The organism is Pseudomonas sp. PDM24 (assembly GCF_019218905.1).
GTDB lineage: Bacteria > Pseudomonadota > Gammaproteobacteria > Pseudomonadales > Pseudomonadaceae > Aquipseudomonas.
In genome coordinates, this window is sequence record NZ_JAHUWR010000002.1 from 173,014 (window position 1) to 400,430 (window position 227,417).

Consider the following 227,417-nt stretch of genomic DNA (forward strand, 5'->3'; position numbering starts at 1 on the left):
TGGAAATTCATCCCTGACCTGCGCGGCAGTGAACGCACGCGCTTCGATAGCCTGGGCTTTTTGCTGTTCGGCGCGGCGATGGTATTGATCACCATCGCCATGGAAGGCCTCGGCGAACTGCACCTGCCGCACTTGCGGGTGATGTTGCTGCTGTTCGGCGGCATGGCGTGTCTGGCGGCGTATTGGCTGCGGGCCGGGCACATCGACAATCCGCTGTTTGCGCCCTCGCTGTTCAAGACCCGAACCTTCGCCGTGGGCATCCTCGGCAACCTGTTCGCTCGCCTCGGCAGCGGCGCCCTGCCCTTTCTGGTGCCGTTGCTGCTGCAAGTGGCGCTGGGTTACTCGCCGTCTCAGGCCGGGATGAGCATGCTGCCCCTGGCTGCGGCCGCGATGATCGCCAAGTCGGTAGCGCGGCCGCTGATCGAACGCTTCGGCTATCGCAGCGTGCTGACCGGCAACACACTGGCGCTGGGGATCATGCTGGCCAGCATGGGCCTGGTCAGCGAGCAGACGCCGTATTGGCTGCTGCTGGCTCAGTTGGCGGTTCTGGGGGCGATCAACTCCTTGCAGTTCACCGCGATGAACACCGTCACCCTGATCGACCTCGACGACGCCAGCGCCAGCAGCGGCAACAGTTTGCTGTCGGTGGTCGCGCAATTGTCCCTGAGCCTCGGTGTGGCCTGCGCCGGCGCCCTGCTCGGTGGCTTCACGGCGGAGATCGGCAATGACGGCGTGGACACGGTTCTGGGCGCGTTCCAGCTGACGTTTGTGACGGTTGGAATCATGGCGATGCTCGCTGCAACCATCTTCTCGCAGCTTTCACCCAAGGATGGCCGACGGATGGTCAGCCGCGAGCACGATATAGAACATTGATTTGTAGCAGCTGCCGAGGCACGAGGCTGCGTTGCGTGTCCGCAGGACCGCCCTCGGGGGCTGCTTCGTAGCCCAACGCAGCCTCGTGCCTCGGCAGCTGCTACGACTTCTCGTCCGGAAACTTCAGGCGAATGGCCATGAGACTGATACACTGCGCGACATTTTGTTTTGCAGGCCAGTCCCGTGACCACCATCGCCACCGCTTTTAATACTTTGCCGCTGTCCGCCGCCATGCTGGCTAACCTCGACTCCCTCGGTTATACCCAGATGACGCCGATCCAGGCGCAAAGCTTGCCGGTGATCCTCAAGGGGATGGACCTGATCGCCCAGGCCAAGACCGGCAGCGGCAAAACCGCCGCCTTCGGTATCGGCTTGCTGAACCCGATCAATCCGCGCTTCTTCGGTTGCCAGGCGCTGGTCATTTGCCCGACTCGCGAGCTGGCTGACCAGGTCGCCAAGGAAATCCGTCGTCTGGCCCGCGCCGAAGACAACATCAAGGTCCTGACCCTGTGTGGCGGCGTGTCCTTCGGCCCGCAGATCGGCTCGCTGGAGCACGGCGCGCACATCATCGTCGGCACCCCGGGGCGTATCCAGCAGCACCTGCGCAAGGGTTCGCTGGTGCTCCATGGCCTGAACACGCTGATCCTCGACGAAGCCGACCGCATGCTCGACATGGGTTTCTACGATTCCATCGAAGAAATCATCGCCCAGACCCCGGAGCGCCGCCAGACCCTGCTGTTCTCCGCCACCTACCCGGTGGGCATCAAGCAACTGGCGTCGAAATTCATGCGCACCCCTCAGATCGTGAAGGCCGAGGCGTTCCACGACGATACGCAGATCGAGCAGCGCTTCTACGAGATCTCCCCGGAAGAGCGTATGGACGCGGTGGTCAAAGTCCTCGCGCATTTCCGTCCGGCGTCCTGCGTGGCCTTCTGCTTCACCAAGCAGCAGGTTCAGGAAACCGTTGATCACCTGACCTCCAAAGGCATCTCCGCCGTCGGTCTGCAGGGTGATCTGGAACAGCGTGACCGCGATCAGGTATTGGCCATGTTCGCCAACCGCAGCACTTCGGTGCTGGTTGCCACTGATGTCGCCGCGCGCGGTCTGGACATCGATATGCTGGACATGGTGATCAACGTCGAACTGGCCCGTGATTCGGAAATCCACATCCACCGTGTCGGCCGTACTGGCCGTGCGGGCGAGAAAGGCATTGCGATCAGCCTGGTCGCACCGTCCGAAGCCCACCGCGCCCAAGCCATCGAGCAACTGCAGAAGTCGCCGTTGAGCTGGGATCAGCTGAGCAACCTCAAGTCCCAGGGTGGCGCACCGCTGCTGCCGGTGATGAGCACGCTGTGCATTGGTGCGGGCCGTAAAGACAAGGTACGTCCGGGCGACATTCTCGGCGCACTGACCGGCGATGCCGGCATCCCGGGTGCCCAGGTCGGCAAGATCGCGATTTTCGACTTCCAGGCTTATGTGGCCGTGGAACGCGGGATCGCCAAGCAAGCCTTGCAGCGCCTGAACGACGGTAAAATCAAAGGCCGTTCGTTGCGCGTGCGCATTTTGTAAGCGATCGTCTGGCTGACAGAGATCAAATGTGGGAGCGGGCTTGCTCGCGAAAGCGGACTGACAGACAACATCCATGTTGAATGTACTGGCCCCTTCGCGAGCAAGCCCGCTCCCACATTGGTTTGCCGGTGAATTTAAATTTTGTGTGAGGACACCGTTTTGCGCTCTACCGAAGTCGTGATCATTGGCGCTGGCGCCGCAGGGTTGATGTGTGCGCTGACCGCCGCCGGGCGCGGGCGCAAAGTGATGTTGCTCGATCATGCGAACAAGGCCGGCAAGAAAATCCTCATGTCGGGCGGTGGCCGCTGCAATTTCACCAACATGTACACCGAACCGGGCAATTTCCTCTCGCAGAACGAGCACTTCTGCAAATCCGCCCTGGCGCGCTACACCCAGTGGGATTTCATCGGTCTGGTGGCCAAACACGGTGTGCCGTACCACGAGAAGAAACTCGGCCAGTTGTTCTGCGATAACAAATCCAGCGACATCCTCGAAATGCTGCTCGATGAATGCGATCAGGTCGGCGTCAGCCTGCACCTGGACACCTCGATCCAGACCATCGAGAAGCTGGAAAGCGGTTATCTGCTGGATACCACACTGGGCCAGGTCACGTGTGAATCCCTGGTGATCGCCACTGGCGGCTTGTCGATTCCGACCCTCGGTGCCACCGGTTTCGGTTATCAAGTGGCCAAGCAGTTCGGTCACGACTTGCTGCCGACCCGCGCCTGCCTCGTGCCGTTCACCATCACCGATCAGCTCAAGGCGCTTTGCACCGAGCTGTCCGGTACGTCGGTGGATTGCCTGGTGAGCTGCAACGACCAGAGTTTCCGCGAGAACATCCTGTTCACCCACCGAGGCCTCAGCGGACCGGCGATCTTGCAGATTTCGTCGTTCTGGGAATCCGGCGACACGGTGGGAATCAATCTGATGCCGGATCACGACGTGCCGACCTGGCTGCAACAGCAGCAGGCCGAACGTCCCAACAGCGAGTTGAAAACCCTGCTCGGTGAAATCTTCACCAAGAAAATGGCCAATCTGCTGGCGGATAACTGGTTCGCCTCCAAACCGATGAAGCAGTACACCCACGCCGAACTGGCGGACATCGCCGACAAACTGGCGAACTGGAAAGTCGTGCCGGCCGGCACTGAAGGCTACCGCACTGCCGAAGTGACCCTGGGCGGCGTTGACACTCGCGAAGTGTCGTCCAAGACCATGGAATCGCTGAAAAGCCCAGGGCTGTATTTCATTGGTGAAGTGCTCGACGTTACCGGGCATCTGGGCGGATTCAATTTCCAGTGGGCCTGGGCCTCTGGTTACGCTGCCGCGCAATTCGTCTGATCGACCGCGTTATCGTTCTTCGCGGGCAAGCCTCGCTCCTACAGGGCGGAGTTGCCGCAATTTTTGTGGCGACACAAAACCTGTAGGAGCGAGGCTTGCCCGCGAAGGCGTCCCGACAGGCAACACAGAGTGCGCAAGGAACAGATTTTGCTGTCAGATGTGATCGGCGCCATTGCGTCGACGTCATTAGTGGCTCAATTTAGCGTCATTGCCTCGGAAGGCCTTCGCACTTCATGTCATCGACCACATTTCGGCAGTCTCTGCGTCGCCTCTGGGCGCTGGATAAATTCAGCTACAGCGTGCGGGTATTCATCGCCCTGACCGGCAGCATGGCGCTGTGTTGGTATCAGGATGAAATGGGGCTGCTGATCCCGTTGTTCCTGGGGATCATCGCCAGCGCCCTGGCTGAAACCGACGACAGTTGGCAGGGTCGCCTCAACGCGCTCGCAGTGACGCTGGTGTGTTTCATGGTCGCGGCCCTGTCCGTCGAACTGCTCTTCCCCTACCCCGTCCTTTTTATCATCGCCTTTGCCCTGGCCAGCTTCTGCCTGACCATGCTCGGCGCGCTGGGCGAACGTTATGGCGCGATTGCTTCGGCAACGTTGATTCTGTCGGTCTACACCATGATCGGCGTGGACCAGCGCGGTGGCGCGGTCACTGATTTCTGGCACGAACCGGTGCTGCTGGTGGCCGGCGCGGCCTGGTACGGCTTGCTCTCGGTGCTGTGGCAGGCGCTGTTTTCCAACCAGCCGGTGCAGCAAAGCCTGGCGCGGTTGTTCCGCGAACTGGGTTATTACCTGAAGCTGAAATCGTCGCTGTTCGAACCGATCCGGCAGATGGACGTGCAAGCGCAGCGCCTGGAACTGGCCCAACAGAATGGTCGGGTGGTGGCAGCCCTGAACGCCGCCAAGGAAATCATTCTGCATCGGGTCGGCGACGGTCGGCCGGGGGTGAAAGTCAGCCGTTATCTGAAGCTGTACTTCCTCGCCCAGGACATCCACGAGCGCGCCAGCTCCTCACACTACCCTTACAACGCGCTGGCCGAAGCGTTCTTCCACAGCGACGTGCTGTTTCGCTGTCAGCGCCTGCTGCGCCAGCAAGGCAAGGCCTGCCGCGCACTGGCCGAATCGATCCAGATGCGCCAGCCGTTCACCTATGACGCAAGCTTCGCCGAGGCCCTGAACGACCTGCATGCCTCCCTCGAACACCTGCGTATCCAGAGCAATCCGGCCTGGCGCGGTCTGCTGCGTTCGTTGCGAGCATTGGCCGCCAACCTCGGCACACTCGACCGTTTGCTCAGCGACGCCAGCAACCCCGATGCGCTCGCAGACGCCACCGACAGCAGCTTGCTCGACCGTTCGCCACGCAGCCTCAAGGATGTCTGGATACGTTTGCGCACGCAGCTGACGCCGACCTCATTGCTGTTCCGCCATGCCCTGCGCCTGCCCCTGGCGCTAAGCATTGGCTATGCGATGGTGCATTTGATCCACCCGTCGCAGGGATACTGGATCATCCTCACCACGCTGTTTGTCTGTCAGCCGAACTACGGCGCCACCCGGCGCAAACTCGGGCAGCGGATCATCGGCACCGCCATCGGCCTGACCGTGGCCTGGGCGCTATTCGATCTGTTCCCGAACCCGTTGATTCAGTCGAGCTTCGCCATCCTAGCCGGGGTGGTGTTCTTTACCAACCGCACCACCCGCTACACCCTGGCGACTGCCGCGATCACGCTCATGGTGTTGTTCTGCTTCAACCAGGTGGGCGATGGTTATGGGCTGCTTCTGCCGCGACTGTTCGATACCTTGCTCGGCAGTCTGATCGCCGGGCTGGCGGTATTCCTGTTCCTGCCGGACTGGCAGGGTCGACGCCTGAACAAAGTGCTGGCCAACACCCTCACCTGCAACAGCATTTACCTGCGCCAGATCATGCAGCAATACGCCGCCGGTAAAAGCGACGACCTGGCTTATCGCCTGGCCCGGCGCAACGCGCACAACGCCGATGCCGCGCTGTCGACGACGCTGGCCAATATGCTGATGGAGCCGGGGCACTTTCGTAAGGAAGCGGACGTCGGGTTTCGTTTCCTGGTGCTGTCGCACACCTTGCTCAGCTATTTGTCGGGGCTGGGGGCACACCGCGAAACCCAATTACCCACGGAGGTGCGCGAGCATTTGATCGACGGCGCTGGCGTGAGCCTGGCTGCCAGCCTCGACGAAATCGCCCAAGGCCTGGCGAGCAAACAGCCGATTGCGATTCAGAGTGATGAGGAAGAAGCGCTGGCCAATGGGCTGGAACAAATGCCGGATGAGATCGATGAAGGGCAGCGGTTGGTGCAGACGCAACTGGCGTTGATCTGCCGGCAGCTGGGGCCGTTGCGGACGTTGGCGGCGCATTTGATCAAGGATACGAGCGAGGCGTGAGACTTTTAGTGACAGGGCCGGCCCCTTCGCGGGCAAGCCTCGCTCCTACAGAATCAGTGTCGGCCACGGGATCTGTGCCAGACACCTAATCTGTAGGAGCGAGGCTTGCCCGAAGGCGTCAGCTCAGACACCGCAGTCCTTTCAGATCACATCCCATGCTGCCTGAGCAACTTCTCATAACTCCCATCAGCCTTCATCGCCGCAATCTCACGGTCGAAACCGGCAACGATCTGTTCATGCTGCGGGTTCTTCAGGCTCACCAGAATATGCAGGCTGTTCTCGCTCAATGGCTTGGGCAAAAACTCCACGGCATTGCGTACCTTGAATGACTCCCGAGCCAGGTAATACCGAGCGACAAACTCGTCTTCCAGAGTCAGCTTGACCCGGTCGGCCGCGACCATGCGCACGGCCATGGCGAAGCTATGCACGGGTACTTTCTGCAGCGACACATCGTCGTCGAATGCTTGCGAATAGGCATAACCGCGTACTACCGCTATCGGGAAAGTGTGCAGTTGTTGCAGGTTGTTGAATTCGATCGGCGTATCTTTGCGCTTGAGAAAGCGCACGCGGTTGAGCAGGTACTCGCCGGAAAACTGCCCCAGCTTCGTGCGCTCATCGGTGTACCAGGCGTTGACCAGCACGTCGTAACGCCCCTCGCCTATCCCAAACAAGGCTCGCGCCCACGGCACCTGTTCGAAATCACTGCCATAACCGGCCCGGGCCAGCGCGGTGCTAACGATGTCCGTGGCCAGTCCACCATTGACCAGCGTGGCGTCGGTAAAGGGTGGCCAGGCATCGGCTACCAGACGCAGCTTTTGCGCTGCCGCACTCTGTGCCAGCAACAGCAATCCAATCAAAGCAAACGCTCGATGCAATCGCGGCATGCCAGAAAATCCTTAGCGGGCGGGTTGCCCGACGTGTTTTCAGCCAAAACTCCAAGGCCCCTTTAGCGGCGAAACCCAGGTCCTAACATTAGCTTATCGACGACATTGCACAGCGCTGCATCGCAGATTACACAAAGAAGACAATCTCGCGAGAAATGAATGATGGCATTTTGGCCTTTGTCACAGATTTCTTTGCCATAAAGACATCCCGCCTCAGGACGCTTAGTATCGGAGCACGTTGTTCAAGGAATCTGAAGATGACAATCGATTGGGTCTGCAAGCACCACAGCGATCTGGGCAAAGAGCAGCTGTATGCCATTTTGCAGCTGCGCGCCGAGGTGTTCGTCGTCGAGCAGAAATGCCTTTATCAGGACATCGATGGGCAGGACCTGGAAGGTGACACCTGCCATTTGATGGGCTGGGACGGGGATCGACTGGTAGCCTATCTGCGCTTGCTCGACCCGGAGTTACAGGGCGGCGACGTGGTGATTGGCCGAGTGATCATTGCTCCCGCTGCACGCGGCGCCGGGCTTGGGCATGAAATGATGAGCCAGGCGTTGAAACAGGCCGCCAAACGCTGGCCCGAAGTGCCGATCTACCTCTCGGCCCAGGCGCATTTGCAGGGGTATTACGGGCAGTACGGGTTTGTGGTGGTGGGTGAGGAATACCTGGAGGATGACATTCCGCATATCGGGATGCGTCGTTCCTGAGGGCCTCTTCGCGGGCAAGCCTCGCTCCTACAGATTATGTGTCGGCCACTTCCGCCCCTGTAGGAGCGAGGCTTGCCCGCGAAGGCGTCAGCCCTGTCGCCGCAGAAATTCAGGGATACTCAAGCACCGCTTTGATCTGCCGCAGATTGCGCTCGATCCACCCCCGATCAATCGCCCCCCACTCGCGAATCCGATAGCGCCCCGCATGGTTGCGCGCGCCTTCTTCCTGCTCGAACTCACAAACGATATCCAGATCCGCCAATGCCGCGATAGTGTCCTGGGCCGTGCGCCGAGGCATGCCGGTGACTTCGGTCAACGCCGGGACGCTGCTGGCCAACCCGCTGTCGATCAGGTACGCCACGTACAACCGGCGGTAGAAGCTGCTTTTGGTCTTGCTCACGTCCATCCATGCGCTCCTTATTGGAAGATCTTCTATTGCATATCCCGCCACGTCAGGTACACCCGCAAATCGAACTCCACCTGGTGATACCCCGGCAACATGTGTTCGCACAGCTTGTAGAACGCCTTGTTGTGATCCGACTCTTTGAAATGCGCCAATTCATGCACCACGATCATTTTCAGAAACTCGGAGGGCGCGTCCTTGAACAACGATGCCACGCGGATTTCTTTCTTGGCCTTGAGCTTGCCGCCCTGTACCCGGGAGATCGCGGTGTGCAGGCCGAGCGCGCGGTGGGTCAGGTCCAGACGGTTGTCGAATAACACCTTGTCGATCGCCGGGGCGTTGCGCAGGTATTCCTGCTTGAGGTCCAAGGCATAGGCGTACAGCGCCTTGTCGCTCTGCACCTCATGCTTTTGTGGATAGCGCTGGCTCAGGTAATCGCCCAGCCGACCTTCGGCGATCATCTGTCGCACCTGGTCCTGCAACGTAGCGGGATAGGCCTGGAGGTATTTCAACGCGGTCATTGGGGCGGCAACACGAGTCACGAAAAGGCCGCCAGTGTAACGAATTCAACTCGTCAGCGCGCTCCAGTCGAACGGCTCGACAAAGTGACAAGTGTCCTCGGCCATCAACGGCCGCGCGACCAGAAACCCCTGCACATACTGGCAACCGTTGGCTTGCAGCCATTCATATTGCGCCACGGTCTCCACCCCTTCAGCGATGACTAACAGACCGAACTGTTTGCACAAGTCGATGACACTGCGTGCCAGCGCTGCATCCCGCTCGGATCCCGGCAACCGGGCGATCAAATGCCGGTCGAGTTTGAGCGTGTCCAGCTCCAGGTCGCGCAAATGCGCCAGCGAACAAGCCCCGGAGCCAAAATCATCCAGCGCCACCCGCACTCCCAAATTGCGCAACAAACGCAGCTGCTTGCGGGTTTCGTCGGGGTTAAGCATCAAGGCCTCCTCCGTGACCTCGACCTCCAGCTGCCGCGGTTTCAAACCATGGCGCTCCAGCACCTGGCGCAGCTCGGTGACCAGATTGGGCAAACCAAATTGCGTGCTGCTCAAACTGACGCCCAGCACCAGATCTTCGGCAAACAAGGTTTCCCAGGCTTTTCGCTGTTTGGCCCCACGATGGTAAATCCAGCTGCCCAGGCGACTGATCAACCGCGCCTCTTCCAGCAACGGCAAAAACAGCCCCGGCGGTACATCGCCGACACTCGGATGCTGCCAGCGCAGCAACGCCTCGAACCCGCGAATCTGCCCGTCGGCAATGGCCACCTGAGGCTGATACACCAGGTTGAAATCACGATTCTCGATGGCCGTGCGCACGCTCTCTTCGAGCATCAACCGCGAGCGCGCCCGGCCATTCATTTCGTGATCGTAGAAGCGATATTGCTGACGCCCGGCACGCTTGGCTTCGTACATGGCGATGTCGGACGCGCGCATCAACCCGTCGAGATTAGCCCCACAATCGGGATAAGTAGCGATGCCGATACTGGCGCCCAAGGCGATGTCCATGCCTTCGATCTGCTGACAGATCGACACCCGCTCGATGAGCTTCTCGGCAATCTTCGCCGCGTGCTCGGGGAGCTCAAGATCCAGCAGCGCGGTGAACTCATCGCCGCCCATCCGCGCCAGGATGTCGAAGGGTCGCAGACACGCCTTCAGCTGCTCGGACACCCATCGCAGCACCCGGTCGCCCGCATCGTGGCCGAGGGAATCATTGACCCGCTTGAAGCCGTCGAGGTCCAGGTACAACAGCACCCACGTGCTATCGGAGCGTTCGCCGCGCAGCAGCAGGTTTTCGACGGTCTGGTAGAAACCCCGACGATTGAGCAGCCCGGTCAGCGGATCGGTCACCGCCTGAAACTCCAGCTGCTGATGCAGATGGTGCACCACCGACATGTCCAGCACCGTCACCACCATGGCATGTTGTTCGCTGGGCAAAGGCGCGCAGGACAACGCCACCGGCACTTGCTGGCCAGGCGCGGTACGCAGCAACGCATCGTGCAGGCGCAGGGTTTCACCGCGCTTGTAGCCGGCAAACAATTCGGAGTCGGCCCAGATCGGAATGTGCGGCTTTTGCAGGAAATCCAGAAACTCTTTGCCTTGCAGTTCGTGCACCGTGGCATTGAGCAAGCGGGACATCGCCGGATTGGCAAAGCGAATCAGCCCATCCTCCCCCACCACCAGAATGCCTTCGGCGGCGTTATCCAGCACCGAGGCATTGAAGGCACGAGCGACTTCCAGGTCATGGCTCAACTGCTGCAAGGCACGGCGATTACGCTGATGCTCGAGCAGGGCCTGGACTTTGGGTTTGAGAATTTGCGGGTCGAACGGTTTGAACAGGTAATCCACCGCGCCACTGGCGTAGCCCTTGATCACGGCGTCCTGGGATTGTTCGTTGGCGGTAAGGAAAATAATCGGCGTGAGTCGGGTTCGCTGGCTGCCACGCATCAGGCGCGCCACTTCGAAACCGTCCATACCCGGCATCTGCACATCCAGCAGTACCAGGTCGACATCGTGTTCGAGTAACAGGCTGAGCGCTTCAAACCCGGAAGCCGCGGTGAATACCTGCCAGTCCTGGCGCTGTAACAGCGCGCGCATGCTGATCAGGTTTTCGGGGTAATCATCAACAATTAAAAGGATTGAGCTGCCTTCAGCTGGCATAGGTTGTGCGCATTCCATGCTGCATCTCTTGTTCGTGACCTCAGGCCGGCCTCTTGTGAAAACCGGACACATAATGCGACTTCACTCTAGACCCGGATCCGCAAAAGCAGAAGCTACCGGAGTGCCGTCACTTCAATAAGTTTCACATAGCCGACTAACGGTCAGTCCTACAGCCCCCGTAAACCGGGAAAGATGGCATTTCGACAGGATGTTGACGTCAACCATCTGCCAAACGGGCATTAACAAACAACCGTTCTACGCTTATAAAGACTGCCCGAAGGCGCGGGCTAGAGCTTCTGGCACGTGCGTACAGAACAAAGTGGAAGCTTGAATATGATCGATCTCGCAACCTGGAACCTCAGCGTTCCTGTCGGCAGTCCGCCGTACACCGTTGAAACAACCAAACTGGTGGACGGCTTCAAGGATCAGTACTTCCACTCCGACACCGGCACCTTGTTTTTCTGGGCCCCGGTAACCGGCACCCGCACTGAAAACGCGATTTACCCTCGCACCGAACTGCGCGAAACCTACAGCAATGGCACGCTGAAAAACTGGTACTACCCCGACGCGGACAACTCCCTGCGTGCGACCCTTACGGTCAGCAAGGTACCCAGCACGGGCAAGATCGTCATTGGCCAGATCCATGCCTACCAAAGCCAGAAGCCCATGGTGAAGCTCGAATATCAATACAAGGACTACAGCGAGACCGGAAACATCGTCGCCAAAGTCCGCATGCACCCCGACGACGACACCGCCCGGGTCATCACCATCGCCACTGGCATAAAACTCGACCGGGAATTTTCCTACCTCATCCACCTCAGCCCCGGCGGTGCATTGGGCATCAGTGCGGCAGGCTATCAGTGGGACACCGACATCAGCGCGATGTGGCGTGATAAACCGCTGTACTTCAAGGCCGGCGTCTACGTGCAGGACAACACCGGGTACACCAGCGAAGGCGGGGAAGTGACGTTCAGCAAGCTGGATATCGATCACGATACCTAAGGCGACTCGATCTCCTGTAGCAGCTGCCGAGCCCGCGAGGCTGCGTTCGGCCGCGAAGCGGCCGCCGTCCGGCACATACGTTTTACCTGAAAAAACGTGAAGCCTGATTTTGCGACTGCGATGCAGCCGAACGCAGCCTCGCAAGCTCGACAGCTGCTACGGGCAAAGAACGAACTTGGCATCTACAAAACCCGTGGGACTGCTCCCTCGCCACAGATTCTTTATGTCCAACTCCATCTCTTCACTGACCGGCATCTGGCCCCACTTAAACGCCCACGTTTAAAGACACTCAGCGTTACTTCATGAAGCCTACAACGGCTTGCGTCACCGCCTACAGGTACGCCAGAATCCGCCGGCTTGTGCGCCTTGAAGCCCACCGGTAACTTGATTCGCGTCACTGATTTCCAGTGATCGGGTTTAGTAGCCCGTGGTTTCGAGCTTGGTGCACAAGCATCTGTCAGTCAGGGATTTCGATTCCTGCGCTTGATGGTAACTGTGCGCAGGGCACCTTCGGGTGCGCCGGCCTGCTCGAAACCCCGGTCTACTAACCTGCGTACAGTTGCCTCCACTTTGATTAGTAGCCAAAGAGGGGGCACTCCAATCAGGTTTCGAGCAAATGACCAAATCAACGCCGCATCCGCCGGTCACCGACCCGGCATCCCCCTACGAATCACTCGACTCAAAAAAATTCCACGAAGCCGCCGAGCGCGCCCTCGACCATTACCTCAACCCGGCCGCCAAAATCATGGCCACCACCAACGAACCCGAGCCCATGTACTTGGCCAACCCGAAGTACAACACCGAATCCCTACTGGCCAACGCCAGCGAAACATTGGGCTCGGCCACCACCATGCTCAACAATTTCGCGGCGCTGCTGGAGACCTCCCATCGCAAGACCCTACTGGGCATCGCCCAAGTGGTCATGCTCGGCGAACTGGCGGTGAACCAGGCACTGGACCACGTCGAATTGAAGGAGTAATCGCGGCTCGGCTGATGCGAACAACTTGCCCCCAATAAAAACCCGCCTCTCGGCGGGTTTTTATCAATGCAGCTTAACGCTCAGGCTTAATTAACCTTAGCGTTCAACTCACTGAATAAGGGACGATTAAATCAATCAGTCCCCTTTTGGTTTCTACTCTGCCTTTACTTTGCCGCTTTCTTGATTGCGGAAACGTCGAGCCGATATCTTCCTTCCATGGCTGACTTATCCGTATCACCCTCCGAACGCTTTTTTACATGAAAACTACCTCGATAGTCAGCGACATCATTATTTTCGATATCCACATATCCCGACTGAGCGTACCAACGCTCGGCATCCGCAGGATCAGACATAAATAAAAATTCCCCTTTGTCCGTCAATTCGTGCTTTTTGATACCAAAGTCCCGCGGAATCTGGAATTTTATAAGATTATCTTTATCGTATGCATTTACATTGAATATATCGCCATCCATTACCCCACTAATTCGATCTGCCTTGAAGTCTCCTGATTTATTGCCGGACTTATCGTAAAAAGTAGCCGTGAATTCACCGTCCACACTCTTCATACCGCTCTTATCTTCCTTAACTTTCATTATCCACCTCAATATATAAACGGAGAGAAGGGAACCGATCTATTTAATTGGCTCCTCTGTGATTGCACGACCAGCATAGGTAATATCTCTCACCCAATCACCTGTAATAAATGACAGTGCTTAATACATCTTTGAAATAATCGATATAACTAAAGAACCAAGGCTTTACTTTCATCTACACGGGGTTAACGCAAAATCCGCCCACAGCCCACAAAAAAACCCGCCTCTCGGCGGGTTTTTCGTGCAACTCAAACGCAGAAGGCTTAGTTGACCTTAGCGTTCAACTCACCCTTCAAATACCGCTGATACATCGCTTCCAACGAGATCGGCTTGATCTTCGAAGCATTACCCGCCGTACCAAACTGTTCATAACGTGCGATACACACATCACGCATCGCCGTCACGGTTGCCCCGAAGAACTTACGCGGGTCGAACTCGCTTGAGTTGGTAGCCATCAGGCGACGCATCGCACCGGTGGAGGCCACGTAATAAAGTAATAAAGGGGACAGATCTATTTAATCTACCTTGCTTGTCTTTCTCGCCTTACGCATTAAACAATAGGCAGGGGCCAGCATTAAAGCACCTGTAATAAATGACAGTCTTTTATAAGCCTTTGCGATAACAGCTATAACTTTAAAGAAAAAATACTGGAAACAGCTTGTCCGGCAGGAGCACGTCCATTGCTGCTACGCTTCCCCCATCACTACAAGGAAGTAGGAAGCTATATGCCCAGAATGGGACGTATTGTGTTACCCAATTATCCGCACCATGTCGTGCAACGCGGCCACAACCGGCAGGTTGTGTTCGCCGAGCCGAGCGACTATCAGCGCTACCTCGACGATCTGCGAGAACTCAAAACGCTATTCGACGTGAAAGTGTATGCCTTCTGCTTGATGACCAACCATGTTCATCTATTGCTCGCACCTGGAGACTCCGTTGCGGGTCTCGGGCAATTGATGAAAGGCCTGGCGGGCCGCACGACGCGGTATCGCAACAAGCTGGAGGGACGCTCCGGTACCTTGTGGGAGAGTAGATACAAATCCAGCGTGGTTCAAACCGACACCTACCTGCTGGCTTGTAGTCGATACATCGAGCTAAACCCGGTGCGAGCGCAAAAGGTGCAACATGCTCAAGATTACCCTTGGTCGAGCTTGCACCTGCGTCTCAACGAAACTGCAGAAAACCATTGGCTGGACGAAGATCTTTGCTTCAACGAACTCGGTAAAAGCTATACCGAGCGCCTGGCTCGCTATACCTCATTTATGGAACAGACGATTCCGTCCTCAGAATTGCAGTTGATCAGAGGCGCTCTCCAGCGTGGCCAACTGACGGGCAATCCTCGATTTATAGACGAAATTGAACAAATTACTGGATTGCGAATATCGCATCGAGCTCGAGGTAGGCCTGCGAAACAACTCGATTAGGTGTTCTAGGGGATTAAATAGATCTGTCCCCTCATTCCAAAAACCTAACCCACATCATCGCAAACAGTTATTAAAAACTGTCATTTTTCACAGGTTACTTGATGCACATCACAACCTATCATCAGCTACGTGAGACCGATAAATCGAGAAATAAAACAACCCCCTTTCTACTATTACCGCATGAGGTTTACCATGAGCAAAGAAGGTTCTTTTACAGGGCAAATTTATATCGATGGGTATGCGCTCACATGTAAATTGGGCTTTCAATACCTGGATGAAAGCAGTTACCAGACTGGAGCACACGGAGTTTTTCGCGGTGGAAAATCCGTTTCGGTAGCTGGGCTTCCGAAAACAGAATATTTGTGCGCAAACACATGTAACGACAGCAAGGCTGTGCTATTTCACTTTGAGCATATAGGTGGTGGGGATTACGTGATAACCAGTAGGGAAGAAGACTTTTACCTCGGACGCTACCTAGGAATAACCGACAAAAGCTATGTATATGCCTATGAGTCACGATCCGAGAACAACCTATTTAAACTTAAAAAAAATGGCAAGCAACTAACGCTCAGCGACATGCCCAACGAGGTCACCTCTGGCTTAGAGATGGTTTGCAAAGACGGAGGGCTAGAACTACACAAAAAAGCAATATACGCACCAAGCAACGGGAACCAATGGGCGGCATACCTATGCTCTAAGGATGGGGATGCTGGACTAGTCGGCAGCAAACTCTCATTAAAGATCGTTGGTCGCAATGTCGAATAACTGACAACGTAGAGCGAATTCGCTTATTAAAAAACCCGCCTCTCGGCGGGTTTTTATCAACGCAGTTTAACGCTCAGGCTTAGTTGACCTTAGCGTTCAACTCACCCTTCAAATACCGCTGATACATCGCTTCCAACGAGATCGGCTTGATCTTCGAAGCATTACCCGCCGTACCAAACTGTTCATAACGTGCGATACACACATCACGCATTGCAGTCACGGTCGCGCCGAAGAACTTACGCGGGTCGAACTCGCTAGGGTTGGTGGCCATCAGGCGACGCATCGCACCGGTGGAGGCCAGGCGCAGGTCGGTGTCGATGTTGACCTTGCGCACGCCGTGCTTGATGCCTTCGACGATTTCTTCAACCGGTACGCCGTAGGTTTCTTTGATGTCGCCGCCGTACTGGTTGATGATCGCCAGCCACTCTTGCGGAACCGAAGACGAACCGTGCATTACCAGGTGGGTGTTCGGGATGCGTTTGTGGATTTCCTTGATGCGGTCGATGGCCAGCACGTCGCCGGTCGGTGGCTTGGTGAACTTGTAGGCGCCGTGGCTGGTGCCGATGGCGATGGCCAGGGCATCGACTTGGGTGCGTTTGACGAAGTCAGCGGCTTCTTCCGGGTCGGTCAGCATTTGGCTGTGATCCAGAACGCCTTCGGCGCCGATGCCGTCTTCTTCACCGGCCATGCCGGTTTCCAGCGAACCCAGGCAGCCCAGCTCGCCTTCTACCGAAACGCCGCAGGCGTGAGCCATGGCTACGGTTTGTTGGGTGACACGGACGTTGTAGTCGTAGTCGGTCGGGGTCTTGCCGTCTTCGCCCAGGGAACCGTCCATCATCACCGAGCTGAAGCCCAACTGGATGGAGCGCTGGCAGACGTCAGGGCTGGTGCCGTGGTCCTGGTGCATGCACACCGGGATGTGCGGGAATTCTTCGATGGCTGCCAGGATCAGGTGACGCAGGAACGGGGCGCCTGCGTATTTGCGAGCACCGGCCGAAGCCTGAACGATCACCGGGGAGTCAGTCTTGTCAGCGGCTTCCATGATGGCGCGCATCTGCTCAAGGTTGTTGACGTTGAAGGCTGGAACGCCGTAGCCGAACTCGGCTGCGTGGTCCAGCATCTGGCGCATGCTGATAAGTGCCATTGTGTGTGTCTCTCCCGGTTGAGGGTCGTTAATCGTGCCAGCCTGCCGTAGCGGCGGCGGCTATTCAAGTTATTGCAGATCGGGGGCTGGCCCGGGCTGCGAATTCGGTGGTGCGTCTATCTCTAACAGCTGACGATTTCCTGTAGGAGCGAAGCTTGCTCGCGAAAGCGCTTTAACTGACACCACATTTGTTGAATGTGATGACCTCTTCGCGAGCAAGCTTCGCTCCTACAGGTTTTGCACAGGCCTTCAATTACTCGGCTTTACAACCGCGGCCGATCAAATCATTGGTGGCGACCCAGTAAACCAGGCCTTCCTCACCTTTTACGTGAAACGCCAGCATGTCGTTGCTGTACAGCGAACCTTCGGCGCCCGGTTCAAGCTTCAAGCGGTAGACCTGATCGGCACCGCCCAGACGAACGTCGACTTCCTTGCGGTTGATGTCAGTGTAGCGCCAGAGCACTTTGGCCTGGCTGTCGCAGGTCCAGGTGGTCCAGCTGTCCGCTGGCTCGGCAGCGTTGAACAGGTTCAAATTGGCGCAACCTGCCAGCAATGCCAGTGCCGCAACGGCGATAAAGCCTTTCATCCGTGTTCCTCGGCTGACGGCGCACGCCGCCAGCCTTGAGTAAAGAGTCTGACCCCTCAAGGGCAACCATGTTCCTTGGCCGGGACCTGTGTCTCGTATTTGTCCAGGCCGTCGGGCCCGGAGCGCTTGTTGATCACCGGGTTGGTTTCCGCTTGCCAGTCGGCCTGGTAGCAGCCTTTTTCCTGTGACTGCGGCGCGGGTTCCGGCGTGGCTTTCGGGTTGCTCCCGCAAGCCGCCAGCATACCCGCGGCAATCAACAGCATTAAGGTCCTGACCATGTGAACACTCCTTTGCCTGGTCAAATGGGCGGCCTCAGGCCTTGGCCCGGCTTTCCAGGACTTCAACGGCCGGCAGCACTTTGCCTTCGACGAATTCGAGGAACGCGCCGCCGCCGGTAGAAATGTAGGAGATCTGCTCGGCAACGCCATATTTATCGATGGCTGCCAGGGTGTCACCGCCACCAGCGATGGAGAACGCCGAGCTTTCTGCGATGGCCTGGGCCAGCACTTTGGTGCCGTTACCGAACTGGTCGAATTCGAACACGCCCACCGGGCCGTTCCACAGGATGGTCTTGGACGACTTCAACAGCTCGGCGAAATTCGCAGCGGTCTGTGGGCCGATGTCCAGGATCATGTCGTCTGCGGCCACGTCGGCAATCAGCTTGACGGTCGCGGTCGCGCTTTCAGCGAACTCCTTGGCAACCACCACGTCGACCGGCAGCGGAACGCTGACCTTGGCAGCGATTTCACGGGCGGTGTCCAGCAGGTCCGGCTCGTACAGGGATTTGCCGACCGGGTGACCGGCAGCGGCCAGGAAGGTGTTGGCAATGCCGCCGCCGACGATCAGCTGGTTGCAGATCTGGCTCAGGCTGTTGAGCACGTCGAGTTTGGTCGACACTTTGGAACCGGCAACGATAGCGGCCATTGGCTGAGCCGGGGCGCCCAGGGCCTTGCCCAGTGCATCCAGTTCGGCGGCCAGCAGCGGGCCAGCAGCGGCGACTTTGGCGAACTTGGCCACGCCGTGGGTCGAACCCTCGGCACGGTGAGCGGTGCCGAAGGCGTCCATCACAAACACGTCGCACAGGGCCGCGTATTGCTTGGCCAGTTCGTCAGCGTTCTTTTTCTCGCCCTTGTTGAAGCGCACGTTTTCGAACAAAACGATGTCGCCGGCTTTCACGTCGACGCCGCCCAGGTAATCGGACACCAGCGGCACTTCGCGGCCCAGGGCTTTGCTCAGGTAGTCAGCGACTGGCTTGAGGCTGTTTTCGGCCGAGAACTCGCCTTCGGTCGGACGGCCAAGGTGCGAGCAGACCATCACGGCCGCGCCTTTTTCCAGGGCCAGCTTGATGGTCGGCAGCGAAGCCAGGATTCGCGCATCGCTGGTGACAACACCGTCCTTGACTGGGACGTTGAGGTCTTCGCGGATCAGTACGCGCTTACCTTGCAGATCGAGGTCGGTCATCTTCAACACGGTCATGGGTCGCATTTCCTGGATAGCTGTTTTAGAGAGCAGGTTTTGGTTGTGGTGCAGCTGTTTGCAAATAGTGTTCTGCAACGTCCAGCATTCGATTGGCAAAACCCCATTCGTTGTCGAACCAGGCCAGGATGTTCACCAGCCGAGGGCCGGAAACGCGGGTCTGACTGGCATCGACGATGGCCGAATGTGGGTCATGATTAAAATCACAACTGGCGTGAGGCAACTCGGTGTAGGCCAGAAGGCCCTTGAGCGGGCCATGGGTGGCGGCCTCGCGCAGAATCCGGTTGACCTCGGTGGCGTCAGTATCGCTTACGGTCTGCATCGTAATGTCGAGGCAGGACACGTTAACCGTCGGCACCCGCACGGCTTTGGCCTGAATTCGCCCGGCAAGTTCCGGTAGCAGGCGTTCAATGCCTCGCGCCAGACCAGTGGACACCGGAATCACCGACTGGAACGCCGAACGGGTGCGGCGCAGGTCTTCGTGGTGATAGGCGTCGATGACCGGCTGATCGTTCATCGCCGAGTGGATGGTAGTGATCGACACGTATTCCAGACCAATGGCCTGATCCAGCAGGCGCAACAGCGGCACGCCGCAGTTGGTGGTGCAGGACGCGTTGGATACCAGCAGCTCATCGCCGGTCAGGCAATCCTGGTTCACACCGTAGACGATGGTGGCGTCGACATCCGCCTCGCTGGCCATCGGCTGGGAGAACAGCACCCGTGGCGCGCCAGCGTCGAGGAAGCGCTGGCCATCCTGACGGGTGTGGTAAGCGCCGGAGCACTCCAGCACCAGATCGACGCCCAGTGACGCCCAATCGATGCCTTCGGGGGTGGCACTGCGCAGGACCTTCACGCAGTCGCCTTTAATATGCAGACAATCACCCTCCACCCTCACCTCACCGGGAAACCGCCCGTGAGTGGAGTCGAAGCGTGTCAGGTATTCGATGCTGGCCATGTCGGCCAGATCGTTGATCGCGACAATTTCGAACCCTGCCGTCGAGCCTCGCTCAAACAACGCACGCAAGACGCAACGACCAATCCGGCCGTAGCCGTTGAGTGCAACTTTGTAAGGACGCGGTTGAGGCATGGGGTTCTCGATTACCGTGGTGAATCCGTCAGTGTTGCGTTGAATGTTCAATTGCCTTCGCGGGCAAGCCTCGCTCCTACAGGGTCACGTGTTGTCTGCCGGATTGCACAGACAAGTGATCTGTAGGAGCGAGGCTTGCCCGCGAAGACGTCAGCACAGACAACGCAACTGTCGGACTTAGTCTTCCAGCAGCTCTTCAGCCTGGCCCAGGATGTTTTCCAGGGTGAAGCCGAACTCTTCGAACAAGGCAGGCGCAGGCGCCGACTCGCCGTAGGTGGTCATGCCGATCACACGCCCTTCCAGGCCCACGTACTTGTACCAGTAGTCCGCATGGGCGGCCTCGATGGCGATACGCGCGCTGACCTGCAATGGCAGAACCGCTTGCTTGTAGCCGGCGTCCTGGGCTTCGAAGACGCTGGTGCACGGCATCGAAACAACACGCACCTTGCGACCTTGCTCGGTCAGTTTGTCGAAGGCTTGAACGGCCAGGCCGACTTCCGAACCGGTGGCGATCAGGATCAGCTCAGGCTCGCCTGCGCAGTCTTTCAGCACGTAGCCGCCGCGATTGATGCACTCGATCTGCACGGCATCACGGGTTTGGTGCTGCAGGTTCTGACGGGAGAAGATCAGTGCCGACGGACCGTCGTCACGCTCCAGCGCGCATTTCCAGGCCACTGCCGATTCAACGGCATCGGCTGGACGCCAGGTGTCGAGGTTCGGCGTGCAGCGCAGGCTGGCCAGTTGCTCGATCGGCTGGTGAGTCGGGCCGTCTTCGCCCAGACCGATGGAGTCGTGGGTGAACACATAAATGATGCGTTTCTTCATCAGCGCCGACATGCGTACTGCGTTGCGGGCGTATTCCATGAACATCAGGAAGGTCGCGCCGTACGGCACCAGGCCGCCGTGCAGGGCCACGCCGTTCATGATCGCGCTCATGCCGAACTCGCGAACGCCGTAGTACATGTAGTTGCCGCTGGCGTCTTCGGCGGTGACGCCTTTGCAACCTTTCCACAGGGTCAGGTTGGAACCGGCCAGGTCAGCCGAACCGCCCAGCAGTTCCGGCAACAGCGGGCCGAACGCGTTCAGGGCATTCTGGCTGGCTTTACGGCTGGCGATGGTTTCGCCCTTGGCCGCGACTTCAGCGATGTAAGCAGCCGCTTTTTCAGCGAAGTCAGTTGGCAGATCACCGCTCAGACGACGAATCAGTTCGTTGGCCAGCTCCGGGAAGGCCGCGGAGTAAGCAGCGAAACGCTGATCCCACTCGGCTTCGGCAGCGCGACCGGATTCCTTGGCGTCCCACTCGGCATAAATATTGGCCGGGATTTCGAACGGGCCGTGGTTCCACTTCAGTGCTTCACGGGTCAGAGCGATTTCCGCGTCACCCAACGGGGCACCGTGGCAGTCTTCCTTGCCCTGCTTGTTCGGCGAACCGAAACCGATGGTGGTCTTGCAGCAGATCAGCGTCGGCTGCTCGCTTTTGCGGGCCGTGTCGATGGCGATCTTGATTTCTTCCGGGTCATGACCGTCGACGTTGCGGATCACCTGCCAGTTGTAGGCCTCGAAACGCTTCGGCGTGTCGTCGGTGAACCAGCCTTCGACTTCGCCGTCGATGGAAATGCCGTTGTCATCGTAGAAGGCAATCAGTTTACCCAGGCCCAAGGTACCGGCCAGGGAGCTGACTTCGTGGGAAATGCCTTCCATCATGCAGCCATCACCCAGGAACACGTAGGTGTGGTGATCAACGACGTTATGGCCGGGACGGTTGAACTGCGCCGCCAGGACTTTTTCCGCCAACGCGAAACCCACGGCATTGGCCAGGCCTTGGCCCAGTGGACCGGTGGTGGTTTCGACGCCCGGGGTGTAGCCGTATTCCGGGTGACCCGGAGTGCGGCTGTGTAGCTGGCGGAAGTTTTTCAGGTCATCGATCGACAGGTCATAGCCGGTGAGGTGCAGCAGCGAGTAGATCAACATCGAACCGTGACCGTTGGACAGCACGAAGCGGTCACGGTCGGCGAACGATGGATTGCTCGGGTTGTGCTTCAGGTAGTCACGCCAAAGTACTTCGGCGATATCCGCCATACCCATAGGGGCACCGGGATGGCCGCTGTTGGCTTTTTGCACGGCATCCATGCTGAGGGCACGAATGGCGTTGGCACGCTCACGACGGCTGGGCATCGCTGTTCTCCTGCGGATATTGAATCGAGAGTTAATAAAACGAAACGGAAAAAAGGCGAGCATTTTCCCTCACCGACCGCCTTCGGGGCAATGACAGATAGTCATCCGAAGGCGTTTTTCCAATGGATAACAGCGTATTCGACTGATGAAACCTTTCCGCTGTTCGTTTGCTGACTAAACCTAACGCTGAAAAGTGCCATCCATCGAGCAATATCAAAACTTTTTGATATTGCTCTTGCGATGATTTCCGACCGTCACTAGACTGCTGGCCTTATGAATTTACGCGTGCCTTCCATTCGACATGACGATTGCGATGAACTGGCGGCCCTGTGCAAGGCCGGCGGCGATCCTCTGCGTCTGAATGTATTGCGCGCGCTGGCCAACGATTCGTTCGGCGTACTGGAACTGGCGCAGATCTTCGGCATTGGCCAGTCTGGCATGAGTCATCACCTCAAGGTTTTGGCCCAGGCCGACCTGGTGGCGACCCGTCGTGAAGGCAATGCGATTTTCTACCGCCGCGCCCTGCCCCACACCGATCTGCTGGGCGGCAAGCTGCATGCCGCACTGCTGGAAGAAGTGGACAACCTGACCCTGCCGACTGACGTTCAGTCGCGGATCGGTCAGGTCCACGGGCAGCGAGCGGCGGCCAGCCAGGACTTTTTCTCACGGGTCGCAGAGAAGTTTCGCGCCCAGCAAGACCTGATTGCCGGCCTGGCGCAATACCGCGAAAGCGTGGTGGCACTGCTCGACAAGCTGAGTTTCGGCCCGGGCGCCACGGCGATCGAAGTAGGCCCCGGCGATGGCGGTTTTCTGCCGGAGCTGGCGCATCGTTTCGTTCAAGTCACGGCGCTGGACAACAGCCCGGCGATGCTCGATCTGGCCCGTCAGGTCTGCGAACGTGAAATGCTGGCTAACGTCAGCCTGCAATTGGCCGATGCATTGAACGGCGTAAGCCTCAAGGCTGATTGCGTTGTACTGAACATGGTACTGCACCATTTCGCCGCGCCGGCCGAAGCACTCAAGCGCATGGCCGACTTGCTGCAACCGGGCGGTAGCCTGCTCGTGACAGAGTTATGTAGCCACAACCAGAGTTGGGCCAGGGAGGCCTGCGGTGATCTGTGGTTGGGGTTTGAACAGGACGATCTGGCCCGTTGGGCCACCGCTGCGGGACTCATTCCCGGGGAAAGCCTCTATGTAGGCTTACGTAATGGTTTCCAGATTCAGGTCCGCCATTTTCAGCGACCGACTGGCGACACTCACCATCGGTAAATTCAGGAAAAAATCGAGATGAGCGAATACTCCCTCTTCACCTCCGAGTCCGTGTCTGAAGGGCATCCGGACAAAATCGCCGACCAGATTTCCGATGCGGTGCTGGACGCCATCATTGCTGAAGACAAATTCGCCCGTGTAGCGGTCGAAACACTGGTAAAAACCGGCGTTGCAATCATCGCAGGTGAAGTCACCACGTCGGCCTGGGTCGATCTGGAAGACATCGTCCGTAACGTGATTCTCGACATCGGCTACAACAGCTCCAATGTCGGCTTCGACGGTGCAACTTGCGGCGTGATGAACATCATCGGCAAGCAGTCCCCCGACATCAACCAGGGCGTTGACCGTGCCAAGCCTGAAGACCAGGGCGCCGGCGACCAGGGCCTGATGTTCGGCTACGCCAGCAACGAAACCGACGTGCTGATGCCAGCGCCGATCACCTTCTCGCACCAGCTGGTTCAACGTCAGGCTGAAGCCCGTAAATCCGGCCTGCTGCCTTGGCTGCGCCCGGACGCCAAGTCGCAAGTGACTTGCCGTTATGAAGGCGGCAAGGTTGTCGGTATCGACGCCGTTGTACTGTCGACCCAGCACAACCCTGACGTATCGTACAAAGACCTGCGCGAAGGCGTGATGGAACTGATCGTCAAGCACGTACTGCCTGCCGAGCTGCTGTCCAAAGACACCCAGTTCCACATCAACCCGACCGGCCAATTCATCATCGGTGGCCCGGTGGGCGACTGCGGCCTGACCGGTCGCAAGATCATCGTCGACAGCTACGGCGGCATGGCCCGTCACGGCGGCGGCGCGTTCTCCGGCAAGGATCCATCGAAGGTTGACCGTTCGGCGGCCTACGCCGGTCGTTACGTGGCCAAGAACATCGTCGCGGCCGGCCTGGCCGAGCGTTGCGAGATTCAGGTTTCCTACGCGATCGGTGTTGCTCAGCCTACGTCGATTTCATTGAACACCTTCGGCACCGGTAAAATCAGCGACGACAAGATCGTCAAACTGGTTCGCGAAGTGTTCGACCTGCGTCCATACGCAATCACCACCATGCTCGACCTGCTGCACCCGATGTACCAGGAAACCGCTGCGTACGGCCACTTCGGTCGCACTCCGGCTACCAAGACTGTGGGCGACGATACGTTCACCACCTTCACTTGGGAAAAAACCGACCGCGCCGACGACCTGCGTGTCGCCGCCGGCCTGTAAGACTTTTCCTGCGGTACCCAAAGCCCCGCACGGTTCGCCGTGCGGGGCTTTTTATTGTTCTGCTGCTTGAGACCGTGTCGCCGCCTTCGCGAGCAAGCCCCCACACTTGATCTCGGTCACTCACAGCATCTGTGTACACATAAGATCCCATGTGGGAGCGGGCTTGCTCGCGAAGAGGCCAGCCCAGTCACCTCTGTCTCATGCCAGAAACACTCAGCAAAAAAACCACCCTTCGCGCCTACCAGTACTGATCTAGCCTTCAAGCATCCCACTGAGCAAGGACGCTCTCGATGCTGCCCAACCTGCGCCTGTTTTTCGCTTTCCTGCTGACCTTCGCCAGCCAGACCGCCAATGCCGCCGAATGCCCCGATTGGCCACCAGTTCGCGCACAGAAAGAAATCACCACCCTGCAACTGCAAATCGATCGCTGGGACGATAGCTACCACCGTGAAGGCCAATCGCTGATCGCCGATGAACTCTATGATCAGTCCCGTGCACGACTGACCGAATGGCGCGAGTGTTTTGATTCAACCCCCTCCGACGAACCATTGCGTACGGCCGGCGGCACGGTTGTTCACCCCATCGCCCACACCGGTTTGGAAAAACTGCGCGATGGGCGCGCCGTCGAAGCCTGGCTGAAAGATCGGGGCGAGGTGTGGATTCAGCCCAAGGTTGACGGTGTGGCGGTGACGTTGATTTATCGCAATGGCTGGTTGCACCGGGCGATCAGTCGGGGGGACGGGGTAAACGGCCAGGACTGGACAGCCTCGGCACGCCAGATCGCCGCCATCCCTCAAAAACTTTCGCAGTCGCTGGACTTGCTGCTCCAAGGCGAACTCTATTGGCGCCTGACCGAACACGTACAAGCCGAGGCCGGCAGCCTCAATGCCCGCGCCACGGTGGCCGGGTTGATGGCACGCAAGGCGCTGAGCGCCGAGCAGGCCGCCGGTATCGGTTTGTTTGTCTGGGACTGGCCGCAAGGCCCGAAAAGCCTGCCCGACCGGGTGGCAGCTCTGGACAAGTTGGGGTTCCCGAGTACGGCACCCTACAGTCAGCCGATCGAGGCATTTGCCGATGCCGTACGCTGGCGCGAGCACTGGTATCGCTCGCCCCTGCCCTTTGCCAGCGATGGGGTCGTGCTGCGCCAGGACCAGCGCCCACCGGCCGAGCGCTGGCAGGCGAAAACGCCTTACTGGAGCGTCGCCTGGAAATACCCCTTTGCCCAGGCGCTGGCCGAGGTGCGCAAGGTCCACTTCAAAATTGGACGAACCGGCCGGATCACACCGGTGCTGGATCTGATACCGGTGATGCTCGACGACCGGCAGATCAGGCGCGTCAGTGTCAGCTCCCTGCACCGCTGGGAAGCGCTGGATATTCGCCCGGGCGATCAGGTCGCTATCAGCCTGGCGGGGCTGACCATCCCCAGGCTCGATGGTGTCGTATTGCGCAGCACCGAACGCCCGGCATTGAACGTACCGCTTGCGGCAGATTTTCATTCTTTGAGCTGCTGGCAGCCCACACCCGGATGCGAAAGCCAATTCCTCGCACGCCTGACCTGGCTCAGTGGTAAACAGGGGTTGGCATTGCCTCATGTCGGGCCGGGCACCTGGGAGAAACTCCTCAAGGCCGAACGCCTCGACAGCCTGGTCGATTGGTTGACCCTTGATGAGCAAGAGCTTGCTAAGATTGACGGCTTCGGTGAGCGCAGCAGTGCTCGTCTTTTGGACAGTTTCAACAGCGCCCGGCAACGCCCATTCGCTCGCTGGCTTAAAGCCTTGGGCTTACCGCCGACCGGCCAGGCACGCCTCGCCGATTCATGGCAGGCGCTGGCGCAACGAAACACCGAGCAATGGCAGGCCGAAGCCGGCATCGGCCCGGGGCGCGCAGCGCAATTGAGCGCATTTTTCCGCGACCCGCAGGTCCTGGCCTTGAGTGAGACATTACGTGTTGCCGGGATTGACGGTTTCTAGACGCCAGCCCGCTCTGAGAACCGGGAACCCAAAGGTGCCGATGCGCTCAAACAGCCCATCGCTATATCGAATTTTTCACCTGGAGCTTTTATGAAACTTCTTTCACCGCTTGCCGTGTTGACCCTGTGCAGCGTGATGGCCGCTCCATTGATGGCCGACGAAGATGCCCCGGGCCTGACCGGCTGCGCCGCCAAAAAACAAGGCATCATCAACCAGATCGAACTGGCCAAGTCCCGCGGCAACGCCGATCAACAGGCTGGCCTGGAAACCGCCCTGAACGAAGTCACTGCCCATTGCACCGACGCTTCCTTGAAGAAGGAACGGGAAAACAAGGTGCTCGACGCCAAGCACGAAGTCAGCACGCGTCAGGCCGATCTCGAGAAGGCGATGAAAAAAGGCGACGCCGAGAAGATCAACAAGCGCAAAGACAAACTGGCTCAATCGCGCAAGGAGTTGCAGGAAGCACTGGATGAGCTGGATAAGTAAATGATCTTTTCTGCAATCAATGATCCCGAAACTCTTTATGGCAGGCACTGCAGGCATCTTCGACTTTCTGCACCGCCGGCCCCAGGTTGCTGACCTTGTAGGGCTGAACCTTGCTGGCAATCACCAGTTCACCGGTGGCGCCTTCAAGGGTGCGGGCCAGCTCCTGGAAACGTGCCTGCTTCTGCCAGACATCGTCCTTGGCGCTGGTGTGATCCTCTTCGCGCACCTGCGGGAAATGTTTCCACGGCTCATGGGACAACGCGTCGAGCTTCACCGCGCCGTCGGCGAATTTCGGGCCATCGAATGGAATACGCCCACGCAACATACCGCCCAGGTCTTCGCCGGTCTTGAGCATCTGCTTGAAGATCGCCTTGCGCTGACCCAGCGGCGAGTTCGGGTCGACACCCCCGCAGGCGGACAAGGTCAGGCAGGCCAGCAATACAACGGAAAGTCTTTTAAGAATCATGGTGGCTTCAGGTCACTGGAAACGGCGGCCAGTATCCTCGCGTCACCGGCAAAGACCAATAGCCCTATTATCAATACGGGTTGTTTGAGCGCATGGAGCACTCAGGCAGCCGGCAAAGGAATTACTCCATGAACAGCCGTTTCAAGGCATGGCGTCACAATCTGGCCTGGACCCTTCCGATGGTGGCCGTACTGGCAGGTTGCACCGGCGGCGACAGCAGCAAACCGAAAACCCACGCACTGGCGACCTACTCCAGCGCCACCTGGGAAGCGCTTCCGGCAGTGTCCGACAACGACCTCGTCGCCGGCTTCGGCTCGTGGCGCAGCGCTTGTACCCGGCTCAAGGCCGACCCGGTCTGGGGCGGCACCTGTGCGGCTTCCGCCAATGTGCAGCCAACCGCCAATGACATCCGCGGTTTCCTCAAACAGAACCTGGACGTCTATGGCCTGCGTGCCGCCAATGACAACCCCAACGGCCTGATTACCGGTTACTACGAACCGGTGTACCCCGGCAGCCTGACCCAGACCGAGGAAGCCAACATCCCGGTGTACGGTGTACCCGAGGACATGATCATCGTCTCTCTGGACAGTATCTATCCGGAACTCAAAGGCAAGCGCCTGCGGGGAAGGCTCGAAGGTCGCGTGCTCAAGCCGTACGACGATGCGGCAACCATTGAAACCAAAGGCGTGAAGGCGCCGGTGATTGCCTGGCTGACCGATCCGATGAACCTGCAGTTCCTGCAAATCCAGGGCTCGGGTCGCATCCAGCTTGATGACGGTCGTCAGTTGCGCGTCGGTTACGCCGACCAAAACGGCCACCCCTATCGACCCATCGGCCGCTGGCTGGTGGACCAGGGTGAGCTGAAGAAAGAAGACGTGACCATGGGCGCTATCAGCACCTGGGCCAAGGCGAATCCTGCGCGCATTCCCGAACTGCTCGGCAGCAACCCCAGCTACGTGTTCTTCACCCGCAACCCCGACAGCAATGAAGGGCCGCGCGGTTCGCTGAATGTACCGCTGACCGCAGGTTATAGCGCGGCGGTGGACCGCAAGGTGATTCCACTCGGCAGCCTGTTGTGGTTATCGACCACACGCCCGGATGGCAGCGCACTGGTACGTCCGGTGGCCGCGCAAGATACTGGCGGCGCGATTGCCGGCGAGGTCCGCGCGGACCTGTTCTGGGGCACGGGGGATGCGGCCGGGCAATTGGCCGGCGACATGAAACAGCAGGGGCAGATCTGGATGCTTTGGCCAAAAGGGGCGGCGTTGCCGCAAGTGCCGCAGGTGGCTGACACACTTTAAAAGCAAAAGATCGCAGGCTTCGCCAGCTCCTGCATTGACCGCGTGCGCCGCAATATCGCGGATGAACATCGATCCCGGTAGGAGCTGCCGAAGGCTGCGATCTTTTGATCTTGCCTTTAAACCGACACCACAAAGAAACTGACAATCAACCCCACTCCAATGGCCCACACCAACGACCGCAGAATCGCCCAGTCCGCCAGATAGCAAATGATGTAGAGCAGCCGACTGGTGATAAACAACACCGCCAGCACATTGATCGTCACCAGATCAGCATTACCGGCCAGGTGCGCGACGATCACCGCTGCCGCAAACGCCGGTGTCACTTCGAAGCTGTTCAACTGCGCCGAGTGCGCACGCCTGGCTACCCCTTCAAGCGAATCCAGAAACGCCCGCGGATCGTGATTCTCTTTCAGCCCGAACTTGCCGCCGCTGAACTTGGCGACGCCTGTGCATAGATATGGCAAGCAGATCGCAATCAAAATGCACCACAGAGCAACCGTCATAACGCAGTCCCTTCTTCAAGTTATAGAAAATCGAATTCCATCAGGGGCGACTAAAACTTCATCACCAACATGCCGATCAGCACCAGCCCACAGGCTAAGAGCCGGGGCTTGCCGAAAGGTTCTTTCAGATAGCGCATCCCAAACAGCACCACCAGAATCACACTGATTTCGCGCAGCGCCGCGGCTTCAGCAATCGAGCCGAGCTGCATCGCCCACAGCACCAAAGCGTAGCTGAACAGTACGCAAAACCCGACCGCCAAGCCCAACCGCCACTGCTCGCGCCAGAACAGCATGAACGCCGGGCGCTTGCGCACCAACGCCAGCAATGGGAACGGCCAGGCACTGAGCAATGTGACCCAAACCAGGTAATCCAATGGATGGGACCAGCGCCGCAGGGCCTGGCCATCGATGAAGGTGTAACAACCGATGCACAACCCGATCAGCGCCACCACCGGCAGCATTGACCACGGCAGACGCACCCCGCCGCCGCCCTGCCAGAGCAGGCACAACATGCCGAACGGGATCAGCAAAATGCCAAAGATCTGCTGAGCCGTCAGCACTTCCCCGGCGAAGATCAGCGTCAGTGCCAGCACCACCAGCGGTGACAGGCCACGCATCAACGGATAGACCAGGCCGAGATCGCCGACCCGATAGGCCTGGATCAACAGGTAGCGATAGAGCAACTCAAATGCCGCTGACGCGAGAATCCACCGCCACATCTCCAGTGGCGGCAGCGCCACGAAGGGCAGCATCAGGGCGACAAACAGCAGCGCCACGCTGTCCATGCAGGCCACCACCAACAGCCGCTCCGCGCTGAATTTGATCAGGGTATTCCACGCCGCGTGCAACAGCGCCGCCACCAACACCAGAACCGTCGCAAGCACGGCACACTCCTTATTTCCCCCCACCACCCACCCCGCAGCCTTCGGCAGCTCATGGGCGGAGCAGAGAATTGATTCGCCATATGTCCGCAGCTGTTTATACTGCAAGCGACCACGCCGCACTCAGTTGCGCACACACTAATTCCAATAATTCCTGCCTCTGCCCGCTCCCACCGAGAACGGTCGTCGGCCTGCGTATGCCTGATCAAAGCGTCAAGACTACCGACAGAGACCTTGCGCATGCCACTCGCCTTGCTTGCACTGGCTGTTGCCGCCTTCGGCATCGGCACCACTGAATTCGTCATCATGGGCTTGCTGCCCGATGTCGCCCGCGACCTCGCCGTGAGCATTCCTCACGCGGGGCTGCTCATAACCGGTTACGCCTTGGGCGTGGTGTTCGGCGCGCCGATCCTCGCGGTCGGGACCGCCAACATGCCGCGCAAAGCCACATTGCTGGGCATGACGCTGATGTTCATTCTCGGCAATATCCTCTGCGCCCTGGCGCCGAACTACGCCACTTTGATGGCCGCGCGGGTGATCACGGCGCTGTGCCACGGCGCGTTTTTCGGCATCGGTTCAGTGGTCGCCGCCGGTTTGGTGGCACCGAACAAACGAGCCCAGGCGATTGCCATGATGTTCACCGGCCTGACGCTGGCCAACGTGCTGGGCGTTCCATTGGGCACCGCGCTGGGGCAATACGCTGGCTGGCGCTCGACGTTTTGGGCCGTGTCGGTGATTGGTGTGATTGCGGCCATCGCTCAGTGGGTCTGGCTGCCCAAGGAAATCCCCATGGACAAGGCCAACCTGGCCAGCGAGTTCAAAGTGCTGGGCAAGGTCAACGTGCTGCTGGCGCTGGGCATGAGTGTGCTGGCGTCCACCAGTCTGTTCAGCGTGTTCACCTATATCGCGCCGATCCTGCAAGACATCACCGGTGTCAGCCCGCATGGCGTGACGATCATGTTGCTGTTGTTCGGGGTCGGTCTGACGGCGGGCAGCATGCTCGGCGGCCGGTTGGCGGACAGTCGCTTGCTGCCTTCTCTGGTGGGTATGGCACTGGCGGTGGTCGTCGTGCTGGCCGCTTTCAGTCAGACCAGTCACTCAGTGATCCCGGCGGCGATCACGCTGGTGTTGTGGGGCATCTTCGCGTTTGCGCTGTGCCCGATCCTGCAATTGCTGATCATCGATCAGGCTCATGAAGCGCCGAACCTCGGGTCGACGTTGAATCAAAGCGCATTCAATCTCGGCAACGCAGCCGGTGCGTGGATTGGCGGGCTGGTTGTGGCCAGTGGCGCGGACCTGGCGGACTTGCCGTGGACCGGCGCACTGGTCAGCGGGTTGACGGTGCTGACGGCGTTGTTTTTCATCTACCTGCAGCGTCGCAGTGCTGTCGCGGTCAATGTGTCCGGCTAAGCGCAATCCATGTGGGAGCGGGCTTGCTCGCGAAGGCGGCGGCACAGTCAAGATTGATGTCGCCTGACACACCGCCTTCGCGAGCAAGCCCGCTCCCACAGGTTTCGCGCCTTGAACTGACTGGCATCAGGTACGTTTACCCTTCATTTTTTGATCTTCTGCGGTTCGGGCTCCTGGTTCCGCTGCGCAGAGGTCTTCGGCGGCCCGCTTTCACTGCGAATCTGCGCGTGACTGATCAGCGCGAAGATAAAACTGCCACCGATGATGTTCCCCACCAGCGTGGGTCCTGCAAACACCAGCCAGAAATCCTTCCACGGCAACTCGCCGGCAAACACCAGATACGAGACCTCGACCGATCCGACCACGATGTGGGTGAAATCTCCCAGCGCCATGAAATAGGTGATGAGGATGATGATCCACATCTTGGCGCTTTCCATGGACGGGATCATCCAGACCATGGTGGCGATCATCCAGCCGGAGATGATGCCTTTGGCGAACATTTTGCTCGCGTCGTTCTCCATGACCTTGCGCCCGATGTCGAGGAAAGCCAGATCGGTCTTGGTGTCGAAAATCGGCAGGTGCAGCATCACATACGCCACCAGCAAGGTGCCGCAGAGGTTACCCACCAGCACGACCGACCACAGCCGAAGCAACCGACCGAAATTACCCAGCGTAGGCTTGCTCATGATCGGCAATACCGCAGTCAGGGTGTTCTCGGTGAAGAGTTGCTGGCGGGCGAGAATCACTGCGAGAAAACCTGCGCAGTAACCGAAACTGGCGATCACCTTGAAGCCTTCGCCGTCCGGCAGACGCGAGTTGAGCAGCCCCATGCCCATCAGCGACAAGCCCATGGTCAAGCCCGCAGCCAGGGCCGACCACCACAGCGCCGCAACGCTACGCTCGAGCTCCTGATCGCCTTGGGTGCGAATGATTTCGTGCAGCACCGCCGCGCGCGGTGGCTGGTTCTTGTCGACCTCGCGCTGTTCTTGCGCCGAGAGGTCCGGGGTCTTGCCGTCTTGGGGCGTGTCCATAAAACTCCTGAACCAGTGGCAGGTCGTTTAACTACGACACGCGGGGTTCGAAGCTGTTCAGTGATCCGTTAAATCATCTCTGACCGATAGACCGCTTTCGCGAGCAAGCCCGCTCCCACACTGGATCTCTGTCGTACACAAAGTATCTGCTCACTGAGGATCGAATGTGGGAGCGGGCTTGCTCGCGAAGACCGCACCGCCGATTTCACCCGCCGATCACATCATCCTTGAACTGGTCTTTGACGTACCTGATCTCGGTCCGGCCGTGCGGCGCGGGCAGGCCGTCTTCGCCCAGGTTCACGAAAACCATCTTCTCTACCGTCAGGATGCTCTTGCGGGTGATCTTGTTGCGCACTTCGCAAGTCAGCGTGATCGAGGTGCGACCGAACTCGGTGGCGGTGATGCCCAGTTCGATGATGTCGCCCTGGCGCGAGGCGCTGACGAAATTGATTTCGGAAATGTATTTGGTGACCACGCGCTGATTACCCAGCTGGACGATGGCGTAGATCGCCGCTTCTTCGTCGATCCAGCGCAACAGGCTGCCGCCGAACAGCGTGCCGTTGGGGTTGAGGTCTTCGGGTTTTACCCATTTGCGGGTGTGGAAATTCATACTCACTCCTGACCGTCTTGCCGATTGATGCCGGCCATCATGGCAGAGCCCGGACTAGAGCTCTATCAAGCATCGACTATGGTCTCGATTACCGTTCGGACATTGACCAACAGAAACGCTTTGGAAGATCAGCATAGCCCGCTATAATCGCCCCCGTTTCAAAACGGTAATGTTCACTTGCTACCGTTTTCCCGCCACCTGTCCGAGGGGCGCTGCAGCAGGTTCGACCTGTCAGGCTCGGATGGGGCGTTGACTGGCCACGGCCAGACACTAAACGCACAACGGCGCCCATTCGCATACATTACGAATGGAGGCTCATCATGAGCGCTGTTATCACGCCTGCAGATTTTAACGATTACAAAGTCGCCGACATGTCCCTGGCTGCCTGGGGCCGTCGCGAAACCATCATCGCCGAATCCGAAATGCCAGCCCTGATGGGTCTGCGCCGCAAATACTCCGCCGAGCAGCCGCTCAAAGGCGCGAAGATCCTCGGCTGCATCCACATGACCATTCAGACTGCCGTGCTGATCGAAACCCTGGTTGCCCTGGGTGCCGAAGTGCGTTGGTCGTCCTGCAACATTTTCTCGACTCAAGACCAGGCCGCTGCCGCTATCGCTGCTGCCGGTATCCCGGTTTTCGCCTGGAAAGGCGAAACTGAAGAAGAGTACGAATGGTGCCTGGAGCAAACCATCCTCAAAGATGGCGCGCCTTGGGATGCCAACATGATCCTCGACGACGGCGGCGACCTGACCGAGCTGCTGCACAAGAAATACCCGGCGATCCTGGACCGCGTCCACGGCGTCACTGAAGAAACCACCACCGGCGTTCACCGTCTGCTGGACATGCTGGCCAAGGGCGAGCTGAAAATCCCGGCCATCAACGTCAACGACTCGGTGACCAAGAGCAAGAACGACAACAAGTACGGCTGCCGTCACAGCCTGAACGACGCGATCAAGCGCGGCACCGACCACCTGCTGTCCGGCAAGCAAGCGCTGGTCATCGGTTACGGTGACGTGGGCAAGGGCTCGGCCCAGTCCCTGCGTCAGGAAGGCATGATCGTTAAAGTCTCCGAAGTCGACCCGATCTGCGCCATGCAAGCCTGCATGGACGGTTTCGAACTGGTTTCGCCGTTCATCGACGGTATCAACAACGGCACTGAAGCAAGCATCGACAAAGCGCTGCTGGGCAAGATCGACCTGATCGTGACCACCACCGGCAACGTCAATGTTTGCGACGCAAACATGCTCAAAGCCCTGAAGAAGCGCGCTGTGGTCTGCAACATCGGTCACTTCGACAACGAAATCGACACCGCTTTCATGCGCAAGAACTGGGCATGGGAAGAAGTGAAGCCACAGGTTCACAAGGTTCACCGTACCGGCCCGGGCGCTTTCGACGCTCAGAACGACGACTACCTGATCCTGCTGGCCGAAGGCCGTCTGGTTAACCTGGGCAACGCCACTGGCCACCCAAGCCGCATCATGGACGGTTCGTTCGCCAACCAGGTTCTGGCGCAGATCTTCCTGTTCGGCCAGAAGTACGCCGACCTGTCGCCAGCCCAGAAAGCCGAGCGTCTGACCGTTGAAGTACTGCCGAAGAAACTCGACGAAGAAGTGGCCCTGGAAATGGTCCGCGGTTTCGGTGGCGTGGTCACTCAACTGACCAAGCAACAGGCTGACTACATCGGCGTGACCGTCGAAGGCCCGTTCAAGCCGCACGCTTACCGCTACTGATTGGTCCTGCTGCCTGCTCTCCCTTGTGGGAGCGGGCTTGCTCGCGAAGGCGGTTTAACATTCAACATTAATGTCGTCTGACCCACCGCCTTCGCGAGCAAGCCCGCTCCCACATTGGGATGTGCAAGCGTCCGGCTTACGTGTTTCCAAGGATATGACCATGTCCCAAGACCGTCGCTACAGTTTCGAATTCTTCCCGACGAAGACCGATGCTGGGCATGAAAAACTGATCGCCACTGCCCGTCACCTGGCGACCTTCAATCCCGACTTCTTCTCCTGCACCTACGGCGCTGGCGGTTCGACCCGTGATCGCACCCTCAACACCGTGTTGCAGCTTGAAAGCGAAGTCAAAGTCCCTGCCGCACCGCATTTGTCTTGCGTGGGCGATAGCAAGGACGACCTGCGCGGCTTGCTGAGCCAGTACAAGGCAGCCGGCATCAAGCGTATCGTTGCGCTTCGCGGTGACCTGCCCTCGGGCATGGGCATGGCCAGCGGCGAGATGCGCCACGCCAATGACCTGGTTGAATTCATTCGTGAAGAAACCGGCGATCATTTCCACATCGAAGTCGCCGCTTACCCGGAAATGCATCCGCAAGCGCGCAACTTTGAAGACGATCTCAACAACTTCGTGCGCAAGGCTAACGCCGGCGCCAACAGTGCGATCACCCAGTACTTCTTCAACGCCGACAGTTATTTCTACTTCGTCGAGCGTGTACGGGCCAAGGGTGTGAACATCCCGATCGTGCCGGGGATCATGCCGATCACCAACTACAGCAAGCTGGCGCGTTTTTCCGACGCTTGCGGTGCGGAAATCCCGCGCTGGATCCGCAAGCAACTGGAAGCCTACGGCGACGACACCCAAAGCATTCAAGGCTTTGGCGAGCAAGTCATCACCCAGATGTGCGAACGCCTGCTGCAAGGTGGCGCTCCAGGGCTGCATTTCTACACGCTGAACCAGGCTGAGCCGAGCCTGGCGGTGTGGAATAACCTGAAGTTGCCGCGTTAATCGTCGTTAAAGCAAGATCAAAAGATCGCAGCCTTCGGCATTTCCTACAGGGGATACGGACCTCTGTAGGAGCTGCCGAAGGCTGCGATCTTTTGCTTTCCGGCGCCCCTTTATTGTGCAGCCATACCCTGAACCAGAGCTTCTGGATCCGGTTTCTGGCTCTTTATGATTTCTCGTCGTAATCTCAACCCCATGCCTTTGATCGCTCAGTTACTGACCGTGCTTCTGTTCACTTGCCTGAGCCTCACTGCTCGGGGCGAGAAGTTGCGTATTGTCACCGAGCCTTGGGCACCTTATGTGTATGAGGAAAACGGCAAGTCTTTGGGGCTTGACTACGAAACCACCGCCATTGTCTTCAAACGCCTCGGAATCGACGTGGAATGGCAGTTCTTGCCATGGAAACGCTGCCTGTCGATGCTTGAGCAAGGCCAGGCAGATGGCGTGCTGGATATCTTCCACAGCGCTGAACGCGACGCGACCCTGCTCTACCCCAGCGAACCGCTCTCGCAAGTCGAATTCGTAATGTTCTATGCCAACGAGCGACCCTATCCGTTTCGCACCCTGGACGATCTGAAAGGCCTGACCATCGGCACCTCGCCGGGCTACCTGTACAGCAAGGACTTCAGCGAATCGACGCTGTTCACCCAAGAACCGGCACCCACCCATGAAGCCAACTTCGGCAAACTGGTGCGCGGCCGCATCGACCTGCTGATCACTGATCGCCGGGTTGGCCAGCACTTGCTCGATCAACTGAACATCCGCGACAAGATCACCGAGAACCCGATCATCATCAGCCAGCAAAGCCAGTTTCTGGCGGTACGCCGCAATGCCGGGATGGATTTGTTGGTGCAGCGTTTCGGCGCCGAGCTCAAGCGCTTCAAGCGCGAGCCGGCCTACGCTGAACTGAGCGCCCGCTATGGCGCCAGCCCGCCCACCGAAGCAGGGGCTGCCAGTGCCACCGCAACCGGCGGAAAAACCGTTGAGCAGCAGGAAAGCGGCGCGCAGTGATTGCTCTGTTATACTCCGGCCTTCCCGCCAGGCTCACGCCCGGACGCTCGGACTTGTTCAAGGCATCTCGATCCCGCTACAGCGCAGCTTTTCAGCCCGCGCGAGCGCTCCAGACGAGCCTTCGAGTCCCAGCAGGACCGGACGGGATTGCGTCCTCTTAAACGCGATTCGCGCCAGGCAAGACTCCCATTGGGCCAAGCCCTAACTAAAACAGGATTACTCATGTCCTTTGCTTCCCTCGGTCTCTCCGAGGCTTTAGTCCGCGCCATCGAGGCAGCGGGCTATACCGAGCCTACTCCGGTGCAACAGCGGGCCATTCCCGCCGTGTTGCAAGGTCGCGACCTGATGGTTGCGGCACAGACAGGTACTGGTAAAACCGGTGGTTTCGCCCTCCCGATTCTGGAGCGGTTGTTCCCCAACGGTCACCCGGACAAATCCCAGCGTCACGGCCCGCGCCAACCGCGCGTACTGGTCCTGACCCCAACCCGCGAACTCGCGGCCCAGGTGCACGAGAGCTTCAAGGTCTATGCCCGTGACCTGAAGTTCGTCAGCGCCTGCATCTTCGGCGGCGTCGGCATGAACCCACAGGTTCAGGCCATGTCCCGCGGTGTCGACGTGCTGGTGGCCTGCCCCGGTCGCCTGCTCGACCTCGCCGGCCAAGGCAGCGTCGATTTGTCCCACGTGGAAATCCTCGTGCTGGACGAAGCCGACCGCATGCTCGACATGGGCTTTGTCCATGACGTGAAAAAGGTCCTCGCCCGCCTGCCGAACAAACGCCAGAACCTGCTGTTCTCGGCGACGTTCTCCAAAGACATCACCGACCTTGCCGGCAAGCTGCTGCACAACCCGGAACGCATCGAAGTCACGCCGCCAAACACCACGGTCGAGCGGATCGAACAGCGCGTATTCCGTCTGCCAGCCAACCACAAGCGTTCGCTGCTGGCGCACCTGATCACCGCTGGCGCCTGGGAACAGGTGCTGGTGTTCACCCGCACCAAGCACGGCGCCAACCGCCTGGCCGAGTACCTGGACAAACACGGCCTCACCGCCGTCGCCATCCACGGTAACAAGAGCCAGAACGCCCGCACCAAAGCCCTGGCCGACTTCAAGGCCGGTGAAGTGCGCATCCTGGTCGCCACCGACATCGCCGCTCGCGGCCTGGACATCGACCAGTTGCCCCACGTGGTCAACTTCGAACTGCCGAACGTCGACGAAGATTACGTGCACCGTATCGGCCGTACCGGCCGCGCCGGTCGTTCGGGCGAGGCGATCTCGCTGGTCGCTCCGGACGAAGAAAAGCTGCTCAAAAGCATCGAGCGCATGACCAAGCAGAAGATTGCCGACGGCAACCTGATGGGCTTCGACTCCAGCACTGTGGAAGCCGAGAAACCTGAAGTTCGCGAGCGTCCGGATGTGCGTAATCCGCGCAACCCACGTGGCCCGCGCGGCGATGGTCCGAACGGCAGCGGTGGTGGTGGCGGTCGTAAAGACAAAGGCAAGGACAAGGGCGGCAAGGAAAAACCTGCTGCCACTGGCCGTGGCGATCGCCCTGCCCGTGAACACAAGCCTCGCGAAGGCACCCCGGCCCGTGAGCAACAGCGTCCGGCACCTCGTGCCGCCGCTGACCGTGCTCCGGACGAGTTCCTGGACGACGATGTCGATAACTTCGGTAACCGCGTCGATTACGTGCCTCAAGCCAAACCGGCTCAGGGCCGTGGCCGCCGTCCGGGCGCTCCGGCACAAGGCGCAGGCGCAGGTGCTCCGCGCACCGGTCAGCCACAAGGTCGCCAAAATGGTCCGCGCAGCAGCAGCGGCGCAACCACCGGCACGCCGCCAGCCAAGCGCAGCGGCCCACGCAACGGCGCCCCACGTGACGGCCAGGCCCGTCGCGAAGAGTCCCGCAACCGCCGCCCGGCCCGTGACGAGCAGCCTCGTTCGGAACCGGCCGTGCAGAACCCGCGGGGCCCGGCACCGAAGATCATTCACAAGGAGTCGAAAAGCGATCGCTTCCCGACACCTGAGCAACTGGATCAACTGCCAGGCCGTCCACGCGGCGAAAAACCAGCCTTGCTGACACGCAATCGCTGAGTTTTTCAAAGCCATGAAAAATGCCCCTGATCGCAAGATCAGGGGCATTTTTTATGCCTCAACAAAAACTTGTAGGAGCGAGGCTTGCCCGCGAAGACGTCATCCGCTGCACCGCAAAAACCGAGTCGCCCCCTTCGCCGGCAAGCCTGGCTCCTACAGGGTTATGTGCCGATCGGCCCGCACCCATCAGAAACAAAAAAAACGCCCCGGATCGCGAGATCAGGGGCGTTTTTGTTCAAGCAGCGAAATTCACTTCGCTTTCACACCTTCAAATGTAACGTACAACTCGACTGCGTCGGACGCTGGGCCCAGGTCTTTCTGCTTGCCGAAATCGGAGCGCTTGATGCTGGTGGTGCCTTCGAAGCCGGCACGGTAGCCGCCCCATGGATCCTTGCCTTCACCCAGGAAGGTGGCTTTGACCACGATTGGCTTGGTCACACCCAGCAAGGTCAGGTTACCGGTTACGTCGGCAGTGTCTTTGCCAGCGGCGTTTTTGCCGGTGGATTTGACGCTGGTGGAAGCGAACTTGGCGTCGGCGAATTTGCCCACGTTCAGGAAGTCACCGCTGGAGATGTGCTTGTCGCGTTCGGCGTGGTTAGTGAACACGCTGGCGGTGCGCACATTGAACTCGATCTTGCTGTCTTCAGGCTTGGCGGCGTCGAAGCTGAACTTGCCGTCGATGTCCTTGAAGGTACCGGTGATGTAGCTGTACCCCAAGTGGCTGATCTTGAAGTCAACGAAGGCGTGCTGGCCTTCTTTGTCGACAACGTAATCGGCCGCCATTACGTTAGCGGACAGCAGAGCAGAACCGATTGCCAGGGCGGCGAGCGTCTTTTTCAACATGCTTTCTATTCCTTTGGAGTCGAGGTTGAACATCAGGCTTTGCGACCCAGCATTCGTGTAAGGGTCGCATCACGATCGATAAAGTGGTGTTTCAATGCTGCCAACGCATGGAGGCCGGAAAAAATTACCAGCGCCCAGGCCAGGTACAGATGGATCACACCCGCGGTATCTGCCTGGTCCGGTAGTCCGGAAACCAGTGCAGGCACTTCAAACAGGCCAAACACCGGGATCCCGACACCGTCTGCGGTGGAAATCAGGTAACCGGCAATCATCACAGCGAACAATCCGAGATAGAGGAAGGCATGGCCGAACACGGCACCAAGACGCGTCATGCGGCTATAACTTTGCAGAGCCGGCGGCGGTGGACTGATGAAGCGCCACAACACCCGCAGCAACATGACCGCGAACAACAGCAGGCCAATGCTCTTGTGCAGATCCGGCGCATCTTTGCGCCAGGCGCTGTAGTAGTCGAGACCCACCATCCACAACCCCAACGCGAACAGACCATAGACCGCGAGCGCCACACCCCAATGCACGAAGATGCTGATCCAACCGTAGCGGGAAGAAGAGTTACGTAGTTGCATTGCCCAAATCCTGTAAGAACTGCGCCCAAGACTATCGAGTTATCTATCGATTTAAAGCGGAAAATTTCGCTCTGAAATATCGAGAAATACGATCAAGACCTTGCGGTCGAGATGTTAAGAGAGTGTTAACCGAACGAAAAAACCTACAAATGCCGTCCCCATTCCCACTTAAAAAAAGCCTTTACCACTCGTCAGAACTGTCATATCTGACAGTAGCCAACATTGCAGGTCATTGATGAACCTGATCTCGGGCGTTTGTCCGAGCGTCTGAACAGGAGTTCTACCATGAGTCACCATTCGAGTTTATCCCCCGCGACTACGCGCAACCTATCCAATTCGATACCCGTAGGGGCAGGGCCACGAGGGATAGCCATCAACAACGATGGATCACGGGTTTTTGTTTGCAATTACATTTCAGGCAATGTGTCAGTGATCAACACCCGGAACAGAAAGGTAATCCACACCATCGCCGTCGAGCATTACCCCCAAAACATCGTCCTTGCCCATGGAGGGAAAAGAGCTTATGTGACCAACTACGGGTCAAGTTCGGTTTCGGTTATCGATACTGAAACCTATGCGGTGGGTAACGTCACGGTGGGAAAATATCCTCGGGGAATCGTCGTGAGCCGAGACGGGAAGCATGTCTACGTCACCGTTCGACAAAATAAAGAGTGGCTGGCAATTATCGACACCCGCACTTATGCGGTGAGCAGAGTGAGAGGATTGCCCTCTCCCTCCATAAGTGTGGATATCAGCCAGGACGATTCGCGTCTTTATATTTCCAGCACGAACTCTCCTGATGGCCCTTATCAGGACGCACTAACGATCATCAGCAGCAAGACTTTCAAAGTCCTCGATATCATCAGAACCGAAAGGTATCCGTCAGCAGTTACCGTCAGTCCCGACGACAAAGAAGTGTATATCGTGTGTCTGGACGCTCAAAAACTGACCGTACTGGACCCTAAGTTATCGACCACCAGGCATTTCGATTTTGTGACTTGCGAAGGGAAAATAGTGTTCGGCGAAAAAAACGCTTATGCCGTTGATCAAATCAAAAAAGAGGTCGTGGAAATTAATACCGCCACGTATGAAATTGTTCGCCGGGTGCCCATCCCTGGTGCTTCCGAACCGTATGACATGGTTCTTGATCAACATAACCATGCCTATGTCAGCGACTACCAAAGCGACAAAGTCCATAGTGTCGATCTAGCTTAGCGTCAAAGAAAAATCAGCAGCGACATACGCAAGACATAAAAAAAGCGCGGCATCACTGCCGCGCTTTTTTTGATTCCAGAACTTACTGCGTCTTGGTTTCAGTCGTCACTGGGGTCTTCGCAGCAGTATTGACCGCTGGCTTCACCGGCTCAGTCTTTTTCACCGTCGCCTTGACCGGGGCTTTTTTGGACTCGGCTTTGGCCGCCGGCTTTTTCACTGGCGCTTTGGCCGGCGCTTTCCTGGCAGGTTCTGCTTTCACCGGTGCCGCAGGCTTCGGCGCCTCAACCGGTGCTGGCGCTGGAGTCGGCGCAGGTACAGGGGCGGGTGCCGGAGCAACCGGTGCCACGGGTACTGGCGCCTTGGCTGGTTCCGGTTTGTCGTCAGAACCACCGAACAGGTTGGTGAAGAAGTTACCTTTCTTCGCCGCCACTGCACCTGCCGCTGCTGCGGTCGCCGCCGGAACAACTTTCGCCGGTTCAAACGATTTGCCCGCCGCCAGGTCTTCTACCTGACTGGCCGCACGCTGACCGGTGCGCAATGCGCCTTCCAGAGTGCCTGGGTACAAGGCGTCGGTGTGTTCGCCGGCAAAGGCTACTCGCTGCAGCGGACGCTCCCACAGGCGCCAGTACTTGCTGATCTGACCCGGGCCGAAGGCCAGGTATGCGCCACCCATCGACGGGTCGGTGCTGTAGCGACGGATTTCATAACCGGTGAACGAACCGCGTGCCTGTGGATAAAACGCATGCAGGCGAATCAGTACCTGATCAACCATCTGCTTGTCGCCGAAGGCCTGCATCACACGCGCGTTGTCGCCGGACAGGTTGATCACCACGTTGGCGCCACCCTTCAGGGCCGGCTCGACCCACAACATGCCCAGGCCGGTGTTGCTGTAGATCTCGCCAGACATGCGCGCCTTGCTTTCCCACACTGGCGTCTTGAACTTCAGCATGATCTGGTCACGCCAGCCGTAGTTGGTGCCTTTGATGGCGCCCAGGTGCTGGGCATCCAGCGCCGGGGTCATCTGGATCTTGTTCAGTGCCCGCAATGGCACGGCCAGCACAACGTAGTCCGCCTGATAGCCAACACTGCCGACCTTGACGGTCACACCGTCCTTGTCTTGAGTAATGGCCGAAACCGGCGAGCTGGTCTTGATGGTTTTCAGTTGTTTGACGAAGGCCTGGGCCAGCACCGGGCTGCCACCGGGCAGACGCGAGGCGCGCAGGTCACGGTCGGCAACGCCACGGTAGACGCGGCTCTGTTGTGCGAAGTACAGCAGCGACAGGCGCGAAGGTTCGTCATAGCGGGTACGAATCTGCTGATTCACCAACTGACGCGCAGTGGCTGGCAGATTCAAGCGATCGAGCCAGTTGGACACGTTGATCTGGTCCAGGGCGAACAGTGTGCTGTTGGCGGCCGGGTTCTGCGGGTCTTCGATCGAACGCGCCAGATCATCCAGAGTCTTTTCGTAGCGTTTCAGCGCTTCGGCGGTGGCCGGCTGTTTAGTCGCCAGATCGGCGGCGGTGAAATATTCACCGTCGATCAGGTAGCCCGGAGTCCGCACGAATTCAGGGGCTGGCGTGGTGGTCAGCTTGAACGTCGAGACGTACTTGTTCAGCACCGGTTGGGTCTTGTCGTTGCCGATCCACTCACTGGTGGCCATGCCGGAGCGACCGCCCAACGTCGGCTTGGCTTCCAGCAGAGTGACCTGCCAGCCTTTGTTCTGCAGTTCGTACGCCGCGGTGAGGCCCGAAAGCCCGCCGCCGACCACGATCACCGTTTTATCCTTGGCCAGCGCCGAAACGCTGAACAGCCCCAACATCACCAGCGCACAGGCGCGCAGCCAACCAGCAGACATTCAGCGAACTCCGGAAATACACGAGGAAATAGCGGTTTTACGAGTCAGACGACTCAAAGAACCGCGAAGAATACGTCAGCCATCAAAACGCCGCCAGCGACGTCTATCTCCTTATACAAAGTAGCTCAATCGACACAATGGGTTGTCCCGATGACGCGCATTGCATAGGCTTGCGCGATTGTTTGCCCGCGCACCAAGCGAGCCGCCTCGAGGAGACTGAACATGGGCCTGAATAATCAGTGGATGCAACGCGATCTCGCGGTGTTGTGGCATCCCTGCACCCAGATGAAAGACCACGAACAGCTGCCGCTGATCCCGATCAAGCGCGGCGAAGGCGTCTGGCTGGAAGACTTCGAAGGCAAACGCTACCTCGACGCGGTCAGCTCCTGGTGGGTCAACGTGTTCGGCCACGCCAACCCGCGGATCAACCAGCGCATCAAGGATCAGGTCGATCAGCTGGAACACGTGATCCTCGCCGGTTTCAGCCATCAGCCGGTGATCGAACTGTCCGAGCGCCTGGTAAAGATGACGCCCGAAGGCCTGACCCGGTGTTTCTACGCCGATAACGGTTCGTCGTGCATCGAAGTCGCGCTGAAAATGAGCTTTCACTACTGGCTCAACCGCGGCCAGCCGAACAAGAAGCGCTTCGTCACCCTCACCAACGGTTACCACGGCGAGACCATGGCGGCGATGGCGGTGGGCGACGTGCCGCTGTTCACCGAAACCTACAAAGCCCTGCTGATGGACACCATCAAGGTGCCGAGCCCCGACTGCTACCTGCGCCCCGAGGGCATGAGCTGGGAAGAACACTCGCGCAACATGTTCGCCGCCATGGAGCAGACCCTGGCCGACAACCACGACACCGTGGCCGCCGTGATTCTGGAGCCGCTGATTCAGGGCGCTGGCGGGATGCGCATGTACCACCCGGTGTACCTGAAGTTGCTCCGCGACGCCTGTGATCGTTATGGCGTGCACCTGATCCACGATGAAATCGCCGTCGGCTTCGGCCGCACCGGAACGATGTTCGCCTGCGAACAGGCCGGCATCCGTCCGGATTTCCTCTGCCTGTCCAAGGCACTGACCGGTGGTTACCTGCCGTTGGCGGCGGTGCTGACTACCGATGAGGTCTACAGCGCCTTCTACGACGACTACCCGACCCTGCGCGCCTTCCTGCACTCCCACAGCTACACCGGCAATCCACTGGCGTGCGCGGCGGCATTGGCGACGCTGGATATCTTCGAAGAAGACAACGTCATCGAGAACAACAAGGCCCTGGCTCAACGCATGGCCTCCTCCACCGCGCACCTGGTCGATCACCCGAACGTTGCCGAAGTGCGCCAGACCGGCATGGTTCTGGCCATCGAGATGGTCAAGGACAAGCCCACCAAGGAAGCTTATCCGTGGCAGGAACGTCGTGGTTTGAGGGTGTTCCAGCATGCGCTGGAGCGTGGTGCTTTACTGCGGCCGTTGGGCAGCGTGGTGTATTTCCTGCCGCCGTACGTGATTACTCCGGAGCAGATCGATTTTCTGGCCGAGGTGGCCAGTGAAGGCATCGACATCGCCACCCGCGACAGCATCAGCGTGGCAGTGCCGAAGGACTTTCATCCGGGTTACCGTGATCCGGGCTAAGTGACCCCCTTGAGCTTTTGTGGTATCTGGGCCGCCGCCTTCGCGAGCAAGCCCGCTCCCACAATTGACCGCGTATACCCTGTGGGAGCGGGCTTGCTCGCGAATGAAGTCGACACCGATTCAGATAATTAACACCTTTCCAGAGACCCAGCATGAGACTGTCCCGCTTCTTTATCGACGCCCCCTTGAGCATCGGCGAACACGAGCTTCCCGAGGGCCAGGCCCATTACATCAGCCGCGTGCTGCGCATGGCCGAGGGTGATGCGGTGCAATTGTTCGACGGCTCGGGCCATGAGTTTCGCGGCACGCTGGCGGAAGTCGGCAAGAAGCGCGTCGTGGTGAACATCGATGAAAGCTTCGCCGGGCAGGTCGAGTCGTCGCTTGCGGTCCATCTCGGCCAGGGCTTGTCCCGTGGCGAGCGGATGGACTGGGCGATTCAGAAAGCCACCGAACTGGGCGTCAGTGAAATCACCCCGATCTTCACCGACCGCTGCGAAGTCCGCCTCAAGGACGAGCGCGCCGACAAACGCCTGATGCATTGGCGTCAGGTGGCGATCAGCGCCTGCGAGCAATGCGGGCGTTCATCGGTGCCGCTGATTCATCCGCCGCTGCTGTTGGCCGATTGGCTGAAGCAGACGCAGGCCGAATTGAAGCTGGTGCTGCACCCGGTGGCCGAGCCATTGGTGAGCCATGCGAAACCGGCGACGCTGGCGTTTTTGATCGGCCCGGAAGGCGGGTTGTCTGACGCTGAAGTCGAACAGGCCAAGGCCGGCGGTTTTCATGCCGCCCGCCTCGGCCCTCGCGTATTACGCACCGAAACCGCGCCGGTGGTGGCGTTGGCGGTGGCCCAACAGCTTTGGGGTGACTTCTAGGGCCTCTTCGCGAGCAAGCCCGCTCCCACATTTGATCTCTGAACGACACAGATCAAGTGTGGGAGCGGGCTTGCTCGCGAAGGCCGGCGACGCGATCTACAAGACACAAAACAGAATCTGATCGTTCAGGAACTACTGCACCGGATCACTCACCGGCTTCGCAATGATCGCCTTCAGTTCGCTGGTCATCGGAAACTCAAGGTTCAAACCTTTAGGCGGAATCGGCTGCTGGAACCAGCGGTTGTAGATGCCATTGATTTCCCCTGAGCTATACAAATCGGCAAGCGTCGAGTTCACCAACTCGAGAAACTGCGGATCGCCCTTGCGCACCATGCAGCTGTAGATTTCCCGCGATTGCTCCTCACCCACCACGACCCACTTATGCGGATCGCGAGCCTTGGCCCGTTCACCGTAGAGCAGCGCATCATCCATGTAGAACGCCGCCGCCCGCCCTGACTGCAGCATCTGGAAGGCTTCGCCGTGGTCCTTGGCGCTGATCACGAACATATCGATCTTGTGATCGACGTTGTAGCTCTTCAGAAACCGCTCATTGGTGGTGCCGGCGGTGGTCACGACGTTCTTGCCGCGCAGGTCGGCGAAGCGCTTGATACCGCTGTCCTTCGCCGTGAGCAACTGCCCCTTCACGTAGATGAACCCATAGGAAAACGCCACTTGCTGCATGCGCTCGGCGGTCACGCCGGTAGAGCCGCATTCAAGGTCGACCGTGCCGTTCTGGACCAGCGGAATGCGTGTTTGCGAAGTCACCAGGTTGTACTTCACCTGCAGATCCGGCAGTTCGAGTTTTTGCTTGATGCGCTCGACAATCTTGCTCGCCAGGTCCACCGAATAGCCCATCGGCTGCCCCGTGTGATCACCCACGTAAGAGAACGGCACCGACGCATCGCGATAGCCCAGCGTGATGCTCTTGGCATTGGCAACCTTGTCCAGCGTGCCGGTCAGCGGCGCTTCGTTGGCCTGGACCTGACTGGCGAGCAGCAGGCCGAGGGTGCAGCCGATCAACGTGATTTTTTGCATTGTTATTCTCCGTTGTGGGTTAAGCGTTTAGCAGCGGGCGACGCGGGGTGCGAGGCCCTGCATTTCGATCGAGGGTGCGCGCCGGGCAATCAACTCACTCAGCAGCCGCGCGCTACCGCAGGCCAAAGTAAAGCCCAAGGCGCCATGGCCGAGGTTGAGCCAGAGGTTGCGGTACGCCGTGGCGCCAATCAATGGCACGCCGCTGGGGGTCGCCGGGCGCATGCCGGCCCATTCGATGGCGGCGTCATAATCGCCGGCATTGGGCAAGGTTTCCTGCGCCTGGCGTTTGATCAGCGCCAGACGCTTGGGATCGAGTGCCGGGTCGAAACCGACAATGTCGACCATCGCCGCCACTCGCAGTTGTGCGCCGATGCGGGCGTAAACGATCTTGCGGTTGTAATCGGTGATGCTCAGCTCCGGCGCGCGGTGTTCGGCGCGGATCGGCATGGTCAGGCTGTAACCCTTGAGCGGATACAGCGGCAAGTTCATGCCCGGCAACGCCAGCGCCGGGCTGCGATGACCGGCAGCGATCACCAATTGCTCAACCGGCAATACCTGCGCGCCCATTTCAACGGCCTGCACCGCGCCGTCCCCGTGGCGAATGCCGGTGACCGTGCGCCCCGGCAAAAACTCGCAACGCCCCGACGCCTTGAGCCGGGCCACCAGTTGCAGGCAGAACGCATGGCAGTCGGCGACTTCTTCATCGGGCGTGTAGATCGCCCCTACGAACGGCGCCTCGGCGAGTGCCGGCTCCAACTGTGCGCACTCGGCTCGGGACAACACCTGTTGCTGTCGCGGATCAGCCAGCCCTTGGCGCGCATGCTCGAAGCTTGCGGCTTCGCGAAACGTCACCAGTTTGCCGTTGCGCCGCCAGTCGAAACCGTCGAGGCGGTCTTCGTCGCGCCAGCCTTGCAGCGTGGCCTGGCTCAACAGCGCCAAGCGCAGCAGATGTGCGCCGTTGCGCTGATTCACCGAACGCCGGCAGGCTGCCAGAAAGGCCGCCATCCAGCGCCATTGCGCCGGGTCCAGGCGCGGGCGCAGCTTCAACGGCGAGTCACCGCGCAACATCCAGCCCAGCGCCTGCAACGGTACGCCGGCATCGGCCAGGGGCGCGACATAGCGGTAGGACAACTGGCCGCCATTGGCGAAACTGGTCTCGCTGGCAAACGAATCCCGGGCCTCGATCAGCGTCACGTCGATGCCGTCGCGAACCAGTGCGTAAGCCGTTGTCAGCCCGATGACGCCGCCACCGATGATGCAAACCCGCTGAGCCATGTCAGTCCTTAAGCGTTGTTGAAACGTGTCCTCAGCTTAGGACCAGGTGACAGACGTTGAACAATGCATAAAGATGCCTGAGCCATAAACAAAGGTTATGGACTTGCCATGCGACTGCGACACATCGAAATTTTCCAGGCCATTCGCCAGACCGGTTCGGTCAGTGGCGCCGCCCAGTTGCTGCACGTATCGCAGCCGGCGGTGAGCAAAGTGCTGCAACACGCCGAACAGCAACTGGGCTTTGCGTTGTTCCTGCGGGTGCGCGGCAAATTGCAGCCGACGCCCGAAGCCCTGGAACTTGAGCGCGAGGTCGACAAGGTCACCGAAAGCCTGCAAGGCGTGCGACGTCTGGCCCAGAGCCTGCGCCGCGAGCCGGGCCACAGTGTACGGATTGGCGCGATCCCGGCGCTGGCCTTGTCGCTGCTGCCGCCGGCGATCAACGAATGGACGCAACGCTACCCGCAAATCGCCTGCGAATTGTCCAGCGCCCACAGCCGTGAGCTGATGCAGAACCTGTTAATGCGCGAAGTGGATGTCGCCCTGACGCTGCAACTACCGGATCATCCGGGCCTGAAGGCGCAGGCCCTGGCCTGTGGGATGCTGGTGGCGCTGGCGCCGAAGGGCTTTTGGGCCGACGACACTCACGGTAAACCGTTGCCGTTGATCGAACTGGCCGGCGCGCCGCTGATTGGCTTGTCCAGCGCCGACCCGCTGGCCGCCCGACTCGACAGCTACCTTGAAGCGGTCAATCCGCCGCCAAAGGTACGCATCGCGGTGCAGACTTATTCGCTGGCGCGGGCGATGGTTGAATCCGGTGCCGGGCTAGCAGTGATCGACCCGTTCACCGCACTCGGCGCGTCCCCCGCCACTACGGCGATTCGTCCCTTGGCGCCGGCGCTACCAATCACCCTGTACGCGGTGACCCGCGCCGACGAGCCACCGCCGCACACCTTGAGCGACTTGTTGCAGGTGTTCAGCCGACGGGCGCAGGCGCAATTGGATCGCTTGTGTCCCCTAATGTAGGAGCAAGGCTTGCCCGCGAACAAGGCCCCGCGGTATATCAGGTACACCGCGTCATCGTTCTTCGCGGGCAAGCCTCGCTCCTACAGGTTTTGCAAATAGCTGCAATGCGATCTACAAGACATAAAACAAAATCGCCACAAAGTGCAGCACGCTTCCGGCAATCACAAACAAATGCCAAACCCCATGGGCATGGCGCAGACGATGGTCGAGGGCAAAAAAGATAATTCCCACGGTGTACAACACCCCGCCCGACGCCAGCCAGGTAAAGCCGACTGGCCCCAGCGCCGCCAGTAATGGCTTGACCGCCACCAGCACGATCCAGCCCATCACCGCGTAAATCACGATCGACAGAATCCGCGCTTCCGAGCGCGGTTTGATCTCTTGCAGGATGCCGATCAGCGCCAGCCCCCAGACGATCCCGAACAACGTCCAGCCCCATGGCCCGCGTAAGGTCACCAGGCAGAACGGTGTGTAACTGCCGGCAATCAACAGGTAGATCGAAAAGTGATCGACCTTCTGCATGATCGCTTTCTTGCGCCCGCGCACGCTGTGGTACACGGTCGAGGCGCTGTAGAGCACCAACAAGGTAAACGCATAAATCGCCACACTGACGATCTTCCACGGACTGCCGTCCATACTGGCAATCACCAACAGCCACACGCCGCCGACAAACGCCGCCACCGCCCCGACCAAATGCGTCCAGGCGTTCAATCTTTCCCCGTGATACATGCGTTGCTCACCTCAAAATTCATTAACACAAAGCCCCTGTAAGACCGGTGTAGAAGCTGTGTAGGTGCTGTGTAGGAGCTGTGTAGGAGCTGTGTAGGAGCTGTCGAGTGAAACGAGGCTGCGATCTTTTGATCTTGATTCTAGGCGCCCTCTGAAAGTGCCGAAGATCAAAAGATCGCAGCCTCCGGCAGCGCCTACAAAAAGCTATCGAGCCAAACCTCAGCCAATTGGGCACAATCGAACGATTCGAATAAGAGTCTGGCCCATGCTGATCGATGAAGAGTTGACCCTGAAAAAACTCGAGGTGTTCCTGGCCTTCATGCGCACCGGCAACCTGGCCCGCGCCGCTGCCGAGTTGCAAACCAGCAACGTCAGCGTGCACCGCGCCATCCACTCTCTGGAAAGCGCCCTGCGTTGCCCGCTATTCAAACACGAAGGCCGCAACCTGACCCCACTCGAAAGCGCTTATGTGCTGGAAGAACGGGCGCAGAAGCTGATTCAGGACGTGCTCGAAAGCGTGCGCCTGACCCGCGAAGCGGCCGGGTTCTCGGCTGAGCGTTTCAAGCTAGGGTCACTGTATTCGTTGACGGTGAAGACCGTGCCGCAGCTGATCATGGGCCTGAAGATTCGCCGCAGCGAACTCAATATCGACCTGATCCTGGGCTCGAATATCGACCTGTTGTACAAGCTCAAGAACATGGAAGTCGACGCGATCCTGGTGTCGCTGGACGACAGCGTCAACGACCCGGACTGCGAGCAGATTCCGCTGTTTTCCGATGACATCTTCCTCGCCACCCCGGCTGACTCGCCCTTTGCCCAACGAACAGAAGTCGATCTGGCCGAGGTGCGCAACGAGACATTCATCACCTTGACCCAAGGCTTCGCCACGCACCAGGACGGTATTCGGGTGTTCAAGCAGGCGGGGTTCGAGCCGAAGGTGGCGATGCAGGTCAACGACATCTTCACCCTGCTGAGCATGGTCAGCTCGGGGGTGGGTTATGCGTTGCTGCCGGGAAGGATTGCAGCGGTGTATGAGAACCGGGTGAAACTGATTCCATTGCAGGAAAAGTATCGGTTGCAGCAGCATATCGGGGTGGTGTTTCTGAAGGCCAAGGAGCGTGACCCGAATTTGCTGGCGTTGCTGGCGGAGTGTCGGATGTATGCCAATCGGCAAGTCTGAGACCGCGTCGCGCCCTTCGCGGGCAAGCCTCGCTCCTACAGGATTTCGGAGTGTCGCAGATTTGCGGCACGACACATAACCTGTAGGAGCGAGGCTTGCCCGCGAAGGCGTCATCACAGGCGACGCAACTCTCGACCCTACCCCACAATCCCGCGAACAATGAAGTACAGCAACGAAGGCCCAAGCAAGCACCCAAGCCCGGTGTGGAACGTCGCGGTCAACGCGCCATACGGCACCAGCCTGCGATCCGTCGCCGCCAACCCTGCGGTCACCCCACTCACCGTCCCGGCCAAGCCGCCAAACACCATCGCCGAGCGCGGGTTATCCAGCCCCATCCAGCGCGCCGCCATCGGTGTGCCGACCATCACCAGAATCGCCTTGATCAGCCCGGTGGCAATCGACAATGCCATCACGTCGGACGTGGCACCAATCGCGGCCCCGGTCACTGGTCCGACGATGTACGTCACCGCGCCTGCGCCAATGGTGGTCATGCTGATCGCATCGCGATAACCGAACACCCAGGCCATGCTCGCCCCGACAATGAACGGCAGGATCGTGCCCAGCAGCAGCGCGATGACGCCAATCATCCCGGCCTTTTTCGCTTCGGTGGCCTGCACCTCGAACGCCGTGGCGACAATGGCGAAGTCACGCAGCATCGCGCCGCCCATCAAACCAATGCCGGAAAACAGCGACAAATCCGCCAGGCCTTTTTGCCCGCCGGTCATGGTGCCGCCGACCCAGGCCAGCACCAGGCCGATGACGATGGCAATCGCCGAACCGTGAATTCGTCCGAAGGTCAGGCGTTTGGACAACACCACCGACACCCACATGATCACGCCAACGAACGCGAACGCTGTCACCAACCCGTTATGTTCCAGACCTTTCTCGATGAGATCCCACATATCAGCGACCTCCTGCCGGTGCGCCAACCGACGTTATGTCCGCCGGTTCATCGGGCAAGGGTTCACCTTTGTGGGTCCGGCTGATCAGCGCAATGGTGCAACCGCAGAGCACCACCGAACCAATCGCCGCCAACACCGCCACCGGCCCGCCGTGCAGGGCGGTAACGACGTTCTGTTGCGCGGCCATCGCCACCACCACCGGAATGTACATGGCGCCCCAAAAGCCGACGCCCATCTCGCAATCCTTGGTCATGCCGCCGCGTTTTTGCATCCACAACCGCGCGCAAATCAGCAGGATCATCGCGATCCCGACCCCGCCGACGTTGGATTTGACGCCCAGCAATGCGCCGAGCATGTCACCCATGATCACCCCTGCCAGCGTACAGATCGCCAACAGCGCCACACCGTAAATAATCATTGTTGTAGTCCTCAAAGTGCATCGTCGGAATTGTTGTTTTTGTCGTTCGCAGCCTGAGTCGGTGATCTAGGGTTGGCGGCTTCCCTCCTCACGCAACAGCGCCTGCAAGGTATCGAGCCGCGCACCGTCGAAGGCAATCACGGTGCCCTGCTCGAACACCCGGCGCGCCAGCCCGGTCAACACCGCACCGGGCGGCAGTTCGATCTGTAGACGTACGCCACGCTCGTAAGCGCTTTGTACCGTGCCGCGCCAATCCACCACGCGGCACATGTTGAAGGCCAAGTCGTCGCGTAACGCCTCGGGATTGATAACGGGCCGGGCGCGACTGCCGCTCAGGTAACCCACGGTCGGCGTTTTCAACTGCACCTTGGCGAAAGCTTCGGCCAGGGTTTTTGCCGGTGCTTCCAGCAGCGGGCAATGGGACGGCACGCTGACCGCCAGACGCTTGGCCAGACCTGCACCACAACCTTTCGCCAACTCGGCAACCGCTTTCATCGCCTCGTCGCTGCCGGCAATCACCACTTGGTTATCGGCGTTGATATTGGCCAGGTAAACCGGTGTGTCGACGCTGTGAACCTGCGCCAGCAAGCCTTCCACCGTCGCCAGATCCAGACCGATGATCGCGGTCATGCCGTAGCCCTGAGGATAAGCCTGCTGCATCAGTTCACCGCGCAGGCTGACCAGATGCAACGCATCGCAGAAGCTCAAGGCGCCGGCGACCACCGCCGCCGGATAGGCGCCGATGGACAGTCCGGCCACGTAATCCGCGCTCAATGACAACTGACGTGAAGCGGCGACTCCGGCAATCAGCAGGCATAACTGAACCGCCCTCGTCGACTGCAACGCCTCGGCAGAATCGAGCAACAAAACATCTTCACCCAGCACCTCGCTCGCCTCGATCAGCGTTTCCCGAGGCAAACGATGAAGCATGCCCGGTTGCTGCGCGCCCTGGCCGGGGAACACCAGCAAACTGCTCACGCTGCTTGCTCCTGCGGGTTCCAGGGATCGGTGACCAGGCAGGCGACCTGAGCGTTTTTGAGCAGCACACGTTGCGACGGGCCGGCCCATTCACGCAAGGCCACAGCGCCGTAAGGTGTCTGCAATTGCATGTCCACCAGACACTCAGCGGCGCCGAGAAGCGTCACCAACTCTCGCGCTTGAAGCCGGCCCAGCAGTTGCGGTGTACGCAGGATCAAGTCCAGATCGCTGCGCTCATGCAACGCCGCAAAACCACTGGCCAATTCAAACCCGGCACTGCCGCTGACACCCCACACCCAACCGCAGGCGTCGAGCATTGGTCGCAATTGCGCCAGCGCTCGCAGGGCCGGCAGGTCCCGAGTCGTCTCGACATGACACAGCTCTTCCGGCCTTACCCGACGTGAAATCGCCGTGATCGCCATCGACGTTGGATAACGCTGCTCACGCAAGCGTCCGCGCACGCCGACCGCGATTTGATCCGGCGCAGTCATCGCACGCCGAACCACCACCGGCTGACCCGCGCTGATCGACTCGATCACCCACGCAGGCGCATCCGCAGGCAGCTGCTCCGGGGTCATCCCCCACAGCAGGTCGTGGGCCAGAAGCGTGCTCACCACTGCGCTCTCAGCAGTTGGCGAACCTTGCTCGACGCGGCGCGATTGTTCGCACCCAAGCGGCCGCTCAAATCGCGACGACCTGCCCCGACATCTTCAATCGCCTGAACCAGACACTCGTTCACCCGCGCCAGATCTGCCGTGGTCGGCTGCTCGATCTGATCCACCGACAGGGTTTCCCAAAGCAAACCCAGGCTGGCAAAGCTGTCGATGTCATAGGCCATCGGCGGCACGCTGGCGGCCAAGGCTTCAAGCTCTTCGACACTGCGCAACGTCACCCGCGCAGCCGACGCCTTGCCCATCGCATGCACCATCACGCCCGGATCGCGCAATGCGATCAGTCGGTTGGCCTGATAGCCATGAGCGAGAAAGGCGCCAGACATCGCCTTGCCCACCAGTAAACCGATCACCGCATGCCCGGCCAGTCGGGCGCGGGCATAACTGTCCGCAGCACCGGCCAAGGCTTGATGAATGCCGAGGGCTTCTTCGCGTCGACCGTAAGCCTGGCTCGGCACATCGACGATGGCGATCAGGGCGCGTTTTTGAGGTTTGTCGTTATCCGCGGCAATGACGTCATCCACCGCTTTGGCCAGGCCCCAGCCTTCCAGCAAACCGACCTCGCCATTGCGGGCGCGGACGAAACGGTTGTCGGGATCGGCCACCACTGCGATAAACCGCACGGGTAGATCGCCCAATAAACCATCGGCGACTTTCAACGACGCCGGCAAATCCGCGACCGGTTTCGCGCCGGCACTCAAGGCGTTGAACCAGTTCAAGCCTCTCAGGGAATACGAACTCATGAGCGCTCTCCTTGATACAGATCGCGAACCGTCGCCGGCTCGATTTGTGGTTCAGCATCCAGACGCGCCAGCCGTTGCAGAAACCATTCGGCCTGGCGGCTGCGTTGCTGCGCCGGCAAACCCTGCTGGAGCAACTCGCTAACCTGCTGCTGAATCTGCGCCACGTCGTCAGCCACGTAGCGATCCACCAACCCACTGGCGAAACGTTGCTCGCCGCCGGTCAGGCTCCAGATAAACGGGCGATCGCGGGAGTCGTATTCCTCAAGTCCGGCTTCCTGCTCAATCACTTGGGGGCCGTTGAGGCCAAGGCGCGCTTCCTGAGTCACCAGCAAATAACTGCATAACCCGGCGGCAATCGACATGCCGCCAAAACAGCCGACGCTGCCGGCGACCACGCCGACTATCGGTTGGTACTGGCGCAAATCGACAATCGCCGCATGAATATCGGCAATCGCCGCCAACCCGAGATTGGCCTCCTGCAAACGCACGCCACCGGTTTCCAGCAGCAACACGGCGCCAGTAGGAATGCCTTTGCGGTTGTCCTCGGCGGCCAGTTCCAGCGCGCCGGCAATTTTCGCCCCACCGACTTCACCGAGGCTGCCGCCCTGAAACGCGCCTTCGATGGCAGCGATCACCACCGGCAAACCGCCGAGGCTGCCCTTGGCGATCACCACGCCGTCATCGGCTTGCGGCACCACGCCCTGGCGTGACAGCCATGGCGACATGACGCGCTGAAACGGGTCGAGCAGCTCACGAAAGGTCCCGGCGTCGAGCAACGCTCTTGCCCGTTGCCGGGCGCCGAGTTCGACGAAGCTATGTTTGCTGAGAAGCGCTGCGCTGTCAGTCATGGCTGATCTCCTCGAAGCCTTGTTCCAGGCGCAAACGCACCACGCCGGGAGTGGCGCCGAAATCGTGGATATCGATCGCCATCGCGGGCGGTGTCTGGCCGTCGAACATCCGCGCGAACAGATGCTGCCAGCGTTGTTCGCTGCCGTTGACCGAGGTCTGCACCTGGATCGTCAGCTTGCCGGCCAGCCCCGGTTCGATCAGCACTTCCAGATCGCCCGAGCCGACGCAGCCCACCAGCGCCCTACCCCGAGGCGGCTGCCCGGCGGGGAATTCAAAGGATAAGGTTTCCATCAAAACGCTCCCTGGAAGACGCCGTCGCCCGAGTCGATACGGTCGATAAACAGGCAGGCTGCGAGCAAGTCCGCAGCGCCGCCGGGCGAGGCATTCAACGCGATTAGTTGTTGGTCCAGCTCATACAAACGGCGGCGACCGGCCAGGCTCGCACTGCCGCCGGCGTCGAGCACGGCTTGGGCACCGAGTTGCATGGTCTGCAGGCCGGTTTCGCCTGCGCGGTAGAGCACGCAGGTATCGGCCAGTGTCGTCATGATCGCCAGCAAGGCATCGAGCCGGGCGTTCTGTTCGCCATGGCCGGCGGCGCGGCTGAGTTTGAGTTGCGGCAGTGCGCGTTGAATCACTGCAGGGAAACCAAGCTGTGCTTCTTCGCGTGCGCCACGAGCACCGTAACGCTGGGCCACTTGAGCGCCATGGCTTAGAGGACGCGGGGCGTAGCGGTCGTCGAGCAAGGCTAGACGTGCAGCGCGCAACGTGATGCCGCTGGCGGTACTGGATTCAGGTTCCAGCGCAGCGGCGGCTACCAACAGCCCCAACGCCCAGATCGCCCCACGATGAGTATTCACGCCGTCGGTGGTGGCGAGCATCGTTTGTTCACCGTCGCGGCCAATCCGCCCAAGGGCTTCGCGCAGGGGTAAACCGACTTCGCCAAATTCGCTGGCCGCGTCCGCCATTGCCTTGAACGCCGGCCACAACGACAGCGCCGAGGCGTGCATCAGGCTCAGGTGTAAATCGGTGTGCGCACCATTGCCGCGACGATCCACCAGCGCCGGTTTCGGCGACAGATCGGCTTCGTCGATCAGCGCGTCCACCGCCAGATCCGCCAGCCGCTCAGTCAGGGTTAAAGGTTTCGGTTGCAGGTTGAATGCGTGCATTACCAGCTCCTGAACTTGGCGGGCGGGTTGTAGAGACCACCGGACCACTCCACCAGATCGGCCACGCTTTTCGCTGCGAGCAGCTCGCGGGTGGCGTCGGTGCGGCGGATGCCGAGGTCTTCGGGCAAAGCGATCAGGCCTTCGCGGCGCATGCGCGCGGTGTCTTTCGGGTTGTGGCGCAGGCCGATGGCGGTCACCCCGGCGACGGCCGCGATCATCGCCTGACGCTCTTCGAGGGAACGGGCCTTGTACAAATAGGCGATGCCTTCTTCGGTCAGCAAGTGGGTGACGTCGTCGCCGTAAATCATAATCGGCGCCAGCGGCATGCCGCTTTTCTTCGCCACGTCCACCGCGTCGAGGGTTTCAACGAAGGTCGGCTTGCCGCCCTCCTGGAAGGTCTCGACCATTTGCACCACGAGTTTTTTACCGCGCTCCAGCAATGCTTCGGGCGCATCGTCGTGACGCATATCGAGCCATGCCGGCGTGCCATGGCGGCGACCGCGCGGGTCGTGGCCCATGTTCGGCGCACCACCGAAACCGGCCAGGCGACCGCGCGTCACAGTGGAGGAATGGCCGTCGCCGTCGACTTGCAGGGTTGCGCCGATGAACAGGTCCACCGCGTATTGCCCGGCCAGTTGGCAGAACATCCGGTTGGAGCGTAGTGAACCGTCGCGGCCGGTGAAGAACACATCGGGCCGGGCAGCGATGTAGTTTTCCATGCCCAGCTCGGTGCCGAAACAATGCACGCTTTCGACCCAGCCGCTTTCGATGGCAGGGATCAAGGTTGGGTGAGGATTGAGGGTCCAGTTGCGGCAGATCTTGCCCTTGAGGCCGAGGGATTCACCGTAGGTCGGCAGGATCAGTTCGATGGCCGCGGTGTTGAAACCGATGCCGTGGTTCAGGGATTGGACGTTGTGTTTTTCATAGATCCCGCGGATCGCCATCATCGCCATCAGCACATGTACAGGCTTGATGTGCCGTGGGTCGCGGGTGAACAGCGGTTCGATGTAGAACGGTTTGTCGGCCACTACGACGAAATCGACCCAGGACGCGGGGATGTCCACGCGAGGCAAGTCGCTGACGTCGTCCACCAATTGGTTGACCTGGACGATGACGATGCCGTCGCTGAACGCCGCCGGTTCGATCAACGCGGGAGTATCTTCGGTGCTCGGGCCGGTGTAGATGTTGCCGGCGCGGTCGGCCATGAAACCGGCCGAGAGCACGACGTTGGGAATCAGGTCGACCACCAGCCGCGCATAGAGCTCGATGTAGGTGTGGATCGCACCGATTTCCAGCAGGCCGTCTTCGAGCAACTGACTGATGCGCAGGCTTTGGGTGCCGGCAAAAGAGAAGTCGAGCTTGCGGGCGATACCACGCTCGAACAGGTCCAGGTGCTCGGAACGCCCGACGCTGGGCATGATCATGTGCAAGTCATGCAGCTTGCCCGGATCAGCCTTGGCCAGGGAGCGGGAAAGGAAATCCGCCTGCTTCTGGTTATTGCCCTCCAGCACCACACGGTCGCCGGGCAAAATCAACGCCTCCAGCGCCGCAACGATCTTGTCGGTGGGCAACACCACACCGTCGGCAAGCCCCTTCACCAATTCGAGGCGCCGCTGCTTTTCGCTGCGCCGCCGCGTCCATCGCGAGTCGGGGGATATTGTTGTTGTCATGACCACTCCACGGGTTCGCTGTCGTGGGGGTCACCTTAGGAGCGTTGGGTGGGGGGCATCAATCAAGCGGAGTGTTGGACTGTTACGGTCAGGTTAATGATCGACAGAAGATCTCTGTTGCCAATACCGACCTCATCGCGGGCAAGCCCGCTCCCACAGTGTCCGTGTCGTGCTCAAATCCTGAGCCACCCACAATACCTGTGGGAGCGGGCTTGCCCGCGAAGGGGCCAGAACAATCCCCGCAGTTTTCAATGACGGGGCATTACACTCCGGTCATCTGCTGCTGCACACGAATCTGCAGCTGCGCGGTGCTTTCCAACAACTGCGCCAACAACGCCGGATCTTCATCCATATAGCCTTCGTACTCCGCCAGGTTTCGTCGCTCATGACACAGGGCGAATAGCCGAACCTGTACTTTGCCAACATCAGCGGTATGAACCAGGCACTGAAACACCAGGTATCGCTTGTCTGAACGGTAGCCGCACAAGCGAAGAGCCGTCAGTGCAAGGGCATGGGCAGCGTTATAAGCCAGGTCGAAACGACTCGCGAAGGAAAGCGAAGACGTTTGCGCGTCTTTCAATCGGTCCACAGCCGAACGCATCAGCCCTTCGCATTCCTTGCGATCCGGCGGCTCAGCTTTCAGTCCACCGCTACGTAACAGGTTTTCCAGGTTCTCGTTGCTGCCCATCCTTGGACTCCAAAGGGTTTCCCCCCATCAGATTGATCTTGTCCTGCTGCGCTACCCGCACGACAAAACTATTTTCAGCCACCAGTTTGGCGGCCCAGTCGTCGGGGGTGTAGAGCGTCGGGTTGAGGACGCGGCCCAACTGCTCTTCCATCGGCATGAGCCGCTCCATCACTTCACTGTAGTGCAGGCCCTCGCCGATCAGCATGAGATCAATGTCACTGGATGCGTTTGCCTGATCCTTGGCGATAGAACCGTACACAAATGCCCAAGTGATCTGTTCGGCAAAGGGTTGGAGCGCCTGACGCAGAGGCTCGGCAATGCCAAAGGTTTTGCGGGCGATGCCCAGCAGTTCGGCATAGATCGGGCAGTCGGGATTGGCTTGATAGTGGGTCTGGTTGCCCTGACGGGTCAGGGTCAGCACGCCTGCCCGCTGCAACCGATCCAGCTCGCGCATGAGGCTGCCTTTACCCACTTGAGCCCAGCGGGCGATCTCGTTGGCGTAAAAGCTTTGGTCGGGTTTACCAAATAGCAGGCCAAGCACTTTTTGCTGGGTGGTGGTGAACAAGGCTTCGCTCAATGACAGGTTTTTCACGGCAACGACCGATAAGTCCCAAAAAAGGAACGATAGGTCCCTTTTTGGGAATCTTCAACCTGATGCAGAAACCTTTGTGGCGAGGGGCTTGTTGGAAGGTCCGACAGCCTGGGGTTTTGTGTTTAAAAGTTTGTCCGCAGGAGCGGTGTGAGGCTACGCAGTCTGGCGTCGCTGCCTACAGCAATGCCGGAACCCGCTGACTGGTGCGGTTTTGCGTTGATCTTTATCGTTTGTGTGTCGCTGCCAATCCAGCGACCGGGATTGGAAACCCCGACGAGTAAACGGCGTGAAAGCGCCACTCATGACGTATGCTTGCGCACCTTTAAAGTGTGCACTCCGTTATGGCGGCTGTGCGCGGGAGACCTTCGGGTCAACCGGGTTGCCGTTTCCCGGGTTTCCAGCCTGCGTACAGCTGCCACCCCTTCGTTCGGAAACCGAAAGGGCCAGCTCCAAACCTAAGCGGAGATTCACTATGTTCAAAGCTACTCCCAATCCCCCGGAAACCGACGTCGATTCCCAAGCATCCCTCGATGCAGAAAAGATGAAGGAAGCCGCTGACCGCGCCTTCTCCCACTACTTCCCCCCACTCCACGAAAAACCGGCCAAACGCCGTAAGTCCCAGCTCTTCACCGTCGCCCCCGATATCGACACCGAAGCCCTTCTGGCCAATGCCTCCGAAGACCTGCTGTCCATCAGCGCCATTGCTGCCGATCTGGCGGACGATGTGGAAGGCTCACGCCGCTCTGTAGCCTTGGCGCTCAGCCGTTTGGCCGATGGCGTGCAGTTGTTGGTGGAGCGGGTGCTGGATCATCATGAGTCGTTGCAGATGAAGGCTCGGGCCAGGGTTTAACAGTGGGGTCTTTGGCAAGTTGAAGGCCGCCTTCGCGGGCAAGCCTCGCTCCTACACGGTTTTGTGCACGCCGCAGATCCAATGTAGGAGCGAGGCTTGCCCGCGAAGGGGCCAGTCAGACCAACCCAGCACTCACAAGCAGTTCCTCCAACGCCAACAAATCCGGCACCTTGGCCACTTGCTCCCCCACCTGCACCGCCGCCTGTTCCAGCGAACACAACGGCACATCCACATAGCTCAACTGGCTATCCAGCTTGTAAGACCGCGGAATCCCCTGCACCAGCAGCGCAATGAACTTCAGCTCAGGCCGCCCGCCGAGGGCGTTGAGGATAACGATCCGTGCTCGCTCACCGATCACCACTTTGTTGCCACACGCCGACTCAAAACTAAGCAACGGAATCTGCCGATCCCGCCACTTCACCAACCCCAGATACCAAGGCGGTGTGTCGAGGTCGAAGGTGCCGGGTTGGTAATCAATGAGTTCGGCGACAGCAACGTTGGGCAGGATCAGGTTGCGGTCGGCCAAGGGCAGCAGCAAACCTGTGAGGTTGCTGGAACGATGTTCATACATGGGTTTTGCTCCACCGGGCGATGCTGTCGAGCAGCACCGATTCCTGGTACGGCTTGCCGAGGTAGTCGTTGACGCCGATGGCCATGGCGCGGTCGCGGTGTTTCTGGCCGGTACGGGAGGTGATCATGATGATCGGCAGATGCCGCAAGCGTTCGTCCGCGCGCACCTGGGTCGCCACTTCGAAGCCGTCCATGCGCGGCATTTCGATGTCCAGCAGCATCAGGTCGGGCATGTGTTCTTCGAGCAGCAACATGGCGTCGACACCGTCCTTGGCGATCAGCACGTTCATGCCGTGGCGCTCCAGCAAACGGCTGGTGACCTTGCGCACGGTGACCGAATCGTCGACCACCAGCACCAGCAACGGCCGTTGCGATTCGGGCTCTACGTCTTGAGTCACAGGCCGCTTCGGCACCTGTGCTTGCATCGCACGGATCGGCGCCAGCAAGTCGAGAATCAGCACCACCCGGCCATCGCCCAGAATCGTCGCCCCGGACAAACCCTGCACCGCGGCGAACTGCGGGCCAAGGCTTTTGACCACGATTTCCCGGGTGCCGGCCATGGCATCCACTTGCACCGCGACGTGCCGCTCGTTGCACTGCACCAGCAACACCGGCAACGGCAGGCTCTGGCCCAGCAGTTTGGGGCGGGTGCTGGTTTTCAGCAGTTCACCGAGATAGCACAACTCGTAACGTTGCCCGGCGTATTCGTAGGTCGGCGGATCCAGCCGGTAATGCCCTTCGAGTTCGTTGGGCAATACACGCACGATGCCGTCGATGGTGTTCAGCGGGATCGCGTATTGATCCTCCCCGCATTGCACCATCAGCGCGCGGTTGACCGACACGGTGAACGGCAGGCGAATCCGGAAATGCACGCCCTGCCCTGGCACCGAGTCGATGGTCATGCCGCCGCCGAGCTGCCGGACTTCTTCGTGAACCACATCCATGCCGACGCCACGCCCAGAGATCTGGGTGATTTTCTCGGCGGTGGAGAACCCCGGTTGCAGGATGAATTGCAGCACGTCGCGGTCGCTGATGTCGCTGTCCGGGTCGAGCAACCCGCGCTTGATCGCCTTGCGCCGCACGGCGTCCAAAGGCACGCCGGCACCGTCGTCGCGGATGTCGAAAATGATGTCGCCGCCCTCTCGTGACAAATCCAGAGTGATCTTGCCTTGGGCCGGTTTACCCGCCGCGATACGCACCTCGGCCGATTCCAGCCCATGGTCGACGGCATTGCGCAGCATGTGTTCCAGCGGCGCAGCCATGCGTTCGAGGACGTTGCGGTCCATCTCGCCTTCGGCGTTGCCAACGATGAAGTCCACGTCCTTGCCCAGTTCGCTGGCGACCTGACGAACGATGCGTTTCAAACGCGGCAGCATCCGCTCGAACGGCACCATGCGCGTACGCATCAGGCCTTCCTGCAATTCGGTGTTGATGCGGCCCTGCTGTTGCAGCAGGTTTTCCGCGTCGTGATTGCGCCGCTCGAGGGTTTCCTTGAGGTCGAGCAGGTCGGAGGCAGACTCGAACAGCGCCCTGGACAACTGTTGCAGCTGCGAGTGGCGGTCCATCTCCAATGGGTCGAATTCTTCGTACCCCAGGCGTTCGGCGTCGACTTGCTGACGGCTGAGGATCCGCCCCTGGGTTTCGGTATCGAGGCGGCGCAACTGGTCGCGCATGCGTTCGATGGTGGTTTCCATCTCGCTCAGGGCCACCCGTGCGTCGTTGACCTGTTGTTCGATGCGCCCGCGAAAGATTGAAGTTTCCCCGGCCAGGTTGACCAGGTCGTCGAGCAACTCCGCCGAAACCTTGACCGTATCGGTGCCTTCCGGTTGCAGCGCGGTTGGCTCGGCCTTAGGCGCTACGGGCAACGTCACGGGTGCCGATGTTTCGGGCACTGCCGGATGGCTGAAATTCTTGATCGCATCGATCAGCCGATCGGCCGGCGGCAATGGCTGACCGGCGCGTGTGGCGTCGAGCATCTGCGCCAGTCGGTCATGGCTGCGTTGCAACAGCGAGAACAGCTCGGCAGTAGGTTGCAGCACGCCCGCCGACAAGCCTTCGTAGAGGAATTCCAGCTCATGGGCCAGGTCACCAATCGGCGCAATCTCCACCATCCGCGCGCCACCCTTGAGGGTGTGCAAGTCGCGCAGCAGGGTTTCCATTTCCTGGCGATTCGACGGCTCGGCCTGCCAGCGCAACAGCGCCGCGCCGGAGTTTTCAATGATGTCGAAACCTTCCTCGAGGAAGATCTCCAGAAGCTCGGAATCATGGCCCGCCGAGTCATGGCTGACCGCTGGTTCGATCGTCTCGGCGCTGCCGGCATTGCCCTGGCGAAACTCACGAATGGCCGCGATCAACTCACCCGGATCACCCAACGGACGGTTGTGCTGCAACTGATCAAGGAACAGGGCCAGTCGGTCATGGCTCTGTTGCAGCAATTGCGCCAATACTTCGCTGTGGCTGTAACGGCGGTCCACCAGGCCTTCGTAAAGGTTTTCCAGTTCATGGGCCAGATCGCCGACCGGCTCGACCTCGGCCATCCGCGCACCACCCTTGAGGGTATGCAAATCGCGCTGCAAGGACGACAGCGGCGCGCCGTTGTCCGGGGCACTCAGCCAGCGTTGCAAGGCCTGGCCGGCGCTTTCGAGGATATCCACCGCCTCTTCAAGGAAGATCGAAACGATTTCGTCGTCCAGCTCCACCTGCGTCGCGCTCTGCTCCAGCTCGGCGGTGGCGCTGCCCAGTTCGCGGATGCTCAGGGTGCGACTGCCGTCACTGCGGATCAGGCCCATGGACGAGGGATCGAGACTCTCATCGAGCAAGTCGCGCAAGGCACGCACCCGCTTCGGTTGCGCAGTGACTTCCTGGCCTGCGGCCAGTTCGTCGAGCATGTTGATCAGCGCTTCATGGGCACTTTGCGCCTCATGAAAAAACCGGTCGCTGACCGCCAGGCTGCTTTCTTCCACAGCGCCATACAGGTCGAGCAAAGCTTCGCAGAGTTCATCCACCGGATGCAGATCGGCCAGGTGCGCGCCTTCGCCGAGGGTGGTCAGTTCGTCCAGCAGCGCGCTGAGTTCCTGCCGTTCGCCGGGATGTTGCTGCCAGCGCTGCAACAGGCTTTCGGCGTCCAGCAGGATGTCCATGCCCTGGGCGAGGAAGTTGTTGATCAGTTGCGGATCGCGCTTGATGCGTAGCTTGGTATTGGGCGTGCTCAACAGGCTTTGCAGACGCTCGGCCAGCACTGCGTGGGTGCGCTCGATCAGCGAGCGGGCGTCGGGGATTTCAGCCAGCGGGTCGCTCTTGAGTTGTCGCAACCCAAGGCGGAACAGCCCTTCGGCTTCCAGCAGCAATTCAACTTCGTCCAGGTCGAGGGCAATCCGATGCGCCTTGTACTCCCGGGCCAGTTCATCCAGCGACGCCGCCAGCTCGGCAATCGGCAGCACGCCGGCCATCGAGGCGCTGCCCTTGAGCGTGTGCAACGCCCGCTGCAACTCGTCGCTGGCCTGAAGCGGTACGTGCTCGGCGGCTTGGTCGAGGAAGCGATTGAGGCTGCTCAAATGGGTTTCGGCTTCGTTGCGGAAGATCTCCAGCAACAGTGGATCGAGCGCCGCGACATCCTGCACGTCCTCATCGGACACCGGCTTATCACCCTTAGCGAGGGCATGGGCGCGAGCGGCCAATTGATCGACATCGTTGCGTTGGCGCTGGGCGTTGGCGGCGAACTCGGCCACCAGTTCCGGCAGCAGCTTCAGCGCATCGCCCACCAGTTGTTGCACCGCAGGCCCAGGTGCAACGCTGTGCTCAAGCACGCGATTGAGCAGGTTTTCCACCGCCCAGGCCAACTCACCCAGCACCAGCGCGCGGACCATTCGGCCACTGCCTTTGAGGGTGTGGAAGGCGCGGCGTAGTTCACTCAAGGCCGATGTGCTGTCGGGGTTGGCCGACCAGCGCGGCAGATACTCCTCAAGGATTTCCAGCACCTCGTCCGTCTCTTCGAGGAAGACGTCCCGCAGCTCATCGTCCACCGGCTCTTCACCGGCGGGCGGCGGCAACAGGCTACCCGGTGTGGTCAGGGCAGGTGGATTAACGGACGACACCGGGCTGGCCAATACATCGGCCAGAGACTGAACGGTTTCGGGGTCGTCCAGTTCCTGCATGTCCTGCATAACCAGCGCTTCACTGGGGCTGAGCATATCCTTGAGCATCGGCACCTGCTGTTCAATGGGGAAGAAGCCAAGCGAGGCCAGGCCTTTTTCCGCGACATCGAGCAGGTGTTCTCCCGGTGCTTCTGGGTCGTCGCTGAGGCGCTCCAGGTAATATTCGATGCTGGTGATGACGTCGGCCAGGCTGTCCAGTTGCTGCCAGCCGGGCTGGCCCGGGTCCACCAGCAGATGCTCGCGGATGAAGCCGTTGCAGGTCTCGACCAGGCTTGCCGCGCGGGCCAACGGAATCATCGCCAACGCACCGCGCACCTGGGTCAGCAACGCCGGCAAGGGTTGCAAATGCTGGCGGTCCCAGTCGGCGTCGATGTAGTCGACGATCATGTCCTTGGCCTGTTGCAGGCAAATGCGCGCTTCCTTGATCACGATCTGGTGGATCTGCGTCAGATCGGTGGTCGGCAGTCGGCTGTCTTCCTGGCTTTGCGGCTCCACGGTACCGACCATGCCGGCCAGGGTCGCTTCGACGTAAAGCAAGGCCCCGGCGACGTCCATGAGGGTCGCGTCGTTGGGTTCACGCTGGCCCTGAGCGAGGCTCAGCACCACCGCCAGTTGATCGATGATGACCTTGCGCGGCTGGCCGAAACCGAGCACCGCCAAGGTGTCGGCGATTTGCCGCAGGGGCGCCAGCAGGCTTTCGAGGTCTGAGGTGTGCTGACGGTCGCTGCGCACGAACAAGTCCAGGCGCTCCTTGACCCGCACCAGCTCTTCGCACAGCGCCGACAATACCGAACGCATGGCGTCGCGGTCAGGGCCGGCCAGCCTTGCCCGTTCTTCATCGACCATCGCGCCGTCGGGTAGCGCATCGTCAAGCGAGTAGCGATCTTTCATGGTCAGCATCTGCCCGGTGGGGTGTTCGGCCTTGGCAATATAGAACAACAAACTCTTGAGCAGCTGCGGCGGTGCCGGTTGATTGATTCCAGGCATGCCTTGTTCGAGCAGACGCTTGAGCTCTTTATCGGCATCCTTGAACAGACTGCGCAACGCCGGGCTGTTGGCGATCGAGCCATTACGCATGCCTTCGACCAGCGCCGAAGCGACTTGCCATAACGGGCTCAGGGGCGCGTTGTCGCACAGCGCTTCGAGGCGCGCAAACACCCGGGCCAGATAACCGAAGTGGGTTTCGTCATCCTGCTCGCGCAACAAACCGACCAGGGCCATCTGCAACATCTGCCGCAATTTGCGCAGCACATTCGGCAAGTCGGACGGTTCCAGCAGCGCCAAGGCCTCTGGGCCCAGAGGTAGCAGCTCCGGCAGTTGCGGGCTGAACAGGCTGGTTTCCGATAACAGGCTTTCGCCACGGGCGCTGCGCAAATCGTTGATCAACGGCAACACGACTAAAGGCAAATCACGACGGGCGCCTTGCACCCGGTCGAGGTAAGTCGGCAATTGCCCCAGGGCGTGCAATAACAAGTGGATCGCCTCGTCGCGATGGCTGACGCGGTTCTGCTGCAAGGCGCTGGTCAACTGCTCAATCTCTTCGGCAAGCAAGGCCGCGCCGTAGAACTCGACCATCTGCAAGCTACCGTGAACCTGATGGACACAGGCCAGACACTCACTCAGGGCGTGCGTCGCCTGTGGATCGTCGATCAGGGTTTCGATCGCCTGATGAGCCTGTTTCAGCGTTTCGGCAATCTCGCCTTTGACCCACTCAAGGGCCACATAGTCGTGCCGATCACCCATAACCACTCCAATAAAGATGCATCCGCCCAGAGGCGGTTCAAGCGTTGTCCGCAGACTTGGCCGGCAAGGTGAAACCGGACACCGAACGTCGCAGCTGGCTGGCCATTTTCGCCAGGTTGCCAATGCTCTCGGCGGTGGCGGTGGAGCCGGACGAGGTCTGCGTGGTGATCTGCTGGATCACGTTCATCGTCAGGGAAATCTGGCCGGCCGACGAAGTCTGTTGCTGCGCGGCGTTGGAAATACTCTGGATCAATGCCGCAAGGGTCTTCGATACACCTTCGATTTCTTCCAGGGCCACCCCGGCATCCTGCGCCAGACGCGCGCCGCGCACCACTTCCGTGGTGGTCTGCTCCATGGAAATCACCGCTTCGTTGGTGTCGGCCTGAATCGCCCGCACCAGCGTTTCGATCTGCCGGGTCGCCGCGGACGAACGCTCGGCCAGACGCTGGACTTCGTCGGCCACCACCGCAAAACCGCGCCCGGCGTCACCGGCCATGGAGGCCTGAATCGCCGCGTTGAGGGCGAGGATGTTGGTCTGATCGGCAATGTCATCGATCAGGCTGACAATGTCGCCGATTTCCTGAGAAGACTCACCCAGCCGTTTGATGCGCTTGGCGGTGTCCTGAATCTGCTCGCGAATATTGTCCATGCCATGAATGGTGTTGTGCACCACTTCGTTACCCTTGTTGGCGATTTCCACCGAGCGTTCGGCCACCGCTGAGGATTCGGCGGCGTTGGCCGAGACCTGATCGATGGACTGGGCCATGTCGTTGATGGCCGTGGAGGCTTCGGAAATCTGCTGCGCCTGATGCTCCGAGGCCTGGGCCAAGTGCATGGCAGTGGCCTGGGTTTCCTGCACGGCGGCGGCGACCTGGCCGGCGGTGAGGTTGATGGTCGCCACCAGATCGCGCAGTTGGTCGACGGAATAGTTGATCGAATCAGCGATGGTCCCGGTGAAGTCTTCGGTCACCGAGGCGGTCACGGTCAGGTCGCCGTCGGCGAGGTCTTCGATTTCGTCCAGCAAACGCATGATCGCGTTCTGGTTGCGCTCATTCTTCTCGGCGGTTTCACGCAGTTGACGGTTGGTTTCGCGCACCATCACCAGGCCGATGAGGATGATCGACATCAGCGCCAGCAAGCCCAGTACATAACCCCCGATAGTGCCGGTATTGCGCCCGCCGGCGAGGTTTTCGAAACGGCTGGCCAGTTGCGAAGCCTCATCGAGCAGGGTTTGCGACAGGGTAAAAATGTTGGTGGCCGATTCGCGGACCTTGAGCAGCTCCGGCGAGGTTTCGAGGATTTCGTCCACCGAACCCGATACGAATTCGAACAGTTCGGAAATCTCGGTCAGCCGGGCGCGCGCATCGCGGTCTTCGACCTGGCTGATTTTCAGCGCCGCGTTGCCTTGAAGCATGCCGTTGAGCACCAGGCCGAAACGCGCCGCGTCGCGACCGAAAGCGTCGGCCGCCTGCTGCGAATTTTCATCACCGGACAGCACGGTATTCACCGCACCAAGAATCCGCTCGGCCAGCAGCGACTGACGCTGGGCCATCGCCACTTGAGTGGCCGGGGCGCCACGTTGCAGGAGGGTTTCGACGACCTTTTCATACTCGACCTGCAACTGCGGCACGGTTTCGGCCAGCGTTGCGGCGACTTGATGCAAGGACAACACGGTCTGTTCGCTGGAGAGGATGGCGTCGGTGTTTTTCAGCAGACGCTCCCAATCCAGCTGCACGGCGCGCATTTCCGGGCGCACGGTGGACGGTGCCGGCGGCAGGCCGGTGGAAGGATCGCCTTTCTTCAGGTAACCCCAACGCTGGGCGAAGTCATTGCGTGCATCGCTGAGCAACTTGAACGCCGCGGCCTTGCCGGCGGCGGCTTCGGTGGCGTTCTTGGCGATGCGTTGGGACAACACGCGCAGCTCACCGGCGTGGCCGATGTACTGTTTATCGTAATTCGCCTGGGTGTTGAGGTACGCGAAGTTGGCGAACAGCAGCATGATGAAGACGATCAACGCGATGAACAGCGCAATGATCTGCGACCGACTGCGCGACCCTTCTGGCTTGCCTGTTTTTGCTTTTATCATCGGTTCTCGCCTGTCCTGCTCAATTCACTCAATGCCCTTGTAGGAGCGAGGCTTGCCCGCGAAGCAGGCGCTGCGGTCCCGCAGGAACACCGCGTTATCGTTCTTCGCGGGCAAGCCTCGCTCCTACAGGATTGCGGCGTCGCCCCGAGCTACGTTCATGAAGCTCTGTGACTGCGCCAACGCAAACGGGCTGAATACCTGCCAATTCTGCTCACGCTGAAACCGGCCTTTGATGAACGGTGCAATCGGGCCGCTCAAGGTATCTACCGGTTCCAGGCTGTCCTGGGCAAAGTGCTGCAAGCCAAACACTTCATCGACCAGTAACCCGGCAAACACCTCGTTGTGCTCCACCACCAAAACCCGTCGCTGCTTGCGCAGATTCGACAGTTCATGACCGATGAAGCCACTCAAATCCATGATCGGCAGCAGGCGCCCCCGCAGGTTAGCCACGCCCTTGACCCAGGGCTTGACCCCCGGCAATTGGGTCACGCGCGGTTCGTGCAGGACTTCGCTGACTTCGCCCATGGGCGCGACGTACCAATGCTCGCCCAAGCGAAAGCCGATGCCGCTCCAGCTGTCCTGTCGGGTCGGCTGGGACGGCAGGTCCGCCGCCAGCAGACGACAGCGCTGGTCAATCTGCAGCAGCAGTTCGAAAGCCGTCAGCGACTCGGTCATGACCGGACGATCAACCGGCCAGCACGTTGTTCAGGGTTTTGATCAGGGTGTCTTCGTCGACCGGTTTGGTCAGGTAGTCCTTGGCGCCCTGGCGCGTGCCCCAGACTTTGTCGGTTTCCTGATCCTTGGTGGTGATGATGATCACTGGAATGTGCCCGGTTTCCGGGTCTTTGGTCAGCTGACGGGTCGCCTGGAAACCGTTAAGGCCGGGCATGACGATGTCCATCAACACCGCGTCGGGTTTTTCCTGACGGGCCAGCGCCACGCCGTCGGCGCCGTTTTCGGCTTTCAACACCTCATGACCGTGCTTTTCGAGCATGCCGGTCAGTTTGTACATTTCGGTCGGCGAGTCATCGACGATCAGAATACGTGCCATGGTCTTCCCCATTCTTGTCGACACCGGGCCCCATGGCCGAGTGTCACTGTGCGTGTCCTACTGCGGCGAAACGGCGGTGAAGCCCGGTACATGGGCCTGAATCGCGTTCAGCAGTTCTTCCTTGCTGAAAGGCTTGGTCAAAAACTGGTCGGAACCGACGATCCGCCCCTTGGCCTTGTCGAACAACCCGTCCTTGGACGACAGCATAATCACTGGCGTGGACTTGAACGCACTGTTGTTCTTGATTAAAGCGCAGGTCTGATAACCATCCAGACGCGGCATCATGATGTCGACAAAGATGATGCCGGGGTGATTGTCGGCAATCTTGGCCAGGGCATCGAAACCATCGATTGCGGTGATGACTTCACAGCCCACGTTTTTCAACAGCGTTTCGGCGGTGCGACGAATCGTTTTCGAATCATCGATCACCATGACCTTCAAGGCGCTGGAATGCTGTTCCATAGTGGCTCTACCGTCGCCTTTGTGAATCAAATTGTCCGTTTGCCGCTCATCGCTGGCTCGAAACCCTTGATACTTAAGGGCCAACAGGGCATGGCAGCCTTTTTAGCACAGTCTCCCCATCCAATCTATCGGGCGACCCTGGCGGTGGTTTTTCCTTGACCGGGAACACACTCAGCGCCACTCTGACGCCACTTTTTCACAACACTTTTCACCCCAATTTCGAGGAAAACCCCATGAGCGTTCGCGTCGGGATTGTCATGGATCCTATCGCCGGCATCTCCTATAAAAAGGATAGCTCGCTGGCCATGCTGCTGGCCGCGCAAAAGCGTGGCTGGGAACTGTTCTATATGGAACAGCGCGATTTGTATCAGGCCGAAGGCGAGGCTCGCGGGCGGATGCGTCCGCTGAAGGTGTTCGCCAACCCGGAAAAATGGTTTGAACTGGGCGCCGAAAGCGATGCGCTGCTGAGCGATCTGGACGTGATCCTGATGCGCAAGGATCCGCCGTTCGACATGGAATTCGTCTATTCCACGTATTTGCTGGAACAAGCGGAAAATGCCGGCGTACTGGTGGTCAACAAGCCGCAAAGCCTGCGTGACTGCAACGAAAAGCTGTTCGCCACGCTGTTCCCGCAGTGTACGCCGCCGACCATCGTCAGCCGTCGCCCCGACGTGTTGCGTGAATTCGCCGACCATCACGGTGACGTGATCCTCAAGCCGCTGGACGGCATGGGCGGCTCGTCGATCTTCCGTCACACCGCTGGCCACCCGAACCTGTCGGTGATCCTCGAAACCCTGACCTTGCATGGCCGTCAGCAGATCATGATCCAGGGTTACCTGCCGGCAATCGTTGATGGCGACAAGCGCATCCTGATGATCGATGGCGAACCAGTGGATTACTGCCTGGCACGGATTCCCGCGCTCGGTGAAACCCGTGGCAACCTCGCCGCCGGTGGCCGTGGCGAAGCCCGACCGCTGACCGAGAAAGATCGCTGGATCGCCGCGCAAGTCGGCCCGACCCTGCGTGAGAAGGGCTTGCTGTTCGTCGGTCTCGACGTAATCGGTGAGCATCTGACCGAAATCAACGTCACCAGCCCGACCTGCATTCGCGAGATCGATAACGCGTTCGGCACCGACATTGGTGGCCTTCTGATGGATGCCATCGATCAGAAGCTCAAGGCTCGTTGATAGAGACAACCAACATTGCGTTATCATCCCCGGCTTGTAAAAAACGCGATGTTGGTTTTCTTGTTATGACACTCCCGTCCGATCTGCCCCCTGAACTCGCCCACCGTGGCGTGCGTCCGGCTGATCGCCTCGGTTTCACCCTGTTTCTCGCGGCGCTGATCCACTTGGCCTTGCTGTTGGGCGTCGGGTTCTCCATGGTCGAACCCCAGCAAATCAGCAAAACCCTGGAAATCACCCTCGCCACGTTCAAAAGCGAAAAGAAGCCGGAAAAAGCTGACTTTCTCGCCCAGGAAAATCAGGAAGGCAGCGGCACCCTGGAAAAAAAGGCGACGCCCAAGACCACCGAGGTCGCGCCCTTCCAGGACAACAAGGTGCAGCCAGTCACCCCGCCGCCAACCGCCACGCCGCCAGTGCCTGAAGCAGCCCCCAAGGCAGCCGTGACGACCGTCGCGCCGAAACCGAAAAAAACCGCGACCAAGCGCGAAGAGATCAAGACCGAGACCAAACCCAAGGTCGTGGCACCGACCTTCGACAGCGCGCAGCTGTCCAGCGACATCGCCAGCCTGGAAGCGGAACTGGCCAGTGAACAACAGCTTTACGCCAAGCGCCCGCGCATCCACCGCTTGAGTGCCGCATCGACCATGCGCGACAAGGGTGCCTGGTACAAAGATGAATGGCGCAAGAAGGTCGAGCGCATCGGCAACCTCAACTACCCCGACGAAGCCCGGCGCAAACAGATTTACGGCAATCTGCGACTGATGGTCTCGATCAACCGCGATGGCTCGCTGTATGAAGTGCTGGTGCTGGAGTCTTCCGGCCAGCCGCTGCTGGACCAGGCGGCGCAGCGCATCGTAAGGCTCGCGGCGCCGTTTGCACCGTTCACCGGGGATCTGTCGGACATCGATCGTCTGGAAATCATTCGGACGTGGAAGTTTGCGCGTGGGGACCGGTTGTCCAGTAATTGACCGATTGATTTGTGGTGATTGAGCCGACGCCTTCGCGGGCAAGCCTCGCTCCTACAGGTTTGGTATGCACCACGAAAATGGCGCATGACCCGTAGGAGCGAGGCTTGCCCGCGAAGGCGCCCTCAAGCAAAACCACATCAAAAAGACATCCGCGCAGGCATTTCCTGTGCATCCTCGGCTTGTCAGTTCGCCCCTCCAACGCCACACTAGCGCTCATGAAGAACGTCAGCCCCAGCTACCTCAAGCATCACTTCCTGATCGCCATGCCTCACATGGCCGACCCGAACTTTGCGCACACCTTGACCTACATCGTCGAGCACACGGCCAATGGTGCCATGGGGCTGGTGGTCAACCGCCCGCAGGACCTGAATCTGGCCGATATCCTCGAACAATTGCGCCCCGATATCGAACCACCAGTGCTCTGCCAGCACGTGCCGATCTTTATGGGTGGCCCGGTGCAAACCGATCGCGGTTTTGTCCTGCACCCATCGGGTAAATCTTTTCAGGCGACCGTTGATCTGGAAGGCGAGCTGTCCCTGTCGACCTCCCAGGACGTGCTGTTCGCCATCGCCGACGGCGTCGGCCCCGCGAAAAGCCTGATCACCCTCGGCTGCGCCGGTTGGGAAGCCGGGCAACTGGAAGCCGAACTGGCCGACAACGCCTGGCTGACCTGCCCGTTCGATGCCGACATCCTGTTCAACACCAGCAGCGAATTACGTCTTGAAGCGGCGGCCAAACACCTGGGCGTCAATCTCAGCCTGCTCACCAACCAGGCGGGGCACGCCTGATGGCCCTGCGGTTGATTTTGGGTTTCGACTACGGCACCAAACAGATCGGCGTTGCGGTCGGTCAGGTGATTACCGGTCAGGCCCGCGAGCTGTGCACCTTGAAGGCGCAAAACGGCATTCCTGACTGGAATCAGGTCGAAGCCCTGATTAAAGAGTGGAAACCCGACGCTGTGGTGGTCGGCCTGCCGCTGAACATGGACGGCACGCCGAGCGACATGTGCCTGCGGGCCGAGAAGTTCGCCCGCCGCCTGAACGGCCGCTACAACCTGCCCTTCTATACGCATGACGAACGCCTGACCACTTTCGAGGCCAAGGGCGAACGCCTGGTCCGTGGCGGCCAGAAAGGCAGTTACCGCGACAACCCGGTCGATGCCATCGCCGCCGCGCTGCTGTTGCAAGGCTGGCTCGACGAAAACACCGCGCTGTTCGAATCCTGACCGCACCTAATTCTGAAGAGCCGCTGCGGCGTCTCCCTTAGCTACAACCCGAGCCACCCCTCAAGCGGCATCCGGCTCGGGACAAAGAAGGAGCAAACCATGAGCCTGCCCAATCCCGCCGAACTGATCAGCCAGATGGCGATCCGTCTTGACACCTATCTGGCCAAACGGGGCATCAGCGAACCGCGTTACATCGGCATTCGGACCGGTGGCGTCTGGGTCGCGCAGGCGTTGCTCGATGAACTGGGCAGCGATTCGCCCCTGGGTACCCTGGATGTTTCGTTCTACCGCGACGACTTCAGCCAGAACGGCCTGCACCCACAAGTACGCCCATCGGCGCTGCCGTTCGAGATCGAAGGCCAGCACCTGGTACTGATCGATGACGTGCTGATGAGCGGTCGGACCATCCGCGCTGCAATGAACGAACTCTTCGACTACGGCCGCCCGGCCAGCGTGACGCTGGTATGCCTGCTGGACCTGGACGCCGGTGAACTGCCGATCCGGCCGAACGTGGTTGGCGCGACGCTGTCGCTGGCAGCCCATGAGCGCGTGAAGTTGTCCGGCCCGGAACTCAAGCTCGAACTTCAAGACCTCGCCCTTTAATTCGCCCTATTGAGAGTCCCCCTCGCGATGACGCCTCTAGAAACCAAGCGCCCGCTGCAGCTCAATGATCAGGGCCAGCTGCGCCACTTCCTCTCGCTCGACGGTTTGCGCCGCGAGCTGCTGACGGAAATCCTCGACACCGCCGACTCGTTCCTCGAGGTTGGCGCCCGGGCGGTGAAGAAAGTCCCGTTGCTGCGCGGCAAGACCGTGTGCAACGTGTTCTTCGAGAACTCCACCCGCACCCGCACCACCTTCGAACTGGCGGCCCAACGGCTGTCGGCCGACGTGATCACCCTGAACGTGTCGACGTCGTCGGCGAGCAAGGGTGAAACCCTGCTCGACACCCTGCGCAACCTGGAAGCCATGGCCGCCGACATGTTCGTCGTGCGTCACGGTGATTCCGGCGCGGCGCACTTCATCGCCGAGCATGTTTGCCCGCAAGTGGCGATCATCAACGGCGGCGACGGCCGTCATGCCCACCCGACCCAGGGCATGCTCGACATGCTCACTATTCGTCGGCACAAGGGCGGCTTCGAAAACCTTTCGGTGGCCATCGTCGGCGACATCCTGCATTCGCGGGTAGCGCGCTCGAACATGCTGGCCCTGAAAACCCTTGGCTGCCCGGACATCCGCGTGATTGCGCCGAAAACCCTGCTGCCGATCGGCATCGAGCAATACGGCGTGAAGGTGTACACCGACATGACCGAAGGCCTGAAAGACGTCGACGTGGTGATCATGCTGCGCCTGCAGCGTGAACGTATGACCGGCGGCCTGCTGCCGAGCGAAGGCGAGTTCTACCGCCTGTTCGGCCTGACCACCGCGCGCCTGGCCGGGGCCAAACCGGATTGCATCGTCATGCACCCGGGGCCGATCAACCGCGGGGTGGAAATTGAGTCGGCGGTGGCCGACGGCCCGCACTCGGTGATCCTCAACCAGGTGACCTACGGCATCGCGATTCGTATGGCTGTGCTGTCCATGGCCATGAGCGGGCAAACAGCCCAGCGCCAATTCGAGCAGGAGAACGCCCAGTGAAGCTCAGCATTCTCGGCGCACGCGTTATCGATCCGGCCAGCGGCCTGGATCAAGTGACTGATATCCACGTTGAAGCCTGCAAGATCGTCGCCCTCGGCGCCGCTCCGGCAGGTTTCGTTGCAGTAGACACCATCGACGCCAAAGGCCTGGTTGCCGCCCCCGGCCTGGTTGACCTGAACGTCGCCCTGCGCGAGCCGGGTTACAGCCGCAAAGGCTCGATCGCCAGCGAAACCCGCGCCGCGGCGGCCGGTGGCGTGACCAGCCTGTGTTGCCCACCGAAAACCAAACCGGTGCTGGACACCTCCGCCGTGGCCGAACTGATCCTCGACCGCGCCCGCGAAGCCGGCAACACCAAAGTCTTCCCGATCGGCGCCCTGAGCAAAGGCCTGGATGGCGAACAGCTGGCCGAACTGGTCGCCTTGCGCGATGCCGGCTGCGTGGCCTTCGGCAACGGTCTGGAGAGCTTCCGCAACACCCGCACCCTGTGTCGGGCGCTGGAATACGCAGCGACGTTCGATCTGACGGTGATTTTCAACTCGCAAGACCATGATCTGGCCGAAGGTGGCTTGGCTCACGAAGGTCCGACGGCGAGTTTCCTCGGTTTGCCGGGCATTCCGGAAACCGCTGAAACCGTGGCCTTGGCCCGGGACCTGCTGCTGGTCGAGCAAAGCGGCGTGCGTGCGCACTTCAGCCAGCTCACCAGCGCCCGCGGTGTGGCGCTGATCGCCCAAGCCCAGGCCCGTGGCCTGAAGGTCACGGCGGACGTGGCGTTGTATCAACTGATCCTCACCGACGAAGCGCTGATCGACTTCAGCAGCCTCTATCACGTCCAACCGCCGCTGCGCACTCGTGCGGACCGCGACGGCCTGCGGGCAGCGGTGAAGTCGGGGGTGGTGTCAGCCATCTCCAGCCATCACCAGCCCCATGAACGCGATGCCAAACTGGCGCCGTTCGGTGCCACCGAACCGGGCATCAGCAGTGTTGAACTGCTGCTGCCGCTGGCGATGACCTTGGTGGAAGACGGTTTGCTCGACTTGCCGACGCTGCTCGCACGCTTGAGCGCCGGTCCTGCCGAAGCGTTGCGTTTACCAGCGGGCAAATTGGCGGTGGGAGGGCCGGCAGATATCGTGCTGTTCGACCCTGCAGCCTCGACCGTGGCCGGTGAGAACTGGTTGTCGAAGGGCGAAAACTGTCCGTTCGTTGGCCATAGCTTGCCGGGTGTGGTGCGTTACACCCTGGTGGATGGACGGATCAGTCACCAGGCTTAACACCGCGCTGCCTGCATTCGCGAGCAAGCCCGCTCCCACACTTGACCTTCAGCGAACACAGAATTTGTGTACGACCGAAAACACATGTGGGAGCGGGCTTGCTCGCGAAGGCTTACTGGAAGGCGCCTCTGTTCTGCGCATTGCGAATCGACACCTGGTCATTCAACGTCCAGAAGTCATACAACACCCCCAGAAAGAACAACCCTCCTGTCACCAGATACAGCAACCCGCTGATCCATTTCCCCTGATACATCCGGTGCACACCGAATACCCCCAGAAACGTCAGCAGAATCCACGCAACGTTGTATTCGATGGGGCCAGCGGTAAAGCGCAGGTCAGCTTCACGGTCCATGGAGGGGATCAGAAACAGGTCGATCAACCAGCCGATACCCAGCAAGCCGAAGGTAAAAAACCAGATTGTCCCGGTCACCGGCTTGCCGTAATAGAAGCGGTGAGCCCCGGTAAAACCGAAAATCCACAACAGGTAACCAATCACTTTGCTGTGTGTGTCTTGCTCTGAAACGGGGTGTTGATAGGTGTTCATGGATGACCTCGACTCACACGATAGAGAAATATTCTTGAATTCTTTGTGACTTTTTTACAGGCGGCCGACATACGGCAAATGCTAACTTCATTCCTGCCAAAGCCTTGTAATACCTGACTTTTGTCAGACAACCCACGTCAACTTTGCCGATTTTTAGTTCCGCGGCCCGCCGTTTGAATCGACCAACGGCCTCGGAAGGGCCAAAAAAGCTGTTATAAAGTTGCGCGTTCACCCATATGAGCCTTGCCTAATGCGTCCATTTTTCAAGACATGGCTAACCATTTGCCTATTATTGCCCCTGGCCGCCCACGCCACCAATCGTGAGCAACGTCTTCCTAGCGTTAATGGTTACACCCCAAAATCCCACGTTTCTGCTCCTTCGAGCAAAAACAAACAAACAGTAAAACGCTCCAGCCAACTGAGCAGCGTAAACAGCAAGCTGGTCCCGCCGATGGCCAGCAAGGAAAGCAGCAACGTGTTGAGCCGCGCGGTAAACGTGCTCGGTACACCTTATCGTTGGGGTGGCAGCAGCCCAAGTAAAGGGTTCGATTGCAGCGGTCTGGTGAAATACGCGTTCAACGACGCTACGTTTGACCTGCCTCGTACCTCCAACGCCATGGCCAGCGGTCATGGCGAGAAGGTCGATCGCAATGATCTGAAGCCAGGCGACCTGATTTTCTTCAACATCAAGAGCCGTCGGGTCAATCATGTTGCCATCTACCTGGGCAACGACCGCTTCATCCACGCACCCCGCCGTGGCAAGTCGGTCAGCATCGACACCCTGAAGAAACCGTATTGGGAAAGCCACTACGTGGTTGCCAAGCGGGTTCTGCCGAAAGAACAGAACGCATTGCGGGTTGTTCAGCGCTGATTTGAGCGCCCGGAGCAGACCCGAAATCTGCTTTGAACATGATGGCCTCTTCGCGAGCAAGTCGAATCGTCGCACCGCCGCTCCCACATTTAGAATGCGTTCCAATGTGGGAGCGGGCTTGCTCGCGAAGGCGTCTGTGAAAGCGCTACAACTCCCCTTAAAAATTATCCGGCGACCGCGCCTTCTCCCGCGCATGCTCGCGACTGATCACGCCCTTGGTCACCAACTCCTTCAGGCACATATCCAGCGTCTGCATCCCCAGCGACCCTCCGGTCTGAATCGACGAATACATCTGCGCCACCTTGTCTTCGCGGATCAGGTTACGGATCGCCGAAGTGCCAAGCATGATTTCGTGGGCGGCAACTCGCCCGCCGCCGATTTTCTTGATCAATGTCTGCGAAACCACCGCCAGCAATGACTCGGAGAGCATCGAGCGCACCATCGATTTCTCGTCGCCCGGAAACACGTCCACCACCCGGTCGATGGTTTTCGCCGCCGACGTGGTGTGCAGCGTGCCGAATACCAGGTGACCGGTCTCGGCGGCAGTCAATGCCAGCCGAATAGTCTCCAGATCACGCATCTCCCCCACCAGAATCACGTCCGGGTCTTCGCGCAGGGCCGAGCGCAGCGCCGTGGCGAAGCTGCGGGTATCGCGATGGACTTCGCGCTGATTGATCAGGCATTTGCGCGATTCATGGACGAACTCGATCGGGTCTTCGATGGTGAGGATGTGGTGATGGCGATGGTTGTTCAGGTAATCGATCATCGCCGCCAATGTGGTGGACTTGCCCGAACCGGTCGGGCCGGTCACCAGCACCAGGCCCCGGGGGGCTTCGGTAATCTTGCGAAACACTTCCCCCATCCCCAGATCGTCCATGCTCAGCACCTTGGACGGAATGGTCCGGAATACCGCGCCCGCACCCCGATTCTGGTTGAAGGCATTGACCCGAAAACGCGCCACGCCGGGCACTTCGAAGGAAAAGTCGGTTTCAAGATGCTTCTCGAAGTCCACCCGCTGGAGGTCGTTCATGATGTCGTAGATCAGCTCATGCACTTCCTTGTGATCCAGAGCCGGCAGGTTGATGCGTCGCACATCGCCGTCGACACGGATCATCGGTGGCAGGCCGGCGGACAGGTGCAGGTCAGACGCGCCTTGTTTGGCGCTGAAAGCCAGCAGCTCAGTGATATCCATAGCGCTCCTCAATTCCAGTAGAATGCCGCGAACCTTCAGACCGCTGGCGCCTCTTGATGTCCACGATAGCAGACAACATTCTTCAGGTTAGTTCACGCATCCAGGCAGCAGCCAAAGCCGCCCACCGCGATGAGATCAGCATCCAGCTGCTGGCCGTGAGCAAGACCAAGCCCGCCGAAGCCCTGCGTGAAGCCTACGCCGCCGGGATCCGCGACTTTGGCGAAAACTACCTGCAGGAAGCCTTGGGCAAACAGCTCGAATTGGCCGACCTGCCCTTGATCTGGCACTTCATCGGCCCCATTCAATCGAATAAGACTCGCGCTATCGCCGAGCATTTCGACTGGGTGCATTCCGTGGATCGCTTGAAAATCGCACAACGGCTGTCCGAACAACGTCCCGCCGATTTGCCTCCCTTGAACATCTGCATCCAGGTCAACGTCAGTGGTGAAGCCAGCAAGTCCGGCTGCACCCCGGCCGACCTGCCCGCCCTGGCCAATGCCATCAGCGCGCTGCCGCGCTTGAAATTGCGCGGTTTGATGGCGATTCCCGAGCCGACTGAAGATCGCGCCGCCCAGGACGCGGCTTTTGCTGCCGTACAGAGCCTGCAAGCCAGCCTGAACCTGCCACTCGACACACTTTCCATGGGCATGAGCCACGACCTCGAGTCGGCCATTGCCATGGGCGCCACTTGGGTCCGTATCGGAACGGCCCTGTTTGGTGCCCGCGACTACGGCCAGTCTTGAAACAATGGCTGACACCTCTCTTTATAAGGACCTGACATGAGCAAGACTCGTATTGCCTTTATCGGAGCCGGCAACATGGCCGCCAGCCTGATCGGCGGCCTGCGCGCCAAAGGTCTGGACGCCGCGCAAATCCGCGCCAGTGATCCGGGTGAACAAACCCGTGCCCGCGTGAGTGCCGAACACGGCATCGAAGTGTTCGCCGACAACGCCGAAGCCATTCAGGGCGTGGACGTGATCGTGCTGGCGGTCAAACCCCAGGCGATGAAAGCCGTGTGCGAAGCCATTCGCCCAAGCCTTGCGCCGAATCAACTGGTGGTCTCTATTGCGGCCGGCATCACCTGCGCCAGCATGAACAACTGGCTTGGCGCCCAGCCCATCGTGCGCTGCATGCCCAACACCCCGGCGCTGCTGCGTCAGGGCGTAAGCGGTTTGTTCGCCACCAGCGAAGTGAGCGCCGAGCAACGCCAGCAAGCTGAAGAATTGCTGTCGGCGGTTGGCATTGCCCTGTGGCTGAACGAAGAACAGCAACTGGACGCGGTTACCGCCGTTTCCGGCTCGGGTCCTGCATATTTCTTCCTGCTGATCGAAGCCATGACCGCCGCGGGCGTGAAGCTCGGCCTGCCAGCGGACATCGCCGCACAACTGACCGTGCAAACTGCTTTGGGTGCTGCACACATGGCAGTCGCAAGCGATGTCGACGCGGCTGAACTGCGTCGTCGCGTGACGTCACCTGCGGGCACCACCGAAGCGGCGATCAAGTCGTTCCAGGCCGGTGGTTTCGAAGCCCTGGTGGAAAAAGCACTCGGCGCCGCTGCGCACCGCTCGGCCGAGATGGCCGAACAACTGGGTCGCTAATCAGCTCTTACAAAGGAATCAATGATGCTCGGACTCAATGACGCTGCCATTTTCATCATCAAAACCTTGGGCAGCCTGTACCTGCTGATCGTGCTGATGCGCTTCATCCTGCAATTGGTTCGGGCGAATTTTTACAACCCGCTCTGCCAGTTCATCGTGAAAGCCACTCAACCGCTGCTCAAGCCCCTGCGCCGGGTCATCCCGAGTATGTTCGGGCTGGACATGTCGTCACTGGTACTGGCGCTGATCGTGCAGATGGTGCTGATAGCGGTCATCCTGCTGCTCAAAGGCTTCGAGGTCGACTTGCTGCTTTTGGTGCCTTGGGCACTGATCGCAGTCTTCTCGCTGTTTCTGAGTGTTCTGTTCTACGCGATGATTATCAGCGTGATCCTGTCCTGGGTCGCCCCTGGGAGCCACAATCCGGGCGCAGAGCTGGTACAGCAGATCACCGAACCGGTACTCGCCCCGTTCCGCCGTATCATTCCGAACCTGGGCGGCCTCGACATCTCGCCGATCTTCGCGTTTATCGCGATCCAGTTACTGCAAAGCTGGCTGATCCCGCGACTTGCGTACTATGCCCTCATGCCGCAAGGGCTGCTCGGCCTGATCTGATGAGCTATTTTCGCTGGGACGGTGATGACCTGATTCTGGAATGTCACCTGCAACCGGCGGCCCGCAGCGATGATTTCTGCGGGCTGCATGGCGATCGCCTGAAGATCCGCCTGACCGCACCGCCGGTTGAAGGCAAGGCCAATGCGTACCTGATGGCGTTTCTGGCCAAGGCGTTCGGGGTTTCCAAGAGTCAGGTGAGTTTGATCAGCGGAGAGCTGAACCGGCAGAAACGGGTGCGGATTTGTTCGCCGAAGAAGCTGCCGGATTTGCCGGATCTGGTGCGACAGACCTGATCCACCGAGGCGCTGCATTCGCGAGCAAGCCCGCTCCCACAATGGAATGCGTTCCCCTGTGGGAGCGGGCTTGCTCGCGAATGGCGCACCTCGGTCCAACTGAATGAAATCAGGCCCGGCCTTTGCTTGCCGCTAGCCACAGCGGTCTTTAGACTTACGCCTCATTTCAATGAGAGCAGGGTCGATGCCAGCTGCCTTCCCCCCCGATTCTGTTGGTCTGGTGACGCCGCAAGTGGCGCACTTCAGTGAACCCCTGGCCTTGGCCTGCGGACGTTCGTTGCCCGCTTATGACCTGATCTACGAAACCTACGGCACGCTGAACGCTACGGCGAGCAACGCCGTGCTGATCTGCCACGCCTTGTCCGGTCACCATCACGCTGCCGGCTTCCACAGCCCCGACGACCGCAAACCCGGTTGGTGGGACAGCTGCATCGGCCCCGGCAAGCCGATCGACACCAACAAGTTCTTCGTGGTCAGCCTGAATAATCTCGGCGGGTGCAATGGTTCCACCGGCCCCAGCAGTGTCAATCCGGAAACCGGCAAGCCATTCGGCGCCGACTTCCCGGTCCTGACTGTGGAAGACTGGGTCCACAGCCAGGCGCGTCTGGCTGATTTGCTCGGCATCCATCAATGGGCGGCGGTGATTGGCGGCAGCCTCGGCGGCATGCAGGCCTTGCAGTGGACCATCACCTACCCGGACCGCGTGCGGCACTGCCTGGCGATCGCCTCGGCACCAAAACTGTCGGCGCAGAACATTGCGTTCAACGAAGTCGCACGTCAGGCGATCCTCACCGACCCGGAGTTCCACGGCGGCTCGTTCCAGGAAGCGGGCGTGATTCCCAAGCGCGGGCTGATGCTGGCGCGGATGGTCGGGCACATCACGTACCTGTCCGACGACTCCATGGGCGAGAAATTCGGTCGCGGCCTGAAGAGCGAAAAGCTCAACTACGACTTCCACAGCGTCGAGTTCCAGGTCGAAAGCTACCTGCGCTATCAGGGCGAAGAGTTTTCCGGACGTTTCGACGCTAACACCTACCTGCTGATGACCAAGGCACTGGACTACTTCGACCCGGCGGCGAACTTCGACAATGACCTGGCGAAAACCTTCGCCAATGCCCAGGCCAGGTTCTGCGTGATGTCTTTCACCACCGATTGGCGCTTCTCCCCTGCCCGCTCGCGGGAACTGGTGGACGCGCTGATGGCGGCCAGGAAAGACGTCTGCTACCTGGAGATCGACGCTCCGCAAGGCCACGATGCCTTCCTGATCCCGATCCCGCGTTATTTGCAGGCCTTCAGCAATTACATGAACCGTATAGCGCTTTGAGGAAGACATGAGAGCCGATCTGGAAATCATCCAGGAATGGATCCCCGCCGGCAGCCGCGTGCTCGACCTCGGTTGCGGTGATGGCGAGTTGCTGACCTGGCTGCGTGACCACAAACAGGTCACCGGCTATGGCCTGGAAAACGACCCGGACAACATTGCCGAGTGCGTGGCCAAGGGCATCAATGTCATCGAGCAAGATCTGGACAAGGGCTTGGGCAACTTCGCCAGCAACAGCTTCGACATCGTGGTCATGACTCAGGCCCTGCAAGCTGTGCACTACCCGGACAGGATCCTCGACGAAATGCTGCGGGTCGGTCGCCAGTGCATCATCACCTTCCCCAACTTCGGTCACTGGCGCTGCCGCTGGTACCTGGCGAGCAAGGGCCGGATGCCGGTTTCGGATTTTCTGCCGTACACCTGGTACAACACACCGAACATCCACTTCTGCACTTTCGAAGACTTTGAAGCGCTGTGTCGCGAACGTGAAGCCAAGGTCATTGATCGGCTTGCCGTGGATCAACAGCATCGGCATGGGTGGGCCAGTAAGCTATGGCCTAATCTGTTAGGTGAGATCGGTATCTACCGCGTCAGCAGCCCCGGTCTGCCGGACCACAAGGTCGCGGTCTGAATCACGACACTTCGAGGAGAACGATCATGGGTCGTCTAGCACTGTTTTTACTTACTGCCTGCCTGAGCGTCACCGCCATGGCCGCCGACGTTATCAAGGGCGAGCGCAAGGAAACCTTTGGCGACGTGACGGTGCATTACAACACCTTCAATTCCACCTTCCTGACGCCGGAGATCGCCAAAGCGGCGGAGCTGACTCGCAGCAAGAATCAGGGCGTAATCAACGTCTCGGTACTCAAGGAAGGTAAACCACAGACGGCTCAGGTCAGCGGCACGGTCAAAGACCTGACCAGCCAAAGCATCCCGCTGAAGTTCAAACAGATCACCGAAACAGGTGCGGTGTACTACATCGCCCAGTTCCCGGTGGATCAGCAGGAAATCCGCACCTTTGACATCAAAGTGCAGACCGGCGACAAAACCAACACCATCAGTTTCCAACAAGAGCTTTTCCCTGGCCAATGATGAATTTCACCCAACTCGTACTGGCCAGCCACAATGCCGGCAAACTCAAGGAACTCCAGGCCATGCTCGGCGAATCGGTGCACTTGCGCTCGATCGGCGAGTTCAGCAGCGTCGAGCCTGAAGAAACCGGCCTGTCGTTCGTCGAGAACGCCATTCTCAAGGCACGCAATGCCTCGCGCATTTCCGGGCTGCCTGCATTGGCCGACGATTCGGGGCTGGCAGTGGATTTCCTCGGTGGTGCACCGGGCATTTATTCGGCCCGTTACGCCGACGGTAAAGGCGATGCGGCGAACAACGCCAAACTGCTCGACGTCTTGAAAGACGTGCCCGAAGCCGAGCGCGGCGCGCAATTCGTCTGCGTGCTGGCATTGGTGCGTCATGCCGACGATCCGTTGCCGATTCTCTGCGAAGGCCTGTGGCATGGGCGCATCCTGACCCAGGCCAGCGGCGAACACGGTTTTGGCTACGACCCGCTGTTCTGGGTGCCGGAGCGCGAGTGCTCCAGCGCCGAACTGAGCCCGAGCGACAAGAACCAGATCAGTCACCGCGCCCGTGCAATGGATCTGCTGCGCCAGCGTCTGGGCCTGAAATGACCCATGACTCGTCCGCGTCGCCGCTGATCTTCGGCGGCGCCGCCCAATCGCCTCGAGCGGCCCTGCCCGTGCTGCCGCCCCTGGCGTTGTACATCCACATTCCATGGTGTGTACGCAAATGCCCTTATTGCGACTTCAACTCCCACACCGCCAGCCCCGTGCTGCCGGAAGAAGAATATGTCGACGCCCTGCTGGCCGACCTCGATCAAGACCTGCATGCAGTCTATGGCCGTGAGCTGAGTTCGATCTTCTTCGGTGGCGGCACGCCGAGCCTGTTCAGTGCCAAGGCGCTGGGTCGCCTGCTCAAGGGTGTCGAGCAACGAATTCCGTTTGCCAGCGACATTGAAATCACCCTGGAAGCCAACCCCGGAACCTTCGAGCAGGAAAAGTTCGTCGCTTACCGGGCGCTGGGCATCAATCGCCTGTCGATCGGCATCCAGAGCTTTCAGGAAGAGAAACTCAAGGCCCTGGGGCGAATTCACAACGGCGATGAAGCCGTGCGTGCCGCCGGCATGGCGCGCCAGGCCGGTTTCGATAACTTCAACCTGGACCTGATGCATGGTTTGCCCGATCAGTCCCTGGACGATGCCCTGAACGACCTGCGCCAGGCCATTGCCCTGAAGCCGACGCACCTGTCCTGGTATCAGCTGACGCTGGAACCGAACACGGTGTTCTGGAACCAGCCGCCGACGCTGCCGGAAGACGACACCCTGTGGGACATTCAAGAGGCTGGTCAGGCGCTGTTGGCCGAGCACGGTTACGCGCAATACGAAGTCTCGGCCTATGCCCTGCCCGGTCGTGCGGCGCGGCATAACCTCAATTACTGGAGTTTCGGCGACTTCATCGGCATCGGCGCCGGCGCCCATGGCAAGCTCAGCCATCCGGACGGACGCATCGTCCGTACCTGGAAGACCCGCCTGCCGAAGGACTACCTCAATCCGGCCAAAAGCTTCAAGGCTGGCGAGAAAGCGCTGCCCGACGAAGAACTACCGTTCGAGTTCCTGATGAACGCCTTGCGCCTGACCGAGGGCGTCGAAGCGCGGTTGTATCCGGAGCGCACCGGGCTGTCCCTGGAAAGCCTAGCCGAAGCTCGCCGCGAGGCCGAACAAAGTGGCTTGTTGCAGGTCGAACCGTCACGTCTGGCGGCCACGCTGCGCGGACAACTCTTTCTCAATGACTTGCTGCAAAAATTTCTGACATAAGGAAATCGAATGGATCTGGTACTCGACCTGCTCGCCACCGTGTCCCGCTGGAGCCGTAGCAACCTGTCGGAAATCTCTCTGGCGCTGGTGGGCTGCCTGCTGGTGCTGTTTGGCGCCGACATCAAAGGTTGGGTCGACCAACGCCTGGGCAGCATCGCCGGCGCTTTGCGCGTCCCGCTGATGGCCCTGCTGTGCATGGTCGGCAGCGGCGTGGCGCTGATCTATGCAACGCCATGGATCATCAAAGGCCTGAGCCAGTTCAACAACTACAGCCTGGCACCGGTGTTGTTGGTGGTGCTGGTGTTGATTGGCGTCGTAGCCGATCGCCGCTGAGCCAGCTTTATTGAGTCTTTGAAGCCTGGGCTTCGCCGCGGATTTTGGTATTGATCCCAATAAAGTCGTGGCAGCCCAACGCTTCGGCTTTATCCAGATACACAACATTCTGACTGTCGAGCTTACCGCTCTCATTTACTCGACTCATTGCCAGAATGTAATTGGCCTCGGCCCGATACTGATCTTCAGTCAGCATCAACGCGACCGTACGCGCCTGCAAAGCCCCCATCACTCGATCTTTTGGCATGTCTGCCCGCAAGTCCTGAAAACAAAGAGCGCGCTTGGCTTGCATTGGATAAAAATCCGCAAAAATATCTGCCTGCTGAAGCAGTTTCTCTAGCGTCTGCAGATATTTCAAGTGACCGGCATCGCGCCGGTCAGACTTCATGTAAACCTGATCACATCGATGGAAGTAGGCAACGGCTGCCGCCAACAAGCCTTGATCCATGGCTTTTTCATAGAGATCGCAGGTTTCTCTACGCTGTTGTTCCGTAGGGCCCGGCTTGCTCAAGGTGTTGGCCAGCAAATAACTCGCGATAGGGTGCCCGCCGTCAGACGCCATCTTCAAATTGTATTTGAAAGCGGCCAGATCACTTTCCATGCGGCCTATTTGCTCGGGCTTGTTCTTGAAATCAAGCTCCCCGCTTGCTTCCAGCCTGACCAACTCATCCGCGTTACGCTTGATCTGGTCGGCCGCGTCCAGGGCACGCTCAAAGTAATCGTCGATAGTCAGCGTCGACGCACAAACCAGTGAAGGCAGAGCGCTGAATACAAGAATGCAGGCGAGGATGAACTTCAAACCTTGTCTTCCTTTACAAGTGGGGACGTAGAGCTTTCGGCGGCCAAGCATCTTTCTTGAATCCGGCACAAAACAAATGTGGGAGCGGGCTTGCTCGCGAAGAGGCCATAACATTCAACATCTCGGTTGACTGTTACACCGTCTTCGCGAGCAAGCCCGCTCCCACATTTGGTATTGCGTAGGGCTTAGGACTGTTTTTCGAACTTCAGATCCCACACGCCATGCCCAAGGCGTTCGCCGCGGCGTTCGAACTTGGTGATCGGGCGCTCGGTCGGGCGCGGGACGCATTTGCCGTCTTCGGCGAGGTTGCGATAGCCCGGCGCGACGTTCATCACTTCCAGCATGTACTCGGCGTACGGTTCCCAGTCGGTGGCCATGTGCAACACACCGCCGACCTTCAACTTGCTGCGCACCAGCTCGGCGAACGACGCCTGAACGATACGACGCTTGTGGTGACGGCTCTTGTGCCACGGGTCCGGGAAAAACAGCATCAGGCGATCGAGGCTGTTGTCGGCGATGCAACGGTTGAGCACTTCGATCGCATCGCAATCGTAGACGCGCAGGTTGGTCAGGCCCTGGGTCAGCACGCCATTGAGCAGCGCACCGACACCCGGACGGTGAACCTCAACGCCAATGAAATCCTGCTCCGGCGAGGCCGCGGCCATTTCCAGCAGCGAATGGCCCATGCCGAAGCCGATTTCCAGCGAGCGCGGCGCCGAGCGTCCGAACACCTGATCGAAGTCCACCGGCGCATCGGCCAAAGGCAGTACGAACAGCGGGGTGCCTTGGTCCAGACCACGTTGCTGGCCTTCGGTCATGCGCCCGGCGCGCATCACGAAACTCTTGATGCGGCGGTGTTGGCGCTCGTCGCCTTCTTCCATCTGGATAGGCGTGTCGTTCGATTCAGTCATCAATGGCTCTTACTTGATCAGACCATCCAGCGGCGAGGAGGCGCTGGCATAGAGTTTTTTCGGCATGCGGCCGGCGAGGTAGGCCAGACGGCCCGCAACGATGGCGTGTTTCATGGCTTCAGCCATCATGATCGGCTGCTGGGCATGGGCGATGGCCGAGTTCATCAGCACCGCTTCACAGCCCAGTTCCATGGCAATGGTGGCGTCGGAGGCAGTACCGACACCGGCATCCACCAATACAGGAATCTTGGCTTCTTCGAGGATGATCTGCAGGTTGTACGGGTTGCAGATTCCCAGGCCTGTACCGATCAGACCGGCCAGCGGCATCACCGCGATAACGCCGATTTCCGCCAGTTGACGGGCAATGATCGGGTCATCGCTGGTGTAAACCATCACGTCGAAACCTTCCTTGACCAGCACTTCGGCGGCCTTGAGGGTTTCGATCACGTTGGGGAACAGGGTTTTCTGATCCGCCAGCACTTCCAGCTTCACCAGGTTGTGGCCGCCGAGCAGCTCACGGGCCAGGCGGCAGGTGCGCACAGCCTCGGTAGCGTCGAAGCAACCGGCGGTGTTAGGCAGGAAGGTGTAGCGTTCCGGCGACAGGACTTCGAGCAGGTTCGGTTCGCCCGGGTTCTGGCCGAGGTTGGTGCGACGCACGGCGAAGGTGACGATCTCGGCGCCCGAAGCCTCGATGGCCAGGCGGGTTTCTTCCATGTCACGGTACTTGCCGGTGCCTACCAGCAAACGCGACTGGTAAGTACGACCGGCCAGGACGAAGGGCTTGTCGCTACGAACGATGCTCATGGGAAATCCTCTGTAGGGGTGAGGTTCTTGCAGAATTCTGTGCCCATCAGGGCCGGGCGACTAGCCGCCGCCGATGGCATGGACCACTTCAACGGAATCGCCGTCGTTCAGCGTGGTTTCTGCGTGCTGGCTGCGCGGGACGATATCCAGATTGAGCTCGACCGCCACCCGGCGCCCGGTCAGTTCCAGACGGGTCAGCAGGGCCGCAACGGTTTCACCGTCGGGCAGTTCAAGGGATTCGCCGTTCAATTGAATGCGCATACCGAATGCCGCCATCATTTTTAGGGGCTGGCATTCTAGCCCGATCAGGCAAGTCGACCCAAGCCATTCGTCTTGAAACCCGATCCCGTAGGAGCGAGGCTTGCCCGCGAAGGCATGGTATCAGTCAACGAAGAAGGTGACTGATACGACGCCTTCGCGGGCAAGCCTGCTCCTACAGCCGCCAGGCGGCAAGCCCCAGGCAAACCCAGCCGACCAGGAACGCCAGGCCACCGATGGGCGTAACGATCCCGAGCTTGCTGATGCCGGTGATCGTCAGCAGGTACAGGCTGCCGGAAAACAACAGAATGCCGATAGCAAAGGATGCGCCGGCCCAAGTAATCAGTCGACCGGGAATTTGCGTGGCGAGCAGCGCTACACCCAGCAGCGCCAGGGTATGCACCAGTTGATAGGTGACGCCCGTATGGAAAATCGCCAGGTACTCGGCACTCAGGCGGCTTTTCAGGCCATGGGCGGCGAATGCGCCCAAGGCAACACCGGTGAAGCCGAAAAAAGCAGCCAGCATCAGGAAGCCACGCAACATGAAGAACTCCAGTCAGACTCGATCAACAGGGTCTGTATAATGGCCGGCTCAACGGGTTCGGCCAAGCCATCTCTATGCTGCAGTTAATTTTCCGTCGTTTCACAAAGGCCCTGCTCTGGTTCGCGGCTGGCAGCGTATTGCTGGTGTTGCTGTTTCGGGTGGTGCCGCCACCGGGAACGGCGTTGATGGTCGAGCGCAAGATCGAATCCTGGTTCGACGGCGAACCCATCGATCTGCAACGCACCTGGAAACCCTGGGATGAAATCTCCGACGACCTGAAAGTCGCAGTGATTGCCGGTGAAGATCAGAAGTTCCCCGAGCATTGGGGCTTCGATTTCGGCGCAATTCAGGCAGCGTTTGCGCATAACGAGCGCGGCGGCTCGATTCGTGGTGCCAGCACTCTGAGCCAGCAAGTGTCGAAGAACCTGTTTCTGTGGTCTGGCCGCAGCTGGCTGCGCAAAGGCCTGGAGGCCTGGTTTACCGGGCTGATCGAGGTGCTCTGGCCCAAACAGCGGATTCTTGAGGTGTACCTCAACAGCGTCGAGTGGGATGAAGGCGTGTTTGGCGCCGAAGCGGCGGCTCGGCATCACTTTGGTGTAGGCGCTCGCTCGATATCCCGACAGCAGGCAAGTTTGCTGGCTGCGGTACTGCCAAACCCGCGGGTGTGGAGCGCCAGTCATCCAACCTCTTACGTTGCAAGACGGGCCGGGTGGATTCGCCAGCAGATGAGTCAGTTAGGTGGGGATAGCTATCTGCTCGGGCTCAACGATTCGCGCCGGGCACCTTGGGCTCAGTAACTCGACGCAGAACCTGAACCCGACCCCCTGTAGGAGCGAGGCTTGCCCGCGAAGGCGGTGTGTCAGACACATCATTGCTGAATGACACACCGCCTTCGCGGGCAAGCCTCGCTCCTACAAGGATTCGGTGCAAGCGGGGCACCAACAAAAACGCCCCGATCAATGATCGGGGCGTTTTTTATTGCCGGCGCGCAGGTTATGCGGCGATCGACAACTTGAGCTTGTTCATCGCGCTCTTCTCGAGCTGACGAATACGCTCGGCCGACACGTTGTACTTCTGCGCCAGGTCGTGCAGCGTAGCTTTTTCTTCTGCCAGCCAGCGCTGGTAGAGGATGTCGCGGCTGCGGTCGTCCAGCACTTCAAGCGCTTCGTGCAGGTTGTGGTTTGAGTTGTCGCTCCAGTCGGCGTCTTCCAGTTGACGGGCCGGATCGTACCGGTGGTCTTCCAGGTAGTTGGCCGGCGACTGGAATGCACTGTCGTCGTCCGCTTCAGCGGCCGGATCGAAAGCCATGTCATGGCCGGTCAGGCGACTTTCCATCTCGCGCACTTCCCGCGGCTCTACGCCGAGGCTTTCCGCCACGCGATGGACTTCCTCGTTGTTCAGCCAGGCCAGACGTTTCTTCTGGCTGCGCAGGTTGAAGAACAGCTTGCGCTGGGCCTTGGTGGTCGCGACTTTCACGATCCGCCAGTTGCGCAGGATGAACTCGTGGATTTCCGCCTTGATCCAGTGCACCGCAAAGGACACCAGGCGTACACCCATTTCCGGGTTGAAACGCTTGACCGCTTTCATCAGGCCGACGTTGCCTTCCTGGATCAGGTCAGCCTGGGCCAGGCCGTAGCCGGAATAGCTACGGGCAATGTGTACGACAAAACGCAGGTGGGCGAGCACCATCTGCCGAGCCGCCCCCAAATCCTGCTCATAATAGAGACTCTCGGCCAGTTCACGCTCCTGCTCCGGTGTCAGCAATGGAATGCTGTTCACCGTGTGCACATAGGCCTCCAGGTTCGCACCCGGGACCAGAGCATATGCAGGCTGCAAAGAATTGGTCATACGAAAAAACCTCCGACTTACATAACTCGTGCAGTTCAGCACTGCGAAAATTGACCGGAAACCAAAAGACAAGTTCCCATAAACGCTGAAAGGTCAATACGAGCAAAATGATATTACTTTGGCGCAAGCTCCCGCAGGTGGCGTGCGACTGCAATCCATGCACCGATATACCCCAACAGCACCGCGCCAAGCAAGAGCGATAGACCGTCGGCAACTGGCACTCCGGCCAGCGCAAAATCACTGCCGTACAAACCGGCCAGTCCAACCACCGCGTCGTTCAGCCAGTTCAGGCCGAACGCCAATACACCCCAGGAAAGAATCCCCGCACCAAAGCCATAAAGCGCGCCCATATACAGAAAGGGCCTGCGCACATAGCTGTCAGTGCCGCCGACGAGTTTAATCACTTCTATCTCTGTGCGGCGGTTTTCAATATGAAGACGAATGGTATTGCCTATCACCAAAAGTAATGCAGAAACCAAAAGCACGGTCAGACCGAAGACAAATCGGTCGCCCAGCTTGAGGATGGCTGCCAGACGCTCGACCCAGACTAGATCAAGTTGCGCCTGTTGTACCTTCGGCAATTCGGAAAGTTTTTGTCTCAATGCTTCAAGCGCGGGCTTGTCGACCTCGTTCGGGGTCACCAGGACCACGCCCGGCAGCGGGTTTTCCGGGAGTTCCTTGAGCGCTTCGCCTAGCCCGGACTGCTGCTGGAATTCTTCCAGCGCCTGATCGCGACCCACGTATTCGGCGTCGGCCACGCCCGGTATGCCCTTGATCTGCTCGCGCAACGACTCGCCCTGTTCAGGGCTGGCATCGAGTTGCAGGTACAGGGAAATCTGCGCCGCACGCTGCCAGGAACCGCCGAGACGCTCGACGTTACTTAGCAAAAGTGACAGGCCCATCGGCAAGCTGAGGGCAACTGCCATCACCATGCAGGTGAAAAAGCTGCCGATCGGGTGTTTACCCAAGCGGCGCAAGCTGTCCAGCAGACTGGCTCGATGGCTTTCGATCCAGGCACGGAACAGCGTAGGGAAGTCCGGGCCATCGTCATCGTCGCGCTTTTTCTTCTGCTGCTGCGGTTGCGGATCGGCGGCTTTCGGGGCCACGCGCTCGGAAACCTTGGGGCTACGTGTTGCACTCATACGCCAGCCTCCCCGTCGCCGATCAATCGGCCACGCTGCAGGGTGAGCATGCGATGACGCATGCGGGCAATCAGAGCCAGGTCGTGACTGGCGATCAGCACGCTGGTGCCCAAACGGTTGATGTCTTCGAACACGCCCATGATTTCTGCCGCCAGCCGCGGATCGAGGTTACCGGTCGGTTCATCCGCCAGCAGCAAGGCCGGACGGTGAACGATGGCGCGAGCGATGCCGACGCGCTGTTGCTGACCGGTGGACAGGTCGCCAGGGTAGAGATCGGTCTTGTCCGAGAGCGCCACGCGCTCCAGGGCCGAATCCACGCGCTTGACGACTTCAGCCTTGGACAGGCCAAGGATCTGCAACGGCAACGCAACGTTGTTGAACACCGTACGATCGAACAGCAGCTGGTGATTCTGGAATACCACGCCGATTTGCCGACGCAGGAACGGAATCTGCGCATTGCTGATGGTGCTCAGGTCTTGCCCTGCCAGCAGCAATTTGCCGGTGGTCGGACGTTCCATGGCCAGCAGCAGGCGCAACAAGGTGCTTTTACCGGCGCCGGAATGGCCGGTGACAAACAAGAATTCGCCCCGACGGACTCGAAAACTCAGCTCATGCAAGCCGACGTGACCATTCGGGTAGCGTTTACCGACCTGTTCGAAACGAATCATGAACGCTCCCGCTCGGCAAACAATGCCTGGACAAAGGGTTCTGCTTCAAAAGTACGCAAATCATCGATGCCTTCGCCGACGCCGATATAGCGAATCGGCAAGCCAAACTGCTTGGCCAGGGCGAAAATCACCCCACCCTTGGCAGTGCCGTCGAGTTTGGTCAGCGCCAGGCCAGTCAGTTCGACGGTCTGGTTGAATTGCTTGGCCTGGTTAATGGCGTTCTGGCCGGTACCGGCGTCGAGCACCAACAGCACTTCGTGCGGCGCATCGGTGTCGAGCTTGCCGATCACCCGGCGAACCTTTTTCAGTTCTTCCATCAGGTTGTCTTTGGTGTGCAAGCGACCGGCGGTGTCGGCGATCAGCACGTCAATACCACGGGCCTTGGCGGCCTGCACGGCATCGAAGATGACCGAAGCCGAGTCGGCGCCGGTGTGCTGGGCGATTACCGGGATCTTGTTGCGCTCACCCCAGACCTGCAATTGCTCGACCGCGGCGGCGCGGAAAGTATCACCGGCGGCGAGCATGACTTTCTTGCCTTCCAACTGCAGCTTCTTCGCCAGTTTGCCGATGGTGGTGGTCTTGCCGGCGCCGTTGACGCCCACCACCAGAATCACGAACGGCTTGTTCTGCGAGTTGATTTTCAGTGGCTGCTCGACGGGCTTGAGCATCGCCGCCAGCTCAGCCTGCAAGGACTTGTACAACGCGTCGGCATCAGCCAGCTCTTTGCGGGCGACTTTCTGGGTCAGGCGCTGAATGATCACCGACGTCGCTTCGACGCCGACATCGGCGGTCAGCAGACGGGTTTCGATGTCTTCGAGCAACTCGTCATCGATGATTTTCTTGCCGAGGAACAGGCTGGCCATGCCCTCGCCAATGCTGGCGCTGGTCTTGGACAAGCCTTGTTTGAGACGGGCGAAGAAACCAGCCTTGGTCTCTTCGGTTCGCACCGGCTCGACCGGAGTTTCGACGGGTGCAGGCGTGGTGGCGACAGGAGCGATAACGGGTGCAGGTGCAGGTGCAGGTGCAGGCTCTGGCGCTTGAACAATCGGAGCAACCGGAGCAGGAGCAACAAATGCCGGCGCTACAGGCTCTGGAGCAACCGGTGCAGGCTCGGCCACGAACACAGGTTTAACCACCGGCTCAACCACTGGCGCCTGAACCGGCTCAGGCGCAAACGCAGTCGGGGCCGGGATCGGCGGCGTGATATGAGCTGCTTGCTCATCTTCGACCAATGCCACCGGCTCTTCCGCCACCGGCAACGTCAGCCACGGCTCGGCGGCAGGCGTCAGCGGCAACGGGGCCACGACTACGGTTTCAGGAACAGGCGCAGGCTCGGCCGCGGATTGCAGCACCGGCTCGGCGATCGGCAGGGCAACCGGCGCGGGCGCTTCTTCCACGACTGGCGCAGGTGTTGGCTCAGGAAGTGGTTGTGGCTGTTCGACAACGGGTTCCTGCGGCTTTTTGCGCAGCCATCCGAACAGGCTTTTCTTCTCGCCAGCCGCAGCTGGGGTCTTCTTGTCGTCGTTGGAACCAAACATGGAGGACGGCTATCTCACGGTAGCGACGCGCCAAAGGGCGCCTCGGCAATAAATAATTCGATGCAGAACAGACTGCGATTCATCCAGCTTGTTCACGCGCAACATTTTGTCGAGGTACCAACGGCACCTCAAAGGTTGATTAATACGAAGGACTGGAACGGCATCGTCGGCGAAAACGCAGAGTTTAGCTGACAAACTCAAAGCCCAAGCCGTAAACCCATACAACCTGATCAAACGTAAAGGCCTGATAGGCGTGGCCGCCAGTAAAACGGATCAGTATCCTAGCACCCTCTCGCCCGCCGACGCTAAGACCAAGCGGGCAGCCCAACAGGTTTAAAAACGAATGAATGCTCTAGCCCGCCGCGCTGCAGGCCTGCTGTTCAGTACAGTTTGTCTGCCACTTTCAGCCCTGGCTGCCGATCCACAACCCACCCACGAATTCACCCTCGACAACGGCCTGAAGGTTGTCGTGCGCGAAGACCATCGTGCGCCAGTCGTCGTTTCCCAGGTCTGGTACAAGGTCGGCTCAAGCTATGAGACCCCAGGCCAGACCGGGCTGTCCCATGCGCTGGAACACATGATGTTCAAGGGCAGCGAGAAAGTCGGCCCCGGCGAAGCCTCGCTGATCCTGCGCGACCTCGGTGCCGAAGAGAACGCCTTCACCAGCGATGACTTCACCGCGTATTACCAAGTACTGGCCCGTGACCGCCTGGGCGTGGCCTTCGAGCTGGAAGCCGACCGCATGGCCAATCTGCGCCTGCCGGCCGACGAGTTCACCCGCGAGATCGAGGTGATCAAGGAAGAGCGCCGCCTGCGCACCGACGACAAGCCGATGTCCAAGGCCTACGAACGCTTCATGGCCATGGCCTACCCCGCCAGCGGCTATCACACGCCGACCATCGGCTGGATGGCGGACCTCGACCGCATGAAGGTCGAAGAACTGCGCCACTGGTATCAATCCTGGTATGTGCCGAACAACGCCACCCTGGTGGTGGTCGGTGACGTGACCCCGGACGAAGTCAAAACCCTGGCCCAGCGCTACTTCGGCCCGATCGCCAAGCGTGACGTGCCACCGGCGAAAATCCCGCTGGAACTGGCAGAGCCCGGCGAACGGAAGATCACCCTGCACGTGCAGACCCAATTGCCGAGCCTGATGCTGGCCTTCAACGTGCCGAGCATCGCTACCGCTGAAGACAAGCGTTCGGTGAACGCTCTGCGCCTGATTTCCGCACTGCTCGACGGCGGCTACAGCGGCCGGATCCCGACGCAACTGGAACGCGGCGAAGAGCTGGTGTCCGGCGGTTCGTCGAGCTACGACGCCTATACCCGTGGCGACAGCCTGTTCACTTTGTCGGCCACGCCGAACACCCAGAAGAAAAAAACCATGGCCCAGGCGGAAGCCGGCCTGTGGAAACTGCTTGAACAGCTGAAAACCACCGCGCCGTCCACTGAAGAGCTGGAGCGCGTGCGAGCGCAGGTCATTGCCGGCTTGGTCTACGAGCGTGACTCGATCACCAGCCAGGCCACCGCCATCGGCCAACTGGAAACTGTCGGGCTGTCCTGGAAACTGATGGACACCGAACTCGCCGAACTGGAAAGCGTGACCCCGCAAGACATCCAGAAGGCCGCCAACCTGTATTTCACTCGCGCACGTCTCAGCGTCGCCCATGTACTGCCACAGGAGACGACTCATGAGTGAGCGTAAAAAACCGCGCCTGGCCCTGATCGGCCTGATCGTCATTGCACTGCTCGGGTCCGCCGCCTTCTATTTGTCCAAGTCTGACGAAACCAGCGCCAGCGAAGCCCTCGACAAAGCCAAGGCCAGCAAGAAACTGCAATCGTTGGCAGAACTCGACGGCAAGGCCCCAAGCCATCGCTCGCTGAACGTGCAAACCTGGAACACCGCCGAAGGCGCCAAGGTAATGTTCGTCGAAGCCCGTGAGCTGCCGATGTTCGACATGCGCCTGATCTTCGCCGCTGGCAGCAGCCAGGACGGCGATGCTCCCGGCCTGGCACTGCTGACCAATGCCATGCTCAATGAAGGTGTGGCCGGCAAGGATGTCAGCGCTATCGCCCAGGGCTTCGAAGGCCTGGGGGCCGATTTCGGTAACGGCGCCTATAAAGACATGGCGATTGCCTCGCTACGCAGCCTCAGTGCCGCAGATAAACGCGAGCCTGCCTTGAAGCTGTTTGCTGAAGTGGTCGGCAAACCGACTCTCCCCGCCGATTCCTTTGCACGCATCAAGAACCAGATGCTGGCCGGCTTCGAATACCAAAAACAGAACCCCGGCAAACTCGCCAGCCTGGAGCTGATGAACCGCTTGTATGGCGATCACCCGTACGCGCATTCCAGCGATGGCACGGCGAAAAGCATTCCACCGATTACCCTGGCGCAGTTGCGGGCCTTCCATCAGAAAGCCTACGCCGCCGGTAACGTGGTGATCGCGCTGGTGGGCGACCTGTCCCGCGCCGAGGCCGAGGCGGTTGCCGCACAAGTGTCCGCCGATCTGCCCAAAGGGCCGGCCCTGGCGAAAATCGAACAACCGACCGACCCCAAGCCCAGCATCGGCCACATCGAGTTTCCGTCCAAGCAGACCAACCTGATGATCGCGCAACTGGGCATTGACCGTGACGATCCAGATTACGCGGCATTGTCCCTGGGCAATCAGATCCTTGGCGGCGGTGGCTTCGGCACCCGGTTGATGAGCGAAGTGCGCGAGAAGCGCGGTCTGGCCTATGGCGTGTATTCGGGTTTCAGCCCGATGCAGGTTCGCGGCCCGTTCATGATCAACCTGCAAACCCGCGCCGAGATGAGCGAAGGCACGCTGAAACTGGTGCAGGACGTGCTCGCCGACTACCTTAAAACCGGCCCCACCGAGAAAGAACTCGACGATGCCAAGCGTGAACTGGCCGGCAGCTTCCCGCTGTCCACCGCCAGCAACGCCGATATCGTCGGGCAGCTCGGCGCCATGGGTTTTTACAACTTGCCGCTGAGCTACCTGGAAGACTTCATGCAACAGTCCCAGAGCCTGACCGTCGAGCAAGTCAAAACCGCATTGAACAAACACCTGAGCACGGACAAACTGGTCATCGTCAGCGCTGGCCCGACCGTGCCACAAAAGCCGTTGCCGGCCCCTACTGACAAACCTGCCGAGCAACCGCTCGGGGTTCCGGAGCATTAATGGCCCGTCCATCGCGTCCAAAGAAACCTGTTCACAACGTGCATAACGGTGTGAATCAACTGCGCATCATCGGCGGTGAATGGGGCAGCCGAAAGCTGAGCTTCCCCGATGCGCCAGGCTTGCGTCCAACGCCGGACCGAGTCCGTGAAACCCTGTTCAACTGGCTCGCGCCCTATGTCGCCGGGGCCAAGGTGCTCGATCCATTTGCCGGTAGCGGCGCATTGTTTCTCGAGGCTTTGTCCCGTGGCGCAGCAATGGGCCAGGCACTGGATGCCAGCAACATTGCGGTAGCGAGCATCAAGGAACATCTGGGCACCCTGCGCTGCACGACCGGTCAGGTACAGACTGCCGACGCCTTGCGCTATCTGGAAACCCAACCGGCCACGGCGTTCGATCTGGTGTTTCTCGACCCACCGTTCAATCAGAATCTGTTGCCGGCCGTTTGCACTTTGCTCGAAGAGCGTCAGTGGCTGAGTGACGATGCGTGGGTCTACACTGAAAGCGAAACGGCACCGTCGATATTGGGTTTGCCAGAAAATTGGCGCCTGCATCGGGAGCAAAAATCAGGACGGGTGTACTACGCGTTGTGGCAACGTATGGCAGGGATCGCCGGTTAGTCCGGCCTGTAAAAACGGTGCGAAGCTCAGTCAGTTAACGCTGCGGGTAAGCACCGCTGCATCGAGAGCAATCGTGTCCCATCTGCCAGAACGTTTCACCCCCGCCTACGGCCTGGGCAATCCGCATTTACAAACCTTGTGGGGACCGCTATGGCGCAAAACCACACACCTGGACCGCGAGCGCGAACGCTTATGGCTCGAAGACGGCGACTTCCTTGACCTGGACTGGCATGGCCCCCACAGCGCGAATGTGCCACTGGTGCTGGTGCTGCACGGCCTGACCGGCTCATCGAATTCACCTTACGTGGCCGGTGTGCAGAAGGCGCTGGGCGCCCAGGGTTGGGCCAGCGTCGCGCTGAACTGGCGAGGCTGTTCCGGCGAACCCAATCTGCTGCCGCGCAGTTACCATTCCGGGGCCAGCGAAGACCTGGCCGAAACCATCAAGCACCTGCGAACCCAGCGCCCTCTCGCACCGCTGTATGCGGTCGGTTATTCCATGGGTGGCAACGTTTTACTCAAGCATCTGGGCGAAACCGGCAGCAACAGCGGCGTACTCGGCGCGGTGGCGGTGTCGGTGCCGTTTCGGCTCGATCAGTGTGCCGATCGTATCAGCCAGGGGTTTTCCAAATTCTATCAAGCGCATTTCATGCGGGAGATGGTCGCCTACATCAAGAACAAGCAGCGCAGGTTCCAGCATGAAGGGCATCAGGATGGCTTGGCGGCATTGGCGGCGCTGGGCTCGCTGGAGAATATGCGCACCTTCTGGGATTTCGATGGCCGGGTCACCGCACCGCTGAATGGTTTCGCCGATGCCGCGGATTACTATCGCCGCGCTTCGAGTCGTTATTTCCTTGGGGAGATTCGCACACCGACCCTGATTATCCAGGCGGCCGACGACCCGTTTGTCTTTCCTCATAGCCTGCCGCATGCCGACGAATTGTCCGCCAGCACTCAATTCGAGTTGCAGGCCAAGGGTGGGCATGTCGGCTTCGTCGAGGGCTCGTTCCGGCAACCGGGTTACTACCTGGAAAGGCGCATTCCCCAATGGCTCGCCACCACAGGGCGCAAGTAACCCATGGGGCTGGATCAGGGCGAGTCGATTCACTTCTGGCAAACGGCGCCGTTGGCCGGGGTCGAGCTGTTGTCCGCACGCTACATCGAACACCGCTTCGCCCCCCATGTGCATGACGGCTATGTGATCGGCATGATCATGGCCGGCGCCCAGCGTTATCGCTATCGAGGTGCCGAGCATCTGGCGGGCAGCGGCACCCTGGTGCTGATCAACCCGGATGAACTGCACACCGGCCACAAAGGCACCGAAGACGGTTGGTTGTACCGGGCGTTTTATCCCGACAGTGGGCAGATTCTTTCACTGCTGGACGAGCTCGAACTGCCGACCGATACCTTGCCGGCGTTTGGTGCCACGTTGTATCGCGATCCGGATCTTGTGAAGGGATTCTGCCAACTGCATTGTTTGCTGGAGAGTCCGTCCACGGCGCTGCAGCAGCAAACGGCTTGGCGGGAAATGATGCTGTCGCTGTTGCAACGTCACGCAGCCGTTCCAATTGCCGGTAAACCCGGCAAGGAACACCGGGCGGTGACCTTGGCGAAGGAGCTGCTGCAATCACGCTTGGCGGCGCCGCCCTCGCTGGAAGAACTGGCGACGACGGTGAACCTGTCGCCCTTCCATTTCGCCCGAGTATTCCGCAGGGCCACCGGCATGCCGCCACACACCTGGTTGATACAGCAGCGTATCGCCCGGGCCCGGGCGCTGTTAAAGCGCGGCTGCCTGCCACTGGAAGTCGCGACGCAACTGGGTTTTGCCGACCAGAGCCATCTGAGCCGGCAATTCAAACAGGTTTACGGCGTAGGACCGGGGGCGTATCGCAGCGCCCGGCAGTTGCCTGGTTATGGATGACGAAAATCCAAATGTGGGAGCGGGCTTGCTCGCGAAGGCGGTGGGTCAGTCAATATTAATGTCGTCTGTTACGCCGCCTTCGCGAGCAAGCCCGCTCCCACAATGGACTGGGGGATTACTCGCCCTTGGCAACGCCTCGCGCAGGATCGTTGATCCACTCGCTCCACGAGCCGGCATACAACGCCCCCAACGGATAACCCGCCAGGCACAGGGCGAACAGGTTGTGGCAGGCGGTCACGCCGGAACCGCAATACGCGACCAGCTCTGTCGGTGAACGATCACCGAGTTTCGCGGCAAACCGCTGCTTGAGCTGTTCGGCCGGCAGGAAACGCCCGTCGCTGCCCAGGTTATCGGTGAACGCGGCACATTGTGCGCCGGGGATGTGTCCGGCAACCGGATCGATCGGCTCCACTTCACCCTTGAAGCGCGGCAAGCCGCGGGCGTCGAGCAAGGTCAACGCGGGCTGGCCGAGACGTTGCTGGAGTTGTTCGGCGCTGAGCACCAACGAAGCATCCGGCGTCCCGGTGAAGGTGCCACGGGTAACCGACGGCGGATCAAGACTCAGGGGCAATCCGGCGGCGTGCCAGGCTTTCAGCCCGCCATCGAGAATGAACACACCGTCGCGTTTACCCAGCCACGCCAGCAACCACCACGCCCGCGCAGCGTAAGCGCCGGGACCGTCATCGTACAAAACCACTTCGCTGTCGGCGTTGATGCCCCAGGCTTGAAAACGTTCGATCAAGTCGGCGGGCTCAGGCAATGGATGACGCCCGGTAACCCCCTTGACCACTGCCCCGCTCAAATCACGCTCCAGATCGGCAAAGCTCGATCCGGCAATATGCCCTTCGGCGTAGCTGCGCTGCCCGTAATCAGGGTCTTCGAGGGCAAAACGACAATCCAGAATCACCAGCCCCGGCGTCTCCTTTTTCAGGTCCAACGCTTGCGGGCTGATCAGTTGCGCAATGGGCATAACGGGCTCCTGTGATTTTGTCTGTCTCGAATCCTACTGCACTCTTTATCCCACTTCTTCCAGCGCCTGGGCCAGCGGCACATAAAACTCTTCGAACAGTGCATTCACCGCATCGTGAGCTTGATCGGTGACGAACCCGGCCTCCAGCACCAGCACCTGATACACGCCTCGTTTGATGGCCTGTTCGCTCAGATGGTTGGAATTTTCCCGCGTCGTGCACAGAAAACGCACCCACGAGGTGAGGATGATCCAGGCATTGAGGGTCAGGGATTCGATCTGAACCTTGTCCATGCACAGAATGCCAGCCTCGACGAAACCCGCGTAGATGTGTGTGCCCTGGATCAGGCAGCGCTGGGAAAAACGCCGGTAACGGGCAGCCAGCTCAGGATCGCTGTCGAGCAAATGCTCGAGGTCGCGATGCAGGAAGCGGTATTGCCACATGGCGGCGAGCAGTTCCTTGAGGTAGAAGCGCTTGTCTTCGACTGTCGCTGCGCGGCCCTGGGGCGGGCGCAGGAAGCTGTCCACCAGGTTTTCGTACTCACTGAACAACACGGCGATGATCGCCTGCTTGTTGGGGAAGTGGTAGTACAGGTTGCCCGGGGAAATTTCCATGTGGGCAGCAATGTGGTTGGTGCTGATACTGCGCTCGCCCTGTTGATTGAACAGCTCCAGGCTGTTCTGCACGATGCGCTCGCTGGTTTTGATCCGAGGGGCCATGGCTTGAGCTTTAATTCAGAGTGCGATGAGGGGCATCTTACGACCTATCCGCGCATGGATAAAACAAAGCTGTACCAAAGTGCTATTTGACTTTCTAGAGCATAGACTCTAAAAAGTTCCTCATTACAATAAATCCGGAGCCGACCATGCCTGCAGACATTGCCTACCTGAAGAACCTGCAGCAGCCTCTGGACGAACTCCAAACCCTGTTCGATGCTCAACGGGCGGCGTATGCCGCCAACCCGATGCCACCCGCAGCTCAGCGCCAACAATGGCTAAAGGCGTTGAAGGACCTGCTGAGCAACGAGCGCCAGGCCCTGATCAATGCGATCAGCCAGGATTTCAGCCACCGCAGCGCCGATGAAACCCTGCTCGCCGAACTGATGCCCAGCCTGCACGGCATTCATTACGCCAGCCGGCACCTCAAAGGCTGGATGAAAGCCTCGCGACGCAAAGTCGGCCTCGCCTTTCAACCAGCGTCGGCCAAAGTGGTTTATCAGCCGTTGGGCGTGGTCGGAGTGATCGTACCGTGGAACTACCCGCTTTACCTGGCCATCGGGCCGCTGGTGGGTGCGTTGGCGGCAGGCAACCGGGTGATGCTCAAACTCAGCGAATCGACCCCCGCCACCGGTTTGCTGCTCAAGGAGTTGCTGGGCCGAATCTTTCCCCAGGACCTGGTCTGCGTGGTGCTGGGCGAGGCTGATATCGGTGTGGCGTTCTCGCGGTTGCGTTTCGATCACTTGCTGTTCACGGGCGCCACCAGCATCGGCAAACACGTGATGCGCGCGGCGGCCGAGAATCTGACCCCGGTGACCCTCGAACTGGGCGGCAAGTCCCCGGCCATCGTTTCCCGCGATGTGCCGCTCAAGGACGCCGCCGAACGCATCGCTTTCGGCAAGACCCTCAATGCCGGGCAAACCTGTGTCGCCCCGGACTACGTGCTGGTGCCGGAAGACCGCGTCGGCTCTTTCGTCGAAGCCTATCGTCAGGCGGTTCGCGGGTTTTATCCGACGCTGGCCGATAACCCGGACTACACCGCCATTATCAACGACCGGCAACTGGCGCGGCTCAATGGCTACCTCAGCGACGCCACCAGCAAGGGCGCGCTGCTCATTCCGCTGTTCGATCAGGGCCAGGGCCGGCGCATGAGCCATAGCCTGTTGCTCAATGTCAGCGACGACATGACAGTGATGCAGGACGAAATCTTCGGCCCGTTGCTGCCAATCGTGCCGTACAAGGATCTCGATGAAGCGTTTGCCTACATCAACCAACGGCCTCGACCACTGGCGCTGTATTACTTCGGCTACGACAAGCGCGAGCAAGACCGCGTCCTCCACGAAACCCATTCCGGCGGCGTTTGCCTCAATGACACCTTGCTTCACGTTGCTCAGGACGACATGCCGTTCGGCGGCATCGGTGCCTCGGGCATGGGCCACTACCACGGCCACGAAGGCTTCCTGACCTTCAGCAAGGCCAAAGGCGTGCTGATCAAACAACGCTTCAATGCGGCGAAATTGATCTATCCGCCCTACGGCAAGTCCATTCAGAAACTGATCCAGAAGCTGTTTATCCGCTAAACATCCTCACCGCCGGGTAATAACAACAATGAGCCCAAGCCTGTCCGATACACCCGCGCTGTCACGGCGTGGCCTGCTCAAATTCAGCCTCAGCGCCAGCGCTTTTCTGGCCACGGCCGGATTAGGCGCGAGCCTCAGCGGCTGCTCGTCGAATACGCCGGCCAGTGGTTTCGCGATTCTGCGCAGCGGCGACCTGCTGTTTCTGCGAGCAGTGATTCCGGTGATGCTCGAGGGCGCCGTGGCCGTCGAAAAAATGCCGACCGCCGTCGCCGAGACCTTGTACAGCCTGGATAACGGCCTGAATCACCTGTCGCCGGAAATGCTCAAACTGACCCGGCAATTGTTCGATGTATTGGGGATGAGCATTACTCGCGGCCCATTGACCGGAATCTGGGGCAGTTGGGAAAACGCCAGCAGCGAACAGATCCGGCACTTTCTCGACCGTTGGCAAAACAGCTCATTGAGCCTGCTGCGCATGGGCCACAGCTCGTTGCTGCAAATGGTGATGATGGCGTGGTACAGCCGGGCGGAGTCGTGGGCGCATTGCGGGTATCCGGGGCCGCCCACCGTTTGAAATCGTGGCGACGCCTTCGCGGGCAAGCCTCGCTCCTACAGGGTTTGAGTCGTTCACAAATGGGTGGGCAAACCTGTAGGAGCGAGGCTTGCCCGCGAAGACGTCAGCCGCCTCACCACAGAATCCAAAATAATAAGAGAACCCAAACATGCCCGTACCCGATCCGTTCCGCGAAGGCCTGGCCCGTGGCTGGAAAACCTACAACGGCGCCCAACTGACCGAGGACCTGACCCTCGAAGCGGACGTGGCAATCATCGGCAGCGGTGCCGGCGGCGGGACCACCGCCGAAATCCTCAGCGCCGCCGGCTACAAGGTGTTGCTGATCGAAGAAGGCCCGCTCAAGACCAGCAGCGACTTCAAGATGCTCGAAGACCAGGCCTACACCAGCCTCTATCAGGAAGGCATCGGGCGCATGAGCAAGGACGGCGCGATCACCATCCTCCAGGGTCGGGCGGTGGGCGGCACCACGCTGGTCAACTGGACCTCGAGCTTTCGCACCCCGGACCCGACGCTGGAACACTGGGCCAAAGAGCACGACGTCAAAGGCCACACACCTGCCGAGATGGCGCCCTGGTTCGAGAAAATGGAACAACGCCTGGGTGTCGCGCCATGGATGGTGCCGCCCAACGCCAACAACGACGTCATCCGCAAGGGCTGCGAAAAACTCGGCTACGCCTGGCATGTGATTCCGCGCAACGTGCGCGGCTGCTGGAACATCGGCTACTGCGGCATGGGTTGCCCGACCAACGCCAAGCAATCGATGCTGGTCACGACCATCCCGGCGACCCTGGAAAAAGGTGGCGAGCTGCTCTATCTGGCCCGCGCAGAAAAGCTGTCGCTCAAAGACGGCAGGGTTACGGGGCTGCAATGCGTGGCAATGGATGAGCGTTGCGTTGCGCCCACCGGACGCACGATTACGGTCAAGGCGCGGCATTACGTACTGGCCGGCGGCGGGATCAACAGCCCGGCGCTGCTATTGCGCTCCGAAGCGCCGGATCCTCACGAGCGGCTGGGTAAACGGACGTTCCTACACCTGGTAAACATGTCCGCCGGGCTGTTTGATGAGGTGATCAACCCATTTTACGGCGCGCCGCAGTCGATCTATTCCGACCATTTCCAGTGGCAGGATGGCACCACCGGCAAGATGTCTTACAAACTGGAAGTCCCACCATTGCACCCGGCACTGGCCAGCACCCTGCTGGGCGGCTTCGGCACGGAAAGCGCCCGGCATATGGCAAACCTGCCGCACACCCACGCCATGCTGGCGTTGCTGCGAGATGGTTTTCACCCGGAAAGCCCTGGCGGCAGCGTTGAATTGCGCGGTGACGGCACACCGGTGCTCGACTATCAGGTTTCACCCTACGCCTGGGACGGGTTGCGCCGGGCTTTCCACAGCATGGCCGAGATCCAGTTCGCCGGTGGCGCCAACGCCGTGATGCCGATGCACGCCGACGCGCGCTACGTGAAAACCCTGGCCGAAGCACGCACACTGATTGATGACCTGAGCCTTGAGTTGTATCGCACGCGTCTGGGCAGTGCCCATGTGATGGGCGGTTGTGCCATGGGTGAAGACCCGAAAAATGCCGTGACCGACAGCCTCGGCCAACATCACCAACTCGCCAATCTGTCGATTCATGACGGCTCGCTTTTCCCCACCAGCATTGGGGCAAACCCCCAATTGTCGGTCTACGGACTGACGGCACAATTGGCGACTTCGCTGGCCGAACGTTTGAAAAACCCATGAAAACGCGGAATATTCCCATCGTCTATAGTGCTTTCTTACCCAACAGGCGACTTGGCCGACCGGGAAGGCTGCGATACCATCCGACTCCCCAACGGACTCCCGCCAGGACGACGCGATGAACCGAGTGTTGTACCCAGGTACCTTCGACCCTATTACCAAGGGCCATGGCGATCTGGTCGAACGCGCCTCGCGCCTGTTCGATCACGTGATCATCGCCGTCGCCGCCAGCCCGAAAAAAAACCCGCTGTTTCCCCTGGAACAACGTGTGGAGCTGGCCCGCGAGGTCACCAAGCATTTGCCGAACGTTGAAGTCGTCGGCTTCTCGACGCTGCTCGCGCATTTCGCCAAAGAGAAGAACGCCAACGTATTCCTGCGTGGTTTGCGCGCGGTATCGGACTTCGAATATGAATTCCAGCTGGCCAACATGAACCGCCAACTGGCGCCGGATGTGGAAAGCCTGTTTCTTACCCCGTCCGAGCGTTATTCGTACATTTCCTCGACGCTGGTGCGTGAAATCGCAGCCTTGGGCGGCGATATCACCAAGTTCGTCCACCCGGCGGTGGCCGACGCCCTCACCCTACGCTTTAAAAAGTAGGAGCTGCCGAAGGCTGCGATCTCTACCGCAATCTTCGATCGCTGCACTTGATCGCGCCCGCGTGCACTGCGGGCGCCAATGCGGCACAATTGTGCGCATTGATTTATTGCGCCCGGGCCTGCCGCCCCGGCTGGAGTTAGCATGTCCCTGATCATCACCGACGATTGCATCAACTGCGACGTCTGCGAACCCGAGTGCCCGAACGCCGCCATCTCCCAGGGCGAAGAGATCTACGTGATCGACCCGAACCTGTGCACGCAATGTGTCGGCCACTACGACGAACCGCAGTGCCAGCAGGTCTGCCCGGTGGATTGCATCCCGCTGGACGAGGCTCATCCAGAGACTGAAGAACAGTTGATGGAGAAGTACCGGAAGATTACCGGTAAGGCTTGAGTCATCCGGCGCCTGTCAGGGCGCCTTCGCGGGCAAGCCTCGCTCCTACAGAACTCCGTCGTCCTCGAAATTCATGAACGACGGAGTTCTGTAGGAGCGAGGCTTGCCCGCGAAGCTTTTAGAGCTTCACTCCCGCAGCTCAAACCCTTCCCCGATACACCCCAAACACCGCACAAATGCGGCTTTCGCCGGATCGACCACTAACGCCTGTCCCGCATCGCCAATGCCGCCGCCCAGGGCGGTAAACGGCAACGACAGCACAAACGCCCCGGCACCGATCACCGTCGCCGCCACCAATAACGGTCGGGCAATCAGTAAATCGCCAAGCATGGCGTAGGCCGGTGGGTTCTGGATGGTGTAACGCGGATCGCCGCTGCCGTTCTCAGCCGCCAGCGCGGACGCACCGACGCTCAGCAGCAGCGCAACAACAAGGGTTCGAAACGGATTCATGGCACGGTCCTTCGGCTAGGCAGTGAGAACACTGACTATAGACCGTAGCCGGTATCAGCTCTGACAGCGCGGACAAAAGACGCTGGCGCGCTGCCCAAGCTTGACTTCCCGCAGCCCTGTGCCACAGACCTTGCAGTGTTCACCACCACGGCCGTACACGAACAGTTCCTGTTGAAAGTAACCCGGTTGACCGTCGCCACCGATAAAGTCCCGCAACGTGGTGCCCCCGCGCTCGATGGCGAGGGCAAGGATGCGCTTGATCTCGATCGCCAGCTTCAAATAGCGCGCCCGGGAAATGCTCTTGGCTTCACGGCGCGGGTCGATGCCCGCCGCAAACAATGCTTCTGTCGCGTAGATATTGCCGACGCCGACCACCACCGCGTTGTCCATGATGAACGGTTTGACCGCCATGGAACGCCCGCGGGATTGCTGGAACAGCCGTTCGCCGTCAAACAGGTCGGTCAACGGCTCCGGCCCGAGGCGAATCAGCAGTTCATGGTTGAGCGGGTCGAGACTCCAGAGCATCGCGCCAAACCGTCGCGGGTCGGTGTAGCGCAGGGCCAGGCCCGATTCCAGTTCAATGTCCACATGCTCATGCTTGGCCGCCGGCAGGCCGACTTCCACCAGCCGCAGATTGCCCGACATCCCCAAATGACTGATCAGCGTGCCGACTTCGGCGTTGATCAGCAGGTATTTGGCGCGCCGTTCCACCAGCACGATGCGCTGACCGGACAGCCGCACATCCAGGTCTTCGGGGATCGGCCAGCGCAGACGGCGCTCACGCACGATCACCCGGCTGACGCGCTGGCCTTCCAGGTGCGGTGCAATCCCGCGGCGGGTGGTTTCGACTTCCGGCAGTTCAGGCATGGGGCTCTCGAATCAGGCGAGGTTCGACACTCAACGTGTGGCGAGGTCGCGAATTTCTTGTTTCTGGGTTTCGAAATCGTATTCCGATAGGCCGATGTAATCGAGCACAAGGGGCCCGACACTGTTCCATTCATGGTCTTCGGACTGGTTGCCCAGCACCCGGAAGGAGGCGCAAATGTGTTCGGCCATCTTCAGGATCGCCAGCAAGTTTTTCAGCGGCGTGTTGCGTGACGATTCATCGCTGAAAATGGCCAGGGCGTTGTGGTGGTTGGCAATGGCCTGGGTGACATGTTCCGGCAGGCGCCAGGACTTGGCGGTGTAATACCCGACCACGGCATGGTTGGTGTTGTATTGCTTGTTTTCGGTATCCACCACCCGGCATTCGGCGCTGGCATTGGCATAGGCCTGTTCCAGCACTTTCATGTAGTCGGGGAATTTCTTGATCATCAACGGGATGCCGCAATCGTGGAACAGGCCCAGCGCGTAGGCTTCATCACCGGCCTGAACACCGACACGCTTGGCCAGGGTCAGGCACGTCATCGCCACGTCCTGCGCCGTGTCCCAGAAACGGTTGAGGGTGACGATGGCATCGTCGTTCAGCTCGCCCTTGATTGACTGCGCATTGATCAGGTTGATGATCGAGCGGCTGCCCAACAGATTCACTGCCCGCTGGATCGCGGTGATCTTGTTACTCAAGCCGTAGTACGGCGAATTGACGATTTTCAGCAAGGCACCGGAAAGGCCTGGGTCCTGAGAGATCAGCTTCGCGATCACTTCCAGATCCGGGTCGGGCATGTACTGCTCCATCTGCAGATCCACCATGATCTGCGGCTGGGGCGGCACACTGATGCCTTGCAAGGACTGTTGAATCTGTTCGGTCGTCAACTCTTGGGACATAAGTACACACTCCGGGTCAGGCGGGGATTCTAACCCTTAAGAAGATGGATCCGACAGTCAGTCAAGCGCATTCATGTGGGAGCGGGCTTGCTCGCGAAAGCGGCGTGTCAGTCGACATTAATGCTGCCTGGCACCCCGCCTTCGCGAGCAAGCCCGCTCCCACAGGTTCAGCACCTTACTGACGGCCCTCATCCGCGTTTCATCGACCACCAAACCCGCCACTCCCTCAACACGCTATACTCCCGCTCTTTTTTCCGGAGCGACGTCATGTCCCTGCCTAGCCTGCGCCTTAAAGCCAACGCCGACCGTCGCCTGCGAAACGGCCACCTGTGGGTGTACAGCAACGAAATCGATGTAGCCGCTACGCCTTTGCACGGTTTCAAGGCCGGCGACCAGGCGATCCTCGAAGCCGCCAGCGGCAAGCCGCTGGGCATCGTTGCCATGAGCCCGAACAACCTGATCTGCGCCCGCCTGCTGTCGCGTGACATCAAGTTACCGCTGGACAAGTCGCTGCTGGTGCATCGCCTGAACGTTGCCCTGTCCCTGCGCGATCGCCTGTTCGACAAGCCGTTCTATCGCCTGGTCTACGGCGACTCCGACCTGCTGCCAGGCCTGGTGGTCGACCGTTTTGGCGACATCCTGGTCGTCCAGATCGCCTCGGCGACCATGGAAGCTCACAAAGATGACGTGATCGCGGCATTGACCCAAGTGCTCAAGCCAAGCGGCATTCTGTTCAAGAACGACTCCGCTGCCCGTGATGCCGAAGGCCTCAACCGCTACGTCGAAACCGTATTCGGCCTGGTGCCGGAATGGGTTGCTCTGGAAGAGAACGGCGTGAAATTCGAAGCGCCAGTCATCCAGGGACAGAAAACCGGCTGGTTCTACGACCACCGCATGAACCGCGCGCGCCTGGCCCCTTATGCCAAAGGCAAGCGCGTACTCGACCTGTACAGCTACATCGGCGGCTGGGGCGTGCAAGCGGCGGCGTTCGGCGCCAGTGAAGTGTTCTGCGTCGATGCTTCGGCCTTCGCCCTCGACGGCGTCGAGCGCAATGCCGCACTGAACGGCGTCGCCGAAAAAATGACCTGCATCGAAGGCGACGTGTTCGAAGCCCTGAAGGAACTGAAAGCCAGCGAAGAGCGTTTCGACGTCATCGTGGCCGACCCTCCTGCCTTCATCAAACGCAAGAAAGACATGAAAAACGGTGAAGGCGCCTACCGCCGCCTGAATGAGCAAGCCATGCGCCTGCTTAGCAAGGACGGCATCCTGGTCAGCGCTTCGTGCTCGATGCACCTGCCGGAAGACGATCTGCAGAACATTCTGTTGACCAGCGCCCGTCACCTGGACCGCAACATCCAGATGCTGGAGCGCGGCGGTCAGGGCCCGGATCACCCGGTACACCCAGCGATTGCCGAGACTCGCTACATCAAGAGCATCACCTGCCGTCTGCTGCCAAACAGCTGAGTACGCTGGTTTGACGGGGAGCCAACAGGCTCTCCGTCAGCCGTTTCAACGCCACGACATCCAAACCTCTGTCTCTTCTTCTTACTCTTGCGGTCCTACTGACTTGCAGGACGTTTCCCTGCATCCTTTATTTAAAAGAATATAACTTACAAACTTGCGCCTACCGCCAGATCGCTCCGACAAAATTACTAGAATATTCCTACTTAATATCCCCTTGATAAGGGCTCATTACCGCCTATGATTGAGTTGTCACCGCGAAGTGACACTCACTATCAATGACAAGGAGTCAAAAACATGAAAGCAATTACTCTGGAAGCAAACAAAATCGCCAACCTGGCTTTCCTGGTTGCGCCAAAAAACCGCTAAGTAAATGAAGCGCTGGGGAGTGCCGGCTACCCAGCGTTTTCTATAGCCATGTCCAGAGCGAACCGTCCATCATGCAGATAAACCCATACTTGTTCATACTTCCGCGCACGCCCGGCCAAATAGTCTGGGATTACAAAAACCATAAACAATTTGAACTTAACCTGGAATATTCAACCCGACTTGCACAACTTATCAGCAACCCCAAACTGTATGACGACAGCAACAGAGTAGACACTCAACTTCTGAACTCCGGAATATTGACCCATTCAATACAAGACACTATTGAATGGGGTTGGGATGAACTGTCGAAGATATTTCATATCGGCACCAAGAACATTCCCTGCGAACATGTCCCGCAGAACATTCATGAATGGTCGAGGCACTATCTGGACCATTGCACCGAAGTACTGACCGCACCCGCGCCGGACACCAGGTTCACAGAACGTCAGGCACGCGAGCTGATTGCCCTGCCAAAACCCTCCTGCCTGCCGCAAGGCTCGCTTGCAAACGTCCTGATCGGCCGCAAAACCTGCCGCACTTTCACGGATGCAGCGGTTTCACTGGAAGATCTTGGCACACTGCTTTACCTGTCCCTGGGCTACTTGCATGAGCGCGAAAATGACGTCGACGACTGCCTCGTCGAAGGTCTCGATGCCCGTCGCAGCAGCCCCTCCGGTGGTGGGCTGAATGCCTGCGAAGGCTTTCTTCATGTACAAAACGTCAGCGGCCTTGAACCCGGGCTCTACGCCTATCATCCCGTCGACCATGCACTGAGTTTCGTCAACCCGGCACCTGACTCGCCACTGGGACAGTTGCTGTGTGGCCAACATTTCATCAATAACCTGCCGGTGGGTCTGTTCATTACCGCTCGCTTCGACAAGTTGTGGTGGAAGTATGAACACTCGCGAGCCTACCGAATGGCCTTCGTGGAGGCGGGGCACATTTCCCAGACATTCCAGCTGGTGGCCACTGCGCTGGGACTGAACACCTGGCTGACGGGCGCGCTGGCAGATGATCAGGTCGAGGCTTTACTGGGGCTTGAGGACAGTGCGGAGCAACCGTTGTTTTTTGTCGGCTGCGGCAAAAGCGACGGCCAGGTGATGTGCGAGGAATTGAAGGCGTTGCTCAGCAGCCAGGAGCTGGCGCAATGAATGCCATCATTGAGCCGTCGGAGCGTCCGGTTTCCTGGGCGCAGCGTTTCACCCTCGGCGACTGGAATACCCGAGCGTCGGTGCGAACCAGCGAGCACGACTATCTATTGCCGCCAGACCTGGAACAACAATTGGAAACACGCCACTGGTTTCCTCCGGCTTTCCTCGCGTACCTGAAGCACCCGGCTATCGAAGCGCTGGGCCAAACCGTCATCCATCGGCTGTCGGCCAATCATCTGGTGTATTTCCTCGACTACACCACCTTGCTAGAACACCGCATCGTCAACCGATCCGTGGAAACCATCATCCACGGTGAACTGAAGGCCTGCGTCCCCCCGCGGATGAAGACCGCCGCACTTCAGCTTTATACCGACGAGGGTTATCACGCACTGTTCTCCAACAGCCTTGCCGAGCAGGTTGCCGGGGTTTACGGGATCAGTCCGCGCCCGGTCATGCCTCACCGCATCACGCGGTTGAACACCTTGCTCGACCGCACACCTGAAAAAAACAGGGCACTGGCCTGGTTTCTCGTCGGGTTCGTGTCGGAGACGATCATTGCCAAGGATCTGCTCGACATCTGCCGTAACGACCTGGTGTCCAGCGTCCAGGCAATGCTCAGGGACCATCTCTCGGACGAGGCGCTTCACAGCCGCTATTTCTCTGAAGTGTTCCATTACCTGTGGTTGACCCTGAACAGCCGTCAACGCACGTTCGCCAGCCGGCTGCTGCTGGACATCGTCCGGATTTTCTTCGAGGCCGATGAGCGATGGATGCGGGAAAGCCTGCACAGCGCGGGTATCGACGAGACCGCCGTCACACAGATTCTCGGAGAACTGACCAGCCGCCAAGCCACCCTTCAGCGTGCGCGATCCGGCAGTGGCGCGACGCTTGATGCTTTGAAAAAGGCCGGTTTCTTCGCCCTGCCCTACAACCAGCAGTTGTTCATGAAGGCAGGACTTATCGATGAATGAAGGACATTCTGCGGCAACCGCCAGACAGCGTCGGGGGGCAGTCAGCCTGTTATTGGCGATGGTGCTGCTTGGCGTATTCCCGCTGGATGTCCTGCTTCCCTCATTCCCTGCACTTACCGAACACTTTCGCAGCACGCCCGCCGACATTGCGCTGTCGATCAGTCTGTTTGCCGTCGGCATCGCCGCCTCTCAACTGCTGATCGGGCCGCTGTCGGATGTGATCGGACGCAAAAGGTTGTTGCTCGCCGGAATCACCGTTTCGATGCTGGGGGCGGTGGGTTGCGTACTGACCACGGACTATGTCCATTTCCTGCTGCTGCGTGTCATTCAGGCGCTCGGCTGCGGGTGTTTCGTGCTGTCACAAGCACTGATTCAGGATCTGTTCGAGGGTGAGGAACGTGACCGGTTGCGGATCCTGATGGTCACCGCCACCGGCATTTTCATCTCGGTCTCGCCGTTGGCCGGTACATTCCTGCAAGCCACGCTGGGCTGGCAGGGCAGCTTCTGGGTGTTTACCGCACTGGCCGGCGTGGTACTGCTCAAAGCCTGGCTGTTTCTCGACAATACCCGCCCGGCAGCAACCCGCGCGCGGCCGAATATTCTCCAGTCCTACAGTGGGGTCCTGCGTGATGCCGACTTCCTGCCCTACTGGTTGATTTCAGGCTTTGCTTTCGCCTGCCATTTCTCATTCATCGTTATTTCGCCGCTGATCTTCATGGACCAACTCCAGTTATCGGCCTATGACTACTCGCTGATCCTGCTGGTGTACGGCGGCGCCTACATCGTCGGCGGCATGGCTGCGATTGTGCTGTGCAAACGCATCAGTCCCCGTCATCAGATCATCAGCGGGTTGAGCCTGATCCTGCTGTCCGGTCTCATCATGCTTTACCTTTCAAACCACGTTGCACTGTCCTCGGTCACCGTCCTGGTACCGATGCTCATCTGCACCGCCGGCACCACCATTGCCCGACCGGCCGCCACCTCCAAAGCCATGAGCCTGTTCCCTGAAAGTGCGGGAACCTCGGCGTCGGCCGGCAGCACGGTGATTTTCATCTGCGGCGGGTTGATCAGTGCGCTCATCAGCTTGGGGCCGGCCAACCTGCAATCCACCCTTGGATACAGCTTCGTCCTCCTGAGCAGCGTGGCGCTGGCGCTCAACAGTCGTATCAATCAACGAGCCAAAAGCCCAAGAGCCAGTCCAAGCGTCGAATAACCCCGCCGATCGTCACCCCATATGCTTCATCGGCGCTGGATCAACGTTTTCCGGCATTCCCTCCTGACGCCAGCGGTGTAGAATCGCGAGATTCATCGCCATTCATCCCCCGGCGGGTTTATGAGCTCAAGCTGAAGCGCGCGGCGATCCCGCAAAGTTATCGGCAACTTCCGGACACACGGCCATTTCTGAGTGTTCCAGACGTCAATAGAAGCTCACTTCCCCTTTTGATACCTGATTAGCCGCCCGGAGTGCTTCATGCCTGATTACCGCTCGAAAACATCCACCCACGGCCGCAACATGGCCGGTGCCCGCGCACTGTGGCGCGCCACGGGGATGAAAGATGACGACTTCAAGAAGCCGATCATCGCCATTGCCAACTCCTTTACCCAGTTCGTACCGGGCCATGTACACCTCAAGGACCTGGGGCAACTGGTCGCTCGCGAAATCGAACGGGCCGGCGGCGTCGCCAAAGAATTCAACACTATCGCCGTGGACGACGGCATCGCCATGGGCCACGACGGCATGCTCTATTCGCTGCCGAGCCGCGAGATCATCGCCGACTCCGTCGAGTACATGGTCAACGCCCACTGCGCCGACGCCATTGTCTGCATTTCCAACTGCGACAAGATCACCCCCGGCATGTTGATGGCCTCTTTGCGCCTGAACATCCCGGTGATCTTCGTGTCCGGTGGCCCGATGGAAGCCGGCAAGACCAAACTCGCCAGCCACGGTCTCGACCTGGTCGATGCCATGGTGATCGCCGCCGACTCCAGCGCCTCCGACGAGAAAGTCGCCGAGTACGAGCGTAGCGCCTGCCCGACGTGCGGCTCGTGCTCCGGCATGTTCACCGCCAACTCGATGAACTGCCTGGTTGAAGCCCTGGGCCTGGCATTGCCGGGCAACGGTTCGACCCTGGCCACCCACAGCGACCGCGAACAGCTGTTCCTGCAGGCCGGCCGCACCATTGTCGAGCTGTGCAAGCGTTACTACGGCGAGAACGACGAGTCGGTGTTGCCGCGCAACATCGCCAACTTCAAGGCGTTCGAAAACGCCATGACCCTGGACATCGCCATGGGCGGTTCCACCAACACCATCCTGCACTTGCTGGCCGCGGCCCAGGAAGCCGAGATCGATTTCGACCTGCGCGACATCGACCGTCTCTCCCGCCATGTGCCGCAACTGTGCAAAGTCGCGCCGAACATCCAGAAGTACCACATGGAAGACGTGCACCGTGCCGGCGGGATCTTCAGCATCCTCGGCTCCCTGGCCCGTGGCGGTCTGTTGCACACCGACCTGCCGACCGTGCACAGCAAGACCATGGCCGAAGGTATCGCCAAGTGGGACATCACCCAGACCACCGACGAAGCCGTGCATCACTTCTTCAAGGCCGGCCCGGCGGGCATCCCTACGCAAACCGCGTTCAGCCAGTCGACCCGTTGGGAAACCCTGGACGACGACCGTGAAAACGGCTGTATCCGCAGTGTCGAACATGCTTACTCGAAAGAAGGCGGCCTGGCCGTTCTGTACGGCAACATCGCTCTGGACGGTTGCGTGGTGAAAACCGCCGGCGTCGACGAGTCGATCCACGTCTTCGAAGGCAACGCGAAGATTTTCGAAAGCCAGGACAGCGCCGTACGCGGCATCCTCGCCGACGAGGTGAAGGCCGGCGACATCGTGATCATCCGTTACGAAGGCCCGAAAGGCGGCCCGGGCATGCAGGAAATGCTCTACCCGACGTCTTACCTGAAATCCAAAGGCCTGGGCAAAGCCTGCGCCCTGCTCACCGACGGCCGCTTCTCTGGCGGCACTTCGGGCCTGTCCATCGGCCACGCTTCGCCAGAAGCCGCTGCTGGCGGCGCGATCGGTCTGGTACAGGATGGCGACAAGGTACTGATCGACATTCCGAACCGCTCGATCAACCTGTTGATCAGCGATGAAGAAATGGCCGCGCGCCGTGTCGAGCAGGACAAGAAAGGCTGGAAACCGGTGGAAGTGCGCCCACGTAAAGTGACCACGGCGCTCAAAGCCTATGCCCTGTTGGCCACCAGCGCCGACAAGGGTGCGGTACGTAACAAGGCGATGCTCGACGGTTTGTAATACTTAACCGTCGAACAAAAAAATGCCCCGCCAAGTGCGGGGCATTTTTTTGCATGTGCCGATCACAAACATTTCAGGCAACCCGAATCAAACTGTGGGAGCGGGCTTGCTCGCGAAAGCGGTCTGACAGACAACATTGATGTTGAATGTTATGGCGCCTTCGCGAGCAAGCCCGCCCCCACATTTGTACTATGTGGCCTTTGAGAGTGAGTCTGGCAGCAACTCGGTCTTACTGAATCTCTTCAGGCTTGACGATCACCCAGTTCTTGTCCGCCGTCACCGCTAACCCTTCTTTCGCCTGGGCTGCTGCGTTTTTGGCCATCATGCCGTTAATCTGGGTCATGTATTTGTCTTTGCGGTTGACCCACAAATGGATACCGCCCTTGGACACGTCGACGCTGTGGAACAGCATGTAGCCATCGCTGGTCGGGGTATCGCCGCCCACCAGGACCGGTTTTTTCCATTCATCGATGTACGTCAGAATCGCCGCCTGTTTGCCGGCCATCCAGGTGGCCGGGGTCCACAGGTACGGCGTCAGCTCAAGGCCCAGGTTGGCCTTCTCGTCATACTTGCCGGCGGTGACCTGCTTGCGTGCCGTGGTCAACTCGCCGGTCTTGCGGTCCTTGAGCATTAGGCTCACGCCGATCACGTTCTGCGGTTTGACGTTGTAGCCATACTTCGGATCGGAGGCGACCATGCGCACCAGTTCTTCAGAGGCGGCGGTCATCACATAGACCTCGATGCCGTTCTCCATCAGCTTGTTGTAGAGCTCTTTCTGACCGGTGAAGATTTTCGGCGGGTTGACGTCGATGGTCTTGACCACGTCGCCTTCGTAATAAGTGCTCGGCACCGGTTTGCCAGACGCCATCAGCTCATCGACGTTGCCCTTGAGTTCCTGAAGGGTGAAGCCGGAAAACACTTGGGCGACCCATGGATAGCAAACCATGTCGTCGATTTCACAGAGGCGATAGTAATAGCTGAACAGGCTTTCCTTATGGTCAGCGGTGTCCTTGAACGGGATCAGTTTCAGGGAGGGATCGAGGCTCTCGCGGGTGATCAGGCCCTTGTTTTCCATGAACGGCAACAAGGACTCTTCGAGGTCGTAGCGGTAACTGGTGTTGTCCATGTCGAACACCGCGAAGTTACCTTTGTTGGCATTGGCCGCGATCATCGCGTCCAGCGCCTTGGCCTGATCGGCTGGCCAGTGTTTCAGGTCCGTAGCGAACGCCTGGCCGGCAAGGCCCAAGCAGAATACGGCAGCCAGAAATTTCGGTGCGAGCTTCATCTGCGTTTCTCCCTGATTCAAAGATATCGACGCTAACAAATCTGTATGACAGTCCCCGCCTGCCCGCGACCGCTTGCATCCTGATTCCGCCAACTGCATTCCTCACAGCGGCATCGGCTTATTCCAAAAACGACAGTCAACCGCTGTTTTTGATATTAAATCATTACATATCAAGCTGTTAGGCTTGCCGGTTCGCAGTCACACACGAAGGTGGCTGGCACAAGTCTATGGAGCCTCTATGAATCTGCCGCTGATTCTCAATCTGCTGGTGTTCCTCGCCTTGCTCTTTGGCCTGGCGCAAACCCGTCACACCACCTGGAGCCTGGCCAAAAAGGTTCTGCTCGCGCTGGTACTGGGCGTGGCATTTGGTGTCGCTCTGCACACGATTTATGGTGCCGGCAACCCGGTACTGAAAGCCTCGATCAGCTGGTTCGATCTGGTGGGCAACGGTTACGTGCAATTGCTGCAAATGATCGTGATCCCGCTGGTGTTCGCCTCGATCCTCAGTGCCGTGGCACGCCTGCACAACGCTTCGTCGCTGGGCAAAATCAGCTTCCTGACCATCGGCACGCTGCTGTTCACCACCGCTATCGCGGCGCTGATCGGCATCGGCCTGACCAACCTGTTCGGCCTCACCGCTGAAGGCCTGGTCGCCGGCACCCAGGAAATGGCTCGCCTGCAAACCATTCAGAGCGACTATGCGGGCAAGGTCGCTGACCTGAATGTGCCGCAGCTGCTTCTGTCGTTCATCCCGCAGAATCCGTTCGCCGACCTGGCTCGCGCCAAGCCGACCTCGATCATCAGCGTGGTGATCTTCGCTGCGTTCCTTGGGGTCGCAGCGTTGCAACTGCTTAAGGATGATGTCGAGAAAGGTCAGAAAGTGATCAACGCCATCGACACCCTGCAAGCCTGGGTGATGCGCTTGGTGCGTCTGGTGATGAAGCTGACCCCGTACGGCGTATTGGCGCTGATGACCAAAGTGGTCGCTGGCTCCAACCTGCAAGACATCATCAAGCTCGGCAGTTTTGTGGTGGTGTCCTACATTGGCCTGGGCTTGATGTTTGTGGTCCATGGCATGCTGGTGTCAGCTGCCGGGATCAACCCGCTACGGTTTTTCCGCAAGATCTGGCCGGTGCTGACGTTTGCCTTCACCAGCCGCTCCAGTGCCGCCACCATTCCGCTGAGCATCGAAGCCCAGACCAGCCGTTTGGGTATTCCACAGTCGATTGCCAGTTTCGCCGCCTCGTTCGGCGCGACCATTGGCCAGAACGGCTGCGCCGGTCTGTACCCGGCAATGCTGGCGGTGATGGTCGCGCCGACCGTGGGCATCAACCCGCTGGACCCGCTGTGGATCTCGACGTTGGTGGCGATTGTGACGCTGAGTTCGGCCGGTGTGGCCGGGGTTGGTGGCGGCGCGACCTTCGCCGCATTGATCGTGCTGCCGGCCATGGGTTTGCCGGTGTCACTGGTGGCGTTGCTGATTTCGGTTGAGCCGCTGATTGATATGGGTCGTACGGCGTTGAACGTGAGTGGCTCTATCACCGCTGGGGCGATCACCAGCCAGATCATGCAGCTGACCGATAAGCAATTGCTGGATGCTGACGAGCATGGGGCGTTGGCTCAGGCTTGATCGACGACCGGTAGACCGCTTTCGCGAGCAAGCCCGCTCCCACATTAGTCCTGCGGTTAAGCACACATCGTGTGTAACCCCAGATCCAATGTGGGAGCGGGCTTGCTCGCGAAGCTTTTAGGCCTTTTCCCAAACCTCGAAGCTATACGCCGGTTTGTCACCCTCCGCCGGATTCGGAACATTCGACACCAGCTTCCACTGGTTCAAATCAAACTCCGGAAACCACGCATCCCCTTCCGGACTCAGCGCCACACGCGTCAGGTACAGCCGATCAGCCTGTGCCAACCCTTGCGCATACAACTGCGCCCCGCCAATCAGCATCACCTCATCGACGCCCTGCTCGTTCGCCCATTCCTGCGCGCGAACCACCGCTGCCTCCAGCGACGGATAAACCTCCGCGCCTTCCAGCTGCAGATCCACCTGACGGCTGACCACGACGTTCAACCGGCCCGGCAGAGGACGACCGAGGGAATCCCAGGTCTTGCGCCCCATGATGATCGGTTTGCCAAGGGTGGTGGCCTTGAAGTATTTGAAGTCCCCCGGCAAGTGCCAGGGCATGCTGTTGTCGACGCCGATCACACGGTTTTCACCGAGGGCTGCAATCAGGCTGAGGGGGAGTGATTTAGTCATGTCGGCGAGGATACCAGAGCCTCCCTTACCCCGATAAGCGTCACAGCGGTTATGCTCACCGCTCAATTAAGCGACGGGATGCCGCGTGACTGAACTGACGCCCCTGCAAAACCTCTGGCTGAGTGAAACCATACGTCTGCGTGAAGAACACGCAGGCCCCTTGGACGATCTGGAAGCCAATCGAATCGCCCGTAGCGCCGGCGGCGACCTGCCGACGCGCATTCAACGCCGCGCCCTGTGGCTGGCCGAGCGCGACGGGCAGACCCACGCCCTCAAACATTGGCTGCAAGGCGCGCGACTGGCGCTGATCGTGCTGGCCGTTCTGGCCGTGATCAGCGGCGCCGGCCTGGCGTTTGCCGCACTGGGCGATGGTCAGACCCCGGTCAATGTGTTCTGGGCGTTGGGCAGTCTGCTCGGGCTGAATCTGATTCTATTGTTGAGTTGGGCCCTGGGCCTGGTGTTCGCCGGAGAACAAGGCGCCGCCCTTGGACGTTTGTGGTTGTGGCTCAGTGAAAAACTCGCCCGCGATGCCAACGCCGCGCAACTGGCCCCGGCCCTGCTGCTGTTGCTGCAACGACAGAAACTCAATCGCTGGGCGCTGGGCGTGCTGGTCAACGGGTTGTGGTTGCTGGTGATGCTCAGCGCTTTGGTGATGGTGCTGACGCTGATGGCGACCCGGCGCTACGGTTTCGTCTGGGAGACCACCATTCTCGGCGGCGACACCTTCGTCGCCATGACCCAAGCCCTCGGTGCCCTGCCGGCCTTGTTCGGTTTCAGTGTGCCCAGTGTGGAGATGATCCGCGCCAGCGGTGATGCCGCGCTGAACATCGAAAGTGCCCGACAGGCCTGGGCGGCGTGGCTGGTTGGGGTGCTGCTGGTGTACGGTGTTTTGCCGCGATCGCTGCTTGCACTGTTCTGCCTGTGGCGCTGGAAAACGGGTCAAGCAGCCCTGCATCTGGATTTGAACCTGCCCGGCTACGCCCAACTGCGTGAACGGCTGATGCCCACCAGCGAACGCCTGGGCATCAGCGATGCCGCGCCGGAGCAACTTCATCGGGTTGAAAGCGCTGTCAGCGATCTGCAAAGCGCTGGCGCGCTATTGGTGGCCATCGAACTGGACGACCAACGCCCCTGGCCGCCGCAGCTGCCGAAAAACGTCAACAACGCCGGCGTGCTCGACAGCCGTGAATCCCGGCACAAACTGCTCGAACAGCTAAGTCGTTTTCCCCCGGCCCGTCTGGCCATCGCCTGTGACCCACGGCGTTCGCCGGACCGTGGCAGCCTGGCGCTGATTGCCGAACTGTCTCGCAGCGCTACCGCCACCCGTGTGTGGTTGTTGCAAGCGCCGCCCGGCGAAGCGCTGGATGCCGAACGCCTGGGCGACTGGCATGTTGCGCTAAAACAACTGGACCTGCCGTTCGCCGATTGCGCGCCGTTGAACTGGCTGGAGACGGGTCATGACTGATACCTGGAAACAGCCCTTGAAGCTCGCCGTGGTCGGCCACACCAATGTCGGCAAAACCTCGTTGCTGCGAACGCTGACGCGAGACGTCGGCTTCGGCGAAGTGTCCCATCGTCCCAGCACCACTCGCCACGTCGAAGGCGCGCGATTGTCGGTAGACGGCGAGCCATTACTTGATCTCTTCGACACTCCGGGCCTGGAAGACGCCATCGCCCTGCTCGACTACCTCGAGCGCCTGGAACGTCCCGGCGAACGCCTTGACGGCCCGGCACGACTGGCACGATTCCTTGAGGGCAGCGAAGCCCGACAGCGCTTCGAACAAGAAGCCAAGGTGCTGCGGCAACTACTCGCCTCGGACGCCGGCCTCTATGTGATCGACGCCCGGGAACCGGTGCTGGCCAAGTACCGCGACGAATTGGAAGTGTTGGCCAGTTGCGGCAAACCGCTGCTGCCGGTGCTGAATTTTGTCAGCAGCGCCCAGCATCGCGAACCTGATTGGCGCGAAGCCCTGGCGCGATTGGGCTTGCATGCGCTGGTGCGTTTCGACAGCGTCGCGCCACCGGAAGATGGCGAACGTCGGCTCTATGAAAGCCTCGCGCTGCTGCTGGAAAACGCCCGCGAACAATTGGAGCGCTTGATCGCTGATCAGCAGGCCCAACGCCTGGCCCGTCAGCAGAGTGCAGCGCGGCTGATTGCCGATTTATTGATCGATTGCGCCGCCTGTCGTCGCAGTGTGGTCAGCGAGGCGGCGCAGGAACAGCAAGCGATCAGCGAACTGCGCAAAGCGGTGCGTCAGCGCGAACAACGCTGCGTCGAGGCGCTGCTCAAGCTCTACGCCTTCCGCCCACAAGATGCGGCGGCCAGTGACTTGCCGCTGCTCGATGGCCGCTGGGGCGATGACCTGTTCAACCCGGAAACCCTGAAGCAGCTCGGTGTGCGGGTCGGCGGCGGCATCGCGGCCGGCGCGGCGGCCGGGGCCGGGGTCGATCTGCTGGTGGGCGGCCTGACCCTCGGCGCAGCGGCACTGGCCGGAGCGATTGCCGGTGGCGCCCTGCAAACCGCTCGCAGTTACGGCAGCCGTTTGCTGGGCAAGATCAAAGGCCAGCGAGAACTGACCGTCGACGACGGCGTGCTACGGTTGTTGGCGTTACGCCAACGGCAATTGCTACAAGCGCTGAGTTCCCGTGGACACGCAGCGATGGACAGCATTCAGGTCGCCACGCCGCAGGACAAAACCTGGCGCGAAGGCAAACTGCCCGAAGCGCTGAACAAGGCGCGGGCGCATCCGCAGTGGTCGTCGCTTAATCCGAATTCGAAGTTGAGTCAGGGGGAGCGGCAGGAGCAGGTTGAGGTGTTGGCGCAGCAGTTGTAGAGTCCGAGTGATGTGCTGTTCAGGCGGACCCCTTCGCGAGCAAGCCCGCTCCCACATTGGATCTGCGTCGTACACAAAATCTCTAATCACTGAAGATCAAATGTGGGAGCGGGTTTGCTCGCGAAGGCCGCACCTCGGTCTAACTGTCCTAGGCCACCAGCAGCCGCAACGCCTTTGCCTTCAAGATGCCCAGATCCATCACCGGCACCTGCTCTCGGCACCCTCGGCGCAGAGATGCCCGATGTCATGAAAGAACTCCGCCAGCACCACTTCATCATCGAACCCCTCGGCCATCGCCAGTTCCGCCGCCTGAGACATGTGCTCGATCTGCGACACCGGTTCACCGATGTAATCGTTGTCGCCAAAACGCTCGTACAGACCGAACACCTCGGCGATCACTTGCTCATGGCGGTCCATCAACTGTCTCCCAATAAGGTCGCAACGTTACGTTCGGCCATCGCCGGCCCGACGCTCATGCCGACACCGGTGTGCATCAGCGCCACGCTCACGCCTGGCATCGGGCGCAGAAAGGAGAACGGCCCCGGTCCGCGTGAACCATAGACGCCCTGCCAGCGTTCGATCACTTGCACCTTGCAACCCAACGTCTGCTCGGCCAGTTCAATCATCCAGTCATCCACCTGCTCGGCATTGAACGGTGATGGATCGCTGCCGTAATGGTGGGAGTCGCCGATGATCAACTCACCGTAAGGCGTCGGGCTGATCAGCAGGTGAATGCCATTTTCATGCAGATGGGGTGCCTCGCGCAGAATCTGCGCCTGCACCGCGGCGGCTTCCGACAAATCGGCGAAGGCGCCGTAATGGACGCAACTCAGACCGGTGAGTAGCGCGTGTTGCAGGTTGAGGTTGATCTGCGGTCGGGCGCGGAGCATTTGCAGGCGGCAGATTTGCGGATTCAGTTCGGCAATCGGCTCGGCCAGCAGCGTTTGATAATCGTGACCGGAGCAGACGATGATCTGCTCGGCGCTGAAGGTGCCAGCGGTGCTGTGCAAGCGGCCCGGCTCGATGTCGCGCACCAGCGTTGCGAAGTGAAACTCGACGCCCAGTTCGCGGCGCAGGTAGTCGATCAACGCCGGAATCGCTTCGCGGGAGTACAGCTGCTGGTCGTCCATGCCGTGCAACGCGGCACGGTGATGGCTGAACTGGCCGCCGTATAAATCGCGCAATGCCGCACCACGCAGCAGGTCGACGCGGTAACCGTGCTGCATGGCGCGACCGGCGCAGAAGGCTTCCAACAGGTGTTCTTCCGCTTCGGTGCGGGCGAACAGGTACGAGCCGTTGCGCTTGAGCTGCAGGCCCGCCAGTTGTGCCCATTGGCCCCAGATGTCGCGGCTGGCCTTGGCCAGTTCAAGCATTGGGCCGGGTGGCTGGCCGGTGACCAGGGCCTGGCCGAAGTTGCGCACCGAAGCGCCGAGCGGCGTTTCGCTGCGTTCGAAAACGGTGACTTTCAGACCGCGCTTGGCGGCGGCGTAGGCGTGGGACAGACCGAGGATGCCGGCGCCGACGATCAGCATATCGCTGTGTTGTGTCATGGGGTTTTGTCCTGAATTCCAAGCCGCCTTCGCGAGCAAGCCCGCTCCCACATTTGATCTGTGTCGTTCACAAATTTAGTGTCCGCTGGAGATCTACTGTGGGAGCGGGCTTGCTCGCGAAGGGGCCCTGTCAGCCTACGAAGATTTACTTGGCAGCCACTTTCTCGGACTTGCCGTCATAGCGCTTGCGCCACTCGGTCAGGATTTCGTCACGATTCTTCGAGGCCCAGGCAAAGTCGTTCTTGATCAGACGCTGCTCATAATCCGCCGGCAGTTCGGTCTGCGGCTTGGCGATACCCGGTTGCGCGAGCACCGCGAAGTTCTCTTTATAAAGCTCCATCGCCGCCGGGCTCGCCGAGAAGTCCGCCAGTTTCTTCGCCGCCTCTTCGTGGGGCGTGCCTTTGATCACGGCGGTGGCTTCGATCTCCCAGCCCAGGCCTTCTTTCGGCAGGATGATGTCCAGCGGCGCGCCCTGGCGTTTCAATTGAACAGCCGGGTATTCAAAGGAAATTCCGATCGGGAATTCACCAGCGGCCGCAAGCTTGCACGGCTTGGAACCGGAGTGAACGTACTGGCCGATGTTCTGGTGCAGGTCGTCCATGTACTGCCAGCCCTGCTTCTCGCCGAAGGTTTGCAGCCAGGCGCTGACGTCGAGGAAACCGGTGCCGGACGAGGCCGGGTTGGGCATGACGATCTTGCCTTTGTACTCAGGCTTGGTCAGGTCCTGCCAGCTTACGGGTTTGGTTAAGCCCTGCTTTTCGGCCTCGACGGTGTTGAAGCAAATGGTCGCCGCCCAGACGTCCATGCCGACCCAGGCTGGCGGGTTGGCGGCATCTCGGTAGTTGCTGCCGATCTTGCCGAGGTCTTTCGGTGCGTAGCTTTGCAGCATCCCTTGCTGATCGAGAATCGCCAGGCTCGACGCCGCCAGGCCCCACACCGCATCAGCCTGCGGGCGGGCTTTTTCGGCCAGGAGTTTGGCGGTGATGATGCCGGTGGAATCGCGCACCCACTTGATCTCGACGTCCGGGTTGGCCTTTTCAAAAGCCTCTTTGTAGGTCTTCAGTTGTTCGGCTTCGAGGGCGGTGTACACCGTCAACTCGGTTTTCGCCGCAAAGGCGTTCAGGCTGAAAGCGGTGAGGACAGCAGCGGCCAGGGCCAAAGGCTTGAACATGATCTTTTCCTGTTTGAGTTGAGGTGTGGGGGGCAAATCAATGACTGGGCGCGGTCTGCCGCCAGGCCTGGGAGCGGCGCAACAAACCGCGCGAAGCCCAGGCCAGCAGCAGAGACACACCCGCCGAGGTGAACAGAATCAGGGTCGACATCGCCGCCGCGCCGCCGACGTTGCCGGCGTCGTCCATGTTAAGCACCGCCACCGCCGCAAGGATGGTGTCGGGGCTGTAGAGGAAGATCGCCGCCGAGACGGTGGTCATGGCCGAGACGAACAGGTAGCGCACGATGTCCAGCAACGCCGGCAGGCAGATCGGCACAGTGACTCGCAGGTAGTGCCGGTACAGCGGCGCCTTGAGCGACAGCGCGGCGGCTTCGAACTCGGCATCGAGTTGACGCAACGCGGTGGTGGCGGTCATTTGCGCAGTGGTCAAATAGTGAGCAATGGTGCAGACCACCAGCAGGGTCATGGTCCCGTAGAGCACATGCAGCGGGTTGCCGCTGAGGTTGAAGAAGAAGACGTAACCCAGGCCCAGCACCAGACCTGGCACCGCCATCGGTACGAAACTGAGCATGCGCAGTGTCAGATTCAGTCCGCGCTGGCCACGGGTTTTTTCCATCAGGTAAGCACCGGTGAAGATCAGCACACTGCCGATCAACGCCGTACACAACGCCATCTTCACGCTGTTGCCGTATGCCAGCCAGCCGCCGCCCGCGGTGTCGTTGAACTGGTAATGGTTGAGCGACAGCGACAGGTTGTACGGCCAGAATTTCACCAGCGACGAGTACACCGCCATACCGAACACCAGCAGCAACACTGCGCAGATCAACAGCACGATGGCCAGATAACAACCGTCGCGCAGCTTCGATGGCGCCGGTTGAAACACTTGCGCCCGACCGCTCATGGAATCGCCATGACGCCGACGCAGCCAGGCGTCGACGCCGAAGCTGAACAGCGCCGGCAGCAGCAAGACCATGCCGATCAGCGCGCCGCGACCGAATTGCTGCTGGCCGACCACGGCTTTGTAGGCCTCCAGCGCCAGCACTTGATAGTCGCCCCCGACCACCACGGGCACGCCGAAGTCGGTGATGGTCAGCGTGAAGACGAGGCAGAACGCCGCGAACACCGCCTGACGGGTCGCCGGCCAGGTGATGCTGCGAAAAGCTTTCGCCGGACTGGCGCCCATGCTGGAAGCTGCATCGAACAGTCGTGCATCCGCCAGGGACAGCGCCGACAGCAAAATCATCAAGGCGTGTGGGAAGGTGTAGATGACCTCACCCAGAACAATGCCCCAGAAGCCGTAGATATTGTCCGAGAGCAGGCCGCGCAGCAGGCCCTGATTGCCGAACAGGTAAACCAAAGCGATCCCCGGCAGCATCGACGGCGCCATCAGCGGCAGCAGCGACATGCCGCGCCAGATGCTTTTACCGGGAATCAACGTGCGTTGCAGCGCGTAGGCAAACAGGTAGGCCAGCGGTACGACAATGGCCGCGACGCTGACAGACACTTTCAGGCTGTTGCCGAGCAACCAGTGGAAATTCGCACTGGTCAGCAGTTCACGGGCAGCCACCAGTCCACCGCCCTGCCCGGCTTCAGAGCTGAAACCGCGCCAGAAGATCGCCAGCAATGGCATCAACACCGCAACGCCAAGCAACACCAGCAACAGAACCTTGCCGCCGACCACGAATAGCCGATCGCCGATCTCGGCACGGGAGGTCTGCCGAACCTGCTTGTGCGGTATCGGCAGCGCGACGTTCGCGCTCATCAGGCAAACACCTGCAGGCTGCGCGGCGGCAAGGCGACCATGATCTGCTGCGCGCCAAGACGCGGCATGGCTTCCGGCGCCAGTTCCGCCAGTAGCGCATGGCCCGGCAGTTGATCGAGTTCGAAGCTCATGCGGCAGCGGTTGCCGAGAAAAGTGATCTCGCGAACCTTGGCCGGGAACAGGTTCTCTTCATGCACCGGCGGGTTGACGTTGATCGCCTCGGGGCGGCAGAACAAACGGCCCGAGGCGGTTTTAGCGCTGCCTTCGGCCAGGCGCATGTTCATCCCGCCGACCTGGGCATGACTGTCGCTGCTGCGGTGGAATGGCAGCCAGTTGCCCTGACCGACGAACTCGGCCACAAACGGTGTGGCCGGACGGTCGTAGATTTCCTGTGGCGTGGCGTACTGCTCGACCTTGCCGTTGTTCATCACGGCGATGCGGTCGGCCATCAGCATGGCTTCGTCTTGATTATGGGTGACCATCAGGGTGGTGACGCCGAGGTTGCGCTGCAATTGGCGCAGTTCGGTGCACAGATGCTCGCGGACCCGGGCATCGAGCGCCGACATCGGTTCATCCAGCAGCAACAAGGACGGTGCCGGCGCCAAGGCCCGAGCCAGTGCGACTCGCTGCTGCTGACCGCCGGACAACTGACCCGGGTATTTTTTCTCACTGCCGATCAGGCCGACCAGTTCCAGCATCTGACCGACGCGCTGGCGCACTTCATCGCGACTGCTGCCGGCGAGGCCGTAGGCGATGTTCGCTTCGACGGTCAGATTGGGGAACAGGGCGTAGGACTGGAAGAGAATGCCGTAATCCCGAGCCTGAGGTGCCAGGTGGGAAACGTCGCGATCGCCGAGGTATAACTCGCCGCTGTCTTGTTTCTCAAGGCCGGCGATGCAGCGCAGCAAGGTGGTTTTGCCACAGCCCGACGGCCCCAGGAGGCACACCAGCTCACCCGCCGCGACGTCGAGGGAAACGTTATCCAGCGCGGTGAACGCACTGAAGCGTTTCTGCACACCGCGCACTTTCATCGGCGCACCGGGGTTGGTCAGGGCAGTTGCAGTCGAGTGGTTCATGGACAGACCTCATCAAGCAGATGAGGGCCATCCTAGGTTTGCAATGCGTCCGTCATGTGGCAATGAGGCAAAAACGGCCGATAGTGGTATTCGGGGATTTGGGTTGGATGCCGCGGCGTACCGACGGACGCCTTCGCGGGCAAGCCTCGCTCCTACAGAGGAATGCGATCAATCTGTAGGAGCGAGGCTTGCCCGCGAAGAGGCCATAAGCATCGCCACAAGTCTCAGGCCGGAGCCATTTCCTGCGCCAACCCCAGAAACGCCGCCGGCAGCCGCGCACCTTTTCGCTCTTTGAGGCAATACAGATACTCGGGAATCTGCGGTGCATTTTCGATAGTCAGCACCCGCAATTGCGGATCATGCGGCACTTCCTGCCGAGCAATGATGCTGATACCAATGTTGCGCAATACCGCTTCACGAATCGACTCCCGGCTGCCAATCTCCAACAGCGGCCCGAAACTCACCCCGGCGCCGGCCAGCAACTCTTCGGTCAAGCGCCGAGTGGTCGAGCCCGATTCGCGCATCAACAAGGTATGCCCCGCCAGCGCACTGAGCGGCACATGATCATGCACCGCCAGCGGATGATTGCGGTGCACCGCCAGCACCAGTGGATCGCTGCCGAGCACCCGGCGAATCAGCCGCGCATCGTCCAGCAACTGCGAGGACGCCGCGACATCGACCCGGTAATCCTCCAGCGCTTCGAGCACCTGTTGGGAGTTGCCGATTTCCACCGACACCTCAACTTGCGGCAAGCGCTCGCGAAAGGTCTTCACCAGATCGAGGATGTAATACGGCGCGGTAGCGGCGATGCGCAACGTGCCCTGGACCTGACCGCTGTTGCGCAGGAAGAACTCGATGTCGGCTTCCTGCTGCAACAGCGCCTTGACCATCGGCAACAACCGCGCGCCTTCGTCGCTGACGCTGAGGCGGCGACCGCCACGGTAGAACAGCTCAACCGAGTACTGGCTTTCCAGATGCCGAATCTGGGTCGTTACCGTCGGTTGGCTCAGGCCGAGTTTTTTCGCCGCCAGGGTAATACTGCCCAACCGGGCAACCATGTAAAACGCCTTCAGCTCGGCACTCAGCACACCCTTCCCTCATCGTCTATTTGCGCAACAGGCGCAAACCGTTGAACACCACCAACAGGCTCACGCCCATGTCAGCGAACACCGCCATCCACATGGTGGCGATCCCGGCGAAGGTTACCCCAAGAAAGATCGCTTTGATGACCAATGCCAGGGCAATGTTCTGTTTGAGGATATTCGAGGTCTGCCGCGACAGGCGGATGAAAGCCGGAATCTTGCGCAGATCGTCGTCCATCAGGGCGACATCAGCGGTTTCGATTGCGGTGTCGGTGCCGGCCGCCGCCATGGCGAAACCGATCTCGGCCCGCGCCAGTGCCGGTGCGTCGTTGATGCCGTCGCCGACCATCCCGACCCGATGGCCTTGGGCATACAGCGTTTCGATGGCTTGCAGCTTATCGGTCGGCAACAGATCGCCCTGCGCCTGATCGATGCCCACGTGGGCGGCGATGGCCTGGGCGGTATGAACGTTGTCGCCGGTCAGCATCAGGGTTTTGATGCCCAACTCATGCAACTGCTGGATCGCTTCGCGGCTGGATGCTTTCACGGTGTCCGCGACGGCAAACAGCGCCAGGGGGCCCGACTTGTCGAGCAACAGCACCACGGATTTGCCCTGTTTCTCCAGAGCAAACAGCTGCTCTTCCAGCGCTGGCGAACACAGGCCCAAATCTTCCACCAGGCGGTGATTGCCCAAGTGGTAGAGCTCACCGTTAATCTCGCCGCGCACACCACGCCCCGCCAGGGCTTCGAAGTTATCCACAGTCAGCGGCACAGGATGCTTATCCACAGCCGCGTTGGCGATAGCCAGCGACACCGGGTGATCCGAACGACCGGCCAGTGCCGCCGCAATGGCCGGGGCAATTGCATCAGCGATTGGATCGAGGGACACATAGTCGGTCTGCACCGGTTTGCCGTGCGTGAGGGTGCCGGTCTTGTCGAGGGCCAGGTAATCGAGTTTGTGGCCGTGCTCCAGATAGACGCCACCCTTGACCAGAATCCCTTTGCGCGCCGCAGCCGCGAGACCGCTGACGATGGTCACCGGGGTAGAAATCACCAAGGCACACGGGCAGGCGACCACCAGCAACACCAGCGCCCGGTAGATCCAGTCGAACCACAGCGCATCCATGAACAGCGGCGGAATCACCGCCACGGCCAGGGCCAGGATAAACACCGCCGGGGTGTAGATTTTCGAGAAACTGTCGACGAAACGCTGGGTCGGGGCGCGTGCCCCCTGAGCCTGTTCCACGGCGTGGATAATCCGCGCCAGGGTCGAATTGTTCGCCGCAGCGGTTACCGTGTATTCCAGCGAACCGGACTGGTTGATGGTGCCGGCGAACACTTTGTCGCCGATGGTTTTTTCCACCGGGAGGCTTTCACCGGTGATCGGCGCCTGATCGATGGTTGAGTTGCCGGACAACACTTCGCCGTCCAGACCGATCCGCTCGCCAGGACGCACCCGCACCCGCGCACCCAGTTCGATGTTTTTGACCGGTTGTGCGATCCAACTGCCGTCGGCCTGTTGCACCGTGGCCTGCTCGGGGGCCATCTGCATCAGCCCGCCGATGGCGTTGCGCGCCCGGTCCAGAGACCTGGCTTCGATCAATTCGGCCACGGTGAACAGAAACATCACCATTGCCGCTTCCGGCCATTGACCGATCAGAATCGCGCCGGTCACCGCGATGCTCATCAGCGCGTTGATGTTCAGGTTGAGGTTTTTCAGGGCGATCCAGCCCTTTTTGTAAGTGCTGAGGCCACCGCTGAGAATCGAAATCAGCGCGATGACTGCCACCACCCAGTTTGGCGCCGCACTGGTGAAGTGGATAAGCTCGGCGGCCAGCGCGCCAACGCCGGACAATGCCAATGGCCACCAGGGCTTTTTCTCAGGCGCCGGAATTGGCGCTTCAACGCCCGGCTCCAGCGGCTCGGCGTGCATGCCGAGCGACTTGATCGCATCGATGATCGGCGCGGTGCCTGGCAGGTCATGGGTCACGCCCAACACCCGGTTGATCAGGTTGAATTCCAGTTGCTGCACACCCGACAGCTTCCCGAGTTTGTTCTGGATCAGCGTCTGTTCCGTCGGGCAGTCCATGGCCTCGATGCGGAAACTGCTCAGCCGCGCACCGGCAGTCGGCGTCTCGCTCAACTTGATCAGCGACGGCGCTGCTGCTTTGGAGGAACAGCAGGAATCCCCGTGGCCGCCATGGTCATGCCTGGACACAGGCTGCAGCTTGTGGCTGTGATCGTGCCCGGGTTTGTGGGTGTGAAGAGAATCGCTCATTGTTCGCGTCCATGAAGGTGCCTGTTGCCAAGTAAAGACCCTGTAGCCACTATAGGGTCAAGCACCCTTTTGGAGATTGTCGCGATGAAAATCGGAGAACTGGCGAAACTCACCGACTGCGCCGTGGAAACCATCCGCTACTACGAGCGCGAAAACCTGCTGCCGGAGCCGGCCCGCAGCGACGGCAATTACCGCGTCTACACCCAGGCCCACGCCGAGCGCCTGACCTTCATCCGCAACTGCCGCACCCTCGACATGACCCTTGAAGAAATCCGCAGCCTGCTGGCCCTGCGCGACAGCCCGCAGGATCAATGCGAAAACGTCAACGCGTTGATCGACGAACACATCCACCATGTGAAAGCTCGAATCGATGGTTTGCTGGCCTTGCAGACACAACTGCTCGACCTGCGCCAACGCTGCAGCGAAGGGCCGGATATCGATCAGTGCGGGATTTTGCAGCGGCTGGAAGTGAGCGGCGGGGTTGTGGCGACGGAGGTTGAGCATTCTCATGTTGGCAGGAGTCATGGGCATTGAATCCGTCACCATTCAAGCCGATTACACCAATTTGAACTCGAGGATCCCGTTGTTTCCCATGCCATAGCTGATGCCGGGCACCATCCCGGACCCCAGAAAAAGGCTGCAAAACAGATGAACGAGCTCACCGCGATGGCCTTGATAGACAGAAGGCTCAACCCGGAACTCCAGGGGTGAGTCGGGGCTTACCGCCAATTTACGCTGATAGTCTCTCCAGGCTCCGCCTGCCCCGCCATTCGGGCTACTTTTCCAGAACATTTCGATGGCGTTGTTTGTTTGCAGGTTTTCAATCCGGGGGATGGTCAGGATAACGCCATCGGGATGTTGATCGATCTCCAGTACATCTTCCAAGACCCCTTCAATAGACACCCGGTCGGTTTGAATCAGTGCCGGGGCCAACGTCATGAACAAAGAGCGAGAAGGTAGATGGTTTTCCTCTCTTACGATCACAAAAATGACTTCACACCTCTTTCCTTCAAACTTCCGGGCTTCCTCATCTGAAACAACAAAATGCAGCGCGGTGAAATTCAGTACCCATTGGGGTAATGACTGGAAGCTCTCGCCGGTCCCGTCCAATGCCTGCCATTGCACTCGAACCTGATCGTATAGCTGAAACTCCAACTCGTTCGGATACACCACCACTCGCAACGAATCAACGAAGATGGGCGTCCCAGTGAGTATTTCCATGGGCACCACACATCCCCATGGAGCGAGGCTCGGAATGAAATGAAAGAGCCCCGAGCGGCTTTCACAGCCAATGAGTGGTGAACTGGCCAATTCGGCGCGCAAGCGCGGCGCAAGGCTTGAATGTTTCTCCGAAAAGCCGGCAGGCGCATGAGGCACGTTGATCGTCATGAAGAGGCTCCTGAACAAGAAGAGGGTGTTGCTGACCCGGCCTGATGGCCTTGGGATCAGTCAAACACCCTCTCGTTTATTCGCCTACTGTCATAAATGACAGTTCAATAGACCTTTTCCTAATAAAAAAGACCGCCGATCAAAACTATCAAACCGCCATCGGCGCGGTCATCGGCGCGTGGTGTTCATAGCCTTCCAGCGAGAAATCGCTCGGCTCAATCTGCTCCAGCCATTCCGGCTGATAAACACCGGTCTTGGCAAACTCCGGCACGCGGTCGGAAATCACCAGTTTCGGCATCGGGAACGGCTCGCGCTTGAGCTGTTCGTTGAGCATGTCCAGGTGGTTTTCGTAGACGTGGGCGTCGCCGATGAAATAGGTGAACCAGCGCGGTGTGTAACCGGTCAGGCGACCGATCAGGCTCAGCAGCGCGGCGCCTTCGGTGAGGTTGAACGGCGTGCCCAGGCCCAGGTCGTTGGAGCGGATGTAGAGGGTCAGGGAGATTTCCCTGGTCTCAACATTCGGGTGGAACTGGTACAGCAAGTGGCACGGCGGCAGGGCCATTTCGTCGAGCTGGGCGACGTTCCAGCCGTGGAACAGGATGCGACGGCTGCCCGGGTCCTTGATGATGGTGTCGACGCACTGGCGGATCTGGTCGATCGCCTTGTACAGCACCACATAAGCCTGGCCATCTTCTTCGCCTTCGGCGATCTGACGATAACCCTGGCTCAGGGTCTGCTCGATGGCGGCCTGGTTGCTGACCGGAATCTGCTTGTACGCCGGCCATTTGCGCCATTGCACGCCGTAGATCTCGCCGAGGTCGTCTTCACCCTGACGGAACGGGTTGGCCAGCCACTGCGCGTTTTCGTTGGCGTTCTGGTCCCAGACCTTGCAGCCCAGCGCCCGGAATTCGGCGGCGTTGTTCACCCCGCGCAGAAAACCGCACATCTCGCCGATGGCGGATTTGAAGGCCATCTTGCGAGTGGTGATCGCCGGGAAACCTTCCTGCAGATCGAAGCGCAGCATCGCGCCCGGAAAGCTGATGGTGTTCACGCCGGTGCGGTTGGCCTGTTTGGTGCCGTTCTTGATGACGTGGGCGACCAGTTCGAGATATTGCTTCATGAATTACCTGTGTCCTTGAACCCGGGACCGTCGCCCCGGGATTCGAATTTATAGCGCCTGCTTTTTATACAGCAGCTGCGGGGGCTGCCGGGGCGCGCCGATAAGCCAGCCAGATCAGGAACAGCCCGCCGACGATCATCGGAACGCAAAGCACCTGGCCCATGGTCAGCCAGTTCCAGGCCAGATAACCCAGTTGCGCGTCCGGCACGCGAACGAATTCGACGATGAAGCGGAAGATGCCATAGAACAGCGCGAACATCCCGGACACCGCCATGGTCGGCCGCGGCTTGCGCGAGAACAGCCAGAGGATCGCGAACAGCGCCACGCCTTCCAGCGCAAATTGGTACAGCTGCGACGGATGACGCGCCAGTTGCGCCGGATCGGTCGGGAAGACCATCGCCCACGGCACGTCGGTCGCCTTGCCCCACAACTCGGCGTTGATGAAGTTACCGATGCGCCCGGCACCCAGGCCGATCGGCACCATCGGCGCGACGAAGTCCATCAGCTGGAAGAACGACTTGTCGTTCTTTTTACCGAACCACAGCGCCGCCAGCATCACACCGATAAACCCGCCGTGGAACGACATGCCGCCCTTCCACACTTCGAAGATCAGGGTCGGGTTGGCCAGGTAGGCGTTCAGATCGTAAAACAGCACATAACCCAAACGTCCACCAACGATGACACCCATCGACATCCAGAACACCATGTCGGAGAGTTTCTCCTTGGTCCAGGTCGGGTCGAAGCGGTTCAGCCGGCGTGACGCCAGCCACCACGCACCGCCGATGCCGATCAGGTACATCAGGCCGTACCAGTGGATTTTCAGCGGACCGATGGCCAGGGCCACCGGGTCGATCTGCGGGTAAGGCAGCATTGCGACTCCTCGTTAGAGTTGAAACCTTCAAATGCCCGGGCGACGCTGTCACGCCAGGATTAAGCCAGGATTGCGCTACGCGTCAGAGCAAGAAGCTCAAGCCGACGCAAAACAGCAAAGCGGCAAATAGTCTTTTCAGCAAGCGCGGCGACAGCCTGTGGGCCAGTCGCGCACCGAGGCGGGCGAATACCATGCTGGTCAGGGCGATCCCCAGCAGCGCCGGCAAATAAACAAAACCGAGACTATGGGCCGGCAGCAGTGGATCGTGCCACCCCAGAATCATGAAACTTAATGCACTGGCCAAGGCGATTGGCAGGCCACAGGCCGACGAAGTGGCCACCGCCTGCTGCATCGGCAGGCTGCGCCAAGTCAGGAACGGCACGGTCAACGAGCCGCCGCCAATCCCGAAAATCGCCGAAGCCCAGCCAATCACACTGCCGGCCACGGTCAGACCGACTTTGCCCGGCACCGTTCGGCTGGCCTTGGGTTTGAAGTCCAAAGCGAGTTGAACGGCGATGATCAGCGCAAATACACCAATGATCTTCTGCAAATTCGGCCCGGAAATCGCTTCGGCGGTCAGCGCGCCGAAACCGGCACCGATCAGAATGCCAAGGGTCATCCAGGCAAAAATCGGCCAACGCACGGCGCCGCGGCGATGGTGCTCGCGAACCGCATTGACCGACGTAAAGATGATCGTCGCCAGGGAGGTGCCGACTGCCAGATGCGTCAGGATCGACGCATCAAATCCCTGCAAGGTGAAACTGAACACCAGCACCGGGACAATGATGATCCCGCCGCCTACTCCAAACAGCCCGGCCAGCACGCCCGCACAGGCGCCCAGCGCCAGATAGAGCAGAAATTCCATGGCCGCATCCCCAAGCATCCGAATCAGGAGCGGCATGGTAACGGAAGCATGGCCTCGGGCTCCACTGTGGATGGCGATGGATCGATGAGCGATGTCTGCGTAGAGTGAGCAAAAAACACACAAGGACCACCTTATGTGCCTGATTGTTTTTGCCTGGCGGCCGGGTCATGCCCAGCCACTGATCGTGGCGGCCAACCGCGACGAATTCTATGCCCGGCCCAGCCAGCCCCTGGCGCAATGGCCACATGCCCCGCACGTGTACGCCGGTCGCGACCTGGAGGCTGGCGGTACGTGGCTCGGGGTCGGCGCCAATGGGCGCTTCGCCGCGCTGACCAACATCCGTGATCCCCTTCAGCCGCCGGCGCGCAAGTCGCGAGGCGAACTGGTGGCGCAGTTTCTCAGTGGGGACATGTCGATTGACGACTATTTAAAGGACGTTGTCGGACGTTCGCCTGAATATGCCGGGTTTAATCTGTTGATTGGCAATGCCAACGAGCTATGGCACTTCAATGCCCGGGAGACGGAGGCAGTCATGCTCCAACCGGGCATTTATGGGTTATCTAACGCAGGGCTGGATACGCCGTGGCCGAAAGTGCTCAAGGCCAAGGCAGCATTAAGCGAGGTGTTGGACGATCCGCAGCCGCAGGCGCTATTGGCTTTGCTGAGCGATCCGCAGACGGCACCGCTTGCCGAACTGCCAGACACTGGCGTGGGACAGGCCACCGAGACGTTGTTGTCGAGCGTGTTTATCAAGAGCCCGACTTACGGGACACGGGCGAGCACGGCGTTGATTGTTCAGGCGGATGGGGGGCGGCATATGGTCGAGCGGAGTTTCGGGCCGTATGGGGGGCATTTGGGGGAGGTAGAGATCAGGATTTGAAGATGTGGTGTGTTTGCGGACGCCTTCGCGGGCAAGCCTCGCTCCTACAGAACTTGTGTTGGTCGCCGGAAATGGACACGACACATAATCTGTAGGAGCGAGGCTTGCCCGCGAAGAGTCCGTCAGCCTCTTAGAGGGTCTTGACCGAAGCCGGATTGATCATCCGCGCCAACCCAAGGTTCTTCAGCGCCAACTGCAGCGAGCTGTGGATAACTTGCGGGTTGTCGATGGTCATCAGCTCAGCCAGCAATTCCTTGGCCTTGCTCAGGTTGATCTGACGCAGCATCCACTTCACTTTCGGCAAGTTGGTGGCGTTCATCGACAGGCTGTCGAAGCCCATCGCCATCAACAACACCGCCGCCGCCGGGTCACCGGCCATTTCGCCGCAGATACTCACAGGCTTGCCTTCGGCATGAGCATCACGCACCACGTTCTGTAAGGCTTGCAACACTGCCGGGTGCAGGTAGTCGTAGAGATCGGCCACCCGCGGGTTGTTGCGGTCCACGGCCAGCAGGTACTGGGTCAGGTCGTTGGAGCCGACCGACAGGAAGTCCACTTGTCGCGCCAGTTCCCTGGTCTGATACACCGCCGCCGGAATCTCGATCATCACGCCAACCGGCGGCATCGGCACGTCGGTGCCTTCGTCGCGGACTTCGCCCCAGGCCCGATGAATCAGGTGCAGGGCTTCTTCCAGTTCATGGATGCCGGAAATCATCGGCAGCAGAATACGCAGGTTGTTCAGGCCTTCGCTGGCCTTGAGCATGGCGCGGGTTTGCACCAGGAAGATTTCCGGGTGGTCGAGGGTCACACGAATGCCGCGCCAGCCGAGGAACGGGTTGTCTTCCTTGATCGGAAAGTACGACAACGCCTTGTCGCCGCCGATGTCCAGGCTGCGCATGGTCACCGGTTGCGGATGGAACGCGGCGAGCTGCTCGCGATAGATTGCCAGCTGCTCTTTTTCGCTCGGGAAGCGCTGGTTGATCATGAACGGCACTTCGGTGCGGTACAGACCCACGCCCTCGGCACCGCGCTTCTGCGCCCGTGCCACGTCCGCCAGCAGGCCAGTGTTGACCCACAGCGGCATGCGGTGGCCATCGACCGTCACGCACGGCAGATCCCGCAATGCATCCAGCCCGAGGGCCAGTTGCTTCTCTTCCTCGACCACTTCGGCGAACTGCTTGCGCAGCACGTCACTGGGGTTGGTATAGACCTCACCGTGGTAGCCGTCGACGATCATCTGGATGCCGTCGACCTTGGAGTACGGCAAGTCGACCAGGCCCATCACCGTCGGAATACCCATGGCGCGCGCCAGGATCGCCACGTGGGAGTTGCCGGAACCGAGTACCGACACCAGACCCACCAGCTTGCCTTCCGGCACCTCGCCGAGCATCGCCGGCGTCAGTTCTTCGCTGACCAGAATGGTGTTGTCGGGGTAGACCAGGGTCTGCTGCCGCTCTTCCTGCAGATAAGCCAGCAAGCGCCGACCGAGATCCTTGACGTCCGAGGCGCGCTCACGCAAGTAGGCGTCGTCCATCAATTCGAATCGGTTGACGTGTTCGGTGACCACCTGACGCAACGCGCCCTGAGCCCACTGACCGGTCTTGATCACCGTGGTGATTTCGCTGCCGAGCGAGGCATCGTCGAGCATCATCAGGTAAACGTCGAACAGCGCCCGTTCTTCAGGCCGCAGCTGGGTCGCCAGCTTGGCGGACAAGGCACGCATGTCGGCGCGCACGCCTTCGATGGCGGTCTTGAACAGCGCAAGCTCTGCGTCAATGTCGGCGATAGTCTTGTCCGGCACCACATCCAGATCGGCCGGCGGCAGCATGACGACCGCGGTTCCGACCGCCGCGCCCGGCGAACCCGGTACCCCGACGAACTTTGCTTCCTGGATACCTTTGCCCTGCCGCCCCAGACCACGGATCGAACCGGTGGCCTCGGCGTGGGCGATAACGCCGGCAAGTTGCGCGCTCATGGTCACGAGGAAGGCTTCTTCACCTTCATCGAACTGGCGGCGTTCTTTTTGCTGAATGACCAACACGCCGACAACGCGACGGTGGTGAATGATCGGCGCCCCGAGGAACGAGGCGTAGCGCTCTTCACCGGTCTCGGCGAAGTAACGGTAGCGCGGGTGATCCGCGGCGTTTTCGAGGTTCAGGGGTTCTTCACGCGTGCCGACCAGGCCGACCAGACCTTCGTTGGGTGCCATGCTGACTTTGCCGATCGAGCGCTTGTTCAAGCCCTCGGTGGCCATCAGCACGAAGCGATTGGTCTCGGGGTCAAGCAAGTAGACCGAGCAGACCTGGCTGCCCATGGCCTCTTTGACGCGCAACACAATAATCCCCAACGCCGCCTTGAGATCCTTGGCGGAGTTAACTTCCTGGACGATCTTGCGCAGCGTATTGAGCATGGCTCGGGGTCGAACTCCGTCGTCAGTCGCGCGCTAAAAGGCGCGGGGCAAGCTCTTTGAGAGCGCGGCGATAAACCTCGCGCTTGAATGTCACCACCTGGCCCAACGGATACCAATAACTGACCCAGCGCCAGCCATCGAATTCCGGTTTACCGGTCAAATCCATCCGCACCCGCTGCTCGTTGGAGATCAGGCGCAGGAGAAACCATTTCTGCTTCTGGCCGATGCACAGCGGTTGGCTGTGCGTCCTGACCAGACGTTGCGGCAAACGATAGCGCAACCAGCCCCGGGTGCAGGCGAGTATTTCAACATCTTCGCGCTCCAGGCCCACTTCTTCGTTCAACTCGCGGTACAAGGCGTCTTCCGGCGTCTCCTGGGGATTGATCCCTCCCTGTGGAAACTGCCAGGCATCTTGATTGATACGGCGAGCCCATAGCACCTGGCCGGCATCATTCGTCAGAATGATCCCGACATTGGGGCGGAAACCATCGGGGTCGATCACGGCAACAACCTCGCAAACGCATGTCGTCGCATTGTTCCACAAAGGTTGTGAAAGCAGCAACGAGCCGACCTACCTTATGTGCACTCTTGTGAAAAGTCCGTATTCTGGACACCTTTCTACAGACTTTTCAGCGAGTAACTGTAATGCGGCTGGCTTTATTCGACTTGGACAACACGCTTCTGGGCGGTGACAGTGACCACGCCTGGGGCGATTATCTGTGCGAACGCGGTTTCCTTGACGCCGTCGCCTACAAGGCACGCAACGACGAGTTCTATCAGGACTACCTGGCCGGCAAGCTGGATAACGACGCGTACCTGAACTTCTGCCTCGAAGTTCTCGGTCGCACCGAGATGGCCACGCTGGATCAATGGCACCTGGACTACATGCGCGACTGCATCGAACCGATCGTACTGCCCAAGGGTATCGAACTGCTGGCCAAGCACCGTGAGGCCGGCGACAAACTGGTGATCATCACCGCCACCAACCGCTTTGTGACCGGGCCGATTGCAGCACGTTTAGGCGTTGAAACCCTGATCGCCACCGAATGCGAAATGATCGACGGCCGTTACACCGGGCGCAGCACTGATGTCCCGTGCTTCCGTGAAGGCAAGGTGACCCGGTTGAATCGTTGGCTCGAAGAGACTGGCCACAATCTGGAAGACAGCTATTTCTACAGCGATTCGATGAATGACTTGTCGTTGCTGGAACAGGTGGCGAATCCGATTGCTGTTGATCCGGACGTGAATCTGCGGGCCGAGGCCGAGAAGCGGGGTTGGCCGGTGATTAGCCTGCGCGACTGATTAAGCCTGTAGCAGCTGCCGAGGTACGAGGCTGCGTTGCGGTCCGCAGGACCGCCCTTTGGGGCCGCTTCGCAGCCCATCGCAGCCTCGTACCTCGGCAGCTGCTACAGATTCCGCGCTATACCGGCTTGGCCCCCATCAACCCCGCAATGGCAATAAAGCAAACCAAGCTGAACAGCGCCAACGCAAACGTAAACTTCCCATTCCCTCCCGCGGGCGCCTTGCGCAGCCGATTCAGCCGCACCACCAGCCAGAACCAGCCCAACGCCGCCACGGTGTAGAGCACACTGGAAGCCAGCAGCCAGGTCTGCCCCAACGGCCAGCCCACCAGATGCACCATCCACCAACCGGTGAACGGCATGCTCAGCAGTGCCAGGCCCATCAATAGCCAGATGAACACAAGCGGTCGTTGCAAGGTACGAGTGTGAGCGCTTGCGTCGCCGTTACGGCGGGCGCGCCAGACCCAGATCGCCAACCCCAGTGCGCTGATCAACAGCAACACCGTCGCCACGCCATGAGCGATTTTGAGGGCGGTTAACGTTTCCATTGTTCGATTTCCTTATGGCCTGCCGATCAGCGTAGCCGCTCAGCCGAGAAACAGCTGATAGGCCGGGTTGTCGCTTTCGTCCCAGTACGGGTAGCCGATTTCTTCCAGCGCGGCCGGTACCAGATGACGCTCTTCGTGCGGCACTTGCAGGCCCGCGACTACACGGCCATCGGCCGCGCCGTGGTTGCGGTAGTGGAACATCGAAATGTTCCAGCGCCCGCCGAGCTTGTTGAGGAAGTTGAACAACGCACCCGGACGCTCCGGGAACTCGAAGCGCAGCACCACTTCATCGACCACCTGGGCGGCGCGCCCACCAACCATATGGCGAATGTGCAACTTGGCCAGTTCGTTGTCGGTCAGGTCGAGCACCGGGAAACCCTGCTCGGTGAGACTGGCGAGCAGCGCACTGCGCGGGTCGTTTTCCGGATGCGTCTGCACGCCGACGAAGATGTGCGCTTCGCTGCCGGTGTTGTAGCGGTAGTTGAATTCGGTGATCTGGCGCTTGCCGATGGCTTCGCAGAACGCCTTGAAGCTGCCCGGTTTCTCGGGAATGGTCACGGCGATGATGGCTTCGCGACCCTCGCCCAGTTCAGCGCGCTCGGCCACGTGGCGCAAGCGGTCGAAGTTGACGTTGGCACCGGAATCAATGGCCACGAAGGTGTGGCCTGTAACGCCGCGTTGCTCGACGTACTTCTTGATTCCGGCCACGCCCAAGGCGCCGGCAGGTTCAGTGATCGAGCGGGTATCGTCGTAGATATCCTTGATTGCCGCACAGATCTCGTCGGTGCTGACAGTAATCACTTCGTCTACGTAGTCTTTGCAGATATCAAAGGTGTACTGGCCGATCTGCGCCACCGCGACGCCGTCGGCGAAGAGCCCCACGGTCGGCAGCACCACGCGCTCGCCGGCCGCCATGGCGGCTTGCAGGCAGTTGGAGTCATCCGGTTCGACGCCGATGATTTTGATGTCCGGGCGCAGGTATTTCACGTACGCCGCAATCCCGGCGATCAACCCGCCGCCGCCCACCGGAACGAAGATCGCATCCAGACGCCCCGGGTGCTGGCGCAGAATCTCCATGGCCACCGTGCCCTGCCCGGCAATGGTGTGAGGATCGTCGTAGGGGTGAATGTAGACGTAGCCTTTTTCGTCGACCAGTTTCAGCGAGTAGGCCAGGGCTTCCGGGAACGAATCCCCGTGCAGCACCACTTTACCGCCACGCGAGCGCACACCTTCGACCTTGATTTCCGGGGTGGTCTTGGGCATCACGATGGTCGCTTTCACGCCCAGAACCTTGGCCGCCAGGGCCAGGCCTTGCGCATGGTTGCCCGCCGACGCGGTGACCACGCCGCGAGCGCGCTCTTCATCGCTCAGCTGCGTCAGCTTGTTATAGGCGCCGCGAATCTTGAACGAGAACACCGGCTGCAAGTCTTCACGCTTGAGCCAGATATCGTTGCCCAGCCGCTCGGAGAGCTGGCGGGCAGTCTGCAATGGGGTTTCTACGGCAACGTCATAAACGCGCGAGGTGAGGATCTTTTTGACGTACTGTTCGAGCATCGGAAAGCATCACTGAGCGGGTTGGGCAGGGCCAAGGAGTCTAACCCGGCTTTTGGGCGGGCGACCATACTTGTAGGAGCGAGGCTTGCCCGCGAAAGCGATCTTACTGCCAAATTTATGCTGGATGTGATGACCTCTTCGCGGGCAAGCCTCGCTCCTACAGTTAATCAATTGTCTGGCGTGCGCATTTGACCCGCCAATCGGGCAATGACCTTCCCCATCGCGAGGCCTATAATGCCGGCCTTTCGTCCCTTCTTCGGCACTTCGGAGCCCGCATGACCCAGGATCAACTCAAACAGGCGGTGGCTCAGGCCGCCGTCGACTTCATCCTTCCAAAACTCGACGACAAGAGCATCGTCGGGGTCGGCACCGGCTCCACCGCCAATTGCTTCATCGATGCCCTGGCCAAGCACAAAGGCGCGTTCGATGGCGCGGTCGCCAGCTCCGAAGCCACCGCCGCCCGCCTCAAAGGCCACGGCATTCCGGTGTATGAGCTCAATACCGTCAGCGACTTGGAGTTCTACGTCGACGGCGCCGATGAAAGCGACGAGCACCTGCACCTGATCAAGGGCGGCGGCGCAGCCCTGACCCGCGAGAAGATTGTTGCGGCCGTGGCCAAGACCTTCATCTGCATCGCCGACGCCAGCAAACTGGTGCCGGTGCTTGGTGCGTTCCCGCTGCCGGTGGAAGTGATCCCGATGGCCCGCAGCCACGTGGCCCGCCAACTGGTGAAGCTCGGCGGCGACCCGGTTTACCGTGAAGGCGTGCTGACCGACAACGGCAACATCATCCTCGACGTGTTCAACATGCAGATCACCAACCCGGTGGAGCTGGAAACACAGATCAATGCCATCGTCGGCGTGGTCACCAACGGCTTGTTCGCAGCCCGCCCGGCTGATTTGCTGCTGCTGGGGACGAGCGAAGGCGTGAAAACCCTGCGCGCCGAGTAAGCCAAACACAAAACCTCTGTAGGAGCGAAGCTTGCTCGCGAAGGCGGCGTATCAGTCGACATCTCTACTGACAGATGCGCCGCCTTCGCGAGCAAGCTTCGCTCCTACAGGGGGTACGCGTGCTGGTCAGGGTTGCGGTGGTTTTTTGAAGACGTAGAACAGATTTGGCTCGCTGACGAGGTACAAGGTGCCGTCATCGTCCATGGCGATGCCTTCCGCTTGCGGCACAGTCTTCTGCAACCCCTGACGCCCCTTGCTCAGTGACAGGGTGGTCAGCGGTCGCCCGTCAACGTCCAGCTCCAGAATCAGTCGCGATTCATCGGACAGCGCCAGCAGATGGCCGCTACGCTCATCGTATTGCAGGCTCGACAGGTCTCGCACGAACATCCCGGCATCGCGCTTGGGGTTGTTCACCACATGCACCGCGTAGGACTTCTCCGGGTTGTAGTGCGGGAAGCCCTGCACTTCGTAGATCAGCATCGGGTCGCGCTCCTTGGCGACGAACAAGCGCTTGCCCACCGAGTCATAGGCCAACCCTTCGAAACCCTTATTGCCACGCATGTGCACGCCGAGGGTGATCTGTTCAGCGTCGGCGGCATCAAGGAACGTCGTGTCCGCCTCCAGATGAATCTTGATCAACCGTTGCTGGCGCTCGTCGGTGATCACGTAAGTGTCAGCGCTGATGAACTCCACCGCCTCCGGGTCGCCAAACCCGATCAGTGCCACACGCCGCAGGATTTTGCCTTCCAGGGACAATTCGATCAGTTCGGCATTTTTGTTGGTGACGGTGAACAGGCTTTTGCGCACGGGATCGAAGGTCAGCGCCGAAACATCGTCATCCAGACCGTCAATGACTTGCGCCTCGATCGTTACCTGATATTGATCCAGGCCAATCGACTGGGCATTCATCGGCTGCCATAACGTCTGCACATTGAACCAGGTGCGCTCGAACAGGCGCAGGTATTGGCCGACGGCAACCAGCATGATCAGCGCAATGACCGACAGGATCAGTATCAGGGGTTTGGGACGGGCAAGTCGGCGCATTCAGGCGGGCTCGGAAACAAGACGGGCGGATGAAATACCACGGCAGTATGAATTCAAGCTTAATGGCCAATGGCCTTTGACGACAATTGCCGAACTCCTACGGTTGTTTTTCGAAGCGATAGAACAGGTTCGGCTCACTTACCATGTACAACGTGCCCGCTTCGTCCATGGTCACGCCTTCGGCACGGGGAATGGTTTTTTTCAGACCATTGAAACCACCCAGCAGAGTCATGAAACTGACCTGCTCGCCTTTTTCGTCCAATTCCAGCAACAAGTGAGAGTCGGCGGACAGCACCAGGGTGTGGCCCGTGCGCGGATCGATGGCCAGGGCCGACAGGTTGCGGATATCCAGTTCGTCGCTGGACAGCTTTTGCTTGTCGCCCTTGAGGATTTGGCTGCCATCGCTTTTCCAGCTGAACAGCGCCGGCGGACGCTCTTCGCCCAGCAGCAGTTGCTGGTTACGCGCATCCCAGACGATCGCCTCGAAGGCCTTATTCTGGTTTTTCGACGGGCCCAGGTCGTATTTCGGGAAACTGGCGATATTCAGTTCGCGAGTATCGGCATCGACCTTGACGATGGAAAGCAGGTGTTTGCGCTCATCGGTAATCGCCAGTAAACCGTTGCCCATGACCGCCACCGCTTCCGGGTTGCCCCAACCCACCAGAGGCATCTTGCGCAACACATCGCCCTGCAACGTCAGCTCGACCAGGAACGGATTCTTGCCCATCACCGCAAACAGGGTTTTGGTCTGCGGGTCATAAGAAACATCTGACGCTTCGTCCTTCTCCATGCCCGGCAGCAACTTGGCGTCGATCACCGCCCGGTAATCCGGCAGCCAGATACTCTCTTTTCGCTCGGCCGGGCTTTCGAAACGCTCCATCACCCAGAGCACGCCGCGATCATCCCAGTGCATCGCAAACACGAGGCCATATACGGCAACCGACACCAGCAAAAGCCAGGAATACCAACGCATGACAAAGCGCGAGCGGCGGGCAGTTTTCAGCTTGGACAGCGGTTGGGTGGCCATGCAGGGATGCGTTCCAGAAATTCAGGCTATGGGTAATAGCACATTGGGACTGGCTCAGACGCCAGAAGCCCCGGAATTATCCGGACAACATGTGAAAAAAACGGGAAATGGCGGGATTGCCCTTTGCGGGCAGATGCGATTCCCAGGAAGGATCACAAACCAAAGTGGGAGCGGGCTTGCTCGCGAATGCGGTCTGTCATCCAACATTGATGCTGGATTTGACGACCTCTTCGCGAGCAAGCCCGCTCCCACACTGGGTTTTGCGTTGGGTCAGCGCACGCTGCTGGTGAAGCGGCTGGCGCCTGGCAGTTCGAGCACCAGTTCGTCACCGACATTCAGCGGGCCAACACCCACCGGCGTACCGGTGAGGATCACGTCACCGGCCTGCAGCGAGAAGCAGCCGGCCATGTACTGGATCATCGGCACGATCGGATTCAGCATGTCCTTGCTGTTGCCATCCTGGCGCACTTCACCATTGATGGTCAGGCGGATACCGATGTCGGTCAGGTCGGCGAAGGTACTGCCCGCCACGAACGGCGCAATCACCGCCGCGCCGTCGAAGGACTTGGCGATTTCCCACGGCAGGCCCTTGGCTTTTAGCTCGGCCTGTTTGTCGCGCAGGGTCAGGTCAAGAGCCGGGGCGATGCCGGAGATGGCATCCAGTACTTCTTCACGGCTCGGCTTGGTCGACAGTGGCTTGCCGATCAACACGGCGATTTCCGCTTCGTAATGCACCGAGCCACGCTCGGTCGGAATGCTGAAACCGCCTTCCAGCGGCACCACGCAACTACCCGGTTTGATGAACAGCAGTGGCTCAGTAGGCACCGGGTTGTCCAGTTCCTTGGCGTGTTCGGCGTAGTTACGGCCGATGCACACCACTTTGCCCAACGGGAAGTGAATACGCGTGCCGTCGACATACTGGTGCTGATAGCTCATTACCGACTCCTGTTTCGTAGCTCTTAAATTCAAAAGTCAAACAGCGAAAATCTTGCCCGGGTTCATGATGCCGTTCGGGTCGAACACCGCTTTGACGGCTTTCATGTACTCGATCTCAACCGGCGAGCGACTGTAGGTCAAGTAATCACGCTTGGTCATGCCCACGCCATGTTCGGCGGAAATCGAACCGTTGTACTTCTCGACGGTTTCGAACACCCACTTGTTGACGGTCGCGCATTTGGCGAAGAACTCGTCCTTGCTCAGGTTGTCCGGCTTGAGGATGTTCAAATGCAGGTTGCCATCGCCGATGTGGCCGAACCAGACGATTTCGAAATCCGGGTAATGTTCGCCGACGATCGCGTCGATTTCTTTCAGGAACGCCGGGACTTTCGACACAGTGACCGAAATGTCGTTCTTGTACGGCGTCCAGTGGGAGATGGTTTCGGAGATGTACTCGCGCAACTTCCAAAGGTTCTGCAACTGGGTTTCGCTCTGGCTCATCACGCCGTCCAGTACCCAGCCCTGCTCGACGCAGTGCTCGAAGGTTTCCAGGGCATGATTGGCCACTTCTTCGGTGGTCGCTTCGAATTCCAGCAGCGCGTAGAACGGGCAATCGGATTCGAACGGCGCCGGTACGTCACCGCGCGCCATAACCTTGGCCAAGGCTTTATCGGAGAAGAATTCGAAGGCAGTCAGGTCAAGCTTGCTCTGGAACGCGTGCAATACCGGCATGATCGAATCGAAATCGGCAGTGCCGAGGACCATCGCGGTGAGGTTTTTCGGCGCACGGTCCAGACGCATGGTGGCCTCGACCACAAAGCCCAGGGTGCCTTCGGCGCCGATGAACAGCTGGCGCAGGTCGTAGCCAGTGGCATTCTTGATCAGGTCTTTGTTCAGTTCCAGCAGATCGCCCTTACCGGTGACGACTTTCATGCCGGCCACCCAGTTGCGGGTCATGCCGTAGCGAATCACCTTGATCCCGCCGGCATTGGTGCCGATGTTGCCGCCAATCTGGCTGGAACCTGCCGAAGCGAAATCCACCGGGTAGTACAAACCGTGCTCTTCGGCCTTGTTCTGCAATTGCTCGGTGACCACGCCCGGCTGACAAACGGCCGTGCGGTCAGTCAGGTTCACGTCGAGGATCTGGTTCATGTAGTCGAAGGACACGACCACTTCGCCATTGGCTGCCACGGCCGCAGCCGAAAGCCCGGTACGACCGCCAGACGGCACCAGCGCAACCTTGTGTTCATTGGCCCAACGGACAATGGCCTGGACCTGCTCGGTCGTCTTGGGAAACACAATGGCCGTCGGGGCCGGGGCGAAATGCTTGGTCCAATCCTTGCCGTAAGCATTCAGGGAGTCGGCGTCGGTCAGGACCTTGCCAGGCTCAACCAGGGTCTTCAGCTCATCAATCAGCGCAGGATCGGTCATCGACAGAACTCTCGAACAATTCATGGTCATCCTGAGAACGCTTCACGTCGCAGGAATGAGTGTTTAGCGGGGTGCATATGCTAGCATATCGACCCCGCAGCATAGTGCCCAACGGCTGTTCTGCGGCGACGGCTTTCTTGCCGTCCGGGTCAGCATCTGTTGACCATTTCCTGCCATTTTTCTCCGGGATACAGGTTTACGCAGATGAGCAAGACTTCTCTCGATAAGAGCAAGATCAAGTTCCTTCTTCTCGAAGGCGTCCACCAATCGGCTGTCGACGTCCTCAAGGCGGCGGGCTACACCAGCATCGAGTACCTCACAGGTTCTCTGCCGGAAGCCCAGCTCAAGGAAAAGATCGCTGATGCGCACTTCATCGGCATTCGCTCCCGCACTCAGCTGACCGAAGAGATCTTCGATCACGCGAAGAAACTGGTGGCTGTCGGCTGTTTCTGCATCGGCACCAACCAGGTCGACCTCAACGCGGCTCGCGAACGCGGCATCGCGGTATTCAACGCGCCGTACTCCAACACTCGCTCCGTAGCCGAGCTGGTATTGGCCGAGGCGATCCTGTTGCTGCGCGGCATCCCTGAGAAGAACGCTTCCTGCCACCGTGGCGGCTGGATCAAGAGCGCAGCCAACTCCTTCGAGATCCGTGGCAAGAAGCTGGGCATCGTCGGTTACGGCTCGATCGGCACCCAACTGTCGGTTCTGGCTGAAGGCCTGGGGATGCAGGTGTACTTCTACGACACCGTGACCAAGCTGCCACTGGGTAACGCCACCCAGGTCGGCAACCTGCACGAGCTGCTGGGCATGTCCGACATCGTCACCCTGCACGTTCCGGAAACCGCAGCCACCCAGTGGATGATCGGCGAGAAAGAAATCCGCGCCATCAAGAAGGGCGGCATTCTGATCAACGCTGCTCGCGGCACTGTTGTTGAACTGGACGCCCTGGCGGACGCGATCAAGGACAAGCACCTGATCGGCGCGGCCATCGACGTATTCCCGGTGGAGCCGCGCTCCAACGAAGAAGAGTTCGAAAGCCCGCTGCGCGGCCTGGACAACGTGATCCTGACCCCGCACATCGGTGGTTCCACCGCTGAAGCGCAGGCCAACATTGGTCTGGAAGTGGCGGAAAAACTGGTCAAGTACAGCGACAACGGTACGTCGGTATCGTCCGTGAACTTCCCGGAAGTGGCCCTGCCGGCTCACCCTGGCAAGCACCGTCTGCTGCACATCCACGAGAACATTCCGGGTGTGATGAGCGAGATCAACAAGGTCTTCGCCGAAAACGGCATCAACATTTCCGGTCAGTTCCTGCAGACCAACGAGAAAGTCGGCTACGTCGTGATCGACGTCGATGCCGAATACTCGGAAATGGCGCAAGAGAAGCTGCAGCACATCAACGGCACCATTCGTTGCCGCGTGTTGTTCTGATAGTGACTTGAGTGACAAAAAAAGGAGACCTTCGGGTCTCCTTTTTTATGGGCGCGACTGATGTTACTTAACGTTGACGGTGATTTTCTCCGACACGATAGGCGGATCGAACGGCATGTGACCGCTGTCGCCCAGCTCAAGCTGCAAGGTGTGTTTGCCCGGCGTCAGCTTTACTTCAGCCTGGGTCTGCGCCTTGCCGAAGTGCAGGTGGTTGGCATCGTTGGGGATCGGTGCACCGGCGGCTGGCAGTTTATCGACATCGATCAGCAAGTGGTGATGGCCGGTGTTTTTGGTGACATCGCCCGCGGGCGCCAGCGCAATGTTCTCGACAGCGAACTTGACGACGACAGTTTGCGGAACCGTGGCTCCGTCCGCGGGAGAAACGATGGACACTTGTGCACCTTTGGGAGCAGGTGTGGCAGCCGTTGCCAGCATCGATGCACCCAGCAACAGTCCAGCCAGCGCTGCTCGTGACATAAAGCTTTTCATTCTCTTCTCCAGTTTTTCCGTAAAATTCGCTCGACCGTGACAACTTCACGGCCATTCGTTGTCGAAGGCACACGACAACCATAGCAAAGCGAGCCTGAACAGCGCGTCGCGATAAATGAATTCAAAGGAGTGACCATGCGCTTTTTGCCTGGCCTGATCTGCCTGCTACCCCTTTTGAGCCCTTTGGCTCATGCCGAACTGATGGACGATGTAAACGACCGCGGCGAACTGCGCATTGCCCTTGAGGCCAATACCCCGCCCTTCAATTTCAAGGATGACGACAAACTGACCGGCTTCGAGGTCGAGTTGGGTCAACTGCTGGCCGGTGAGCTGGATGTACGGGCCGACTTTGTCGTCACCGATTCCGTCGACCTGCTGGCCGGCGTCGAAAGCGGCAAGTACGACGTCGCCATCAATCACATAGCACAGACCCCGGAGCTGAAGGATCGTTTCGACTTCACCGAACCTTACATTCACACCAATGCGCAATTGATCGCGCAGAAAGAAGAGCAGCCGCGTTCAATCCTGTTGGTGCAGTCGCTGACGGAAGAAAAGCCGAAAGCCGCCCCGGCTGTGAGCATGGCCATTCCGTTTCAGAAGGGTAACCCGGCGTTTCACGCCAGCCTGGAAAACGCCTTGCAGCGGATCAAGGCTGATGGTCGGCTGGAGGCGCTGGAGCAGAAATGGTTCGGGGCGGATGCGAGTGTGGCGCCGAAACCATAAGGCACTGAAGATTTAATGTGGGAGCGGGCTTGCTCGCGAATGCGGTGTGTCAGGCAACATTGATGTCGACTGACACTCCCTCTTCGCGAGCAAGCCCGCTCCCACATGGGTTTTGTGGCAAGTCGTTAGTTCAGGGTTGCCAGCGCTACCGCCGCTTCGACCAACTCCAGCTCACTGAACACCTGCACGCCATGGCGCTTGAGCAATGCCGCGGTAACACCCTCACCGCTGACCCTCACGCCACTGAACGTCCCGTCATAGGTCAACAGATTCCCGCAAGACGGGCTGTTGGCCTTGAGCACGGCGATACGAATGCCGTGCTGCTGCACCAGCTCCAGCGCCTGATAAGCCCCCGAAAGAAACTCGGCACTGACGTCCTCGCCCTCGGTGGTGATGACCGATGCAAGGCCATCAAGCACTTCAGCTCCCTGCCCGCCCGGAATCTCCGCCGCGGCCCTTGGCGTCGGCAAACCACCGGCAACTTCCGGGCACAACGGCACCACCCTGCCTTCGGCAATCCACTGCTCCAGCAGATTGAATGGCCCACTGGCGCCGCCGTCGTAACGGACGCGGTGACCGAGCAAACAGCGGCTTACCAGAATCTTTTGCATGATCAGAACGGCTCGTTGCCACGACGGCGGAACCAGCCCGTCAACGACAGGCGATCTCGGGTTGCGGGCAGGACTTCGTGGGGGACTTCGCCCGACAGGAACACCACCAGGCATCCGCCAGTGGGCACCACATCATGTTCGACGCCTTCGTCCAGGTACATGCGCAACTGACCGCCATGCTCGGGCAGCCAGGCGTCATTGAGGTAGATCACCGCCGAAACCATGCGCCGGTCGTCGTCGCGGAAACGGTCGACATGCTTGAGGTAGAAAGCGCCAGGCGGGTACAGGGCGAAATGGCTCTCGAAATCTTCCAGGCCCAGAAACAAACTGCGATTCATCGCCTCACGCAGGCTGTTCATCAAGCCCAGATAGCTGTCGCAAGCCCCGGCCTGACCGGGTTCGAGCCATTGGATATGGTCACCGCGAATGCCCTCGCGGATCTCCGAAAACGGCCCGCGCCCTACGGCGGCCGGGGCGAGCTCGCCCTCAGCGGCACGTTTGCGACACTCGGCCGCCAGCGCCTGGGTCAGATCCAGAGGCAGGAAAATATTCTGCTGCGACCAGCCGCGCTCAGCCAGGTCGTCGACGATACGTAACAGCAGCGGATGATCAGAGGATATTTGCATGGCGCGCATAGTATTCCTGTGCCCGCAAATCCGACAGAGCCGCGCAGCGGAGGATTGGTCGGATAAGGCACGCAACCTGATACGAATTCTCGACAAGTACGAATGCCGCACGGAGAATAGTCGCCTGCTGACAGGAGTCCCTATGCGCCGTTTGCTTTTTTCACTGCTGATGTTCTGTGTTTTGCCCGCCTGGGCGGACGGCCACGACCAGTTGTACAAGGTCGCCGGTTGGCCAGAACAACGTGCGCATTTCAACGATGCTCTCTCTGCCGCTCAGCAGCGTTACCAGAACAGCCTGCCGCCGGCGGTGTTTCAGGCTCTGCTCAACAACAGTAATCAGCGCTTTGCGCCCAAAGCCATGGATCAGCGTGCCGAAGCGCAGCTGCGCAAAAAGCTTGCCGATCCGAAACCTGCATTGACCTTCTTCCAATCGCCCTTGGGCAAGAAAATCGTCGCCGCCGAACTGCTGGCGACCCGTCGCGATCAATTGGCCAAAAACGCCAAGGGCTTGCCGAAAATGCAGGCCAGCGATACCCGTCAGCTGATCATTGGTCACCTGGCCCAGGCCCTGCCTGCCCGCGAGGCCGGTGCTGAAGTCAGCCTGGCAATAGCGGGCGTGGCGGCCGACAGCCTGAGCTCGATGATCCCCGGCCTGCTCGGTGGCGGTCAGGCTCAAGGCATGTTGAACGGCCAGCGCCAGCGCCTGATGGAGCAGATCGGCGCCGACCTGAACAATACGCTGCTGTATGTCTATCGCGACCTGTCGGATGAAGAACTGGAAGAGTTCGCCACATTCGCCGAGTCCACTGAAGGCAAGGCTTACTACCAGGCGGCATTGGCGGCGATTCGGGCGGGGTTGGCGGTGGGGCAGAGTACGTCGAGCCTTACTCAGTAATCTGCAGCGTCTGGACGATCGCTTTCGCGAGCAAGCCCGCTCCCACACTTGATCTCTGGCGTACATGAATTCTGTATCCGCTGGAGATCTAATGTGGGAGCGGGCTTGCTCGCGAAGAGGCCCGAACGACCGCTAGAGATTTCGGCCCTTCATCCGCTTGCTCAAAAACCCGAAATACTCCTGCCGCAATCCCGCTGACTCATTCGCCAGATGATGCCGCGCCTTGGGCAGCATCAGCACCTGCGGCCGATCGAACTTATCCCGCAATACATCAAGGTTGTGCCTCCAATCCACGGTCATGTCCGCCTGCCCCTGCACGATCAGCGGCTGCCGCGGGCTGCTCGGGGCCGCTTCGATACGCTTGATCCACCGCCCCAGCGCACCAACCCAGGCCGTTGGCAGACGCAGCGGCTGCAGCGGATCGGCTTGCAGGAATGCGAGGAAGTCGGGGTCGTTGGAGTTCTCGCTGAAACGCCGGGCGATGCCTTTTACGAACGGCTTGAGCAGGTAATAACTGAGCTGCGACCAGCCCCAGGCTCGCGGCCGAACCAGTGGTGACAGCAGAATCACCTGCCCCTGGGCCGGACTGTTCGTGCCCTGATTGAGCACATGATCGATCACGATCGCCCCGCCGGTGCTTTGCCCGCACAGGTGCCAGGGCTGCGGAAGGCCCAGCGATTGCGCCTCGGCCAACAGCCCTTGCAGGGTGCTTTGATACTCGGCGAAGTCCTTGATGCTCGCCCGTTCGCCACTGGACAAGCCATGCCCCGGCAGGTCACAGGCGATCACCGCAAAACCCTGGTCCAGCGCCCACTCGATCACATGCCGATAGAGCCCGGTGTGATCGTAGAAACCGTGAAACAAAAACAGCGTCGCCTTCGCCCGCTCGGGCCACCAGAGCTGGCTGACCACTTCATAGCCATCGACCTCGAAACGCCCCAGGCCACTGCGCAGGTTTCGCCGGGGGAAATCCAGCCCATAAAAATGCTGATAGGCCATGGCCTCGGTCGACAGCGGCTGCCACTCGGCCAATGGCCGCAGGCTGGCACGCAAATGATCGGGGTCGAAAGTGGCAGACATGGGCTATTCCAGAGCGCGAAACGGACTTTATGGGCCTGCGATATTCATCTGTCGCGGCAAGCATGGCAAGCTAGCCGACCTTCGAGGATTGAAACCCATGCGTCCGGCCTACCGCACCACATTGCTTGCCAGCCTGCTCGCCCTTGTGTGTGCCGGCGTGCTGTGGGCCGCCTATGACTGGTTTCAGGCGCGCTACTTGCGCGCCTTCAGCTCGCACACTGCGGTGTTCTCCGGCGACCCATTGCGCCTGCCAGACGAACTTGCCGGCCCCGGCGCCATTCGCCTGGTGCACTTCTGGGACCCGGCCTGCCCGTGCAATGTCGGCAACCAACAACACCTGACCGAACTGGTCGAGCAGTATGTACCGCAGGGCGTCGAGTTCTATGCGGTCCAAAAACCCGGCAGCCATGGTCAATTGCCCGGCACCTTGAGTCGCCTTAAAACCATTGCTGTCCTGCCAGGTTCCGAACAGATCCCTGCCAGCCCGGCGGTGGCGATCTGGGACCGCAGTGGCAAGCTGGCGTATTTCGGACCGTACAGCGAAGGCCTGACCTGCAATTCGAGCAACAGTTTTATCGAGCCCATTCTGCAAGCGCTGAATGAAGGCCGGGCGGTGAACGCCACCCATACGCTGGCGGTGGGTTGCTACTGTCCGTGGCCTGCTGAGGTGAAGTAAGGCATTCCTGACTTTTCCAGGACCGCGATGCCCGGCACAGGAGGTCTGTGCTACACGTTTGCAGCCCACACGGGCGGCAATCCCGAAAGAACAAGGAGTCACCATGAAACGCGTCCTGACCGTACTTGCCTTGCTGATTGTCGTACTCGTCGCCGGGGGCGGCTGGTATGTGTACAGCAAGCAACCGACGCGCCAGGGCCAGGTGGCATTGCAGCACCTGCAAGGTTCGGTGACCGTGCGCTACGACGTGCGCGGCGTGCCGCATATCCGTGCCGAAAACGAAACCGACCTCTACCGCGCCCTTGGCTATGTACATGCCCAGGACCGACTGTTCCAGATGGAAGCCATGCGGCGCCTGGCCCGTGGTGAGCTGGCCGAAGTCCTCGGCCCGAAACTGATCGACACCGACAAACTGTTTCGCAGCCTGCGCATCCGCGAACGGGCAGACAGTTATGTGGCCGCGCTGGATCGACAGTCGCCGGCCTGGAAGGCTCTGCAAGCCTATCTGGACGGCATCAATCAATATCAGGACAGCCACGCGGCGCCCGCCGAGTTCGACGTGCTGGGGATTCCCAAGCGCCCTTTCACTGCCGAAGACAGCATCAGCATCGCCGGTTACATGGCCTACAGCTTTGCCGCGGCGTTTCGCACCGAACCCTTGCTGACTTACGTGCGTGACCAACTGGGCGCCGAGTATCTGAATATCTTTGATCTCGACTGGCAGCCCAAGGGCGTGCTGGCCAAAAGGCGCGCCAACCCTGCACCGGCCCTCACCGCCAATGACTGGAAGGATCTGAACGCCCTCGCCCGTTTGAGTGAGCAGGCATTGGCCGACAATGGCCTGCCGCAATTCGAAGGCAGCAATGCCTGGGTGATTTCCGGCAGCCGCAGCAAAAGTGGTAAACCACTGCTGGCCGGTGACCCGCACATTCGCTTCTCGGCGCCGTCGGTGTGGTACGAAGCGCACCTGTTGGCGCCGGGTTTCGAGCTTTACGGTTACCATCAGGCGCTGGTGCCGTTTGCGTTTCTGGGCCACAACCTGGACTTCGGCTGGAGCCTGACCATGTTCCAGAACGACGATCTGGACCTGATCGTAGAGAAGGTCAACCCGGACAACCCGAACCAGGTCTGGTATCGCGGCCAGTGGGTCGACATGGTCAACACCGAACAACAGATCGCGGTCAAAGGCCAGCCACCGGTCACGCTGACCCTGCGCCAGTCGCCCCACGGCCCGATCATCAACGATGCGCTCGGCACCGCCGCCGGCAAAACACCGGTCGCCATGTGGTGGGCCTTCCTCGATACGCCGAATCCGATCCTCGACGGCTTCTACCAGCTCAACCGCGCTGACACCCTGGCCAAGGCCCGCGCCGCCTCGGCCAAGGTTCAGGCACCGGGGCTGAACATCGTCTACGCCAACGCCAAGGGCGACATCGGTTGGTGGGCCTCGGCGCTGCTGCCCAAGCGCCCGGCCGGGGTGAAGCCCGGTTTCATCCTCGACGGCAGCACCCCTCAGGCGGACAAGGAAGGTTTTTACCCGTTCAGCGCCAACCCACAGGAAGAGAACCCGGCGCGGGGCTATATCGTCTCGGCCAACTTCCAGCCGGTGTCGCCGACTGGCATGGAAATTCCCGGTTACTACAATCTCGCTGATCGCGGTCAGCAGCTCAATCGTCAGCTCAGCGACAAGAACGTGAAGTGGGACAACGAGTCCAGCCAGAAGCTGCAACTGGGCACCACCACCGACTACGGCCCGCGCTTGCTCGCGCCGTTGCTACCGGTACTGCATGAAGTGGTGAGCGATCCCGCCGAGCTCAAATTCGTGGAGCAACTGGCGCAGTGGAGCGGCGACTATCCGCTGGACTCCATCAGTGCCACGCTGTTCAGCCAGTTCTTGTTCAACCTCACCGACGCGGCGATGCGCGATGAACTGGGCAACGACTTCTTCGAAACGCTGCTGCCGACCCGGGTGATCGATGCCGCACTACCGCGGCTGGCGGCCTCCGCCGACTCACCGTGGTGGGACAACCGCAACACCCCCGGCAAGGAAACCCGCGCCGATACGGTCAAGGTGGCCTGGCAAGCGAGCATGGCTCACCTCAAAACCACCCTGGGCGTCGATTCCACACAATGGCAGTGGGGCAAGGCGCACACCTTGACTCACGGCCATCCGCTGGGGACGCAGAAACCGCTGGAGCGGATCTTCAACGTCGGGCCGTTCGCGGCGCCCGGCACCCACGAAGTGCCGAACAACCTCTCGGCCAGGATCGGCCCGGCGCCGTGGCCTGTGACTTACGGCCCGTCGACGCGGCGGCTGATCGACTTCGCCGACCCGGCCCACAGCCTGACCATCAACCCGGTCGGCCAGAGCGGCGTGCCATTCGACAGCCACTATGCCGACCAGGCCGAGGCGTATATCGAGGGGGTTTACTACCAGGCGCATTTCAATGATGAAGAAGTGACGGCCAATACCCGTAGTACCTTGAAGCTGTTGCCAGCGCGTTCAGGGCAATAGATCTCTGTTGGTTTAACTGACGTCATCGCGCGCAAGCCCGCTTCCACAGGTTTTGTGGTGATCACAAGATTGTTGCTTCACACCGACCACTGTGGGAGCGGGCTTGCTCGCGAAAGCGGTGGGTCAGTCAACATGGATGTTGAATGTCAGTCCGTCTTCGCGAGCAAGCCCGCTCCCACAGTGGATTTGGGTTGGCCACACATGTGTGGTCAACCCGGCATCAAGCTCAAGCCGCTTCCGGCGCCTGGGCCCGGCGCACGTCCGGTTGTTTCCAGGAATCGGCGGCGCCCTCTTCGATGGCCTGCTGGATCGCACGCTTGCGAATCTCTTCGGCACGACGGCTGAAGTACCAGACCAGGAAAGTCACCAGCGACACCGCCAGCAAAATCAGGCTGGCCACGGCATTGATCTCAGGCTTCACGCCCAGGCGCACCGCCGAGAACACTTCCATCGGCAGGGTCGTGGAACCCGGACCGGACACGAAGCTCGCCAGCACCAGGTCATCCAGCGACAAGGCAAACGACATCATCCCGCCCGCCGCCAGCGACGGCGCGATCATCGGAATGGTGATCAGGAAGAACACCTTCCATGGCCGCGCGCCCAGGTCCATGGCCGCCTCTTCGATGGACAGGTCCAGCTCACGCAAGCGCGCCGACACCACCACCGCCACATACGCCGCACAGAACGTGGTGTGGGCGATCCAGATGGTGACGATGCCGCGCTCCTGTGGCCAACCGATCATCTGCGCCATGGCCACGAACAGCAGCAACAACGACAGACCGGTGATCACTTCCGGCATCACCAACGGCGCGGTGACCAGACCACCGAACAGCGTGCGGCCCTTGAAGTGGGTGATACGGGTCAGCACGAACGCCGCCAGCGTCCCCAGTGCTACCGCTGCAATCGCGGTGTAGCAGGCGATTTCCAGCGAGCGCACCACCGAGCCCATCAGTTGGGTGTTGTCCATCAACCCCACGTACCACTTGATCGACCAACCGCCCCACACCGTCACCAGTTTCGAGGCGTTGAACGAGTAGATCACCAGGATCAGCATCGGCGCGTAGATGAACAGCAAACCCGCTACCAGCATGAAACTTGAGAAACGGAAGCGCTTCATTCCTTGCCCTCCATTTCTTTGGCCTGACTACGGTTGAACAGAATGATCGGCACAATCAGGATCGCCAGCATCACCACCGCAAGCGCTGATGCCACCGGCCAGTCACGGTTGTTGAAGAACTCTTGCCAGAGCACTTTACCGATCATCAGGGTTTCCGGACCGCCGAGCAGTTCCGGGATCACGAACTCACCCACCACCGGGATGAACACCAGCATGCAGCCGGCGATGATGCCGTTCTTGGACAGCGGCACGGTGATCTTCCAGAAACTGTTGAAGGTGCTCGAACCGAGATCCGACGCGGCTTCCAGCAGGCTGGTGTCGTGTTTGACCAGGTTGGCGTAGAGCGGCAGGATCATGAACGGCAGATAGGAGTAAACGACCCCGATGTAAACCGCGAGGTTGGTGTTGAGGATCTGCAGCGGTTCGTCGATCCAGCCCATGCTCATCAAAAAGCCGTTGAGCAGACCGTTGTTGCTGAGGATGCCCATCCACGCATACACGCGGATCAGGATCGCGGTCCAGGTCGGCATCATGATCAGCAACACCAGCACCGTCTGCAGTTCTTTGCGGGCGCTGGCAATGGCGTAGGCCATCGGGTAGCCGATCAACAGGCAGAGGACGGTGCTGATCAGCGCCATCTTCAGCGAACCGAGGTAAGCGGCGATGTACAACTCGTCATCGCCCAGCATCGCGTAGTTGCTCAGGTTAAGCAGCACCTGGAGCTTCTGGTCGATGAAGCTGTAGATCTCGGTGTACGGCGGAATGGCCACGTCGGCTTCGGCGAAGCTGATCTTCAAGACGATGAAGAACGGCAACATGAAGAACATGAACAGCCAGATGAACGGAACACCGATGACCAACTGGCGGCCACCGGGAATTATTCGATTGAGCCGGCGTTTGAATTTGCGCAGGTTCATGAGCGAAGTACCACGCCGCTGTCGTCTTCCCAATACACGTAAACCTGATCACCCCAGGTCGGCCGCTGGCCACGGCGCTCGGCGTTGGCGACGAACGACTGGACGATCTTGCCGCTCGGCAGTTCGACGTAGAACACCGAGTGGCCACCGAGGTAGGCGATGTCATGCACTTTGCCGCTGGACCAGTTGTATTCGCAGGTCGGCATGGTCGGCGTCACCAGCAGTTTTTCCGGACGGATCGCGTAGGTCACGGACTTGTCCTGCACCGAAGTGCTGATGCCGTGGCCCACATAAATCTGCCGGTCCAGGTCCTTGCAGGTGATGATCGCGTGGCCTTCGGCGTCGTCGATCACTTCACCGTCAAAGATGTTGACGTTGCCGATGAACTCGCAGACCAGGCGGCTGGTCGGGGTTTCGTAGATGTCGATCGGGCTGCCGATCTGGGCGATCCAGCCCAAGTGCATGATCGCGATGCGCTCGGCCATGGTCATGGCTTCTTCCTGGTCGTGGGTCACCATCACGCAGGTCACGCCGACCCGTTCGATGATCTCGACCAGTTCCAGCTGCATTTGCGAGCGCAGCTTCTTGTCCAGCGCGCCCATCGGTTCATCGAGCAGCAACAGCTTCGGCCGCTTGGCCAAAGAACGCGCCAGCGCCACACGTTGACGTTGGCCACCGGACAATTGATGGGGTTTGCGCTTGGCGTACTGGCTCATCTGCACCAGCTTGAGCATGTCAGCCACGCGTGCATCGACTTCAGCGGCGGGAAGCTTGTCCTGCTTGAGGCCGAAGGCGATGTTCTGCGCCACGGTCATGTGCGGGAACAAGGCGTAGGACTGGAACATCATGTTGATCGGCCGCTCGTACGGCGGCATGTCCGTGATGTCTACGCCATCGAGGTAAATGCGCCCCTCCGTGGGCCGTTCGAAACCTGCCAGCATCCGCAGCAAGGTGGATTTGCCCGAACCCGAGCCGCCGAGCAGGGCGAAGATTTCGCCTTTCTTGATTTCCAGGGACACGTCGTCCACGGCAATCGTCTCGTCGAACTTTTTGGTGACCCGGTCGATTTTGACCAGCACCTGTTTAGGTGTCTGGTCGCCCTCGAGGGCTTTCTTATAGGCGCCGGAGGCAACTGCCATTTACGAAACTCCCAACAGAATTTGCAGTTCGCTCAACGTGGCGAACCTGGATAGTTTGAAGCTATTTGCCCGACTTGACCTTGGTCCAGCTGCGCGTCATCAAACGTTGAATGTTCGGTGGCAACTCGATGGAGACGTATGTCTTGTCGAGGACCGCTTGCGGTGGATAGACCGATGCGTCGGTGCGTATGGACTGTTCCATCAGTTCGTCCGACCCGGGGTTCGGGTTGGCGTAGCCTACGGAATCGCTGACCTTGGCAATCACCTCGGGTTTCAGCAAATAGTTGATGAAGGCATGGGCTTCTTTGGCGTTGGCCGCATCCTTGGGGATCGCCAGCATGTCGAACCAGAGCGCGCCGCCTTCTTTCGGAATCGAGTAGGCGATGTTCATGCCTTTGCCGGCTTCAGCCGCGCGGGCCTTGGCCTGGAACATATCGCCGGAGAAACCGATCGCCACGCAGATATCACCGTTGGCCAAATCTGCGATGTATTTGGAGGAGTGGAAATACGTCACGTAAGGCCGCACCGCCAGCAATTTGGCTTCGGCCTTTTTGTAGTCTTCTGGATTGGTGCTGTTGGCGTTCAGGCCCATGTAGTTGAGGACCGTGGGCATCATTTCATCGGCGGAGTCGAGGAACGCCACGCCACAGCTGTGCAGCTTCTTGATGTTCTGCGGCTCGAACACCACATCCCACGAATCGATCTTGTCGAGACCCAGCACTGCCTTGACCTTGTCGACGTTGTAACCGATGCCGTTGGTGCCCCACAGATACGGTACGGCGTACTGATTGCCTGGATCGTTCTGTTCCAGGCGCTTGAGCAGTACCGGGTCGAGGTTGGAATAGTTAGTCAGCTTCGATTTGTCGAGCTTCTGGAAAGCCCCGGCCTTGATCTGCTTGCCAAGGAAGTGGTTGGACGGCACGACCACGTCATATCCGGTACGCCCGGCCAGCAACTTGCCTTCCAGGGTTTCGTTGGAATCGAATACGTCATATACGGGCTTGATGCCGGTTTCTTTCTGGAAGTCGGCCAGAGTGGTCTCACCGATGTAGTCCGACCAATTATAAATATGCACTGTGCCAGCGGCCTGAACACTGACAGCGAGTGTCAGCCCGGCACCGACCAGCAGGGCATTGCGCAACAAAGAAAAAATAGGCAAGTGGAGGTCCTCTAAAATTAGTTGGGCCCAAGTTGCCCCGCGTTACATGACAGCCATGGCTGCCTGGCAACAAAACCGGCGCGCAACTTACCCTCGAAAAACCGTTCCAGCAAAACTTTTATGCAGAACCCTGTAGCAGCTGCCGAAGGCTGCGTTAAGGTCCGAAGGACCTTCCCGCGTTCTTGAGAGCGCAACCGCTGCGCGGTTGGACGCAGCCTTCGGCAGCTGCTACAGGGTTTATTACTTATTTACCGGATTTGATCTTGGTCCAGCTGCGAGTCAGGATCCGCTGGGTCGCGGCCGGCAAGTCGGCAATCGCGTAAAGCTTGGCCAACACGTCCGCTGGCGGGTAGATACCCGGGTCGGCAGTGATTTCTTTTTCAACCAGCGGCGTGGCGGCTGCGTTACCGTTCGGGAAACGCACGGCGTTGGTGATCTCGGCCATGATTTCCGGCTTCTGCAGGAAGGTCATGAACTTGTAGGCGCCTTCGACGTTTTCGGCATCTTTAGGGATGGCGACCATGTCGTAGAAGCTGCCAGCACCTTCTTTGGGAATGTTGTAGCTGACTTTCACCTTGTCACCGGCTTCAGCGGCGCGCGCCTTGGCCTGGTAGATGTCACCCGAGTAACCCACGGCGACGCAGATGTTGCCATTGGCCAGGTCGGAGATGTACTTGGACGAGTGGAAGTAGCCCACCGAAGGACGAATCTTCAGGAACAGCGCTTCGGCTTCAGCCAGTTGTTTCTTGTCCTGGGTGTCGGTTGGATAGCCCAGGTAATGCAACGCCACCGGAATCATCTCGGTTGGCGAATCGAGGAAGCTGATACCGCACGACTTCAACTTGGCAGCGTTTTCAGGTTTGAACAGCAAGTCCCAGGAGTTGGTCGGCGCATCGGCACCCAGTGCAGCCTTGACCTTGTCAGGGTTGAAACCGATACCGATCGAACCCCACATGTAAGGAAATGCGTGTTCGTTACCCGGGTCGCTTACCGATACTGCTTTAAGCAGGTCCGTGTTCAGGTTCTTCCAGTTAGGCAGCTTGGACTTGTCCAGCTTCTGGTAAACGCCGGCCTTGATCTGCTTGGCCAGGAAGTTGTTCGACGGCACGACGATGTCATAGCCGGACTTGCCTGCCAGCAACTTGGCTTCAAGAGTTTCGTTACTGTCGAACACGTCGTAGACAACTTTGATACCCGACTCGGCCTCGAACTTCTTGACGGTATCCGGCGCGATGTAATCGGACCAGTTGTACACGTGCAGCACTTTGTCGTCGGCCTGAACGGCGCCCGCCATCACGCCCATCAGGGACATGGCGAGGAGGGTCTTGCCAGCTATCTTCATACCTAATGCCTTCATGGGTAATGCTCCAATTTTTCTTTTTAACCACGTGCTCAGTGGCCGGTTAACGGGCATCCGAACAACCGTTAGTCTGGCAAGATCCAAGGCTGGCTTTCAAGGAAAGACCCATCCTTTGTTTGCACGGAACGAAGTGCAAACATTGCACCTCGCTCAGAGCCTAGCACTTAGCCCTGCAACGCACTCAGGGTCAGGTCCAGGCACTTGCGCGCCTTGGTCACCAACTCGTCGATTTCAGCCGGTGTAATCACCAGTGGCGGAGCAATGATCATGGTGTCGCCGACGGCGCGCATGATCAGGCCGTTTTCGAAGCAGAACGTGCGGCAGATCATGCCAACGCCCTTGCCTTCGTAACGTTTGCGGGTGGCTTTGTCCTGAACCAGTTCGATGGCCCCCAACAGACCGACCCCACGCACTTCCCCCACCAACGGGTGATCGCTCAGTTCCCGTAGACGCTTTTGCAAATAAGGTGCCGTTTCTGTGCGCACGCGCTCGACAATTTTCTCATCGCGCAAGATGCGGATGTTTTCCAGCGCTACAGCAGCAGCCACCGGGTGCCCGGAATACGTGAAACCGTGGTTGAAATCACCGCCTTCATTGAGCACTTCGACCACATCGTCACGCACGATCAGGCCGCCCATCGGGATGTAACCGGACGTCAGGCCTTTGGCGATGGTCATCATATGGGGCTTGAGGTCGTAGAAATCGGAACCGAACCACTCACCGGTACGGCCGAAACCGCAGATCACTTCGTCGGCGACGAACAGAATGTCGTACTTGGCGAGGATTTCCTTGATGCGTGGCCAGTAGCTGTCTGGAGGGATGATCACGCCGCCGGCGCCCTGGATCGGCTCGGCAATAAAGGCACCGACGTTGTCGACGCCGACTTCCAGAATCTTCTCTTCCAGCTGATTGGCCGCCCAGATACCGAACTCGTTCGGCGTCATGTCGCCGCCTTCGCCGAACCAATACGGCTGGGCAATGTGGACGATGCCCGGGATCGGCAAGTCGCCCTGTTCGTGCATGTACGTCATGCCACCCAGACTCGCGCCGGCCACGGTGGAACCGTGATAGCCGTTCTTGCGACTGATGATGACTTTCTTCTTCGGCTGGCCCTTGATCGCCCAGTAGTGGCGAACCATCCGCAGCATGGTGTCGTTGCCTTCGGACCCGGAACCGGTGAAGAACACGTGATTCATGCCTTCAGGCGCAACGTCGGCAATCACCTTGGCCAGTTCCAGCACCGGCGGGTGAGCGGTCTGGAAGAACAGGTTGTAATAAGGCAGTTCGCGCATCTGTTTGCTGGCGGCATCCGCCAGCTCATCGCGACCGTAGCCGATCGCGACGCACCACAGGCCGGCCATGCCGTCGAGGATCTTGTTGCCTTCGCTGTCCCAGAGGTAAACGCCCTTGGCGCTGGTGATGATGCGCGGGCCTTTCTCTTTCAGCTGTTTGAAGTCGCTGAACGGGGCCAGGTGGTGATCGCTGCTCAGGGTTTGCCACTCACGGGTTTGCGGGTTGTTGCTGGTCATGCGAATTCTCCTTGGATTCCAGTGAAGGCGCGGCGATTTACAGCCGCGCCCGGCGCATCAGACTGCGAAGAGCAGGAACTCCCGCTCCCACGAACTGATCACGCGCTTGAAGTTTTCATGCTCGGCCCGCTTGACCGCGACGTAGCCCGTGATGAATTTCTTGCCCAGGTATTTCTCGATGGTCTTGCTGTTTTCCATCCGTTCCAGGGCGTCTTCGATGGTCAATGGCAGGCGCAGATTGCGCCGTTCGTAGCCACGACCGACGACCGGCGCACTCGGGTTATGCCCTTCGACCATGCCAATCAGCCCGCACAACAGGCTGGCAGCGATAGCCAGGTATGGGTTGGCATCGGCACCCGGCAGACGGTTTTCCACCCGACGGTTCTGCGGCCCGGCATCCGGAACTCGCAGGCCCACGGTGCGGTTCTCTTCGCCCCACTCCACGTTCACCGGTGCCGAGGTATCCGGCAGGAAGCGGCGGAACGAATTGACGTTGGGTGCGAACAACGGCAGCAGCTCAGGAATGAATTTCTGCAAGCCGCCGATGTGATTGAGAAACAGCTGGCTCATGGTCCCGTCTTCATTGGAGAAAACGTTTTTGCCGGTCTCGATGCTGATGATGCTCTGGTGCAAGTGCATGGCGCTGCCCGGCTCGCCGGTCATGGGTTTGGCCATGAAGGTTGCCGCCACGTTGTGCTTGAGCGCGGCTTCACGCATGGTGCGTTTGAACACCAGAATCTGGTCGGCCAAGGACAGGGCATCGCCATGACGGAAGTTGATTTCCATCTGTGCCGTGCCGTCCTCGTGGATCAGCGTGTCGAGGTCCAGTTCCTGCAGTTCACACCAGTCGTAGACGTCTTCGAATAACGGATCGAATTCGTTCGCGGCCTCAATCGAGAAGGACTGGCGACCGGTTTCCGGGCGACCGGAGCGGCCAATCGGCGGTTGCAGCGGGTAGTCCGGGTCATCACTGCGCTTGGTGAGATAGAACTCCATTTCCGGCGCCACGATCGGCTGCCAGCCGTGGTCGGCGTAGAGCTTCAACACCTTCTTGAGCACGTTGCGCGGCGACAGCTCGATCGGATTGCCCTGCTTGTCGTAAGTATCGTGGATCACGATGGCGGTGGGCTCGATGGCCCAGGGCACCAGAAACACCGCGTTCTGGTCGGGACGGCAGATCATGTCGATGTCGGCCGGGTCGAGCAGTTCGTAATAGATGTCGTCTTCGACATAGTCGCCAGTCACGGTCTGCAACAGAACGCTTTCGGGCAGGCGCATGCCTTTTTCGGCAATGAACTTGTTGGTCGGCGAGATCTTGCCCCGGGTGATGCCGGTCAGGTCGCCAATCATGCATTCGACTTCTGTGATCTTGCGGTCTTTCAACCAATCGGTGAGCTGGTCGAGGTTGTTACTCATAAATGCCTCTTAGGCTGAGTTTCCTGGCTTTTATAAGTCAGGCGTTGTTTGACGCATCGGCGTCGCGTTGTAGAGCATGCTTGCGGCAGGCATCGCCAAATGCCTGGAAAATCGCAAGGTAGTCAGGATTCAAGCTTACCTGCCATTCGGGATGCCATTGCACCCCTAAAGCAAAAGCCTTGCCTTCGATGACAGAGACGGCTTCGATCAATCCGTCGGGTGCCACCGCTTCCACACGAAGACCAGGCGCCAGACGCTCGATGCCCTGACCATGAATCGAATTGACTTGAATCTCGCTCTTCAGGCCTAGCCTGGCAAGTACACCGCCTGGTTGAACGTGCACCGGGTGACTTGGCGCGTACTGCCCTTCCAGCGGCAGGCTGTCGTCTTCACGGTGATCCATGAACGGACCGGCCTCGTGAACCTTCTGATGCAGACTGCCGCCGAATGCCACATTCATTTCCTGGAAGCCGCGGCAAATGCCGAGCACGGGAACACCGGCCTCGACAGCGGCGCGGATCAGCGGGAGAGTGGTGGCATCGCGTGCAGAGTCATGAGCAGTACCCGGCGCACTGGCCGGGCCGTTATAGTGAAACGGTTCTATATTAGAAGGAGAGCCTGTAAAGAGAATGCCGTCCAGAGCGTCCAGAATATCGGACGGCGCCAGCTGATCCGCCAGGGATGGAAGAATCAACGGCAGGCCCTTGGCAGCTGAAGCCACGGCGCGTACGTATTTGTCGCCACTGATGTGATAAGCATGCAGACCGATCTGCTTTGAGCAGGCGGTGACGCCGATTAACGGCAGGCGAGACATGAAGCACCCCGGTATTATTGCTGTTATGGGTTTAAATCGAGCTTAGCCTTGTTCATTTTTTTACACAACACCCCCGTAAAAAATACAACACGGCCCGCTCAAGCTCGCGGGCGCCAAGACGACTGTAGGCAGAAAAACGCCCCAAAGTGCCTCAAAAAAGCCCCACGAGTGCTTTTTTAGGGCAAAAAAGGCCTCGCTTGACTTCGGCATGCCGTTCGGGTTGACTGGAATCCGAAGAGATCAATGATTGATATTTTTAACAACAAAGGTGTTGCATCATGTCGGTACCCCCGCGTGCCGTTCAGCTTAACGAAGCGAACGCGTTCCTTAAGGAACATCCTGAGGTTCTGTACGTTGACCTTCTGATTGCGGATATGAATGGTGTGGTGCGCGGCAAGCGCATTGAACGCACCAGCCTCCACAAGGTTTACGAGAAAGGCATCAACCTGCCGGCCTCTCTATTTGCTCTGGATATCAATGGCTCGACGGTGGAAAGCACCGGCCTGGGCCTGGACATCGGCGATGCTGACCGAATCTGCTATCCAATCCCCGACACCCTGTGCAATGAGCCCTGGCAGAAGCGCCCGACCGCGCAACTGCTGATGACCATGCACGAACTCGAAGGTGATCCTTTCTTCGCCGACCCGCGCGAAGTCCTGCGACAAGTCGTAGCCAAGTTCGACGAGATGGGCCTGACCATCTGCGCTGCGTTCGAACTGGAGTTCTACCTGATCGACCAGGAGAACGTGAACGGTCGCCCACAACCGCCGCGCTCGCCGATCTCCGGCAAACGCCCGCATTCGACACAGGTCTACCTGATCGACGACCTCGACGAATACGTCGATTGCCTCCAGGACATTCTGGAAGGTGCGAAAGAGCAAGGCATCCCTGCCGACGCGATCGTCAAGGAAAGTGCCCCGGCACAGTTCGAAGTGAACCTGCATCACGTGGCCGACCCGATCAAGGCCTGCGACTATGCGGTCCTGCTCAAGCGTCTGATCAAAAACATCGCCTATGACCATGAGATGGACACCACCTTCATGGCCAAGCCTTACCCTGGCCAGGCGGGTAACGGTCTGCATGTCCACATCTCGATTCTTGATAAAGATGGCAAAAACATTTTTGCCAGCGAGGATCCCGAGCAGAACGCCGCACTGCGTCACGCGATCGGCGGTGTGCTCGAGACCCTACCCGCGCAGATGGCTTTCCTCTGCCCGAACGTCAACTCCTACCGTCGTTTCGGCGCACAGTTCTACGTGCCGAACTCGCCGTGCTGGGGCCTGGACAACCGTACCGTGGCCATCCGCGTACCAACCGGTTCCTCCGATGCCGTGCGCATCGAACACCGTGTCGCCGGCGCCGACGCCAACCCGTATCTGTTGATGGCTTCTGTTTTGGCGGGCGTGCACCATGGCCTGACCAACAAAATCGAGCCGGGCGCACCCGTGGAAGGCAACTCCTACGAGCAGAACGAGCAAAGCCTGCCGAACAACTTGCGTGATGCACTGCGCGAGCTGGACGACAGCGAAGTCATGGCCAAGTACATCGATCCGAAATACATCGACATTTTTGTCGCCTGTAAAGAGAGCGAGCTGGAGGAGTTCGAACACTCCATCTCCGACCTCGAATACAACTGGTACCTGCATACCGTGTAAGCGGTTGCAGTAAAAACAACGCCGCCGGCTGACAAAGCCTGCGGCGTTTTTTTATGGCTTTTTTTCAGCAGGACCGAGGCGCCTGCTTCGCGAGCAAGCCCGCTCCCACATTAGATCTCCAGTGAACAAAGTATTTGTGTACGGGGCAGAGTTCAAAAGTGGGAGCGGGCTTGCTCGCGAAGGCGTCCGGGCAGACAACAACAAACCCTGCTCGTACAATGCCCGCTGCCCCCGCAGGAGACTTCGATGACCCGACTCGCCACCCCACGCAAACCCCGCGCCCGCAGTCAGGCCCGGATCGATTCGATACTCGATGCCGCCCGCACGCTGCTGGCCGCCGAGGGCGTGGCCAGCCTGTCGATCTACAGCGTCGCCGAACGCGCGGAGATCCCGCCCTCCTCCGTCTACCATTTTTTCGCCAGCGTCCCGGCCCTGCTTGAAGCCCTGACCGCCGACGTCCACGCCGCATTCCGCGCCTGCCTGCAAGCACCCATCGATCACCATGCCCTCAACGGCTGGCGCGATCTGTCGCGACTGGTGGAACAACGCATGCTCGCCATCTACGACGAAGACGCCGCCGCCCGCCAACTGATCCTCGCCCAGCACGGCCTGACTGAAGTCACCCAGGCCGACCGCCAGCACGACATCGAACTCGGCGACCTGATGCACAAGCTGTTCGACCACCACTTCGAACTGCCGACCCTGCCGAGTGATGTCGATGTGTTTGCGCTGGCCATGGAGCTGGGCGATCGGGTGTATGCACGCTCGGTGCAACAGCATGGGCAGATCACGCCGCGCATGGCTGAAGAAGGGATGCGGGTGTTTGATGCTTATCTTGGGTTGTATTTGCCACCCTATCTGCCCAAGCGCGGTATTACAGCCTGATCCTCGCGGGCTTCACTGGCCCCTTCGCGAGCAAGCCCGCTCCCACAGTGGATTTCTGTCGTACAGAGAATCTGTGGCCACTGAAGATCAAATGTGGGAGCGGGCTTGCTCGCGAAGGCCGCACCGCCGAACTCACTGAGTCACACGCATAAAAAACCCCGAAGGGCTCACACCCTCCAGGGTTGTTGTTTACGCACGCACTTACAACTTGGCGATCGACACCTCGGTGGATTTCACAAACGCGATTACTTCACTGCCGACCACCAGTTCCAGCTCTTTCACCGAACGGGTGGTAATCACCGAAGTGACGATGCCGGAGGCCGTCTGCACGTCGATTTCCGACAGCACGTCACCCAGCACGATTTCCTTGATCGAGCCTTTGAACTGGTTACGAACGTTGATGGCTTTGATAGTCATGATGTTGATTCCTGTCGTTGGATGAATCTTTAAGTTATTGAGCCCAACGCAATTGCGCAGGCAGTGGTGAAACAGGTTCCGGTTCCGGCGGTTGGCCAGGCAGGGACAGCACGCGGTTGAGCACTTCGGTTTCCAGCGCCGCCAGCCGATGGGAGCCACGGACCCGAGGGCGCGGCAGCTCCACATGCAGGTCGAGGCCGACTTCGCCCTCTTCAATCAGGATCACCCGATCGGCAATCGCCACTGCTTCGCTGACGTCGTGGGTCACCAGCAACACGGTGAAGCCATGCTGTTGCCAGAGCCGTTCGATCAGCTGCTGCATTTCGATTCGGGTCAGGGCATCCAATGCGCCCAGCGGTTCGTCGAGCAACAGCAAGCGCGGTTGATGGATCAACGCGCGAGCCAGGGCCACACGTTGCTTCTGCCCGCCGGACAAGGCTGCCGGCCATTCGTTGGCGCGATCCGCCAGGCCGACCGCTTCGAGCGCTTGCAATGCTTGCGGCCGCCAGTTGCCCTTGAGCCCGAGACCGACGTTGTCGATGATCTTTTTCCACGGCAGCAGACGCGCTTCCTGGAACATCAGTCGAGTGTCTTCCCGCGCATCATTCAGTGGCGCTGCGCCTGCAAGCAGCTGCCCCCCCGTGGGCTTGTCGAGACCGGCGAGCAAGCGCAGCAAAGTACTTTTGCCGCAGCCGCTACGCCCGACCACCGCGACAAACTGCCCGGCCGGAATGTGCAGATCGATTTCACGCAACACTTGCCGCGAACCGAAGGTTTTTTGCAGCTTGCGCACCACCAGCGGAATACCGCGCAGCAGGCGTGGAGGTTGTTGAGCCGTCATGCGGCACCTCCCTTGGTTACCTGATAAGCCGGATGCCAGCGCAGCCATACACGTTCAAGCCCTCGCGCCGCCAGATCAGCCAGCTTGCCGAGCACCGCGTACAAAAGAATCGCCAGCACCACCACGTCGGTCTGCAAAAACTCCCGGGCATTCATCGCCAGATAGCCGATGCCCGAGCTCGCGGAAATGGTTTCCGCCACGATCAAGGTCAACCACATGAAGCCCAGCGCAAAACGCACACCGACTAGAATCGATGGCAGCGCACCCGGCAAAATCACTTGGCGAAACAGGCTGAAACCGGACAAGCCATAACTGCGCGCCATCTCCACCAGCGCCGGATCGACGTTGCGAATGCCGTGATACGTGTTGAGGTAAATCGGGAATAACGTACCCAACGCCACCAGAAAAATCTTCGCCGACTCGTCGATGCCGAACCACAGGATCACCAGTGGAATCAACGCCAGGTGCGGTACGTTGCGGATCATCTGCACCGAGCTGTCGAGCAGACGTTCGCCCCACGTCGACAGGCCAGTGATGAAGCCCAACGCAAGACCGATGCCGCCGCCGATGACGAAACCGAGCGCCGCGCGCCAGCCGCTGATGGCCAGGTGAGTCCAGATTTCACCGCTGCTGACCAGGCTCACACCGGCTTCGATCACCGCGATCGGCGCCGGCAGAATCCGCGTCGACAACCAGCCCGCCGACACCGACAACTGCCACACCGCCAGCAACAAGACCGGCAGCGCCCAGGGCGCGAGGTTGTGGATGATTTTCTTCATGGCGGCGCCTCAGCTCTGGGACGCGGCTTTGGGAAGAATGTCGTTGGCTACCATCTCGCCGAACGGGCTGACGTAACCGGCGCTTTTCGGCAGTTCCGGACGCTCGATATCCAGGTGCGGGAACAGCAACTCAGCCACCCGATAGGACTCTTCCAGGTGTGGATAACCGGAGAAGATGAACGTATCGATGCCCAGGTCCGCGTATTCCTTCACCCGAGCGGCCACGGTCGGGCCATCGCCGACCAGCGCCGTACCGGCTCCGCCGCGCACCAGACCGACACCGGCCCAAAGGTTGGGGCTGACTTCCAGATGGTCGCGACTGCCACCATGCAACGCGGCCATCCGTTGCTGGCCGACCGAATCGAAACGCGCCAGAGACGCCTGGGCACGGGCAATGGTGTCATCGTCCAGATGCGAGATCAGTCGATCCGCCGCTTGCCACGCCTCGGCATTGGTTTCGCGAACGATCACATGCAAGCGAATACCGAAGCGCACAGTGCGACCGAGCTTCGCGGCTTTGGCACGAACCTGCTCGACTTTTTCTGCCACGGCGGCCGGTGGCTCGCCCCAGGTCAGAACCATTTCGACCTGCTCTGCCGCGAGGTCTTGGGCGGCTTCCGACGAGCCGCCGAAATACAGCGGCGGGCGCGGTTGCTGGATCGGCGGATAGAGCAACTTGGCGCCCTTCACGCTGATGTGCTGACCGTCGTAATCAACGGTTTCACCTTCCAGCACCCGGCGCCAGATACGGGTGAATTCCACCGAAGCCTGATAGCGCTCTTCGTGACTGAGGAACAAACCGTCGCCGGCCAGTTCTTCCGGATCGCCACCGGTGACCAGGTTGAACAGCGCACGACCACCAGACAAGCGATCCAGTGTCGCGGCCTGACGCGCCGCCACCGTCGGGGAAATGATCCCGGGGCGCAGGGCGACAAGGAATTTCAAACGTTGGGTCACCGGGATCAGCGATGCGGCTACCAGCCACGAGTCTTCGCAGGAGCGACCGGTGGGAATCAGCACCCCGCCAAAGCCCAGACGATCCGCCGCTTGCGCGACCTGTTGCAGGTAACCGTGGTCGACGGCGCGAGCGCCTTCAGCGGTGCCAAGGTAATGGCCATCGCCATGGGTAGGCAGGAACCAGAAGATATTAAGGCTCATGGAGTGGTCTCCTCAGGAAATCGAATTACGGCGCTTTGGCCACGGCGGTGGGTGGCGTCCAGATCACGTCTTTGATGCTCAAGGGTTTGGGAATCAGCTTGAGCTGGTAGAAGCTGTCGGCGATTTTTTGCTGGGCAGCGACTACTTCCGGCGTAAGGAACAGCGCGCCGTAGCCCTGGCGTTTCACCGAGGTCAGGGTGATGTCCGTTGGCAGGCCGAGCAGCGGCGAAACTTGCTTGGTCACGTCCTCAGGATTGGCCTTGGACCATTCGCCAACCGCGCGCACTTCTTCCACCAGAGCCTTGATCACTTCAGGATTTTTCTGCGCGTAAGATTTGGTCGCCAGGTAGAACTGATGGTTGTCGACGAGGCCTTTGCCGTCGCGCAGAGGGCGTGCTTGCAGTTGCTGTTCGGCGGCGGCCTGGTACGGGTCCCAGATCACCCAGGCATCGACGCTGCCACGCTCGAACGCGGCGCGGGCATCGGCTGGCGGCAGGAACACGGTCTGGATGTCGGTGTATTTGAGGCCGGCGTCTTCAAGCGCGCGCACCAGCAGGTAGTGCACGTTGGAGCCTTTGTTGAGCACGACTTTCTTGCCCTTGAGGTCCTGCACCGATTTGATCGGCGAGTCCTTCGGCACCAGGATCGCTTCGCTGTGTGGCGCTGGTGGTTCGTAGGCGACATAAAGCAGATCGGCGCCGGCGGCTTGGGCGAATACGGGCGGCGTTTCACCGGTGACGCCAAAGTCGATGGAGCCGACGTTCAGGCCTTCGAGCAGTTGCGGGCCACCGGGGAATTCAGTCCATTGCACGTCCACGCCCTGGGCGGCGAGGCGTTTTTCCAGTGTGCCTTTGGCTTTGAGCAGCACCAGGGTGCCGTATTTCTGATAGCCGATTCGTAATGTCTCGGCCTGAGCTTGAGTAATGGCGCCGAAGGTTACAGCCGCAGCAAACAGAGCGACCAGACCACGACGCAAAATGACAGTGCGCATAGCGCTCTCCTTTTGCAGTAGGGTTTTGGCTGCACCTGCTTGCCCGTTAGCGGGCCAGTAAGGTGGAGTACTTCAAATTCAGATGTGGCTTGAGGGCTGACTTAAATGCTCCAGCGAGCACTCAACAAACGTTCGTTCAACAGGTTTGGATCAAGCGGCTTGGGCCGACGAGCCATGGCGCTGAAAAACTGCTCCAGCGCTTCAAACAATCGTTGCGCAAGCTCCGGCGCCAACTGCGCCTGGGCGCTGCCTTCGCCGTAAGCGATCTGGCTGTCCACGGCAAAAATCCCCTGCAGCATTTCCTGGGCTTTCAACGCCGACAGCACCGGTTTGAGCGCGTAATCCACCGCCAACATGTGGGCGATACTGCCGCCGGTAGCCATCGGCAAAACCACCTTGTGGCTCAAGGCGCGTTCGGGCAGTAGATCGAGCAAGGTTTTCAGCGCACCGGAGAACGACGCTTTGTAAACCGGCGTGGCGATCAGCAAGCCATCGGCGTTTTCAATCTGTTGCAACAGGTCGATCACTTTCGGGCTGTCGAAACGGGCATGCAGCAAATCTTCGGCCGGGAAGTCCCGTACCTGGTAACTCACCACTTCCACACCTTGCTCTTGCAACCAGCGTCGCGAGCGCTCCAGCAAAACTCCGGAACGGGAGCGTGGGCTGGGACTGCCACCGAGTGAGACGACCAGCATTCAGACAATTCCTTGAGCGGGGTTAGCGATTCGCGGCTTGCGATCTCGCGTTGATGGAGTGACCTTAACAGCTGATTTATATATCCATAAATCATATTTATTCATTTAGTTATGCGTTATAGATCTATGTGAAACTGTTTTTCCCAGGTAAAAAAAAGGCCGTCGAAACGGCCCAAAATCCCCTGCTTTGGTTTGATGCCTGTAAAAGATCGCAGCCTTCGGCAGCTCCTGCAGCTGTACGCCAATCTACGTAGGAGCTGCCGTGCGATCTTTTGACGTTTAACGATTCGGCTGCGGCGTCAGGCGCAGGTATGGCCTCACCGCGCGATAACCCTTGGGAAAGCGCTGCCTGATTTCGTTTTCGTCCTTGAGCGACGGCACGATCACCACTTCATCACCGTCCTGCCAGTTGGCCGGGGTGGCCACCTTGTAGTTGTCGGTGAGCTGCAGCGAATCGATCACCCGCAAAATTTCATTGAAGTTACGGCCGGTACTCGCCGGGTAAGTAATCGTCAGCCGAATCTTCTTGTTCGGGTCGATCACAAACAGCGAACGTACGGTCAGGGTGTCGTTGGCATTCGGATGGATAAGGTCATACAGGTCGGACACTTTGCGGTCCGCATCGGCGAGGATCGGGAAGTTGACGATGGCGTTCTGGGTTTCGTTGATGTCCTCGATCCACCTGTGATGCGAGTCCACCGGGTCGACCGACAGAGCAATGGCTTTGACGCCGCGCTGGGTGAATTCATCCTTGAGCCTGGCGGTGAAGCCCAGCTCGGTGGTGCACACTGGCGTGAAGTCCGCCGGATGGGAAAACAACACGCCCCAGCTATCGCCCAGCCATTCGTGGAAACGGACAGTGCCGGCGCTGGAATCCTGTTCGAAATCGGGGGCGATATCGCCAAGTCTGAGGCTCATGGTGCTGCTCCTGGTGAGTGCTTATTGAGTTCAACTGTGCCTGCGTTCCTTAAAGATTAAAAAGAATAAATATCGATTTATTTAGATCATAAGTGAATATTAAATATCTGTTCACTGGACCTGAATGCACATGAGGACGAACATCGCCGACAAGGTTCGAGAAGGCCTTGAGTTGCTGCAAAAGAGGGGAATTTCAAGGAGGGTTTACGGGGGTGAGCCCACCTTGAAAACGCAAAAGCCCCGCCCGGCGTGATGCCGGGCGGGGCTTTTTTTACGTCGGTTACGCGAGTGCTGTTACAACAGCGGGATCGAGTAGCTGACGATCAGGCGGTTTTCGTCCTGGTCGCGCTGACCAGGGACGTCGTTGCGCCACATGGCGTTTTTCCAGGTGAAGCCCAGGTTCTTCAGCGGACCTTCTGGCACTACGTACGCCAGGGTCAGGTCGCGTTCCCACTCGGAACGGCCGGAACCGTTCTCGCGACCGTTGGTACCAACGGTGTCAATGTTGTCGCCACGCAGGTAAACGATGCCGGCAGTAGCGCCTGGCAGGCCAACCTTGGCGAAGTCATACGAGTAGCGAGCTTGCCAGGTACGTTCGCCGGCACGGGCGAACTTGGCGATCTGGCTGTCGGTAGTGATGTAAGCCGACGAGCCGTCACCCTGGTTCAGCCAAGGGAAGTCGCTGCTGCCATTGCTGACCTGATAACCACCGCCGAAGGTGTGACCGGCAACGGAGTACAGGAACAGGCCGCTGTACAGGTTGTTGTCGACTTTACCGCGACCGGAACGGAAACCCTCATCGTTACCGGAGCTGAAATAAGCCGAGTCGTGACCGTTGGCACCGTCATCGGAGCTGTTGAAGTAACGCAAGTCAGACTTCAACACACCAGGACCGATCGACCAGTTGTGAACCAGGCCCAGGAAGTGTTGCTTGTAGAAGTCTTCCAGGTTGCCGTAGTAGTACTGGGCAGTCAGGTCTTTGGTGATTTTGTAGTCACCGCCACCGTAGATGAACTTGTTGCTGTCACGACCGGCAGCAGTGTGAGCGTTCGCACCAGCAATCGACAACTCTTCGTTGTTGCTGGAGTTACGGCCCTTGGCGTGCTCGATCTGACCGCCGACCAGTGTCAGGTCTTTGATTTCGTTCGAGGTGATCTGGCCGCCCTGGAAGGTTTGCGGCAGCAGACGACCGTCGTTGGTCACGATCACTGGCAGTTTTGGCTGCAGAGTGCCCAATTTCAGTTCGGTCTGGGAGATCTTGGCTTTGGCAGTCAGGCCCAGGCTGGAGAAGTTATCAACCGCTTCGCCGTTGGATTTGCTTGGGAAAACAGTGCCGCCGTAAGAAGTCGAAGTGGCGCCGTTGGTGCCACCGCCCGAGTCCAGACGCACGCCCAGCAGGCCGATAGCATCAATACCGAAGCCAACGGTGCCTTGGGTGTAACCCGAGGTGAAGCGCAGGTCGAAGCCTTGACCCCATTCTTCGTTTTTGCTCTGAACACCGTTAGCCTTGTTGGCAGCAGTGCCAGCAGCGCTGTCACGGTTATCCGTGTTGATGTAGAAGTTACGCAACCCCAAAGTAGCCTTGCTGTCTTCGATGAAACCGGCGGCGCCTGCCTGCTGCGCCAAAACCCCTACGGCCACAGCCAGGGCCAAGGTGGACTTCTTCATGTTTCGCTCCTCTCGTTCTAATTTTTGTGTTCTTTGGTCTCGGGTCTAACGCCCCAGATCCACAGATGCGCGATTAGCGCCAGACCGTGACTGACAAGTCAATCGTAACCATGTGTGTCTACGACCAAGGTCTAACCGCCGTGATTTGGTCCCTGCAGGGTAATGATTTCCTCATAAACCCAAAAAGAATTATTTCATTCTTTTTCATACCATTTGGGAATATAGCTCTCGAGCAATGATCCGAACCGAGACAAAAGGTATCGGCTCATAAGCTAATTCCTAAATGGTATTTATTGGCCTTTTTTTAGATCGATTAGCGTTTGCGTATTCCCCATACGTCAATCACTTTCGAAAAGGCGACGCCATCATGGCCAAACGCGCACTATCTAGTCAATTTGTTACAGTTTGTGTATCGCGTATATTTTCTTTTCCGCCGACGTATTGGGGCGTTCGCAAGGATTTACGCCGCGATGACCGGCGCCAATGATGTGCCAGAGCTGCTGGTCAGCTCGGCATCTCCAGCCCAGGCGAAGGGCGAGACGGCGAAGTTCTTGAAGGAACAAGGAAAGGTCGAGACGGTGCTGCCGGATTATTCGCCGTATGTCAGCGCGAAATTCGTCACTGAATAACACCCCGCCCCCGTAGGAGCGAGGCTTGGGGCATCACAGGGCTTTTTCGAAGATCTTCGAGTTACGCTGATAGTTGTAAAGCGACGCCCGCGCCGACGGCAGACGTTCGACGCTGCTCGGCACGAAGCCCCGCTCACGAAACCAGTGAGCGGTCCGGGTGGTCAGCACGAACAAGGTTTTCAGCCCCTGGGCCCGGGCGCGGGTTTCGATGCGTTCCAGCAGTTCATCACCGCGACCGCCATGGCGGTACTCCGGGTTCACCGCCAGACACGCCAACTCCCCAGCATCCGAATCGGCAATCTGATACAGCGCGGCGCAGGCGATGATCATGCCTTCGCGTTCGACCACGCTGAACTGCTCGATCTCACGCTCCAGCACCTCGCGGGAACGCCGTACCAGAATGCCCTGCTCTTCCAGCGGGCTGATCAAGTCCAGCAAACCGCCGACGTCTTCAATGGCCGCCTCGCGTACAACTTCGAATTGCTCCTGGGCCACCAGCGTACCGCCACCGTCACGGGTGAACAGTTCGGTCAGCAACGCGCCATCTTCGGCGTAGCTGACGATGTGACTGCGCGCCACCCCGCCCCGGCACGCTTCAGCGGCCGCGTCCAGCAGCTCGGCCTGATAATTGTTGCCCAGACGCTGCAAATGCGCCGGTACTTGCTGCGGGCGCAATTCGCGGACCAGCCGGCCATTTTCGTCGATCAAGCCCAAATCGGCGCCGAACAGCAGCAGCTTGTCCGCCCCCAGATCGATAGCTGCACGGGTGGCGACATCTTCGCAAGCGAGGTTGAAGATTTCACCGGTCGGCGAGTAACCCAACGGCGACAACAGCACGATGGAGCGTTCGTCCAGCAGGCGATTGATGCCCTTGCGGTCGACCCGGCGCACTTCGCCGGTGTGGTGATAGTCGACACCTTCAAGTACGCCGATCGGCCGTGCCGTGACCAGATTGCCGCTGGCCACCCGCAGGCGCGAACCCTGCATTGGCGATGAGGCCATGTCCATCGACAGCCGGGCTTCGATGGCGATGCGCAGTTGACCGACTGCATCAATCACGCACTCAAGCGTCGCCGCATCGGTGATGCGCATGCCGTGGTGGTAATGCGGGGTCAGGCCGCGAGCAGCGAGGCGTGTTTCAATTTGCGGGCGCGAACCGTGAACCAGCACCAGTCGCACACCCAGGCTGTGCAGCAGCACCAGGTCGTGGACGATGTTGCCGAAGTTCGGGTGCTCCACGCCGTCGCCGGGCAGCATGACGACGAAAGTGCAATCGCGGTGGGCGTTGATGTAAGGCGAAGCGTGACGAAGCCAATTGACGTATTCGGGCATGAACCTGGGCCTGTAATAAATAGCAGCCGAAAAAAGGGTAAAGCAGTAAACGCACAGCGGGCTGATGGTTATCGTCGGAACAGGCTTGGCGACACGCGCGCTCTCCTCATGAATACGGGTTGGGACACTGGCAATTTATACGTTTAGTCAGCCAAAACACAGAACCTGTGGGAGCGGGCTTGCTCGCGAAGGCGGCGTATCAGACACATTAATATCAACTGACACTCCCTATTCGCGAGCAAGCCCGCTCCCACATGGGTTGCGCTCAACTGACCGGCATCGCCGTTTTGGCCGGTGTCAGGCAGTAATGCTCAATCAGTTGACGTAATAGATGCACGGTAGGCTGCAAACGTGACATTTCGAGGTATTCCCCCGGTTGATGAGCACAGGCGATGTCGCCCGGTCCCAATACCAGTGTTTCACAACCAAGACGCTGAAGATAAGGCGCTTCCGTGCCGAACGCCACTGCTTCGGCGCGATGACCGGTGAGCTTTTCGGCAACCCGCACTAATTCCGAGTCCTCGGCCTGCTCGAAGGGGGGCACTTCGGGGAACAACGGCGCGTAATCGATCTTCACTTGATGCCGTTCGGCAATCGGATTGAGCTTCTGCAGAATCGCCGCGCGCAACGCTTTGGGGTCCATGCCTGGCAAAGGCCTCAGGTCGAATTCCAGCGAACACTGGCCGCAGATGCGATTAGGGTTGTCCCCACCGTGGATGCAACCGAAATTCAGGGTCGGCTGCGGCACGCTGAACTGTGGGTTACGAAACTCGCGCTGCCACGCCAGGCGCAGGCCGCGCAGTTCGCCCATGGCGTCGTGCATGGCTTCGAGGGCGCTGTGGCCCAGGCGCGGGTCCGAGGAGTGGCCGCTCTGGCCGAGGATGTCGATGCGTTCCATCATGATGCCTTTGTGCATCCTGATCGGCTTCAGCCCGGTCGGCTCGCCGATCACCGCGGCCCGGCCCAGCGAACGTCCAGCTTCGGCCAGAGCGCGAGCGCCAGACATCGAGCTTTCTTCATCGCAGGTGGCGAGGATCAGCAAGGGTTGCTTGAACGGTTGGTCGAGCAAGGGTTTGACGGCTTCGATGACCAAGGCGAAAAAACCCTTCATGTCGCAACTGCCCAAGCCGACCCAACGACCGTCCACTTCCGTGAGTTTCAGCGGGTCGGTCTGCCACAACGCCTCGTCGTAGGGCACCGTATCGCTGTGACCGGCCAGCACCAAGCCGCCGGGGCCGGAGCCAAAACTGGCCAGCAGATTGAATTTGCCGGGGCTGACCTGCTGGATATCGCAGGCAAAACCCAAGTCCCCGAGCCAAGTCGCCAACAAGTCGATGACCGGCCGATTGGTTTGATCCAGGCTGGGTTGGGTACAGCTGACAGACGGCGCGGCGATCAGCGCAGCGAACTGATCTTTCATGGACGGCAAAGGCATCGCTGACTCCCAACTCCCGAATTGAAGTCCATCATAGAACCATCCGGCGACAGGAATAAACCGTCGCGGCGCGTAGGGTGTCAACAGACCCTATCTCGAATGAGTCCTGTACACTGCACGACCTTGGCAGCCACACATTCCCCCGGCTGCGCTCCCGATCCTGGATTTTCCGGCCATGCAGAAAGAAACCGAAATCAAACTCCGCGTCAGCCGCGAAACCCTCGCCGCCCTGCGCGAGCACCCGTTACTGAAAAAACGCAACAAAAGTGGCTGGGAACGCCGTGAGTTGATGAACCAGTACTTCGACACGCCTGAGCGCGACCTGGCCCGCGCCAAGGTTGCCCTGCGCCTGCGCCGCGATGGCGAAGAAGTGATTCAGACCCTCAAGACCCGCGGCCAGAGCATCGCCGGTCTGTCCGAGCGTCACGAGTACGACTGGCCTCTGGCCAAAGCCAAGCTCGACGTGAAGAAACTCGACGGTGAATGCTGGCCCGAAGAGCTGGCCGAGCTGGACAAGAAAACCCTGAAAGCCATCTTCACCACCGATTTCGTTCGCGAACGCGCAGAAATCGCCTGGGGCCGTGGCAAGACCAAAGTGGTCATCGAAGCCGCGCTGGACCTGGGCCACGTGGTGGTCGGCAAGCAGAAAGAAGAAATCTGCGAGCTGGAACTGGAGCTGCGCGAAGGCGAACCGGCCGCGCTGCTGGAACTGGCCGCCGAACTGGCTGCGACACTGGCGCTGATGCCGTGTGACATCAGCAAGGCCGAACGCGGTTATCGCTTGTTCGACGCCAACAGCTACTCGCTGAGCTTGCCGGCACCGCAGATCACTGCCGAAATGCCGCTGGACGATGCGTTCGCCGCCCTGAGCTGGCATTTGCTGAGCAGCAGCCAGCGTCTGGCCGAGCAATATCGCTTCAATGGCCACTGGCGCCTGTTGCAGGACTGGGTCGAGAACCTCGCTGAAATGCGCGCGTTGATCAGCAGCCTCGGTCAGGCCGCACCGCGTCAGTCGACTCACGATCTGCGGGTCGCACTGGATGCCTTGCTGGAAGACTGGCGACCGCTGGTACAGGCCGGCCTGGACGACGAAGACGTACGTAAAGCTGCGCCGGAGCAGTTCCTCGAAGAGCTGGAAGACCCACGTTGGGGCCTGTTCTCACTGAACACCTCGCGCTGGTTGCTGGCCCGTACCTGGGCCGCCGATCGCAACGTCCGCGGTAATCGCCAGGGCGCTGCACAACTGGGTAGCTGGCTGCCGCGCATGCTGGGCGAAGAAGCCAACTCGCTGCAATTGCAGCGTTACCAGCAACAGCCGGAAGACCTGGCCGAGCAACTGCCGCGTATCGAGCGCATCCAGGCCTGGCTGCACCATGCCCGCGGCGTACTGGAGATCCCGGAAATGGATCGCCTGTACGGTGAGCTGAACAAACTGACGCAACTGGCCAACGAACCGATTACCGATGAATCGCTGGATGCGCGTAAGCAGCAGGCGATCGCGGTGTATCAGAATCGCGCCTGGAAAACTCTGCTGCGTCTGTAAGGACGCCTTCGCGGGCAAGCCTCGCTCCTACAGGTAATCATCGGACCATTGTAGGAGCGAGGCTTGCCCGCGAAGAGGCCCGCCCAAACGCTGCAAATCTCTACCCCCGCAACACAGGCAAACTCGTCGTGGACTTGATTTCCGATAACGCCACGATCGAGTTGACCTCCTGAATCCCCGGCACCATCGACAGCTTCTCGAAGAAGAAGCGCTCATAAGCCTCGATGTCCGCCGTGACGATCCGCAGCAAGAAATCCACCGACCCCATCAGCACATAACATTCCAGCACTTCGGGAAAACCGCGAATTGCCTCGGTGAACTCGGTGAAGTTCGAACGTCCGTGGGCGTTGAGTTTGATCTCGGCGAAGATCTGCGTGTTAAGGCCGATTTTCTTGCGGTCAAGCAACGTCACTTGAGCGCGAATGATCCCCTCCTCCTTCATCCGCTGAATCCGCCGCCAGCACGGCGACTGCGAGAGCCCCACCTGTTCGGCGATCTGCGCGCTGGAGAGCGAAGCGTCCTCTTGCAGCAACGCGAGAATCTTGCGGTCGTAGCCATCCAGCTCGCTGTGCATAGAAAAACCTATAGTGGGTACTAATTCGAATTGATCGATTCGATAAATGATCAATAAGCCCAATCATAGATAAGAAATGCCCGGCACCGAATGTAAAAATTCCTCCAATGATTTTGGAGACCGACCATGCCGCATTTAGAAGCCGTGAACACCTCGCCTGCCCGCGCCGATGTATGGAACGTCAGCAACGCCCACTGCCGCGTTCACTATCAATTACTGGCCGAGGCCGAGCCGGATCTGCTGTGTCGGGCGCTCAATCTTTTCGCCTTGCAGTTTCTGACGCCGCAGCAGGTCAACGTACAGCGCATGGACGATCTGCTGTCGGTCGATATCGTCATGGACGGCCTGAGCTGGCACCGTGCTCAAGTGATCGCGGAAAAATTACGTAACCTGATCAGCGTCTGCTCGGTAAACCTGCAAGCGGCTGATTCTGCGTGGGAAGAGCCGGCTCAGGCGGCAGGCTGAAAAGAAACGTCACGCCTTGGTCGGGTAGTGGCCCAACGGTCTGCGGGTGCGCGACTATCCTTTGCGAACGGTTGTTCAAAAGGAGCCCGCATGTCCGTTCAACTCGCCACTCAGGACCGCTGGCTGGACCTCAATGATTTGCTGCGTGAATTGGTCGCCCAAGGCTTTATCAGCCAGGATTCGGCCGAGCACGCGCTCAACGCCCGCCGCCGTCACGCCATAAATGGTCAACAGCACCCGCTGGAATTCATCGCCAGCCAACACCTGGACGACCTCAGCCGTCCCGGCAAACACCTCGATCTGGAAAGCCTGACACTCTGGCTGTCTCAGCAGGCCGGTCAGCCTTACTTGCGCATCGACCCGCTGAAAATCAACGTCGCGGCCATCACGCCGCTGATGTCCTATGCCTTCGCCCAACGCCACAAGATTCTGGCGGTATCCATCGACCGCGACGCCGTCACCGTGGCCAGCGCCCAGCCCTTCGTCAGCAGCTGGGAAGCCGACCTGACCCATGTGCTGAAGGTGCCGATCAAGCGCGTGGTGGCCAACCCGGTGGACATCCAGCGCTTCAGCGTGGAGTTTTTCCGTCTGGCCAAATCGGTCAGCGGCGCCACCAACGCCGACCAGCAAATCAGCACCCTGGGCAACTTCGAACAGTTGCTCAACCTCGGCGCCAGCGACCAGGAGCCGGACGCCAACGATGCGCACATCGTCAACATCGTCGACTGGCTGTTCCAGTACGCGTTCCAGCAACGGGCCAGCGATATCCACATCGAACCCCGGCGCGAGCAAGGCACGGTGCGCTTTCGCATCGACGGCGTGCTGCACAACGTCTATCAATTCCCGCCGCAGGTGACCATGGCCATCGTCAGCCGCCTGAAAAGCCTGGGGCGGATGAACGTCGCAGAAAAGCGCAAACCCCAGGACGGCCGGGTCAAAACCAAAACCCCGGATGGCGGCGAAGTCGAGCTGCGGCTGTCGACATTACCGACCGCGTTCGGCGAAAAAATGGTCATGCGGATCTTCGACCCGGAAGTGCTGCTCAAGGACTTCGATCAGCTGGGTTTTTCCGCCGATGACCTGCGTCGCTGGCAAGACATGACCCGCCAGCCCAATGGCATCATTCTGGTGACCGGGCCGACTGGTTCAGGCAAGACCACCACGCTGTACACCACCCTGAAGAAACTGGCGACGCCGGAGGTCAACCTCTGCACCATTGAAGACCCGATCGAAATGGTCGAACCGGCGTTCAATCAGATGCAGGTCCAGCACAACATTGACCTGACCTTTGCCGCCGGCGTGCGCGCACTCATGCGGCAAGACCCGGACATCATCATGATTGGCGAGATCCGCGATCTCGAAACCGCCGAGATGGCGATTCAGGCCGCACTCACTGGCCACTTGGTGCTGTCGACGTTGCACACCAACGACGCCCCGAGTGCCATCAGCCGCCTGCTGGAGCTCGGCGTGCCGCATTACCTGATCAAGGCCACGGTGCTCGGGGTCATGGCCCAGCGTCTGGTCCGGACCCTCTGCCCGCATTGCAAGGCGCCATTAACTTTGGGCGAGGACGACTGGCAAACCCTGACCCGGCCTTGGCAAGCGCCACTGCCAGGCAACGCACAACGCGCCATCGGTTGTCTTGAATGCCGCGAAACCGGCTATCGCGGCCGCGCCGGGGTGTACGAAATCATGCAACTGACTGACGGCATCAAAGCGCTGATCAACCCTGATACCGATTTGCTCGCGGTGCGGCGTCAGGCCTTTAAGGAAGGCATGCGCAGTTTGCGCTTGTCGGGGGCGCAGAAAGTGGCGGCGGGTTTGACGACGGTCGAAGAGGTGTTGCGAGTGACGCCGCAGAGTGAGCAGAAGTAGGCCTGATGTCGGTAGGAGCTGCCGCAGGCTGCGATCCGTTGATCTTGTTTTTAAAAGCAAAAATCAGAAGATCGCAGCCTGCGGCAGCTCCTACGGTGAGCCGACTAACGTCACGGAACTCGATTGGGTTATTGGCAATCAAAGCCCGCAGTTAAAACCCAGTGGAGTCACCTTTTATGCGTCTCAAACTTGCTGTCGCTACTTTCGCCATGTTGTCCCTTCAAGTCGGTTCGGCGATGGCTGATGACAGCTTTTTGCGTAACGTCCTTACTTCCGGTGCCACCACCGGTACCTCCTACCTGACCTCCAGGGATCATAAGCTGGTCGTCGCCGCCCAGGACGACGCCGGCAGCTTTGTCGCCAGTGACGGCGCCATTCGCGGCCCCTACCTGGAAGCCGCCATACAGAAAGTCCGTGCCGACAACCCTGGCCTGCAAGCCACGGACATGGAACTGGCGAACGCCATCCTGGCGAAGAATGCCATCGCCTCGAAGTAAGGTTCGTTGCTGAACAAAAATGCCGCTCACATGAGCGGCATTTTTTTGCGTGCGATACCTGTAGGAGCGAGGCTTGCCCGCGAAAGCGGTGAATCAGTCGACATAAATGTTGAATGTTAAATCGCTTTCGCGGGCAAGCCTCGCTCCTACAGGGGACAGCGACTTCAGCGATATTCGTCCACCGGCACACACGCGCAAAACAGATTGCGGTCGCCGTAGACATTGTCCACTCGGTTCACCACCGGCCAGTACTTGTGAGCCTTGGTGTGCGCATCCGGCGTCACCGCCTGCTCGATACTGTACGGGCGCTCCCAAACCCCGGTGATGTCGGCCAAGGTATGCGGTGAGCGTTTCAGCGGGTTGTCCTCCGCCGGCCAGTTGCCGTTCTGCACCTCGGTGATTTCCGCGCGGATACTCAGCATCGCGCCGATAAAACGGTCCAGCTCCGCCTTCGACTCACTCTCGGTCGGTTCGACCATCAACGTCCCCGGCACCGGGAATGACATGGTCGGCGCATGGAAGCCATAGTCCATCAGACGCTTGGCAACGTCCTCTTCACTGATTCCGGTCTGCGCCTTGAGCGGTCGCAAGTCGAGAATGCACTCGTGGGCCACTCGCTCGTTGCGCCCGGTGTAGAGCACTGGAAATGCACCGGCCAAATGCTGCGCCAGGTAATTCGCGGCGAGAATCGCCACCTCGCTCGCATCCGCCAACTGCGGCCCCATCATGGCGATGTACATCCAGCTGATAGGCAAAATGCTCGCGCTGCCCCAGGGTGCCGCGCTCACCGCGCCGTTCTCCGGCAGCGGGCCGTCGATGGGCACTACCGGGTGATTGGCGACGAACGGCGCCAGGTGCGCCCGAACGCCAATCGGGCCCATCCCCGGCCCGCCACCGCCGTGGGGAATGCAGAAGGTTTTGTGCAGGTTCATGTGCGACACGTCGGCACCGATGTCTGCCGGCCGTGCCAATCCAACCTGCGCGTTGAGGTTGGCACCATCCATGTACACCTGACCGCCATGGCTGTGGATAACTTCACAGATCTCGCTGATGCCTTCCTCGTAAACCCCGTGGGTCGAAGGATAAGTCGCCATCAGGCAGGCGAGTTTATCCCCCGCCGCCGTGGCCTTTTCCTTCAGATCATCCAGATCGACATTACCCGCCTCATCGCACTCGACGATCACCACCCGCATACCGGCCATCTGCGCCGAAGCCGGGTTGGTGCCGTGGGCCGATGACGGGATCAGGCAGATATCCCGCGCGCCCTGATGGCGGCTCTCGTGATATTTGCGAATCGCCAGTAACCCGGCGTACTCGCCCTGAGCGCCCGAGTTGGGTTGCATGCAGATCGCATCGAAACCGGTGATCGCGCAGAGCCAGCGCTCCAGCTCCTCGATCATCAAGGAATAACCCACCACCTGCTCTTTCGGCACAAACGGATGCAGGTTGGCGAACTGCGGCCAGGTGATGGGGATCATCTCGCTGGTAGCGTTGAGCTTCATGGTGCAAGAGCCCAGCGGAATCATCGATTGATTGAGCGCCAGGTCTTTGTTTTCCAGCTGCTTGAGGTAACGCAGCATTTCGGTTTCGCTGTGATGAGCGTTGAACACCGGATGACGCAGATAAGGTGTACTGCGCTGCAACCCGCCAGGAATGCCGGATACCAGCGTTTCAGCGTCCAGGTCGTCGACGTTGAGCCCATGATCGGCACCGAGAAACACATCGAACAGTTTCGCCACGGTGGTTTCGTCACAGGTTTCGTCAAGGCTCAGGCCCAGCTGCCCACGGCCGAGAATGCGCAAATTGATCTGCGCCGCCTGGGCACTTTCGATGATCGCCGTCTGAGTGCCCCCCACCTCCAGGGTCAGGGTGTCGAAGAAATTCTGGTTGAGACGGGTGATCCCGTGACGCTCCAGGCCGGCAGCGAGGATGCAGGTCAGCCGATGGACGCGCTGGGCAATCCGTTTTAGCCCTTCCGGTCCATGGTAGACCGCGTAGAAACTGGCGATGTTGGCCAGCAGCACCTGGGCGGTGCAGATGTTGGAGTTGGCCTTCTCCCGGCGGATATGTTGCTCGCGGGTTTGCAGGGCCATGCGCAGGGCGACGTTTCCGCGCGCATCTTTCGACACGCCGATGATCCGCCCGGGAATCGCCCGCTTGTACTCATCACGACTGGCAAAAAACGCCGCGTGGGGACCGCCGTAACCCATGGGTACGCCGAAGCGCTGGGACGAACCGAACACCACGTCGGCGCCCAACTCCCCCGGAGGGGTCAGCAACAGCAGGCTCAGCAGATCGGTCGCCACACAGGCCAAGGCATGCTGGGCATGCAGATGATCGATCAATGGGCGCAGATCGCGCACTTCACCGTGGGTGTCGGGATACTGCAGCAGCGCGCCGAACACCTGGTGCTGTTTCAAGTTATCCACAGCGTCGACGATCAGCTCGAAACCGAACCCTTCGGCCCGGGTCCGCACGACGGAAATGGTCTGCGGGTGGCAATTCTCATCGACGAAAAACAGGTTACTTCTGGATTTGGCCACGCGCTTGGCCAGTGCCATGGCCTCAGCTGCCGCCGTGGCCTCATCCAGCAACGAGGCGTTGGCCAGTTCCAGACCAGTCAGGTCGATGGTCAGCTGCTGGAAATTCAGCAACGCTTCGAGCCGGCCTTGAGCGATCTCCGGTTGATAGGGGGTATAGGCGGTGTACCAACCGGGATTTTCCAGCACGTTGCGCAGGATGACGGCCGGCGTGAGAGTGCCGTGGTATCCCATGCCGATCAGGCTGGTCCAGACCTGGTTCTGCTCGGCGTAGCCCCGCAACTTGGCCAGGGCAGCTTCTTCGTCGAGGGCCGGCGGCAGATCCAACGGCCGGTTGAGGCGGATTCCCGGCGGCACCGTCTGCTCGATCAGCTCGACCCGGCTACCAAGACCGAGGCTGTCGAGCATCGCCTGCTGCTCGGCGGCATCGGGGCCCAGATGGCGGCGCAGGAAGGTATTGGGGTCGCGTAACTGGCTCAAGGACGGCAACTGGGACATGACGGGCTCTCTCTTGACTGGCGCTCGGCGTCGATGCAATGCGGTCAAACCAGCATAGCAGTCGCTGCCGACAGCGAGCCTGTGGGGAGCTTGACACTTACCCTGTGGGAGCGGGCTTGCTCGCGAAAGCGGTGGGTCAGTCGCCATATACGCTGAATGATTAATTGCTTTCGCGAGCAAGCCCGCTCCCACATTTAGTCCTCAGCACATCAAGTTGGCAGATACAAAAAAGCCCCGGATAACCGGGGCTTTGAGGTAACGCTGAAGGCTTATTCGCCGATGGCGGCCTTGTAGGCAACTGCATCGAGCAGCAGATTGTCCAGTTCGGTGGTATCGCTTGGCTCGAGCTTGAAGAACCAGCTGTCATAAGGCGCGCTGTTGACCAGTTCCGGGTTGTTGGCCAACTCTTCGTTGACGGCAATGACGGTGCCGGAAACTGGCGAGTAGATATCGGAGGCAGCCTTGACCGACTCGACGACACCCGCAGCCTCACCGGCAGCGAACACTTTGCCGATTTCCGGCAGCTCAACGAACACTACGTCACCCAAGGCTTCCTGAGCATGGTCTGAAATACCCACTTTCACGCCGCCATCATGGTCTAGACGGGCCCATTCGTGACTTTCGGCAAAACGCAGGTCGACAGGGATTTCGCTCATGTTCTGTGTCCTCAAGAAAAATGTCAGCGGTCTTTGCCCGCCAAAAAAAGTTAGATCAAGGTTTTGCCGTGGCGTACGAAGGTCGGTTTGACCACTCGAACCGGGTACCACTTGCCACGGATTTCCACTTCGGCGCGGTCGGCGGTGGCCACCGGTACGCGCGCCAGTGCAATCGACTTGCTAAGCGTAGGAGAGAAACTACCACTGGTGATCTCACCTTCGCCAACATCAGCGATGCGAACCACTTGATGCGCCCGTAAAACCCCACGTTCCTCCAGAACCAAACCCACCAGTTTGTGCTGTACGCCATTGGCCTGTTCGGCTTCCAGGGCAGTGCGGCCAATGAACTGGCGCGTGGCCGGTTCCCAGGCAATGCTCCAGGCCATGTTGGAGGCCAATGGAGAAACTTCTTGATGAATGTCCTGACCGTAGAGGTTCATGCCGGCTTCGACACGTAAGGTATCGCGCGCGCCGAGGCCGATCGGGGAAATACCCGCGCCCACCAGATCGTTGAAAAAGCCCGGTGCCTGGTCGGCGGGCAGCACGATTTCCAGACCATCCTCACCGGTGTAACCGGTGCGCGCGATGAACCAGTCACCGTCGGTCTGACCTTCGAAATATTTGAGCTGCTGAATCAGCGTGCCGCGGGACTGAGTCACCAGTTCGGCAATCTTGTGCCGGGCGTGAGGCCCTTGAATGGCCAGCATCGCCAACTCGGAACGCTCGTTGAGCCGCACATCGAAGTCGCCGAGATGAGCCTGCATCCAGGCCAGATCCTGATTGCGGGTGGAGGCATTCACCACCAGGCGATAACCGTCCTCGAGACGATAGACGATCATGTCGTCGACGATGCCGCCGTGCTCGTTGAGCATGGCGCTGTACAAGGCACGGCCGGGGCTGTGCAGGCGTTCGACGTCATTGGCCAGCAAATACTGGAGCCAAACCTTGGCCTGAGGGCCGCTGACATCGATAACGGTCATGTGGGATACATCAAAAACCCCGCAATCGCGGCGCACCTGATGGTGTTCCTCGACCTGCGAGCCGTAATGCAGAGGCATATCCCAACCGCCAAAATCGACCATCTTCGCGCCGAGGGCGAGATGAAGGTCGTACAGAGGCGTACGCTGTCCCATGGGTTTCTCCTTCCGGGCGTGGCGAAGGTGCGGGCAGGCGCTGCACGGGATGAAATGCCTTGAAATAAAAGGCTTTCAGCCGATTTCAGCAACCCGATCCGAGGACGGACCGCACCGAATGCCGCGCATTGTAGCCGCAAGGTGTAGGACTGACACCTACGCGTTTCGATGCGCCGAACGTCGGATCAATCCGATGACCGGTAACAGCCCGACCAACACCAGGGTCAATGCCGGCAACGAGGCTCTCGCCCACTCGCCCTCGCTTGTCATTTCAAAGATCCGCACCGCCAGCGTGTCCCAGCCAAACGGGCGCATCAGCAGGGTCGCGGGCATTTCCTTGAGCACATCGACGAACACCAGCAACGCCGCGCTCAACGTGCCCGGCAGCAGCAGCGGCAGATACACTTTGAAAAACAGTCGTGGCCCACTGACGCCAAGGCTACGTGCTGCTTCGGGCAAAGAGGGCCGTATTCGCGCCAGGCTGCTTTCCAGCGGTCCATAGGCCACCGCGATAAAACGCACCAGATAGGCCAGCAACAACGCCGACAGACTGCCCAGCAGCAACGGTTTGCCCGCGCCGCCAAGCCAGCCTGACAGCGGGATCACCAGTTCGCGATCCAGGTAACTGAACGCCAGCATGATCGACACCGCCAGCACCGAGCCCGGCAACGCGTAGCCAAGGTTGGCCAGACTGATGCCGGAGCGGATCGCCCGGGTCGGCGCCAATCGACGGGCAAAGGCCAGCACCAGAGCGACACTGACGGTGATCAATGCTGCCATGCCGCCCAGGTACAGGGTATGGATGATCAATCCGGCATAACGCTCATCCAGATCGAAGCGCCCACGTTGCCAGAACCACACCACCAGTTGCAGCACGGGAATGACGAAGGCGCAGGCAAATACCAGACCGCACCAGCTCATGGCCGCCAGCGCCTTGAGCCCGCGCAGGTGATACAACGCCTTGACCCGTGGCCGTTCGTTGCTCGCCCGATTGGCCCCGCGGGCACGGCGCTCGCCATACAGCACGACCATCACCACCAACAGCAACAGGCTGGCCAGTTGCGCAGCCGTGGAAAGACTGAAAAAGCCGTACCAGGTTTTGTAGATAGCGGTGGTGAACGTATCGAAGTTGAACACCGACACGGCACCGAAATCCGCCAGGGTTTCCATCAGCGCCAACGCCACGCCCGCGCCAATGGCCGGACGTGCCATGGGCAACGCCACTCGCCAGAACGCCTGCCACGGGGATTGCCCAAGGACTCGCGCTGCTTCCATCAAGCCTTTGCCCTGAGCCAGGAATGCGCTACGTGCCAAGAGGTAAACGTACGGATAAAAAACCAGCACCAGTACCAGAATCACACCGCCGGTGGAGCGCACTCGCGGTAGCCTTAAACCGCTGCCGAACCATTCGCGCAGCAAGGTTTGCACGGGGCCGGCGAAATCCAGCAGGCCGACGAAGACAAATGCCAGCACATAAGCAGGAATCGCAAAGGGCAGCATCAGCGCCCAGTCCAGCCAACGCCGCCCGGGAAACTCGCAGAGGCTTGTGAGCCAGGCCAGGCTGACGCCCAGCAGCGTTACGCCAAAACCGACACCGAGGACCAGCGTGAGGGTATTGCCCAGCAGTCGCGGCATCTGGGTGTCCCACAGGTGGGACCAGATCTGCTGATCGATGGTTTGCCAGGAAAGAAGCAGGACGCTCAGGGGCAGCAGGACCAGCGCAGCAATGGCGAAGACCAAGGGATACCAGCGGCGTTGGGCGGGGTGGGCCAAGGAAGTTCTCTAGAAAATTGGGAGCCAACGCGGATCGGCAGTCGGTCCCATTCTGTGGCGAGGGAGCTTGCTCCCGTTCGGCTGCGAAGCAGCCGCAAGAGGTTATCAGATCATCTCGCTCGAGCGGAGTCCGATGCCTTCAGGGTCGCTTCGCGACCCAACGGGAGCAAGCTCCCTCGCCACAGACAAGTCTCTCACCACAGTAACAGTGGCTTCAGTTCCAGCCAGCCCGATCCATCATCCGAATCGCTTCAGCCTGACGCTTGCCCGCGATTTCCACCGGCAAGGTGTCGGCCTTAAACTTGCCCCAGCTCGCGACTTCAGCTGAAGGCTGAACGGCAGGGTTGGCCGGGAATTCCTGGTTCACGTCAGCGAAAATCTTCTGTGCTTCAGGCGTGGTCATCCACTCCACCAGCGCCTTGGCGGCTTCTGGGTGTGGCGCGTGTTTGGTCAGGCCAATGCCCGACAGGTTGACGTGCACGCCACGGTCGCTCTGATTCGGCCAGAACAGCTTCACCGGCAGGTCTGGTTTCTGTTTGTGCAAACGGCCGTAGTAGTAAGTGTTGACGATGCCGACGTCGCACTGGCCGGCGTTGATCGCCTCCAGCACGGCAATGTCGTCGGAGAACACGTCGGTGGACAGGTTGTTGACCCAGCCCTTGAGGATTTTCTCGGTTTTCTCGGCGCCATGGACTTCGATCATGGTGGCGGTCAGGGACTGGTTGTAGACCTTCTTCGCCGTGCGCAGGCACAGGCGACCTTCCCATTGCTTGTCGGCCAGCGCTTCGTAGGTGGTCAGTTCACCGGGTTTTACCCGGTCGGTGGAATAGGCGATGGTCCGTGCCCGCAGGCTGAGGCCGGTCCAGGCATGGGAGGACGCGCGGTATTGCAATGGAATGTTGGCGTCGATCACCTTGGAAGTGAACGGCTGGAGGATGCCCATCTGCTCGGCCTGCCAGAGGTTGCCGGCATCGACGGTCAGCAGCAGATCGGCAGTGGCGTTTTCGCCCTCTGCCTTGATCCGCTGCATCAGCGGCGCTTCCTTGTCGGTGATGAACTTCACCTGCACGCCGGTTTTCTGGGTGTAGACATCGAAGACTGGCTTGATCAATTCATCGATACGCGAGGAGTAAACCACCACCTCGTCGGCGGCCTGGGCGGCGGTGCAGCCAATCAGGGTCAGTGCCAGTGCGGTCAGTAGACGCTTGGGTGCCAACATGGAAGCGGTCTCTCGAGTAGGGAAGTGAGGGCGAATGATAAGGACTCATATTTCGCTTCTCAATCGAACAGTGAGTGGAGGCGTTACCGGATGTTGCACGATTTTGGAAGGTGCGTTGAATGTGCCGCCGCCTTCGCGAGCAAGCCCGCTCCCACACTGGAATGCATTTCAAATGTGGGAGCGGGCTTGCTCGCGAAGAGTCCATCAGCCCAGCGAAGATCTCAGGCCTTGGCCAACGCCGGCAGATCCCCAATCAACCCAAGCGCTTCACGCACGAACAACGCCTTGGCCTCGGGCATCTGATCGACCATCTTCAACCCGGTATTACGCAACCAGCGTACCGGCAACGGATCGGCCTGGAACAACCGCTCGAACCCTTCCATCGCCGCCATCAACGCCAGGTTGTGGGGCATGCGACGACGCTCGTAGCGACTGAGCACTTTCACGTCCGCCAACCGCTCGCCACGCGCGGCCGCTTGCAGCAGCACTTCGGCCAGCACCGCGGCATCGAGGAAACCGAGGTTCACGCCCTGCCCGGCCAGCGGATGAATGGTGTGGGCCGCGTCGCCGATCAGCGCCAAGCCCTCAGCCACGTAACGTTTTGCATGACGCTGACGCAGTGGCACACACAAACGCGGGTCGGCGCGGAGCATCGTGCCGAGGCAGCCTTCGAAGGCCCGCTCCAGCTCTTTACAGAAGCCTTCGTCATCCAGCGCCATCAAGCGCTCGGCTTCGCTCGGCGTGGTCGACCAGACGATCGAGCACCAATCCTGTTGACCGTCCCGCTCCAGCGGCAGAAACGCCAGCGGACCGTTGTCAGTGAATCGTTGCCACGCAGTCATTCGATGGGGTTTTGAGCTTTGCACGCTGGTAACGATCGCGTGGTGCATGTAATCCCATTCGCGAGTCGCAACACCGGTCAGGCGCCGAACGGCCGAGTTGGCGCCATCCGCCGCGATCACCAAAGGTGCCCGCAAGGTGCGGCCATCGGCCAGGGTCAGAAGCCAGTCGTCACCGGAGCGGCGCATCTGTTCCAGACGCGCATTGGCCAGCATCCCGAGATCGCAGTCGTGCAGTCGGTCGAGCAAGGCGTCCTGAACCACGCGGTTCTCGACGATATGCCCGAGCACTTCGGCATGCACGCTGGTCGCCGAGAAATGGATCTGCCCGGTGCCGCTGCCATCCCAGACATGCATGTCCGTATAGGGGCTGCTGCGCCGGCTGACGATGCCATCCCAAACGCCCAGACGTTCGAGTATTCGCTGGCTGGCCGCCGACAAAGCGCTCACCCGCGGTTCGAACGGAGCCTGCCCATCGAAGGGTTTGACGCTCAGGGGGCTACCGTCCAGCAGCAGGACTTCGAGCCCACTGTTTTGTAACGCCAGCGCCAGGGCACTGCCGACCATTCCGGCCCCGACAATCAGCAGATCTGCGCGCATATCCATGCTTTAAGCCTGTCTCGCTTGCGGCTTGAGCCGCACATAAAGGTTTTTCTCGACCCGCGTCACCCAAGTGCTCGCGCCGTCGTGAATATCGACTTGCAGGTACACCCTGCCCGACTTTCGCTTAGTCATCGGGACGCGTACCCAGGCCCATGGCCTGCCGGGCGAACCAGCGTTTGGCCGGCGGCAGCAGATCGAGGCCAAGCAGCCCAATGTTGCGGCCCAGGGAAACCAGCGGCTGAGTGCTGCCAAACAAGCGGGTGACCTGATCGGAGAAGCCCACGGTCAGGCTCTGGTCCAGACGCTGACGCTCGCGATAGGCCTGCAAGGTGGCGAAATCGCCGGGCGATGTCTCGCTGCCCAACAAACTGTCGGCCAGCGCCTGGGCGTCACGCAACGACAGGTTGAACCCTTGCCCGGCAATCGGATGCAGGCTGTGGGCGGCGTTGCCGAGGATCGCCAGATGCGGGCGGACTTGTTCCTCGGCTTCGATCAGCGACAGCGGATACAAATTCCGTGCGCCCACCTGTTTCAGCGTGCCGAGACGATAACCGAAGATGCCCTGCAGCTCAGTGAGAAAGCTGCGGTCATCAAGGGCTGCCAGTCGTTGCGCGTCCATGCCCAGACGGGTCCAGACCAAAGCGCAGCGATTGTCCGGCAATGGCAGCAAAGCCATCGGCCCATCGTCGGTGAAACGTTCGAAGGCCATGCCGTTGTGCGCTTCACTGGGGGTGATGTTGGCGATCAGCGCGCTCTGGTTATACGGGCGTTTCTTGATGCCGATCCCCAGTTGCTCGCGCAAGCCGGAACGGCCGCCATCGGCGAGCACCGCAAGGTCGCATTCCACCAGGGTTTCATCGTTGAGCGTCAGGCGATAGCCGTCGGTCAGCGGTTCCATGCCGGTGACCTCCGCCGGGCAACGCCAACTGATCACGTCCTTGTCCAGACTGTGCCAGAGGCATTGGCCGAGCCAGGCGTTTTCCACCACATAACCCAGCGCCGGAACGCCCTCTTCCATCGCCGACAGCCGCGCGGTGGAGAAACGTCCACGGTCGGAGACATGAATCTGCTTGATCGGCTCGGCGCGGCGGGAGATTTCCTGCCACACACCCAACCGTTGATAAATCTGCCGGGCACCAAAGGACAGCGCCGAAGAGCGGGCGTCATAACTCGGTTGATAGCTGTCGCCGGGGGCAAACGGTTCGATCAGCACGATCTTCCAGCCACGGGCCTTGGCCCCGGCCTGCAACGCCAACGCCAGGCTGGCGCCAACCAGGCCACCGCCGATGATTGCCAGATTGACTCGACTCATGCCGCTTGTGTCCGTGCTGCGGCCATCAATGCCTCGATGTCGGCGACCGTTTTCGGCACGCCGTTCGTCAGGATTTCACAACCGGTTTTAGTGACCACCACGTCGTCCTCGATGCGCACGCCAATGCCGCGCCATTTCTTCGCCACGTTCTGGTTGTCCGGCGCAATGTAAATGCCCGGCTCGACCGTCAGCGCCATGCCGACTTCCAGCACGCGCCATTCGCCGCCGACCTTGTACTCGCCAACGTCGTGCACATCCATGCCCAGCCAGTGGCCGGCGCGGTGCATGTAAAACGCTTTATAGGCTTCGCTGGCGATCAACTCGTCGACGTCGCCCTGCAACAGGCCCAACTTCACCAGACCGGTGGTAATCACCCGGACCGTGGCTTCGTGCGCCTGATTCCAGTGTTTGTTCGGCGCAATTTCGGCAAACGCCGCTTCCTGAGAAGCCAGCACCAACTCGTAAATTGCCTTCTGCTCCGGTGAATACTTGCCATTGACCGGCCAAGTGCGGGTGATGTCGCTGGCGTAGCAGTCGATCTCGCAACCGGCGTCGATCAGCACCAGATCACCGTCCTTGAGCACTGCGTCATTCTGCTGGTAATGCAGGATGCAGCTGTTGCGCCCGGCGGCGACGATCGAACCGTAAGCCGGCATCTTCGCCCCGCCCTTGCGAAATTCGTAATCGAGCTCGGCTTCGAGGCTGAACTCATGCAAACCGGCACGGCTGGCTTGCATCGCACGAATATGGGCCTGGGCGGAAATCCGTGCGGCTTCGCGCATTACCTTCACTTCTGCCGCCGATTTATACAGGCGCATGTCGTGAAGCAGATGATCCAGGGCAACGTATTCGTTCGGCGGCTGGGCGCCGAGGTGCGCTTTTGAGCGGATCACGTTGATCCAGTCCATCAGGTGCCGGTCGAATTCCGGATTGCTGCCCATGGCCGAGTACACCCGGTCACGGCCTTCGATCAGGCCCGGCAGGATGTCGTCGATGTCGGTGATGGGGAATGCGTCGTCGGCGCCGAAGTCGCGGATCGCGCCTTCCTGGCCGGCGCGCAGTCCGTCCCACAATTCCCGTTCGGCATTACGTTCCCGGCAAAACAGCACGTATTCGCCGTGCTCACGGCCGGGCATCAAGACGATGACGGCTTGAGGCTCGGGGAAACCGCTGAGGTACTGGAAATCGCTGTCCTGACGGTAGACGTGCTCGACATCGCGGTTGCGGATGGCCACCGCGGCGGCAGGCAGGATGGCGATGCTGTTGGGTTCCATCTGCGCCATCAGGGCCTTGCGGCGACGGCTGTATTCCGATTTCGGGATATGAATCATGGGCAGACGGCTTTCCCTGGCACGCGATTAATGCAACGACGGTTTGGCAGCCGCTTCGTCGGTTTTCTTGGTTTCGGTGAACAGCAGCAACGGAGCGACGCGCAGGTACTCCATTACTTCCATGTAGTCGCTTTCGCCGTCGTCGGACTCTTCCAGCGCGTCCTGTACCTGGGCAATGGCGGCGAGATCCTGCAGCACTTCGGTGGCTTCAGTGCTCAAGGCATATTCGCGGCGGGTCAGACCGAAGCCGGTAAGAAAGCCCTGGCACCACTGGCCCAGTGCAGCCGCGCGCTCGGTGAGCGGCGCGTCGTCGGTCGGCAGCAGCAGAACAACGGTCATGTCGTCGCTGGTAAGCTCGCCCTTGACCATCTCTTGCAGGCCGATCAAGGCGTTGCGAACGTTGTCTTGTGGCTCGCCTTCGAGCAGCTCGGCGGCGTCAGCCAACCAGCTGTCGGCTTCGAAGCCGGCACCGGCGCAACTGCGGCCGAGCAACAAGCCGTGCAGTTCGGCAGGCGAGACGGGATGGCCGCTGGTGCTCAGCAGGGTGGCAAAGGCTTGGTACGGAGAATTCTGAATGGGCATGGGCAGCTAGGCGCCAGACGGCGCTATGTCTAGAATGAAGGCCTTGTATCCTACATCGACAGACTCGCCAAGACTATTAAAGGCTGTCCGCCAGCTATCACGCATCAGACACAACCAGTGGACACAATGGAAGACACCGACCTGCAAGCGCTGATGGCCAGACTCGAGCTGCTAATTACTCGAGTCGAGCAACTAAAGAGTCAGAATGGACTCCTATTAGCTCAGGAAAAGAGCTGGCGCGAGGAACGCGCGCATCTCATTGAAAAAAATGAAATCGCCCGGCGTAAGGTCGAATCGATGATTTCGCGCCTCAAGGCCCTGGAGCAAGACTCATGAGTTCAAGCAATAGCGTTACCGTGCAGATCCTCGACAAAGAATATTCGATCATCTGCCCCCAGGAAGAGCGCAGCAACCTGGTGAGCGCTGCTCGTTACCTGGACGGCAAGATGCGCGAAATTCGCAGCAGCGGCAAAGTCATCGGCGCCGACCGCATCGCCGTGATGGCCGCGCTGAACATCACGCACGATCTTCTGCACAAGGAAGATCGCCCGGATGTGCAGGCCAGCGGTTCGACCCGCGAGCAGGTTCGCGACCTGCTGGACCGCGTCGATCTGGTGCTGTCGACCGATCCGGATGTCACCAAGGGCTGAAACGCGAAACCGCTTGGGGTATACTCGCATCACTCCCTGGGGTGCTTGCCAGTTGACGACGTCCCTGAGCCGATTCGCACTACCCTGGAGGTTGCACGTTGGGCTGGTGTGCATGTCCGCTAGACGGAAAGCCTTAAAGCCTACTGCATCTTCCACCTTGAACTTTCGGGTTCAAGGGCTAAGTCGACAGCGGTTCATCCGGGGAGCCTGATTCCAGTCCGATGCCGGTTTAAATACCGGCATCGGCTTTTTTACGGGTACGCTTTGGTACTCGCACTTCTGAAGCCTGAACCCATGACCGAACCTGCGCTGCTGCCCCGCCCGCAACTTCGACGCATGCTGCGCAAGGCCCGCCGCGCACTGACACCCAGTCAGCAGCGCGAGGCCGCTCGCGGGCTGTATAAGCAATTGGCCCAGCACCCGCTGTTCCGCCGCGCAAAACACATCTCCCTGTACCTGCCCAACGACGGTGAAATCGATCCGCGCCTGCTGATGCGTGCCGCGCAACGTCGGGGCAAGGCGACGTATCTGCCGGTGCTCAGTGCCTGGCCGCGAACCAAAATGGTGTTCCAGCGGATTCGCCCCGGCGAAAAGCTCAAACCCAACCGTTTTCGCATCCCCGAACCTCGCCACAACATCGCCCGACAACGCAAGGTCTGGGCGCTGGATCTGGTGTTGTTACCGCTGGTGGGGTTTGACGATGTCGGCGGACGCCTGGGAATGGGCGGTGGTTTCTACGATCGAAGCCTGGCGTACCTGGCGCGCCGCAAAAACTGGCGCAAGCCGACGCTGCTGGGCCTGGCCCATGAATGCCAGAAGGTTCAACGATTGGCTCAGGCGAGCTGGGATGTGCCGCTGCAGGGAACGGTCACGGACAAGGCGTGGTATTTCGCGGACTAGACGCCACTGATTTCAGCGGCGTCGAAAGACAGGTTCAGCGCTTGAAGGCCGACGGCTGTTGCTGCGCGATCTCGACCGGAGCATCGGGTTTGTTGTTCCACAGGCTTTGGGCATAGCCGGTGGTCACGACACCAAGGCCGAACAAAATAACCAAAATCCATAGTAAATCCGGTTTGCGTTTCATCGATTGCCCCCCAAAGGCACATCAACACGATGACAGCAGCGGTTTCCGTTGTAGGTGTAGGCCGTGCAGCAGCGTCAAGCTTAGAAGGCCGGCATTTTGCGACAACGTGAACCGACACGCAAACGCTGGCGTCAACCGACTGTCGGTTTGTCATAAAATTGCCCACTCACCTCGCAAGGAGCAAAACCATGGCCTATTGGCTGATGAAATCCGAGCCCGACGAACTCTCGATCGAAGACCTGGAGAAGCTTGGCCGAGCGCGCTGGGACGGGGTTCGCAACTACCAGGCGCGAAACTTTTTGCGGGCCATGGCGGTGGGTGACGAGTTTTTCTTCTATCACTCCAGCTGCCCGGAGCCGGGGATTGCCGGGATCGGCAAGATTGTCGAGGCAGCCTATCCGGACCCGACGGCGCTGGAGCCTGAGAGTCATTACTTCGATCCGAAGGCCACTGCCGAGAAAAACGCCTGGAGCGCGATTGATGTTGCTCACGTCGAGACGTTTTCCAAGGTGCTGAAGCTCGATTATCTGAAGCAGCAAACGGCGTTGGCCGAGATGCCACTGGTACAGAAAGGCTCGCGACTGTCGGTGATGTCCGTCACCGCTGAGCAATGGGCCGCGGTGCTTGATCTGCGCTAAATAACGCAGATCCGTCCGTCACACTGGATCATCTCCCGATCGGTCAGGGTGACCCTCAGTTGACTGACATCAAGCCCCTCAGGCGCTTGCCTGTCAGACTACGGCGCTACAGACGCAGGATGCCTACATGTCGACGCACAGCCGCTCTTCTCTTTTCTTCGCCTTTTTACTGGGGGCTTTGCTACTGGCCGCTGGGGGATTCGGTTATTGGAAGTCGACGCTTAACCGACTGCCCGAAGGTCTGTATGTCGGCAATGGTCGGCTTGAAGCCACTGAAGTGCAGATCGCCAGCAAGACTCCCGGCCGGCTGGCTGAAGTACTGGTGGACGAAGGCGACAAAGTAACCAAAGGTCAACTGCTGGCCCGCATGGACACCCGCACCCTTGAAGCCCAGCGCAGGCAGGCTGAAGCCGAAGTGATACGCGCCCGGGAAAATCTCTCCGCCGCCCAGGCCAATGTGCAACTGCGCCAGAGTGAGCAACTGCTTGCCCATCAAGAGCTCAAACGCTCCCAGGAACTGTTCAAGCGCGGTTTCGCCAGTGGTCAGATCATCGACCAGCAGCAGTCACGCTTCGACACTGGCAATGCGGCCGTCACCGCGGCCCGCGCTCAGGTGTCCGCCGTCGGCGCAGCCATTGGCGCGGCACAGGCACAAGTCGCTCAGCTAACCAGCGAAATTGACGACAGCAGCTTACGAGCCCCCATCGACGGGGTGATTCAGCTTCGCATGGCCGAACCCGGTGAAGTGCTCGGCGCCGGTGGGCGGGTACTACTGCTGATTGACCCGAACGACCAATACATGAACCTCTATCTTGCGGCGTCCGTGGCCGGACGCCTGGCGGTCGGCGATGAAGCGCGGATCCTGCTGGACGCCCTGCCCGGTCAGCCGTTGCCGGCGAAAATCAGCTTCGTGGCGGCCAAATCGCAGTTCACACCCAAAGAAGTCGAGACCCGCGACGAGCGTCAGAAACTGGTGTTTCGGGTCAAGCTACACCTGACCCAACCCAGCGCTGTGCCCCAGGCCAAACCGGGGATGCCCGGCAACGGCTACGTGCGCACCGCTCCCATTGACTGGCCGGCCAATCTTCAATGACCGGCCTGGCACTGCATGCCACCCGCCTTCAGCATCGTTATGGCCAACAGCAGGCGCTGACCGACATCACGTTCAGCCTGCCTGCCGGCACCCGGTGCGGGTTGATTGGTCCGGATGGCGCCGGCAAATCCAGCCTGCTGGGATTGATCGCCGGCGTGAAGACATTACAAGACGGCCAGCTGGAAGTACTCGGTGGCTCGATCCAGAATCGGCGCCACCGCAACAGCCTCTACTCGCGTATCGCGTTCATGCCTCAGGGCCTGGGCGGCAACCTGTATCCCGAGCTGTCGATCAGCGAGAACATTCACTTCTTCGCCACACTGTTCGGGTTGTCCGGGGCCGAGTGCGATCAGCGCATGCAGAGCCTGCTACTGGCCACTGATCTACTGCGGTTTGCCGAGCGCCCGGCCGGCAAGCTATCGGGCGGAATGAAACAGAAGCTCGGCCTCTGTTGTGCGCTGATCCATGAACCGGACTTGTTGATCCTCGATGAACCGACCACTGGCGTCGATCCCTTGTCCCGGCGGCGCTTCTGGGAGTTGATTGATGACGTTCGGCGCCAACGCCCACAACTGACGTTACTGGTCGCCACCGCGTATATGGAAGAGGCCGAGCAGTTTGAACACTGCCTGATGCTCGATGGCGGCAAGCTGATCGCCGCCGGTTTGAGCCACGAACTGAAGGCGGTTACTCCTGGCGGCAAACTTGATGAGGCCTTCACCCACTTTCAGGGCGACACCGGCCATGACAACCAGCCGCTACTGATCCCTCCTCGAACCAACGCCACTGCCGACATCGCCATCGAAGCCCACAACCTGACCTTGCGCTTCGGCGATTTCACGGCTGTGGACAAGGTCAGCTTCGCCATCGGCCGCGGCGAGATCTTCGGGTTTCTGGGTTCCAACGGCTGCGGCAAAACCACCACCATGAAAGTGCTCACCGGGCTGATTCCGGCCAGCGAAGGCAGCGCCACGTTGCTGGGCAATCCGGTGAAAGCCAAGGATCTGGCCACCCGAAAACGCGTTGGTTTCATGTCCCAGAGTTTCTCTTTGTATGGCGAACTCAGCGTACGGCAGAACCTGGACTTGCACGCGCGGCTGTTCGATTTGCCCAAGGCCGACAGTGCTCAGCGCATCGACGAGCTGATCCAGCGTTTCAACCTGGGTAGCGTCGCTCATCAACCCTCTGGTGCATTGCCGCTTGGCCTGCGCCAACGCTTATCCCTGGCGGTGGCGGTGCTGCATCGCCCGGAAGTGCTGATCCTCGACGAACCGACCTCCGGTGTCGACCCGGCGGCCCGGGACGATTTCTGGCGACTGCTGATCGAACTGTCCCGCGAACAGGGCGTGACGATTTTCCTGTCTACCCATTTCATGAACGAAGCCCAGCGCTGCGACCGCATCTCGTTGATGCACGCCGGCAAGGTATTGGCCTGCGACACCCCGGCAGCCCTGCAACAGCAGTTCAAGGGCCAGACACTGGAGGCGGCGTTCGTCACCTGCCTGGAACAGGCCCAGGGCCCGATCGCAACGGCGCCGCCGCCAGTGCCCATCGACACGACACTTGCACCTACCACAAAGGTGAAAGATCACGGCTTCAGTTTTGGACGGCTGCGGGCACTGGCGAGTCGCGAAGGCAAGGAACTGCTGCGCGATAAAGTACGCATGGCCTTCGCCCTGCTCGGGGCGATTTTGATGATGGTGATCTTCGGCTACGGCATTTCCCTGGATGTGGAGAAACTCGCCTTCGCGGTTTACGACCAGGACCAGACCCCGCAAAGCCGGGCTTACCTGGAGGCCTTCCGCGGCTCCCGTTACTTCGACGAGCAACCCTCCATAAGCGATGCGGCGCAGTTGCATCGACGACTGCAGCGCTCGGAAATCAAACTGGCGCTGGAGATCCCGCCCGGGTTCGGCCGAGACCTGTTCGCCGGTCGCCAACCCGCTGTAGCGGCCTGGCTCGATGGCGGCATGCCGTTTCGCGCCGAAACCAGCCGCAACTATGTGGAAGCGGTCCACCTGGCCAACCTTGAGCAATTGGCCGAGCAGTCCAGCCCGGCATTGAACCGGCAAGCAGCGGCCGAACTGGAAACCCGCTTCCGCTACAACCAGGACGTCATCAGCGTAAACGCCATCGGTCCCGGGGTGATGGCGCTGATCCTGGCGTTCATCCCGGCCATGCTGACTGCGCTGGGTATCGTGCGGGAAAAAGAACTGGGCTCGATTACCAACTTCTACGCTACACCGCTGACCCGCCTGGAGTTCCTGTTAGGTAAACAGGCGCCGTATCTGGCCGTCAGCCTGATCAACCTCGCCGTCCTGACGGCCATGAATCGCTGGCTGTTCGGCGTGCCCTTCAAGGGCAGCGCACTGACCCTGGCCTTCGGCGGGCTGCTCTACGTACTGGCGACCACCAGCATGGGTCTGTTGATTTCAGCGTTCACCCGAACCCAGATTGCCGCCATCCTCGGCACCATGATCATCACCAGTCTGCCGACCATTCAGTTTTCCGGTTTGATCGTGCCGCGCTCCTCCCTTGACGGCGCGGCCGCGGTCATGGGGATGCTGTTTCCGGCGGGCTACTTCCTCGATATCGCCGTCGGCACCTTTACCAAGGCACTGGATATCCGGCAGTTGTGGCCGCAATGCCTGGCACTGTTCGGGTTCTTTCTCGGGTTCACCGGGCTTAGCCTGGCCATGCTGAAAAAGCAGGAGGTCTGATGCACAAGCTTGCGCACATCCTGCGTCTTGGTCTCAAGGAACTCATGAGCCTGCGACACGACAGTGTATTGCTGCTGTTCCTGTTCTACGCCTTTACCGTGGCGATCTATATGCCGGCCGCGGGCTCCGTGATCGGCGTGCACAACGCCAGCGTGGCCATGGTCGATGAAGATCACAGCCACCTGTCACGACAATTGGCCCAAGCCCTGCAACCACCGGAATTCCAGCCGCCGGTGTCGCTGCCCTATGAACAGATGGACGAAGTGCTGGATAGCGGGCGATACACCTTCGTGATCAATGTTCCGGCAAATTTTCAGGCGGATCTGTTGGCCGGCCGCCAGCCGGCGGTGCAGGTCAACGTCGACGCCACGGCCATGAGCCAGGCCTTCATGGGCGCGGGCTACATCGGACGGATTTTCCAGCGCGAGCTGCTGACCTACAGTGGCCAGGGCGATGCGGCGAACAAGTCCCCCGTGTTGTTGACGACGCGAGCCTTGTTCAATACCAATCTGGAGGGCGGCTGGTTCCTGGCGGTGATTCAGATCGTCAACAACATCACCATCCTCGCCATCATATTGACCGGCACAGCGCTGCTGCGTGAGCGCGAACACGGCACCCTCGATCATTTGCTGGTGCTGCCGCTGACGGCGCTGGAGATCATGCTGGCGAAAATCTGGAGCAATATGCTGGTGGTGGTGCTGTGCACCTGGGTGTCGCTGGAAGTGATAGTCAAAGGCGCACTCGGCGTGCCGCTGGCCGGCTCCATGACCTTATTTTTGCTGGTGACGGCGGTTTATCTGTTCGCCAGCACAGCGCTGGGGATATTCCTCGCGACCCTCGCCCGCTCGACACCGCAGTTCGGCTTGTTGGCGATTCCGGTCATTATCCCGATGTTGCTGCTCTCTGGCGGCAGTACGCCGCTCGACAGCATGCCGCAATGGCTGCAATGGGTGATGCAGGGCTCGCCATCGACGCACTTCGTCAGCCTCAGCGCCGCGATACTGTTTCGCGACGCTGGCATCCGTGTGGTCTGGCCGGACTTGCTGGCATTGAGCGCCATCGGCCTGCTGTTTTTTACCATTGCGCTGATGCGGTTTCGCAAGAGCCTGGCGTCCTGAAGGACCGAGTCGCGCCCTTCGCAAGCCCGCTCCCACAGGGTTCTGCGCTGCTCCTGCAGGAGCGGGCTTGCCCGCGAAGAGGCCGCCTGGACAGCAAAAAGACTTATTGAATAATAAGGTTGTTGAACAACAAATCCTCAACCACCGGCTTGCCGGTTTCGTCGTTCATCACTTGCTGAGTCTGCTTCAAGGCTTCCTGACGCAGCTTTTCCTTGGCTTCGACGTTGTTCATGGCTTCAGTGGTCTGCTGCGCAAACAACGCCACCAGCTTATTACGGATCAATGGCTCATTGGCCTTTACCGCTTTGGTCGCCTCGTCACCGGTCACCCGCAACGCCACATCGGCCTTGTAGACCTTGAGCTTCGGCGTACCGTCCAGCCCATAGTTGCCCACGAATGGCGGACTCAGGGTGATGTAGTTGACCTTCGGGGCTTCACCTTCTTTGGCTTCTTCGGCCATCGCTGCCACAGGCAGAGACAGGGCCAGCATCAACATGATCCACGCTTTCACAATTCGCTCCTTATCCGGTTTGCGGCCAAGCATAACGACCCGCCGCTCAAGCACAAGCTTATGGCTGACTATCAGGGTCGGGCATGCTCGTTGACCCAATGACTCACACACCTACACTTATCGGCCATCACTCCCAAAGGAATAGCCCTGATGAAAGCCGTGCTGTGCAAAGCCTTCGGCCCTGCCGAATCGCTGGTGCTGGAAGACGTCGCCAGTCCTGTCGCGAAGAAGAATGAAATCCTGCTGGATGTGCATGCGGCTGGGGTGAATTTCCCGGACACGTTGATCATCGAGGGTAAATATCAGTTCAAGCCGCCCTTCCCGTTTTCTCCGGGTGGCGAAGCGGCCGGCGTGGTCAGCGCAGTGGGCGAAAAGGTCAGCCACCTCAAGGTCGGTGACCGGGTCATGGCCCTGACTGGCTGGGGCAGCTTTGCCGAGCAGGTCGCGGTGCCGGGCTACAACGTGCTGCCGATCCCGCCCTCGATGGACTTCAACACCGCCGCCGCATTCAGCATGACCTACGGCACGTCGATGCACGCCCTCAAACAACGGGGCAACCTGCAACCTGGCGAAACCTTGCTGGTACTCGGCGCTTCCGGCGGCGTCGGCCTTGCCGCCGTGGAAATCGGTAAAGCCATGGGCGCCCGGGTGATCGCTGCCGCCAGCAGCGCGGAAAAACTCGCGGTGGCCAAGGCAGCCGGCGCCGATGAGTTGATCAACTACAGCGAAACCAGCCTCAAGGACGAGATCAAACGCCTGACCGACGGCCAAGGCGCCGACGTGATCTACGATCCGGTGGGTGGCGACCTGTTCGACCAGGCAATCCGCGCCATTGCCTGGAACGGCCGTCTACTGGTAGTCGGCTTCGCCAGCGGACGAATCCCTGAGCTGCCAGTGAACCTGGCACTGCTCAAAGGCGCAGCAGTGGTCGGCGTGTTCTGGGGCTCCTTTGCCCAGCGCCAACCACAGGACAACGCGGCAAACTTCCAGCAACTGTTCGGCTGGTTTGCCGAAGGCAAGCTGAAGCCGCTGGTGTCTCAGGTTTATCCGCTGAGCAATGCGGCGCAGGCCATCAATGATCTTGGCCAGCGCAAGGCGGTCGGGAAAGTGGTGGTTCAGGTTCGCTGATTGTTTACCTGACCTGCTTGACCCGAACCGGGTCGCAGCCCTGCGCCCCGGTTACGCCATCCCCATACCGCCCTGCATTTATACCTGAGCGACATGTTCATAAAAGAACATGCGATCTCCCACATTTCCACTGTTTGACTGATGCGAACCGGTGCTATTTTCGGTAACGAAACTGTAACATTCGCATCCGCAGTCAAAACAAGAAATCTGGAGCCTTTGAATGTTTGCTTTCTTTCGTCCTGCCGCACATCAGGCTCCTTTGCCTGAAGAAAAAATAGACAGCACCTATCGACGCCTTCGCTGGCAGATCTTCGCCGGGATTTTCATTGGGTATGCGGGTTACTACCTGCTGCGCAAGAACTTCACCCTGGCATTTCCGGATCTGATCGCCCAAGGCTATACAAAAGGCCAACTCGGGGTGGCGATGTCGGCGATTGCAATCGCCTACGGTCTTTCCAAGTTTTTGATGGGCATCGTGTCCGACCGCTCCAACCCTCGTTACTTCCTGCCCTTTGGCCTGATTGTGTCCGCCGGGGTGATGTTCGTTTTCGGTTTCGCACCGTGGGCAACGTCCAGCGTGACCATGATGTTCATCCTGTTGTTCATCAACGGCTGGGCGCAAGGCATGGGTTGGCCACCGAGCGGGCGCACCATGGTGCACTGGTGGTCGCAGAAAGAACGCGGCGGCGTGGTTTCGGTATGGAACACCGCGCATAACGTCGGCGGCGGCTTGATCGGCCCGCTGGCGATACTCGGCATGGGCTGGTTCAACGACTGGCACAGCAAGTTCTACGTACCGGCAGCGGTGGCGTTGCTCGTCGCTGTATTTGCCTTCATTGTCATGCGCGATACTCCGCAATCGACGGGCTTGCCGCCCATCGAGAAGTACAAGAACGATTACCCGGAAGGCTACGACGCCAGCCACGAAGAAGAATTCAGCGCCAAGGACATCTTTGTCAAATACGTGCTGCGCAACAAAATGCTCTGGTTCATCGCGTTGGCCAACGTCTTCGTCTACTTGTTGCGCTATGGCATCCTGGATTGGGCGCCGACCTACCTTAAAGAGGTCAAGCACTTCGACTTCGACAAGACGTCCTGGGCTTACTTCCTGTACGAGTGGGCAGGCATTCCCGGCACGCTGCTGTGTGGCTGGATGTCGGACAAGATCTTCCGGGGCAACCGTGGCCTGACCGGCATGGTGTTCATGGCGTTGGTGACTGTGGCGACTGTGGTGTATTGGCTGAATCCACCGGGCAACCCGATGGTCGATATGATCTCGCTGTTCGCGATCGGCTTCCTGATCTATGGCCCGGTGATGCTGGTGGGTCTGCAGGCGCTGGAGCTGGTGCCCAAGAAAGCCGCGGGCACGGCTGCCGGTTTCACTGGTTTGTTTGGTTACCTGGGTGGTTCAGTCGCGGCCAGTGCCCTGATGGGCTACACGGTGGACTATTTCGGCTGGGATGGCGGCTTCATCCTGTTGGTCGTCGCCTGCCTGCTGGCAATGGCGTTTCTGGCACCCACCCTGGGTCACAAGAACGTCGCCAGTCAGAGCCGCGAAGCGATCGCCTGATCGGTCTTTGATTTGCAGCGCTTGAGCCGCGCCTCCAGATTCCGGTCTGGCATGGCGTGGCTACGCAGGGCGTGCGCGGTCTGCTCGACATACTCGCGAGTGGTGCCGTAACGCCCGCAAGCGCTTTCGAATACCTGGCTCAGCACATGATCCGGCAAGTTGCCGGCATAGCTGGGCAGGTGCCGCTCCAATACGAATCCCAATGCCTGAACCTGGTTTCCGTCTTCGAGACGGCAGTTGAGCCAGTGTGGGCGATAGGACGGGAATGGCATTTCACGCTGCCAGAGCGCATACAGCGAAGCGTCGAGTTGTTCTTCGGGCAAGCGATAGGCAAACCCGCTGCATGAGCCGCCGCGATCCAGGCCAAACACCAGCCCCGGCACTTCCGGTGTACCGCGATGTTCGTGGGACCACAGGTATAAACCGCGATGGTAGCCATGCACCCGACCGCGCACTCGCTCAACCGCCGCACATTCAGGGCGCCAGATCAGCGAACCATAAGCGAATAGCCAGACCGGCCCACCCTTGTGGCGCGCCATGGTCGCCTGCATTGAGCCGAGTAATTGTTCGTGCGTGAGCTGCGGCCCCAGATCGAGCCGCGGAGGGTAAGCCAGATTCAAAAAAGCAGATTCAATGGCGCTCATGGCGAATAGCGTTCAGCTCCCCGCGGGTGAAGAATTACTTAATAGAACGCACCGCTGTAACAATAAGGCACATATGGTTTAAGGCAATTTAAGTGCCATGACGGCGCTCTAAAACTTATTACCTGAACAAGATATAACCTACCGGCATTTATACAAATCTATAAATACCGATCGGCTATATGGGGAGTTATAACGATTTAAGATCGCGGATCAAGATCGGGGGGCGTAAGCGAACACATCCGCGCGCATTTGATGGGCATCCATCCCCGCTTCGACCAGCGCATCCAGCGTGCCATAGACCATGGCCGGAGAGCCGCTGGCATAGACATGCAGGGCTTTCAGGTCAGGGAAATCTTCACACACTGCCTCATGCAACATGCCGCAGCGCCCTCCCCAGCCACACTGATCGCTGACGACTTTATGCAGGAACAGATTGGGCAGTTTTTCCCATTCATCCCAATGCTCAATGTCATAAAAGTCTTCGGGACGACGCACGCCCCAATACAGATGCACCGGATGCTTGAATCCCGCGGCCCGGCAATGTTCGATCAGGCTGTGGATCTGGCCCATGCCGGTACCGGCAGCAATCAGTACCAGTGGACCGTCTGGCAATTCCGCCAGATGGGTATCGCCGAACGGCATTTCGATGCGCACTATCGCGTTGCGCTGAAGCTGTTCGATCAGGCTCAACGCACTGCTTTCGCGCGCCAGTACATGAATTTCCAGGTCGCGCCCGGAATGCGGTGCAGAGGCCAGGGAGAAGGCGGATTTCTCGCCGTTCTCTCGCTCGATCATCAAATACTGGCCGGCGTGATAGCGCGGCGGCTTGCCCGCCGGCGCACGCAGACGCACGCGCCAGGTATCGCCGCCGACATCCCTGCATTCAATGACCTGACACGACACGCTGCGCACCGGCAATTCTCCCAGCGCGAGCACGCCATCCCACAGCACGATGCAGTCTTCCAGCGGCTCTGCAATGCAAGTGTAGAACTCGCCATGGTCACGCACATCGCCGGCTTGTTCGACCCGCCCTTCCACCAGCAACGCGCCACACACATGGCAATTGCCGTTACGACAGCTTTGCGGGCATTCATAGCCCAGGCGCCGCGCGCCATCGAGAATTCGCTCGCCGGGCAGAATCTCTAGCACTGCTCCGGAGGGCTGCAAGGTTACACGCATCAATCTATTCCTAACTGATTCCAGATGGCATCGATCCGTTGGGTAACGGCTTCATCCTTGACGATGACCCGGCCCCACTCGCGGGTGGTTTCGCCTGGCCATTTATGCGTGGCATCGAGCCCCATCTTCGAGCCCAGGCCGGAAACCGGCGAGGCGAAGTCGAGGTAGTCGATCGGCGTGTTGTCGATCATCACCGTGTCACGCTTGGGGTCCATGCGCGTGGTGATGGCCCAGATCACGTCGTTCCAGTCCCGTGCGTTGATATCGTCGTCAGTGACGATAACGAACTTGGTGTACATGAACTGTCGCAAAAACGACCAGACACCGAGCATTACCCGCTTGGCATGCCCAGGATACGACTTCTTCATGGTCACGATGGCCATGCGGTACGAACAGCCTTCGGGCGGCAGGTAGAAGTCGGTGATCTCCGGAAACTGCTTCTGCAGGATCGGCACGAACACTTCATTCAGCGCCACACCGAGTATCGCCGGCTCATCCGGCGGACGGCCGGTGTAGGTGCTGTGATAGATCGGTTTGATTCGATGGGTGATGCGCTCGACGGTGAACACCGGGAAGCTGTCGACTTCGTTGTAATAGCCAGTGTGGTCGCCATACGGGCCTTCGTCGGCCATTTCACCCGGATGGATCACGCCTTCCAGAATGATTTCAGCAGTGGCCGGCACTTGCAGGTCGTTGCCGCGGCACTTCACCAGTTCGGTGCGATTGCCGCGCAACAGACCGGCGAAAGCATATTCGGAAAGGCTGTCCGGTACGGGCGTCACAGCACCCAGAATGGTTGCAGGGTCAGCGCCCAAGGCCACGGAGACCGGGAACGGCTGGCCGGGGTGTTTCTCGCACCATTCACGGTAATCCAGCGCGCCGCCACGGTGGCTCAACCAGCGCATGATCACCTTGTTGCGGCCGATCACTTGCTGACGATAGATGCCGAGGTTCTGGCGGTCCTTGTTCGGACCTTTGGTGACGGTCAGGCCCCAGGTGATCAGTGGACCGACGTCGCCCGGCCAGCAGGTCTGTACCGGTAACATCGCCAGATCGACATCGTCGCCTTCGATGACCACTTCCTGGCACACCGCGTCTTTGACGACTTTCGGCGCCATGGCAATGATCTTGCGGAAGATCGGCAGCTTTGACCAAGCGTCCTTCAGGCCCTTCGGCGGCTCGGGCTCTTTGAGGAACGCCAACAGCTTACCGATTTCGCGCAGCTCGCTGACCGCTTCTGCGCCCATGCCCAGCGCCACGCGCTCGGGGGTGCCGAACAGGTTGCCGAGTACGGGAATGTCATAACCGATAGGGTTTTCGAAAAGCAGCGCCGGGCCCTTGGCGCGCAACGTGCGGTCGCAGACCTCGGTCATTTCGAGCACTGGGGACACTGGAACCTGGATGCGCTTGAGTTCGCCGCGCTTTTCCAGGCCGCTGATAAAGTCGCGCAAGTCGCGATACTGCATGCGTGAGCCTCGTGTTGGCCGTGGCGTTCGGGGCAGGCAGTTTAGCGCCGAACCCCTCTATTCAGAACCACGAACTGCCGGTTCATCAAAAATCAGATAGCAAAAAGCCGGGTTTCCCCGGCTTTTGCTGACTTTCTGCGACTTACTTGCGTTTCATCGACAGGAAGAACTCGTCGTTGGTCTTGGTCTGTTTCAGCTTGTCGACCAGGAACTCGATGGCAGAGACTTCGTCCATCGGGTGCAGCAGCTTGCGCAGGATCCACATACGCTGCAGTTCGTCGTCGGCCGTCAGCAACTCTTCGCGGCGAGTACCGGAGCGGTTGATGTTGATGGCCGGGAACACACGTTTTTCAGCGATCTTGCGATCCAGAGGCAGTTCCATGTTGCCGGTGCCTTTGAATTCCTCGTAGATCACTTCGTCCATCTTCGAGCCGGTTTCAACCAGCGCGGTAGCGATGATGGTCAGCGAGCCGCCTTCTTCGATGTTCCGTGCAGCACCGAAGAAACGTTTCGGTTTCTCCAGGGCGTGGGCATCGACACCACCGGTCAGCACCTTGCCGGAGCTCGGGATCACGGTGTTGTAGGCACGCGCCAGACGGGTGATGGAGTCGAGCAGGATCACCACGTCCTTCTTGTGTTCGACCAGGCGCTTGGCCTTCTCGATCACCATTTCGGCAACCTGCACGTGGCGGGTTGGCGGCTCGTCGAACGTCGAGGCAACCACTTCGCCGCGCACGGTGCGCTGCATTTCGGTCACTTCTTCCGGACGTTCGTCGATCAGCAATACGATCAGATGAACTTCAGGATTGTTACGTGCGATGTTCGCCGCGATGTTTTGCAGCATGATCGTTTTACCGGCTTTCGGCGGTGCAACGATCAGGCCGCGCTGGCCTTTGCCGATCGGGGCGCACAGGTCGATGACACGACCGGTCAAGTCTTCGGTGGAACCGTTACCGGCTTCCATCTTCATGCGCACGGTCGGGAACAGCGGGGTCAGGTTCTCGAAGAGAATCTTGTTTTTCGCGTTCTCGGGACGATCGTAGTTGATCGTGTCGACCTTGAGCAGTGCGAAATAACGCTCGCCTTCCTTTGGAGGGCGGATCTTGCCAACGATGGTGTCACCGGTGCGCAAGTTGAAGCGGCGGATCTGGCTCGGCGAGACGTAGATGTCGTCTGGGCCGGCGAGATAGGAAGCGTCAGCGGAGCGCAGGAAGCCGAAGCCGTCCTGGAGAATCTCCAGCACGCCATCACCGGAGATTTCCTCGCCGCTTTTAGCGTGCTTTTTGAGCAGGGAGAAAATCACGTCCTGCTTGCGCGAACGGGCCATATTTTCTATGCCCATCTGTTCGGCCAATTCGAGCAGTTCGGTAATCGGCTTTTGCTTGAGTTCAGTCAGATTCATATAGGAATGACGTAATCATTTATGGAGGGGGGAAATTAAGCTTTTGGCTTAATGAGGCCGCGCCGCAGAGAAGGCGACAGGATCGCGTACTTATTCGAAAAGGAGTGCGTCGGCGACGGCTAGCAGGGGGCAGTGGAGAAACCAGTGCGGGGCCGAATGTACCACCTGAGTTTCGGAGCGTCTAGCCCTCAATAACGAAAAGGCCCCGCATTATGCGGGGCCTTTTCATGACGCTTTATAACAACGCTTAGATGTTGGCGTCGAGGAAAGCAGCCAGTTGCGACTTAGACAGCGCACCGACCTTGGTGGCTTCGACGTTGCCGTTCTTGAACAGCATCAGCGTCGGGATACCACGTACGCCGTGCTTGGCCGGGGTTTCCTGGTTTTCGTCGATGTTCAGCTTGGCGACGGTCAGCTTGCCAGCGTAGGTGCCAGCGATCTCGTCCAGAACCGGGGCGATCATTTTGCAAGGGCCGCACCACTCAGCCCAGTAGTCAACAAGCACAGGGCCAGCAGCCTTCAGTACTTCTTCTTCGAAGTTAGCGTCGGTGACGTGCTTGATAAGATCGCTGCTCATGGATGTCTCCGGGTTGTAAGCAATAAAAAACGTGGCCCATCATAGCCGCCCTTCCCGTGTTCAGGAAGCCGCAGATGATTGAGTCTCGCTATGGTGGCCCATGAGTTTGGGTATAGCTCAAGTCATGAGGTGGCGGGAGCGACGAAAGCAATTCCGGTACGCAGGGCGGCGTTGCGCACATGCTCCTGCATGGCCTTCTGCGCGGCGCCAGAGGCCCGACGAGCCAGCGCACGGAGGATTTTACGGTGTTCCTGCCAGGTTTCCATGGCCCGTTCGGCCCGGATGAACGGTAGCTTCTGGCTCTCCAGGAAGATGTCGGCGCTGGCCGTCAGAATGCTCAGCATCGCCTGATTGCCGCTGGCCAGGAGGATGCGCCGGTGAAACTCGAAATCCAGTCGCGCCGCTGCATCGAAGTCGGCGGCACGCAGTTCGTTGCGCATGGCGGCGACATTGTCTTCCAGGACATCGAGTTCATCGGTGCTCAGGGTCACGGCCGCCAGCCCGGCGGCAAAACCTTCCAGCGCGTAGCGCAACTGGAAGATGTCCAGCGGCGATGCCTGGGCCGCGAACGGCCAGCCCGGCGCCGCATCGCCCCGGGGCAAATCGACCGGTGACTGCACAAACACGCCCTTGCCCGGCTGGATACTGATCACGCCCAGCGCACTCAGGGACGATAACGCCTCACGCAATGACGCCCGACTGACCCCCAATTGCACCGCCAGGTCCCGTTGCGAGGGCAAGGCATCCCCCGCCCCGAAACCTTGCTCGGTGATCAGTTTGCGGATGGCTTGCAGCGCCACTTCGGGTACGGCGCGGGAGATCGAGTTCATGGTTTTTTCAGACGAGCCAGGCCAATGAGCGGCTAGTTGTAAAGCTATTCGCGACGTCCGGCAAGTCGTGCCCCATGGGGGTTCGGGAATTTTCACGGGTGCGCCATCAGGGTGCGAAATGTCACTCAACTGTTCAGACCAGTAAGACCGAGCGACACCAGCAAAACCGTGGCCTGCGCCCCCCAAAAACCAATCTTGGCATGGCCCGTGCTCTGTCGATCCGCAGAAATCACTTCCCGCCGATCCGGAGATTTGCCATGACCATGCGTTACAGCGTCCTCCTCGCCACCCTGTTTGCCAGCTTGATGCTGAGCCAGGCACCCGCCCACGCCGACGGTCTGGAGGATGTGGTCAAGCGCGGCACCCTCAAAGTCGCCGTGCCCCAGGACTTCCCGCCGTTCGGTTCGGTCGGTCCGGACATGAAACCTCGCGGCCTGGACATCGACACCGCCCAACTGCTGGCCGACCAGCTCAAGGTCAAACTCGAACTGACCCCGGTCAACAGCACCAACCGCATTCCGTTCCTGACCACCGGCAAAGTCGACCTGGTGATTTCCAGCCTCGGCAAGAACCCTGAGCGCGAGAAAGTCATCGACTTCTCCCGTGCCTACGCGCCGTTCTACCTCGCCGTGTTCGGCCCGCCAGACGCCGCCATCAAGGGCCTGGACGATCTCAAGGGCAAAACCATCAGCGTCACCCGTGGCGCCATCGAAGACATCGAGCTGACCAAAGTCGCCCCCGAAGGCGCGACCATCAAACGCTTCGAAGACAACAACTCGACCATCGCCGCTTACCTGGCAGGGCAAGTCGACCTGATCGCCAGTGGCAACGTGGTGATGGTAGCGATCAGCGAAAAAAACCCGAAACGCGTGCCAGCCCTCAAGGTGAAGCTCAAGGACTCGCCGGTTTACGTTGGCGTGAACAAGAACGAGCCGGCGCTGCTGGGCAAGGTCAACGACATCCTCACCACGGCCAAGGCTGACGGTGCGCTGGAAAAGAACTCGCAAACCTGGCTGAAAGAGCCGCTGCCGGCCGATCTCTGATCGTTCGCGGAGACGATTTATGGCTTATCAGTTCGATTTCTTGCCGGTGGTGGAAAACACCGATCTGCTGCTGCGCGGTGCGCTGTTCACCCTTGAGTTGACGGCCATTGGCGCGGTGCTCGGGGTCGGTCTGGGTATCGTCGGGGCACTGGTGCGGGCGTGGAACATCCGCCCGTTCGCCGGCATTTTCGGGGTTTACGTCGAGTTGATCCGCAACACGCCATTCCTGGTGCAGTTGTTTTTCATCTTCTTCGGTTTACCGTCGCTGGGCCTGCAGATTTCCGAATGGCAGGCGGCGGTGCTGGCGATGGTGATCAACCTTGGCGCCTATTCGACCGAGATCATCCGCGCCGGCATTCAAGCGATCCCCCGCGGGCAGCTGGAAGCCGCGGCCGCCCTGGCAATGACCCGCTTCGAAGCCTTCCGCCACGTGGTTCTGCTACCGGCGCTGGGCAAGGTCTGGCCGGCCCTGAGCAGCCAGATCATCATCGTCATGCTCGGCTCGGCGGTCTGTTCGCAGATCGCCACCGAAGAGCTGAGCTTCGCCGCCAACTTCATTCAATCGCGCAACTTCCGCGCCTTTGAAACCTATGCCCTGACCACACTGATCTACCTGTGCATGGCGCTGCTGATCCGCCAATTGCTGAACTGGATCGGCCGGCGCTACATAGCAAGGAGCAGCAGCCAATGAGCGATTTCACCTTCTGGGACATCCTGCGCAACCTGCTCACGGGCCTGCAATGGACCCTCGCGTTGTCGCTGGTGGCGTTTATCGGCGGCGGGCTGATCGGATTGCTGATCATGGTGATGCGGATTTCAAAAAAATCCCTGCCCAGCCACTTCGCCCGCACCTACATCGAGCTGTTCCAGGGCACGCCGCTATTGATGCAGCTGTTTCTGGTGTTCTTCGGTGTGGCGTTGGCCGGTGTGGAGATTTCGCCGTGGATGGCCGCGGCGATGGCCTTGACGCTGTTTACCAGCGCTTACCTGGCGGAGATCTGGCGCGGTTGTGTCGATTCGATTCCCAATGGCCAATGGGAAGCCTCGTCGAGCCTGGCGCTCAATCCGCTGGAGCAACTGCGTTACGTGATCCTGCCGCAAGCCCTGCGCATCGCCGTGGCGCCAACCGTGGGTTTCTCGGTGCAAGTGGTCAAAGGCACCGCCGTCACCTCGATCATCGGCTTCACCGAACTGACCAAGACCGGCGGCATGCTCGCCAACGCGACCTTCGAGCCCTTCATGGTCTACGGCCTGGTGGCGCTCGGTTACTTCCTGCTCTGCTACCCCTTGTCCCTCAGTGCGCGCTACCTGGAAAGGAGACTGCATGCCTCTGCTTAGAATTTCCGCCCTGCATAAGTATTACGGCGACCAGCATGTGCTCAAAGGCATCGACCTGAGTGTCGACGAAGGCCAGGTGGTGGCGATCATCGGCCGTAGCGGCTCGGGCAAATCCACCTTGCTGCGCACCCTCAATGGTCTGGAGTCGATCAATGACGGCGTGATCGAAGTCGACGGCGAATACCTCGACGCCGCCCGCGCCGACCTGCGCAGCCTGCGGCAGAAAGTCGGGATGGTGTTCCAGCAGTTCAATCTGTTCCCGCACCTCACTGTGGGCGAAAACGTCATGCTCGCGCCGCAAGTGGTGCAGAAAGTGCCGAAAGCCAAAGCCGCCGAACTGGCGCGGCAGATGCTGGAACGGGTGGGGTTGGGGGAAAAATTCGATGCCTTCCCCGACCGACTGTCTGGCGGCCAGCAACAGCGGGTGGCGATTGCCCGGGCGCTGGCGATGTCGCCGAAGGTGCTGTTGTGCGATGAAATCACCTCGGCGCTGGACCCGGAACTGGTCAACGAAGTGCTGAGCGTGGTCCGGCAACTGGCCAAGGAGGGCATGACGCTGATCATGGTCACCCATGAAATGCGCTTTGCCCGCGAGGTTGGGGACAAATTGGTGTTCATGCACCATGGCAAGGTGCATGAGGTGGGGGATCCGAAGGTATTGTTTGCCAACCCGCAGACGGCGGAGCTGGCGAATTTTATCGGGACGGTTGAGGCGGCGGGCTGATAGATCTTCAGCTCCTGTTCGGACGTCTTCGCGGGCAAGCCTCGCTCCTACAGGGTTTTGCGCCGCACGCGGGTTTGTGGGCAACACAAATTCCTTGTAGGAGCGAGGCTTGCCCGCGAAGAGGCCCTCCGCAACGCCACGAATGCCACCCGCGGTAAAAGATCGCAGCCTTCGACAGCGCCTACGCGTTGGCGGCAGCGTTTGATCGTGGCAGGATGTCGAGGTTATCGACCGAGACCCCCTGACCATGCCGCAATCCCAAGCCAAGAATCTGTCCCTGATCGCCGCAATCGACCTGGGCTCCAACAGCTTTCACATGGTCGTGGCCAAGGCCCAGAACGGCGAAATCCGGATTCTCGAACGTCTCGGGGAGAAGGTTCAGCTGGCCGCCGGCATCGACGAAGAGCGCCAACTCAGCGAAGAATCCATGCAGCGCGGGCTCGATTGCCTGAAGCGTTTCGCCCAACTGATCAGCGGTATGCCGCCCGGCACCGTGCGAATCGTCGGCACCAACGCCCTGCGCGAAGCCCGTAACCGCGCCGAATTCATCCACCGCGCCGAAGAAATTCTTGGCCATCCGGTAGAAGTCATCTCTGGCCGTGAAGAAGCGCGCCTGATTTACCTCGGCGTCTCCCACACCCTCGCCGACACGCCGGGCAAGCGCCTGGTGGCCGACATCGGCGGCGGCAGTACCGAATTCATCATCGGCCAGCGCTTCGAGCCGCTGCTGCGCGAAAGCCTGCAAATGGGCTGCGTCAGCTATACCCAGCGCTACTTCAAGGATGGCAAGATCACCCCGGCCCGCTACGCCCAGGCGTACACCGCGGCGCGGCTGGAGATCATGAGCATCGAACACGCCCTGCACCGCCTAACCTGGGATGAAGCCATCGGCTCCTCGGGCACCATTCGCGCCATTGGCCTGGCGCTGAAGGCCGGCGGGCATGGCACTGGCGAAGTGAATGCCGAAGGCCTGGCCTGGCTCAAGCGCAAGCTGTTCAAACTCGGCGATGCCGAGAAAATCGATTTCGAAGGGATCAAGCCCGACCGCCGGGCGATTTTCCCCGCCGGGCTGGCGATTCTCGAAGCGATCTTCGACGCCCTCGAATTGCAACGCATGGACCACTGTGAAGGCGCCCTGCGCGAAGGCGTGCTCTATGACCTGTTGGGCCGTCATCATCATGAAGACGTGCGTGAGCGCACTCTCAGCTCGCTGATGGAGCGTTACCACGTTGATCTGGAACAAGCCGCACGGGTCGAACGCAAGGCGCTGCATGCCTTCGATCAAGTGGCCGAGGATTGGCAGCTGGATGACGGTGTCTGGCGCGAATTGCTGAGCTGGGCCGCCAAGGTCCATGAAGTGGGCCTGGACATTGCCCACTATCAGTACCACAAGCACGGCGCCTACCTGATCGAGCACTCGGACCTGGCCGGATTCTCCCGCGAAGATCAGCAAATGCTCGCGCTACTGGTACGTGGCCACCGACGCAACATTCCCAAGGACAAGTTCGCCGAATTCGGCGACGACGGCATCAAGCTGATTCGTCTGTGCGTGCTACTGCGTTTTGCGATTCTGTTCCATCACATCCGCGGTATCCAGGAAATGCCACAGGTCGTGCTGCACGCCAATGGCGACAGCCTGGACGTGTTGTTCCCGGAACACTGGCTGGACGACAACCAGTTGACCCAGGCCGACTTCGCCCTGGAAGCGGAATGGCTGACTCGCGTCAGCTTCGTCCTTAACGTTCGTTGAAATTGAAAAAGGCCTTCTTCGGAAGGCCTTTTTTTGTGCCCGCGATTCAGCAGACGATGCAAGCCCCATGTGGGAGCGGGCTTGCTCGCGAAGGCGGTGTGTCAGTCAACATCCATGCTGAATGTGCTGCCCCCTTCGCGAGCAAGCCCGCTCCCACAGGTTTTGCGCGTTAACGAACAGCCAGAATCGGGCTACCCAAACGCTCAAGCAAAGTTGCCTGGGCACTGCGCGGGTTCTGGTTGCCGGTCGGCGTGTTGCGGATGTAGCGACCGTCCGACTGCAGGCTCCAGCTGTGGGTGTTATCGGTGAGATAAAGCTCCAGCTCTTTCTTGACCCGCAAAATCAGCTTCTTGCCCTCGACCGGGAAGCAAGTCTCGACGCGCTTGTCGAGGTTGCGCTCCATCCAGTCGGCGCTGGACAGGAACATCTGCTCTTCGCCGCCGTTGAGGAAGTAGAAGACCCGGGTGTGTTCCAGGAAGCGACCGATGATCGAGCGCACATGGATGTTGTGGGAGACCCCGGCGATGCCCGGTCGCAGGCAGCACATGCCGCGCACCACCAGATCGATACGCACCCCGGACTGACTGGCCTTGTACAACGCGCGGATGACCTTCGGGTCGGTCAGCGAGTTGAACTTGGCGATGATGTGCGCCGGTTTGCCGTCGAGGGCGAATTGCGTCTCCCGGGCAATCATATCAAGCATGCCCTTCTTCAACGTGAACGGTGCGTGCAGCAGTTTCTTCATGCGCAGGGTCTTGCCCATACCGATCAGCTGGCTGAACAGTTTGCCGACGTCTTCGCACAAGGCATCGTCGGAGGTCAGCAGGCTGTAGTCGGTATACAGACGGGCGTTGGCCGCGTGATAGTTGCCGGTCCCCAAGTGGGCGTAGCGGACAATCTCGCCAGCCTCGCGACGCAAAATCAGCATCATCTTGGCGTGGGTCTTGAAACCGACCACGCCGTAAATCACCACCGCACCGGCCGCTTGCAGACGGCTGGCCAGTTGCAGGTTGGACTCTTCATCGAACCGCGCGCGTAATTCGATCACTGCCGTCACTTCCTTGCCGTTACGCGCAGCGTCCACCAGTGCATCGACAATCTCGGAGTTGGCGCCGCTTCGATACAACGTCTGGCGTACCGCCAACACATGCGGGTCTTTCGCTGCCTGACGCAGCAAGTCGACCACCGGGGTGAACGACTCGAACGGGTGCAGCAGCAGAATGTCCTGCTTGCTGATCACGCTGAAAATGTTCTCGCTGTTTTGCAGCAGTTTCGGGATCTGCGGGGTGAACGGGTTGTATTGCAGCTCCGGATGACTGTCCAGGCCAGTGATGCTGAACAGCCGGGTCAGGTTGACCGGGCCGTTGACCTGATACAACTCGGTCTCATGCAGGTTGAACTGCTTGAGCAGGTAGTCGGACAAGTGTTTCGGGCAGGTATCGGCAACTTCCAGCCGCACCGCGTCACCGTAGCGGCGGGAGAACAACTCGCCGCGCAGGGCGCGGGCCAGGTCTTCGACATCTTCGGTGTCGACTGCGAGGTCGGCGTTTCGGGTCAGGCGGAACTGGTAGCAGCCCTTGACCTTCATGCCCTGGAACAGGTCATCGGCGTGGGCGTGGATCATCGACGACAGGAACACATAGTTGTCGCCGGGACCGCCGACTTCTTCCGGCACCTTGATGATCCGAGGCAGCAGACGCGGCGCCGGGATAATCGCCAGACCGGAGTCGCGACCGAAGGCGTCGATGCCTTCGAGCTCGACGATGAAGTTCAGGCTCTTGTTCACCAGCAACGGAAACGGGTGCGTCGGGTCGAGGCCGATCGGAGTGATGATCGGGGCGATCTCGTCGCGGAAATAACGACGAACCCAGGTCTTGAGCTTGGTGGTCCAGTAACGGCGACGGATGAAGCGGACCTGATGTTTTTCCAGTTCCGGCAACAGAATGTCATTGAGGATCGCGTATTGGCGATCGACGTGGCCGTGCACCAGTTCACTGATGCGAGCCAGGGCTTGGTGCGGTTGCAGGCCATCGGCGCCAGCCTGTTCGCGAGCGAAGGTGATCTGCTTCTTCAGGCCGGCTACACGAATCTCGAAGAACTCGTCCAGGTTGCTGGAGAAAATCAGCAGAAACTTCAGCCGCTCCAGCAATGGGTAGGACTCATCCAGCGCCTGTTCCAGCACGCGGATGTTGAACTGCAGTTGCGAGAGCTCACGATGGATGTACAGGCTGCTGTCATCCAGGCCGGGAATGGCAATCGCTGGCGCCGCAACAACGGGCTCGGCCACCACCGCGGCAGGAGCAGGCTCCAGCTCCGGCGGGGTTTCGGCGATTGGCTCCACCACAGGTTGAGCGTCTTTTACGGCAACTTCAGTGAGTCCTTCGGTATTCATCGAATGTTCCTGGGAGGGCTATTTTTGCTCTCGTAACAATTGAGCAGCACGGACGGCAAAGTAAGTCAGGATGCCATCAGCGCCTGCACGTTTAAAAGCGGTCAGGGATTCGAGGATAACCCCTTCGCTCAACCAGCCATTCTGGATCGCTGCCATGTGCATGGCGTATTCACCGCTGACCTGATAGACAAAGGTCGGCACTTTAAATTCTTCTTTAACCCGGTAAAGGATATCCAGATACGGCATGCCTGGCTTGACCATGACCATGTCCGCGCCTTCTGACAAGTCCGCCGCCACTTCGTGCAGGGCTTCGTTGCTGTTGGCCGGGTCCATCTGATAGGAGGCCTTGTTGGCCTTGCCCAGGTTCAGCGCCGAACCCACCGCATCGCGGAACGGGCCGTAATAGGCGCTGGCGTACTTGGCCGAATAAGCCATGATCCGCACGTTGACGTGATCGGCCAGCTCCAGCGCTTCGCGGATCGCCTGAATGCGACCGTCCATCATGTCCGAAGGCGCCACCACCTGAGCGCCGGCTTCGGCGTGGGACAGGGCCTGTTTAACCAGTGCGTCGACGGTAATGTCGTTCTGCACGTAGCCTTCTTCGTCGAGAATGCCGTCCTGACCGTGGGTGGTAAACGGGTCCAGGGCGACGTCGGTGATCACCCCCAACTCCGGGAACCGGTCACGCAGGGCTCGGGTGGCGCGCTGGGCGATGCCGTTGGGGTTCCAGGCTTCAGCGGCGTCCAGGGATTTGAGCTCCGGCGGCGTCACCGGGAACAATGCCAGGGCCGGAATCCCCAGCTCAACCCACTTGGCCGCTTCTTCCAGCAACAGGTCGATGGTCAGGCGCTCGACGCCCGGCATCGAGGCCACCGCTTCGCGACGGTTTTCACCGTCCAGCACGAACACCGGCAGGATCAGGTCATCGACGGTCAGTACGTTTTCACGGACCAGTCGACGCGAGAAATCATCACGACGGTTGCGACGCAGGCGGGTTGCAGGAAACAAACGATTGGCGGGGGTAAAGCTCACGGCAGACTCCTGAGCCCGCGCTGGCGGGCGAGCGTGACAGTTATAAGCGGCCATTATGACGAACGGATGACAGTTGTGCTTCAGGAAGCCGCATTCCATTGTCCTTGCAGGAAATGTTCACGTCGAGACACATTTTGACACTTTCCTGAATGTGTCCGAGGGGTTAGGCTGCGCGTTCATTTCGCCAGCACCCAGACAATGCTCCAACAATTTCTTCAGGAATTCGGCTACTTCGCCCTCTTTCTCGGCACGTTCTTCGAAGGCGAAACCATCCTGGTGCTCGCGGGCTTCCTTGCGTTCCGTGGATACATGGACATCAAGGTGGTGATGCTCGTGGCATTCCTCGGCAGTTATGCCGGCGATCAGCTGTGGTATTTCCTGGGACGCAAGCACGGGCGCAAACTGCTGGCGCGCAAACCGCGCTGGCAACTGATGGGCGATCGGGCGCTGGAACATATCCGCAAGCACCCGGACATCTGGGTGCTGAGCTTCCGCTTTGTCTATGGACTGCGCACCGTGATGCCAGTGGCGATCGGCCTGTCGGGCTATCCGCCGGGACGTTACCTGCTGCTCAACGGGATTGGCGCAGCCATCTGGGCCGCCGCGCTGGCTTCCGCCGCCTATCATTTCGGCGCAGTGCTCGAAGGCATGCTGGGCAGCGTCAAGAAGTATGAGCTGTGGGTGCTGGGCGCCCTGCTGGTACTGGGCTTTTGCCTGTGGCTGCGGCGGCGCTTCAAGAATGCCCGTCTGGCGAAGAAGATCTATACCGACGAGCAAGCGTTGAAAGCCGAACAGGCCAAGTCCAGCGAACCTACGACGCCCACCGAGTGAAGCGGTTTCTACAACAGTAGAGACCGATCCCGCTGAGCAGGCTATAACTGAGCAGCCCCACCCAGCCCACCGCGTTGCCCATTACACTGTCCGGCCATAACCCGACCATTGGCGCCAGCCACACCAGCGGCAGGTTCGACGCCAGCCGCAACAACTCCAGCCTCAACGCCTGCGGGCGATTTTCCAGGGCCGCGCCCAGCACAAACAGCCCCAGTGTCACGGCGCCCCAGCCCAACACCAGGGCTGCGGTCGGCAGACTTTGCTCCAGGTTCATCAAGTAACTGCCCAAGGCGATGTAGGCGCAAAATTGCAGCGCCACATACCACTGTTGGCGCCCGTCCAGCGGCACCTCGAATTTGCGGAACTGGCTCAGGTCCGGTTTGTTCATCGGGTACTTGGCCGCCACATCCGCTGGTCGCCAACCGGTGCGCATGAACCAGATCCGCAGCTTGTCCCACCCGTTTTCGGCACGCCGCGCGTCATCCCACAGCTGCGCATAGAACTGCACGTTCGCCCACAACGGATTCCAGCTCGCCAGCGGTGTGGTCACGCCGAAAATCACCGGCTCGTTATCGTCCTCTTCCTGGAACGAGCCAAATAGACGGTCCCAAATAATGAACACCCCGCCGTAGTTGCGATCCATGTAAAGAGCGTTCTGTGCATGGTGAGCCCGATGATTGGACGGCGTGACGAAGACCCATTCGAACCAGCCGAGCTTGGGAATGTGCCGGGTATGCACCCAGAATTGGTACAGCAGATTCAGCGCCGCAACGCTGACGAACACCACGAGTGGAACGCCGAGCACGGCCATGGGCAGGTAGAAAATCCAGCTCAACACAAACCCGGTGCTGGTCTGGCGCAAGGCCGTGGAGAGGTTGTAGTCCTCGCTCTGGTGATGCACCGAGTGGGCGGCCCAGAGGATATTGCGCTCGTGGCCCATGCGGTGCAGCCAGTAGTAGCAGAAGTCGTAGAAGACGAAAGCAAACACCCAGACCCAGACGCTGTCGGCCGAGAGTTCGATCACGGCCAGGTGCTTCAGGGCGAAGGCATAAGTCACCAGACCGACGCCTTTGGTCAACAGACCCGTGGTGGTCGACAGTACGCCGGTGCTGATGCTGTTGATCGCGTCTGCCACGCGGTAATTGCTCACCCCGCGCCAACGGTCGGCCAGCAACTCGACCGCAATCAGCACAAAGAAAAACGGCACCGCATACAGAATGAAGTCCATGACGCGCCCTGATCAGAATCGTTCAGCAGAGATTAGGTGTAGCCGCGTATTAACCCTATGGCAACGAGTGACAAATTAGTGGACATTTAACGCCATGAATCTGGAGAAAAGCCCATGAGCAAAAAAATTGCAGTGATCCTTTCCGGCTGCGGCGTGTACGACGGCGCCGAGATCCACGAAAGCGTGATCACCCTGCTGCGGCTGGACCAGCGCGGCGCCCAGGTGCAGTGTTTCGCACCCGATATCGCGCAGTTGCATGTCATCAACCACCTGACCGGCGAAGAAATGCCCGAGGCGCGCAACGTGCTGGTGGAATCGGCACGGATCGCCCGGGGCAACATCAAGGATATCCGTGAAGCCAGCGTCGATGACTTCGATGCGCTGATCGTTCCCGGCGGATTCGGATCGGCCAAAAATCTGTCGACCTTTGCCGTCGAAGGTGCCGGATGCAGCGTTCAGCCTGACGTCCTGGCGTTGACCGAAGCGTTCGCCGAGGCCGGCAAGCCGGTGGGGCTGATCTGCATCTCGCCGGCCCTGGCGGCCAAGATCTACGGCCCGGGCGTGACCTGCACCATCGGCAACGATGCCGATACCGCCGCCGCGATGAACAAGATGGGCGCTACCCATGCCGAATGTGCAGTGACCGACATCGTCGAAGACAAGGCGCGCAAGCTGGTGAGCACTCCGGCGTACATGCTGGCGCAATCAATCAGCGAGGCTGCTTCCGGCATCAACAAACTGGTCGACCGCGTGCTGGAACTGACCCACGAAAACGACGACTGACACAGTTCAATGTGGGAGCGGGCTTGCTCGCGAAGACTGACTGACATTCAACATTGATGTTGGCTGGTACACCGCTTTCGCGAGCAAGCCCGCTCCCACAGGGTTCAATGCATGGCTCAAGACTTGCGCGACAACCGCGTAAGTATCCGGTCCAGCGCATTGGCGAATGCCTGCTTCTCGCGCTCGCCAAACGGCGCCGGCCCGCCGCTCATCTGGCCCTGCTCGCGCAGATCGGTGAACAGGTTACGCACCGCCAGCCGATCGCCCATGTTCTGCGCATCGAACTCCTTGCCCCGCGGATCCAGCGCCGCCACGCCTTTCTTCACCAACCGGTCCGCAAGCGGCACATCGCTGCAAATTACCAGCTCACCCGGCGCGGCGTGTTCCACCAGGTAATCGTCGGCGGCATCCGGGCCGCTGGGTACTACGATCAACTTCACCAGCGCCAGGCCCGGTTTGATCTGCGGCTGGCCGGCCACCAGCACCACTTCGAACTGGCGCTTGAGGGCGAACTTCACCACCAGATCCTTGGCTGCCCGAGGGCAGGCGTCGGCATCGATCCACACGCGCATTGTTTGTACCTATTCTAAAAAGCTTCGCGGGCAAGCCTCGCTCCTACGGATTTATATCGTTCGCGGAATATGCGCACGACACGGACCTGTAGGAGCGAGGCTTGCCCGCGATTATGAGCGCAGCGAATGCTTTAAGAAACCGACACCCGCCGCTTCTCGGCCATCCGGCTACGGCTGTACAACACGATGATCGCAATGATCGCCACGGCCTGAGCACTCAGCGAATACGCATCAGCGTGGATCCCCAGCCAGTCGAAGTCAAAGAACGGCACCGGCCGCGTGCCGAAGATCCCGGCTTCCTGCAACGCCTTCACGCCATGGCCGGCAAACACCACTGACAATGCGCACAACAGCCCGGCATTGATGCCGAAGAACAACGCCAGCGGCAGTTTCGCCGAGCCGCGCAGAATCACCCAGGCCAGGCCGATCAGCAATACCAGCGCCGTCGCCCCGCCCGCCATTACGGCGTTGTGTCCTGCCGGCCCGGCCTGCAACCACAGGGTTTCGTAAAACAGGATCACTTCGAACAGCTCGCGATACACCGAGAAGAACGCCAGAATCGCAAAGCCGAAACGCCCGCCACCGCTCACCAGGCTGCTCTTGATGTAATCCTGCCAGGCCGCTGCGTGGCGACGGTCATGCATCCACACGCCGAGCCAGAGCACCATGACACTGGCAAACAACGCCGTCGCGCCTTCCAGCAGTTCACGCTGGGCGCCGCTGACGTCGATCACATAAGCCGCCACCGCCCAGGTCGCCAGCCCGGCCAGCAGTGCCAGGCCCCAACCGATGTTGACGCTGCGTACCGCCGATTGCTGACCGGTATTGCGCAGGAATGCGAGGATCGCCGCGAGCACCAGAATCGCTTCCAGACCTTCACGCAGCAGAATCAACAGACCGGAAATGTAGCTCAGCGACCAGCTCAAGCCATCACTGCCCAGCAGGCCAGCGGACTCTTTCAACTTGGCTTTGGCCGCTTCCAGGCGCTGCTCGGCCTGGGCCACCGGCAAGCCATCCTGCAACGACTGACGGTACGCCAT

Annotated in this window: 213 protein-coding genes, 1 other RNA gene, 4 pseudogenes and 1 riboswitch (2 of these 219 only partly in view); of the genes and pseudogenes, 95 read left to right on the plus strand and 123 right to left on the minus strand. The window is 59.8% G+C overall.

Annotation, left to right across the window (positions count from 1 at the left end; all coding sequences use genetic code 11):
• From mdtD to yccS, 4 genes are all read left to right on the plus strand, one after another.
• On the plus strand, positions 1-873 hold the 3' portion of the coding sequence (gene mdtD / locus KW837_RS08620) for a multidrug transporter subunit MdtD (protein WP_218395253.1). 555 nt of this gene lie to the left of the window's left edge; only the last 873 of its 1,428 coding nucleotides appear in the window; its start codon lies off the left edge, out of view; the stop codon is at positions 871-873.
• Positions 874-1,104: 231 nt separating this feature from the next.
• The gene (gene dbpA, locus KW837_RS08625) at positions 1,105-2,442 is read left to right on the plus strand and encodes an ATP-dependent RNA helicase DbpA (RefSeq protein WP_256348686.1); all 1,338 of its coding nucleotides are present in this window, start codon (positions 1,105-1,107) and stop codon (positions 2,440-2,442) included.
• A 159-nt stretch (positions 2,443-2,601) separates the two neighbouring features.
• Positions 2,602-3,780, plus strand: coding sequence for an NAD(P)/FAD-dependent oxidoreductase (locus KW837_RS08630; RefSeq protein WP_218395255.1), 1,179 nt, complete (start codon positions 2,602-2,604; stop codon positions 3,778-3,780).
• A 233-nt stretch (positions 3,781-4,013) separates the two neighbouring features.
• Positions 4,014-6,197 carry a YccS family putative transporter gene (yccS, locus tag KW837_RS08635; protein ID WP_218395256.1) on the plus strand — a complete coding sequence of 728 codons (2,184 nt, stop codon included), beginning with the start codon at positions 4,014-4,016 and terminating at the stop codon, positions 6,195-6,197.
• Between the two features lie 146 nt (positions 6,198-6,343).
• On the opposite strand, the gene KW837_RS08640 is transcribed toward yccS, so the two are convergent.
• Positions 6,344-7,081 (minus strand): ABC transporter substrate-binding protein, encoded by a 738-nt coding sequence (locus KW837_RS08640; RefSeq protein WP_218395257.1) that lies wholly within the window; start codon positions 7,079-7,081, stop codon positions 6,344-6,346.
• Positions 7,082-7,338: 257 nt separating this feature from the next.
• On the opposite strand from KW837_RS08640, the gene KW837_RS08645 reads away from it, so the two are divergent.
• Complete coding sequence (locus KW837_RS08645) at positions 7,339-7,791, plus strand: GNAT family N-acetyltransferase (RefSeq protein ID WP_218395258.1); 453 nt, start codon at positions 7,339-7,341, stop codon at positions 7,789-7,791.
• Positions 7,792-7,900: 109 nt separating this feature from the next.
• Here the strand turns inward: KW837_RS08645 and KW837_RS08650 are convergent, their stop codons facing one another.
• The 3 genes from KW837_RS08650 to KW837_RS08660 are packed head-to-tail and all read right to left on the minus strand — an operon-like array spanning position 7,901 to position 10,884.
• A complete protein-coding gene (locus KW837_RS08650; RefSeq protein ID WP_007894945.1) occupies positions 7,901-8,197 on the minus strand; it encodes a helix-turn-helix domain-containing protein in 297 nt (98 codons plus the stop codon).
• A 26-nt stretch (positions 8,198-8,223) separates the two neighbouring features.
• Positions 8,224-8,715 (minus strand): M48 family metallopeptidase, encoded by a 492-nt coding sequence (locus tag KW837_RS08655; protein WP_218395822.1) that lies wholly within the window; start codon positions 8,713-8,715, stop codon positions 8,224-8,226.
• Positions 8,716-8,760: 45 nt separating this feature from the next.
• Entirely contained in the window at positions 8,761-10,884 is a 2,124-nt protein-coding gene (locus tag KW837_RS08660; protein WP_218395259.1) for a bifunctional diguanylate cyclase/phosphodiesterase, read from the minus strand.
• A gap of 315 nt (positions 10,885-11,199) precedes the next feature.
• On the opposite strand from KW837_RS08660, the gene KW837_RS08665 reads away from it, so the two are divergent.
• Together KW837_RS08665 and KW837_RS08670 are read left to right on the plus strand one after the other, a co-directional pair.
• Positions 11,200-11,868 (plus strand): polysaccharide lyase family 7 protein, encoded by a 669-nt coding sequence (locus tag KW837_RS08665; protein ID WP_218395260.1) that lies wholly within the window; start codon positions 11,200-11,202, stop codon positions 11,866-11,868.
• 616 nt (positions 11,869-12,484) lie between these two features.
• A complete protein-coding gene (locus KW837_RS08670) occupies positions 12,485-12,847 on the plus strand; it encodes a DUF6124 family protein (protein WP_218395261.1) in 363 nt (120 codons plus the stop codon).
• Positions 12,848-13,011: 164 nt separating this feature from the next.
• Here the strand turns inward: KW837_RS08670 and KW837_RS08675 are convergent, their stop codons facing one another.
• Together KW837_RS08675 and KW837_RS08680 are read right to left on the minus strand one after the other, a co-directional pair.
• Positions 13,012-13,440, minus strand: a complete 429-nt coding sequence (locus tag KW837_RS08675; protein ID WP_218395262.1) for a hypothetical protein — start codon at positions 13,438-13,440, stop codon at positions 13,012-13,014.
• A gap of 263 nt (positions 13,441-13,703) precedes the next feature.
• Positions 13,704-13,925, minus strand: a pseudogene (locus KW837_RS08680) (fructose-1,6-bisphosphate aldolase); the annotation flags it as partial.
• Between the two features lie 240 nt (positions 13,926-14,165).
• On the opposite strand from KW837_RS08680, the gene KW837_RS08685 reads away from it, so the two are divergent.
• Positions 14,166-14,864, plus strand: coding sequence for a transposase (locus KW837_RS08685; protein WP_218395824.1), 699 nt, complete (start codon positions 14,166-14,168; stop codon positions 14,862-14,864).
• Positions 14,865-15,056: 192 nt separating this feature from the next.
• The gene (locus KW837_RS08690; protein ID WP_218395264.1) at positions 15,057-15,629 is read left to right on the plus strand and encodes a hypothetical protein; all 573 of its coding nucleotides are present in this window, start codon (positions 15,057-15,059) and stop codon (positions 15,627-15,629) included.
• A gap of 79 nt (positions 15,630-15,708) precedes the next feature.
• Here KW837_RS08690 and fba read toward each other — a convergent pair whose 3' ends face one another.
• The 6 genes from fba to tkt form a co-directional block, all read right to left on the minus strand.
• Positions 15,709-16,773, minus strand: a complete 1,065-nt coding sequence (gene fba, locus KW837_RS08695; RefSeq protein WP_007894938.1) for a class II fructose-bisphosphate aldolase — start codon at positions 16,771-16,773, stop codon at positions 15,709-15,711.
• Between the two features lie 253 nt (positions 16,774-17,026).
• A complete protein-coding gene (locus KW837_RS08700; protein WP_192344874.1) occupies positions 17,027-17,359 on the minus strand; it encodes an MliC family protein in 333 nt (110 codons plus the stop codon).
• 56 nt (positions 17,360-17,415) lie between these two features.
• A complete protein-coding gene (locus KW837_RS08705; RefSeq protein WP_123500161.1) occupies positions 17,416-17,637 on the minus strand; it encodes a hypothetical protein in 222 nt (73 codons plus the stop codon).
• Between the two features lie 34 nt (positions 17,638-17,671).
• The gene (locus KW837_RS08710) at positions 17,672-18,835 is read right to left on the minus strand and encodes a phosphoglycerate kinase (RefSeq protein WP_007894933.1); all 1,164 of its coding nucleotides are present in this window, start codon (positions 18,833-18,835) and stop codon (positions 17,672-17,674) included.
• 25 nt (positions 18,836-18,860) lie between these two features.
• The gene (gene epd, locus KW837_RS08715) at positions 18,861-19,922 is read right to left on the minus strand and encodes an erythrose-4-phosphate dehydrogenase (protein WP_218395265.1); all 1,062 of its coding nucleotides are present in this window, start codon (positions 19,920-19,922) and stop codon (positions 18,861-18,863) included.
• A 177-nt stretch (positions 19,923-20,099) separates the two neighbouring features.
• The gene (gene tkt / locus KW837_RS08720) at positions 20,100-22,097 is read right to left on the minus strand and encodes a transketolase (protein WP_123500163.1); all 1,998 of its coding nucleotides are present in this window, start codon (positions 22,095-22,097) and stop codon (positions 20,100-20,102) included.
• Between the two features lie 273 nt (positions 22,098-22,370).
• Here tkt and KW837_RS08725 point away from each other — a divergent pair, with 273 nt between their 5' ends.
• The 4 genes from KW837_RS08725 to KW837_RS08740 all read left to right on the plus strand — a co-directional run bounded on the left by KW837_RS08725 (position 22,371) and on the right by KW837_RS08740 (position 27,031).
• The gene (locus KW837_RS08725) at positions 22,371-23,366 is read left to right on the plus strand and encodes a metalloregulator ArsR/SmtB family transcription factor (protein WP_218395266.1); all 996 of its coding nucleotides are present in this window, start codon (positions 22,371-22,373) and stop codon (positions 23,364-23,366) included.
• An 18-nt stretch (positions 23,367-23,384) separates the two neighbouring features.
• A complete protein-coding gene (metK, locus tag KW837_RS08730) occupies positions 23,385-24,575 on the plus strand; it encodes a methionine adenosyltransferase (RefSeq protein ID WP_123500165.1) in 1,191 nt (396 codons plus the stop codon).
• A 290-nt stretch (positions 24,576-24,865) separates the two neighbouring features.
• Positions 24,866-26,545: an NAD-dependent DNA ligase LigB gene (ligB, locus tag KW837_RS08735; RefSeq protein WP_218395267.1), complete on the plus strand. Its 1,680-nt coding sequence runs from the start codon at positions 24,866-24,868 to the stop codon at positions 26,543-26,545.
• Between the two features lie 90 nt (positions 26,546-26,635).
• On the plus strand, positions 26,636-27,031 hold the full coding sequence (locus tag KW837_RS08740; protein WP_007894925.1) for a DUF1090 domain-containing protein: 396 nt from the start codon (positions 26,636-26,638) through the stop codon (positions 27,029-27,031).
• A 16-nt stretch (positions 27,032-27,047) separates the two neighbouring features.
• Here KW837_RS08740 and KW837_RS08745 read toward each other — a convergent pair whose 3' ends face one another.
• Entirely contained in the window at positions 27,048-27,497 is a 450-nt protein-coding gene (locus KW837_RS08745) for a cytochrome c (protein WP_218395268.1), read from the minus strand.
• Positions 27,498-27,625: 128 nt separating this feature from the next.
• On the opposite strand from KW837_RS08745, the gene KW837_RS08750 reads away from it, so the two are divergent.
• Entirely contained in the window at positions 27,626-28,798 is a 1,173-nt protein-coding gene (locus tag KW837_RS08750; protein ID WP_218395269.1) for a murein transglycosylase A, read from the plus strand.
• A gap of 116 nt (positions 28,799-28,914) precedes the next feature.
• Here KW837_RS08750 and KW837_RS08755 read toward each other — a convergent pair whose 3' ends face one another.
• Together KW837_RS08755 and KW837_RS08760 are read right to left on the minus strand one after the other, a co-directional pair.
• Positions 28,915-29,301, minus strand: a complete 387-nt coding sequence (locus tag KW837_RS08755; RefSeq protein WP_123500168.1) for an MAPEG family protein — start codon at positions 29,299-29,301, stop codon at positions 28,915-28,917.
• A 50-nt stretch (positions 29,302-29,351) separates the two neighbouring features.
• A complete protein-coding gene (locus tag KW837_RS08760) occupies positions 29,352-30,185 on the minus strand; it encodes an EamA family transporter (protein ID WP_218395270.1) in 834 nt (277 codons plus the stop codon).
• 237 nt (positions 30,186-30,422) lie between these two features.
• Between KW837_RS08760 and KW837_RS08765 the strand changes: the two genes are divergently transcribed.
• Positions 30,423-31,592 (plus strand): MFS transporter, encoded by a 1,170-nt coding sequence (locus tag KW837_RS08765; protein ID WP_008071958.1) that lies wholly within the window; start codon positions 30,423-30,425, stop codon positions 31,590-31,592.
• Positions 31,593-31,735: 143 nt separating this feature from the next.
• Here the strand turns inward: KW837_RS08765 and KW837_RS08770 are convergent, their stop codons facing one another.
• Complete coding sequence (locus tag KW837_RS08770) at positions 31,736-32,623, minus strand: formate/nitrite transporter family protein (RefSeq protein ID WP_192344882.1); 888 nt, start codon at positions 32,621-32,623, stop codon at positions 31,736-31,738.
• A gap of 205 nt (positions 32,624-32,828) precedes the next feature.
• Positions 32,829-33,233, minus strand: coding sequence for an acyl-CoA thioesterase (locus KW837_RS08775; protein WP_192344883.1), 405 nt, complete (start codon positions 33,231-33,233; stop codon positions 32,829-32,831).
• Between the two features lie 198 nt (positions 33,234-33,431).
• Positions 33,432-33,530: riboswitch (S-adenosyl-L-homocysteine riboswitch) on the plus strand.
• 23 nt (positions 33,531-33,553) lie between these two features.
• Between KW837_RS08775 and ahcY the strand changes: the two genes are divergently transcribed.
• From ahcY to KW837_RS08795, 4 genes are all read left to right on the plus strand, one after another.
• On the plus strand, positions 33,554-34,963 hold the full coding sequence (gene ahcY / locus KW837_RS08780; protein ID WP_218395271.1) for an adenosylhomocysteinase: 1,410 nt from the start codon (positions 33,554-33,556) through the stop codon (positions 34,961-34,963).
• 160 nt (positions 34,964-35,123) lie between these two features.
• On the plus strand, positions 35,124-35,969 hold the full coding sequence (gene metF, locus KW837_RS08785) for a methylenetetrahydrofolate reductase [NAD(P)H] (protein ID WP_218395272.1): 846 nt from the start codon (positions 35,124-35,126) through the stop codon (positions 35,967-35,969).
• A gap of 192 nt (positions 35,970-36,161) precedes the next feature.
• Positions 36,162-36,977 carry an ABC transporter substrate-binding protein gene (locus tag KW837_RS08790; protein ID WP_218395826.1) on the plus strand — a complete coding sequence of 272 codons (816 nt, stop codon included), beginning with the start codon at positions 36,162-36,164 and terminating at the stop codon, positions 36,975-36,977.
• Between the two features lie 222 nt (positions 36,978-37,199).
• Complete coding sequence (locus tag KW837_RS08795) at positions 37,200-39,065, plus strand: DEAD/DEAH box helicase (protein WP_218395273.1); 1,866 nt, start codon at positions 37,200-37,202, stop codon at positions 39,063-39,065.
• A gap of 249 nt (positions 39,066-39,314) precedes the next feature.
• Here the strand turns inward: KW837_RS08795 and KW837_RS08800 are convergent, their stop codons facing one another.
• Both KW837_RS08800 and KW837_RS08805 read right to left on the minus strand, forming a co-directional pair.
• Positions 39,315-39,908 (minus strand): YceI family protein, encoded by a 594-nt coding sequence (locus tag KW837_RS08800; RefSeq protein ID WP_218395274.1) that lies wholly within the window; start codon positions 39,906-39,908, stop codon positions 39,315-39,317.
• 32 nt (positions 39,909-39,940) lie between these two features.
• Positions 39,941-40,492: a cytochrome b gene (locus KW837_RS08805; protein ID WP_218395275.1), complete on the minus strand. Its 552-nt coding sequence runs from the start codon at positions 40,490-40,492 to the stop codon at positions 39,941-39,943.
• A 285-nt stretch (positions 40,493-40,777) separates the two neighbouring features.
• On the opposite strand from KW837_RS08805, the gene KW837_RS08810 reads away from it, so the two are divergent.
• Positions 40,778-41,707, plus strand: coding sequence for a YncE family protein (locus tag KW837_RS08810; protein ID WP_218395276.1), 930 nt, complete (start codon positions 40,778-40,780; stop codon positions 41,705-41,707).
• An 82-nt stretch (positions 41,708-41,789) separates the two neighbouring features.
• Here the strand turns inward: KW837_RS08810 and KW837_RS08815 are convergent, their stop codons facing one another.
• On the minus strand, positions 41,790-43,562 hold the full coding sequence (locus tag KW837_RS08815; protein ID WP_218395277.1) for a flavin monoamine oxidase family protein: 1,773 nt from the start codon (positions 43,560-43,562) through the stop codon (positions 41,790-41,792).
• Positions 43,563-43,784: 222 nt separating this feature from the next.
• On the opposite strand from KW837_RS08815, the gene KW837_RS08820 reads away from it, so the two are divergent.
• Positions 43,785-45,191, plus strand: coding sequence for an adenosylmethionine--8-amino-7-oxononanoate transaminase (locus KW837_RS08820; protein ID WP_218395278.1), 1,407 nt, complete (start codon positions 43,785-43,787; stop codon positions 45,189-45,191).
• A gap of 152 nt (positions 45,192-45,343) precedes the next feature.
• On the plus strand, positions 45,344-46,063 hold the full coding sequence (locus KW837_RS08825) for a 16S rRNA (uracil(1498)-N(3))-methyltransferase (RefSeq protein ID WP_218395279.1): 720 nt from the start codon (positions 45,344-45,346) through the stop codon (positions 46,061-46,063).
• 132 nt (positions 46,064-46,195) lie between these two features.
• Here KW837_RS08825 and KW837_RS08830 read toward each other — a convergent pair whose 3' ends face one another.
• Both KW837_RS08830 and KW837_RS08835 read right to left on the minus strand, forming a co-directional pair.
• On the minus strand, positions 46,196-47,098 hold the full coding sequence (locus tag KW837_RS08830; protein WP_218395280.1) for a transporter substrate-binding domain-containing protein: 903 nt from the start codon (positions 47,096-47,098) through the stop codon (positions 46,196-46,198).
• Between the two features lie 27 nt (positions 47,099-47,125).
• The gene (locus KW837_RS08835; RefSeq protein ID WP_218395281.1) at positions 47,126-48,373 is read right to left on the minus strand and encodes a D-amino acid dehydrogenase; all 1,248 of its coding nucleotides are present in this window, start codon (positions 48,371-48,373) and stop codon (positions 47,126-47,128) included.
• Between the two features lie 108 nt (positions 48,374-48,481).
• Between KW837_RS08835 and KW837_RS08840 the strand changes: the two genes are divergently transcribed.
• Complete coding sequence (locus KW837_RS08840) at positions 48,482-49,396, plus strand: LysR family transcriptional regulator (protein WP_007898000.1); 915 nt, start codon at positions 48,482-48,484, stop codon at positions 49,394-49,396.
• A 111-nt stretch (positions 49,397-49,507) separates the two neighbouring features.
• Here KW837_RS08840 and KW837_RS08845 read toward each other — a convergent pair whose 3' ends face one another.
• Positions 49,508-50,125: a hemolysin III family protein gene (locus KW837_RS08845; RefSeq protein WP_007897999.1), complete on the minus strand. Its 618-nt coding sequence runs from the start codon at positions 50,123-50,125 to the stop codon at positions 49,508-49,510.
• A 265-nt stretch (positions 50,126-50,390) separates the two neighbouring features.
• Here KW837_RS08845 and KW837_RS08850 point away from each other — a divergent pair, with 265 nt between their 5' ends.
• Positions 50,391-51,305 (plus strand): LysR substrate-binding domain-containing protein, encoded by a 915-nt coding sequence (locus tag KW837_RS08850; RefSeq protein ID WP_218395282.1) that lies wholly within the window; start codon positions 50,391-50,393, stop codon positions 51,303-51,305.
• A gap of 137 nt (positions 51,306-51,442) precedes the next feature.
• On the opposite strand, the gene madM is transcribed toward KW837_RS08850, so the two are convergent.
• The 11 genes from madM to KW837_RS08905 form a co-directional block, all read right to left on the minus strand.
• Positions 51,443-52,207, minus strand: coding sequence for a malonate transporter subunit MadM (madM, locus tag KW837_RS08855; RefSeq protein WP_192344896.1), 765 nt, complete (start codon positions 52,205-52,207; stop codon positions 51,443-51,445).
• A gap of 1 nt (position 52,208) precedes the next feature.
• A complete protein-coding gene (gene madL, locus KW837_RS08860; protein ID WP_007897996.1) occupies positions 52,209-52,625 on the minus strand; it encodes a malonate transporter subunit MadL in 417 nt (138 codons plus the stop codon).
• A 66-nt stretch (positions 52,626-52,691) separates the two neighbouring features.
• The gene (gene mdcH / locus KW837_RS08865; RefSeq protein WP_218395283.1) at positions 52,692-53,603 is read right to left on the minus strand and encodes a malonate decarboxylase subunit epsilon; all 912 of its coding nucleotides are present in this window, start codon (positions 53,601-53,603) and stop codon (positions 52,692-52,694) included.
• A complete protein-coding gene (locus KW837_RS08870) occupies positions 53,600-54,220 on the minus strand; it encodes a malonate decarboxylase holo-ACP synthase (RefSeq protein ID WP_218395284.1) in 621 nt (206 codons plus the stop codon). The genes mdcH and KW837_RS08870 overlap by 4 nt, the downstream gene beginning before the upstream one ends.
• A complete protein-coding gene (mdcE, locus tag KW837_RS08875; protein WP_218395285.1) occupies positions 54,214-55,017 on the minus strand; it encodes a biotin-independent malonate decarboxylase subunit gamma in 804 nt (267 codons plus the stop codon). The genes KW837_RS08870 and mdcE overlap by 7 nt, the downstream gene beginning before the upstream one ends.
• Entirely contained in the window at positions 55,014-55,865 is an 852-nt protein-coding gene (locus tag KW837_RS08880; RefSeq protein ID WP_218395286.1) for a biotin-independent malonate decarboxylase subunit beta, read from the minus strand. Before KW837_RS08880 ends, mdcE begins: the two co-directional genes overlap by 4 nt.
• Positions 55,858-56,157 carry a malonate decarboxylase subunit delta gene (locus tag KW837_RS08885; RefSeq protein WP_007897982.1) on the minus strand — a complete coding sequence of 100 codons (300 nt, stop codon included), beginning with the start codon at positions 56,155-56,157 and terminating at the stop codon, positions 55,858-55,860. Before KW837_RS08885 ends, KW837_RS08880 begins: the two co-directional genes overlap by 8 nt.
• Entirely contained in the window at positions 56,157-57,032 is an 876-nt protein-coding gene (locus KW837_RS08890; protein ID WP_218395287.1) for a triphosphoribosyl-dephospho-CoA synthase, read from the minus strand. The genes KW837_RS08885 and KW837_RS08890 overlap by 1 nt, the downstream gene beginning before the upstream one ends.
• Positions 57,032-58,702, minus strand: coding sequence for a malonate decarboxylase subunit alpha (mdcA, locus tag KW837_RS08895; RefSeq protein WP_218395288.1), 1,671 nt, complete (start codon positions 58,700-58,702; stop codon positions 57,032-57,034). Before mdcA ends, KW837_RS08890 begins: the two co-directional genes overlap by 1 nt.
• Before the next feature lie 262 nt (positions 58,703-58,964).
• On the minus strand, positions 58,965-59,390 hold the full coding sequence (locus KW837_RS08900; RefSeq protein ID WP_218395289.1) for a hypothetical protein: 426 nt from the start codon (positions 59,388-59,390) through the stop codon (positions 58,965-58,967).
• Positions 59,353-59,982: a nucleotidyltransferase domain-containing protein gene (locus tag KW837_RS08905; protein WP_218395290.1), complete on the minus strand. Its 630-nt coding sequence runs from the start codon at positions 59,980-59,982 to the stop codon at positions 59,353-59,355. The genes KW837_RS08900 and KW837_RS08905 overlap by 38 nt, the downstream gene beginning before the upstream one ends.
• Before the next feature lie 472 nt (positions 59,983-60,454).
• On the opposite strand from KW837_RS08905, the gene KW837_RS08910 reads away from it, so the two are divergent.
• Complete coding sequence (locus tag KW837_RS08910; protein ID WP_218395291.1) at positions 60,455-60,832, plus strand: DUF6124 family protein; 378 nt, start codon at positions 60,455-60,457, stop codon at positions 60,830-60,832.
• Between the two features lie 115 nt (positions 60,833-60,947).
• Here KW837_RS08910 and KW837_RS08915 read toward each other — a convergent pair whose 3' ends face one another.
• The 6 genes from KW837_RS08915 to pilG all read right to left on the minus strand — a co-directional run bounded on the left by KW837_RS08915 (position 60,948) and on the right by pilG (position 70,898).
• Entirely contained in the window at positions 60,948-61,403 is a 456-nt protein-coding gene (locus tag KW837_RS08915; RefSeq protein WP_218395292.1) for a chemotaxis protein CheW, read from the minus strand.
• Positions 61,396-67,299, minus strand: a complete 5,904-nt coding sequence (locus tag KW837_RS08920) for an Hpt domain-containing protein (RefSeq protein WP_218395293.1) — start codon at positions 67,297-67,299, stop codon at positions 61,396-61,398. Before KW837_RS08920 ends, KW837_RS08915 begins: the two co-directional genes overlap by 8 nt.
• A gap of 37 nt (positions 67,300-67,336) precedes the next feature.
• The gene (locus KW837_RS08925) at positions 67,337-69,385 is read right to left on the minus strand and encodes a methyl-accepting chemotaxis protein (RefSeq protein WP_218395294.1); all 2,049 of its coding nucleotides are present in this window, start codon (positions 69,383-69,385) and stop codon (positions 67,337-67,339) included.
• A 123-nt stretch (positions 69,386-69,508) separates the two neighbouring features.
• Complete coding sequence (locus KW837_RS08930; RefSeq protein WP_218395295.1) at positions 69,509-70,060, minus strand: chemotaxis protein CheW; 552 nt, start codon at positions 70,058-70,060, stop codon at positions 69,509-69,511.
• Positions 70,061-70,070: 10 nt separating this feature from the next.
• Positions 70,071-70,436, minus strand: a complete 366-nt coding sequence (gene pilH / locus KW837_RS08935; RefSeq protein ID WP_007897961.1) for a twitching motility response regulator PilH — start codon at positions 70,434-70,436, stop codon at positions 70,071-70,073.
• A gap of 57 nt (positions 70,437-70,493) precedes the next feature.
• Positions 70,494-70,898 (minus strand): twitching motility response regulator PilG, encoded by a 405-nt coding sequence (gene pilG, locus KW837_RS08940; RefSeq protein WP_008068133.1) that lies wholly within the window; start codon positions 70,896-70,898, stop codon positions 70,494-70,496.
• Between the two features lie 233 nt (positions 70,899-71,131).
• Between pilG and gshB the strand changes: the two genes are divergently transcribed.
• The 7 genes from gshB to KW837_RS08975 all read left to right on the plus strand — a co-directional run bounded on the left by gshB (position 71,132) and on the right by KW837_RS08975 (position 77,178).
• On the plus strand, positions 71,132-72,085 hold the full coding sequence (gene gshB / locus KW837_RS08945; protein ID WP_218395296.1) for a glutathione synthase: 954 nt from the start codon (positions 71,132-71,134) through the stop codon (positions 72,083-72,085).
• 65 nt (positions 72,086-72,150) lie between these two features.
• Complete coding sequence (locus KW837_RS08950; protein ID WP_192344909.1) at positions 72,151-73,050, plus strand: energy transducer TonB; 900 nt, start codon at positions 72,151-72,153, stop codon at positions 73,048-73,050.
• A gap of 215 nt (positions 73,051-73,265) precedes the next feature.
• A complete protein-coding gene (locus KW837_RS08955; protein ID WP_218395297.1) occupies positions 73,266-73,838 on the plus strand; it encodes a YqgE/AlgH family protein in 573 nt (190 codons plus the stop codon).
• Positions 73,838-74,275 carry a Holliday junction resolvase RuvX gene (gene ruvX / locus KW837_RS08960; protein ID WP_007897947.1) on the plus strand — a complete coding sequence of 146 codons (438 nt, stop codon included), beginning with the start codon at positions 73,838-73,840 and terminating at the stop codon, positions 74,273-74,275. Before KW837_RS08955 ends, ruvX begins: the two co-directional genes overlap by 1 nt.
• Positions 74,276-74,374: 99 nt before the next feature.
• On the plus strand, positions 74,375-74,878 hold the full coding sequence (gene pyrR, locus KW837_RS08965) for a bifunctional pyr operon transcriptional regulator/uracil phosphoribosyltransferase PyrR (RefSeq protein ID WP_008068126.1): 504 nt from the start codon (positions 74,375-74,377) through the stop codon (positions 74,876-74,878).
• 27 nt (positions 74,879-74,905) lie between these two features.
• Positions 74,906-75,910 (plus strand): aspartate carbamoyltransferase catalytic subunit, encoded by a 1,005-nt coding sequence (locus KW837_RS08970; RefSeq protein ID WP_007897943.1) that lies wholly within the window; start codon positions 74,906-74,908, stop codon positions 75,908-75,910.
• A complete protein-coding gene (locus tag KW837_RS08975; protein WP_218395298.1) occupies positions 75,907-77,178 on the plus strand; it encodes a dihydroorotase in 1,272 nt (423 codons plus the stop codon). The genes KW837_RS08970 and KW837_RS08975 overlap by 4 nt, the downstream gene beginning before the upstream one ends.
• A gap of 112 nt (positions 77,179-77,290) precedes the next feature.
• Here the strand turns inward: KW837_RS08975 and KW837_RS08980 are convergent, their stop codons facing one another.
• Entirely contained in the window at positions 77,291-77,722 is a 432-nt protein-coding gene (locus KW837_RS08980; protein WP_192344910.1) for a TM2 domain-containing protein, read from the minus strand.
• A gap of 250 nt (positions 77,723-77,972) precedes the next feature.
• Here KW837_RS08980 and KW837_RS08985 point away from each other — a divergent pair, with 250 nt between their 5' ends.
• Positions 77,973-78,593 (plus strand): C40 family peptidase, encoded by a 621-nt coding sequence (locus tag KW837_RS08985; protein ID WP_218395299.1) that lies wholly within the window; start codon positions 77,973-77,975, stop codon positions 78,591-78,593.
• Between the two features lie 157 nt (positions 78,594-78,750).
• Here the strand turns inward: KW837_RS08985 and KW837_RS08990 are convergent, their stop codons facing one another.
• Positions 78,751-79,785, minus strand: coding sequence for a type IV pilus twitching motility protein PilT (locus KW837_RS08990; RefSeq protein ID WP_123500239.1), 1,035 nt, complete (start codon positions 79,783-79,785; stop codon positions 78,751-78,753).
• Positions 79,786-79,841: 56 nt separating this feature from the next.
• On the opposite strand from KW837_RS08990, the gene KW837_RS08995 reads away from it, so the two are divergent.
• From KW837_RS08995 to KW837_RS09040, 10 genes are all read left to right on the plus strand, one after another.
• Positions 79,842-80,528, plus strand: a complete 687-nt coding sequence (locus KW837_RS08995; protein WP_218395300.1) for a YggS family pyridoxal phosphate-dependent enzyme — start codon at positions 79,842-79,844, stop codon at positions 80,526-80,528.
• Positions 80,529-80,564: 36 nt separating this feature from the next.
• On the plus strand, positions 80,565-81,383 hold the full coding sequence (proC, locus tag KW837_RS09000) for a pyrroline-5-carboxylate reductase (protein ID WP_218395301.1): 819 nt from the start codon (positions 80,565-80,567) through the stop codon (positions 81,381-81,383).
• A 24-nt stretch (positions 81,384-81,407) separates the two neighbouring features.
• Entirely contained in the window at positions 81,408-81,995 is a 588-nt protein-coding gene (locus KW837_RS09005; protein WP_218395302.1) for a YggT family protein, read from the plus strand.
• Positions 81,995-82,288: a DUF167 domain-containing protein gene (locus KW837_RS09010; RefSeq protein WP_008068114.1), complete on the plus strand. Its 294-nt coding sequence runs from the start codon at positions 81,995-81,997 to the stop codon at positions 82,286-82,288. The genes KW837_RS09005 and KW837_RS09010 overlap by 1 nt, the downstream gene beginning before the upstream one ends.
• 184 nt (positions 82,289-82,472) lie before the next feature.
• Complete coding sequence (locus KW837_RS09015) at positions 82,473-83,612, plus strand: homoserine O-acetyltransferase (protein ID WP_218395303.1); 1,140 nt, start codon at positions 82,473-82,475, stop codon at positions 83,610-83,612.
• A 7-nt stretch (positions 83,613-83,619) separates the two neighbouring features.
• A complete protein-coding gene (metW, locus tag KW837_RS09020; RefSeq protein WP_218395304.1) occupies positions 83,620-84,240 on the plus strand; it encodes a methionine biosynthesis protein MetW in 621 nt (206 codons plus the stop codon).
• Positions 84,241-84,266: 26 nt separating this feature from the next.
• Positions 84,267-84,701, plus strand: coding sequence for a DUF4426 domain-containing protein (locus KW837_RS09025; protein WP_063342254.1), 435 nt, complete (start codon positions 84,267-84,269; stop codon positions 84,699-84,701).
• Positions 84,698-85,294 (plus strand): RdgB/HAM1 family non-canonical purine NTP pyrophosphatase, encoded by a 597-nt coding sequence (rdgB, locus tag KW837_RS09030; protein WP_123500249.1) that lies wholly within the window; start codon positions 84,698-84,700, stop codon positions 85,292-85,294. The genes KW837_RS09025 and rdgB overlap by 4 nt, the downstream gene beginning before the upstream one ends.
• Positions 85,291-86,496 carry a radical SAM family heme chaperone HemW gene (gene hemW / locus KW837_RS09035; protein ID WP_256348631.1) on the plus strand — a complete coding sequence of 402 codons (1,206 nt, stop codon included), beginning with the start codon at positions 85,291-85,293 and terminating at the stop codon, positions 86,494-86,496. The genes rdgB and hemW overlap by 4 nt, the downstream gene beginning before the upstream one ends.
• Before the next feature lie 9 nt (positions 86,497-86,505).
• Positions 86,506-86,829: a DUF3392 domain-containing protein gene (locus KW837_RS09040; protein WP_007897907.1), complete on the plus strand. Its 324-nt coding sequence runs from the start codon at positions 86,506-86,508 to the stop codon at positions 86,827-86,829.
• Positions 86,830-86,836: 7 nt separating this feature from the next.
• On the opposite strand, the gene KW837_RS09045 is transcribed toward KW837_RS09040, so the two are convergent.
• The 5 genes from KW837_RS09045 to KW837_RS09065 form a co-directional block, all read right to left on the minus strand.
• The gene (locus KW837_RS09045; protein WP_218395305.1) at positions 86,837-87,628 is read right to left on the minus strand and encodes a hypothetical protein; all 792 of its coding nucleotides are present in this window, start codon (positions 87,626-87,628) and stop codon (positions 86,837-86,839) included.
• A 185-nt stretch (positions 87,629-87,813) separates the two neighbouring features.
• Positions 87,814-88,539, minus strand: a complete 726-nt coding sequence (gene trmB / locus KW837_RS09050; RefSeq protein ID WP_123500253.1) for a tRNA (guanosine(46)-N7)-methyltransferase TrmB — start codon at positions 88,537-88,539, stop codon at positions 87,814-87,816.
• Positions 88,540-88,548: 9 nt separating this feature from the next.
• The gene (locus KW837_RS09055) at positions 88,549-89,343 is read right to left on the minus strand and encodes a thiazole synthase (RefSeq protein WP_218395306.1); all 795 of its coding nucleotides are present in this window, start codon (positions 89,341-89,343) and stop codon (positions 88,549-88,551) included.
• Between the two features lie 60 nt (positions 89,344-89,403).
• Positions 89,404-89,604: a sulfur carrier protein ThiS gene (gene thiS / locus KW837_RS09060; protein WP_007897898.1), complete on the minus strand. Its 201-nt coding sequence runs from the start codon at positions 89,602-89,604 to the stop codon at positions 89,404-89,406.
• A gap of 172 nt (positions 89,605-89,776) precedes the next feature.
• Positions 89,777-90,145, minus strand: a complete 369-nt coding sequence (locus KW837_RS09065; protein WP_218395307.1) for a DUF423 domain-containing protein — start codon at positions 90,143-90,145, stop codon at positions 89,777-89,779.
• Positions 90,146-90,219: 74 nt separating this feature from the next.
• Here KW837_RS09065 and mtgA point away from each other — a divergent pair, with 74 nt between their 5' ends.
• Positions 90,220-90,942: a monofunctional biosynthetic peptidoglycan transglycosylase gene (gene mtgA, locus KW837_RS09070; RefSeq protein WP_218395308.1), complete on the plus strand. Its 723-nt coding sequence runs from the start codon at positions 90,220-90,222 to the stop codon at positions 90,940-90,942.
• A gap of 196 nt (positions 90,943-91,138) precedes the next feature.
• Here mtgA and rpoH read toward each other — a convergent pair whose 3' ends face one another.
• The 4 genes from rpoH to ftsY form a co-directional block, all read right to left on the minus strand.
• Entirely contained in the window at positions 91,139-91,993 is an 855-nt protein-coding gene (rpoH, locus tag KW837_RS09075) for an RNA polymerase sigma factor RpoH (RefSeq protein WP_007897890.1), read from the minus strand.
• Positions 91,994-92,106: 113 nt separating this feature from the next.
• Positions 92,107-93,135: a permease-like cell division protein FtsX gene (gene ftsX / locus KW837_RS09080; protein ID WP_218395309.1), complete on the minus strand. Its 1,029-nt coding sequence runs from the start codon at positions 93,133-93,135 to the stop codon at positions 92,107-92,109.
• Positions 93,132-93,803, minus strand: a complete 672-nt coding sequence (ftsE, locus tag KW837_RS09085) for a cell division ATP-binding protein FtsE (RefSeq protein ID WP_018928694.1) — start codon at positions 93,801-93,803, stop codon at positions 93,132-93,134. The genes ftsX and ftsE overlap by 4 nt, the downstream gene beginning before the upstream one ends.
• The gene (ftsY, locus tag KW837_RS09090) at positions 93,800-95,341 is read right to left on the minus strand and encodes a signal recognition particle-docking protein FtsY (protein ID WP_192344920.1); all 1,542 of its coding nucleotides are present in this window, start codon (positions 95,339-95,341) and stop codon (positions 93,800-93,802) included. Before ftsY ends, ftsE begins: the two co-directional genes overlap by 4 nt.
• A 343-nt stretch (positions 95,342-95,684) precedes the next feature.
• On the opposite strand from ftsY, the gene KW837_RS09095 reads away from it, so the two are divergent.
• The 5 genes from KW837_RS09095 to KW837_RS09115 all read left to right on the plus strand — a co-directional run bounded on the left by KW837_RS09095 (position 95,685) and on the right by KW837_RS09115 (position 101,058).
• Complete coding sequence (locus tag KW837_RS09095; protein WP_218395310.1) at positions 95,685-97,040, plus strand: pitrilysin family protein; 1,356 nt, start codon at positions 95,685-95,687, stop codon at positions 97,038-97,040.
• Complete coding sequence (locus KW837_RS09100; protein WP_218395311.1) at positions 97,033-98,523, plus strand: pitrilysin family protein; 1,491 nt, start codon at positions 97,033-97,035, stop codon at positions 98,521-98,523. Before KW837_RS09095 ends, KW837_RS09100 begins: the two co-directional genes overlap by 8 nt.
• On the plus strand, positions 98,523-99,140 hold the full coding sequence (rsmD, locus tag KW837_RS09105) for a 16S rRNA (guanine(966)-N(2))-methyltransferase RsmD (protein WP_007897880.1): 618 nt from the start codon (positions 98,523-98,525) through the stop codon (positions 99,138-99,140). Before KW837_RS09100 ends, rsmD begins: the two co-directional genes overlap by 1 nt.
• A gap of 73 nt (positions 99,141-99,213) precedes the next feature.
• A complete protein-coding gene (locus KW837_RS09110; RefSeq protein WP_008068083.1) occupies positions 99,214-100,212 on the plus strand; it encodes a hydrolase in 999 nt (332 codons plus the stop codon).
• A gap of 3 nt (positions 100,213-100,215) precedes the next feature.
• On the plus strand, positions 100,216-101,058 hold the full coding sequence (locus KW837_RS09115; protein WP_218395312.1) for an AraC family transcriptional regulator: 843 nt from the start codon (positions 100,216-100,218) through the stop codon (positions 101,056-101,058).
• 115 nt (positions 101,059-101,173) lie between these two features.
• Here KW837_RS09115 and KW837_RS09120 read toward each other — a convergent pair whose 3' ends face one another.
• Both KW837_RS09120 and KW837_RS09125 read right to left on the minus strand, forming a co-directional pair.
• Positions 101,174-102,028, minus strand: coding sequence for a sulfurtransferase (locus tag KW837_RS09120; protein ID WP_218395313.1), 855 nt, complete (start codon positions 102,026-102,028; stop codon positions 101,174-101,176).
• A 45-nt stretch (positions 102,029-102,073) separates the two neighbouring features.
• Positions 102,074-102,745 (minus strand): TetR/AcrR family transcriptional regulator, encoded by a 672-nt coding sequence (locus tag KW837_RS09125; RefSeq protein WP_192344927.1) that lies wholly within the window; start codon positions 102,743-102,745, stop codon positions 102,074-102,076.
• A gap of 146 nt (positions 102,746-102,891) precedes the next feature.
• Between KW837_RS09125 and KW837_RS09130 the strand changes: the two genes are divergently transcribed.
• The 5 genes from KW837_RS09130 to KW837_RS09150 all read left to right on the plus strand — a co-directional run bounded on the left by KW837_RS09130 (position 102,892) and on the right by KW837_RS09150 (position 107,628).
• Positions 102,892-104,322, plus strand: a complete 1,431-nt coding sequence (locus tag KW837_RS09130) for a coniferyl aldehyde dehydrogenase (RefSeq protein ID WP_218395314.1) — start codon at positions 102,892-102,894, stop codon at positions 104,320-104,322.
• Positions 104,323-104,350: 28 nt separating this feature from the next.
• On the plus strand, positions 104,351-104,896 hold the full coding sequence (locus KW837_RS09135) for a twin-arginine translocation pathway signal protein (RefSeq protein ID WP_218395315.1): 546 nt from the start codon (positions 104,351-104,353) through the stop codon (positions 104,894-104,896).
• Between the two features lie 148 nt (positions 104,897-105,044).
• Complete coding sequence (locus KW837_RS09140) at positions 105,045-106,640, plus strand: GMC family oxidoreductase (protein ID WP_218395316.1); 1,596 nt, start codon at positions 105,045-105,047, stop codon at positions 106,638-106,640.
• A 115-nt stretch (positions 106,641-106,755) separates the two neighbouring features.
• Positions 106,756-107,235: a pantetheine-phosphate adenylyltransferase gene (gene coaD, locus KW837_RS09145; protein WP_218395317.1), complete on the plus strand. Its 480-nt coding sequence runs from the start codon at positions 106,756-106,758 to the stop codon at positions 107,233-107,235.
• A 141-nt stretch (positions 107,236-107,376) separates the two neighbouring features.
• Positions 107,377-107,628: a YfhL family 4Fe-4S dicluster ferredoxin gene (locus KW837_RS09150; protein WP_003195146.1), complete on the plus strand. Its 252-nt coding sequence runs from the start codon at positions 107,377-107,379 to the stop codon at positions 107,626-107,628.
• Positions 107,629-107,754: 126 nt separating this feature from the next.
• Here the strand turns inward: KW837_RS09150 and KW837_RS09155 are convergent, their stop codons facing one another.
• From KW837_RS09155 to KW837_RS09165, 3 genes are read right to left on the minus strand one after another with little or no spacing between them, the layout of a single operon-like run.
• Positions 107,755-108,078 carry a multidrug transporter gene (locus tag KW837_RS09155; RefSeq protein ID WP_218395318.1) on the minus strand — a complete coding sequence of 108 codons (324 nt, stop codon included), beginning with the start codon at positions 108,076-108,078 and terminating at the stop codon, positions 107,755-107,757.
• Between the two features lie 54 nt (positions 108,079-108,132).
• Complete coding sequence (mutM, locus tag KW837_RS09160) at positions 108,133-108,945, minus strand: bifunctional DNA-formamidopyrimidine glycosylase/DNA-(apurinic or apyrimidinic site) lyase (protein ID WP_008068069.1); 813 nt, start codon at positions 108,943-108,945, stop codon at positions 108,133-108,135.
• Between the two features lie 30 nt (positions 108,946-108,975).
• The gene (locus KW837_RS09165) at positions 108,976-109,788 is read right to left on the minus strand and encodes an HDOD domain-containing protein (RefSeq protein WP_192345012.1); all 813 of its coding nucleotides are present in this window, start codon (positions 109,786-109,788) and stop codon (positions 108,976-108,978) included.
• A 321-nt stretch (positions 109,789-110,109) separates the two neighbouring features.
• On the opposite strand from KW837_RS09165, the gene KW837_RS09170 reads away from it, so the two are divergent.
• The 5 genes from KW837_RS09170 (at position 110,110) to ilvD (ending at position 117,107) form a co-directional block, all read left to right on the plus strand.
• Positions 110,110-111,306, plus strand: a complete 1,197-nt coding sequence (locus KW837_RS09170) for a class I SAM-dependent rRNA methyltransferase (RefSeq protein WP_007897847.1) — start codon at positions 110,110-110,112, stop codon at positions 111,304-111,306.
• Positions 111,307-111,743: 437 nt separating this feature from the next.
• Positions 111,744-112,823, plus strand: a complete 1,080-nt coding sequence (locus KW837_RS09175; protein WP_218395319.1) for a SagB family peptide dehydrogenase — start codon at positions 111,744-111,746, stop codon at positions 112,821-112,823.
• On the plus strand, positions 112,820-113,794 hold the full coding sequence (locus tag KW837_RS09180; protein ID WP_218395320.1) for a diiron oxygenase: 975 nt from the start codon (positions 112,820-112,822) through the stop codon (positions 113,792-113,794). The genes KW837_RS09175 and KW837_RS09180 overlap by 4 nt, the downstream gene beginning before the upstream one ends.
• Positions 113,787-115,007, plus strand: coding sequence for a multidrug effflux MFS transporter (locus tag KW837_RS09185; protein WP_218395321.1), 1,221 nt, complete (start codon positions 113,787-113,789; stop codon positions 115,005-115,007). Before KW837_RS09180 ends, KW837_RS09185 begins: the two co-directional genes overlap by 8 nt.
• A gap of 258 nt (positions 115,008-115,265) precedes the next feature.
• A complete protein-coding gene (gene ilvD, locus KW837_RS09190) occupies positions 115,266-117,107 on the plus strand; it encodes a dihydroxy-acid dehydratase (RefSeq protein WP_218395322.1) in 1,842 nt (613 codons plus the stop codon).
• Between the two features lie 229 nt (positions 117,108-117,336).
• On the opposite strand, the gene KW837_RS09195 is transcribed toward ilvD, so the two are convergent.
• On the minus strand, positions 117,337-118,392 hold the full coding sequence (locus KW837_RS09195) for a haloacid dehalogenase-like hydrolase (protein WP_218395323.1): 1,056 nt from the start codon (positions 118,390-118,392) through the stop codon (positions 117,337-117,339).
• A gap of 238 nt (positions 118,393-118,630) precedes the next feature.
• On the opposite strand from KW837_RS09195, the gene KW837_RS09200 reads away from it, so the two are divergent.
• Positions 118,631-120,022 carry an L-cystine transporter gene (locus tag KW837_RS09200; RefSeq protein ID WP_218395324.1) on the plus strand — a complete coding sequence of 464 codons (1,392 nt, stop codon included), beginning with the start codon at positions 118,631-118,633 and terminating at the stop codon, positions 120,020-120,022.
• 117 nt (positions 120,023-120,139) lie between these two features.
• Here the strand turns inward: KW837_RS09200 and KW837_RS09205 are convergent, their stop codons facing one another.
• The gene (locus tag KW837_RS09205; RefSeq protein WP_218395325.1) at positions 120,140-120,652 is read right to left on the minus strand and encodes a dihydrofolate reductase; all 513 of its coding nucleotides are present in this window, start codon (positions 120,650-120,652) and stop codon (positions 120,140-120,142) included.
• An 85-nt stretch (positions 120,653-120,737) separates the two neighbouring features.
• On the opposite strand from KW837_RS09205, the gene KW837_RS09210 reads away from it, so the two are divergent.
• Positions 120,738-122,117, plus strand: a complete 1,380-nt coding sequence (locus KW837_RS09210) for a DUF2868 domain-containing protein (RefSeq protein WP_218395326.1) — start codon at positions 120,738-120,740, stop codon at positions 122,115-122,117.
• Positions 122,110-123,486: a GTPase/DUF3482 domain-containing protein gene (locus tag KW837_RS09215; RefSeq protein ID WP_192344941.1), complete on the plus strand. Its 1,377-nt coding sequence runs from the start codon at positions 122,110-122,112 to the stop codon at positions 123,484-123,486. The genes KW837_RS09210 and KW837_RS09215 overlap by 8 nt, the downstream gene beginning before the upstream one ends.
• A gap of 210 nt (positions 123,487-123,696) precedes the next feature.
• Here KW837_RS09215 and KW837_RS09220 read toward each other — a convergent pair.
• From KW837_RS09220 to KW837_RS09250, 7 genes and pseudogenes are all read right to left on the minus strand, one after another.
• Positions 123,697-123,903: pseudogene (locus KW837_RS09220) on the minus strand (phosphohydrolase); the annotation flags it as partial.
• Positions 123,903-125,036, minus strand: coding sequence for a TIGR03364 family FAD-dependent oxidoreductase (locus tag KW837_RS09225; RefSeq protein WP_218395327.1), 1,134 nt, complete (start codon positions 125,034-125,036; stop codon positions 123,903-123,905). The gene KW837_RS09225 and the pseudogene KW837_RS09220, both read right to left, overlap by 1 nt.
• Positions 125,037-125,181: 145 nt before the next feature.
• A complete protein-coding gene (locus tag KW837_RS09230) occupies positions 125,182-126,207 on the minus strand; it encodes a putative 2-aminoethylphosphonate ABC transporter substrate-binding protein (RefSeq protein ID WP_218395328.1) in 1,026 nt (341 codons plus the stop codon).
• A 37-nt stretch (positions 126,208-126,244) separates the two neighbouring features.
• Complete coding sequence (locus KW837_RS09235; protein WP_218395329.1) at positions 126,245-127,969, minus strand: putative 2-aminoethylphosphonate ABC transporter permease subunit; 1,725 nt, start codon at positions 127,967-127,969, stop codon at positions 126,245-126,247.
• Entirely contained in the window at positions 127,969-129,045 is a 1,077-nt protein-coding gene (locus KW837_RS09240) for a putative 2-aminoethylphosphonate ABC transporter ATP-binding protein (protein WP_218395330.1), read from the minus strand. The genes KW837_RS09235 and KW837_RS09240 overlap by 1 nt, the downstream gene beginning before the upstream one ends.
• Before the next feature lie 224 nt (positions 129,046-129,269).
• Positions 129,270-130,133 (minus strand): LysR family transcriptional regulator, encoded by an 864-nt coding sequence (locus tag KW837_RS09245; RefSeq protein ID WP_007897791.1) that lies wholly within the window; start codon positions 130,131-130,133, stop codon positions 129,270-129,272.
• 16 nt (positions 130,134-130,149) lie between these two features.
• A complete protein-coding gene (locus KW837_RS09250) occupies positions 130,150-132,405 on the minus strand; it encodes a heavy metal translocating P-type ATPase (RefSeq protein WP_218395331.1) in 2,256 nt (751 codons plus the stop codon).
• 84 nt (positions 132,406-132,489) lie between these two features.
• Here KW837_RS09250 and cadR point away from each other — a divergent pair, with 84 nt between their 5' ends.
• Entirely contained in the window at positions 132,490-132,939 is a 450-nt protein-coding gene (gene cadR / locus KW837_RS09255) for a Cd(II)/Pb(II)-responsive transcriptional regulator (protein WP_007897786.1), read from the plus strand.
• 21 nt (positions 132,940-132,960) lie between these two features.
• On the opposite strand, the gene KW837_RS09260 is transcribed toward cadR, so the two are convergent.
• From KW837_RS09260 to KW837_RS09275, 4 genes are all read right to left on the minus strand, one after another.
• Positions 132,961-133,794, minus strand: coding sequence for a hypothetical protein (locus KW837_RS09260; RefSeq protein WP_218395332.1), 834 nt, complete (start codon positions 133,792-133,794; stop codon positions 132,961-132,963).
• Between the two features lie 148 nt (positions 133,795-133,942).
• Positions 133,943-134,914, minus strand: a complete 972-nt coding sequence (locus KW837_RS09265; RefSeq protein WP_218395333.1) for a thymidylate synthase — start codon at positions 134,912-134,914, stop codon at positions 133,943-133,945.
• Positions 134,915-134,978: 64 nt separating this feature from the next.
• Complete coding sequence (gene lgt / locus KW837_RS09270) at positions 134,979-135,785, minus strand: prolipoprotein diacylglyceryl transferase (protein WP_008007345.1); 807 nt, start codon at positions 135,783-135,785, stop codon at positions 134,979-134,981.
• Positions 135,786-135,867: 82 nt separating this feature from the next.
• Complete coding sequence (locus KW837_RS09275) at positions 135,868-136,650, minus strand: sulfite exporter TauE/SafE family protein (protein ID WP_218395334.1); 783 nt, start codon at positions 136,648-136,650, stop codon at positions 135,868-135,870.
• A 133-nt stretch (positions 136,651-136,783) separates the two neighbouring features.
• Here KW837_RS09275 and KW837_RS09280 point away from each other — a divergent pair, with 133 nt between their 5' ends.
• A complete protein-coding gene (locus KW837_RS09280; RefSeq protein WP_218395335.1) occupies positions 136,784-137,530 on the plus strand; it encodes an NRDE family protein in 747 nt (248 codons plus the stop codon).
• Positions 137,531-137,660: 130 nt separating this feature from the next.
• Here the strand turns inward: KW837_RS09280 and ptsP are convergent, their stop codons facing one another.
• Positions 137,661-139,940: a phosphoenolpyruvate--protein phosphotransferase gene (ptsP, locus tag KW837_RS09285; RefSeq protein ID WP_192344949.1), complete on the minus strand. Its 2,280-nt coding sequence runs from the start codon at positions 139,938-139,940 to the stop codon at positions 137,661-137,663.
• 22 nt (positions 139,941-139,962) lie between these two features.
• Positions 139,963-140,442, minus strand: a complete 480-nt coding sequence (locus tag KW837_RS09290; RefSeq protein WP_007897732.1) for an RNA pyrophosphohydrolase — start codon at positions 140,440-140,442, stop codon at positions 139,963-139,965.
• A gap of 143 nt (positions 140,443-140,585) precedes the next feature.
• Between KW837_RS09290 and KW837_RS09295 the strand changes: the two genes are divergently transcribed.
• Positions 140,586-141,242 carry an HAD family phosphatase gene (locus KW837_RS09295; RefSeq protein WP_192344950.1) on the plus strand — a complete coding sequence of 219 codons (657 nt, stop codon included), beginning with the start codon at positions 140,586-140,588 and terminating at the stop codon, positions 141,240-141,242.
• 118 nt (positions 141,243-141,360) lie between these two features.
• Here KW837_RS09295 and KW837_RS09300 read toward each other — a convergent pair whose 3' ends face one another.
• The gene (locus tag KW837_RS09300; protein ID WP_218395336.1) at positions 141,361-141,789 is read right to left on the minus strand and encodes a DUF2269 domain-containing protein; all 429 of its coding nucleotides are present in this window, start codon (positions 141,787-141,789) and stop codon (positions 141,361-141,363) included.
• 39 nt (positions 141,790-141,828) lie between these two features.
• A complete protein-coding gene (gene ilvA / locus KW837_RS09305; RefSeq protein WP_218395337.1) occupies positions 141,829-143,343 on the minus strand; it encodes a threonine ammonia-lyase, biosynthetic in 1,515 nt (504 codons plus the stop codon).
• Between the two features lie 275 nt (positions 143,344-143,618).
• On the opposite strand from ilvA, the gene rpiA reads away from it, so the two are divergent.
• Entirely contained in the window at positions 143,619-144,293 is a 675-nt protein-coding gene (gene rpiA / locus KW837_RS09310; RefSeq protein ID WP_192344952.1) for a ribose-5-phosphate isomerase RpiA, read from the plus strand.
• A gap of 126 nt (positions 144,294-144,419) precedes the next feature.
• Here rpiA and KW837_RS09315 read toward each other — a convergent pair whose 3' ends face one another.
• The 4 genes from KW837_RS09315 to KW837_RS09330 all read right to left on the minus strand — a co-directional run bounded on the left by KW837_RS09315 (position 144,420) and on the right by KW837_RS09330 (position 148,731).
• Complete coding sequence (locus tag KW837_RS09315; RefSeq protein ID WP_192344953.1) at positions 144,420-145,337, minus strand: SdiA-regulated domain-containing protein; 918 nt, start codon at positions 145,335-145,337, stop codon at positions 144,420-144,422.
• Between the two features lie 97 nt (positions 145,338-145,434).
• Positions 145,435-146,364, minus strand: coding sequence for an SdiA-regulated domain-containing protein (locus KW837_RS09320; RefSeq protein ID WP_218395338.1), 930 nt, complete (start codon positions 146,362-146,364; stop codon positions 145,435-145,437).
• Between the two features lie 270 nt (positions 146,365-146,634).
• Positions 146,635-147,300 (minus strand): fumarylacetoacetate hydrolase family protein, encoded by a 666-nt coding sequence (locus KW837_RS09325; RefSeq protein ID WP_008007329.1) that lies wholly within the window; start codon positions 147,298-147,300, stop codon positions 146,635-146,637.
• Positions 147,301-147,336: 36 nt separating this feature from the next.
• Positions 147,337-148,731 carry an FAD-binding oxidoreductase gene (locus KW837_RS09330; RefSeq protein WP_063342217.1) on the minus strand — a complete coding sequence of 465 codons (1,395 nt, stop codon included), beginning with the start codon at positions 148,729-148,731 and terminating at the stop codon, positions 147,337-147,339.
• A 204-nt stretch (positions 148,732-148,935) separates the two neighbouring features.
• On the opposite strand from KW837_RS09330, the gene serA reads away from it, so the two are divergent.
• Positions 148,936-150,165, plus strand: a complete 1,230-nt coding sequence (gene serA / locus KW837_RS09335; protein WP_007897715.1) for a phosphoglycerate dehydrogenase — start codon at positions 148,936-148,938, stop codon at positions 150,163-150,165.
• Positions 150,166-150,228: 63 nt separating this feature from the next.
• Here serA and KW837_RS09340 read toward each other — a convergent pair whose 3' ends face one another.
• A complete protein-coding gene (locus KW837_RS09340) occupies positions 150,229-150,654 on the minus strand; it encodes a DUF4399 domain-containing protein (protein WP_218395339.1) in 426 nt (141 codons plus the stop codon).
• 135 nt (positions 150,655-150,789) lie between these two features.
• Here KW837_RS09340 and KW837_RS09345 point away from each other — a divergent pair, with 135 nt between their 5' ends.
• A complete protein-coding gene (locus tag KW837_RS09345) occupies positions 150,790-151,377 on the plus strand; it encodes a transporter substrate-binding domain-containing protein (RefSeq protein WP_218395340.1) in 588 nt (195 codons plus the stop codon).
• Positions 151,378-151,502: 125 nt separating this feature from the next.
• On the opposite strand, the gene KW837_RS09350 is transcribed toward KW837_RS09345, so the two are convergent.
• Both KW837_RS09350 and KW837_RS09355 read right to left on the minus strand, forming a co-directional pair.
• On the minus strand, positions 151,503-151,988 hold the full coding sequence (locus KW837_RS09350; protein WP_218395341.1) for a DUF523 domain-containing protein: 486 nt from the start codon (positions 151,986-151,988) through the stop codon (positions 151,503-151,505).
• Between the two features lie 2 nt (positions 151,989-151,990).
• A complete protein-coding gene (locus KW837_RS09355; RefSeq protein ID WP_218395342.1) occupies positions 151,991-152,623 on the minus strand; it encodes a 2OG-Fe(II) oxygenase in 633 nt (210 codons plus the stop codon).
• Between the two features lie 133 nt (positions 152,624-152,756).
• On the opposite strand from KW837_RS09355, the gene KW837_RS09360 reads away from it, so the two are divergent.
• Positions 152,757-153,509, plus strand: a complete 753-nt coding sequence (locus KW837_RS09360; protein WP_218395343.1) for a DUF2059 domain-containing protein — start codon at positions 152,757-152,759, stop codon at positions 153,507-153,509.
• Positions 153,510-153,641: 132 nt separating this feature from the next.
• Here KW837_RS09360 and KW837_RS09365 read toward each other — a convergent pair whose 3' ends face one another.
• Complete coding sequence (locus KW837_RS09365; protein ID WP_218395344.1) at positions 153,642-154,589, minus strand: alpha/beta hydrolase; 948 nt, start codon at positions 154,587-154,589, stop codon at positions 153,642-153,644.
• Between the two features lie 97 nt (positions 154,590-154,686).
• Between KW837_RS09365 and KW837_RS09370 the strand changes: the two genes are divergently transcribed.
• Positions 154,687-155,265 (plus strand): DUF6436 domain-containing protein, encoded by a 579-nt coding sequence (locus KW837_RS09370; protein WP_218395345.1) that lies wholly within the window; start codon positions 154,687-154,689, stop codon positions 155,263-155,265.
• A gap of 103 nt (positions 155,266-155,368) precedes the next feature.
• Complete coding sequence (locus tag KW837_RS09375; RefSeq protein ID WP_218395346.1) at positions 155,369-157,780, plus strand: penicillin acylase family protein; 2,412 nt, start codon at positions 155,369-155,371, stop codon at positions 157,778-157,780.
• Positions 157,781-158,006: 226 nt separating this feature from the next.
• Here the strand turns inward: KW837_RS09375 and KW837_RS09380 are convergent, their stop codons facing one another.
• The 8 genes from KW837_RS09380 to KW837_RS09415 all read right to left on the minus strand — a co-directional run bounded on the left by KW837_RS09380 (position 158,007) and on the right by KW837_RS09415 (position 167,231).
• Positions 158,007-158,897, minus strand: a complete 891-nt coding sequence (locus tag KW837_RS09380) for an ABC transporter permease subunit (RefSeq protein ID WP_007897694.1) — start codon at positions 158,895-158,897, stop codon at positions 158,007-158,009.
• Positions 158,894-159,775, minus strand: a complete 882-nt coding sequence (locus tag KW837_RS09385) for an ABC transporter permease subunit (RefSeq protein ID WP_177319477.1) — start codon at positions 159,773-159,775, stop codon at positions 158,894-158,896. Before KW837_RS09385 ends, KW837_RS09380 begins: the two co-directional genes overlap by 4 nt.
• A 35-nt stretch (positions 159,776-159,810) precedes the next feature.
• Entirely contained in the window at positions 159,811-160,953 is a 1,143-nt protein-coding gene (locus tag KW837_RS09390) for an ABC transporter ATP-binding protein (RefSeq protein WP_008067988.1), read from the minus strand.
• Positions 160,954-161,014: 61 nt separating this feature from the next.
• Positions 161,015-162,112, minus strand: a complete 1,098-nt coding sequence (locus tag KW837_RS09395) for a polyamine ABC transporter substrate-binding protein (RefSeq protein WP_218395347.1) — start codon at positions 162,110-162,112, stop codon at positions 161,015-161,017.
• A gap of 244 nt (positions 162,113-162,356) precedes the next feature.
• Positions 162,357-163,454 carry a polyamine ABC transporter substrate-binding protein gene (locus tag KW837_RS09400; RefSeq protein ID WP_218395830.1) on the minus strand — a complete coding sequence of 366 codons (1,098 nt, stop codon included), beginning with the start codon at positions 163,452-163,454 and terminating at the stop codon, positions 162,357-162,359.
• Positions 163,455-163,636: 182 nt separating this feature from the next.
• Positions 163,637-165,001 (minus strand): aspartate aminotransferase family protein, encoded by a 1,365-nt coding sequence (locus KW837_RS09405; RefSeq protein ID WP_218395348.1) that lies wholly within the window; start codon positions 164,999-165,001, stop codon positions 163,637-163,639.
• 57 nt (positions 165,002-165,058) lie between these two features.
• On the minus strand, positions 165,059-166,417 hold the full coding sequence (locus KW837_RS09410; RefSeq protein ID WP_123500359.1) for a glutamine synthetase family protein: 1,359 nt from the start codon (positions 166,415-166,417) through the stop codon (positions 165,059-165,061).
• A gap of 37 nt (positions 166,418-166,454) precedes the next feature.
• Positions 166,455-167,231 (minus strand): gamma-glutamyl-gamma-aminobutyrate hydrolase family protein, encoded by a 777-nt coding sequence (locus tag KW837_RS09415; protein ID WP_218395349.1) that lies wholly within the window; start codon positions 167,229-167,231, stop codon positions 166,455-166,457.
• A gap of 278 nt (positions 167,232-167,509) precedes the next feature.
• Between KW837_RS09415 and KW837_RS09420 the strand changes: the two genes are divergently transcribed.
• Both KW837_RS09420 and KW837_RS09425 read left to right on the plus strand, forming a co-directional pair.
• The gene (locus KW837_RS09420; RefSeq protein WP_007897683.1) at positions 167,510-168,886 is read left to right on the plus strand and encodes a glutamine synthetase family protein; all 1,377 of its coding nucleotides are present in this window, start codon (positions 167,510-167,512) and stop codon (positions 168,884-168,886) included.
• A 246-nt stretch (positions 168,887-169,132) separates the two neighbouring features.
• The gene (locus KW837_RS09425) at positions 169,133-169,771 is read left to right on the plus strand and encodes a TetR/AcrR family transcriptional regulator (RefSeq protein ID WP_218395350.1); all 639 of its coding nucleotides are present in this window, start codon (positions 169,133-169,135) and stop codon (positions 169,769-169,771) included.
• 201 nt (positions 169,772-169,972) lie between these two features.
• Here the strand turns inward: KW837_RS09425 and KW837_RS09430 are convergent, their stop codons facing one another.
• The 8 genes from KW837_RS09430 to KW837_RS09465 all read right to left on the minus strand — a co-directional run bounded on the left by KW837_RS09430 (position 169,973) and on the right by KW837_RS09465 (position 177,238).
• Complete coding sequence (locus KW837_RS09430; protein WP_003229256.1) at positions 169,973-170,188, minus strand: molybdopterin-binding protein; 216 nt, start codon at positions 170,186-170,188, stop codon at positions 169,973-169,975.
• A 34-nt stretch (positions 170,189-170,222) separates the two neighbouring features.
• Entirely contained in the window at positions 170,223-171,029 is an 807-nt protein-coding gene (ssuB, locus tag KW837_RS09435) for an aliphatic sulfonates ABC transporter ATP-binding protein (protein WP_123500365.1), read from the minus strand.
• Positions 171,026-171,808 carry an aliphatic sulfonate ABC transporter permease SsuC gene (gene ssuC / locus KW837_RS09440; RefSeq protein ID WP_218395351.1) on the minus strand — a complete coding sequence of 261 codons (783 nt, stop codon included), beginning with the start codon at positions 171,806-171,808 and terminating at the stop codon, positions 171,026-171,028. The genes ssuB and ssuC overlap by 4 nt, the downstream gene beginning before the upstream one ends.
• A 9-nt stretch (positions 171,809-171,817) precedes the next feature.
• Positions 171,818-172,966, minus strand: a complete 1,149-nt coding sequence (gene ssuD, locus KW837_RS09445; RefSeq protein ID WP_218395352.1) for an FMNH2-dependent alkanesulfonate monooxygenase — start codon at positions 172,964-172,966, stop codon at positions 171,818-171,820.
• Between the two features lie 25 nt (positions 172,967-172,991).
• Positions 172,992-173,957, minus strand: coding sequence for a sulfonate ABC transporter substrate-binding protein (locus tag KW837_RS09450; RefSeq protein ID WP_218395353.1), 966 nt, complete (start codon positions 173,955-173,957; stop codon positions 172,992-172,994).
• A 101-nt stretch (positions 173,958-174,058) separates the two neighbouring features.
• Positions 174,059-174,652, minus strand: a complete 594-nt coding sequence (ssuE, locus tag KW837_RS09455) for an NADPH-dependent FMN reductase (protein WP_007899466.1) — start codon at positions 174,650-174,652, stop codon at positions 174,059-174,061.
• Between the two features lie 279 nt (positions 174,653-174,931).
• On the minus strand, positions 174,932-175,570 hold the full coding sequence (locus KW837_RS09460) for a peroxiredoxin (RefSeq protein WP_192344972.1): 639 nt from the start codon (positions 175,568-175,570) through the stop codon (positions 174,932-174,934).
• Positions 175,571-175,864: 294 nt separating this feature from the next.
• Entirely contained in the window at positions 175,865-177,238 is a 1,374-nt protein-coding gene (locus tag KW837_RS09465; protein ID WP_192344973.1) for an OprD family porin, read from the minus strand.
• Between the two features lie 464 nt (positions 177,239-177,702).
• Between KW837_RS09465 and tauA the strand changes: the two are divergent.
• A pseudogene (gene tauA / locus KW837_RS09470) lies at positions 177,703-177,867 on the plus strand (taurine ABC transporter substrate-binding protein); the annotation flags it as partial.
• A gap of 33 nt (positions 177,868-177,900) precedes the next feature.
• Here the strand turns inward: tauA and argA are convergent.
• Both argA and argE read right to left on the minus strand, forming a co-directional pair.
• A complete protein-coding gene (gene argA / locus KW837_RS09475; RefSeq protein ID WP_123500376.1) occupies positions 177,901-179,199 on the minus strand; it encodes an amino-acid N-acetyltransferase in 1,299 nt (432 codons plus the stop codon).
• A gap of 265 nt (positions 179,200-179,464) precedes the next feature.
• Positions 179,465-180,634: an acetylornithine deacetylase gene (argE, locus tag KW837_RS09480; RefSeq protein WP_218395354.1), complete on the minus strand. Its 1,170-nt coding sequence runs from the start codon at positions 180,632-180,634 to the stop codon at positions 179,465-179,467.
• A 175-nt stretch (positions 180,635-180,809) separates the two neighbouring features.
• Between argE and KW837_RS09485 the strand changes: the two genes are divergently transcribed.
• A complete protein-coding gene (locus tag KW837_RS09485) occupies positions 180,810-182,177 on the plus strand; it encodes an inorganic triphosphatase (protein WP_218395355.1) in 1,368 nt (455 codons plus the stop codon).
• Between the two features lie 100 nt (positions 182,178-182,277).
• Here KW837_RS09485 and KW837_RS09490 read toward each other — a convergent pair whose 3' ends face one another.
• On the minus strand, positions 182,278-182,751 hold the full coding sequence (locus tag KW837_RS09490) for an Lrp/AsnC family transcriptional regulator (protein WP_008076029.1): 474 nt from the start codon (positions 182,749-182,751) through the stop codon (positions 182,278-182,280).
• 126 nt (positions 182,752-182,877) lie between these two features.
• Here KW837_RS09490 and KW837_RS09495 point away from each other — a divergent pair, with 126 nt between their 5' ends.
• From KW837_RS09495 to KW837_RS09505, 3 genes are all read left to right on the plus strand, one after another.
• On the plus strand, positions 182,878-183,216 hold the full coding sequence (locus KW837_RS09495; RefSeq protein ID WP_218395356.1) for a hypothetical protein: 339 nt from the start codon (positions 182,878-182,880) through the stop codon (positions 183,214-183,216).
• 90 nt (positions 183,217-183,306) lie between these two features.
• Positions 183,307-185,091: a GspE/PulE family protein gene (locus KW837_RS09500; RefSeq protein WP_218395357.1), complete on the plus strand. Its 1,785-nt coding sequence runs from the start codon at positions 183,307-183,309 to the stop codon at positions 185,089-185,091.
• 176 nt (positions 185,092-185,267) lie between these two features.
• Positions 185,268-185,588, plus strand: a complete 321-nt coding sequence (locus tag KW837_RS09505) for a DUF2388 domain-containing protein (protein WP_218395358.1) — start codon at positions 185,268-185,270, stop codon at positions 185,586-185,588.
• Positions 185,589-185,752: 164 nt separating this feature from the next.
• Here the strand turns inward: KW837_RS09505 and gcvP are convergent, their stop codons facing one another.
• The 10 genes and pseudogenes from gcvP to KW837_RS09550 all read right to left on the minus strand — a co-directional run bounded on the left by gcvP (position 185,753) and on the right by KW837_RS09550 (position 198,074).
• Positions 185,753-188,626 carry an aminomethyl-transferring glycine dehydrogenase gene (gene gcvP / locus KW837_RS09510; protein ID WP_218395359.1) on the minus strand — a complete coding sequence of 958 codons (2,874 nt, stop codon included), beginning with the start codon at positions 188,624-188,626 and terminating at the stop codon, positions 185,753-185,755.
• A 269-nt stretch (positions 188,627-188,895) separates the two neighbouring features.
• Positions 188,896-189,282 (minus strand): glycine cleavage system protein GcvH, encoded by a 387-nt coding sequence (gene gcvH / locus KW837_RS09515; RefSeq protein WP_192344978.1) that lies wholly within the window; start codon positions 189,280-189,282, stop codon positions 188,896-188,898.
• A 50-nt stretch (positions 189,283-189,332) separates the two neighbouring features.
• Positions 189,333-190,415, minus strand: coding sequence for a glycine cleavage system aminomethyltransferase GcvT (gene gcvT, locus KW837_RS09520; RefSeq protein ID WP_218395360.1), 1,083 nt, complete (start codon positions 190,413-190,415; stop codon positions 189,333-189,335).
• Between the two features lie 156 nt (positions 190,416-190,571).
• Positions 190,572-192,188, minus strand: a complete 1,617-nt coding sequence (locus KW837_RS09525; protein WP_123500396.1) for an iron ABC transporter permease — start codon at positions 192,186-192,188, stop codon at positions 190,572-190,574.
• A 214-nt stretch (positions 192,189-192,402) separates the two neighbouring features.
• On the minus strand, positions 192,403-193,407 hold the full coding sequence (locus KW837_RS09530) for an extracellular solute-binding protein (protein WP_218395361.1): 1,005 nt from the start codon (positions 193,405-193,407) through the stop codon (positions 192,403-192,405).
• A 221-nt stretch (positions 193,408-193,628) separates the two neighbouring features.
• The gene (locus tag KW837_RS09535) at positions 193,629-194,846 is read right to left on the minus strand and encodes a 2-octaprenyl-3-methyl-6-methoxy-1,4-benzoquinol hydroxylase (RefSeq protein WP_218395832.1); all 1,218 of its coding nucleotides are present in this window, start codon (positions 194,844-194,846) and stop codon (positions 193,629-193,631) included.
• Positions 194,847-194,855: 9 nt separating this feature from the next.
• Positions 194,856-194,951 (minus strand): annotated as a pseudogene (locus tag KW837_RS28735) (tetrameric acyl-CoA thioesterase); the annotation flags it as partial.
• Positions 194,952-194,973: 22 nt separating this feature from the next.
• Positions 194,974-196,161 (minus strand): 2-octaprenyl-6-methoxyphenyl hydroxylase, encoded by a 1,188-nt coding sequence (gene ubiH, locus KW837_RS09540; RefSeq protein WP_218395362.1) that lies wholly within the window; start codon positions 196,159-196,161, stop codon positions 194,974-194,976.
• Positions 196,158-197,492: a Xaa-Pro aminopeptidase gene (gene pepP, locus KW837_RS09545; RefSeq protein WP_192344983.1), complete on the minus strand. Its 1,335-nt coding sequence runs from the start codon at positions 197,490-197,492 to the stop codon at positions 196,158-196,160. Before pepP ends, ubiH begins: the two co-directional genes overlap by 4 nt.
• Positions 197,493-197,519: 27 nt before the next feature.
• The gene (locus tag KW837_RS09550; RefSeq protein ID WP_008012538.1) at positions 197,520-198,074 is read right to left on the minus strand and encodes a YecA family protein; all 555 of its coding nucleotides are present in this window, start codon (positions 198,072-198,074) and stop codon (positions 197,520-197,522) included.
• Between the two features lie 126 nt (positions 198,075-198,200).
• On the opposite strand from KW837_RS09550, the gene KW837_RS09555 reads away from it, so the two are divergent.
• The 4 genes from KW837_RS09555 to KW837_RS09570 all read left to right on the plus strand — a co-directional run bounded on the left by KW837_RS09555 (position 198,201) and on the right by KW837_RS09570 (position 199,624).
• Entirely contained in the window at positions 198,201-198,410 is a 210-nt protein-coding gene (locus tag KW837_RS09555) for a TIGR02449 family protein (RefSeq protein ID WP_007899405.1), read from the plus strand.
• A complete protein-coding gene (locus KW837_RS09560) occupies positions 198,407-198,724 on the plus strand; it encodes a cell division protein ZapA (RefSeq protein ID WP_123500406.1) in 318 nt (105 codons plus the stop codon). Before KW837_RS09555 ends, KW837_RS09560 begins: the two co-directional genes overlap by 4 nt.
• A gap of 30 nt (positions 198,725-198,754) precedes the next feature.
• Positions 198,755-198,933, plus strand: a non-coding RNA gene (gene ssrS / locus KW837_RS09565) — 6S RNA.
• A gap of 85 nt (positions 198,934-199,018) precedes the next feature.
• Positions 199,019-199,624: a 5-formyltetrahydrofolate cyclo-ligase gene (locus KW837_RS09570; RefSeq protein WP_218395363.1), complete on the plus strand. Its 606-nt coding sequence runs from the start codon at positions 199,019-199,021 to the stop codon at positions 199,622-199,624.
• 34 nt (positions 199,625-199,658) lie between these two features.
• On the opposite strand, the gene KW837_RS09575 is transcribed toward KW837_RS09570, so the two are convergent.
• Complete coding sequence (locus KW837_RS09575; protein WP_018927582.1) at positions 199,659-199,808, minus strand: hypothetical protein; 150 nt, start codon at positions 199,806-199,808, stop codon at positions 199,659-199,661.
• A 188-nt stretch (positions 199,809-199,996) separates the two neighbouring features.
• Between KW837_RS09575 and KW837_RS09580 the strand changes: the two genes are divergently transcribed.
• The 4 genes from KW837_RS09580 (at position 199,997) to KW837_RS09595 (ending at position 205,377) form a co-directional block, all read left to right on the plus strand.
• Positions 199,997-200,446: an EVE domain-containing protein gene (locus tag KW837_RS09580; RefSeq protein ID WP_218395364.1), complete on the plus strand. Its 450-nt coding sequence runs from the start codon at positions 199,997-199,999 to the stop codon at positions 200,444-200,446.
• A gap of 127 nt (positions 200,447-200,573) precedes the next feature.
• Entirely contained in the window at positions 200,574-201,539 is a 966-nt protein-coding gene (locus KW837_RS09585; RefSeq protein ID WP_123500412.1) for an HlyD family secretion protein, read from the plus strand.
• Positions 201,536-204,259 (plus strand): ribosome-associated ATPase/putative transporter RbbA, encoded by a 2,724-nt coding sequence (gene rbbA, locus KW837_RS09590; protein ID WP_218395365.1) that lies wholly within the window; start codon positions 201,536-201,538, stop codon positions 204,257-204,259. The genes KW837_RS09585 and rbbA overlap by 4 nt, the downstream gene beginning before the upstream one ends.
• Positions 204,259-205,377 carry an ABC transporter permease gene (locus KW837_RS09595; protein WP_218395366.1) on the plus strand — a complete coding sequence of 373 codons (1,119 nt, stop codon included), beginning with the start codon at positions 204,259-204,261 and terminating at the stop codon, positions 205,375-205,377. The genes rbbA and KW837_RS09595 overlap by 1 nt, the downstream gene beginning before the upstream one ends.
• Before the next feature lie 103 nt (positions 205,378-205,480).
• Here the strand turns inward: KW837_RS09595 and KW837_RS09600 are convergent, their stop codons facing one another.
• Positions 205,481-205,888 carry a flagellar basal body-associated protein FliL gene (locus tag KW837_RS09600; RefSeq protein WP_095633149.1) on the minus strand — a complete coding sequence of 136 codons (408 nt, stop codon included), beginning with the start codon at positions 205,886-205,888 and terminating at the stop codon, positions 205,481-205,483.
• 150 nt (positions 205,889-206,038) lie between these two features.
• Here KW837_RS09600 and KW837_RS09605 point away from each other — a divergent pair, with 150 nt between their 5' ends.
• Together KW837_RS09605 and glpT are read left to right on the plus strand one after the other, a co-directional pair.
• The gene (locus tag KW837_RS09605) at positions 206,039-207,016 is read left to right on the plus strand and encodes an NADPH:quinone oxidoreductase family protein (RefSeq protein ID WP_007899393.1); all 978 of its coding nucleotides are present in this window, start codon (positions 206,039-206,041) and stop codon (positions 207,014-207,016) included.
• 220 nt (positions 207,017-207,236) lie between these two features.
• Positions 207,237-208,586 carry a glycerol-3-phosphate transporter gene (glpT, locus tag KW837_RS09610; RefSeq protein WP_192344987.1) on the plus strand — a complete coding sequence of 450 codons (1,350 nt, stop codon included), beginning with the start codon at positions 207,237-207,239 and terminating at the stop codon, positions 208,584-208,586.
• Here the strand turns inward: glpT and KW837_RS09615 are convergent.
• The 6 genes from KW837_RS09615 to KW837_RS09640 all read right to left on the minus strand — a co-directional run bounded on the left by KW837_RS09615 (position 208,562) and on the right by KW837_RS09640 (position 214,684).
• Positions 208,562-209,230: a gamma-glutamylcyclotransferase gene (locus KW837_RS09615; RefSeq protein ID WP_218395367.1), complete on the minus strand. Its 669-nt coding sequence runs from the start codon at positions 209,228-209,230 to the stop codon at positions 208,562-208,564. The genes glpT and KW837_RS09615 overlap by 25 nt on opposite strands.
• 210 nt (positions 209,231-209,440) lie before the next feature.
• Positions 209,441-210,409 (minus strand): CDP-6-deoxy-delta-3,4-glucoseen reductase, encoded by a 969-nt coding sequence (locus tag KW837_RS09620; RefSeq protein ID WP_218395368.1) that lies wholly within the window; start codon positions 210,407-210,409, stop codon positions 209,441-209,443.
• On the minus strand, positions 210,409-211,875 hold the full coding sequence (gene ubiD / locus KW837_RS09625) for a 4-hydroxy-3-polyprenylbenzoate decarboxylase (RefSeq protein ID WP_218395369.1): 1,467 nt from the start codon (positions 211,873-211,875) through the stop codon (positions 210,409-210,411). The genes KW837_RS09620 and ubiD overlap by 1 nt, the downstream gene beginning before the upstream one ends.
• Positions 211,876-212,017: 142 nt before the next feature.
• Positions 212,018-213,277, minus strand: coding sequence for a transcription termination factor Rho (gene rho, locus KW837_RS09630; RefSeq protein ID WP_007899384.1), 1,260 nt, complete (start codon positions 213,275-213,277; stop codon positions 212,018-212,020).
• Between the two features lie 247 nt (positions 213,278-213,524).
• Entirely contained in the window at positions 213,525-213,854 is a 330-nt protein-coding gene (trxA, locus tag KW837_RS09635; protein ID WP_007899382.1) for a thioredoxin TrxA, read from the minus strand.
• Between the two features lie 122 nt (positions 213,855-213,976).
• Positions 213,977-214,684, minus strand: coding sequence for a FadR/GntR family transcriptional regulator (locus KW837_RS09640; protein WP_192344990.1), 708 nt, complete (start codon positions 214,682-214,684; stop codon positions 213,977-213,979).
• Positions 214,685-214,941: 257 nt separating this feature from the next.
• Between KW837_RS09640 and KW837_RS09645 the strand changes: the two genes are divergently transcribed.
• From KW837_RS09645 to ppx, 5 genes are all read left to right on the plus strand, one after another.
• On the plus strand, positions 214,942-215,727 hold the full coding sequence (locus tag KW837_RS09645; protein ID WP_218395370.1) for a transporter substrate-binding domain-containing protein: 786 nt from the start codon (positions 214,942-214,944) through the stop codon (positions 215,725-215,727).
• Positions 215,728-215,746: 19 nt separating this feature from the next.
• Positions 215,747-216,418: an amino acid ABC transporter permease gene (locus tag KW837_RS09650; protein ID WP_008076077.1), complete on the plus strand. Its 672-nt coding sequence runs from the start codon at positions 215,747-215,749 to the stop codon at positions 216,416-216,418.
• A complete protein-coding gene (locus tag KW837_RS09655; RefSeq protein ID WP_008076078.1) occupies positions 216,415-217,065 on the plus strand; it encodes an amino acid ABC transporter permease in 651 nt (216 codons plus the stop codon). The genes KW837_RS09650 and KW837_RS09655 overlap by 4 nt, the downstream gene beginning before the upstream one ends.
• The gene (locus tag KW837_RS09660) at positions 217,052-217,789 is read left to right on the plus strand and encodes an amino acid ABC transporter ATP-binding protein (RefSeq protein ID WP_218395371.1); all 738 of its coding nucleotides are present in this window, start codon (positions 217,052-217,054) and stop codon (positions 217,787-217,789) included. Before KW837_RS09655 ends, KW837_RS09660 begins: the two co-directional genes overlap by 14 nt.
• Before the next feature lie 247 nt (positions 217,790-218,036).
• Entirely contained in the window at positions 218,037-219,539 is a 1,503-nt protein-coding gene (gene ppx / locus KW837_RS09665) for an exopolyphosphatase (protein WP_123500426.1), read from the plus strand.
• Between the two features lie 169 nt (positions 219,540-219,708).
• On the opposite strand, the gene ppk1 is transcribed toward ppx, so the two are convergent.
• Both ppk1 and hemB read right to left on the minus strand, forming a co-directional pair.
• A complete protein-coding gene (ppk1, locus tag KW837_RS09670) occupies positions 219,709-221,931 on the minus strand; it encodes a polyphosphate kinase 1 (protein ID WP_192344993.1) in 2,223 nt (740 codons plus the stop codon).
• Between the two features lie 18 nt (positions 221,932-221,949).
• Complete coding sequence (gene hemB / locus KW837_RS09675) at positions 221,950-222,963, minus strand: porphobilinogen synthase (RefSeq protein ID WP_007899362.1); 1,014 nt, start codon at positions 222,961-222,963, stop codon at positions 221,950-221,952.
• Between the two features lie 198 nt (positions 222,964-223,161).
• Between hemB and KW837_RS09680 the strand changes: the two genes are divergently transcribed.
• A complete protein-coding gene (locus KW837_RS09680; protein WP_218395372.1) occupies positions 223,162-223,794 on the plus strand; it encodes a DedA family protein in 633 nt (210 codons plus the stop codon).
• On the opposite strand, the gene KW837_RS09685 is transcribed toward KW837_RS09680, so the two are convergent.
• Positions 223,775-225,022, minus strand: a complete 1,248-nt coding sequence (locus KW837_RS09685; protein ID WP_218395373.1) for a sterol desaturase family protein — start codon at positions 225,020-225,022, stop codon at positions 223,775-223,777. The two genes, KW837_RS09680 and KW837_RS09685, sit on opposite strands and share 20 nt — an antisense overlap.
• A gap of 114 nt (positions 225,023-225,136) precedes the next feature.
• Between KW837_RS09685 and elbB the strand changes: the two genes are divergently transcribed.
• Positions 225,137-225,805, plus strand: a complete 669-nt coding sequence (elbB, locus tag KW837_RS09690) for an isoprenoid biosynthesis glyoxalase ElbB (RefSeq protein WP_218395374.1) — start codon at positions 225,137-225,139, stop codon at positions 225,803-225,805.
• Between the two features lie 116 nt (positions 225,806-225,921).
• On the opposite strand, the gene KW837_RS09695 is transcribed toward elbB, so the two are convergent.
• Both KW837_RS09695 and KW837_RS09700 read right to left on the minus strand, forming a co-directional pair.
• Positions 225,922-226,377 (minus strand): YaiI/YqxD family protein, encoded by a 456-nt coding sequence (locus KW837_RS09695; RefSeq protein ID WP_063342179.1) that lies wholly within the window; start codon positions 226,375-226,377, stop codon positions 225,922-225,924.
• A 131-nt stretch (positions 226,378-226,508) separates the two neighbouring features.
• Positions 226,509-227,417, minus strand: the end of a protein-coding gene (locus tag KW837_RS09700; RefSeq protein WP_218395375.1) for an FTR1 family protein. Its footprint extends 990 nt past the window's final position; the window shows 909 of its 1,899 coding nt (coding positions 991-1,899); its start codon lies beyond the right edge, outside the window; the stop codon is at positions 226,509-226,511.

Coding starts and splice junctions, on each gene's coding strand:
- KW837_RS08990 (WP_123500239.1), bottom strand. CDS start 79,785: ATGGATATCACTGAGCTGCTGGCTTTCAGCGCCAAACAAGGCGCGTCT.
- KW837_RS08820 (WP_218395278.1), top strand. CDS start 43,785: ATGGGCCTGAATAATCAGTGGATGCAACGCGATCTCGCGGTGTTGTGG.
- pyrR (WP_008068126.1), top strand. CDS start 74,375: ATGAGCCTGCCCAATCCCGCCGAACTGATCAGCCAGATGGCGATCCGT.
- KW837_RS09010 (WP_008068114.1), top strand. CDS start 81,995: ATGAGCTATTTTCGCTGGGACGGTGATGACCTGATTCTGGAATGTCAC.
- KW837_RS09150 (WP_003195146.1), top strand. CDS start 107,377: ATGTCCCTGATCATCACCGACGATTGCATCAACTGCGACGTCTGCGAA.
- KW837_RS09005 (WP_218395302.1), top strand. CDS start 81,408: ATGCTCGGACTCAATGACGCTGCCATTTTCATCATCAAAACCTTGGGC.
- KW837_RS09100 (WP_218395311.1), top strand. CDS start 97,033: ATGAGTGAGCGTAAAAAACCGCGCCTGGCCCTGATCGGCCTGATCGTC.
- KW837_RS09365 (WP_218395344.1), bottom strand. CDS start 154,589: ATGTCTGCCACTTTCGACCCCGATCATTTGCGTGCCAGCCTGCGGCCA.
- KW837_RS09280 (WP_218395335.1), top strand. CDS start 136,784: ATGTGCCTGATTGTTTTTGCCTGGCGGCCGGGTCATGCCCAGCCACTG.
- KW837_RS09125 (WP_192344927.1), bottom strand. CDS start 102,745: ATGGCCCCTCGGATCAAAACCAGCGAGCGCATCGTGCAGAACAGCCTG.
- KW837_RS08710 (WP_007894933.1), bottom strand. CDS start 18,835: ATGACCGTGTTGAAGATGACCGACCTCGATCTGCAAGGTAAGCGCGTA.
- lgt (WP_008007345.1), bottom strand. CDS start 135,785: ATGCTGCCTTACCCGCAGATCGACCCGGTGGCCCTGGCCATCGGTCCG.
- KW837_RS09170 (WP_007897847.1), top strand. CDS start 110,110: ATGTCCCTGCCTAGCCTGCGCCTTAAAGCCAACGCCGACCGTCGCCTG.
- mdcA (WP_218395288.1), bottom strand. CDS start 58,702: ATGACAACAACAATATCCCCCGACTCGCGATGGACGCGGCGGCGCAGC.
- KW837_RS09135 (WP_218395315.1), top strand. CDS start 104,351: ATGAGCCCAAGCCTGTCCGATACACCCGCGCTGTCACGGCGTGGCCTG.
- KW837_RS09370 (WP_218395345.1), top strand. CDS start 154,687: ATGCGTCCGGCCTACCGCACCACATTGCTTGCCAGCCTGCTCGCCCTT.
- trxA (WP_007899382.1), bottom strand. CDS start 213,854: ATGAGCAGCGATCTTATCAAGCACGTCACCGACGCTAACTTCGAAGAA.
- KW837_RS08685 (WP_218395824.1), top strand. CDS start 14,166: ATGCCCAGAATGGGACGTATTGTGTTACCCAATTATCCGCACCATGTC.
- KW837_RS08830 (WP_218395280.1), bottom strand. CDS start 47,098: ATGCAAAAAATCACGTTGATCGGCTGCACCCTCGGCCTGCTGCTCGCC.
- KW837_RS09505 (WP_218395358.1), top strand. CDS start 185,268: ATGCGTCTCAAACTTGCTGTCGCTACTTTCGCCATGTTGTCCCTTCAA.
- KW837_RS08690 (WP_218395264.1), top strand. CDS start 15,057: ATGAGCAAAGAAGGTTCTTTTACAGGGCAAATTTATATCGATGGGTAT.
- KW837_RS08765 (WP_008071958.1), top strand. CDS start 30,423: ATGCCACTCGCCTTGCTTGCACTGGCTGTTGCCGCCTTCGGCATCGGC.
- KW837_RS08915 (WP_218395292.1), bottom strand. CDS start 61,403: ATGTATGAACATCGTTCCAGCAACCTCACAGGTTTGCTGCTGCCCTTG.
- KW837_RS09155 (WP_218395318.1), bottom strand. CDS start 108,078: ATGAATCCGTTTCGAACCCTTGTTGTTGCGCTGCTGCTGAGCGTCGGT.
- serA (WP_007897715.1), top strand. CDS start 148,936: ATGAGCAAGACTTCTCTCGATAAGAGCAAGATCAAGTTCCTTCTTCTC.
- ahcY (WP_218395271.1), top strand. CDS start 33,554: ATGAGCGCTGTTATCACGCCTGCAGATTTTAACGATTACAAAGTCGCC.
- KW837_RS08885 (WP_007897982.1), bottom strand. CDS start 56,157: ATGGAAACCTTATCCTTTGAATTCCCCGCCGGGCAGCCGCCTCGGGGT.
- ubiD (WP_218395369.1), bottom strand. CDS start 211,875: ATGCAGTATCGCGACTTGCGCGACTTTATCAGCGGCCTGGAAAAGCGC.
- KW837_RS08910 (WP_218395291.1), top strand. CDS start 60,455: ATGTTCAAAGCTACTCCCAATCCCCCGGAAACCGACGTCGATTCCCAA.
- mutM (WP_008068069.1), bottom strand. CDS start 108,945: ATGCCTGAACTGCCGGAAGTCGAAACCACCCGCCGCGGGATTGCACCG.
- glpT (WP_192344987.1), top strand. CDS start 207,237: ATGTTTGCTTTCTTTCGTCCTGCCGCACATCAGGCTCCTTTGCCTGAA.
- KW837_RS09025 (WP_063342254.1), top strand. CDS start 84,267: ATGGGTCGTCTAGCACTGTTTTTACTTACTGCCTGCCTGAGCGTCACC.
- KW837_RS09555 (WP_007899405.1), top strand. CDS start 198,201: ATGGAAGACACCGACCTGCAAGCGCTGATGGCCAGACTCGAGCTGCTA.
- pepP (WP_192344983.1), bottom strand. CDS start 197,492: ATGATTCATATCCCGAAATCGGAATACAGCCGTCGCCGCAAGGCCCTG.
- KW837_RS09350 (WP_218395341.1), bottom strand. CDS start 151,988: ATGCAAAAGATTCTGGTAAGCCGCTGTTTGCTCGGTCACCGCGTCCGT.
- KW837_RS09130 (WP_218395314.1), top strand. CDS start 102,892: ATGCCTGCAGACATTGCCTACCTGAAGAACCTGCAGCAGCCTCTGGAC.
- KW837_RS09140 (WP_218395316.1), top strand. CDS start 105,045: ATGCCCGTACCCGATCCGTTCCGCGAAGGCCTGGCCCGTGGCTGGAAA.
- ftsY (WP_192344920.1), bottom strand. CDS start 95,341: ATGTTTGGTTCCAACGACGACAAGAAGACCCCAGCTGCGGCTGGCGAG.
- KW837_RS08800 (WP_218395274.1), bottom strand. CDS start 39,908: ATGTTGAAAAAGACGCTCGCCGCCCTGGCAATCGGTTCTGCTCTGCTG.
- tkt (WP_123500163.1), bottom strand. CDS start 22,097: ATGCCCAGCCGTCGTGAGCGTGCCAACGCCATTCGTGCCCTCAGCATG.
- rbbA (WP_218395365.1), top strand. CDS start 201,536: ATGACCGGCCTGGCACTGCATGCCACCCGCCTTCAGCATCGTTATGGC.
- KW837_RS09575 (WP_018927582.1), bottom strand. CDS start 199,808: ATGAAACGCAAACCGGATTTACTATGGATTTTGGTTATTTTGTTCGGC.
- rsmD (WP_007897880.1), top strand. CDS start 98,523: ATGGCCCGTCCATCGCGTCCAAAGAAACCTGTTCACAACGTGCATAAC.
- KW837_RS08705 (WP_123500161.1), bottom strand. CDS start 17,637: ATGGTCAGGACCTTAATGCTGTTGATTGCCGCGGGTATGCTGGCGGCT.
- KW837_RS08775 (WP_192344883.1), bottom strand. CDS start 33,233: ATGAATTTCCACACCCGCAAATGGGTAAAACCCGAAGACCTCAACCCC.
- KW837_RS09300 (WP_218395336.1), bottom strand. CDS start 141,789: ATGGAAACGTTAACCGCCCTCAAAATCGCTCATGGCGTGGCGACGGTG.
- KW837_RS09615 (WP_218395367.1), bottom strand. CDS start 209,230: ATGAGCGCCATTGAATCTGCTTTTTTGAATCTGGCTTACCCTCCGCGG.
- metK (WP_123500165.1), top strand. CDS start 23,385: ATGAGCGAATACTCCCTCTTCACCTCCGAGTCCGTGTCTGAAGGGCAT.
- ppk1 (WP_192344993.1), bottom strand. CDS start 221,931: ATGAATACCGAAGGACTCACTGAAGTTGCCGTAAAAGACGCTCAACCT.
- fba (WP_007894938.1), bottom strand. CDS start 16,773: ATGGCACTTATCAGCATGCGCCAGATGCTGGACCACGCAGCCGAGTTC.
- KW837_RS08880 (WP_218395286.1), bottom strand. CDS start 55,865: ATGACTGACAGCGCAGCGCTTCTCAGCAAACATAGCTTCGTCGAACTC.
- KW837_RS09465 (WP_192344973.1), bottom strand. CDS start 177,238: ATGAAGAAGTCCACCTTGGCCCTGGCTGTGGCCGTAGGGGTTTTGGCG.
- KW837_RS08920 (WP_218395293.1), bottom strand. CDS start 67,299: ATGGGTGATCGGCACGACTATGTGGCCCTTGAGTGGGTCAAAGGCGAG.
- ssuE (WP_007899466.1), bottom strand. CDS start 174,652: ATGCTGGTCGTCTCACTCGGTGGCAGTCCCAGCCCACGCTCCCGTTCC.
- ilvD (WP_218395322.1), top strand. CDS start 115,266: ATGCCTGATTACCGCTCGAAAACATCCACCCACGGCCGCAACATGGCC.
- KW837_RS09495 (WP_218395356.1), top strand. CDS start 182,878: ATGCCGCATTTAGAAGCCGTGAACACCTCGCCTGCCCGCGCCGATGTA.
- gcvH (WP_192344978.1), bottom strand. CDS start 189,282: ATGAGCGAAATCCCTGTCGACCTGCGTTTTGCCGAAAGTCACGAATGG.
- coaD (WP_218395317.1), top strand. CDS start 106,756: ATGAACCGAGTGTTGTACCCAGGTACCTTCGACCCTATTACCAAGGGC.
- KW837_RS08795 (WP_218395273.1), top strand. CDS start 37,200: ATGTCCTTTGCTTCCCTCGGTCTCTCCGAGGCTTTAGTCCGCGCCATC.
- KW837_RS09430 (WP_003229256.1), bottom strand. CDS start 170,188: ATGACTATCAAAGCCATCAACGTTCGTAACCAGTTCAAAGGCTCGATC.
- KW837_RS09400 (WP_218395830.1), bottom strand. CDS start 163,454: ATGAAGATAGCTGGCAAGACCCTCCTCGCCATGTCCCTGATGGGCGTG.
- KW837_RS09015 (WP_218395303.1), top strand. CDS start 82,473: ATGCCAGCTGCCTTCCCCCCCGATTCTGTTGGTCTGGTGACGCCGCAA.
- KW837_RS09185 (WP_218395321.1), top strand. CDS start 113,787: ATGAATGAAGGACATTCTGCGGCAACCGCCAGACAGCGTCGGGGGGCA.
- KW837_RS09235 (WP_218395329.1), bottom strand. CDS start 127,969: ATGAGCGCGAACGTCGCGCTGCCGATACCGCACAAGCAGGTTCGGCAG.
- metW (WP_218395304.1), top strand. CDS start 83,620: ATGAGAGCCGATCTGGAAATCATCCAGGAATGGATCCCCGCCGGCAGC.
- KW837_RS09570 (WP_218395363.1), top strand. CDS start 199,019: ATGACCGAACCTGCGCTGCTGCCCCGCCCGCAACTTCGACGCATGCTG.
- KW837_RS09620 (WP_218395368.1), bottom strand. CDS start 210,409: ATGCGTGTAACCTTGCAGCCCTCCGGAGCAGTGCTAGAGATTCTGCCC.
- KW837_RS09485 (WP_218395355.1), top strand. CDS start 180,810: ATGCAGAAAGAAACCGAAATCAAACTCCGCGTCAGCCGCGAAACCCTC.
- KW837_RS09360 (WP_218395343.1), top strand. CDS start 152,757: ATGCGCCGTTTGCTTTTTTCACTGCTGATGTTCTGTGTTTTGCCCGCC.
- madL (WP_007897996.1), bottom strand. CDS start 52,625: ATGATTATTTACGGTGTGGCGCTGTTGGCGATCTGTACGCTGGCAGGG.
- KW837_RS08850 (WP_218395282.1), top strand. CDS start 50,391: ATGCTGATCGATGAAGAGTTGACCCTGAAAAAACTCGAGGTGTTCCTG.
- KW837_RS08640 (WP_218395257.1), bottom strand. CDS start 7,081: ATGCCGCGATTGCATCGAGCGTTTGCTTTGATTGGATTGCTGTTGCTG.
- KW837_RS09195 (WP_218395323.1), bottom strand. CDS start 118,392: ATGAAGCTCGCACCGAAATTTCTGGCTGCCGTATTCTGCTTGGGCCTT.
- KW837_RS08925 (WP_218395294.1), bottom strand. CDS start 69,385: ATGATAAAAGCAAAAACAGGCAAGCCAGAAGGGTCGCGCAGTCGGTCG.
- gcvT (WP_218395360.1), bottom strand. CDS start 190,415: ATGGGACAGCGTACGCCTCTGTACGACCTTCATCTCGCCCTCGGCGCG.
- KW837_RS09420 (WP_007897683.1), top strand. CDS start 167,510: ATGTCGGTACCCCCGCGTGCCGTTCAGCTTAACGAAGCGAACGCGTTC.
- proC (WP_218395301.1), top strand. CDS start 80,565: ATGAGCAAGACTCGTATTGCCTTTATCGGAGCCGGCAACATGGCCGCC.
- KW837_RS08770 (WP_192344882.1), bottom strand. CDS start 32,623: ATGGACACGCCCCAAGACGGCAAGACCCCGGACCTCTCGGCGCAAGAA.
- ruvX (WP_007897947.1), top strand. CDS start 73,838: ATGGCCCTGCGGTTGATTTTGGGTTTCGACTACGGCACCAAACAGATC.
- KW837_RS08725 (WP_218395266.1), top strand. CDS start 22,371: ATGAATTTACGCGTGCCTTCCATTCGACATGACGATTGCGATGAACTG.
- KW837_RS09585 (WP_123500412.1), top strand. CDS start 200,574: ATGTCGACGCACAGCCGCTCTTCTCTTTTCTTCGCCTTTTTACTGGGG.
- KW837_RS08810 (WP_218395276.1), top strand. CDS start 40,778: ATGAGTCACCATTCGAGTTTATCCCCCGCGACTACGCGCAACCTATCC.
- ubiH (WP_218395362.1), bottom strand. CDS start 196,161: ATGAGTCGAGTCAATCTGGCAATCATCGGCGGTGGCCTGGTTGGCGCC.
- KW837_RS09205 (WP_218395325.1), bottom strand. CDS start 120,652: ATGACTAAATCACTCCCCCTCAGCCTGATTGCAGCCCTCGGTGAAAAC.
- KW837_RS08985 (WP_218395299.1), top strand. CDS start 77,973: ATGCGTCCATTTTTCAAGACATGGCTAACCATTTGCCTATTATTGCCC.
- KW837_RS08755 (WP_123500168.1), bottom strand. CDS start 29,301: ATGACGGTTGCTCTGTGGTGCATTTTGATTGCGATCTGCTTGCCATAT.
- KW837_RS08805 (WP_218395275.1), bottom strand. CDS start 40,492: ATGCAACTACGTAACTCTTCTTCCCGCTACGGTTGGATCAGCATCTTC.
- KW837_RS08645 (WP_218395258.1), top strand. CDS start 7,339: ATGACAATCGATTGGGTCTGCAAGCACCACAGCGATCTGGGCAAAGAG.
- argA (WP_123500376.1), bottom strand. CDS start 179,199: ATGCCCGAATACGTCAATTGGCTTCGTCACGCTTCGCCTTACATCAAC.
- KW837_RS09535 (WP_218395832.1), bottom strand. CDS start 194,846: ATGCGCGCAGATCTGCTGATTGTCGGGGCCGGAATGGTCGGCAGTGCC.
- KW837_RS09450 (WP_218395353.1), bottom strand. CDS start 173,957: ATGCGCACTGTCATTTTGCGTCGTGGTCTGGTCGCTCTGTTTGCTGCG.
- KW837_RS09695 (WP_063342179.1), bottom strand. CDS start 226,377: ATGCGCGTGTGGATCGATGCCGACGCCTGCCCTCGGGCAGCCAAGGAT.
- trmB (WP_123500253.1), bottom strand. CDS start 88,539: ATGACTGAATCGAACGACACGCCTATCCAGATGGAAGAAGGCGACGAG.
- KW837_RS09680 (WP_218395372.1), top strand. CDS start 223,162: ATGCTCCAACAATTTCTTCAGGAATTCGGCTACTTCGCCCTCTTTCTC.
- KW837_RS08950 (WP_192344909.1), top strand. CDS start 72,151: ATGACACTCCCGTCCGATCTGCCCCCTGAACTCGCCCACCGTGGCGTG.
- KW837_RS08650 (WP_007894945.1), bottom strand. CDS start 8,197: ATGGACGTGAGCAAGACCAAAAGCAGCTTCTACCGCCGGTTGTACGTG.
- KW837_RS09640 (WP_192344990.1), bottom strand. CDS start 214,684: ATGAACTCGATCTCCCGCGCCGTACCCGAAGTGGCGCTGCAAGCCATC.
- KW837_RS08665 (WP_218395260.1), top strand. CDS start 11,200: ATGATCGATCTCGCAACCTGGAACCTCAGCGTTCCTGTCGGCAGTCCG.
- KW837_RS08955 (WP_218395297.1), top strand. CDS start 73,266: ATGAAGAACGTCAGCCCCAGCTACCTCAAGCATCACTTCCTGATCGCC.
- dbpA (WP_256348686.1), top strand. CDS start 1,105: ATGCTGGCTAACCTCGACTCCCTCGGTTATACCCAGATGACGCCGATC.
- ptsP (WP_192344949.1), bottom strand. CDS start 139,940: ATGCTCAATACGCTGCGCAAGATCGTCCAGGAAGTTAACTCCGCCAAG.
- KW837_RS08675 (WP_218395262.1), bottom strand. CDS start 13,440: ATGAAAGTTAAGGAAGATAAGAGCGGTATGAAGAGTGTGGACGGTGAA.
- KW837_RS09180 (WP_218395320.1), top strand. CDS start 112,820: ATGAATGCCATCATTGAGCCGTCGGAGCGTCCGGTTTCCTGGGCGCAG.
- KW837_RS09660 (WP_218395371.1), top strand. CDS start 217,052: ATGCCTCTGCTTAGAATTTCCGCCCTGCATAAGTATTACGGCGACCAG.
- KW837_RS08980 (WP_192344910.1), bottom strand. CDS start 77,722: ATGAACACCTATCAACACCCCGTTTCAGAGCAAGACACACACAGCAAA.
- ssuB (WP_123500365.1), bottom strand. CDS start 171,029: ATGACGGCTCAACAACCTCCACGCCTGCTGCGCGGTATTCCGCTGGTG.
- rpiA (WP_192344952.1), top strand. CDS start 143,619: ATGACCCAGGATCAACTCAAACAGGCGGTGGCTCAGGCCGCCGTCGAC.
- KW837_RS09230 (WP_218395328.1), bottom strand. CDS start 126,207: ATGTTCAAGCCTTTGGCCCTGGCCGCTGCTGTCCTCACCGCTTTCAGC.
- KW837_RS09405 (WP_218395348.1), bottom strand. CDS start 165,001: ATGACCAGCAACAACCCGCAAACCCGTGAGTGGCAAACCCTGAGCAGC.
- metF (WP_218395272.1), top strand. CDS start 35,124: ATGTCCCAAGACCGTCGCTACAGTTTCGAATTCTTCCCGACGAAGACC.
- KW837_RS09355 (WP_218395342.1), bottom strand. CDS start 152,623: ATGCGCGCCATGCAAATATCCTCTGATCATCCGCTGCTGTTACGTATC.
- argE (WP_218395354.1), bottom strand. CDS start 180,634: ATGCCTTTGCCGTCCATGAAAGATCAGTTCGCTGCGCTGATCGCCGCG.
- KW837_RS09605 (WP_007899393.1), top strand. CDS start 206,039: ATGAAAGCCGTGCTGTGCAAAGCCTTCGGCCCTGCCGAATCGCTGGTG.
- KW837_RS09275 (WP_218395334.1), bottom strand. CDS start 136,650: ATGGAATTTCTGCTCTATCTGGCGCTGGGCGCCTGTGCGGGCGTGCTG.
- KW837_RS08825 (WP_218395279.1), top strand. CDS start 45,344: ATGAGACTGTCCCGCTTCTTTATCGACGCCCCCTTGAGCATCGGCGAA.
- KW837_RS08970 (WP_007897943.1), top strand. CDS start 74,906: ATGACGCCTCTAGAAACCAAGCGCCCGCTGCAGCTCAATGATCAGGGC.
- KW837_RS09530 (WP_218395361.1), bottom strand. CDS start 193,407: ATGTTGGCACCCAAGCGTCTACTGACCGCACTGGCACTGACCCTGATT.
- ftsE (WP_018928694.1), bottom strand. CDS start 93,803: ATGATTCGTTTCGAACAGGTCGGTAAACGCTACCCGAATGGTCACGTC.
- KW837_RS09500 (WP_218395357.1), top strand. CDS start 183,307: ATGTCCGTTCAACTCGCCACTCAGGACCGCTGGCTGGACCTCAATGAT.
- ssuD (WP_218395352.1), bottom strand. CDS start 172,966: ATGAGCCTTAATATCTTCTGGTTCCTGCCTACCCATGGCGATGGCCAT.
- mdcE (WP_218395285.1), bottom strand. CDS start 55,017: ATGAGTTCGTATTCCCTGAGAGGCTTGAACTGGTTCAACGCCTTGAGT.
- KW837_RS09115 (WP_218395312.1), top strand. CDS start 100,216: ATGGGGCTGGATCAGGGCGAGTCGATTCACTTCTGGCAAACGGCGCCG.
- KW837_RS09345 (WP_218395340.1), top strand. CDS start 150,790: ATGCGCTTTTTGCCTGGCCTGATCTGCCTGCTACCCCTTTTGAGCCCT.
- KW837_RS09065 (WP_218395307.1), bottom strand. CDS start 90,145: ATGTTGCGTGGCTTCCTGATGCTGGCTGCTTTTTTCGGCTTCACCGGT.
- KW837_RS08835 (WP_218395281.1), bottom strand. CDS start 48,373: ATGGCTCAGCGGGTTTGCATCATCGGTGGCGGCGTCATCGGGCTGACA.
- ssuC (WP_218395351.1), bottom strand. CDS start 171,808: ATGAAGAAAATCATCCACAACCTCGCGCCCTGGGCGCTGCCGGTCTTG.
- KW837_RS08790 (WP_218395826.1), top strand. CDS start 36,162: ATGCCTTTGATCGCTCAGTTACTGACCGTGCTTCTGTTCACTTGCCTG.
- KW837_RS08700 (WP_192344874.1), bottom strand. CDS start 17,359: ATGAAAGGCTTTATCGCCGTTGCGGCACTGGCATTGCTGGCAGGTTGC.
- madM (WP_192344896.1), bottom strand. CDS start 52,207: ATGTGGGATCTCATCGAGAAAGGTCTGGAACATAACGGGTTGGTGACA.
- thiS (WP_007897898.1), bottom strand. CDS start 89,604: ATGCGCATTCAATTGAACGGCGAATCCCTTGAACTGCCCGACGGTGAA.
- KW837_RS08745 (WP_218395268.1), bottom strand. CDS start 27,497: ATGATTCTTAAAAGACTTTCCGTTGTATTGCTGGCCTGCCTGACCTTG.
- KW837_RS09265 (WP_218395333.1), bottom strand. CDS start 134,914: ATGAAGCAATATCTCGAACTGGTCGCCCACGTCATCAAGAACGGCACC.
- KW837_RS09055 (WP_218395306.1), bottom strand. CDS start 89,343: ATGAGCATCGTTCGTAGCGACAAGCCCTTCGTCCTGGCCGGTCGTACT.
- KW837_RS08995 (WP_218395300.1), top strand. CDS start 79,842: ATGTCCACGATAGCAGACAACATTCTTCAGGTTAGTTCACGCATCCAG.
- KW837_RS09250 (WP_218395331.1), bottom strand. CDS start 132,405: ATGAGCGATTCTCTTCACACCCACAAACCCGGGCACGATCACAGCCAC.
- rpoH (WP_007897890.1), bottom strand. CDS start 91,993: ATGACCAATTCTTTGCAGCCTGCATATGCTCTGGTCCCGGGTGCGAAC.
- KW837_RS09580 (WP_218395364.1), top strand. CDS start 199,997: ATGGCCTATTGGCTGATGAAATCCGAGCCCGACGAACTCTCGATCGAA.
- KW837_RS08840 (WP_007898000.1), top strand. CDS start 48,482: ATGCGACTGCGACACATCGAAATTTTCCAGGCCATTCGCCAGACCGGT.
- KW837_RS09320 (WP_218395338.1), bottom strand. CDS start 146,364: ATGGCCACCCAACCGCTGTCCAAGCTGAAAACTGCCCGCCGCTCGCGC.
- KW837_RS08655 (WP_218395822.1), bottom strand. CDS start 8,715: ATGACCGCGTTGAAATACCTCCAGGCCTATCCCGCTACGTTGCAGGAC.
- KW837_RS09380 (WP_007897694.1), bottom strand. CDS start 158,897: ATGAAGCGCTTCCGTTTCTCAAGTTTCATGCTGGTAGCGGGTTTGCTG.
- KW837_RS09390 (WP_008067988.1), bottom strand. CDS start 160,953: ATGGCAGTTGCCTCCGGCGCCTATAAGAAAGCCCTCGAGGGCGACCAG.
- KW837_RS08930 (WP_218395295.1), bottom strand. CDS start 70,060: ATGACCGAGTCGCTGACGGCTTTCGAACTGCTGCTGCAGATTGACCAG.
- KW837_RS09560 (WP_123500406.1), top strand. CDS start 198,407: ATGAGTTCAAGCAATAGCGTTACCGTGCAGATCCTCGACAAAGAATAT.
- KW837_RS09200 (WP_218395324.1), top strand. CDS start 118,631: ATGAATCTGCCGCTGATTCTCAATCTGCTGGTGTTCCTCGCCTTGCTC.
- KW837_RS09595 (WP_218395366.1), top strand. CDS start 204,259: ATGCACAAGCTTGCGCACATCCTGCGTCTTGGTCTCAAGGAACTCATG.
- KW837_RS09325 (WP_008007329.1), bottom strand. CDS start 147,300: ATGAGCTATCAGCACCAGTATGTCGACGGCACGCGTATTCACTTCCCG.
- KW837_RS09315 (WP_192344953.1), bottom strand. CDS start 145,337: ATGCGCCGACTTGCCCGTCCCAAACCCCTGATACTGATCCTGTCGGTC.
- KW837_RS09425 (WP_218395350.1), top strand. CDS start 169,133: ATGACCCGACTCGCCACCCCACGCAAACCCCGCGCCCGCAGTCAGGCC.
- hemW (WP_256348631.1), top strand. CDS start 85,291: ATGACCCATGACTCGTCCGCGTCGCCGCTGATCTTCGGCGGCGCCGCC.
- ilvA (WP_218395337.1), bottom strand. CDS start 143,343: ATGCTCGAACAGTACGTCAAAAAGATCCTCACCTCGCGCGTTTATGAC.
- gcvP (WP_218395359.1), bottom strand. CDS start 188,626: ATGTCCCAGTTGCCGTCCTTGAGCCAGTTACGCGACCCCAATACCTTC.
- cadR (WP_007897786.1), top strand. CDS start 132,490: ATGAAAATCGGAGAACTGGCGAAACTCACCGACTGCGCCGTGGAAACC.
- KW837_RS09225 (WP_218395327.1), bottom strand. CDS start 125,036: ATGACACAACACAGCGATATGCTGATCGTCGGCGCCGGCATCCTCGGT.
- KW837_RS09120 (WP_218395313.1), bottom strand. CDS start 102,028: ATGCCCATTGCGCAACTGATCAGCCCGCAAGCGTTGGACCTGAAAAAG.
- KW837_RS09410 (WP_123500359.1), bottom strand. CDS start 166,417: ATGAGTAACAACCTCGACCAGCTCACCGATTGGTTGAAAGACCGCAAG.
- KW837_RS08815 (WP_218395277.1), bottom strand. CDS start 43,562: ATGTCTGCTGGTTGGCTGCGCGCCTGTGCGCTGGTGATGTTGGGGCTG.
- KW837_RS09415 (WP_218395349.1), bottom strand. CDS start 167,231: ATGTCTCGCCTGCCGTTAATCGGCGTCACCGCCTGCTCAAAGCAGATC.
- elbB (WP_218395374.1), top strand. CDS start 225,137: ATGAGCAAAAAAATTGCAGTGATCCTTTCCGGCTGCGGCGTGTACGAC.
- KW837_RS09550 (WP_008012538.1), bottom strand. CDS start 198,074: ATGCCCATTCAGAATTCTCCGTACCAAGCCTTTGCCACCCTGCTGAGC.
- KW837_RS08740 (WP_007894925.1), top strand. CDS start 26,636: ATGAAACTTCTTTCACCGCTTGCCGTGTTGACCCTGTGCAGCGTGATG.
- rdgB (WP_123500249.1), top strand. CDS start 84,698: ATGATGAATTTCACCCAACTCGTACTGGCCAGCCACAATGCCGGCAAA.
- ligB (WP_218395267.1), top strand. CDS start 24,866: ATGCTGCCCAACCTGCGCCTGTTTTTCGCTTTCCTGCTGACCTTCGCC.
- KW837_RS09095 (WP_218395310.1), top strand. CDS start 95,685: ATGAATGCTCTAGCCCGCCGCGCTGCAGGCCTGCTGTTCAGTACAGTT.
- KW837_RS08890 (WP_218395287.1), bottom strand. CDS start 57,032: ATGCACGCATTCAACCTGCAACCGAAACCTTTAACCCTGACTGAGCGG.
- KW837_RS08660 (WP_218395259.1), bottom strand. CDS start 10,884: ATGGAATGCGCACAACCTATGCCAGCTGAAGGCAGCTCAATCCTTTTA.
- KW837_RS09295 (WP_192344950.1), top strand. CDS start 140,586: ATGCGGCTGGCTTTATTCGACTTGGACAACACGCTTCTGGGCGGTGAC.
- pilH (WP_007897961.1), bottom strand. CDS start 70,436: ATGGCACGTATTCTGATCGTCGATGACTCGCCGACCGAAATGTACAAA.
- ppx (WP_123500426.1), top strand. CDS start 218,037: ATGCCGCAATCCCAAGCCAAGAATCTGTCCCTGATCGCCGCAATCGAC.
- pilG (WP_008068133.1), bottom strand. CDS start 70,898: ATGGAACAGCATTCCAGCGCCTTGAAGGTCATGGTGATCGATGATTCG.
- KW837_RS09655 (WP_008076078.1), top strand. CDS start 216,415: ATGAGCGATTTCACCTTCTGGGACATCCTGCGCAACCTGCTCACGGGC.
- yccS (WP_218395256.1), top strand. CDS start 4,014: ATGTCATCGACCACATTTCGGCAGTCTCTGCGTCGCCTCTGGGCGCTG.
- rho (WP_007899384.1), bottom strand. CDS start 213,277: ATGAATCTGACTGAACTCAAGCAAAAGCCGATTACCGAACTGCTCGAA.
- ftsX (WP_218395309.1), bottom strand. CDS start 93,135: ATGAGTGCAACACGTAGCCCCAAGGTTTCCGAGCGCGTGGCCCCGAAA.
- KW837_RS09040 (WP_007897907.1), top strand. CDS start 86,506: ATGGATCTGGTACTCGACCTGCTCGCCACCGTGTCCCGCTGGAGCCGT.
- KW837_RS09260 (WP_218395332.1), bottom strand. CDS start 133,794: ATGACGATCAACGTGCCTCATGCGCCTGCCGGCTTTTCGGAGAAACAT.
- KW837_RS09175 (WP_218395319.1), top strand. CDS start 111,744: ATGCAGATAAACCCATACTTGTTCATACTTCCGCGCACGCCCGGCCAA.
- KW837_RS08750 (WP_218395269.1), top strand. CDS start 27,626: ATGAACAGCCGTTTCAAGGCATGGCGTCACAATCTGGCCTGGACCCTT.
- KW837_RS09685 (WP_218395373.1), bottom strand. CDS start 225,022: ATGGACTTCATTCTGTATGCGGTGCCGTTTTTCTTTGTGCTGATTGCG.
- KW837_RS08670 (WP_218395261.1), top strand. CDS start 12,485: ATGACCAAATCAACGCCGCATCCGCCGGTCACCGACCCGGCATCCCCC.
- mtgA (WP_218395308.1), top strand. CDS start 90,220: ATGCTGCAGTTAATTTTCCGTCGTTTCACAAAGGCCCTGCTCTGGTTC.
- KW837_RS09375 (WP_218395346.1), top strand. CDS start 155,369: ATGAAACGCGTCCTGACCGTACTTGCCTTGCTGATTGTCGTACTCGTC.
- KW837_RS09215 (WP_192344941.1), top strand. CDS start 122,110: ATGACTGATACCTGGAAACAGCCCTTGAAGCTCGCCGTGGTCGGCCAC.
- KW837_RS09490 (WP_008076029.1), bottom strand. CDS start 182,751: ATGCACAGCGAGCTGGATGGCTACGACCGCAAGATTCTCGCGTTGCTG.
- KW837_RS09240 (WP_218395330.1), bottom strand. CDS start 129,045: ATGAACCACTCGACTGCAACTGCCCTGACCAACCCCGGTGCGCCGATG.
- KW837_RS09330 (WP_063342217.1), bottom strand. CDS start 148,731: ATGACCGATCCTGCGCTGATTGATGAGCTGAAGACCCTGGTTGAGCCT.
- KW837_RS09650 (WP_008076077.1), top strand. CDS start 215,747: ATGGCTTATCAGTTCGATTTCTTGCCGGTGGTGGAAAACACCGATCTG.
- gshB (WP_218395296.1), top strand. CDS start 71,132: ATGAGCGTTCGCGTCGGGATTGTCATGGATCCTATCGCCGGCATCTCC.
- KW837_RS09460 (WP_192344972.1), bottom strand. CDS start 175,570: ATGAGCCTCAGACTTGGCGATATCGCCCCCGATTTCGAACAGGATTCC.
- KW837_RS09340 (WP_218395339.1), bottom strand. CDS start 150,654: ATGAAAAGCTTTATGTCACGAGCAGCGCTGGCTGGACTGTTGCTGGGT.
- KW837_RS08900 (WP_218395289.1), bottom strand. CDS start 59,390: ATGGGCAGCAACGAGAACCTGGAAAACCTGTTACGTAGCGGTGGACTG.
- KW837_RS08845 (WP_007897999.1), bottom strand. CDS start 50,125: ATGTATCACGGGGAAAGATTGAACGCCTGGACGCATTTGGTCGGGGCG.
- epd (WP_218395265.1), bottom strand. CDS start 19,922: ATGCCTCAACCGCGTCCTTACAAAGTTGCACTCAACGGCTACGGCCGG.
- KW837_RS09645 (WP_218395370.1), top strand. CDS start 214,942: ATGACCATGCGTTACAGCGTCCTCCTCGCCACCCTGTTTGCCAGCTTG.